Annotated in this window: 182 protein-coding genes, 2 tRNA genes, 3 rRNA genes and 3 pseudogenes (2 of these 190 only partly in view); 101 read left to right on the forward strand and 89 right to left on the reverse strand. The window is 38.4% G+C overall.

What is annotated here, in order from left to right; genetic code table 11:
- The 9 genes and pseudogenes from ACUN24_RS24110 to ACUN24_RS24150 form a co-directional block, all read left to right on the forward strand.
- Window positions 1-765 carry the 3' portion of an ROK family protein gene (locus ACUN24_RS24110; RefSeq protein WP_445564828.1) on the forward strand. 132 nt of this gene lie to the left of the window's left edge, so the window shows 765 of its 897 coding nt (coding positions 133-897); its start codon lies beyond the left edge, outside the window; it ends in the stop codon at window positions 763-765.
- 627 nt (window positions 766-1,392) lie between these two features.
- On the forward strand, window positions 1,393-4,503 hold the full coding sequence (locus ACUN24_RS24115; RefSeq protein WP_445564829.1) for a SusC/RagA family TonB-linked outer membrane protein: 3,111 nt from the start codon (window positions 1,393-1,395) through the stop codon (window positions 4,501-4,503).
- Between the two features lie 11 nt (window positions 4,504-4,514).
- Window positions 4,515-6,155 carry a SusD/RagB family nutrient-binding outer membrane lipoprotein gene (locus ACUN24_RS24120; RefSeq protein WP_445564830.1) on the forward strand — a complete coding sequence of 547 codons (1,641 nt, stop codon included), beginning with the start codon at window positions 4,515-4,517 and terminating at the stop codon, window positions 6,153-6,155.
- 290 nt (window positions 6,156-6,445) lie between these two features.
- Entirely contained in the window at window positions 6,446-6,610 is a 165-nt protein-coding gene (locus ACUN24_RS24125) for a hypothetical protein (RefSeq protein ID WP_445564831.1), read from the forward strand.
- Between the two features lie 139 nt (window positions 6,611-6,749).
- Window positions 6,750-7,409 (forward strand): annotated as a pseudogene (locus tag ACUN24_RS24130) (endo-beta-N-acetylglucosaminidase H); the annotation flags it as partial.
- Between the two features lie 364 nt (window positions 7,410-7,773).
- Window positions 7,774-9,495 carry an HU domain-containing protein gene (locus tag ACUN24_RS24135; protein ID WP_445564832.1) on the forward strand — a complete coding sequence of 574 codons (1,722 nt, stop codon included), beginning with the start codon at window positions 7,774-7,776 and terminating at the stop codon, window positions 9,493-9,495.
- Complete coding sequence (locus ACUN24_RS24140) at window positions 9,495-10,199, forward strand: MotA/TolQ/ExbB proton channel family protein (RefSeq protein WP_445564833.1); 705 nt, start codon at window positions 9,495-9,497, stop codon at window positions 10,197-10,199. Before ACUN24_RS24135 ends, ACUN24_RS24140 begins: the two co-directional genes overlap by 1 nt.
- Complete coding sequence (locus ACUN24_RS24145; RefSeq protein WP_025144642.1) at window positions 10,199-10,600, forward strand: ExbD/TolR family protein; 402 nt, start codon at window positions 10,199-10,201, stop codon at window positions 10,598-10,600. Before ACUN24_RS24140 ends, ACUN24_RS24145 begins: the two co-directional genes overlap by 1 nt.
- Window positions 10,600-11,439, forward strand: coding sequence for an energy transducer TonB (locus ACUN24_RS24150; protein ID WP_445564834.1), 840 nt, complete (start codon window positions 10,600-10,602; stop codon window positions 11,437-11,439). Before ACUN24_RS24145 ends, ACUN24_RS24150 begins: the two co-directional genes overlap by 1 nt.
- Before the next feature lie 234 nt (window positions 11,440-11,673).
- Here ACUN24_RS24150 and ACUN24_RS24155 read toward each other — a convergent pair whose 3' ends face one another.
- Entirely contained in the window at window positions 11,674-14,082 is a 2,409-nt protein-coding gene (locus tag ACUN24_RS24155; RefSeq protein WP_445564835.1) for a T9SS type B sorting domain-containing protein, read from the reverse strand.
- A gap of 284 nt (window positions 14,083-14,366) precedes the next feature.
- Between ACUN24_RS24155 and ACUN24_RS24160 the strand changes: the two genes are divergently transcribed.
- From ACUN24_RS24160 to ACUN24_RS24175, 4 genes are all read left to right on the forward strand, one after another.
- Complete coding sequence (locus ACUN24_RS24160; protein WP_445564836.1) at window positions 14,367-15,656, forward strand: bifunctional folylpolyglutamate synthase/dihydrofolate synthase; 1,290 nt, start codon at window positions 14,367-14,369, stop codon at window positions 15,654-15,656.
- Between the two features lie 67 nt (window positions 15,657-15,723).
- Complete coding sequence (gene pafA, locus ACUN24_RS24165) at window positions 15,724-17,382, forward strand: alkaline phosphatase PafA (protein WP_445564837.1); 1,659 nt, start codon at window positions 15,724-15,726, stop codon at window positions 17,380-17,382.
- 196 nt (window positions 17,383-17,578) lie between these two features.
- A complete protein-coding gene (locus ACUN24_RS24170) occupies window positions 17,579-17,947 on the forward strand; it encodes a VOC family protein (protein ID WP_445564838.1) in 369 nt (122 codons plus the stop codon).
- 130 nt (window positions 17,948-18,077) lie between these two features.
- A complete protein-coding gene (locus tag ACUN24_RS24175) occupies window positions 18,078-21,473 on the forward strand; it encodes a methylmalonyl-CoA mutase family protein (RefSeq protein WP_445564839.1) in 3,396 nt (1,131 codons plus the stop codon).
- 53 nt (window positions 21,474-21,526) lie between these two features.
- Here the strand turns inward: ACUN24_RS24175 and ACUN24_RS24180 are convergent, their stop codons facing one another.
- From ACUN24_RS24180 to ACUN24_RS24205, 6 genes are all read right to left on the reverse strand, one after another.
- Window positions 21,527-22,507 carry an acyl-ACP desaturase gene (locus ACUN24_RS24180; RefSeq protein ID WP_193423578.1) on the reverse strand — a complete coding sequence of 327 codons (981 nt, stop codon included), beginning with the start codon at window positions 22,505-22,507 and terminating at the stop codon, window positions 21,527-21,529.
- 946 nt (window positions 22,508-23,453) lie between these two features.
- Window positions 23,454-23,565: ribosomal RNA gene (gene rrf / locus ACUN24_RS24185) — 5S ribosomal RNA — on the reverse strand.
- Window positions 23,566-23,703: 138 nt separating this feature from the next.
- A 23S ribosomal RNA gene (locus ACUN24_RS24190) occupies window positions 23,704-26,578 on the reverse strand.
- A gap of 432 nt (window positions 26,579-27,010) precedes the next feature.
- Window positions 27,011-27,087, reverse strand: a tRNA-Ala gene (locus ACUN24_RS24195).
- 80 nt (window positions 27,088-27,167) lie between these two features.
- Window positions 27,168-27,245: transfer RNA gene (locus ACUN24_RS24200), tRNA-Ile, on the reverse strand.
- 264 nt (window positions 27,246-27,509) lie between these two features.
- Window positions 27,510-29,031: ribosomal RNA gene (locus ACUN24_RS24205) — 16S ribosomal RNA — on the reverse strand.
- The 16S, 23S and 5S rRNA genes sit together here with 2 tRNA genes alongside, the layout of an rRNA operon.
- Before the next feature lie 1,059 nt (window positions 29,032-30,090).
- Between ACUN24_RS24205 and ACUN24_RS24210 the strand changes: the two genes are divergently transcribed.
- From ACUN24_RS24210 to ACUN24_RS24230, 5 genes are all read left to right on the forward strand, one after another.
- Window positions 30,091-31,038, forward strand: coding sequence for an outer membrane protein assembly factor BamD (locus ACUN24_RS24210; RefSeq protein WP_445564840.1), 948 nt, complete (start codon window positions 30,091-30,093; stop codon window positions 31,036-31,038).
- Between the two features lie 3 nt (window positions 31,039-31,041).
- Entirely contained in the window at window positions 31,042-31,368 is a 327-nt protein-coding gene (locus ACUN24_RS24215) for a DNA-directed RNA polymerase subunit omega (protein ID WP_025145617.1), read from the forward strand.
- Window positions 31,369-31,446: 78 nt separating this feature from the next.
- Window positions 31,447-32,643 carry a bifunctional phosphopantothenoylcysteine decarboxylase/phosphopantothenate--cysteine ligase CoaBC gene (coaBC, locus tag ACUN24_RS24220; protein WP_445564841.1) on the forward strand — a complete coding sequence of 399 codons (1,197 nt, stop codon included), beginning with the start codon at window positions 31,447-31,449 and terminating at the stop codon, window positions 32,641-32,643.
- Window positions 32,640-33,533 (forward strand): type IX secretion system protein PorD, encoded by an 894-nt coding sequence (gene porD / locus ACUN24_RS24225; protein WP_445564842.1) that lies wholly within the window; start codon window positions 32,640-32,642, stop codon window positions 33,531-33,533. The genes coaBC and porD overlap by 4 nt, the downstream gene beginning before the upstream one ends.
- Window positions 33,534-33,977: 444 nt before the next feature.
- Complete coding sequence (locus tag ACUN24_RS24230) at window positions 33,978-34,349, forward strand: BlaI/MecI/CopY family transcriptional regulator (protein ID WP_121281962.1); 372 nt, start codon at window positions 33,978-33,980, stop codon at window positions 34,347-34,349.
- A gap of 2 nt (window positions 34,350-34,351) precedes the next feature.
- Here the strand turns inward: ACUN24_RS24230 and ACUN24_RS24235 are convergent.
- A pseudogene (locus tag ACUN24_RS24235) lies at window positions 34,352-34,438 on the reverse strand (hypothetical protein); the annotation flags it as partial.
- Window positions 34,439-34,444: 6 nt separating this feature from the next.
- Here ACUN24_RS24235 and ACUN24_RS24240 point away from each other — a divergent pair.
- From ACUN24_RS24240 to ACUN24_RS24270, 7 genes are all read left to right on the forward strand, one after another.
- Window positions 34,445-36,607 (forward strand): M56 family metallopeptidase, encoded by a 2,163-nt coding sequence (locus tag ACUN24_RS24240; protein ID WP_445564843.1) that lies wholly within the window; start codon window positions 34,445-34,447, stop codon window positions 36,605-36,607.
- Window positions 36,608-36,706: 99 nt separating this feature from the next.
- Window positions 36,707-38,359 carry a DNA repair protein RecN gene (gene recN / locus ACUN24_RS24245; protein ID WP_445564844.1) on the forward strand — a complete coding sequence of 551 codons (1,653 nt, stop codon included), beginning with the start codon at window positions 36,707-36,709 and terminating at the stop codon, window positions 38,357-38,359.
- A gap of 176 nt (window positions 38,360-38,535) precedes the next feature.
- Window positions 38,536-39,291 (forward strand): energy transducer TonB, encoded by a 756-nt coding sequence (locus ACUN24_RS24250; protein ID WP_445564845.1) that lies wholly within the window; start codon window positions 38,536-38,538, stop codon window positions 39,289-39,291.
- Between the two features lie 185 nt (window positions 39,292-39,476).
- Complete coding sequence (locus tag ACUN24_RS24255; protein WP_445564846.1) at window positions 39,477-40,715, forward strand: carboxypeptidase-like regulatory domain-containing protein; 1,239 nt, start codon at window positions 39,477-39,479, stop codon at window positions 40,713-40,715.
- Window positions 40,716-41,503: 788 nt separating this feature from the next.
- Complete coding sequence (locus ACUN24_RS24260) at window positions 41,504-42,742, forward strand: carboxypeptidase-like regulatory domain-containing protein (RefSeq protein WP_445564847.1); 1,239 nt, start codon at window positions 41,504-41,506, stop codon at window positions 42,740-42,742.
- A 111-nt stretch (window positions 42,743-42,853) separates the two neighbouring features.
- Entirely contained in the window at window positions 42,854-43,921 is a 1,068-nt protein-coding gene (locus ACUN24_RS24265; protein ID WP_445564848.1) for a PA0069 family radical SAM protein, read from the forward strand.
- A 141-nt stretch (window positions 43,922-44,062) separates the two neighbouring features.
- Window positions 44,063-44,935, forward strand: coding sequence for an ATP-grasp domain-containing protein (locus tag ACUN24_RS24270; RefSeq protein WP_445564849.1), 873 nt, complete (start codon window positions 44,063-44,065; stop codon window positions 44,933-44,935).
- A gap of 183 nt (window positions 44,936-45,118) precedes the next feature.
- On the opposite strand, the gene ACUN24_RS24275 is transcribed toward ACUN24_RS24270, so the two are convergent.
- From ACUN24_RS24275 to ACUN24_RS24315, 9 genes are all read right to left on the reverse strand, one after another.
- Window positions 45,119-47,671 carry an ATP-dependent Clp protease ATP-binding subunit gene (locus ACUN24_RS24275; RefSeq protein ID WP_445564850.1) on the reverse strand — a complete coding sequence of 851 codons (2,553 nt, stop codon included), beginning with the start codon at window positions 47,669-47,671 and terminating at the stop codon, window positions 45,119-45,121.
- A 655-nt stretch (window positions 47,672-48,326) separates the two neighbouring features.
- Window positions 48,327-49,187: a PorP/SprF family type IX secretion system membrane protein gene (locus ACUN24_RS24280; protein WP_445564851.1), complete on the reverse strand. Its 861-nt coding sequence runs from the start codon at window positions 49,185-49,187 to the stop codon at window positions 48,327-48,329.
- 13 nt (window positions 49,188-49,200) lie between these two features.
- Window positions 49,201-57,225, reverse strand: a complete 8,025-nt coding sequence (locus ACUN24_RS24285; protein WP_445564852.1) for an MBG domain-containing protein — start codon at window positions 57,223-57,225, stop codon at window positions 49,201-49,203.
- A 106-nt stretch (window positions 57,226-57,331) separates the two neighbouring features.
- A complete protein-coding gene (locus tag ACUN24_RS24290; RefSeq protein ID WP_445564853.1) occupies window positions 57,332-57,952 on the reverse strand; it encodes a phage tail protein in 621 nt (206 codons plus the stop codon).
- Between the two features lie 31 nt (window positions 57,953-57,983).
- Window positions 57,984-58,601, reverse strand: coding sequence for a phage tail protein (locus ACUN24_RS24295; protein WP_445564854.1), 618 nt, complete (start codon window positions 58,599-58,601; stop codon window positions 57,984-57,986).
- A 24-nt stretch (window positions 58,602-58,625) separates the two neighbouring features.
- Window positions 58,626-59,234 (reverse strand): phage tail protein, encoded by a 609-nt coding sequence (locus ACUN24_RS24300; RefSeq protein ID WP_445564855.1) that lies wholly within the window; start codon window positions 59,232-59,234, stop codon window positions 58,626-58,628.
- Window positions 59,235-59,240: 6 nt separating this feature from the next.
- Window positions 59,241-60,179: a formyltransferase family protein gene (locus ACUN24_RS24305; protein WP_445564856.1), complete on the reverse strand. Its 939-nt coding sequence runs from the start codon at window positions 60,177-60,179 to the stop codon at window positions 59,241-59,243.
- A 1-nt stretch (window position 60,180) separates the two neighbouring features.
- The gene (locus tag ACUN24_RS24310; protein ID WP_445564857.1) at window positions 60,181-61,305 is read right to left on the reverse strand and encodes an ABC transporter substrate-binding protein; all 1,125 of its coding nucleotides are present in this window, start codon (window positions 61,303-61,305) and stop codon (window positions 60,181-60,183) included.
- 10 nt (window positions 61,306-61,315) lie between these two features.
- Window positions 61,316-62,032, reverse strand: coding sequence for a Fe2+-dependent dioxygenase (locus tag ACUN24_RS24315; RefSeq protein ID WP_445564858.1), 717 nt, complete (start codon window positions 62,030-62,032; stop codon window positions 61,316-61,318).
- Between the two features lie 200 nt (window positions 62,033-62,232).
- Between ACUN24_RS24315 and ACUN24_RS24320 the strand changes: the two genes are divergently transcribed.
- From ACUN24_RS24320 to ettA, 4 genes are all read left to right on the forward strand, one after another.
- Complete coding sequence (locus tag ACUN24_RS24320; RefSeq protein WP_445564859.1) at window positions 62,233-63,924, forward strand: carbamoyltransferase family protein; 1,692 nt, start codon at window positions 62,233-62,235, stop codon at window positions 63,922-63,924.
- A complete protein-coding gene (locus ACUN24_RS24325; protein WP_445564860.1) occupies window positions 63,921-65,117 on the forward strand; it encodes an aspartyl/asparaginyl beta-hydroxylase domain-containing protein in 1,197 nt (398 codons plus the stop codon). Before ACUN24_RS24320 ends, ACUN24_RS24325 begins: the two co-directional genes overlap by 4 nt.
- Window positions 65,118-65,119: 2 nt before the next feature.
- The gene (locus tag ACUN24_RS24330) at window positions 65,120-65,242 is read left to right on the forward strand and encodes a hypothetical protein (RefSeq protein ID WP_445564861.1); all 123 of its coding nucleotides are present in this window, start codon (window positions 65,120-65,122) and stop codon (window positions 65,240-65,242) included.
- Window positions 65,243-65,898: 656 nt separating this feature from the next.
- The gene (gene ettA, locus ACUN24_RS24335; RefSeq protein ID WP_193424730.1) at window positions 65,899-67,578 is read left to right on the forward strand and encodes an energy-dependent translational throttle protein EttA; all 1,680 of its coding nucleotides are present in this window, start codon (window positions 65,899-65,901) and stop codon (window positions 67,576-67,578) included.
- Window positions 67,579-67,802: 224 nt separating this feature from the next.
- Here ettA and ACUN24_RS24340 read toward each other — a convergent pair whose 3' ends face one another.
- From ACUN24_RS24340 to ACUN24_RS24370, 7 genes are all read right to left on the reverse strand, one after another.
- Window positions 67,803-68,189: a hypothetical protein gene (locus ACUN24_RS24340; protein ID WP_445564862.1), complete on the reverse strand. Its 387-nt coding sequence runs from the start codon at window positions 68,187-68,189 to the stop codon at window positions 67,803-67,805.
- Between the two features lie 18 nt (window positions 68,190-68,207).
- A complete protein-coding gene (locus ACUN24_RS24345; protein ID WP_445564863.1) occupies window positions 68,208-68,555 on the reverse strand; it encodes a hypothetical protein in 348 nt (115 codons plus the stop codon).
- Window positions 68,556-69,165: 610 nt separating this feature from the next.
- Window positions 69,166-69,900 carry a GDSL-type esterase/lipase family protein gene (locus ACUN24_RS24350; RefSeq protein WP_445564864.1) on the reverse strand — a complete coding sequence of 245 codons (735 nt, stop codon included), beginning with the start codon at window positions 69,898-69,900 and terminating at the stop codon, window positions 69,166-69,168.
- Between the two features lie 56 nt (window positions 69,901-69,956).
- Window positions 69,957-72,647 (reverse strand): TonB-dependent receptor, encoded by a 2,691-nt coding sequence (locus tag ACUN24_RS24355; RefSeq protein WP_445564865.1) that lies wholly within the window; start codon window positions 72,645-72,647, stop codon window positions 69,957-69,959.
- Window positions 72,631-72,864, reverse strand: a complete 234-nt coding sequence (locus tag ACUN24_RS24360) for a DUF1456 family protein (protein WP_029274124.1) — start codon at window positions 72,862-72,864, stop codon at window positions 72,631-72,633. The genes ACUN24_RS24355 and ACUN24_RS24360 overlap by 17 nt, the downstream gene beginning before the upstream one ends.
- Before the next feature lie 91 nt (window positions 72,865-72,955).
- A complete protein-coding gene (locus ACUN24_RS24365) occupies window positions 72,956-74,260 on the reverse strand; it encodes a DEAD/DEAH box helicase (protein WP_445564866.1) in 1,305 nt (434 codons plus the stop codon).
- A gap of 50 nt (window positions 74,261-74,310) precedes the next feature.
- The gene (locus ACUN24_RS24370) at window positions 74,311-74,529 is read right to left on the reverse strand and encodes a hypothetical protein (RefSeq protein WP_132402397.1); all 219 of its coding nucleotides are present in this window, start codon (window positions 74,527-74,529) and stop codon (window positions 74,311-74,313) included.
- Between the two features lie 214 nt (window positions 74,530-74,743).
- Here ACUN24_RS24370 and ACUN24_RS24375 point away from each other — a divergent pair, with 214 nt between their 5' ends.
- Together ACUN24_RS24375 and ACUN24_RS24380 are read left to right on the forward strand one after the other, a co-directional pair.
- Window positions 74,744-75,217, forward strand: a complete 474-nt coding sequence (locus tag ACUN24_RS24375) for a ribonuclease H-like YkuK family protein (RefSeq protein ID WP_121283513.1) — start codon at window positions 74,744-74,746, stop codon at window positions 75,215-75,217.
- A gap of 611 nt (window positions 75,218-75,828) precedes the next feature.
- A complete protein-coding gene (locus tag ACUN24_RS24380; protein ID WP_445564867.1) occupies window positions 75,829-76,296 on the forward strand; it encodes an SRPBCC family protein in 468 nt (155 codons plus the stop codon).
- A gap of 10 nt (window positions 76,297-76,306) precedes the next feature.
- Here ACUN24_RS24380 and ACUN24_RS24385 read toward each other — a convergent pair whose 3' ends face one another.
- From ACUN24_RS24385 to ACUN24_RS24405, 5 genes are all read right to left on the reverse strand, one after another.
- Window positions 76,307-76,885 (reverse strand): DUF4468 domain-containing protein, encoded by a 579-nt coding sequence (locus ACUN24_RS24385; RefSeq protein WP_445564868.1) that lies wholly within the window; start codon window positions 76,883-76,885, stop codon window positions 76,307-76,309.
- A gap of 92 nt (window positions 76,886-76,977) precedes the next feature.
- Window positions 76,978-78,015, reverse strand: a complete 1,038-nt coding sequence (locus tag ACUN24_RS24390) for a porin (RefSeq protein ID WP_445564869.1) — start codon at window positions 78,013-78,015, stop codon at window positions 76,978-76,980.
- A 36-nt stretch (window positions 78,016-78,051) separates the two neighbouring features.
- Complete coding sequence (locus tag ACUN24_RS24395; protein WP_132402406.1) at window positions 78,052-79,458, reverse strand: ammonium transporter; 1,407 nt, start codon at window positions 79,456-79,458, stop codon at window positions 78,052-78,054.
- A gap of 347 nt (window positions 79,459-79,805) precedes the next feature.
- The gene (locus ACUN24_RS24400; RefSeq protein WP_445564870.1) at window positions 79,806-80,753 is read right to left on the reverse strand and encodes a TIGR01212 family radical SAM protein; all 948 of its coding nucleotides are present in this window, start codon (window positions 80,751-80,753) and stop codon (window positions 79,806-79,808) included.
- Window positions 80,754-80,866: 113 nt separating this feature from the next.
- Window positions 80,867-81,478: a hypothetical protein gene (locus ACUN24_RS24405; protein WP_445564871.1), complete on the reverse strand. Its 612-nt coding sequence runs from the start codon at window positions 81,476-81,478 to the stop codon at window positions 80,867-80,869.
- Window positions 81,479-81,592: 114 nt separating this feature from the next.
- Here ACUN24_RS24405 and ACUN24_RS24410 point away from each other — a divergent pair, with 114 nt between their 5' ends.
- On the forward strand, window positions 81,593-82,486 hold the full coding sequence (locus ACUN24_RS24410) for an IS982 family transposase (protein ID WP_445561810.1): 894 nt from the start codon (window positions 81,593-81,595) through the stop codon (window positions 82,484-82,486).
- Between the two features lie 22 nt (window positions 82,487-82,508).
- On the opposite strand, the gene ACUN24_RS24415 is transcribed toward ACUN24_RS24410, so the two are convergent.
- From ACUN24_RS24415 to ACUN24_RS24480, 14 genes are all read right to left on the reverse strand, one after another.
- A complete protein-coding gene (locus ACUN24_RS24415) occupies window positions 82,509-83,153 on the reverse strand; it encodes a hypothetical protein (protein ID WP_445564872.1) in 645 nt (214 codons plus the stop codon).
- Window positions 83,116-83,706, reverse strand: coding sequence for a hypothetical protein (locus ACUN24_RS24420; protein WP_445564873.1), 591 nt, complete (start codon window positions 83,704-83,706; stop codon window positions 83,116-83,118). Before ACUN24_RS24420 ends, ACUN24_RS24415 begins: the two co-directional genes overlap by 38 nt.
- 102 nt (window positions 83,707-83,808) lie before the next feature.
- Window positions 83,809-84,243, reverse strand: coding sequence for a hypothetical protein (locus ACUN24_RS24425; RefSeq protein WP_445564874.1), 435 nt, complete (start codon window positions 84,241-84,243; stop codon window positions 83,809-83,811).
- 340 nt (window positions 84,244-84,583) lie between these two features.
- A complete protein-coding gene (locus tag ACUN24_RS24430) occupies window positions 84,584-85,087 on the reverse strand; it encodes a tetratricopeptide repeat protein (RefSeq protein ID WP_445564875.1) in 504 nt (167 codons plus the stop codon).
- Between the two features lie 134 nt (window positions 85,088-85,221).
- Window positions 85,222-86,058, reverse strand: coding sequence for a hypothetical protein (locus tag ACUN24_RS24435; protein ID WP_445564876.1), 837 nt, complete (start codon window positions 86,056-86,058; stop codon window positions 85,222-85,224).
- A 134-nt stretch (window positions 86,059-86,192) separates the two neighbouring features.
- Window positions 86,193-86,816: a hypothetical protein gene (locus ACUN24_RS24440; RefSeq protein WP_445564877.1), complete on the reverse strand. Its 624-nt coding sequence runs from the start codon at window positions 86,814-86,816 to the stop codon at window positions 86,193-86,195.
- 12 nt (window positions 86,817-86,828) lie between these two features.
- Window positions 86,829-88,151, reverse strand: coding sequence for a PAAR-like protein (locus ACUN24_RS24445; RefSeq protein WP_445564878.1), 1,323 nt, complete (start codon window positions 88,149-88,151; stop codon window positions 86,829-86,831).
- Between the two features lie 7 nt (window positions 88,152-88,158).
- A complete protein-coding gene (locus ACUN24_RS24450; RefSeq protein ID WP_445564879.1) occupies window positions 88,159-89,073 on the reverse strand; it encodes a hypothetical protein in 915 nt (304 codons plus the stop codon).
- 6 nt (window positions 89,074-89,079) lie between these two features.
- On the reverse strand, window positions 89,080-90,876 hold the full coding sequence (locus ACUN24_RS24455) for a type VI secretion system Vgr family protein (protein ID WP_445564880.1): 1,797 nt from the start codon (window positions 90,874-90,876) through the stop codon (window positions 89,080-89,082).
- A 21-nt stretch (window positions 90,877-90,897) separates the two neighbouring features.
- Entirely contained in the window at window positions 90,898-91,482 is a 585-nt protein-coding gene (locus ACUN24_RS24460; RefSeq protein ID WP_315421134.1) for a T6SS effector amidase Tae4 family protein, read from the reverse strand.
- A gap of 1 nt (window position 91,483) precedes the next feature.
- Window positions 91,484-92,029 carry a hypothetical protein gene (locus ACUN24_RS24465; RefSeq protein WP_445564881.1) on the reverse strand — a complete coding sequence of 182 codons (546 nt, stop codon included), beginning with the start codon at window positions 92,027-92,029 and terminating at the stop codon, window positions 91,484-91,486.
- Window positions 92,030-92,157: 128 nt separating this feature from the next.
- Window positions 92,158-92,553, reverse strand: coding sequence for a type VI secretion system tube protein TssD (tssD, locus tag ACUN24_RS24470; protein WP_132402436.1), 396 nt, complete (start codon window positions 92,551-92,553; stop codon window positions 92,158-92,160).
- Window positions 92,554-92,749: 196 nt separating this feature from the next.
- Window positions 92,750-93,145: a type VI secretion system tube protein TssD gene (tssD, locus tag ACUN24_RS24475; protein ID WP_445561581.1), complete on the reverse strand. Its 396-nt coding sequence runs from the start codon at window positions 93,143-93,145 to the stop codon at window positions 92,750-92,752.
- 1,615 nt (window positions 93,146-94,760) lie between these two features.
- The gene (locus ACUN24_RS24480) at window positions 94,761-96,203 is read right to left on the reverse strand and encodes an APC family permease (protein ID WP_445564882.1); all 1,443 of its coding nucleotides are present in this window, start codon (window positions 96,201-96,203) and stop codon (window positions 94,761-94,763) included.
- Between the two features lie 391 nt (window positions 96,204-96,594).
- Here ACUN24_RS24480 and ACUN24_RS24485 point away from each other — a divergent pair, with 391 nt between their 5' ends.
- From ACUN24_RS24485 to ACUN24_RS24500, 4 genes are all read left to right on the forward strand, one after another.
- Window positions 96,595-98,841 carry a sodium-translocating pyrophosphatase gene (locus ACUN24_RS24485; protein WP_445564883.1) on the forward strand — a complete coding sequence of 749 codons (2,247 nt, stop codon included), beginning with the start codon at window positions 96,595-96,597 and terminating at the stop codon, window positions 98,839-98,841.
- Between the two features lie 115 nt (window positions 98,842-98,956).
- Entirely contained in the window at window positions 98,957-100,432 is a 1,476-nt protein-coding gene (locus ACUN24_RS24490) for an amino acid permease (RefSeq protein ID WP_445564884.1), read from the forward strand.
- Between the two features lie 63 nt (window positions 100,433-100,495).
- On the forward strand, window positions 100,496-101,863 hold the full coding sequence (locus ACUN24_RS24495) for a porin (RefSeq protein WP_445564885.1): 1,368 nt from the start codon (window positions 100,496-100,498) through the stop codon (window positions 101,861-101,863).
- Between the two features lie 79 nt (window positions 101,864-101,942).
- Window positions 101,943-102,509 carry a MarC family protein gene (locus tag ACUN24_RS24500; protein ID WP_121284556.1) on the forward strand — a complete coding sequence of 189 codons (567 nt, stop codon included), beginning with the start codon at window positions 101,943-101,945 and terminating at the stop codon, window positions 102,507-102,509.
- Window positions 102,510-102,928: 419 nt separating this feature from the next.
- Here the strand turns inward: ACUN24_RS24500 and ACUN24_RS24505 are convergent, their stop codons facing one another.
- The 5 genes from ACUN24_RS24505 to ACUN24_RS24525 form a co-directional block, all read right to left on the reverse strand.
- Window positions 102,929-104,095 carry an RsmB/NOP family class I SAM-dependent RNA methyltransferase gene (locus ACUN24_RS24505; RefSeq protein WP_445564886.1) on the reverse strand — a complete coding sequence of 389 codons (1,167 nt, stop codon included), beginning with the start codon at window positions 104,093-104,095 and terminating at the stop codon, window positions 102,929-102,931.
- A 30-nt stretch (window positions 104,096-104,125) separates the two neighbouring features.
- Window positions 104,126-105,337 carry an ABC transporter substrate-binding protein gene (locus ACUN24_RS24510; RefSeq protein WP_445564887.1) on the reverse strand — a complete coding sequence of 404 codons (1,212 nt, stop codon included), beginning with the start codon at window positions 105,335-105,337 and terminating at the stop codon, window positions 104,126-104,128.
- Window positions 105,338-105,441: 104 nt separating this feature from the next.
- A complete protein-coding gene (guaA, locus tag ACUN24_RS24515; protein ID WP_445564888.1) occupies window positions 105,442-106,971 on the reverse strand; it encodes a glutamine-hydrolyzing GMP synthase in 1,530 nt (509 codons plus the stop codon).
- Window positions 106,972-107,277: 306 nt separating this feature from the next.
- On the reverse strand, window positions 107,278-107,736 hold the full coding sequence (locus tag ACUN24_RS24520; protein ID WP_121283536.1) for a deoxycytidylate deaminase: 459 nt from the start codon (window positions 107,734-107,736) through the stop codon (window positions 107,278-107,280).
- Between the two features lie 63 nt (window positions 107,737-107,799).
- The gene (locus tag ACUN24_RS24525; protein WP_132402457.1) at window positions 107,800-109,236 is read right to left on the reverse strand and encodes an MFS transporter; all 1,437 of its coding nucleotides are present in this window, start codon (window positions 109,234-109,236) and stop codon (window positions 107,800-107,802) included.
- A 143-nt stretch (window positions 109,237-109,379) separates the two neighbouring features.
- Between ACUN24_RS24525 and ACUN24_RS24530 the strand changes: the two genes are divergently transcribed.
- Window positions 109,380-110,006: a LysE family translocator gene (locus ACUN24_RS24530; RefSeq protein ID WP_132402460.1), complete on the forward strand. Its 627-nt coding sequence runs from the start codon at window positions 109,380-109,382 to the stop codon at window positions 110,004-110,006.
- Between the two features lie 532 nt (window positions 110,007-110,538).
- On the opposite strand, the gene ACUN24_RS24535 is transcribed toward ACUN24_RS24530, so the two are convergent.
- The 16 genes from ACUN24_RS24535 to ubiE all read right to left on the reverse strand — a co-directional run bounded on the left by ACUN24_RS24535 (window position 110,539) and on the right by ubiE (window position 128,059).
- A complete protein-coding gene (locus ACUN24_RS24535; protein WP_445565126.1) occupies window positions 110,539-111,822 on the reverse strand; it encodes an IS4 family transposase in 1,284 nt (427 codons plus the stop codon).
- Window positions 111,823-112,041: 219 nt separating this feature from the next.
- Window positions 112,042-113,943 (reverse strand): amidophosphoribosyltransferase, encoded by a 1,902-nt coding sequence (locus ACUN24_RS24540; RefSeq protein ID WP_445564889.1) that lies wholly within the window; start codon window positions 113,941-113,943, stop codon window positions 112,042-112,044.
- A 708-nt stretch (window positions 113,944-114,651) separates the two neighbouring features.
- Window positions 114,652-115,470 carry a glutamate racemase gene (murI, locus tag ACUN24_RS24545; RefSeq protein WP_445564890.1) on the reverse strand — a complete coding sequence of 273 codons (819 nt, stop codon included), beginning with the start codon at window positions 115,468-115,470 and terminating at the stop codon, window positions 114,652-114,654.
- A gap of 345 nt (window positions 115,471-115,815) precedes the next feature.
- Window positions 115,816-116,394, reverse strand: coding sequence for an OmpH family outer membrane protein (locus ACUN24_RS24550; RefSeq protein ID WP_121283541.1), 579 nt, complete (start codon window positions 116,392-116,394; stop codon window positions 115,816-115,818).
- A gap of 63 nt (window positions 116,395-116,457) precedes the next feature.
- A complete protein-coding gene (locus ACUN24_RS24555) occupies window positions 116,458-116,988 on the reverse strand; it encodes an OmpH family outer membrane protein (RefSeq protein WP_121283542.1) in 531 nt (176 codons plus the stop codon).
- A 157-nt stretch (window positions 116,989-117,145) separates the two neighbouring features.
- Window positions 117,146-118,123, reverse strand: a complete 978-nt coding sequence (locus tag ACUN24_RS24560; RefSeq protein ID WP_445564891.1) for a hypothetical protein — start codon at window positions 118,121-118,123, stop codon at window positions 117,146-117,148.
- Window positions 118,124-118,402: 279 nt separating this feature from the next.
- Window positions 118,403-120,946 carry an outer membrane protein assembly factor BamA gene (bamA, locus tag ACUN24_RS24565; protein ID WP_445564892.1) on the reverse strand — a complete coding sequence of 848 codons (2,544 nt, stop codon included), beginning with the start codon at window positions 120,944-120,946 and terminating at the stop codon, window positions 118,403-118,405.
- Window positions 120,947-121,095: 149 nt separating this feature from the next.
- Window positions 121,096-121,836: an isoprenyl transferase gene (locus ACUN24_RS24570; protein ID WP_445564893.1), complete on the reverse strand. Its 741-nt coding sequence runs from the start codon at window positions 121,834-121,836 to the stop codon at window positions 121,096-121,098.
- Window positions 121,837-121,855: 19 nt separating this feature from the next.
- On the reverse strand, window positions 121,856-122,668 hold the full coding sequence (porG, locus tag ACUN24_RS24575) for a type IX secretion system protein PorG (RefSeq protein ID WP_445564894.1): 813 nt from the start codon (window positions 122,666-122,668) through the stop codon (window positions 121,856-121,858).
- 2 nt (window positions 122,669-122,670) lie between these two features.
- Window positions 122,671-123,552 carry an NAD kinase gene (locus ACUN24_RS24580; RefSeq protein ID WP_445564895.1) on the reverse strand — a complete coding sequence of 294 codons (882 nt, stop codon included), beginning with the start codon at window positions 123,550-123,552 and terminating at the stop codon, window positions 122,671-122,673.
- A gap of 9 nt (window positions 123,553-123,561) precedes the next feature.
- Complete coding sequence (locus tag ACUN24_RS24585) at window positions 123,562-124,224, reverse strand: CBS domain-containing protein (RefSeq protein ID WP_193424797.1); 663 nt, start codon at window positions 124,222-124,224, stop codon at window positions 123,562-123,564.
- Window positions 124,225-124,989: an alpha/beta fold hydrolase gene (locus tag ACUN24_RS24590; RefSeq protein WP_445564896.1), complete on the reverse strand. Its 765-nt coding sequence runs from the start codon at window positions 124,987-124,989 to the stop codon at window positions 124,225-124,227. It lies immediately after the preceding gene.
- A 187-nt stretch (window positions 124,990-125,176) separates the two neighbouring features.
- The gene (locus tag ACUN24_RS24595) at window positions 125,177-125,623 is read right to left on the reverse strand and encodes a GatB/YqeY domain-containing protein (protein ID WP_445564897.1); all 447 of its coding nucleotides are present in this window, start codon (window positions 125,621-125,623) and stop codon (window positions 125,177-125,179) included.
- Window positions 125,624-125,685: 62 nt separating this feature from the next.
- Window positions 125,686-126,444: an SDR family oxidoreductase gene (locus tag ACUN24_RS24600; protein ID WP_445564898.1), complete on the reverse strand. Its 759-nt coding sequence runs from the start codon at window positions 126,442-126,444 to the stop codon at window positions 125,686-125,688.
- A gap of 89 nt (window positions 126,445-126,533) precedes the next feature.
- Window positions 126,534-127,331, reverse strand: coding sequence for a type IX secretion/gliding motility protein PorT/SprT (gene porT / locus ACUN24_RS24605; RefSeq protein ID WP_445564899.1), 798 nt, complete (start codon window positions 127,329-127,331; stop codon window positions 126,534-126,536).
- The gene (ubiE, locus tag ACUN24_RS24610; RefSeq protein WP_445564900.1) at window positions 127,328-128,059 is read right to left on the reverse strand and encodes a bifunctional demethylmenaquinone methyltransferase/2-methoxy-6-polyprenyl-1,4-benzoquinol methylase UbiE; all 732 of its coding nucleotides are present in this window, start codon (window positions 128,057-128,059) and stop codon (window positions 127,328-127,330) included. The genes porT and ubiE overlap by 4 nt, the downstream gene beginning before the upstream one ends.
- A gap of 165 nt (window positions 128,060-128,224) precedes the next feature.
- On the opposite strand from ubiE, the gene yihA reads away from it, so the two are divergent.
- The 4 genes from yihA to ACUN24_RS24630 all read left to right on the forward strand — a co-directional run bounded on the left by yihA (window position 128,225) and on the right by ACUN24_RS24630 (window position 134,835).
- Window positions 128,225-128,848 carry a ribosome biogenesis GTP-binding protein YihA/YsxC gene (gene yihA, locus ACUN24_RS24615; RefSeq protein WP_121283552.1) on the forward strand — a complete coding sequence of 208 codons (624 nt, stop codon included), beginning with the start codon at window positions 128,225-128,227 and terminating at the stop codon, window positions 128,846-128,848.
- A gap of 273 nt (window positions 128,849-129,121) precedes the next feature.
- Window positions 129,122-129,979 (forward strand): UbiA-like polyprenyltransferase, encoded by an 858-nt coding sequence (locus tag ACUN24_RS24620; protein ID WP_193424806.1) that lies wholly within the window; start codon window positions 129,122-129,124, stop codon window positions 129,977-129,979.
- 111 nt (window positions 129,980-130,090) lie between these two features.
- The gene (locus ACUN24_RS24625) at window positions 130,091-131,794 is read left to right on the forward strand and encodes a M3 family oligoendopeptidase (protein ID WP_445564901.1); all 1,704 of its coding nucleotides are present in this window, start codon (window positions 130,091-130,093) and stop codon (window positions 131,792-131,794) included.
- Window positions 131,795-132,408: 614 nt separating this feature from the next.
- Window positions 132,409-134,835 carry an outer membrane beta-barrel protein gene (locus ACUN24_RS24630; RefSeq protein WP_445564902.1) on the forward strand — a complete coding sequence of 809 codons (2,427 nt, stop codon included), beginning with the start codon at window positions 132,409-132,411 and terminating at the stop codon, window positions 134,833-134,835.
- A gap of 4 nt (window positions 134,836-134,839) precedes the next feature.
- On the opposite strand, the gene ACUN24_RS24635 is transcribed toward ACUN24_RS24630, so the two are convergent.
- Window positions 134,840-136,057: an MFS transporter gene (locus ACUN24_RS24635; protein ID WP_445564903.1), complete on the reverse strand. Its 1,218-nt coding sequence runs from the start codon at window positions 136,055-136,057 to the stop codon at window positions 134,840-134,842.
- Window positions 136,058-136,349: 292 nt separating this feature from the next.
- On the opposite strand from ACUN24_RS24635, the gene ACUN24_RS24640 reads away from it, so the two are divergent.
- Entirely contained in the window at window positions 136,350-138,299 is a 1,950-nt protein-coding gene (locus tag ACUN24_RS24640; protein ID WP_445564904.1) for an amino acid permease, read from the forward strand.
- A 3-nt stretch (window positions 138,300-138,302) separates the two neighbouring features.
- On the forward strand, window positions 138,303-138,848 hold the full coding sequence (locus tag ACUN24_RS24645; RefSeq protein ID WP_445564905.1) for a transposase: 546 nt from the start codon (window positions 138,303-138,305) through the stop codon (window positions 138,846-138,848).
- A gap of 38 nt (window positions 138,849-138,886) precedes the next feature.
- On the opposite strand, the gene ACUN24_RS24650 is transcribed toward ACUN24_RS24645, so the two are convergent.
- Complete coding sequence (locus tag ACUN24_RS24650; RefSeq protein ID WP_165902738.1) at window positions 138,887-139,039, reverse strand: hypothetical protein; 153 nt, start codon at window positions 139,037-139,039, stop codon at window positions 138,887-138,889.
- 4 nt (window positions 139,040-139,043) lie between these two features.
- Window positions 139,044-141,002, reverse strand: coding sequence for a KUP/HAK/KT family potassium transporter (locus ACUN24_RS24655; protein WP_445564906.1), 1,959 nt, complete (start codon window positions 141,000-141,002; stop codon window positions 139,044-139,046).
- Between the two features lie 179 nt (window positions 141,003-141,181).
- Here ACUN24_RS24655 and ACUN24_RS24660 point away from each other — a divergent pair, with 179 nt between their 5' ends.
- The 13 genes from ACUN24_RS24660 (at window position 141,182) to ACUN24_RS24720 (ending at window position 152,787) form a co-directional block, all read left to right on the forward strand.
- On the forward strand, window positions 141,182-141,712 hold the full coding sequence (locus ACUN24_RS24660; protein WP_132402520.1) for a T9SS type A sorting domain-containing protein: 531 nt from the start codon (window positions 141,182-141,184) through the stop codon (window positions 141,710-141,712).
- A gap of 75 nt (window positions 141,713-141,787) precedes the next feature.
- Window positions 141,788-142,399, forward strand: coding sequence for a fumarylacetoacetate hydrolase family protein (locus tag ACUN24_RS24665; protein WP_445564907.1), 612 nt, complete (start codon window positions 141,788-141,790; stop codon window positions 142,397-142,399).
- 3 nt (window positions 142,400-142,402) lie between these two features.
- On the forward strand, window positions 142,403-144,136 hold the full coding sequence (locus ACUN24_RS24670) for a M23 family metallopeptidase (protein ID WP_445564908.1): 1,734 nt from the start codon (window positions 142,403-142,405) through the stop codon (window positions 144,134-144,136).
- Between the two features lie 204 nt (window positions 144,137-144,340).
- Window positions 144,341-144,805, forward strand: a complete 465-nt coding sequence (gene bcp / locus ACUN24_RS24675) for a thioredoxin-dependent thiol peroxidase (RefSeq protein ID WP_315421369.1) — start codon at window positions 144,341-144,343, stop codon at window positions 144,803-144,805.
- Between the two features lie 57 nt (window positions 144,806-144,862).
- Complete coding sequence (locus tag ACUN24_RS24680) at window positions 144,863-145,708, forward strand: transketolase (RefSeq protein ID WP_445564909.1); 846 nt, start codon at window positions 144,863-144,865, stop codon at window positions 145,706-145,708.
- A gap of 123 nt (window positions 145,709-145,831) precedes the next feature.
- Entirely contained in the window at window positions 145,832-146,788 is a 957-nt protein-coding gene (locus ACUN24_RS24685; RefSeq protein ID WP_029274068.1) for a transketolase family protein, read from the forward strand.
- 81 nt (window positions 146,789-146,869) lie between these two features.
- On the forward strand, window positions 146,870-147,430 hold the full coding sequence (locus ACUN24_RS24690) for an RNA polymerase sigma factor (RefSeq protein ID WP_132402533.1): 561 nt from the start codon (window positions 146,870-146,872) through the stop codon (window positions 147,428-147,430).
- A gap of 33 nt (window positions 147,431-147,463) precedes the next feature.
- Window positions 147,464-148,117: a hypothetical protein gene (locus ACUN24_RS24695; protein WP_445564910.1), complete on the forward strand. Its 654-nt coding sequence runs from the start codon at window positions 147,464-147,466 to the stop codon at window positions 148,115-148,117.
- Between the two features lie 7 nt (window positions 148,118-148,124).
- Window positions 148,125-148,565 (forward strand): hypothetical protein, encoded by a 441-nt coding sequence (locus ACUN24_RS24700; protein ID WP_219075626.1) that lies wholly within the window; start codon window positions 148,125-148,127, stop codon window positions 148,563-148,565.
- A gap of 70 nt (window positions 148,566-148,635) precedes the next feature.
- Entirely contained in the window at window positions 148,636-149,826 is a 1,191-nt protein-coding gene (locus ACUN24_RS24705) for an aspartate aminotransferase family protein (RefSeq protein WP_445564911.1), read from the forward strand.
- A 54-nt stretch (window positions 149,827-149,880) separates the two neighbouring features.
- Window positions 149,881-150,558: a response regulator transcription factor gene (locus ACUN24_RS24710; protein ID WP_315421399.1), complete on the forward strand. Its 678-nt coding sequence runs from the start codon at window positions 149,881-149,883 to the stop codon at window positions 150,556-150,558.
- A 299-nt stretch (window positions 150,559-150,857) separates the two neighbouring features.
- Window positions 150,858-152,168 carry a sensor histidine kinase gene (locus tag ACUN24_RS24715; protein WP_445564912.1) on the forward strand — a complete coding sequence of 437 codons (1,311 nt, stop codon included), beginning with the start codon at window positions 150,858-150,860 and terminating at the stop codon, window positions 152,166-152,168.
- A 145-nt stretch (window positions 152,169-152,313) separates the two neighbouring features.
- A complete protein-coding gene (locus ACUN24_RS24720) occupies window positions 152,314-152,787 on the forward strand; it encodes a hypothetical protein (protein ID WP_445564913.1) in 474 nt (157 codons plus the stop codon).
- A 127-nt stretch (window positions 152,788-152,914) separates the two neighbouring features.
- On the opposite strand, the gene ACUN24_RS24725 is transcribed toward ACUN24_RS24720, so the two are convergent.
- The 3 genes from ACUN24_RS24725 to panB form a co-directional block, all read right to left on the reverse strand.
- Window positions 152,915-153,343, reverse strand: coding sequence for a hypothetical protein (locus ACUN24_RS24725; RefSeq protein WP_445564914.1), 429 nt, complete (start codon window positions 153,341-153,343; stop codon window positions 152,915-152,917).
- Between the two features lie 113 nt (window positions 153,344-153,456).
- Complete coding sequence (locus ACUN24_RS24730) at window positions 153,457-154,143, reverse strand: RluA family pseudouridine synthase (RefSeq protein ID WP_086547465.1); 687 nt, start codon at window positions 154,141-154,143, stop codon at window positions 153,457-153,459.
- Between the two features lie 150 nt (window positions 154,144-154,293).
- Window positions 154,294-155,109 carry a 3-methyl-2-oxobutanoate hydroxymethyltransferase gene (panB, locus tag ACUN24_RS24735; RefSeq protein ID WP_193425949.1) on the reverse strand — a complete coding sequence of 272 codons (816 nt, stop codon included), beginning with the start codon at window positions 155,107-155,109 and terminating at the stop codon, window positions 154,294-154,296.
- A gap of 321 nt (window positions 155,110-155,430) precedes the next feature.
- On the opposite strand from panB, the gene carA reads away from it, so the two are divergent.
- The 5 genes and pseudogenes from carA to ACUN24_RS24760 all read left to right on the forward strand — a co-directional run bounded on the left by carA (window position 155,431) and on the right by ACUN24_RS24760 (window position 160,285).
- The gene (gene carA, locus ACUN24_RS24740) at window positions 155,431-156,543 is read left to right on the forward strand and encodes a glutamine-hydrolyzing carbamoyl-phosphate synthase small subunit (RefSeq protein ID WP_121283573.1); all 1,113 of its coding nucleotides are present in this window, start codon (window positions 155,431-155,433) and stop codon (window positions 156,541-156,543) included.
- Window positions 156,544-156,800: 257 nt separating this feature from the next.
- On the forward strand, window positions 156,801-157,565 hold the full coding sequence (locus tag ACUN24_RS24745; protein WP_121283574.1) for an ABC transporter ATP-binding protein: 765 nt from the start codon (window positions 156,801-156,803) through the stop codon (window positions 157,563-157,565).
- Between the two features lie 180 nt (window positions 157,566-157,745).
- Window positions 157,746-158,822, forward strand: a complete 1,077-nt coding sequence (locus ACUN24_RS24750; RefSeq protein WP_315421415.1) for an ABC transporter permease — start codon at window positions 157,746-157,748, stop codon at window positions 158,820-158,822.
- Between the two features lie 215 nt (window positions 158,823-159,037).
- A pseudogene (locus ACUN24_RS24755) lies at window positions 159,038-159,556 on the forward strand (Fic family protein); the annotation flags it as partial.
- A gap of 45 nt (window positions 159,557-159,601) precedes the next feature.
- On the forward strand, window positions 159,602-160,285 hold the full coding sequence (locus ACUN24_RS24760) for an XAC2610-related protein (RefSeq protein WP_445564915.1): 684 nt from the start codon (window positions 159,602-159,604) through the stop codon (window positions 160,283-160,285).
- Window positions 160,286-160,595: 310 nt separating this feature from the next.
- Here the strand turns inward: ACUN24_RS24760 and ACUN24_RS24765 are convergent, their stop codons facing one another.
- The 4 genes from ACUN24_RS24765 to kbl form a co-directional block, all read right to left on the reverse strand.
- A complete protein-coding gene (locus ACUN24_RS24765; protein ID WP_121283578.1) occupies window positions 160,596-161,171 on the reverse strand; it encodes a TetR/AcrR family transcriptional regulator in 576 nt (191 codons plus the stop codon).
- 1 nt (window position 161,172) lies between these two features.
- The gene (locus ACUN24_RS24770; protein ID WP_445564916.1) at window positions 161,173-161,583 is read right to left on the reverse strand and encodes a hypothetical protein; all 411 of its coding nucleotides are present in this window, start codon (window positions 161,581-161,583) and stop codon (window positions 161,173-161,175) included.
- Complete coding sequence (pheS, locus tag ACUN24_RS24775) at window positions 161,583-162,623, reverse strand: phenylalanine--tRNA ligase subunit alpha (RefSeq protein ID WP_121283580.1); 1,041 nt, start codon at window positions 162,621-162,623, stop codon at window positions 161,583-161,585. The genes ACUN24_RS24770 and pheS overlap by 1 nt, the downstream gene beginning before the upstream one ends.
- Before the next feature lie 147 nt (window positions 162,624-162,770).
- The gene (kbl, locus tag ACUN24_RS24780; protein ID WP_132402572.1) at window positions 162,771-163,958 is read right to left on the reverse strand and encodes a glycine C-acetyltransferase; all 1,188 of its coding nucleotides are present in this window, start codon (window positions 163,956-163,958) and stop codon (window positions 162,771-162,773) included.
- A gap of 616 nt (window positions 163,959-164,574) precedes the next feature.
- On the opposite strand from kbl, the gene ACUN24_RS24785 reads away from it, so the two are divergent.
- The 14 genes from ACUN24_RS24785 to ACUN24_RS24850 all read left to right on the forward strand — a co-directional run bounded on the left by ACUN24_RS24785 (window position 164,575) and on the right by ACUN24_RS24850 (window position 185,318).
- A complete protein-coding gene (locus ACUN24_RS24785; protein WP_445564917.1) occupies window positions 164,575-164,826 on the forward strand; it encodes a hypothetical protein in 252 nt (83 codons plus the stop codon).
- Between the two features lie 172 nt (window positions 164,827-164,998).
- The gene (locus tag ACUN24_RS24790) at window positions 164,999-165,322 is read left to right on the forward strand and encodes a MafI family immunity protein (protein WP_445564918.1); all 324 of its coding nucleotides are present in this window, start codon (window positions 164,999-165,001) and stop codon (window positions 165,320-165,322) included.
- 202 nt (window positions 165,323-165,524) lie between these two features.
- A complete protein-coding gene (locus ACUN24_RS24795; protein ID WP_445564919.1) occupies window positions 165,525-165,884 on the forward strand; it encodes a hypothetical protein in 360 nt (119 codons plus the stop codon).
- Window positions 165,885-166,174: 290 nt separating this feature from the next.
- On the forward strand, window positions 166,175-168,622 hold the full coding sequence (locus tag ACUN24_RS24800) for a DUF5686 and carboxypeptidase regulatory-like domain-containing protein (protein WP_445564920.1): 2,448 nt from the start codon (window positions 166,175-166,177) through the stop codon (window positions 168,620-168,622).
- A 231-nt stretch (window positions 168,623-168,853) separates the two neighbouring features.
- A complete protein-coding gene (gene trhO, locus ACUN24_RS24805) occupies window positions 168,854-169,792 on the forward strand; it encodes an oxygen-dependent tRNA uridine(34) hydroxylase TrhO (protein ID WP_445564921.1) in 939 nt (312 codons plus the stop codon).
- Window positions 169,793-169,949: 157 nt separating this feature from the next.
- Entirely contained in the window at window positions 169,950-170,300 is a 351-nt protein-coding gene (locus tag ACUN24_RS24810) for a four helix bundle protein (protein ID WP_445564922.1), read from the forward strand.
- 234 nt (window positions 170,301-170,534) lie between these two features.
- Window positions 170,535-173,414, forward strand: a complete 2,880-nt coding sequence (locus ACUN24_RS24815; protein WP_445564923.1) for a ligand-binding sensor domain-containing protein — start codon at window positions 170,535-170,537, stop codon at window positions 173,412-173,414.
- Window positions 173,415-173,778: 364 nt separating this feature from the next.
- A complete protein-coding gene (locus ACUN24_RS24820) occupies window positions 173,779-176,790 on the forward strand; it encodes a SusC/RagA family TonB-linked outer membrane protein (protein WP_445564924.1) in 3,012 nt (1,003 codons plus the stop codon).
- Window positions 176,791-176,802: 12 nt separating this feature from the next.
- On the forward strand, window positions 176,803-178,275 hold the full coding sequence (locus ACUN24_RS24825) for a RagB/SusD family nutrient uptake outer membrane protein (RefSeq protein WP_445564925.1): 1,473 nt from the start codon (window positions 176,803-176,805) through the stop codon (window positions 178,273-178,275).
- Window positions 178,276-178,338: 63 nt separating this feature from the next.
- Window positions 178,339-179,712 carry a glucoamylase family protein gene (locus ACUN24_RS24830; RefSeq protein WP_445564926.1) on the forward strand — a complete coding sequence of 458 codons (1,374 nt, stop codon included), beginning with the start codon at window positions 178,339-178,341 and terminating at the stop codon, window positions 179,710-179,712.
- A gap of 58 nt (window positions 179,713-179,770) precedes the next feature.
- Window positions 179,771-180,181 (forward strand): hypothetical protein, encoded by a 411-nt coding sequence (locus ACUN24_RS24835; RefSeq protein WP_445564927.1) that lies wholly within the window; start codon window positions 179,771-179,773, stop codon window positions 180,179-180,181.
- 14 nt (window positions 180,182-180,195) lie between these two features.
- The gene (locus ACUN24_RS24840) at window positions 180,196-181,950 is read left to right on the forward strand and encodes a discoidin domain-containing protein (RefSeq protein ID WP_445564928.1); all 1,755 of its coding nucleotides are present in this window, start codon (window positions 180,196-180,198) and stop codon (window positions 181,948-181,950) included.
- Window positions 181,951-182,173: 223 nt separating this feature from the next.
- Window positions 182,174-184,471: a beta-glucosidase BglX gene (bglX, locus tag ACUN24_RS24845; protein ID WP_445564929.1), complete on the forward strand. Its 2,298-nt coding sequence runs from the start codon at window positions 182,174-182,176 to the stop codon at window positions 184,469-184,471.
- A gap of 67 nt (window positions 184,472-184,538) precedes the next feature.
- Window positions 184,539-185,318: a carboxylesterase family protein gene (locus ACUN24_RS24850; RefSeq protein ID WP_445564930.1), complete on the forward strand. Its 780-nt coding sequence runs from the start codon at window positions 184,539-184,541 to the stop codon at window positions 185,316-185,318.
- 468 nt (window positions 185,319-185,786) lie between these two features.
- Here the strand turns inward: ACUN24_RS24850 and ACUN24_RS24855 are convergent, their stop codons facing one another.
- Together ACUN24_RS24855 and ACUN24_RS24860 are read right to left on the reverse strand one after the other, a co-directional pair.
- Window positions 185,787-186,515 carry a YebC/PmpR family DNA-binding transcriptional regulator gene (locus ACUN24_RS24855; RefSeq protein WP_029274031.1) on the reverse strand — a complete coding sequence of 243 codons (729 nt, stop codon included), beginning with the start codon at window positions 186,513-186,515 and terminating at the stop codon, window positions 185,787-185,789.
- 74 nt (window positions 186,516-186,589) lie between these two features.
- Window positions 186,590-187,534, reverse strand: a complete 945-nt coding sequence (locus tag ACUN24_RS24860) for an NAD-dependent epimerase/dehydratase family protein (RefSeq protein WP_445564931.1) — start codon at window positions 187,532-187,534, stop codon at window positions 186,590-186,592.
- A 259-nt stretch (window positions 187,535-187,793) separates the two neighbouring features.
- Between ACUN24_RS24860 and ACUN24_RS24865 the strand changes: the two genes are divergently transcribed.
- The 20 genes from ACUN24_RS24865 to ACUN24_RS24960 all read left to right on the forward strand — a co-directional run bounded on the left by ACUN24_RS24865 (window position 187,794) and on the right by ACUN24_RS24960 (window position 210,933).
- The gene (locus ACUN24_RS24865) at window positions 187,794-188,354 is read left to right on the forward strand and encodes a sigma-70 family RNA polymerase sigma factor (RefSeq protein ID WP_445564932.1); all 561 of its coding nucleotides are present in this window, start codon (window positions 187,794-187,796) and stop codon (window positions 188,352-188,354) included.
- A 105-nt stretch (window positions 188,355-188,459) separates the two neighbouring features.
- Complete coding sequence (locus tag ACUN24_RS24870) at window positions 188,460-189,482, forward strand: FecR family protein (RefSeq protein WP_445564933.1); 1,023 nt, start codon at window positions 188,460-188,462, stop codon at window positions 189,480-189,482.
- Window positions 189,483-189,676: 194 nt separating this feature from the next.
- A complete protein-coding gene (locus ACUN24_RS24875; protein ID WP_445564934.1) occupies window positions 189,677-192,607 on the forward strand; it encodes a TonB-dependent receptor domain-containing protein in 2,931 nt (976 codons plus the stop codon).
- A gap of 49 nt (window positions 192,608-192,656) precedes the next feature.
- Window positions 192,657-193,562, forward strand: a complete 906-nt coding sequence (locus ACUN24_RS24880) for a sugar phosphate isomerase/epimerase family protein (RefSeq protein ID WP_445564935.1) — start codon at window positions 192,657-192,659, stop codon at window positions 193,560-193,562.
- A 279-nt stretch (window positions 193,563-193,841) separates the two neighbouring features.
- Window positions 193,842-194,426 carry a gluconate 2-dehydrogenase subunit 3 family protein gene (locus ACUN24_RS24885; RefSeq protein WP_132400640.1) on the forward strand — a complete coding sequence of 195 codons (585 nt, stop codon included), beginning with the start codon at window positions 193,842-193,844 and terminating at the stop codon, window positions 194,424-194,426.
- Window positions 194,427-194,451: 25 nt separating this feature from the next.
- On the forward strand, window positions 194,452-196,152 hold the full coding sequence (locus ACUN24_RS24890) for a GMC oxidoreductase (protein ID WP_445564936.1): 1,701 nt from the start codon (window positions 194,452-194,454) through the stop codon (window positions 196,150-196,152).
- Window positions 196,153-196,401: 249 nt separating this feature from the next.
- Window positions 196,402-197,559 carry a Gfo/Idh/MocA family protein gene (locus tag ACUN24_RS24895; RefSeq protein ID WP_445564937.1) on the forward strand — a complete coding sequence of 386 codons (1,158 nt, stop codon included), beginning with the start codon at window positions 196,402-196,404 and terminating at the stop codon, window positions 197,557-197,559.
- 8 nt (window positions 197,560-197,567) lie between these two features.
- Window positions 197,568-198,626: a sugar phosphate isomerase/epimerase family protein gene (locus tag ACUN24_RS24900; RefSeq protein ID WP_445564938.1), complete on the forward strand. Its 1,059-nt coding sequence runs from the start codon at window positions 197,568-197,570 to the stop codon at window positions 198,624-198,626.
- Window positions 198,627-198,716: 90 nt separating this feature from the next.
- Window positions 198,717-199,103 carry a c-type cytochrome gene (locus ACUN24_RS24905; RefSeq protein ID WP_445564939.1) on the forward strand — a complete coding sequence of 129 codons (387 nt, stop codon included), beginning with the start codon at window positions 198,717-198,719 and terminating at the stop codon, window positions 199,101-199,103.
- 32 nt (window positions 199,104-199,135) lie between these two features.
- On the forward strand, window positions 199,136-200,593 hold the full coding sequence (locus tag ACUN24_RS24910) for a Gfo/Idh/MocA family protein (protein ID WP_445564940.1): 1,458 nt from the start codon (window positions 199,136-199,138) through the stop codon (window positions 200,591-200,593).
- A 51-nt stretch (window positions 200,594-200,644) separates the two neighbouring features.
- Entirely contained in the window at window positions 200,645-201,325 is a 681-nt protein-coding gene (locus tag ACUN24_RS24915) for a 3-keto-disaccharide hydrolase (protein WP_167296760.1), read from the forward strand.
- Between the two features lie 254 nt (window positions 201,326-201,579).
- Window positions 201,580-202,797, forward strand: a complete 1,218-nt coding sequence (locus tag ACUN24_RS24920) for a nucleoside permease (protein WP_445564941.1) — start codon at window positions 201,580-201,582, stop codon at window positions 202,795-202,797.
- A gap of 2 nt (window positions 202,798-202,799) precedes the next feature.
- Window positions 202,800-203,690 carry a hydroxypyruvate isomerase family protein gene (locus tag ACUN24_RS24925; RefSeq protein WP_315419374.1) on the forward strand — a complete coding sequence of 297 codons (891 nt, stop codon included), beginning with the start codon at window positions 202,800-202,802 and terminating at the stop codon, window positions 203,688-203,690.
- A 10-nt stretch (window positions 203,691-203,700) separates the two neighbouring features.
- On the forward strand, window positions 203,701-204,573 hold the full coding sequence (locus ACUN24_RS24930) for a sugar phosphate isomerase/epimerase family protein (RefSeq protein ID WP_445564942.1): 873 nt from the start codon (window positions 203,701-203,703) through the stop codon (window positions 204,571-204,573).
- An 11-nt stretch (window positions 204,574-204,584) separates the two neighbouring features.
- Window positions 204,585-205,454 carry a sugar phosphate isomerase/epimerase family protein gene (locus ACUN24_RS24935; RefSeq protein ID WP_445564943.1) on the forward strand — a complete coding sequence of 290 codons (870 nt, stop codon included), beginning with the start codon at window positions 204,585-204,587 and terminating at the stop codon, window positions 205,452-205,454.
- A gap of 759 nt (window positions 205,455-206,213) precedes the next feature.
- Window positions 206,214-207,203 carry an aspartate-semialdehyde dehydrogenase gene (locus ACUN24_RS24940; RefSeq protein WP_445564944.1) on the forward strand — a complete coding sequence of 330 codons (990 nt, stop codon included), beginning with the start codon at window positions 206,214-206,216 and terminating at the stop codon, window positions 207,201-207,203.
- Window positions 207,204-207,262: 59 nt separating this feature from the next.
- A complete protein-coding gene (locus ACUN24_RS24945) occupies window positions 207,263-207,865 on the forward strand; it encodes a CDP-alcohol phosphatidyltransferase family protein (protein WP_445564945.1) in 603 nt (200 codons plus the stop codon).
- Window positions 207,866-208,006: 141 nt separating this feature from the next.
- Complete coding sequence (locus ACUN24_RS24950; protein ID WP_445564946.1) at window positions 208,007-209,131, forward strand: ATP-binding protein; 1,125 nt, start codon at window positions 208,007-208,009, stop codon at window positions 209,129-209,131.
- 19 nt (window positions 209,132-209,150) lie between these two features.
- Window positions 209,151-210,557, forward strand: coding sequence for a D-alanyl-D-alanine carboxypeptidase/D-alanyl-D-alanine endopeptidase (gene dacB, locus ACUN24_RS24955; RefSeq protein WP_445564947.1), 1,407 nt, complete (start codon window positions 209,151-209,153; stop codon window positions 210,555-210,557).
- Between the two features lie 16 nt (window positions 210,558-210,573).
- Window positions 210,574-210,933: a hypothetical protein gene (locus ACUN24_RS24960; protein WP_445564948.1), complete on the forward strand. Its 360-nt coding sequence runs from the start codon at window positions 210,574-210,576 to the stop codon at window positions 210,931-210,933.
- Between the two features lie 55 nt (window positions 210,934-210,988).
- Here ACUN24_RS24960 and ACUN24_RS24965 read toward each other — a convergent pair whose 3' ends face one another.
- From ACUN24_RS24965 to ACUN24_RS24980, 4 genes are all read right to left on the reverse strand, one after another.
- Entirely contained in the window at window positions 210,989-211,771 is a 783-nt protein-coding gene (locus tag ACUN24_RS24965; RefSeq protein WP_445565158.1) for a transposase, read from the reverse strand.
- A complete protein-coding gene (locus ACUN24_RS24970) occupies window positions 211,699-212,079 on the reverse strand; it encodes a hypothetical protein (protein WP_445564949.1) in 381 nt (126 codons plus the stop codon). The genes ACUN24_RS24965 and ACUN24_RS24970 overlap by 73 nt, the downstream gene beginning before the upstream one ends.
- A gap of 534 nt (window positions 212,080-212,613) precedes the next feature.
- Window positions 212,614-213,744 carry a hypothetical protein gene (locus ACUN24_RS24975; RefSeq protein WP_445564950.1) on the reverse strand — a complete coding sequence of 377 codons (1,131 nt, stop codon included), beginning with the start codon at window positions 213,742-213,744 and terminating at the stop codon, window positions 212,614-212,616.
- On the reverse strand, window positions 213,744-214,376 hold the full coding sequence (locus ACUN24_RS24980) for an ABC transporter ATP-binding protein (protein ID WP_445564951.1): 633 nt from the start codon (window positions 214,374-214,376) through the stop codon (window positions 213,744-213,746). Before ACUN24_RS24980 ends, ACUN24_RS24975 begins: the two co-directional genes overlap by 1 nt.
- Window positions 214,377-214,451: 75 nt before the next feature.
- On the opposite strand from ACUN24_RS24980, the gene ACUN24_RS24985 reads away from it, so the two are divergent.
- The 5 genes from ACUN24_RS24985 to ACUN24_RS25005 all read left to right on the forward strand — a co-directional run bounded on the left by ACUN24_RS24985 (window position 214,452) and on the right by ACUN24_RS25005 (window position 219,127).
- A complete protein-coding gene (locus tag ACUN24_RS24985; protein ID WP_445564952.1) occupies window positions 214,452-214,961 on the forward strand; it encodes a GNAT family N-acetyltransferase in 510 nt (169 codons plus the stop codon).
- A gap of 37 nt (window positions 214,962-214,998) precedes the next feature.
- Entirely contained in the window at window positions 214,999-215,883 is an 885-nt protein-coding gene (locus ACUN24_RS24990; RefSeq protein WP_445564953.1) for a DUF2911 domain-containing protein, read from the forward strand.
- A 720-nt stretch (window positions 215,884-216,603) separates the two neighbouring features.
- On the forward strand, window positions 216,604-217,899 hold the full coding sequence (gene eno / locus ACUN24_RS24995) for a phosphopyruvate hydratase (RefSeq protein ID WP_025145766.1): 1,296 nt from the start codon (window positions 216,604-216,606) through the stop codon (window positions 217,897-217,899).
- A gap of 221 nt (window positions 217,900-218,120) precedes the next feature.
- Window positions 218,121-218,420 (forward strand): FtsB family cell division protein, encoded by a 300-nt coding sequence (locus tag ACUN24_RS25000; protein ID WP_029286805.1) that lies wholly within the window; start codon window positions 218,121-218,123, stop codon window positions 218,418-218,420.
- A gap of 92 nt (window positions 218,421-218,512) precedes the next feature.
- Window positions 218,513-219,127 carry a trimeric intracellular cation channel family protein gene (locus tag ACUN24_RS25005; RefSeq protein WP_445564954.1) on the forward strand — a complete coding sequence of 205 codons (615 nt, stop codon included), beginning with the start codon at window positions 218,513-218,515 and terminating at the stop codon, window positions 219,125-219,127.
- 47 nt (window positions 219,128-219,174) lie between these two features.
- Here the strand turns inward: ACUN24_RS25005 and ACUN24_RS25010 are convergent, their stop codons facing one another.
- Window positions 219,175-221,259, reverse strand: a complete 2,085-nt coding sequence (locus tag ACUN24_RS25010; RefSeq protein WP_445564955.1) for a hypothetical protein — start codon at window positions 221,257-221,259, stop codon at window positions 219,175-219,177.
- 205 nt (window positions 221,260-221,464) lie between these two features.
- On the opposite strand from ACUN24_RS25010, the gene ACUN24_RS25015 reads away from it, so the two are divergent.
- Entirely contained in the window at window positions 221,465-222,199 is a 735-nt protein-coding gene (locus ACUN24_RS25015) for a L,D-transpeptidase family protein (protein ID WP_445564956.1), read from the forward strand.
- Window positions 222,200-222,616: 417 nt separating this feature from the next.
- On the opposite strand, the gene fabG is transcribed toward ACUN24_RS25015, so the two are convergent.
- From fabG to ACUN24_RS25055, 8 genes are all read right to left on the reverse strand, one after another.
- Complete coding sequence (gene fabG, locus ACUN24_RS25020; RefSeq protein WP_108198354.1) at window positions 222,617-223,360, reverse strand: 3-oxoacyl-[acyl-carrier-protein] reductase; 744 nt, start codon at window positions 223,358-223,360, stop codon at window positions 222,617-222,619.
- Between the two features lie 50 nt (window positions 223,361-223,410).
- A complete protein-coding gene (locus ACUN24_RS25025; RefSeq protein WP_445564957.1) occupies window positions 223,411-223,710 on the reverse strand; it encodes a GIY-YIG nuclease family protein in 300 nt (99 codons plus the stop codon).
- Window positions 223,711-223,856: 146 nt separating this feature from the next.
- Complete coding sequence (locus ACUN24_RS25030) at window positions 223,857-224,933, reverse strand: agmatine deiminase family protein (protein ID WP_445564958.1); 1,077 nt, start codon at window positions 224,931-224,933, stop codon at window positions 223,857-223,859.
- 144 nt (window positions 224,934-225,077) lie between these two features.
- Window positions 225,078-225,434 (reverse strand): four helix bundle protein, encoded by a 357-nt coding sequence (locus ACUN24_RS25035; RefSeq protein WP_445565159.1) that lies wholly within the window; start codon window positions 225,432-225,434, stop codon window positions 225,078-225,080.
- 191 nt (window positions 225,435-225,625) lie between these two features.
- Window positions 225,626-226,501, reverse strand: coding sequence for a carbon-nitrogen hydrolase (locus tag ACUN24_RS25040; protein WP_445564959.1), 876 nt, complete (start codon window positions 226,499-226,501; stop codon window positions 225,626-225,628).
- Between the two features lie 418 nt (window positions 226,502-226,919).
- Entirely contained in the window at window positions 226,920-228,887 is a 1,968-nt protein-coding gene (locus ACUN24_RS25045) for an SPFH domain-containing protein (protein ID WP_445564960.1), read from the reverse strand.
- A gap of 551 nt (window positions 228,888-229,438) precedes the next feature.
- Window positions 229,439-229,660, reverse strand: coding sequence for a cysteine-rich CWC family protein (locus ACUN24_RS25050; RefSeq protein WP_083505315.1), 222 nt, complete (start codon window positions 229,658-229,660; stop codon window positions 229,439-229,441).
- Between the two features lie 123 nt (window positions 229,661-229,783).
- Window positions 229,784-230,686: the 3' end of a ribonucleoside-diphosphate reductase subunit alpha gene (locus ACUN24_RS25055; protein ID WP_445564961.1), read on the reverse strand. Its footprint extends 1,482 nt past the window's final position; only the last 903 of its 2,385 coding nucleotides appear in the window; the start codon falls outside the window, past its right edge; the stop codon is at window positions 229,784-229,786.

A 230,686-nucleotide genomic window follows, 5' to 3' on the forward strand; every position in this document is an offset into this window, starting at 1 on the left:
ACAAAACAGATTATCCAAACCTGGTGCAGTGTAATTAAAGCAGCTTATAAAAAGGTAGATATCCAAATTGGCTGTTTAGGCATTGCCATGCCGGGGCCTTTCGATTACGATAACGGGATCTCTTATATTGCTGGCAACGATAAATATGCGGCTTTTTATGGCCTGAATGTAAAAGACATGCTGGCCAGCAAACTGGAGATAGACGGTGATCAGATTTTAATGAGCAACGATGCTGCCTGCTTTTTGGCAGGCGAAGTATTTGCAGGTGAAGTCCGTGACTACCAAAACCTGGTTGGCATTACCCTGGGTACCGGACTCGGAAGCGCCGTGTGTAAAGAAGGAAAAATTACCGATGCCAACCTCTGGTGTTCTTCTTTTTTGAATGGTATAGCAGAAGATTACCTCTCTACCCGTTGGTTTTTGAAGCGTTATTATGAACTCACAGATTTAAATATCCTGAATGTTCGCGAACTGACCTTGCTTTATCAGGAGAACCAAACGGTGCGGAAAATATTTACAGAATTTGGCCATAATCTTGGTCTTTTCCTTAAAGATTTCCAACAGGATCATGTAGCAGAGGCAATTGTAATTGGCGGTAACATCGCCAATGCTTCCAACCGGTTTTTACCCAATGTGATTAAATACCTCGAGTCGCAAGGGATCAATACACCTATTCATATATCCAGGCTGAATGAAGATGCAGCATTGGTTGGTGCTGCGGGTTGTTGGGCAGTAGGTGCTGCTAAACTGACCGAAAGAATTTGATTTTGATTACAAATTACACCGCAAACCAGAGCTAATTTATTGTAAAAAATAACCGTATTATTGAGTAATCCCACAGCCGTATTTTGATTGATGATTGGGAAATGGATGTTTCTGAGCTTTTGGCAACTACACTCCCGCTCCATTACAAGTCCTCGCTGCGCTGTGGGCTTTTCATTACATCCGATAGCTATAGGATCGGGTTTATGTACAAAGTTTTGCGCCTTGAAAACAAACCGCTGTTCAATAAACCTGACAGCAGCGAGCATCACGATTCTTCATCGTGATAAAGCGGATGGCAGGACAACAGTACCTATATAGCACTGACATTCATTTCCAAAAAAAACACCTTTATTATGAAGAATATTTTCGATTTAGTTTAAGCGTCTTCAACTACACTAACATGAATTGACTCATGGTACTTTTTATGGTAATCTGTCAATAATATTTGAAATGGAGAAATCTAAAAGATGCAGCAATCACTTCAAGAAAAAATATTTTAAAATATTTCAACTTGCTTGTAGGCAATTTGTGTAAGCAAAATACTCTTATCTATAAAACAGTCCGGACGGAATCCGGAAGGCGGCAAACAATTAACCAAATACTTATTCAAAATTATTCATAATGAATATGAAAAAATCTCTACAGCTCACATGCTTATTGCTTTACGCATCGGCAGGTCTGTATGCAGCTACACCAGCAGATCATTTTAAACGTGCAGTTTCTTATCATTCCGTTTATCAGGATGTAATTAAAGGAACGGTAAAAGATGAAACCGGTAAACCGGTACCCGGCGTTACCATTACCATTAAAGGTGCACAAGGTGGAACACAGACTAATACTTCTGGCCAATATAGCATTGGAGCTAAAACAGGTGATATTTTGGTGTTCTCGTTTATCGGTTACCAGAGCAAAGAAGTAACCGTTGGCACACAAAGCACCCTTGATGTATCGTTAACTCCAGATTCTAAAAACCTTGAAACCGTAGTGGTAACGGCATTGGGGATCAAAAGATCAGAAAAATCTTTAACATATACTACCCAACAGGTATCTGGCGAGGAACTGAATAAAGTGAAAAGCCCCAACCTGGTAAATTCATTAAATGGTAAAGTTGCCGGCATGACGATCAGTCCTAGTTCTTCGGGTGTTGGTGGTTCGGCCAAGGTAATTTTAAGGGGAAGCCGTTCAGTAAGCGGCAATAACCAGCCTTTATATGTAATTGATGGAGTTCCTATCAGCAATAACGGTAATGCCAATGCGCAACAGAACAGTATTTTTGGTGGCGGCCAGGACGGTGGCGATGGGATATCGAATTTAAACCCCGATGATATTGAAAGTTTAACTGTGCTAGAAGGTGCATCTGCCGCAGCACTTTATGGTAGCCAGGCACAGAATGGTGTAATTTTAATTACCACTAAACAAGGTAAAGCAGGTAAAACACAGATTGGTTTTTCGTCGAGTTTAACTTTTGATAAAATAGCTTACAAACCCGAATTTCAAAACAGTTATGGCCCTGCATCTACTACCACCAGAGACAGCTGGGGAGGTCCTATCAGTAACACTACTGATAACCTTGATCAGTTTTTCCAAACTGGAACAAACGCAACCAATTCAATCAATTTTTCTGGCGGATCTGAAATTGCCCAAACTTATTTTTCTTATGCCAATACTTATGCAAGTGGCATACAGGAAGGTAATAAGTTAAACAGGCATAATATTAACCTGCGCGAAACCGCCAAGTTCCTAAACAACAAATTAACGGTTGATGGAAATGTGAATTATATTAACCAACGCATCAACAATAGCCCCTCAATTGGATTGTATAACAACCCTTTGGTTGGTCTTTATCTTTTTCCAAGAGGAGTTGATATCACACCTTATAAAGACAATTATCTGCTTGCAGGCAATGTAGGTACTGCCCGTCAGAACTGGTTAGGTGGCTCCGCAGATATTAACCAGAACCCATGGTTTTTAACCAACCTAAATCCAAACACAGCCATCAGAAACCGCTTTTTATTAAGTGGAAATGTGAAATATGAATTTACACCTTGGCTAAACCTTCAGGTAAGGGGAAATATAGACCGTACTACTGATGATTTCGAAAACAGACGCTATTCTGGTATCAACGGAAACTTTAACTCAAATGGCAAAGGATACTTATCGCAGAATACGCAAACTTTTATCCAAAAATATGCTGATGCGATATTAAATGTAACCGTACCATTAAAAGGATCAGACTTTAAGATCAACGGATTAATTGGTGGTAGCATTAACGATCAGAAAACAACGGGATTATCTTTAGCAGGCGATTTAAGTGCGGTTGATTTATTTACACCGAATAATACCATTGTAGCAAATGCCGGCACTTATACTTCGGATATATTAAATACAACTAAAGCAAATGATGCTTTCCACAGCCAATTACAAGCCATATTTGCAAATGCGAATTTATCATATAAAGATTGGGCGTTCTTAACTTTAACAGGTAGAAACGACTGGTCTTCGAACCTTGCATTTACACCAAATATTTCCTATTTCTATCCATCGGTAGGTTTGTCATTTATTGTATCTCAAATGGCTAAACTGCCAGAGGCTATTACTTATGCCAAAATAAGAGGTACTTACGCCGAAGTGGGTAATACAGTGCCACCTTACTTAACCTTTATCCAAAACACTTTGGGTAATGGTGGTGCACTTAACATTAACACTAACCGGGCATTTGCTGAGTTAAAACCAGAAAGAACAAAATCATTCGAGATTGGAACAGACATGCGTTTTCTGGCCAACCGCTTAAACTTTAGCTTTACCTATTATAAAACAAACACCAAAAACCAATACATTCCGGTTAAACCAGCACCTTCTGGCCTTGTGGCTACAGGCTACCTAAATGCTGGCGATGTTCAAAATCAGGGTATACAGTTTACTTTAGGAGCTGACGTATTAAAAGGCGATGGTCTGAACTGGAATACAGCTATAAACGGATCACTAAACAGAAACAAAATTATTGATTTAGCCACTTCACAGGGTCTAAATTCGATAGATTTAACAGGTGGTGGTAATAATGCATATATCTCGCGTATTGCAGCCGGTGGATCTTATGGCGATATTTATGGCTATACTTTGCAAAGAGATGCTAATGGCCGTATCATATTAAGTGGTGATGGAACAGCTGCAAACCCTTATTTCCCGGTTAAAAGTGGAGATTATAGCCTGATTGCAAATGCAAACCCTAAATTTCAATTGGGTTGGAATAACAGTTTTAACTATAAAGACTTCAGCTTAAGCTTCCTGGTAGATGGTAAGTTTGGCGGTAAGGTACTTTCACTAACCGAAGCATTAATGGATCAGGCCGGTGCCTCAAAAGCATCAGGCGATGCAAGGGCACAAGGTGGTGTTAAAATTGATGGAGTAGATGCCAGCGGTAAAGCAGTTTCGGCTACCATTAATCCACAAAGCTATTATTCTTTCTTAGGTGATAGAAATGGTGTAACCGGCGAATATGTTTATAGTGCTACCGTGGTGCGCCTGCGCGAAGCTTCAATAGGTTACAACTTACCTTTAAAAGGAACATTTAAAAGCATGCGCCTTTCGCTAATTGGTAGAAACTTGTTTTACTTCTATAAAAAAGCACCTTACGATCCAGAGGTAACCATGTCTACCGGTAATGGTTTATCAGGAATTGACGTTTTTAACCAACCAGTTACCAGAAGTTTTGGTTTTAACCTTAATGTTTTATTTTAATCCGAACAAACATGAAATCGATATATCATTTTTCTCAACATAAAATTAAAGGCTTGTCTTTAGTTTTACTTTTAGCCGCTGCAGGTTTAAACCAGGGCTGTAAGAAGAACTTTGAAAGTTTTAACACAAACGATAATTTACCAACTACTGAACAGAGTTTAGCTTTATTGCGGTCAGCTATCGGGCCTATTCAGCAAAATATATTTTCCAACTACCAGATTGCTCAAAATTTAAGTTCTGATGCATTTAGTGGTTACATGATGCCTCCAACACCATTTGGCGGTGGTATCAACAACATGAACTATTCGCTTAATAACGGCTGGAATGAAACCGGTTTTAACGACCAGTATACCAATGTAATGGCACCAATTTCTAAAATTGCCATATCACCTTTAAAAACAACTGCGCCTGAATCGTGGGGTATATCTCTTTTGGTACAGGTAATTGCAATGGACAGGGTAACCGATAAATTTGGTCCGATTCCCTATACGCAAGCAGGTAAATCATTGATTTCCCAACCTTACGATGACCAGAAAACTGTTTATAACGAATTTTTTAAACAGATTGATACAGCAGCAAATAATCTGCAAGCTTTTATCACAGCAAATCCGGGTAAAAAAGCCTATTACGATACCGGCGATCTGGTTTATGGTGGAGATGTTGCAAAATGGCTTAAATTAGCCAATTCATTAAGGTTACGTTTGGCCATGCGCATTGTTAAAGTTGATCCGGCTACAGCAAAGCTGCAGGCAGAAAAAGCAATGGCTGCACCAGGTGGATTGATGACTGTGCCAGGTGATAACGCAGCGGTTGCCCAATCAGGAAACAGAAATAACGACCTTTGGAATGTAACTGTAAATTACGATGGAGATAACGCCATGGGCGCAGCATTACAATCGTACATGGTGGGTTATGCTGATCCCCGCTTATCAATATACTGTACGCCAGCTACCGATCCTCTTTTTGCAGGACAGTATGTAGGAATCAGATCAGGAGCCAATACTTCTTTTAATGGTTTGGGCAAAGCGGGTTACAAAACCTATTCGAGTTTAAATTCTTCTACTCCAGATAACTCAAAAGCACCTATAGGGCAAAAGGCACCGCAAATATTAATGACGGCTGCCGAGGTTTGGTTTTTAAAAGCTGAAGCAGCTTTGCGCGGCTGGACAGGTGCCGGAGATGCACAGACCAATTATGAAACTGGTATCACTACATCAATGCAACAATGGAATGCCAATATTGGCAATTATTTAGCTGATGCAACAAGTAAACCAACTGACTATGTAGATCCGAAAAACCCGGCTAACAATGCGGCTGCAGTAAGTACCATTACTGTTAAATGGGATGGAACTGCATCTAACGAGGTAAAATTAGAACGCATTATTACACAAAAATGGTTGGCTATTTTTCCTGACGGAGCTGAGGCCTGGGCTGATTTCCGCAGAACTGGTTATCCAAAATTGTTTACAGTAGCCAACAATAATAGTGGCGGTACAATCAATACCCAATTACAGATTCGCAGATTGCCATACCCAACAGCAGAATACGGCAATGGAAATAAGGATGAGGTACGTAAAGCAGTAACCTTGCTTGGGGGACCAGACAACGGCGGCACCAGATTATGGTGGGACGTTAACAAAGCAAATTTTTAACACACAAATACCAGGTAGGATGACGAAAGTTATCCTACCTTTTTTATATCAAACCAATTCTAACCAAAATTTTAAAACCTATGAGAAAAATACCCTTTTCGGCGTATTGCTGTAAACTCAATTCCTCTGTTTATGCTTCTAGAGCAAGTTGATCTCTCTGAAAAAGCAAACCCATCCATCCTTCTAATCCTGATTTATAGGATGACCAACAATAAAATATAATATCTCTCTGAATAAAAACCTGTTTGTAGCGATTACAATCAATTTCTAACCAATTTAAAATAAAAATTATGACAACTACCAAATCGTTAACATGCAAAAATGCGGCATTAGCCTTTGCATTTTTTTTAACCGTTTCTATTAGCGGCTGTAAGAAAAAAGACATTACCCAAAATGAAACCTTAACTGGTCCGGCTAAAAAAGATCAACCGCATCTCCATCGGCAATCGGTGTAACTGGTCCAAAAGGTGTATGTTATGTAGAAGTTAACAATGCCGATATCCGAAACGTAGGAAAGTACAAACTTTCTACAGGGCAACAGCTGTTCGACATTGCGATTATTTTTGCTGCCAACATCAATTACAATACTCAACCCAAAAAGCTGAATTGTTCTTCAACACAAATGTTTCCAATGTTTTGAATAATAAAACAACTTACATTAAACCTTTACAAGATAAGGGTATAAAAGTGCTGCTTTCCATTTTGGGTAACCACCAGGGTGCAGGCTTTTGTAATTTCACCTCTCAAGCCTCGGCACAGGCCTTTGCGCAGCAATTGGCAAATGCCGTTAATACTTACGGGCTTGATGGTATTGATTTTGATGATGAATATGCAGAATATGGTAATAACGGTACCAGCCAGCCAAATTCCAGTTCATTTGTATACCTCGTAACAGCCTTGAGATCATTACTGCCGAACAAAATCATTTCATTTTACTTCTATGGCCCGGCAGCATCAAGATTATCATATAACGGTGTTACCGTAGGATCTAAAGTAAACTATAGCTGGAATGCCATCTATGGAAGTTATTCCGTTCCAAATATACCCGGATTGGCCAAAGCAAATCTTGGTCCTGCAGCAATAGATATTCAGGCTACCAGTTCATCTACAGCAGCATCTTTAGCTACCCAAACCGTTAATAATGGTTATGGAATTTACCTTTACTATAATTTACCCAACAGCGATGTGCATACTTATTTATCAAGCATATCAAGCAACTTATATGGAGGCAAAACCACTACATACACACCTTAACATATAAATCATAAAACCTATACTTTAAGAGATATAATTTAACAATCAGTAATCGCCATAAATATAACCTGCAGGACGGCATAAGCTGTCCTACTTTTTTTATATCCATCTTGTTGCATGCCACACCATTCGGTATTATATCGATTTAGCCATTTGCTTACTAGCATACCATTTCTATCTTTGTAACCGTTATCTTTGCACGGATGCAGCTATAAGTTTAAAAAAATGTGATTTTTTCATGATTAAAATAACAAAACTGTACCCGTTTTTGTCCCCTTTTTGGAATAGGATGTTTAATAGCACCCATAGACACTATTTGAAGGTAGAATATAATTTTTAATTTTAAACGCTTAATTTTACCCGAATGGATATCTTATCATACCTTTTAGAACTCTTGCAGCAACGCAAAGAAGTTGGTATTACCGGCTTGGGCACCTTTTATAAAAAGAAATACCCGGGAAGATACGATAAGGAAAAACAAACGTTTTTACCTCCCGGATATACGCTGCAATTTTCTAGCGATTTAATCGAAGAAAAGACGCTGGTAGATTTTATTGTAGCTAAAAGGAATATCTCTAATGAAAGTGCCAACTATTACATCACGCAGTTTGTTGAAGATATAAATCAAAAACTGGAACTTGACCATGAGGTCGAATTAGAAAATACCGGCCGCTTATTTTTTACAGAGCAGGGACTGGATTTCGAACCAATAAAGAACATCAATTACGGTTCTGAATTTTATGGTTTGCCCTCTTTACCAGAAACTGTAACTGAAGATGTAAAATCCGATTCGCCAAAAGAAGAGGAAGAAGTGTACGACGAAATTGCTGAAGCACCAAGTGCACCTTCACCTTTTGAAAATAAATCGTACCAGGCACCGGTAATTGAAAATGTAGAACTTGATGAAGTTAAAGATGACCTTAAAAATACTTTAAAACATTCGGAAGAGGTTGTTGAAGCACCAGAATTTATAAAGGAACAACACGAAGAGCATCCAAACCGTTTTGGCCATACACCAGAATCTGAGGTAGAAAATGTTGCTGCTGAACAACATGTTATTGATACAGAAGAACCTACTGAAACACAAGAAGAAGTAGCAAATACTGTTGAAGAAGTAGCAATACCAGAATCGGTTGTAACACAGCACGAAGAACATCCTAACCGTTTTGGCCATACACCAGAATCGGAGGTAGAAAATATTGCTGCTGAACAAACTGCTACAGAGACACCAGAATCTGAAGATGCACAAGAGGAAGTAAAGGTTATAGAAAATACTTCATTATCTACAGAAGCCAAATCAGCAGAATTACCTGAAACGGTTATCTCAGAAAGCGAACGCCCAGGCCGTTTCTCGCTTAGATCAGAACCGGATGAACCAAAAACATACATCAATTTAGAAGACGAGGCTAAAAACGAAGAACCTGTAATAGAGGCTCCGGCGTTTATAAAAGAGCAACATGCAGAGCATCCAAACCGTTTTGGCCATGACCCAATTGAACATGGAAACGAAGCGCGCCAAGGTATGTCTACCTGGTTGATGATTACAATTGCAGTTCTAGCTTTGGCTGTTATTGCAGCGATAACCTTTTTGGTTAAGCCCGAATTATTTACAGGCAAAACTACTGAAGCGATAAAACCAGCACAAGTAATTGTCGATTCGCCAAAGGTTGTTGTTGATACCTTAAAAGCAAAACAAGATTCAATAGCCAAAACAGATAGCATTTTAAAAGCCAATCAGGTTCAGAAAAAAACCGATACGGTTAAAAAAACAGCATCAAAACCTGTAACCAACCCTACAGTAGAAACACCAAAAGAAAATAAAATTGTACCAAACACTGGTCCTTCTACGTTTTATGTTATTGCAGCATCCTTTCAATCAGAAAAAAAAGCACTTGTATTTATTAAGCAAATGGAAAAAATCGGTTTAAGTGCCGAAATTGCAAAAGTACCTGGTCGCTTAAAAAAAGTAAGCATAGCGAGTTTTACAACTGAAAAAGAAGCTAAAGAACAGAAAGATATTTTACAGAAAAAACTAAAAGGAAAAGGCTATTTCGTACAACAAAAATCTAACAACACACAACCATAATGATAACTTTATTAATTCAGGACACCACACAAGCATTACAAGACACAGCAAATGCGGTTAACCAAGCAGTAACGCAACCACAGCCAGAACTACATTTTATCGATCTGCTTTTTAAAGGCGGTTGGGTAATGATCCCCTTGGCTTTTCTTGCTTTTTTAGCTTTGATTATTTTTGTTGAACGCTATTTAACCATTAAAAAAGCCACTAAAGAAGAATCAAACCTAATGGGCCAGATCAGGTCTTATATCCAATCTGGAAATTTAGAAGGCGCCACGTCGCTTTTAAGGAATAATAACTCCCCCCTTTCGCGTATGTTGCAAAAAGGTTTAAAACGCATTGGCCGCCCGATTAAAGATATTGAAGGTGCAATTGAAAATGTTGGTAAATTAGAGGTTTCTAAATTAGAGAAGAACATTAGCATATTGGGTATAGTTGCAGGTATTGCACCGATGCTTGGTTTCGTAGGTACTATTGTAGGGGTAATTACCATTTTCCACCAGGTATCAATAAAAGGTGCGATTGAGATCGGCACTATTTCTGGCGGTTTATATACCAAAATGATTACCTCAGCAACCGGATTGATTATCGGTATCATCGCCTATGTACTGTATCACATTTTAAATATTATGGTCGAAAAAATCATTCTTAAAATGGAAACAGATGCAATTGATTTTATTGATTTACTAGAAGAACCAGGCAAATAATGAATTTACGCAAAAGAACAAAAGGATCGGTAGAAGTACATACTTCAGCGTTGAACGATATTATGTTCTTCCTGATGCTGTTCTTCTTACTGGCCTCTGCCGTAGTAAATCCTACGGTGGTTAAATTATTGTTGCCACAATCATCAAGCGGGCAGCAATCTACCGCCAAGAAAGCAGTTACCGTTACTATAGACGAAAATTTAAAATATTTCGTTGAAAAAAAACCAGTTAGCATTGAGGAATTAGAGCCTACATTGGCATCATACCAAAAACTGGCACCAGATATGACCATACTTTTATATGTATCACGCAATGTGACTTATCAGGATGGATTTGTGGTAAATGATATTGCCAATAAACTGAAATTAAAACTTGTTGTAGCCGTTGAGCCTAAGAAATAATGAACTACAAAGCACAAAACATACCTAACGAGGAAAATAATTATCCTAAGGCTATTGCCATTGCAAGCGGCATCATGGGCTTTTTATTATTGATCAGTTTTTTTATCGTGATTGGTTCTTTCCAGCCACCAGAAGAAGTGGGTATGGGTGGTATGGTGGTTAATTATGGGACTTCTGCAGAAGGTATGGGCGATGATTATACCAGCATTGAAGAGCCATCGGCTGATCCAAATGCAAACGGTAAACCTCCAGAAAAAGTAACACCAGAAGAAAAAGTTACGCCAACTACCTCTACAGAAAGTAGCGATAAAGAAGTGCAGACACAAAATACTGAAGATGCTATTGCCGTAAATACTAAACCTACAAAACCGACTAAAGCAGCACCAACTCCGGTAACTGAAGACAAGCCGGCCAAACCGGTAATTAACCAAAATGCTCTTTACAAAGGCAAAAAAAATACTGGTCAGGGGCAGGGAGACGGCACCGGAAAAACGCCAGGTAACCAGGGCGATAAAGATGGCGATCCATTAGCTTCTAATTATGGAGAAGGTGGTTCCGGAAATGGCAATGTACAGCTATCATTGGCCAGCAGAAAATTTATCGATATCCCAAGGATACAGGATGACGGGCAAAGTGCAGGAAAAATTGCCGTTCAAATCCGGGTTGATAAAAATGGTAAAGTGGTTCAGGCCCGTGCGGGTGCAAAAGGCACTACCCTATCTGATTTAGCACTCTGGAGAAAATGTGAGCAGGCCGTATTAGGTGCAAGTTTAAATAAACTGGAATCAGCTCCCGATGTACAAACCGGAATTGTGATGTTTAACTTCAAAGTGAAATAATTTTTAAATATTATAAAAAACCAAGGTCTGTGTCTTCACAGACCTTTTTTGTTTAATGCTGTCAAATTATTGTGCTGTCAGATATTAGTATCTGACAGAAGATTTGTTCACAAGTTGGATTGGATTTTTCAACAATTAATTATGTATCTATCATAAACTAATCACAAGCCAGATGGTAACATCTGACTGCACTCCTACTCCATAGTCTGTGGCTCACAGGCCAATAATTTAATATTATCGGATTAGCGTAACCGATCCTTTTTTAATTATTTTCTTATTTTCCTGTGTAGTAAATGATGCGATCCAGAAATAAACCCCAACAGGAAGGGGCTCCCCTTTATAATCACCATTCCATGCATCGTAGAGTTTATTCGAGGAAAATATAAGCACTCCTCTCCTGTCAAAAATCTGCATCTGGTAATTAAAAGCCCTGCTTCCTTCTTTTGCTTTAAAGCTATCGTTTACATTGTCGGCGTTAGGACTAAATGCCGTTGGGAATGAAATATCATTACAAGCTTCTGTTTCTAAGAAAACATTTAGCTCATCTACTATACAGCCACTCAGTTTTAAGATCGAAAAGGTATAATTTCCTTCATATAATCCAGAAAAAATGTAATTACCAGGATAAACGACACCATTATACCTGATGTTATAATCAGCCGAATGGTTACCAATCGAAAACGAGATCTCACCGGTTAAATCACAAACAGGATTTTTTGCATTAATAATAGTATTAGGCTTTGTTAAAGAATAATCTGGAACTTCAACAGTTCTATATGCTGCAGGAGCGCCGCCCGATGCTTTTACTTCAACTGTATAACTACCAGGGCTAAGCATATTGAATACACCGGTATGATTTGAGGTTGAATTATTAAGGGTAAAAGTATAGGTCTCCGGAATTGGCGGACAATCAATCTTGATAAAACCTTTACCCAACACATTACATTCCTGTAAAATTTCAATATTACTGATTACAATTGGGCAAGGTTCATAAATCAGTTCTACATCAAACTCATCAATCAGACATCCCTCTTTAGTCAACACAATGAAGTGATAATTACCTACCTCCAGGTTAGTGAATTTATAATCGTAAGGCAAAATATCATTTTTGAGTTTGATTTTATAATTAGCACTGCCAGTGAAAGAATTAAATTGAATAGTGCCTCTACTGGCACAAGCCGGATTAACCTTGGTAAAAGAAAAGTTTGGTTGCAACAGTTTATAATCTGGTACAACTACAGATGTTTCAAACACATCTTCCTCCGAACTAATTTCTACCGTGTAAGAGCCTGCAGTCAAATTCTTAAATACACCTGTCGAATTGTTAGTCGAATGATTTAATGTATAGGTATAAACTGCGCTGTGTGGTTTTGTTAAAACGCTGATGACGCCCTGATGAAAAACATCACACTGTTGCACCACATCAACCTTTTCAAATTGAATTTTACATTTATCGCGTCCAACAGTAATATCCTGTTCATCAACTTTACAACCATACTTATTTACGATTTCAAAATGATTGGATTTTCCGCTTGATAAATTAGTAATGGTACTATTTAGTGGATATAACTTTCCATCATACCTGATCTGATAGCTACTGTTCTGTTCTGGTGTGCTAAAAGTAATCTCACCCAGAGTTTCACAAAGCTGATTCTTGATGCGCCAATCATAAATAGGTTTTATCAGATTAACCTCTGGAACATCAACAGTTGTGGTATATGAATCAGATGCAGAACTGATTGAAAGTGTATATTGGCCTTTGGATAAGCCAATAAACTTGCCTGTTGAATTGGTCACTCCATTTAAGGTATAGGTAAAATCTTCGAGATGCGGAGCTGTTATTACATCCACATTTGCTGTATTTCCTGCAGCGCAATCTTGATTTATATCTAGCCGATCTAATTCTATTCCAATAATACTCCCATCTTCAACCATACTGGCGGCATCAAGAATATTATAAGGAAGCGTTCCTACCACGCCAACCATTTTTTGGTTTTCCATGTCAAATTCGATAATATTAGTTTGAACACCCACATTTGCCAATCCATAAACCGTATTTTTTCTGACTCCGGTTGAAACACTAACAATACCAAAAAGAGATATACTTGGGGGAAGCGGAATATAAAGGTTACTTTTTCCAGGTTCTTTAATATCAATCTTTACAATCCCTTGGTATGCTGCCATATAAAGATCTTTTTTATAAAAACAGACATCTCCACTTGCAGAGTAATTGAGTGAACCTAAAGCCTCTGATTTCCCTGTATTAATATCTGTGCTGAACAAGTAATTAGAGGTATAATATAACTTATTGTCAGCCCCAAGAGTTAATGAATTTGAAGATGACATATTTGAAGATAGGAGCCTGCAATTTTCTATACTGCTTTCTTTTACCTCTGCAGTGTAAATATCAGAGTTCTTCAACCAAAATAAATTATTCTTATTCATCGCAATTGAAAAATACTGATCACCAGGAGAGCAATCCGCAATTTTGGTAGATTTTATACCGTCCGCTGTAATATCAACTTTATAGAGATAACTTCCATTCGTGAAATTGGCAGGAGAACTGACATAAAAAGTTTGCGCAGCGAGTTTAAAACAACAAGCTAAGAATACAAAAAGGATAAGACTAAATTTATTAATCACTATATGAGACCGTTAAAATAATGGACGAATATATGAGATTATTAATTAAAGTATGCACTATCATTTAGGATAATAAGGACCGACCCACATCATGGCCTATGTCTTCACAGAACACCACCTAGACTTCTGAAGTTAATCCTACATCCATGGTCTGTATCCCTACAGACCTTCAAAATAAATTAAAGACTCCCAAAGTTTTCCAACGCACATTTCTTTAAAACTTCAGAAGAAATCTTCACAATTCATTTCATAATAACGCCAATCCATTATATTTGACGCATATTATGAACTACCAACAAACGCTTGATTTTTTATACAGTAAACTCCCGATGTTTACCCGTGTCGGCGCCTCCGCTTTTAAAAAAGATTTAACCAATACCATTATTCTTTGTGAGGCTTTGGATAATCCGCAGGATAAATTTAAAAGTATCCATGTGGCGGGCACTAACGGTAAAGGATCTACATCGCACATGCTAGCATCAGTATTGCAGGCACAGGGGTATAAAACAGGCCTATACACCTCTCCCCATTTAAAAGATTTCCGCGAGCGCATCCGCATTAACGGAAAGATGATGGGAAAAACCGAAGTTGTATCTTTCGTAAAAAAACAAAAAACACTCATTGAAAAAACTGAGCCTTCTTTTTTCGAGGTAACGGTTGCCATGGCATTCGATTATTTTGCAAAAAATGAGGTAGATATAGCTGTAATCGAAGTGGGTTTGGGCGGAAGATTAGATTCTACCAATATCATTATACCACAAATTTCGGTCATCACCAACATCAGCCTCGATCATATGAATATGCTGGGCAATACCCTGGCAGAAATTGCAGGTGAAAAGGCAGGGATCATTAAAAAGAATATCCCGGTCGTTATTGGCGAAACTCAGGAAGAATCGGGACCGGTTTTCATTAAAAAAGCCAAAGCTGAGAATGCTCCTATTGTTTTCGCTGATCAAGTGTTAACTGCCCAGGATTTTAAAATAAAAAACAGTAAACTTTCCTTATCCGTTTATCAGGATGGTAAAATCGAATACAAAGATCTTCAAAGTGACCTTACCGGTGTTTATCAGCATAAAAACATCCTAACCGTTTTAGAAACACTAGCTGTACTGAATGAGAAAGCCGAAATTAAAACCGATCAGGAAAGTATTTATAAAGGAATAAGCCATGTAAAAAAACAAACCGGTTTGCAAGGCCGTTGGCAAACTTTATCAAAAAATCCCTTAGTTATCTGCGATACCGGCCATAATGAAGCGGGGATTAAGGAGGTAATCAAAAACATTACACAAACTCCATATCAAAACCTGCACATTGTTTTCGGGATGGTAAACGATAAGGATATTTCAAAAGTATTGTCTCTGATGCCAAAAAATGCCATTTATTATTTTTGCAAACCTGATTTAGAACGCGGTTTAGCCTCAAACGCCTTAAAAGAACAGGCGGCAGCATTTAACTTAAAAGGAAACAGTTATACGTCAGTTGCCGAAGCAAAAGCAACTGCCCTTCAGGCAGCCGATGCAAAAGACCTTATTTTTATAGGTGGAAGTACATTTGTAGTGGCCGAAGCGATATAAAATCTTTACATAAACTTCAAATTAGCTTTATCTAAATTGATTACTTTAGCCATTTAACTAAAACACAATGAAGAAAATATCCCGTCTAATTTTTACCATTTCTATTTTTTCGATCTCACTTTCCTCAGCTCAAACTAAAAAACCTGCTACAGTATCTTCAAAAGCATTTCCAGCGGAGGTTGCACGCCCAAAATTGGTGGTTGGCTTAGTGGTCGACCAAATGCGTTGGGATTATTTATACCGCTACTATAACCGCTATAGCAATGGTGGATTTAAAAGATTAATCAATGAGGGTTTTTCTGTGGAAAATACCTTTATTCCCTATACCCCAACTTATACTGCATGTGGCCATACTTGTATTTACACGGGTTCGGTCCCGGCTGTTCATGGTATTATCGGTAACGATTGGTACGATCCTGAAACCAAAAAGAGTGTATATTGTACCGAAGACTCTACAGTATCAACGGTTGGCAGTACACCCTCATCAGAAGGTAATATGTCACCTAAAAACATGCTAACCACAACCATTACCGACGAGTTGAGGTTAGCCACGAACTTTAAAGGCAAAGTAATCGGTATTTCATTAAAGGATAGAGGTTCGATCCTTCCGGCCGGCCACGCGGCAAATGCAGCATATTGGTACCAGGGCAGTACCGGAAACTGGATTACCAGCACCTATTATATGAAAGAAGTGCCCACCTGGATTGCCGATTATAATAAACTGAAACTAGCTAACAAGTTTTATGCAAAAAACTGGGAAACTTTATACCCCATCAATACCTATGTAAACAGTACCAAAGATGAGAATGCTTACGAAGGCAAATCAAGCACATTTCCTCACCAATTAACACAAAACGTTGATAAAAATTTCGATGCCATCAGAAGCACCCCTTATGGCAATACTATTACATTAGATTTGGCCAAATTAGCCATCCTATCAGAAGATTTAGGTCAGGATAATATTACAGATTTCCTGGCGGTAAGCTGCTCATCTACCGATTATATTGGTCATGCCTATGGTCCGAATTCAGTAGAAGCAGAAGATACTTATTTACGTTTAGATAAAGATTTCGAAGAGTTTTTCAATTACCTTGATAAAAAAGTAGGTAAAGGAAATTACACGGTATTTTTAACTGCTGATCATGGTGCAGCGCATGTACCAGGTTTTATGCAGGAAAACAAATTACCTTCGGGCGTAGTGAGTGACCGTGATATCGCAGACAAATTAAATGCTTACTTAAATGATAAATTTAAAGTAAATAATGTTGTTTTAAGATCGATGAACAACCAGATCATTTTCGATCATGATAAAACCGACAAAGGTGATGTGAGTTTCGATGTAATTAAATCAGCATCAGTAGAATTCTTGAAAAGATTAGATGGTTTCCAGAATGCTGTTGATATCGCTAAAATATCACAAAGTACACTTCAGGAAATCCAGAAAAAAATGATTACCAACGGATACAATGCGCGCAGAAGTGGTGATATCTATTATGTTTTACAACCAAACTGGTTTAACGGTAGCAGTACAGGTACAACCCATGGAAACTGGAACCCATACGATTCACACATTCCATTGGTTTTTATGGGCTGGGGAATCAAATCGGGCGCTTCTAATAAAACACATTACATGACCGATATTGCACCAACGCTGGCTGCGCTGCTCCATATTCAGATGCCAAATGGTAATGTTGGAGAACCAATCACAGAGATTACAAACAAATAATTCAAGGAAACTATGCTCATCAGCATAGTTTTTTTTGTTTTTACTGAAATCGTCATCTCGACTGCAACGCAGTGTAACGGAGAGATCTGCCTCGATAGATTTCTCGACTACGTTGCACTCCGCTCGAAAGGACGATGACTTGGAGGAGTTACATAAGCTAGTTTGTGAAAATTTCTATTTTTCCTATCTTAACATCATGTCAACATACACAGCGACCAAACTTACCCCCATGCTCGAATCGCATGATATGCAAGAAACCCTAAAATTCTATACCGAAATTTTAAACTTCACCTGTGCATCAAAATTCGACGACCTGAGTTGGTTAACCCTCCGCAAAGATGAGATAGAAATCATGTTCTGTAGCCCTAACGCGCATCGCAATATTCCTAAATCCATCATGAGTGGTTCACTTTACATTAAAACAAACGAGGTAACAGCACTCTGGGAAAGTTTAAAAGATCATTGCAAAATCTGTTATCCGCTCGAAGATTTTGACTACGGAATGAGGGAGTTTGCCATTTACGACAATAATGGTTATTTACTGCAGTTCGGACAAAATTTGTAACTGAACCAAAAGCCATAACGGTATAGGGTATTCGTGCTTTAAGCTGCTTAATTTAGTACATTTGCATACCAAATATATTTGGAAACAAGGATTGGTTACCAGAGCATACCCATCCTTTAAATCCTATAGTATGCAACAAGTAGAAATCTATAAGCCTAAAAATAAAATCCGTTTTGTAACCGCTGCATCACTTTTCGACGGACACGACGCCACCATCAACATTATGCGCCGTATCCTTCAATCTTCAGGTGCTGAAGTCATCCATCTTGGCCACAACCGGTCGGTTGATGAAGTGGTAAACTGTGCCATTCAGGAAGATGTTCAGGGTATTGCAATGACTTCTTATCAGGGCGGACACATCGAATATTTTAAATACATGCATGATCTCCTGCAAGAAAGAGGTTCGGGTCATATTAAAATATTTGCAGGTGGTGGTGGCGTAATCTTACCTTCAGAAATTGAAGAACTCCAGGCTTACGGAATTTCTAAAATCTACTCTCCGGATGATGGTCGTAAAATGGGGTTGCAGGGCATGATCAATGATATGCTGATCCAAACCGATTTCGTTACCAAAGCCAATATCACTAACGAGCTCGAAACCATTCCGACAAAAGATATCAAAGCCATTGCTGGGGCTATTACGGTTGCAGAAAATGATCCCGAAGGTGCCCAAAAGTTTGTTGATGAATTAAAAAAACTCTCCAAAAATAATACCGCCCCTATTTTAGGGATTACCGGAACTGGCGGTGCCGGAAAATCGTCTTTAGTAGATGAGCTTGTTCGGCGTTTTTTGGTAGAAGTGAAAGATAAAACTTTAGCGATCATATCAGTAGATCCATCAAAAAGAAAAACAGGAGGAGCATTGCTTGGCGACCGTATCCGCATGAACGCGATCAATAATCCACGGGTGTACATGCGCTCTTTAGCTACCCGTCAGGCTAACCTTGCTTTATCTAAAAATGTACAGGAAAGTATCGATATCTGTAAAGCAGCAGGTTATGATTTAATTATTGTAGAAACTTCGGGCATTGGCCAATCGGATACTGAAATCACTGAACATTGCGATGTTTCGCTTTATGTAATGACGCCTGAATTTGGTGCAGCTACTCAGTTGGAGAAAATCGACATGTTGGACTTTGCCGATTTGGTAGCCATCAATAAATTCGATAAAAGAGGAGCATTAGATGCTTTGCGCGATGTGCGTAAACAATACAAACGTAACCATAATATTTTCGATGCCAAAGATGACGAAATTCCTGTTTACGGCACCATGGCATCACAATTTAATGATCCGGGCATGAACAACCTGTTTGTGGCCTTAATGGAACAAATTAAATTAAAAACCGGAACCGATTTTAAGGCCAAAATGGAGTTAACTTCTGATCAATCAGAGAAGATTTATATTATTCCACCCGATCGCATCCGCTACCTGGCAGAAATTGCCGAAGCAAGCCAAACATATAACGAATGGGTAGATAAACAGGCCACCATCGCCCGTAAAATGTACCAATTGAAAGGTGTAATCGATTTGGCTGGTGATATTAATTCCCCTCTCCTAGAGGGGTGTCCGCAGGACGGGGTGTTAAAAAACTTAAATGCGACATATTCTTTCTTTGAAGAGCAATTAGATGGCGAATGCAAACGTTTACTCCGCCAATGGCCAGAAACCAAAAGAGCTTACAGAGAAGAGTTTTTCATTTATAAAGTCCGCGATAAAGAAATTAAACAGCCTTTATTTTATGAATCACTTTCCAAACTGAATATCCCAAAAGTAGCCTTACCAAGGTATGAAGATTGGGGCGATATTTTGAGGTGGCTGTTAACCGAAAACCTTCCGGGCGAATTTCCCTATGCAGCAGGTGTATTTCCTTTAAAAAGAGATGGTGAAGACCCTACCAGGATGTTTGCCGGAGAAGGTGGCCCAGAACGTACCAATAAACGTTTTCACTACGTGTCGTTAGGCCAACCAGCACACCGCTTATCCACCGCTTTTGATTCCGTTACCCTTTATGGCGAAGATCCGCATATCCGCCCCGACATTTATGGAAAAATTGGAAACTCGGGTGTAAGTATTGCCACTCTGGATGATGCCAAAAAATTATACTCCGGTTTTGATCTTTGTGCACCATCTACTTCAGTATCCATGACCATTAACGGTCCGGCACCAATGTTATTGGGCTTTTTCATGAATGCTGCAATTGATCAGCAATGCGAAAAATACATTATTGAAAATGGTTTAACAGAAGAAGTTGAGGCTAAAATCGTTTCCATTTACAAAGCAAAAAATATAGAAAGGCCATCATACAATGGTGTGCTTCCGGAAGGAAACAACGGCTTAGGTTTAATGCTTTTAGGCGTTACGGGCGACCAGGTTTTACCTGGCGATGTTTATGCAAGCATAAGGGCAAAAGCCATCAGTTCAGTTAGAGGAACCGTTCAGGCCGATATTTTAAAAGAAGACCAGGCACAAAATACCTGCATATTTTCTACAGAATTTGCCTTGCGGATGATGGGCGATATCCAGAAATATTTCATTGATGAAAAAGTAAGGAATTTCTATTCCGTATCCATTTCTGGCTATCACATTGCCGAAGCTGGAGCCAACCCCATTTCACAACTGGCCTTTACCCTAAGCAATGGATTTACCTTTGTAGAATATTATTTAAGCAGGGGCATGCATATTGATGACTTTGCACCTAACTTATCTTTCTTCTTCTCCAATGGAATTGATCCTGAATATGCCGTTATCGGTCGCGTAGCCAGAAGAATCTGGGCCAAGGCTATCAAAAATAAATATAAAGGGAACGATCGTTCACAGAAGCTTAAATACCATATTCAAACCTCTGGTCGTTCATTACATGCCCAGGAAATCGATTTTAACGATATCCGAACCACTTTACAGGCACTATACGCCATTTACGATAACTGTAATTCACTTCACACCAATGCCTATGATGAAGCCATTACCACGCCTACCGAAGAATCGGTTAGAAGGGCAATGGCGATCCAACTGATCATTAACAGGGAATTAGGTCTGGCCAAGAATGAAAATCCACTACAAGGTGCTTTCATTATCGAAGAGCTGACTGATCTGGTTGAAGATGCCGTTCTCGCCGAATTTAAACGTATAAACGATCGCGGTGGTGTATTAGGTGCGATGGAAACCATGTATCAACGTGGAAAAATCCAGGAAGAAAGTTTGTATTACGAAACCTTGAAACATACCGGCGAATATCCAATTGTAGGTGTAAATACCTTTTTAAACAAAAATGGCTCGCCTACTATTGTCCCTGGCGAAGTAATCCGTGCTACTGAAGAGGAAAAGCAGTACCAGATTTCGGCATTACAGAAATTTCAGGACCGTAATGCAGACCGTTCAGCAGATTTACTGAAACAATTGCAAAAATCAGCTATTGCAGGCGATAACATCTTCGAACAATTAATGGAAACCTGTAAAATTTGCTCTTTAGGTCAAATTAGCAAAGCCCTTTATGAGGTAGGTGGACAATATAGAAGAAACATGTAATAAAAAAGCCCCCGATGTAAAATCGGGGGCTTTCGTATATCTTCTGTCTGCTATTATCCAGCAATCCAGCTAAATTTATAATCAATGGTTGGTGTTTTCATACGCTCTGCAACACGTAGTAAACGCGAAGGCAAAGCCATAATATAATCACGGGCTTTTTCGCCAGCCTCATTTAGATCCCGCATCCCTTCAATTTTCCAGTCTTCAATCAACTGTTGCATAATTTCAACATAATCAATTGCGGTATAAACGCCTAAACGCTGTGCAGCGTCGGTAAAGTGACCAAAAGTCTGACCGATCTTTAAACCTACCTCACGTAAGAAATGCGCTGGCATTACAATTTTCTGGCGCATCATATCTTCAAAAGCCAACATCGCTTCATTAGGATCAACCTCAAAAATGCGGTTCATGAAATCTTTATAAGCCTTAGCATGTCTCGCCTCATCAGAAGCAATTACACCACACATTCTTGATAATAAAGTATCGCCATCCTTTTTAGCTAGAGAAGCTACCCTTCTGTGCGAAATATTGGTTGCCATCTCCTGAAAAGAAGTATAGATAAAGTTACGGTATGGATCATGACCTGTTCCGATATCGAAACCATCAGCGATAAGATATTGAGTAGAAATTTCCATCTGGCGCATATCTACACGGCCAGACAGATATAAATATTTATTTAACAAATCACCATGACGGTTCTCTTCAGCAGTCCAATGTCTGTTCCATTTCATCCAGCCACCATCTTCTTTCATACTTGGGCCTTGTACCATGGCTAACCACGATTCGTAAGTCGGCAAAGCTTCTTCAGTGATCGTATCGCCGATTAATACGGCTACAAGATCATAAGAAAGATCTTTTGCATTATCCCTTAATATTCTAATATCTTGATAAAATGTTTCGCTAGTAGAATCAGGAAGAAAATCAGACGGTTGCCAGTTAGTATCAATTGGTTTAAGATAGGTATCCATCATCTCCAGCATATACTTTTCTATATGCACCATTACTTCCCTTCTTTTATCTGCAAAAAAACTCATTACTTTTATTTATATATTGTTAACAACAAAGATAACCAAATATTGCGGCAAACCTTATGATATTAACATATTTAGCGCTAAATCAGTTTTAAATGTGATCAAAATCAGTAAGATACTCTTAAATGGTATCCTCTAAAGGTGAGTGATGAATTTAAGATAATCCTTCTTGATTGTTTTTTATTTTTTTTGAGCGCAGTTTCCTGTGCATTTAGGTTGCGTTCGGTCCTGCTGTACGTTTTACCCCGCCAATGAAGAATTGGCTCCGTGCCCACTCCCATCAGGGCTATTTAAGCTGGGACAGAAGATGGAAAACAGGTAAGATGTAAATGGATGATGGAATGGCCTTTGCATAGATCAGCGTGATCTGTGGGAACAACCCTTAATTTTTCTTAACTCCTTAATGGTGAAAAAAGTTTATTAATCTCATTACCATTAAGAAATTAAGGACATTAAGAAAAAGAACCTTTGCCTGATCATTTTTAACGTTTTAATGGAACTGAACAGGTAAGATGTAAAATGGATGATGGAATGACCTCTGCGGAGATCAGCGTGATCTGCGGGAACAAACCCTTAACTTTGCTTAACGCTTTAATGGTGAGAAAATTTTATGGCTTCCTTTACCATTAAGGGATTATGGACATTAAGAAACAGAACCTTTGCCTAATCATTTTTAACGTTTTGCTGGAACTGAACAGGTAAGATGTAAACAGATGATGGAATGGCCTCTGCGGAGATCAGCGTGATCCGAATAAACCCTTAACTTTGCTTAACTCCTTAATGGTCAGAAAATTTTATGCTCCCTTTAACATTAAGGGATTAAGGACATTAAGAAACAGACCTTTGCCTAATCATTTTTAACGCCTTAACAGTTTTAAATAATACACTTCAAAAAGCCCATAAACAAAGAAAACCCTTCAACATTTCTGTTGAAGGGTTTCTTTTTAAGATCTGGCACCGACCTACTCTCCCACGTGTTACCGCAGTACCATCGGCTCTGGTGGGCTTAACTTCTCTGTTCGGAATGGGAAGAGGTGGACACCACCGATATAGGCACCTGAATATTTTTATTTAAGCTTGGAGGGATAGAGGGTTGAAGCATGGAGGGTAAACCTTCCGCCTTTTAACCTTTGGCCTTCCGCCTTAAATGACATATTATTGAAAGAAGTTATTATGAAGAACAAACAACAGTCTGTTTGCTTTGAAAGCTTCGGATGATTAGTACTACTCGACTGTGCTGTCACCAGCTTTACATCTATAGCCTATCAACGTAGTAGTCTGCTACGGTCCTATATGGAATTCTCATCTCGTGGCTAGTTTCGCACTTAGATGCTTTCAGCGCTTATCTATTCCCAGCGTAGCTACTCTGCAATGCCCCTGGCGGAACAACAGATTCACTAGAGGCTAGTCCAACCCGGTCCTCTCGTACTAAGGTCAGCCCCACTCAAAATTCCTACGCCCACAACAGATAGGGACCGAACTGTCTCGCGACGTTCTGAACCCAGCTCGCGTGCCACTTTAATCGGCGAACAGCCGAACCCTTGGGACCTTCTCCAGCCCCAGGATGTGACGAGCCGACATCGAGGTGCCAAACCTCCCCGTCGATATGAGCTCTTGGGGGAGATCAGCCTGTTATCCCCAGCGTACCTTTTATCCTTTGAGCGATGGCCCTTCCATGCAGAACCACCGGATCACTATATCCGTCTTTCGACCCTGATCGACTTGTCTGTCTCACAGTCAAGCAAGCTTATGCTATTGCACTCCGCGTACGGTTACCAAGCGTACTGAGCTTACCTTTGAAAGCCTCCGTTACCTTTTTGGAGGCGACCACCCCAGTCAAACTACCCATCAAACAATGTCTCCCTCATAAAGGGATTAGACACCGAATACAGAAAGGGTGGTATTTCAACGTTGGCTCCACGACGCCTAGCGACGCCGCTTCAAAGCCTCCCACCTATCCTACACATCCTGTATCCAATGTCAATGTTAAATTGTAGTGAAGGTGCATGGGGTCTTTCCGTCCCGTTGCGGGTACCCGGCGTCTTCACCGGGACCACAATTTCACCGAGCTCATGGCTGAGACAGCGCCCAGATCGTTACACCATTCGTGCAGGTCGGAACTTACCCGACAAGGAATTTCGCTACCTTAGGACCGTTATAGTTACGGCCGCCGTTTACTGGGGCTTCGATTCAATGCTTCTCTTACGATGACATCCCCTCTTAACCTTCCAGCACCGGGCAGGTGTCAGGCCTTATACTTCATCTTTCGATTTTGCAAAGCCATGTGTTTTTGTTAAACAGTCGCCTGGGCCTTTTCACTGCGGCTGACATTGCTGCCAGCGCCCCTTCTCCCGAAGTTACAGGGCCATTTTGCCGAGTTCCTTAGCCATGATTCACTCGAGCACCTTAGAATCCTCTTCCCGGATACCTGTGTCGGTTTGCGGTACGGGTTTTTATAACCTGGAGCTTAGCGGTTTTTCTTGGAAGTCTGATTACCTGCGCTATCCAATCAGCCGAAGCCTCTTGGTACTATCGACTTTCAGCAAGACCGGCGGATTTGCCTACCGGTCCTATACCTACAGCCTTTAACGATCTATTCCGTCAGATCGCGGCAGTGTCACTACTCCGTCCCCACATCGCAGTTATAAAAAGTACTGGAATATTAACCAGTTGTCCATCGAATTTCCCCTTCGGGTTCTCCTTAGGTCCCGACTAACCCTGATCCGATTAGCGTTGATCAGGAAACCTTATCCTTTCGGTGGGCGGGTTTCTCGCCCGCCTTATCGTTACTTATGCCTACATTTGCTTTTCTATAAGCTCCAGCACCCATTACCAGGTACCTTCGCTGCCGATAGAATGCTCCCCTACCGATATATTTCAATCCCATAGCTTCGGTGTACAATTTAATGCCCGTTTATTATCCATGCCCGATCGCTCGACTAGTGAGCTGTTACGCACTCTTTAAATGAATGGCTGCTTCCAAGCCAACATCCTAGCTGTCTGTGCAATCGGACCTCGTTAGTTCAACTTAACTGTAACTTGGGGACCTTAGCTGATGGTCTGGGTTCTTTCCCTCTCGGCGCGTGACCTTAGCACCCCGCGCCTCACTGCCGACTATATTATATAGCATTCGGAGTTTGTCTGGATTTGGTAGGATTTGACTCCCCCGCACCCAATCAGTAGCTCTACCTCTATATAACTCAACGTCGACGCTGTTCCTAAAAACATTTCGGGGAGTACGAGCTATTTCCCAGTTTGATTAGCCTTTCACCCCTACCCACAGATCATCCGGAAACTTTTCAACGTTTATCGGTTCGGTCCTCCAGTACGTGTTACCGCACCTTCAACCTGTCCATGGGTAGATCACAAGGTTTCGCGTCTACCTCCTCTGACTATACGCCCTATTCAGACTCGCTTTCGCTTCGGATCCGTGCCTGAAGCACTTAACCTTGCCAGAGAAGAGTAACTCGTAGGCTCATTATGCAAAAGGCACGCCGTCACGCCACCTGGACGCTCCGACCGCTTGTAAGTACACGGTTTCAGGTTCTATTTCACTCCCCTGTTCGGGGTTCTTTTCACCTTTCCCTCACGGTACTGGTTCACTATCGGTCTCTCAGGAGTATTTAGCCTTACCGGATGGTGCCGGCAGATTCCCACAAGGCGTCTCCGACCTCGCGGTACTCAGGATACTGCTAGGCTAGCATTCTATACGTGTACTGGGCTATCACCATGTATCGCCGGGCTTCCCATCCCGTTCCACTTCTGTTTGCTAATGCCATGTTGCAGTCCTACAACCCCCACTTTGCCGTAACAAAGTAGGTTTGGGCTCTTTCCCTTTCGCTCGCCACTACTTAGGAAATCATTGTTATTTTCTCTTCCTCTGCTTACTTAGATGTTTCAGTTCGGCAGGTTTGCTCATTATATGTGACTAGTCTTCAACTAGCCGGGTTGCCCCATTCGGAAATCTTCGGATCAATTCCTATTTGCAAATACCCGAAGCTTATCGCAGCTTATCACGTCCTTCATCGCCTCTGAGAGCCAAGGCATCCCCCGTGTACTCTTTATTACTTTCTTCTACTCATACGCCTTTTGCGCCGTATGGTATGCTTTTTTGCTCTTGTTATGATGTCTCATACCTATCTTCGTATTGCTACTCCGATTGGTGAGCACAAACACAACAGTCGCCTATTGTTGTTTGCTCTTCTTTTTTAACTTCTTCCAATATGTCAAAGAACTTTACTAAGACCAGGTAAAGGGTATAAAGTCACAGGTTTCATTGCCTGCTCCTAAGCCTTTAGCTTCGTCTTGTTAGTAAAAACTGCGGTCTCGAACCGTTTCATATTTCGATATCATTATATCTATATATGTGCCCCGTGGCGTTTCTTCTTTTCTTAACCTTTATGTCAATGTATATTATCTATCCCGATAATAAGGTGTTTTATGTTGTGGTTTGTTTCAGCTATAAGTTTTACCCTATACCTTCTACCTTTTAACCCTCAACCTTAATGGTGGAGAATAACGGAGTCGAACCGTTGACCTCCTGCGTGCAAGGCAGGCGCTCTAGCCAGCTGAGCTAATCCCCCAGAGTATTGGTTTCCAGTTTTCAGTCCTTAGTTTCCAGTATGGTAACTGTTAACTCCAAACCGCCAATTGTAAACTTCAATGGTAGTCCCGTCCAGATTTGAACTGGAGACCCCTACATTATCAGTGTAGTGCTCTAACCAGGCTGAGCTACGGGACTGTTTGGTTAAGGTAGGCTTATTTAGTCGCAGTATATAGTATCTTACCGCTACTGCTTCCCTTTTGGCTTACCCTTCTTGTCTCCGTTAAGCTTACCTTATAGTAGCCCACCGTTTTCTTCTGGGTGTTTCTTTTTTCTCTTGTTTTTTAAAAGTACCCGGTACCTAGTATCAAGACACGCCTTCCAGCTTTAGTCTTTTTCCTTTAACCTTATACCTTATTTAGAAATATCATGTTGCGTGGCGAGTAGGTGAGTCTACTCCAGAAAGGAGGTATTCCAGCCGCACCTTCCGGTACGGCTACCTTGTTACGACTTAGCCCCAGTTATCGGTTTTACCCTAGGACGCTCCTTGCGGTTACATACTTTAGGTACCCCCAACTTCCATGGCTTGACGGGCGGTGTGTACAAGGCCCGGGAACGTATTCACCGCGTCATTGCTGATACGCGATTACTAGCGAATCCAACTTCATGGGGTCGAGTTGCAGACCCCAATCCGAACTGTGAATGGCTTTGTGAGATTCGCACCATATTGCTATGTAGCTGCCCTCTGTACCATCCATTGTAGCACGTGTGTAGCCCCGGACGTAAGGGCCATGATGACTTGACGTCGTCCCCTCCTTCCTCTCTGTTTGCACAGGCAGTCTGTTTAGAGTCCCCACCATAACGTGCTGGCAACTAAACATAGGGGTTGCGCTCGTTGCGGGACTTAACCCAACACCTCACGGCACGAGCTGACGACAGCCATGCAGCACCTAGTTTCGTGTCCTTGCGGACTGGCCTATCTCTAAACCATTCACTAACTTTCAAGCCCGGGTAAGGTTCCTCGCGTATCATCGAATTAAACCACATGCTCCTCCGCTTGTGCGGGCCCCCGTCAATTCCTTTGAGTTTCAATCTTGCGACCGTACTCCCCAGGTGGAACACTTAACGCTTTCGCTTAGCCGCTGACTGTGTATCGCCAACAGCGAGTGTTCATCGTTTAGGGCGTGGACTACCAGGGTATCTAATCCTGTTTGATCCCCACGCTTTCGTGCCTCAGCGTCAATAAGACCATAGTAAGCTGCCTTCGCAATCGGTGTTCTGAGACATATCTATGCATTTCACCGCTACTTGTCTCATTCCGCCTACCTCTAGTCCATTCAAGCCCATCAGTATCAAGGGCACTGCGATAGTTGAGCTACCGTCTTTCACCCCTGACTTAACAGGCCGCCTACGCACCCTTTAAACCCAATAAATCCGGATAACGCTTGGATCCTCCGTATTACCGCGGCTGCTGGCACGGAGTTAGCCGATCCTTATTCTTCCGGTACATTCAGCTCTCTACACGTAAAGAGGTTTATTCCCGGATAAAAGCAGTTTACAACCCATAGGGCAGTCTTCCTGCACGCGGCATGGCTGGTTCAGAGTTGCCTCCATTGACCAATATTCCTTACTGCTGCCTCCCGTAGGAGTCTGGTCCGTGTCTCAGTACCAGTGTGGGGGGCCATCCTCTCAGATCCCCTAGTCATCGTCGCCTTGGTGGGCCGTTACCCCGCCAACTAGCTAATGACACGCATGCCCATCCCAATCCTATAAATATTTGAACATTGGATAATGCTATCCTGTGTTTTTATGCGGTGTTAATCCGGATTTCTCCGGGCTATCCCCCAGATTAAGGTAGGTTGCATACGCGTTACGCACCCGTGCGCCACTTTCAAATCCAGCAAGCTGGATAATCTCGTTCGACTTGCATGTATTAGGCCTGCCGCTAGCGTTCATCCTGAGCCAGGATCAAACTCTCCATTGTAAAATGTGTTGTAAGATGCTGACCAGTTTTAACTATTGTTAAAAATAGTCTTCTTTTTGTTATGTTGTCTGTTAGACACCACCTTTAAAATAAAGCTACGTAATCATGTACTTTGACCAGTACTCCATTACCTCGCTACGCTACATTGACATCTCTTTTAAGAACTTATTGACCTGTAAACCTCACGGCCGGTCATTTATATATCTTCAAACTTCAGCCCGTTCAAGCCTTGTTAGTCTTAAACGTGTTTACGTCTGTTTCAATCTTTTTTTTTCTATCTTCCCGACATCCGCCGTTCCGATTTTTTTACCCTTCCTTTCGGTTGGGAGTGCAAAGGTAAGGAACTTTTCCGGACTTCCAAATAAAATAAATTTTATTTTTCAAGCCTTATTCTTTCCTTCTTTGCTTTTCAATATGCCAGGTTTAACTGGCTTTCCGTTCTTCCGAACCGGGCTGCAAAGGTAGCAATCTTTTTCTCATCTGCAACATTTATTTAAAATAAATCCTGCTCTCCTCATCCCTATGCCGTCTTTTCAGTTTATTAACCTCTTCCTCCGAAGCGGGATGCAAAAGTAGGAAAATTCTGTTCAACGACAAAGGTTTTTTGTGGAATAGCGCAGGTTTTAACGTAAGTTGATGGTTTACAGCAGGAAAAAGTTTTGCATCAGACAAAACTTTTTGGTAAATCGGGTGTTTGCACCTCTTATAAACCTCGCAGGTCTTTAAAACCTGCGAGGTTTGACCTAAAAACTTACGAAGTTCTAGGCACATTGCCATTAGAAACTTCGTAAGTTACTCCCAGCCCCGCCCACCTAAATCCGATTGAAGTGGTAGCTGCCGGCCTCAAGCCGGCACTACAAACGGAAAGCGGGAGCATACTTATATAGTAGCATAACAACTGCTTTACTGAAAAAAAAGAGTGCATACTATATAGTATATAAGCTAACCTTATATATATGTTAAAAATTGTTAACTGTTATATTCTACTGAATTGCTTTGCATAGCTTAGCGGCGAATTGTTTTTATTGATGTTATCGTATTATTAATTATCTTTGCAGAATGTTTAAAGTTAAACACTTAATTATTTTATTATTTATTGCCGCTTTGGGTATTGCGGGTTGTAAAAGTCGTTTCGAGAAATTGAGAGCGAGCAATGACGTTGCAAAAAAATACCAGGAGGCGCTTCGTTTGTATAACAAACGCGATTACAGTAAAGCATTAGTTCTTTTTGAGGATCTTTCTCAAAAATATCGTGGCCGTGCAGAAGCTGAGGATTTGAACTATTATTATGCTTATACATTATATAGATTAAGTGATTACACCACTGCGAGATACCAATTTAAAAGTTTTGCGGATACCTACCCAGCGAGTAAGAATGCGGAAGAAGCGAGATACATGGGTGCTTATTGCTATTATTTAGAATCTCCAAGTTTCTCTTTAGATCAGGAAAATACCTATAAAGCTATTGATGCGCTTCAATTATTTATCAACTTATACCCTACAAGCGATCGTGCTGCAGCTGCAGGCAAATATATTGCCGTACTAAGGGGCAAGTTGGAAGATAAAGCATTTGAAAATGCTAAAATGTATTTAACTACAGGCCCTAGTAATGTAGATAATTACAGAGCGGCTGTTATTGCCTTAAAAAATGCACAAAGAGACTACCCGGATATTAAGTATGCTGAGGAAATGGACTTTTTGATGATTAAAGCGCAATATTTATACGCTAAAAATAGCTATGTCATCCGCCAGGAAGACCGGTATAATGAGGCGCTTGCTTTATATACTGAGTTTACTGAAGACCACCCGGATAGTAAATTTGCAAAGGATGCAAAAGCGCTTAAGGGTGATGTGGAAGCAGGAATTGTGGCTACCAAACAAGAATTGGCCTTATATGCTGCCGATCAGGAAAAATACAAGCAGATGCTGATCAGAACCGGTAAATTGAAAGATACCGTTTCTGCAAAACCAACTAATGCAGATAATACGAATATTAAAAACAAGTAATAGATGAATACTAACAAACCTGCTGTACCAAATACTACAGTAACCAGAAACGTACACGATTTAGATAAAACTACTGATAACTTATACGAATCATTAGTGGTAATTGCTAAAAGAGCAAATCAGATCTCGAACAACGTTAAAGAAGAGTTACACGGTAAATTGGCAGAATTTGCTTCTAGCAACGATAATTTGGAAGAAATTTTCGAAAACCGCGAGCAGATTGAAATCAGCAAGCACTACGAGCGTATGCCGAAGCCTGTTTTGGTTGCTATTGATGAATTTTTGAACGAAAAAATTTATCACAGAAATCCTGCTAAAGAACAAAAGTAACTGGCATAGCGCATAGCGTTTAGGGCAAAGCGTTTAGCACTACGCTCTATGCTCCATGCCTTATGTACTCTGCGCACTATGCTAAAAAATAAAAACATAATCCTTGGCGTTTGCGGTAGCATCGCAGCATATAAGTCGGCATTTTTGGTTCGGCTGCTTGTAAAAGCTGGCGCAAACGTAAAGGTTATTCTTACTCCTGATGGTGCTAATTTCATTACACCACTTACCCTTGCTACGCTTTCTAAAAACCCGGTTTATACGCAATATTTCGAAGAAGAAACAGGCGTATGGAGTAATCATGTTGAGCTTGGCTTATGGGCCGATCTCATTATAATTGCTCCGATAAGTGCTAATACCTTAGCCAAACTAGCAACGGGAATCTGCGATAATTTATTAACAGCTGTTTATCTTTCCGCTAAATGTCCGGTTTATGTAGCCCCGGCTATGGACCTGGATATGTGGAAACACGAAACTACCCAAAATAATATTGAACGTATTATTGGTTTTGGGAATACTGTTATTGCTCCTGCCAATGGCGAATTGGCCAGCGGACTTTGGGGTGAAGGCCGAATGGCTGAACCTGAAGAAATTGTTTCTTTTCTGGATAATGCCATTAAAGAATCTATGCCATTATATGGCAAAAAGGTAATGGTTACCGCCGGTCCTACTTATGAGGCTATAGATCCTGTGCGTTTTATAGGCAACCATTCCTCAGGGAAAATGGGTTTCGCCATTGCTGATGAGTTGGCGAAACTGGGTGCTGAGGTTATCTTAATTGCCGGACCAACCGCACAAAAAGCTGGACAACGTTTAAAAAGAATTGATGTGGTGAGTGCCCGCGAAATGTTCGATGCCTGTACTTCATTTTTCCCTGAAAGCGATATCACGGTAATGTGTGCGGCTGTAGCCGATTATCGTCCCAAGCAGGTTGCCACCCAAAAAATTAAAAAACAGGATAGCGGATTAGTTTTGGAACTGGAAAAAACAACGGACATACTCGCTTCTTTAGGTACGACAAAAAAAGCACACCAGATTTTGGTTGGTTTTGCTTTAGAAACAAATGATGAAGAGAATTATGCAAAAGGCAAACTCGAGAAGAAAAATCTTGACCTGGTTGTTCTAAATTCTTTGAATGATAAGGGCGCAGGTTTTAAATCAGATACCAATAAAATTACTATTTTTAACAAAGCTTTAGAACGGACTGTTTTTGATATGAAATCGAAAAGAGACGTTGCCAAAGATATTTGTACTGCCATTTTAAAAATTGCGAAATGATAAAAAAGATTGTTTGGATATTGGTATTGTTTGGTTTCGGGAAGCTGCAGGCGCAGGAGTTAAACGCGAGGGTAACTTTGCTGGCTCCCCAGGTTTCGAACATTAGCAAACCAACTTTAGATGCTTTGCAAAAAACAATCCGCGATTTTTTAAACAATAACAAATTCAGTAACGAAAGTTACAAACCTCAGGAGCGCATTGACTGTAGTTTTATCATCACGATTAATTCGTGGGATGGCGGCTCTGGCTACACTGCCGAAGCCCAGATTCAAAGCAGTCGCCCGGTTTTTAACAGCTCTTACAATAGCACTTTGTTAAATATGAGTGATAAGAATTTCGATTTTAATTTCAATGATGGCGCTACAATCGACTTCTCTGATCAAAATTACATTTCCAATATCAGTGCCCTCCTCACCTATTATGCTTATACCATTATCGGTATGGATAAAGATAGTTTTAGCAAAATGGGCGGAACTACTTTTTACAAAAAAGCACAGAATATTATTAACCTTGCGCAGGCTTCTGGTAATACCGGCTGGAGAGCAGCAGATGGCTTACGTAACCGATTTTGGTTCAACGAAAATGTTTTAAACCCCATTTTTGCCGAGCTCCGCAATTTCATTTACAGTTATCATTTAAGTGGCCTTGATCAGCTAACCGATAATGATAAAGGTTTAACGCAGATTGTTGCCGCACTACCTGCACTGCAACAAATGGATAAGCAGAAACTGGGCTCTATCTTCCCTAATGTTTATTTTGCCACTAAAGCCGAAGAAGTAACCAATGTACTTTCTAAACTCAATGGACAAGAGCGCATGAAAGCCTATAATATGCTGGCAGAAATTGATCCGGCAAATATTGGTAAGTACGAGGGGCTGAAGAAAAATTAGTTTATTGGTCAATAGTTTGATCGTTCATGGTTGATTGCTTAGGAGCTGATTATTGCCTCGGCTAACCTACTCCGGACTTCCGGCCTCGGCTATTCGATAAAGTAGTTTCTCTATCTGTCTTAATTAATTTTAGAAAAGCAATCTCAGGTTTTCGATTAAAGGTAGCCCTGGCTTTCGTTCATACGCCTGCAGGTCTTAAACACAGGCCGGTATCCACATCAATCAGGTTTAATAACTTCAGTCAGTTTTTCATAGTAGGGGTTTTCCTTTCTAAAGCCTGATTATATACAACATTTTACCCCTACCCAGTATCCTAATATCATAGTTAAGCAATTAACCAGTTTCAATAATTAACCGATAAAATTAAAAACTTGTTAAAATATTTTGATATTACGAATATCTTCGTACATTTGAATACGAAATAATTCGTACAACTTGTAACATATGACTAATCATAACATCAAACCAACAGAAGGTGAAATGGAAATCCTTCAGGTACTTTGGCAAAAGGGGAATGCAACGGTAAGAGAAGTTCATGAGGCATTAAATAAAAAAGACTCCGGGTATACCACAACTTTAAAACTGATGCAGATTTTGCACGAGAAAGGAATGGTCGAAAGGGATACCAATCAAAAAACGCACATCTATAAAGCGCTTGTTAGTCAGGATAAAACTGAAAAACAATTGGTAAACAAAATGATCGATAACGTATTTAACGGATCGGCAGCGAGATTGGTGATGCAGGCTTTGGGTAACCACAGTGCAAGTGCAGAAGAAATTGACGAAATAAAAAAATATTTAGATAGTCTGAAGTAAGGCTATTGTTGAAGGTTGAAAGGTGTAGGGTTTAGATCCCTAATAAACAGTAAAATTTTCGGATTGTCCCCGTATAAAAAATTAAAACCACCGTTATGGAAACTTTATTACAACAGTTTATCAAAGCATTTGGCTGGAGTATTTTAAACTCAGTTTGGCAAAGCGCCATCATTTATGGCATCCTATTTATCGTCATGCTCAGCATTCCGAAGCTGGCAGCAAAACATAAGCACAACCTTGCTTTCGGTGCCATCATTTTAATGTTTGCTGGCTTTGGCTATAACTTCATTCATCAATTAACATTGAATGTCAATACTCAGCCTCCCGCAATTAACGCCCAACAGCTACAGGTTTACCAATATTTCAACAACCTGCCACCAAGTTTTAGCAGCAAGGCCGAGCAATACTTTCCAATTGTAGTTATATTCTATGCTATTGGTATTGTGCTTCAGTTATTTGTTATTATTAAAGGTTATGGTCAGCTTTCAAAATTGAAAAAAGAAAGTTTAAGTGCTATTCCGGACAGTTGGAAAACTATTTTCGAGCAAGTAACTGCCCACCTTAAAATTAACAAAGTTATCCGGTTCCACCTCTCTTCTATCGTTAACGTGCCTTTGGTAATCGGTTATTTAAAACCTGTGGTATTATTTCCACTAGCCCTGGTAAACCAATTAGACAACGATCAGGTAGAAGCGATATTAATCCATGAGTTATCGCATATCAGAAGAAACGATTTCTTATTAAACCTCATTAAAACAGCCATAGAAACATTATTATTCTATAATCCATTTGTATGGATGGCGGGTAGGTTTATACATATTGAGCGTGAGCATGCCTGCGATGATCTGGTATTAAAAATTACCGGAAAACCATTGAATTATGCCCATGCCTTGCTTAAACTCGAATTATTAAAAGATAAAAATAGTCCGGCTTATGCTCTGGCAGCAACAGGCAAGACCCAGAATTTATATCAACGCATAAAAAGAATAACCAACATGAAAACAAATTATTTAAACGCCAAACAGCAAATGGCAGCTTTAACTTTAGGAGTAGCCTGCTTGTTTTCTATTGCCTGGATCAATCCAACGGAAAAGAAAAAAGAAAACAAAAAACAACCTAAACAAGAGATTTTGAGCGTACGGTCTGCTAACGGAACCATAAGCCAACTGATCTGTACCGATACGACCAAAAAACGTAAAATCAAAATTGTTACCATTGATGCAAATGGTAAAAAAACCGAATATAACTCGGTAAAAGAAATGCCCGATAGCTTAAGAAAAGATTTTTACAGCGACGAACTTTTTGGCAGCAATGGAATATACAGGATCAATCTTGATAGTTCATTTAAATTCAGATTAAACGATTCTATTTTACACACAAAATTTTATAAAGAGTATAACTCGCCGGAAGCACAGGCTAAATGGAAAAAATTTGGCGAAGATATGGCCAAACAATATAATTCGCCAGAGGCACAAGCTAAATGGAAAAAATTCGGAGAAAATGTTGCCAAACAATATAACTCACCCGAAGCACAGGCTAAATGGAAAAAATTCGGAGAAGATGTTGCCAAACAATATAACTCACCCGAAGCACAGGCTAAATGGAAAAAATTCGGAGAAGAGATGCAAAAGAAAATGAATTCTCCAGAGACCCAGGCTAAATGGAAAAAAATGAGTGAAGATATGGCTAAAGAATTCGGTTCGCCGGAAGCACAAGCAAAATGGAAAAAAATGGGCGAAGATATGGCTGCAAAAATGAATACCCCGGAGTTCAGGGCACAAATTGATAACATCAGGATAGAGGCTTTAAAATCTGGTGATATGGTGCGTTTATCAGGATTATCGAGATTGCAGGCTGACTCGACATTTAAAGGAAATAGAAACTCACTTAACGGCCAAAATGGTACAGTATTCTTTTACAACGATAACAATAACACTAACAGCAAAGTAAGACAGACTGAAGAATATAAAAAGCTGAAAGAAAAATTCGACAGTGAAGTAAAGGAGCTGAAACAGAAAATGGAGAAAAAAGAAAAAGTTGAAAACGGCAACAAAAGCTCACAGGTAATTCCTTCTGTTATGTTATACAAGAATCAGGATTTTACAGGTGCGGTTAAAGCACTGAACACAATAACTGCTGTATTAACATATAAAAAATCAGATTTTACCAATGCCAATCAATTGGCAATAAAAAGTTATCTTCAGACATCCAACCTAAAAATTGCTGACGATAAGGTAATTAATATTTCTATAAAATAACACCAGATAAACCAAACAGATCATGAACAGCGAAGATTATTCTTCGCTGTTTTTGTTTTGTACGGTGCTGTTGAATAAATTTTAATATTTTTGCTTAGCATGCTACATAAACTTTCTATCCGTAATTACGCATTAATTGATAGTCTTGATATCGAATTCGATAAAGGCTTAAATATCATCACAGGTGAAACCGGTGCTGGTAAATCGATCATACTTGGCGCATTGTCGCTAATTTTGGGTCAGCGGGCAGAAAGCAAATACTTTTTTAATCAGGATAAAAAATGTGTTATTGAAGGTAGTTTTGTATTGGCAGACGAAAACCTAAAAGAACTTTTTGAAGAAAATGACCTTGATTTTTCGAACGAAAGTCTTTTGCGCAGGGAAATATCGATTGATGGTAAAACAAGATCGTTCATTAATGATACGCCTGTTAATTTATCAATCTTAAAACAAATTGGCGAAAAACTGATCGATATCCACTCGCAACATGCCACCCAGGAGATTAATGATTCTGATTTTCAATTATTGATTGTTGATTCGCTGGCCAATCACCAATCACTATTGTTTGATTATCGTAGCGGGTTTAAAAAACTTAGACAGGATACTTCCCTGTTAAAAAAATTAATCGCTGAGGCCGACGAAGCCCGTAATAAACAGGATTATGAACAGTTTTTGTTTAACGAACTCGAACAGGCAAAATTACAGGAAGGCGAACAGGAAGATCTGGAACAAGAACTGGAGCGCTTAACACATGCCGAAACCATTAAACGGGCGTTACTTACCGCTTCTGGATTAATTAACGAAAGCGAACCTTCTGCCCTTCAGATTTTAAAAGAGGCTTCGTTACAGTTACAGGGCATAGAAAAATTCGATCCGGCAATTAATGTATTATACGAACGTTTGCGCTCATCGATCATTGAAATAAAAGACATCGCCGATGAGGTTTCTGCAATAGAAGAAAATACTTTACATAGTGCCGATCGCTTAGAAATTGTAAACCAAAGGTTAGATCTGTTTTATTCACTTCAACAAAAACACAGGTTAGCCAATAATACAGAACTCTTAGCACTTCAAAAACAACTGGAAGAAAACCTGAACAAACTCTTATCTTCTGATGAGCATATTGAAAAACTTCAGAAAGAAATCGACCAACTCAAAAAGGCACTGCACAAACAGGCCGACCAGTTAAGCGCCAACCGTAAAAAAGCCATCAAGGTGGTAGAAGAGCAAACCAGCACCACCTTAAAAAAAGTAGGTATGCTAAATGCCAAATTGGTTCTGGACCAAAAAATCTTATCAGAACTGAATAAAGATGGTTTGGATGAAATCAATCTTCTCTTTACGGCCAATGCAGGTCAGGCCCCTGCGCCGGTAAATAAAGTGGCATCTGGTGGTGAGTTATCCCGATTAATGCTGGCCATAAAAGCTTTATTGGCTAAACATACATCCTTACCAACCATTATTTTTGATGAAATAGATACCGGAATTTCGGGAGAAACTGCTTTAAAAGTTGGAGAAGTAATTTCGGATTTAGGGCACAACATGCAGGTAATTTCGATTACACACCTGCCACAAATTGCAGCCAAAGGAATATCACATTACTTCGTTCATAAAAATGAGGATAAAGGAAAAACCACTACCGGAATCCGCAAGCTTAAACAGGAAGAACGTATTGGTGTTATTGCCGAAATGTTAAGTGGGAAAAACCCAGGGGCATCAGCCATCGAAAATGCGAAAGAATTATTGGCATAATTTACCATGCTATTCCTTGGTCTGTGTCCCGACAGACCGTTTTCATATCAAATCGAAATCTAAAAATTAGTGGTCTGTGAGGACACAGACCACGGCGATAGGGATCGGCCATCCAAAAAAACGGAAGAATTATTAGGTTAATTGTGGAAATACATTCCTTATGGCATCATGTAACCATGAAAAAAACAATTCTACTCATAACTTTAATTTGCTTTTTTTTTAAGGCTAACGCGCAAGATATATCCCCTAAAAAATTCTTTTTGGATACTATTCATGTAAAAGGAAGGATCCTTAACATTGATGGTTCTGTAATTCCAAATCTTTATATTAAAACAACGTCTCAAGATACCATTGTTCAAAACGATGTGATTTATGCAAAAGTGGATAGCTTAGGGTATTTCGCCATTAACGGTATTAAACTTAACGATGTTTTCACAATAAATACTGGGGCTGATGAGTTTAAAATTGTTAACGAAGGGAGTAGATTTATAACCATTACGCTTAATACATTTAAAAATAAAAATGTAGATACAACCAAATTAACAATAACTGCCAAAAGATTAAAAAAGCGTAAAGAAGTTAAATATATTGTAACGGATTACTTAGTCTGTGCCTTTCCAGGCCTTAACAAACCAGCCTCCTACCCGTCCGGAAAAAAAGCTTTTTATGATTTGATTTATAAACATTTGACTTATCCCGATCAAGCAATTAAAAAGAATATAGAGGGTAAGGTAATCGTTAAATTTTCAATCAATAAAGGTGGGAATCTAATCAATCCGAGAATATTAAACGGTATTGGCTATGGCTGTGATGCTGAAGCAATTAGAGTAGTTAGTTTATCTCCAAGATGGTATCCACAAATTGCAAATGGCAAACCTGTTTTATCAGATGGAATTGTAGAAATTCTTTTTAAACTCGAAGATAAGATGTAATTCAACAAAAAGCCTCTTATCGGGGCTATATGCCTGATTCCCTGACCTGTGAGGACGCAGACCACGGCATTAATATATTGATTTGATTCAGTGTCAGATAGTAATATCTGACACCACTAGGAAAGCACCAAAAATTTTACAACATGGCACAAATATAAACTAATAAATTAGTTTATATTTGTGCCATGAAATCCTTATTACTTATATTTCTATTATTTATTGGTAACTTTTGTCTTGCTCAACAAAGTTATACCCTTTCGGGCATTGTTAAAGATAAGCTAGGTGAGGCTTTACCTGGAGCTGGCGTATATTTAAGTGGTTATAAAATTGCTACGGTAACAGATAATAACGGCAAATATACCCTTCCCTTAAAACCAGGAAACTATGATATTTTAGTACAATTAATTGGCTATAAAGCGTTAAATAAAAACGTAGTGATTGCTGATAAAGCTGTAAAACTTGATCTTACCCTCGAAGAAAGTGTAACTCAATTGGCAGAAGTAACCATTAAACCCGATCCGAACAGAGAACATTATATTGGCATGTTTAAGGCCTATTTTATTGGAACCACTCCTAATGCAGAACAATGTAAGCTTATCAATCCTAAAGTACTGATTATAGATTACGATAAAGAGGAACATAAACTAACCGTAAAAACCACCGAATTTCTAATTGTCGAAAACAAGGCGCTTGGATACCGAATTAAATACCTTTTGAATAATTTTGAATACGATAGCAAAACAAGAATCATCTATTATGAAGGTTTTCCGTATTATCAAGACTTAAAAGGATCAGCAAGGCGGAAGAAAATTTGGGATCAAAAACGGATTACTGCATATCTGGGATCGCCGCAGCATTTTTTTAGATCCATTTATCACCATCGTGCCACCGAAGAGGGTTTTATTATTAATAAATTAATTACCCAACCAAATCCTGACAAACCTTCAGATAGTACCATAAATGCGAATATTAAACGTTTAACAAAAGTCCAGGATGGCTTAACACGTACATTAAACTTTACCCCCGGAGATTCATTAAGCTATTGGATAAAAAAGAAAAACCTTGCCAGCGGAATTTCTTTTTTAAGCCGCGCTCCGGTAATACAGGATACACTGGTGCATGTAGAGAATCAAAATATTAAAAGTTTCAATTTTACGGATCAACTTTATGTTCTTTACACAAAAGAAAGAGAAGATCCTACTTATGCCAACCGGATCGGCCTGTCTATTGCCAGACCGTTAGATATGCCCGATTACCAGATTTCGACCATCGCCTTACACGTTGTTCCGGTATATTTTTACGAAAACGGCACTATTTACAACCCACGTTCGATGCTTTATTCAGGTTATTGGGGCTGGGAAAAAATTGCAGATAGTGTACCTATGGATTATTTGCCGCCAGTTAAGGTAGCGGAAAATAAGTAAAAACATCATCAACACAATAAGGGAGATAAAACCAGACTCCATTTTTTTCTTTTTTGAAAAGCAAATACAGTGCTCTTCGGTTTCAGCAGTCCCGCCCTTCGTTGCAAATCCTCGCCCTCATGCTTCGGGCTGCGGGTTTTCCACTGCGGTCGGGTTTAGTTAGCAGGGCTGGTAATCCTATTGAGGGTTTTAGAACTATGCAGCACCTACCACCGTTAAATAAACCTGACAGAGCGGGTAGCCCACAGTGAAGTGCAACGTAACGAGGACTACAAGCGATGGCGGGGCTACTATAGCCATAGAAAACGGAGCTTTCGTTTTCAAATAAAAAACAACTCTTGTTGTAAATCAGTCTTATTAACAAATTATCTTTTTAAAGATCCTTCTCTTCGCTCAGGATGACAGCCCTGATGCTTCGGGCTGTGGGTTTTCCTCTGCGGTCGGGTTTAGCTGGCAAGACCGGTAATCCTATTGAGGGCATGGAACTATGTCGCACCTACCGCTGTTAAATAAACCTGACAGAGCGGGTAGCCCACAGTGAAGTGCAACGTAACGAGGACTACAAGCGATGGCGGGGCTGCTGTAGCCATGGAAAACGGAGCTTTCGTTTTCAAATAAAAAGCAACTTTTGTTATAAATCAGGCCTATATTAACAAATCATCTTCTTAAAGATCCTTCTCTGCGCTCAGGATGACAACACCCATTAACGATCACCATCAAATGTTAAATTTGTTAAAATTCTTTTTCGTTTTTAATAAATATTACGCCTTTTGGTTACATTCGTCTCCATGATTAAAAGCCTTTTAGTAGCCCTTACGCTGATTATATTGGGTACTAATGTCAATGCTCAAAATACTTTCTCAATTAGTGGCCTGGTTAGGGATCAAAAAGATGGATTGCCCGGTGCGAGTATCTATTTAAGTGGGTATAAAATTGCTACAGTTGCTGATAATGATGGAAGATTTAAACTTTCAAACCTAAAGCCGGGCAGTTATGATCTACTTGTTCAACTGGTTGGTTACCTCCCCTATTCTAAAAGTGTAATCATATCGGATAAATCGGTACAGGTAGAACTTGTTTTAAAAGAAAATGTTGCCCAGCTTGATGAAGTGGTGATTAGGGCCGACCCTAACCGCCAGAAATATATTAACCAGTTTAAAGAATTTTTTATCGGCAAAACGCCCAATGCAACTCAATGCAAAATCTTAAATCCGCAGGTTTTAAATGTAGATTATGATGTAACTAAAAGTACCTTAACAGTTTCTACAACCGAATTTTTGGTGGTCGAAAACAAAGCTTTAGGTTACCGACTCAAATACATGCTCGATCATTTTGAATATAATTCCCGAACCCATATTATTTATTATTCTGGTCACCCGTTTTTTGAAGAATTAAAAGCTTCAGCAGCTAAAAAGAAAAAATATATCGCCGCCCGAGAAGTAGCTTATTATGGTTCTTCGCAACATTTTTTTCGTTCGCTTTATGCCAATAAAACAAAGGAAGAAGGTTTTATCATCAATAAAATGATCAAAATCCCTAACCCTAACCGTTATCCACAATACATTATCAATACCAATTTAGAAAAGATTAAGGCCGTACCCGAAAAAACGGGCATCAGACAGAACAAAGGAAAAATAGATACTGCGCTGCTCGCCTTTTGGACCAAGCAACAGGAAATGCCGAAAACTATCGATAAATTTTCGAGAGCAGAGGTACTTACCGATACCTTAGTGCATTATTTTAACCGGAATTTAAAATACTTAAGTTATACTGATGCCTTGCTGATTCAATATACCAAAGAGAAAGAATCGCTGGCTTACTCTAAAACCGGTTTTTGGATTTTCAGACCTTTAGATGTTCCCGAAAATGAAATCTCTGTTGCCAATTTAACTGGTGAGGGTGTCCGCTTTTACGAAAATGGTGGCATTTATGATTCACGATCTTTACTTTTCGAAGGTTATTGGGCTTACGAAAAAGTGGCCGATATGGTACCCATGGATTATGTACCGCTTCCGAGGAAGGAATGATGGAAGATGTGAGATGGAAAATGTAAGATGGATAGGATCTAAAACTAAAATTGTTGAAAAATAACCATTTTTGATCATTAAAATTACTAAAAATATTAGTAATTTTAATCTATGATTAGCGATGAAGAAAAACAGTATTTTAAAGGTCGGGGGGCTCAGGTTAATCCACATAACAAATTTTTAAAGGATGTTTATGTAAAGGAACACGATGAGGGAATAGATGATTGGGAAGAAAGCGACCGCAAAACATCCTTTATTTTCGAGAATTCAAAAACCATCGTAAACAAGGTTGATAGTCCGGATGTGGGCATGGCTTATTCGCTTAATCCTTACCAGGGCTGCGAACATGGCTGTACTTATTGTTATGCCCGCAACTCTCACCAATACTGGGGGTATAGCGCAGGTATTGAGTTTGAACGGAAAATAATTGTAAAAAAAGACGCACCTGAACTGTTTAAAAAGTTTTTAGAGAAAAAAGGTTGGGATGCGACGACCATTTCACTCTCGGGCAATACCGATTGCTATCAACCTGCAGAAAGGAAATTTAAACTCACCCGCCAATTACTCGAAATCGCGCTGGCATACAAGCAGCCCATTGGCATGATTACTAAAAACTCTTTGATCCTCCGCGATCGGGATATTCTGCAGGAAATGGCGAAGCTGAATCTCTGCATGGTTTATGTTTCCATTAATAGTTTAAATGAGGATCTGCGCCAGGTGATGGAACCACGTACCACCACAGCAAAACAACGCTTAAAGGTGGTAGAGGAATTGAGCAAAGCTGGTATTCCTATGGGCGTAATGGTTGCTCCTTTGGTGCCTGGTTTAAGCGATCATGAAATTCCGAAAATTTTAAAAGCGGTGGCTAATGCAGGTGCCATTAAAGCAGGTTATACCGTAGTGCGGTTAAACGGAGCCATAGGACAGATATTTGAAGATTGGCTTAGAAAAAATTTTCCAGATCGTTTTGATAAAGTATGGCACTCGATTCAGAGTTGCCACGATGGTCATGTAAACGACAGCCGTTTTGGCGACCGAATGCGAGGCGATGGCAATATTTCTCAAATGATCAGGGACAATTTCAGGCTACACTGCCGATTAAATGGTTTAAATGTAAAGGATATTATTTTAGACCATACTTTATTCAAAATTCCAAGTAACCAGGTGAGTCTGTTTTAAAATTTGGGGAGAAATCCCTGGCGCTCTGTTGCCGTGGTTTTATCATCACGGCCATTTCAAATTAGTTGGTCGAAATTTGTAATTGGGACGCTTTGAACCTTGGATTTGTATTCCACGTTGATAAAACTTAGTTTTAACGTCATGAACATTGCATTAGTAACCTACCTTGATAAAGGTGCTTATGATAGCGCTACAGTTGAAAGTGAGGATGATAAGCTCTTAAATTTTCTTAAAGAAAAAGGACTGAACATTGAAAAAGTAATCTGGAACGATCGGAATATAAACTGGGAAGATTATTCGCTTGCCATTTTAAAATCACCATGGGATTATTTTGACCTGATTGAAGAATTTTACCATTGGCTTGATCACCTGGAAGCAAAAAAGGTAAAATTGCTTAACCCTGTTGATGTTGTGCGATGGAATGCAAACAAACAGTATCTGCGGGAAATTGAAGCAGCTGGATTAAAAATCACACCTGGTTTCTTCATTCAAAATCAAGAAAGCGTAAATCTTGAACATTTTTTCGAGAAATTCAAAACCGATAAGTTAATTGTAAAACCTTGTGTGAGTGGTGGTGCAAAAAACACATTTAAGGTAACTGCAGATAATGTAAATGAGGTTAATCAAAAATTAAATCAACTTATACAGGCAGAAGATTTTATCGTCCAGCCTTTCCTATCGGAGATTCTGGAAAGCGGTGAATGGTCTTTCATTTTCTTTAATTGCGTGTATAGTCATTCCTTAATCAAGCAGGCTAAACCTGGCGATTTTAGGGTACAACCGGCCCATGGTGGATCTGTGCATCCGCAAAAACCTCGTGCAGAACATATTGCTACTGCAGAACATTACGTAACGTTATTTGCTAAAGATTGCCTGTATGCACGGGTTGATGGCACTTTTGTAAATGGCGAATTTTTACTGATGGAGTTAGAACTGATAGAACCGTTCTTGTTCTTAAATACCGATCCTCAAAATTACGAGCGGTATTATCAGGCATTACGGGAGTTGATGTAATATAAAGATCGTCATTTCGAGCGAAGTGAAACGAAGCCGAGAACCCGAAGGCTTTGCGCAGCAAAATCTATAAATAGATCTCTCCATTTCGCTGTGCTCCAGTCGAGATGACGATCCTTTGCGGCATGTTATCACTAATTATTATAAAAAAGAAACTCCCGGTTTTCACCGGGAGTTTCTTTTTTATTTACTCGAGGAATCTTCTTCCTGTTTCGGCTCTTCTTTTTTCTTTTCGCCTTTTTTGTGATTGATAGAAATCAGTTCGGTAGTTTTATCGTAATCAATTTCTAAAACATCACCTTCGGCCAGTTCGCCTTTAAGGATCTCTTCAGCAATTGGATCTTCTAAATATTTCTGAATCGCTCTTTTTAATGGACGTGCTCCAAAATTACTATCAAAACCTTTATCTGCAATGTATTCTTTAGCGTTATCAGTTAATGCAATTTCATAACCAAGGGTATGAACACGACCGAATAAAGCTTTTAATTCAATATCGATAATTCTGAAGATTTCGTCTTTACCTAAGCTATTGAATACCACTACATCATCAACACGGTTTAAGAACTCAGGGGCAAAAGCACGTTTTAATGCACTTTCAATTACACCACGACTGTGAGAATCTGCCTGGTTTGTTTTCGCTGCTGTAGAGAAACCCACACCTTGACCAAAATCCTTAAGTTGACGGGCACCAATATTAGAAGTCATGATGATGATTGTATTCCTAAAATCAACTTTACGTCCTAAACTATCAGTTAACTGCCCTTCATCTAAAACCTGTAATAAGATATTGAATACATCAGGGTGAGCTTTTTCAATCTCATCCAGTAAGATTACAGCATAAGGCTTTCTTCTTACTTTTTCAGTTAACTGTCCACCTTCTTCATAACCTACATATCCCGGAGGCGCTCCCACTAAACGTGATACTGCAAATTTCTCCATATATTCACTCATGTCGATCTGGATCAGAGAATCATCACTATCGAACATGAAACGGGCCAGTTCTTTTGCCAATTCTGTTTTACCTACGCCTGTCGGGCCTAAGAAAATAAATGAACCAATTGGTTTTTTAGGGTCTTTTAATCCGGCTCTTGTACGTTGGATTGCTTTGGTCAATTTTTTGATTGCATCATCCTGACCAATAATTTTCTCGGCTACTTTATCGTACATGTTCAACAGTTTTACACTGTCTGTTTGTCCAACACGTTGCACCGGAATACCCGTCATCATCGAAACCACTTCGGCTACATTATCTTCTGATACTTCGTAACGTTTAGTTTTGGTTTCTGCTTCCCACTCCGCTTTAGCTTTATCTAATTCTTCAATTAAATTTTTCTCTGTATCGCGCAGTTTTGCAGCTTCTTCATATTTCTGGCTACGTACAACCTTGTTTTTCTCTAATTTGATATCTTCAATTTTAGCTTCGATATCAATAATATTCTGCGGAACGTGGATGTTGGTTAAGTGAACACGCGAACCTGCTTCGTCTAAAGCATCAATCGCTTTATCAGGTAAGAAACGATCAGAAATATAACGCGATGTTAAAGTAACACAAGCTAAAATAGCTTCATCAGTATACGTTACACCGTGGTGTTCTTCATACTTATCTTTAATACGGGTTAAAATCTCTACAGTTTCGTCCGGTGTAGCAGGCTCAACCATTACTTTTTGGAAACGACGGTCTAAAGCACCATCTTTTTCAATGTATTGACGGTATTCATCTAATGTTGTAGCACCAATACATTGGATTTCGCCCCTTGCCAAAGCAGGTTTAAACATATTGGATGCATCTAATGAACCAGATGCACCACCAGCACCAACAATGGTATGGATCTCATCAATGAACAAAATTACATCAGTAGATTTTTCAAGCTCGTTCATCACGGCTTTCATACGTTCTTCAAACTGGCCACGGTATTTTGTACCGGCTACCAATGAGGCAAGATCTAAGGTAACTACACGTTTGCCAAAAAGCACACGTGAAACTTTACGTTGTACAATGCGCAAGGCCAAACCTTCCGCAATTGCTGACTTACCCACACCTGGCTCTCCAATTAAAATTGGATTGTTCTTTTTTCTGCGGGATAAAATCTGCGATACGCGTTCAATTTCTTTCTCGCGGCCTACAATCGGGTCTAAACGACCTTCTTCTGCTGCTTTTGTTAAATCACGACCGAAATTATCCAGAACAGGGGTCTTAGATTTTATATCTGAAACCTTTTTAGGTGTACTAAAGCTTTCCTCTTCGCGATAATCATCATCGCCTCCTGTAGAAGCACTATTTGAGATATCATCTCTGAAACCATTTTTATTCACTTCAACCTCCTGTTTAAAAACATCGTAAGTAACGCCATACTGCAATAAGATTTGTGAGGCGATGTTATCATCATCTCTCAAAACCGATAACAATAAATGTTCGGTGCCAATTAAATCGCTCTTAAATATTTTAGCTTCTAAGTAAGTAATTTTTAAAACTTTTTCTGCCTGTTTTGTTAACGGAATATTGCCTAAGTTTACTGTAACACTCGAAGTACCGCGAACGGCATCTTCAATTGAGCGGCGCAATTTACCTGTATCAACCCCTAACGATCGTAAAATTTTTATAGCCATGCCATCGCCTTCGCGGATGAGGCCCAATAATAAATGCTCGGTTCCGATGTAATCGTGCCCTAAGCGGAGCGCTTCCTCCCTACTAAAAGAGATTACATCTTTAACCTGTGGTGAAAATTTTGCTTCCATAATACCTTTCTTAACAGCTACGTCCCTAAACTATAAAATAACTTTATAAAAACGAACGTACTGTTTTCTTTATTTTATCAACAATTGCGCCATATGGGTGGATAAAGAGGCTTTTGAATGCCCGAGAACCCAAAATTCAATGTAAGATTATTGTTTCGATAAATATTAATTTATTTATATCTATCTACGTAATAAGTGTTCTAAAGGTTTTAAAGGGACATTTGCCAAAAACATCCGGTTACAGATATCTTATTGTCGGTTTATTGTAAGGATTTTTTAGCCATTAAAAACTGACAATTTGTATCTTTTTACTTAGGCAATTTACAAGTTTTGACAGAAAAACAAAAGAACATGACATCATTTAACAATTTTACCAGATAGAAATCAAAAAACTCATCAAACCAGTCTAATAATATATAATAACCTTAATACGAAGTTAACCGTAAATAGGTTGTTTTTGTTTTTAACATAGTAAGTAACTGCCTTGATTAAAATTAAAATGACCACAGTTAAATGCTGCGCCCATTTTAACTTAATGTCACTATTTAATTACCAAATACTGTATACACCAATATAATGGTCAGCATTTTTTGTTTTTAATTAAAATTAAGCAGAAAGTATATCCAATGGTTATCTGTTCAGATATTTATTAAAGCTACCAATTGATACCAAGGTTAATCTCAAAGTTCCCTGCCGTGTAACCGCTTAAATTACCAGTTTGTGTGGTATATGCGGTATTGATCATGTATTTTTTCTTATAATGCAACCCAACACCAAAACTTGCAGCCTTACTGGTATGATACATGGCTGTAAATAACAGCTGTTGATTGGCAACTCCAAGTTGTCCGCCGATATCAACAATATCAGCAATTCCCGTAAATGAACGATAAGCTACTTTAGGTTGAAACAGACTTTCGCCAATATCAATTTTGTACCCTGCTGCTGCATATACAGCAGGGGTATTAATTAGTTTTAAGTTGTCTCTATTGAAATAATTTTTAAGGTTCACCAATGCAAAATCTGCATTAAAGCGCTTTGAAGTTAGTCCAACTCCAAAATCTCCATCGAAATACGTCTTATGGTCGTTATTATAATTGCCAACCTGCGGATCATTTGGATTTCCTATAAGATCTTGCATATCCACCCGCTGATTTGTAAAACCGGCAGACAAACCAAAATGTAATTTTGCAGATTCGTTAAGCGGAAGATGATAGGCATAACTTGCCAGAATTCTCGTTTGCCTTTGTAAACCGGCTTTATCCAGATTCATGTTTAACCCTACCCCTACTCTTTCCCATCCGTAAGTGGCACTCAGGTTTTGTACCATAGGAGCACCGGGAATATTATTCCATTGTGAACGGAAGGTCAGGTCTGCAGTTGCACCTCCTGCCAACCCGGCCATGGCCGGATTAGCAAGATAAGTGTTGTTAAAATATTGGTTTAATAATGGATTAGTCTGAGCTTTTACCTTCGAAACACCGATAAGAGCAGCCAGTATTAATATTGTTGTTTTCATCCTTTTCATTTTCTTAGCGGTTTCTGATAATCGTAATAAATCCCTTTTGAACCAATTTATTTGGGCCATAAGTAATGATGTAATAATAAGTTCCTTCCGCAAGGTCATTTCCTCCGATAGTTCCATTCCAGCTGTTATCATACGATTTTTTACTGTACATTTCCCTGCCGTTGCGATCAAATATCCGAACTTCGTTATTTGGATACATATCAATGTTCTGTACAAGCCAGGTATCATTTATACCATCTCCATTTGGCGTTAAGATATTATTCGCAACCAACTTATAATCCTCGTTTATCTTAATCGTGATCGACGCGGAGCTAACGCAACCGCTCGCATTGGTTACCCGAACCATATACGTTGTAGTTTGTGCCGGACGAACGCTGAGGGATGCGGTATTCTGTCCGCTGATAATGCCGCTTGCTGTAGACCAACTGTAAGCTGTGCCTCCACTGGCAGTTAATACCGTGGTTTCACCCTTACTGATTTCAGTACCTTTATTGCTTACAATACTTACCGATGGAACTGCATTGATTGTTAATGTACCGTTTACATATACAAAACTATAATTGTTTGACACACCACCAGATGGTACCAGTACATAATTGCCTGCTACATTTCTATTGGCAGTAGTAATGACAGTTGGTTTTGTACCCAATGAATTTTCAGTATCACCTGCTTTAAAACCAGTATAAGTTACTCCAAACGTTGGGAAACCGTCTGACTGGCACATTACCGCATTGATTGCCGTAACAGTGAGTACAGATTTAGTAATGGTCAGGTTAGCACCAACATAAGTCAAGGTGTAATTGCTGTTCAAGGCCAGTGTACCTTGATTGATCGCATACGTACCCACATTTTCTCCAGGTGATCTGGTCAGACTTCCGCTGAAAGTATCTGTTCCAACCAGTGCCGGAGCAAAGGTATAAGTCAGTACAGGATCAGCATCGCCATAGGTTTTGCTTTTTGCAGCGGCTGTTACCGTTACTGTTTTTGCGCCGATCGTTAAATCAGCACCAACATAAGTCAAGGTATAGTTACCATTCAGTGCAAGTGTACCCTGGTTGATTGCATACGTGCCCACGTTTTCGCCAGGTAACCTGGTCAGGCTTCCGCTGAAACTGTCACCTGTTACCAGTGAAGGCGCAAAGGTGTAAGTCAATGCCGGATCTGCATCTCCATAGGTTTTGCTTTTCGCAGCTGCTGTTACCCTAACTGTTTTTGCACCGATCGTTAAATCAGCACCAACATAAGTTAAAGTATAGTTACCGTTCAGTGCAAGCGTACCCTGGTTGATCGCATAAACACCCACATTTTCTCCAGGTGATCTGCTTAGACTTCCGCTGAAGCTATCGCCTGTTACCAGTGAAGGCGCAAAGGCATAAGTCAGTGCAGGATCAGCATCACCATAGGTTTTGCTTTTTGCTGCTGCGGTTACCGTAACCGTTTTTGCACCGATCGTTAAATCAGCACCAATGTAAGTTAAGGTATAGTTGCCATTCAATGCCAGTGTTCCCTGGTTGATCGCATACGTACCCACATTTTCTCCAGGTGACCTGCTTAGGCTTCCGCTGAAGCTATCGCCTGTTACCAATGCAGGTGCAGAGGTATAAGTCAGTGCCGGATCAGCGTCACCATAGGTTTTGCTTTTCGCTGCCGCCGTTACCGTTACCGTTTTTGCACCAATTGTTAAATCAGCACCAACATACGTTAAGGTATAGTTACCATTTAGTGCAAGCGTACCCTGATTGATCGCATAAGTACCCACATTTTCTCCAGGTGACCTGCTCAGGCTTCCGCTGAAGCTATCGCCTGTTACCAATGCAGGTGCAGAGGTATAAGTCAGTGCAGGATCTGCATCGCCATAGGTTTTGCTTTTCGCTGCGGCCGTTACCGTTACTGTTTTTGCACCGATCGTTAAATCAGCACCAACATAAGTTAAAGTATAGTTACCGTTCAAGGCTAGTGTACCCTGGTTGATCGCATAAGTACCCACGTTTTCGCCAGGTAATCTGCTCAGGCTTCCGCTGAAGCTATCGCCTGTTACCAGTGAAGGCGCAAAAGTATACGTCAGTGCAGGATCAGCGTCACCATAGGTTTTGCTTTTCGCTGCCGCCGTTACCGTTACCGTTTTCGCACCGATCGTTAAATCAGCACCAATGTAAGTTAAAGTATAATTGCTATTCAAAGCAAGTGTTCCCTGGTTGATCGCATACGTACCCACATTTTCTCCAGGTGACCTGCTCAGGCTTCCGCTGAAGCTATCGCCTGTTACCAATGCAGGTGCAGAGGTATAAGTCAGTGCAGGATCTGCATCGCCATAGGTTTTGCTTTTCGCTGCGGCCGTTACCGTTACTGTTTTTGCACCGATCGTTAAATCAGCACCAACATAAGTTAAAGTATAGTTACCGTTCAAGGCTAGTGTACCCTGGTTGATCGCATAAGTACCCACGTTTTCGCCAGGTAATCTGCTCAGGCTTCCGCTGAAGCTATCGCCTGTTACCAGTGAAGGCGCAAAAGTATACGTCAGTGCAGGATCAGCGTCACCATAGGTTTTGCTTTTCGCTGCCGCCGTTACCGTTACCGTTTTCGCACCGATCGTTAAATCAGCACCAATGTAAGTTAAAGTATAATTGCTATTCAAAGCAAGTGTTCCCTGGTTGATCGCATACGTACCCACATTTTCTCCAGGTGACCTGCTCAGGCTTCCGCTGAAGCTATCGCCTGTTACCAGTGAAGGCGCAGAGGTATAATTCAATGCCGGATCTGCATCGCCATAGGTTTTGTTTTTCGCTGCCGCTGTTACCGTTACCGTTTTTGCACCTATCGTTAAATCTGCACCAACATAAGTTAAAGTATAGTTACCGTTCAAGGCTAGTGTACCCTGGTTGATCGCATAAGTACCCACGTTTTCGCCAGGTAACCTGCTTAGACTTCCGCTGAAGCTATCGCCTGTTACCAGTGAAGGCGCAAAAGTATACGTCAGTGCAGGATCAGCGTCACCATAGGTTTTGCTTTTCGCTGCCGCTGTTACCGTTACCGTTTTCGCACCGATCGTTAAATCAGCACCAATGTAAGTTAAAGTATAATTGCTATTCAAAGCAAGTGTTCCCTGGTTGATCGCATACGTACCCACATTTTCTCCAGGTGACCTGCTCAGGCTTCCGCTGAAGCTATCGCCTGTTACCAGTGAAGGCGCAGAGGTATAATTCAATGCCGGATCTGCATCGCCATAGGTTTTGTTTTTCGCTGCCGCTGTTACCGTTACCGTTTTTGCACCTATCGTTAAATCTGCACCAACATAAGTCAAGATATAGTTGCTGCTCAAAGCCAATGTTCCCTGGTTGATAGCATAAGTACCCACGTTTTCGCCAGGTAACCTGCTTAGACTTCCGCTGAAGCTATCACCTGTTACCAGTGAAGGTGCAGAGGTGTAAGTCAATGCAGGATCAGCATCGCCATAGGTTTTGCTTTTCGCTGCGGCTGTTACCGTAACTGTTTTTGTACCGATCGTTAAATCAGCACTGATGTAGGTTAAAGTATAGTTACCATTTAGTGCAAGTGTACCCTGGTTGATAGCATAAGTACCCACGTTTTCGCCTGGTGATCTGCTCAGGCTTCCGCTGAAGCTATCGCCTGTTACCAATGCAGGGGCAGAGGTATAAGTCAGGGCAGGATCGGCATCGCCATAGGTTTTGCTTTTCGCTGCGGCTGTTACCGTGATCGTTTTTGCACCAATCGTTAAATCAGCACCAACATAAGTTAAGGTATAATTGCTGTTAAGTGCAAGCGTACCCTGGTTGATCGCATAAGTACCCACATTTTCTCCAGGTAACCTGGTCAGGCTTCCGCTGAAGCTATCGCCTGTTACCAGTGAAGGTGCAGAGGTATAAGTCAGTGCAGGATCGGCATCGCCATAGGTTTTGCTTTTCGCTGCTGCGGTTACCGTTACCGTTTTTGCACCGATCGTTAAATCAGCACCAACATAAGTTAAGGTATAATTGCTGTTCAAGGCTAGTGTTCCCTGGTTGATTGCATAAGTACCCACATTTTCGCCTGGTGACCGGGTCAGGCTTCCGCTGAAGCTATCGCCTGTTACCAATGCAGGGGCAGAGGTATAAGTCAGTGCAGGATCGGCATCGCCATAGGTTTTGCTTTTCGCTACGGCTGTTACTGTAACTGTTTTTGCACCGATCGTTAAATCAGCACTGATGTAGGTTAAAGTATAGTTACCATTTAGTGCAAGCGTACCCTGGTTGATCGCATACGTACCCACATTTTCTCCAGGTGACCGGGTCAGGCTTCCGCTGAAGCTATCGCCTGTTACCAATGCAGGGGCAGAAGTATAAGTCAGTGCAGGATCTGCATCGCCATAGGTTTTGCTTTTCGCTGCTGCGGTTACCGTTACCGTTTTTGCACCAATCGTTAAATCAGCACCAACATAAGTTAAGGTATAATTGCTGTTCAAGGCTAGTGTTCCCTGGTTGATTGCATAAGTACCCACATTTTCGCCTGGTGACCGGGTCAGGCTTCCGCTGAAGCTATCACCTGTTACCAGTGAAGGAGCAAAAGTATAAGTCAGTGCAGGATCTGCATCGCCATAGGTTTTGCTTTTCGCTGCGGCCGTTACCGTGATCGTTTTTGCACCGATTGTTAAATCAGCACCAATGTAAGTTAAAGTATAGTTACCATTCAGTGCCAGTGTACCCTGGTTGATCGCATACGTACCCACATTTTCTCCAGGTGACCTGCTTAGACTTCCACTGAAGCTATCGCCTGTTACCAATGCAGGTGCAGAGGTATAAGTCAATGCCGGATCAGCGTCACCATAGGTTTTGCTTTTCGCTGCCGCCGTTACCGTTACCGTTTTCTTGTTTACGGTTAATTCCTGCTGCACATCTGTCGCTGCACTGTGAGTTGCATCTCCTGCCTGACTGGCAGTAATTGTTGATGTACCTGCGGCAATGATGTGAATTTCACCATTCACAATGGTTGCTACATTGGTATTGCTACTGGTATATGTAACCGGAATACCTGAATTATTACTTGTAGCTCCCGGGGCAAAGTCTGCATCACCATAAGTTTTTGTAGGCAATGTATTGAATGTAATGGTTTGGGAAGTGTTTGGAGTTCCATCTACCAGCACACCAGCGGTACTGCCCACATTGTTTAAAGTGGTATTTGCGTCATTACCTGCTACGTCTACGATAGTAGCCCCATTAATATTTAACCCTCCTAAAGCAATACCATCCAAATCTCTATCGGTGCTCGCAACCGTATATCGATATGAAAGTGAAGAGGTACCACTTCCTGAAATATAATTTGCACGTACAGTGCCACCTGTATTTAAAGTCACAGCGATATATGGTATACCACCTGTGACATCAACCGTAACAGCTTCCGAAAAATTAACTGTAAAATCAAGATTTTGAGCAGTAGTGTAAGTACCACTAGCTGGAACAGCTACCGATGAAACGGATGGTGCGATTTTATCAATAGTGTAGGTTTCTCCTACATAGGGTAATGTTGTACCCACACCAGGAGAAATGCCTATTGAATTAGCCAGATTTAAAGTGATCGTTCCGGAGCCTGTGCCTGTGTTCAAAGTAACTGTATAAGTAGTGCCTGAGCCCGAAACGGAAGATACACCCGCACTGGTAATACCAGCCGTGGTTACAGAGAAATTAAAAGTGTTAATGCCAGTTACCGCTTTATCAAAAGTAATGATATAACTTATCAAAGTGGCATTAGTTGGATTTGAAGCCACACGAACAATTGATATTACCGAAACCTGATTAGTTACGGTTAAAGTTTTAGTAGCGGTATTACTATTATTCATTCCATCACTCGCAATAATGGAGATGGTCCTGCTTGCTGTATTAGGTGAACTTGCTGTATTATTGTAAGTAACTGACCTCAAAGCCGATTGCCATTGCGCTAATGTAGCGGTAGCACCAGCCGAAGTTAAAGTTAATGTACCGCTTCCGGCAGTATAGCTACCAATAATATTTCCGTAAATAGCACTACTGGTATTGGTAAACGCTAAAACGTCCTGTGCAGTTTGGAGATTTCCAGAAATAGTTACCGTAGCACTGGCGAGCGTAGTATTATCCGTATCAGAAATCGTTAACCCATTATCTACAACAATTTGTGAACCTAAAAATGAAGTTATTCCTCCTGATGTTGTTAGTACAGGCGCCTGGTTAGCAGCAAATACTGTAAAAGTATTGCTGTTACTTGTTATACTTACATTAGCAGCGGCATCAGTTGCCGTTGCTTCTACGCTATGTGTAGCATAAGTGAGTGCTGACAACTGTACTTTACTCCAGTTACCACTGCCATCAGTTGTAGCAGTACCTATAGATGTGTTATCTACATATACGGTAACGATACTGTTTAGTTCGGCTGTACCTGTATAAGTTGGGGTTGTAGAACTCGTGCTTGATGAATTTGCAGGCGTAACAACAACCGGGGCAGCCGGAGCTTGGCTATCAATGGTAGCATTGGTACCGTCAGCTGTAGTAGTGCTGTTTCCAGCATTATCAGTAGCGGTTACCGCTATGTTCCTATTTGTTATTTGATTGAGACTTCCTGCCGCAATTGTATAAGTTGCCGTCCAGGTGCCACTACTATTGGTGGCAACAACTGCTGTACCTCCACCAAACTCACTGAAGTTAACTATTACTGTAGAAATGACATCCGTATTGTTATCGCCAGCTGCCGTATTGTTCCAGTTGGCGGTTACTACATCGCCTATTTTATATGCGCCGCCAGTACCGCTGGCACCGCTGATACTGATTCTGGCATCAGTAACTGTTGGTGCCTGGTTATCCACGGTAGCATTAGCATCATCGACTGTAGTGGTTGGCCCGACTGAATTTGTTGCCGTTATTGAAATATTTCTGCTTGTGGCATCAATAGTGCCGGCGGTAATCGTAGAAGTTGCTGTCCAGGTTCCGCTATTTTCGCTAGCCGAAACTGCAGCACCGCCACCGAACTGGCTAAAGTCAACTGTTACTGCTGTGATACCCGAATTATTATCGCCGCTGGCTGTATTGTCCCAGGTTGCGGTTACAATATCCCCTATCTTGAATGCACCACCTGTGCCACTTGCGCCGCTAATGCTGATCTTCGCGGCTGTAACCGTAGGTGCTGTCGAGCTGCCCAGGTTAAATTGTGTAATATTGCTTGAACCGAAACCGTCTGCAAAATTTTGTGGCGTATTTGCACTTGAAGATGAAGTCCACCTACTTGAATTAATAATATCTGCGAGCCAATCTGCTTTCGAGCCACTGGTCATACCAGCTAATGGACTATAGCTTACATTAGGATATCTTGCTGCTGTAGATGTCAAGAAACCTATAGAGTTTCCAGCTGGCAAAGTACTCGGCAATTCACTATATATTATATTACCTTTAATCATATAATTACTACCGCTATTACTACCAGGATCTGTAGACCAACCGTTAGAACTATTGGCATTTGCAGAAGAGGTAATATTATTAAAGGCAAAAATAAATGTGGGTGTAGTGGCACTGCCCTGATAGATCAATAACTGGTCGCCAGTATCCTTATTCCAAGGTGCCGAAAACCCACCCGTTCCCCAACCAGTTGCTGTAAGTTCAGTGGTGGGTACAATTGTGCCATCGGGTTTAGACACACTAACTGTCTTAGTTGTAGTGCCGCTCGCATTTATTTTGAATACCATCACAGTGCCGGCTGGAATCAACGCTGATGGAACAAACTTAATAGTTCCATCCAAAGTAGCATTTGAGAAACTGCCTGGCGATCCATTTAACCAACCGCGGTCAGTAATAAAGATTACTTCATTTGCTGGTATGGGAGCCAATGCAACGATTGCAAATTGACGAGTTGGATCCGTAAAGTTAGATGGAGTACTATAGCCATCTGGACCGGCATTCATTCCTATAATGGCCAAATCCCCCGGTGCCAACTGCGCCTTAGCATTAGATAAACCCATCAACAATAATGTCACAATTGCAAATAGAAATGGAACAATGTTGTAAAATTTTCTCATATAACTACTTTTATAAATCTTCAATACTTGTGGTAGAAATAAAAAAGTATAACCGGGATTGAAGTTTACCGGTTATACTGATAAATGATTGTGATAAGTTGATTTTTTAATCTCTTGCAGGAAAAATTCCTTGTATACAAATCACATAATTAAGCGCCATAGAAGGCTGTCTGTTCTCGTGTACGGCAGGCGTAGCCGAGCCACTTGGCGCAATAACCATAGCCGTTAATTGAGGTCCCGTTACACTTTGTATACTAAGTGTACCATTGGCCATGGGTAACGGCTGTATAGGTGCCTGTGGTACACCATACAACATTTCTGATGATCCATTCGGGGCACCTAGAAGATTGCCGACCGGGCCGGGTTGATCATATTCATTAGGTGATACCTTCACAGTTACATTAGCTGTGCCAGCTGCAGGTATATAGCTTAAATTATGGATATGAGCCGCCATTTGCGACAGGTCGATTGTTACTGATTCTGTACCCTCTGATTCACCTATGTTATATGCTGAAAGCCCGGGCCCCTGACCTGCACCTACAATAGTTCTTCCCTGTAAATCAGGTAATTTAAATGTGCTTGTACCATCGCCGCCATAATTAGTACCAATTATTGAATATAATGCGGTATAGGTACGTATTGCTAAAGTTTGCCCGCCACAAATTGACCAGCTCATCGGTGCAAACGTTCCAGCGAACATCCTTACCTCTCCTATAGTTCCTTCCATTGTTGATAAAATTTAGTATGAATCAATTTATTTAGTTTCTCGAAGGGAAAAGTCCTTCTATACAAATGATGTAGTTTACAGCCAGTACCGGTTGTATATTATTGTGTGGCAAGCTACTTCCTGCTATACCGATGGTTACATTGGGTATTGGCGGTGAGAGGTTGCTAACCTGTGCAGCATTACTATTCAGGTCAACAAGATTTGGTGAACTTGCCAGACTAGCATATATATTATCAGTAGTGGATGTATCCTGCCCCAAGTAATTACCTACCGGACTATCCAAACCACCACCTGAAGCAACAGCATTTAATGAAATGTTTACTGATGCGGCGGTGGTACTGAAAGTAGGTGTAATTTGATGGTTATGTATTGGCAACTCCGATGAAGTTAGTGTATGACTTTCCTCTCCGTTTACCTGTCCTAATGGATAAGCGCTTAGGCCAGAACCTTGACCAGCTCCTACCACTATACGACTGGCAATGTTGGGTAAATTGAAAGCATTTACGCCATCGCCGCCATAAATGGTGCCGATTATTGCATATAAAACATAATATTGAGATAAGTCCATTTGTTGCCCTTGGCAAAACTTCCAGTTTATTGGTGCGAAAGTGCCTGCAAATGCACGGATTTCGCCAACTGTTCCTTCCATAATTATTTTATTAAGGTTTAGTGATTAATTTCTTGATGGAAAATATCCTTGTATACAGATAATGTAATTAAGTGCAATGCTTGGCATGATGTTATTATGCCCGGCACTGGCTCCTGCGGGTTGTAATGCAACAGTCGGATTGGGAATGTTAACATTTGTAACCTGTATACAATTATTATCTAAAGCGCTCAAAGTGCCGCCCGTAGCGTAATTGGTAAGCTGGCCGGATCCATCTTTACTGATAAAAGCATTTAGCCCATTATCTTGCGTACCTCCGCCAGGGTTGGCATAGAATGTAGCATTACCGATACCATTACCCGTTCCAGGAGTAACTGTGGCGGTATGCGTATGCGCAGGTATTTGGTTTACAGTAAGTGGTACCGTTTCTACGCCTATTTTTTGCCCTGGTGTATAAACAGACAAATTTGCACCTGCTCCTACACCTACTACTGTTCTGCTGCGTAAATCTGGCAACCCGAAAGTGGAGCGCCCATCACCACCGTACAAAGTACCTACTATGGCAAAAACTGCCTGGTTACTGTTCACGTTTAACAACTGGCCCTGGCAAAACGCCCAGTTTCTAGGTGCAAAATCGCCGGCAAAAATCCGGACTTCAGCAATTGTTCCTTCCATTGTATTTTAATTTAGGTTTATAAATTTCTCTCCTGCTTTTATGCCCATCTGGAAGAGCTTACTTCCTGAAAAATAGCCTTCGCGCATGTGCAAAATATTGATCTTTAAAAAACGATTTTCCCGACATGCTACAATCAATCCATAGAGTGTATCAGCATAAACTATAGTGCCGGGTTCTGGCTTCGCCCCTTCCGGTAACTGAATTTCTGCCGGTGATCCTTCCAGTATGCGCACTTCTGCATTTTTAATCCAGGCTGTGGCACCATCATATTTTGGGTTGGCTGCATTGATCAGACACTCTATTTCATCTGCAGAGTGCTGCTTCCAATTGATCGCAAGCTCCCGATGATCAGGTCTTTTTTCATACCTCGCCATATCTTCAGTATTTTCATTTTTAACAGGCAGATGGCTACTGTTATTCACCAGTATAGGTATTACATCTACAGCCATAAACCCTAAACGCTGGCAAAGCAACCCATAATTTTCACCTTTTATAATGGGTAGTTGATTTGACCACAAAACCGGGCCTGCATCTATATCTGCCGTCATTTGATGTACAGTCAGGCTTGCAAAGCGTTCATTGTTTCTGAGTTGCCAGAATATCGGATCAGCTCCACTATACTTTGGTAATTCACCAAAATGAAAATTGAAATAACCATGATGTACCATCTGAAGCATATCATCAGGAATTACCCAGGGAAAACCAAATACCCAAACCGCATCTACATCTGATGCCGTTAACCACTGTTGCATTTCCTGTTGCCAGGATATTTTATTCAACAGCAATACCTGATCAGTAGACAAACCCATAGCCAGCAGCGGTCCCAGCAATATTTTGCTGCTTCGCTTCAGCATAGCAACACCACCTAAAAGCCCCTGAGCAGCTAATGCCTGGACAGTTGGAAATGCGAGCGAATCTGAATTGCAAATAACCGCTATTTTCATACTATATGCCGAGATAAGGATTCATCCAAAAGGAAGAGGTTTGGCTGTTAATCCGCTGTACATCTTGATGATTAACATTAATCGTCTCCAGTTCACCGATCAACTGCCGGGATATTTCATCTTTGATTCCATTAAAAGTATTTTTGACCAGGTAAACCCTACTCTGCATCGCATTTGAGCGGGGTTCAATTTCAACACATCCCCGTGCCGTTTCAATGGCCGCTTCGGAAATGGCTTTTTGCAAAGATTTTCCGCCTTGGTCTTTAACCGCCTGAGCAATTAGCAGACCCGTTTCAAAACCAAACTGCGTAAAAGGATTTGCCATTACCTCACTGACTTCATCAAGCTGATCCTGTTTTAGTTCGCGGTTTAACGATAATGTAGTATAAACCTCAACTGGCTCAGATGTGGTAAATGGTTCCAGCAGAAACGGCAAACCAAGTAGCGGAGTTGTTTTATGCAAGCCCTGCTCCACATATTGTGTTAAGAAAATTTCAGCTTCTTTTCCGCAAAAAGTAGCCAGAATAAAATCAGGCTTGTAAATGTGTATATGCTCAAATACAGCGGCAATATCGCCGGTTTCTTTGGGGTTTGGTGTCGGTGCAATAGCAAATGGCATAGTTACCCCACCGGCTGCCGATTCCATACCAGCACTTAACATGCTTTGAAATGAATACCCACAGTCGTACAACCCAGATACATACATTCCTTTTTTACCAAAAGTTTGAACTCCCCATTGACCAATAGACCATAACTGCTGCCAGGTATGAATGGAATTCAGGAACATATAATCGTTAAACTTTTCAGGATCTGGCAAATGCTCACCTATGTTATTAATAATGAACGGCCGTTTAATATTTGCTATCTTTTCTGAAAGATCAATACCTACTTTATTGGAAACTATCCCAGTAATTACGTCGGCGTCATCAAAACCAACCAACTTGGTAATCGCAGCCTCAGCCAGTTCACGGGAACCTTGTCCGATAAATTCGGGCACAATTTCTAACTCAACCTCCTGGTTTAAATCCTTAAGTCCATTTTTTAACCCTGTACTAAAGTGCTTAGCCATAGGCAGGATACTTGAATTGGAAAGCAAAACGCCGACTGTTAATTTTTTAGTTGCCATTAAATTCTAATTAATTTGCCCACATTCGCAAAAGATTACTATAGTGTTGCTGTAATACAAGATATTCTTCTTCAACCAGTGCTTTGTTACGGAGATTTTCAGTGACCTGGAAAATTTCAAATAACATTTTTCTGTATACTGTTTCTTTAACCAGTGACTGCACCCAGCTTACCGCAACGTTTCGCTCGCCACGGGTAACTTCCCGTACGCGATGTAACTGGGTGCATGGATAGCAAATGGCGTCTCCCTTATTTAGCTTATATAATATATTACCATTCGCAGTCTGGAGTTCCAGTTCACCCCCATCATATTCTTCAGGATCATTCAGAAAAATGGTTAAGGCGATATCAGTGCGGATCATATTGCCCATAACCGGACTATCCACATGCCAGCCATAGTGCATGCCAGGCTTATAATTACTAATCACAAAGGGATGAATACTGTGTGGTAAGACCGCATTTCTGAATAAGGTATTGCGGTTGAGTGCAGCTAAAATATTTTGTTGAATGGCTGCGTGCTCCTGTGTTTGATGATTAAGCTGCAAGTTGCTTTTTACTTCTTTTGCAGCACTGTATGCCGTTAACCTACCGTCATCAAATGCCCCGGACTTAAGAAGAAAACTGATATCCTTAACTTCTGTTTCGCTAAGTAAATTTTGGATATGCAAATATGTACCATTCAAAATACAATTATCTTTCACATATCCGTTTGGGGATTGAGAGTTCATGAAGAGCGCTTTGGTTAGATTAGTGTAAATCTATTAATAACTTTTTATATCCAATGTCATATCTGTCGAAATAATTTGACATAAGTCAACAACTTTATTGAATAGGTGATCTACTTTAATAGACGCAAATCTCAAAATCATTTCAAAATTCTTTCTATGTTTATGCTCGGATTTCCCACATTTAATAAAAATAAGTATCAATGGACACCTATATTCTGGGAACAGGCTTATCACACGATGGATCAACAGTTTTGTTAAAAAACGGCAAAATTATAGTTGCTATTGAAAAGGAAAGGCTGAGCAGAATCAAGCATGACGGAGGTAATGATTTTGACACCGTACAGTATTGCCTTGATTTTGAAGGAATTAATGCCAGTGATTTAACATTAATTGTGCAAGCCTCAAACTTTGAAAATAATATATCACCAAACCAATATGCCGGACGCCGGTATTTCGATAAGCATATTCAAACCCCTGTGGTCACCCTTTCTCACCATCTGGCACATGCCTGGAGCGCAGTAGGCATGTCTCCGTTCAAAGAATGTAATATAATGGTAGTTGATGGTGCGGGCAGCCCTTACAACCAGTGTTTAGATCTCGAAGGCGCAAAGATTCCACCCTACCTATTTAGTAGTGGAATGTATTGTGAAAAAGACAGCTTTTATTATTTCGACGGAAAAGATTTGACTACGCTGTTTAAAGATTTTTCTGAGGTTAAGTTACATCAGAGCAGGGCTTCATTAAAATTACCAACCAATTATCATTCCATAGGCGGACTTTATCATGCAGCCAGTCATTATTGTTTTGGCAACCTGAATGATGTTGGGAAACTGATGGGCTTGGCGCCCTACGGCATTTTGAATGGGAAACCACCACTATTTAAACTTGAGAATGGGTTAATAGAAGTACTTTATGAAAATGTTGATTTGTATTTCAAAAAGCCTTCATCAGGATATGATGCTTTTAAAAAAGATTTTACCCACTATGCCGACATTGCACGCTGGGTACAGGATGAAACTGAAAAGGCAATCATTTATCTCTTTCAGGAACGATCTAAACTTCGGCCACATGCCAATTTTGCTTATGCCGGCGGAGTGGCCTTAAATGCTGTGGCCAATTATAAATTACGCCTTTCGGGCATTGTAAAAAATCTATACACCCAGCCCGCAGCGGGAGACAACGGACTGGCTATTGGCTGTGCCTATTATGGCTGGCATAAGATCCTGGGCCAGCCGAAAGCAACCATTCCTGATCAAGTTTTTTTCGGACGTGAATACTCTACTGATGACGTGGAACAAGCCATAGTAAATGCCGGAATTAGTGATAATCCAGTATTTTCGATCAAACAAACCCTAGATTTTGTTTCCCTTACAGCTGCCGAACTTGCACGTGGCAAAGTGGTAGGCTGGTTTCAGGGTGGGGCCGAATTCGGTCCCAGAGCATTAGGGCATCGGAGCATATTGGCAGATCCGCGTATTAAGGGTATAAAAAACCACATTAACAGCAAAATAAAATTCAGGGAAGATTTCAGGCCTTTTGCTCCGTCGGTAAGAATTGACGATGTACAAAAATACTTTATCCATGGCTGGGAAAGCCCATACATGATATTGATTGATGAGATAAAACCTGAATGGAAAAATCAGCTTGATGGTATTGTTCATCAAGACGGTACCTGCCGGGTACAAACCGTAACCAGCGCTTTCAATCCTGATTTCTATCAGCTCATTGGTGATTTTGAAGCAAAAACAGGTATCGGCGTTTTATTAAACACATCCCTCAACCGTAAAGGGATGCCCATAGTGGAAACACCTGCCGAAGCTTTATCGCTTTTTTTATCCGGCGCAATAGATGTATTGATATTAAATAATTTCATAATCTGCAAAAAACCATGATTTGCTTCTCTAAATTAAACCTCAACATTGACATTCATTCGCTCCAGCATGAATTGAAAGATCTATTAACCGGCAATACTTGGATGCCGCATTACAATACTGCCGATTATGTAGGTAACTGGCATGTTCTACCTTTGCGTACACCTGGTGGAAACAGCGATAATCCTTTTGCGGATCTTTTTAACCAAAAAAGTTTTGAAAATACAGCGTTATTAAACAAACTACCTGAAACCAGCCGCTTTTTAGAGAAACTTGACTGTGAAAAACTTTCTGTGCGGCTGTTAAATCTTCGCGCAGGATCGGTCATTAAAGCACACAGGGATATTGAACTGGCCTTTGAACATGGAGAAGCACGTTTGCATGTGCCCATATTCACTAACCCAGGTGTTGAGTTTTATGTAGATGAAGAGCGCATTATGATGAACGAAGGCGACTGCTGGTATATTAATGCGAACATAAAACATCGTGTGGCAAATAATGGCAATGCTGACAGGATACACCTGGTTATTGACTGTAAAGTAAACGATTGGCTTACCAAGCTGATTATTTCGGGTATAAAAAAAACAGTTTTTTTAAAAAAAGACCCGGAAACCGCACAGCAAGTAATTGAAAGCCTGAGAATGGCAAACACAATAAATTCAAATCATCTGGCCAATCAAATGGAAAAGGAACTGAACACGAACCAATTGACCGCCAAACTGCTAAATTTTATTTCCGAAATTGGTTTACAATATCAATTGGACCCCATAACTGAAGAAACGTTTTTGCCGGGCCTTAAACTTCGTGGCGGGATATTAATTGTAGATACCGAAAAACTATTGTACCCGGGCGACATTTTACATGAAGCAGGGCACCTGGCATGCATGCCGGCTGAAATACGCATGGATATGAGCGATTCGCTACCAAGCAACGACCTCAACAACGGTGGCGAAATGATGGCTATAGCCTGGTCATATGCTGCAGCTGTGCATTTGGATATTGATCCTCATATCGTATTCCATGATAAAGGATATAAAGGCGGAGGCCAAAGCCTTGTGGATAACTTTACCCAGGGCCATTTTTTCGGCGTTCCTTTATTGCAATGGAACGGAATGACCTATCCTTCAGGTCAGGAAGGTAGTTTGTCTTTCCCGCAAATGATGAACTGGACATGTAAGCAAAATATGTATATCAACCATACAGCAAAGGAATAAAGATGACATCAGATTTTACTTTACCACAATCAACAGCAATCAGCACTTCGGGCCTGATGCACCTGAAGCGTTTTTGGGGCAAGGTGATACTTAGAAGAGTCAACCAGTTTGATGATGAACTGTAAAAAAAAGAATGGCAACTGGATAAAACCTTATTGAGTGTATTGGGGCTTGGCCTTGAACAAACGCTTGCTTATTTTTTTTCAGTCTGCTCCTTCATTTGAGGCTCCGTTATTTTAATCTTTATATCTAGTTTTTAGCATGCCAATTTTAGTTTAAAATGATCATAAACATATTGGTTAGCATTTCCAAAAGAAAAACAAATAAGCTTTTAAACAAAAAAATATAAGAATATAATCTTTTAAAATTTTGATTTATCTCTCTATACTCCTAAGCGCTTTAAAAGCTTTTTTTCCATAATGTTTTTCTGGTTTTTAATCTGCCGGATGACCTGCATAGCGACATCCAGCGGCGATATCAGAAAATAAAAAGACTGCGAGAAGGAAGTTATATAAAAGACCGAGAGGCTTTTTTTGATTCTGAGATTTAGATTCTGCTCTTCACTTAGATATTATTAAACAAAAAGTAATCCATCCATCATCAAATTTATGATATACTTTACAAACCATTTTGTAATGGGCTTGTTGTTTCTATCTTTGTACCCGGTCTTGGCATTGCCACATTCGGGACTTGGGGCGAATTTTAAAAAGCAGATGTTTAGTAGAAAAATTCGCCGTTTCGAAACAAATTGCCTTTAAACATTCTAACATAAGAAACTAACATGTCTGACGAGAAAATAATCTTTTCAATGGCAGGAGTAAATAAAATTTACCCTCCACAAAAACAGGTTTTAAAAAATATTTACCTTTCTTTCTTTTACGGAGCCAAAATCGGGGTTATCGGTTTAAATGGTTCTGGTAAGTCATCTCTTTTAAAAATCATTGCTGGTTTAGATAAATCTTACCAGGGCGAAGTCGTTTTCTCTCCTGGTTATTCGGTGGGTTATTTAGCGCAGGAGCCGATCTTAGACCCGGAAAAAACCGTTCGCGAGGTAGTTGAAGAAGGCGTTGCCGAAGTTACTGCCATTTTAAAAGAATACGAAGAAGTGAATGAGGCCTTTGGTTTGGAAGAAAACTATTCTGATCCAGACAAAATGGATAAGTTAATGGCCAGACAGGGTGAACTTCAGGATAAAATCGATTCTTTAGGTGCCTGGGAAATTGATTCGAAATTAGAAAGGGCCATGGACGCCTTACGTTGTCCTGATCCGGATACTAAAATCGGAGTATTATCAGGTGGTGAGCGCCGCCGGGTGGCCATGTGCCGTTTATTGCTTCAACATCCTGACGTATTATTATTGGATGAGCCTACCAACCACTTGGATGCCGAAAGTATCGATTGGTTAGAACAATTCTTACAAAATTACGAAGGAACCGTTATTGCAGTTACTCACGATAGGTATTTCTTAGATAACGTTGCCGGATGGATTTTAGAGTTAGACCGTGGCGAAGGGATTCCTTGGAAAGGGAATTACAGTAGCTGGTTAGATCAGAAAGCAAAACGCTTATCGCAGGAAGAGAAAACAGAAAGCAAACGCCAGAAAACATTAGAGCGTGAGTTAGAATGGGTACGTATGGCACCAAAAGCGCGTCATGCAAAATCTAAAGCGCGTTTAGCCAACTACGATAAATTAGCTTCAGAAGATGGCAGAGAAAGAGAAGATAAATTGGAACTTTTCATTCCTGCTGGGCCTCGTTTGGGTAATGTGGTAATTGAAGCAACAAACGTTACCAAAGCTTATGGCGACAAAGTATTGTTCGATAATTTAAACTTCTCTCTTCCTCCTGCAGGTATTGTAGGTATTATTGGCCCCAATGGTGCAGGTAAAACCACTTTATTCCGTTTAATTACCGGACAGGAAGAAGCAGATGCTGGTACTTTCCGCGTAGGCGAAACCGTTGAACTGGGTTATGTAGATCAGATGCATAATGATTTAGATGCCGATAAAACGGTATATGAAAACATTACCGATGGATTAGACAATATACAATTGGGTACTAAAGCCGTTAACGGACGTGCTTATGTTTCAAAGTTCAACTTTAATGGTGGCGATCAACAGAAAAAAGTTGGCATTCTATCGGGTGGTGAGCGTAACCGTGTACACCTGGCCATTACCTTAAAAAAAGGGGCCAATGTATTGCTACTGGATGAGCCAACCAACGATATCGACGTAAATACCTTACGTGCATTGGAAGAAGCTTTAGAAAACTTTGGCGGTTGTGCTGTGGTAATCAGTCACGACAGGTGGTTCCTGGATAGGATCTGTACACACATCCTTGCTTTCGAGGGCAACTCTGAAGTTTATTTCTTCGAAGGTAACTACTCAGATTATGAAGAAAACCGCAAGAAACGCTTGGGTGATGTTACCCCAAAACGCATCAGATATAAAAAATTAGATTAATAAAAAGTCCTGATAAAAATCGGGGCTTTTTTGTTTGAGATGATTGCGTTAATAAAAAATTATTAATTTTCTTTGACTGGAAATATTCTTAGAAATTGAAAATAAATTAGCATAGATATAATATAAGATATAACTTAATCGCATCTAAAGTTTCAATTATTTAAATGTGTTACTGTTCTCAAAGAAGTCAAGTTTTAAAAACTTGACTTCTTTTATGCATACCATTATATAGTTGGCTGAAAAGGATTTGGCCTTTGGTTTTCTTTTGCTTTGCGTTTTCCCCTGAAAAAGAAATACAGGTTGATAAATAGCATAATGCCCAGATAAATGGCAAAACCACCTATTTTAGAACTTAGCGCTTCAACTAAACTGCGGTAATCATTTGCACTGATGGTAATCTTCATAATCAACAATGCAAAACCAACATTGAGCAGGTAAAAGCCTGTTTCGAAAAGTTTGTTCGTTGCGTTGGCAATCTCTTCCCTTCCCTTAAAAATATCAAGCATATATATTTTACTGTTTTTGAACAGCGTTTTTGAAACATAAAATGTCAAAAAAAGTGCAATTGGTAAATAAACTGCATAGCCGATTAAAATTTTTGTCGTTTCCATAATGAAAAGTTTAAGTTGTTATTTTATTAATTTATGAATGGTTTTGGTAAGCAAATAAATATTTAAATAATGAAGGATCGATAGGATGCAAACAATAGTCGCCACTTTTACCGCCATCACTTCTACAAGCTGCTGCGATGAAAGAATCGTTTCCCACCCTACCAATGTCATGGCGCAATAGCCAATATTGACCAGGTAATAAGAGACCAACAGTGACTTATTAATTTGTTGACAAAGATCCAGGTGATCGGGAATGAGTTCGGCTACGAAGATATTCCCATTGCGGTAACATACCTTCCCTACCACTACGATGATGAATACGATAACCGTTATAAAGATGGCATATCCGAGTATATTGTAGTCCATAACCAACAATTTAAATTATTTAACTTTCAGTAAAAATTGAAAATACAAATTAAAAAAATAAGCCTGTTTTAAGGCATTGTGTAAATCTTTTTATCTCATTTCCCCTTTCACGATGTAAAAGTAAATTAAATTTATTAAACTTTCAAATATTACTGAAAATTAATTAAAAACAAAATCACATGTCATTACGAAGGCAATGAAGGATTTTATTAGTTTCCGATTTATTAAAGATTCTTCACTGCGTTCAGAATGACAGCAAAGGAAAGGCAGTTTTAATTTCTGCAGTTGCTCCATCAAGCTATCGTCGTTTCGAGCGGACATTAGGAGCTATCGAGTGCAACGAAGTCGAGAACCACGGCGTGATCAGCGAAGCTAAATCTATTGAAGTAAATCTCTCCGTTTCGCTGCGCTTCAGTCGAGCAACTTACCCCAGTATTTGAAAGCCTTCAAATACTATAAAAGAACTTTTCACTATTGATTTCAACTTTACCAAAAGATTTTTCACTGCGTTCAGAATGACATAAACAAGAAAGTTGGTTCAGTTTTAAGGTAGTCAGGCTTCTACAAAACGCTAACCAATAAACTAATGACTCATGAACCAATGAACTTTCTAGTGCCAGTTTTTCAAAGCCTTCTTGATCGCCACATCCGTTACCCCTTCCATTATTTTATAACCGGCAAGGTTAGGGTGAACCCCATCAACCGTTAGTTCGGCACGCTGTCCTTTTCTTTCATCTACCAAAGGCGTCCAATAATCCAATATGGTATAATTTCTTTCTTTGGCATAAGCTTCAATTTTTTCGTTTAAATCAACAATGATATCAGCTGCCTTAATCTGCTTATTCCATGGATATTCATAAACAGGCAAATATTTGCAAAGTATTACCTTAATATGGTGTAACCTTGCCAGTTCTGCCATCGATTTAATATTATCTATAATCTTATCTATTGTCACATGGCCTGTATTGCCTGCAATGTCATTACTACCTGCCAAAATAATCACTGCTTTTGGCTTAAGGTTAATCACATCCTGCCGAAAACGGATCAGCAGTTGCGGTGAAATCTGCCCACTTATTCCCCTATCCACATAAGTATTCCGGCTAAAATATTCAGGATCTTTCTGTTTCCAGAATTCGAAAATAGAACTTCCTAAAAAAACAACCCTTTTTTCTTTTCTGTTTGGTGGTGGTAAAAGCTTATTTTCTTTCTGATACTTCGTTAACGCGGCCCAATCGTCGGCAAAATTTTCTTTTTTGGGTTTATTGTTTAACGAATCTACTTTCTGATCCTGCGCGAATAAAGCATGGCTAGAAATCAGTAAAATAAAAAACAGGATTTTATTCATAAGGTAAATTGCAAAATATAACGAAACACTAAACTAAATAATCTGGGTTTAACTATTTATTCTTCAGTATTAATGTTACTGTTCAATCTGCCTCTTTTACCCCCAAACTGGCTGAGGTTATAACTTAATGTTGCCTGTATAAAACGGCTGATAAACCTTGTTCTGTTCTCAGAAATAGAATTGTTGGTAATGCTTGTGCTGAATAGTGCACCCTGATTAAACAAATCGTTCGCCTGGACAGCGAAAAGTAAATTATTACCTTTCAGGAAAGAAGTATTCAATCCCATATTTACCAATAAAGGGTTTCCGGCATATAAACTATATCCAAAATTTAAGCTTTTAGAAGCCGATGCGTTTACCCTGAAGCGTTTACCGGGAATCCAGCTTGCACTTCCACTCAAGGCCACAACCTGCACATTTTTGATATTCTGGTTCATTACCGAATAGGTATTGGAACTGAAGCTATAAGATGCACTGGTATTGAAAGCATATTTTTCCTGGTTGAGGCTAAATTTAAAACCATTAGAAACATTGATTCCACTACTGCGGTTAAGTACATTATCGGTGTAAAAAACATTGTGGCTGTAGGCAATATTTCCGTTTATGGATAGGGAAAGTTTATTCTCCAGCACCCTTTTGTTTATGGAGTAATTAGTGCCGATATTATAAATGCCGTTCACATTCTCATAAGTGGTTTGCTGTTTCAAACTGTTTAGCGTATCCCGAAGAAAAACAGTATTGCTCACCACACTATTAATAGCAAAGCTACCTGATAAACCTGCCATAATGCTCAAGCCCGATTTAAGCCCAAATTTATTATAGCTAAAATCAGCCGTATGACTCGATGTTGCTTTAAGATCTGGGTTACCGATAATCAGGTTCTGCACATCATTATTATTCCTTATAGGTTGCAGTTTGTTAAAATCGGGTGAAGTGGTATAGCCATTGTAACCAAAACTCAGGTTTCCGTTATCTTTAACCTGATAGCTTAAATTTGCCGAAGGAGAAAAATTTAACTGGTAGTTTTTAAGCTCCTGCCCTGTATTTTGGTACTTTCCAATGATGATACTCGGCGAAAAATTTAGCCCAAAATTATAGCTGATCCGGTTGCTGTTGGTATTATAACCGACGCTGATGTTCTGGTTAATGAAATTGGATACGTAATCCTGTCCCAAGGAATCGACCACAAATCGATTTCCTAAAGGATTGGTCACCGTAGTAGTTTGCAGATTGCGGCTTCTGCTTACTGAAAAGCGGTAGGAAAAGTTGATAAAACTATATCCACTAGTATCATTTGCCCTTTTTAAGGAGTTTGAAAACTGGATATTTCCGCCGAAGTTCGAATTTGCAGTATTGTTATCCACCAAACGGTTCAATAATGAATCTTTAACCAGTACATTGGTAGTTTCGTTGTAATAACGGATGATATCGTTAATGGTACTGTTGCTATTTCCGGCACTGCTGCCAAAATTGAAACCCATAGAAAGCGAACGCTTGTTACTAGCCAAACGCCGCGACCAGTTTATGCTTCCGTTAAGATCTGGATTGCTATTGCGGGAACCTGAATTGGAAATAAGGTCCTGCTTGATATAGCCTGTTTTATTAGAGGTAGAAAAAGCATCGTTCCTGGTATCGGCCAAAGAGCCAGCCAGGGAAGCATTGAAATAATTCTTTTTTGTAGCTCCGTTTAATCCCAGGTTAATGTTATTGGTCAGCGATTTGGAATTATTAGCACTTTCCCTTAAGTCGTTGATGGTTCCCTGCGGATTAAATGTCTCAAGGTAATTACTCTGAATAGATTTACTGGTTCCGTTACTGAAATCATAACTGCCATTAACACTAAATTCTTTCGATATTTTATCTCTGATATTACCTTTTAAGGCTCCATTATTCAATTTAGCAAACTCATTATTGGTAATGCCGTAGCGACCGCCAAAACCAATCTGTTTTGTTTTTTTCCAGATACTGCCGTTGGTTCCGAGGTTATGCGCATTATTGGTGGCAGAATTCACACTTATTCCCCCAAAAACGCCCTTATCCATACCAGGCTTGGTAACCAGGTTCAGCATTTTTTGAGGAGTACCGGTTTTAATCCCGGTAAAATTCGCTTCATCACCATAATCATCAATCACCTGTAGCTTGGCAATGATATCTGCCGGTAACTGCCTGATGTAATCTTCTACATTGCTGGTAAAAAAATCTTCGCCGTTAACCCGCAGCTTGGTCATTTTTTTTCCCATTGCCGTAACAGCGCCTTTATCATCAACCTCAATGCCCTGTAACTGCTTTAAAAGATCTTCAACCTTGTCGTTTTCCCTAATGGTATAGGCTCCTGCATTGTATTCTATGGTATCTTTTTTAATTTTGATAGGGTCTACTTTTACTTTAACCTCTATATCATCAAGGCGAATGCTTTCTGTTTTGAGCACAATCGGATCCAGATCGGAACTTTTTTTGGAAGATTCGATTTCGTAGAGCGATGCGTAAGGTTTGTAGCCCAATGCAGTAATGGAAAGATAGAATTTATTTCGGGTTACTTTTGTAAATACAAAGTTTCCCTTCGCATTAGAATTTGAGCGGAGGGTATCTTCATCAGTAATCAATCGGATATTTACGCCTTCGATGGGCTTCTTTAGAGAATCGATTACATTACCACTTATTTTAAACTGAGACTGAGAGAGAGCGTTAAAGGAAAATGTGATCAGTATAAAAAATAATAAAAAGCATAAATTATTGCTTTTTCTCATCCCTCGGACCTCTTTTATAAATTACAAGACCATTTAAAAAATTGCGCAGAATCTGATCGCCGCAAGGTTTAAAATTCTCGTGATCTTCGTTTCTGAAAATATCACCCAGCTCTGCCTTTGTCACTTTAAAACCCACCAAATCGCAGATGGTAATAATATCTTCTGTTTTAAGTGATAAGGCTACTCTAAGTTTTTTTAATATATCGTTATTGCTCATTGCTAATTTGTAAGGATTATAATGTTTTAATGTTGCAAAATGCTTATTTTTTTTGATTAGCTATCCAGACTTCCGACTGCGGGCTTATCTGCTAACTTGCTATCTCTAATTTAAGTTTCTTTCCTTTAATTTTTTCGCCGTTTAGTTTTTTTAACAATTGGGTTATTTTACTTCGTTTTACAGCTACATAACTGGTTGTATCTTTAACTTCTATCAGTCCTAAATCGTCTTTTACCAGATCTCCTTTTTGTAAAAACAGGCCCACAATGTCAATTTTATTAATTTTATCTTTCTTACCATGAGCCAGGTATAACGTTACCCAATCACTCTCTTGTGGTAAAACATACCGGTCTTCCAAAACTTCCTCCTCAATATCATCCGGCAGGTATTTGTAGTTTTCTTCGCTGGTTAAAATGGCGTAGGCTGTTCCTTTTGCATGCATGCGCGCCGTGCGACCATTGCGGTGAATATAGGCATCTTCGGTATATGGCAATTGATAGTGTACAATATGTTCCACTTCCGGGATATCGAGGCCACGTGCTGCCAGATCTGTTGTGATTAAAATCCGATGGCTACCATTTCTAAATTTAAGCAATGCCTTTTCGCGATCAAATTGCTCCATTCCGCCATGAAAAACATCGTGTCCTAAACCATTTTCGAATAGTAAATCACTTATCCGATCTACCGTTTCCCTGTGGTTACAGAATACTAATGTATTTTTACTGCCTATTTTACTCAGTAATCTGAATAGATAATCTAACTTATCAGCTGCAGGTACTGTTATTTTTTTGAGTTCTAGATCTGGTTTTGCTTCTATATTTTTTGAATAGTCAACTTCAACAGGTGTATTTAACTTTACAAAAGCCGGAATTTCTTCCATTTTGGTGGCAGAGGTAAGTATACGCTGTTTTAAAGAAAGCAGCGATCCAATGATATAAGACATATCATTTTCAAAGCCAAACTCCAGTGCTTTATCAAATTCATCTAAAACTAAGGTTTCTACAAAAGATTCGTCAAAGTTCTGATGCTCTAAATGGTAAGCGATCCTGCCAGGTGTTCCGATCAGGACAGCTGGTGGGTGTGCGAGGTTGTTTTTTTCGATCCTTACCGCATGACCTCCGTAACAGCAGTTTACCTTAAACGAAGTGCCCATTTGTTTAAAAACCTGCTCAATTTGAAGTGCAAGTTCTCTTGAAGGGACCAGAACCAAAGCCTGTACGCCTTTAACTCCCGTTTTTAAATTGGAAAGCAAGGGCAATAAAAAGGCCAACGTTTTCCCTGAACCCGTTGGCGCTATTAATATTACATCTTTACCGGTCTTAGCTGCTTTTACAGAAGACTCCTGCATCTCATTAAGTGCAGAAATGTTTAATTTTTTTAAGGCATTTTCCATCATTCCGCCATAAAGGTAATCATTTCTCTTCAGGGCGAAAACGGTAGCCTTAGTTAGGATTTTAAAAATCTGCTCCGCAGCTTCCGAAGGGTAGAAAAGTTGAGTCTTTTATCAAGCAACATTAACATGCTGCCGCGTTTAGACATTGAAGATAATACCTTTTCATTAACGGCATCAACCGAAGATAAGATTTTGTCTGCCAGTTCATCTACAAATTTATTCGCTCTGCTATTTTGTAATAACTGGAGCTCTTGAATTAATTCTGCTCTCATAATTAAGAATTTTAAATGATTGTATAAATATTAACGGACCGAATAATAATTTGTTTCAACAAATTAGAAGTTCATGCAAAAAATTATGACTAACTTGTTGATAACTAACTTTTTGTTAGCAAATAAACAACCTTGGCTTAACACATATTTAATTTTTAGCGCTTATTTTTATAAAAACCTGATTACCATTCGTTAACCTCAAAAAATACAATGTATGACGTGGAAAAAATTTAGTGGTGAAATTATTCAATCTTCAATCCTCGAAGAAGTAGAAAATGCGATTATCAGAGAAAGTGAAAATGGCTTTAAACTTAAAGTTTGCATCGGTACCGATTCGCAGGTAAAAGGTGCAGTAACTGATTTCGCAACTGTGATTGTGCTCTTAAGAGAACATCATGGCGGTTTTATGTACATCCATCAGGAAAAGAGTACGCAGCAGGTAAGCATCAAAGAAAGAATGTTAATGGAAGTACAGAAATCTATCGAAACCGCTTATTCCATTTGCGATTTACTTGACATTTATGATGTGGCTTTAGAAGTACATGCAGATATCAATACCAGTCCGTTATTTAAATCCAACAAGGCGCTAAATGATGCCATGGGTTATATTTTAAGCATGGGTTTTATTTTTAAGGCTAAACCGGAAGCATTTGCAAGTTCTACATGCGCAGATAAAATGGTGCATTAGGACGGAAGATATAGTTAGTCAGGAAGTCCGTGGTCGGAGGTCAGAAGCCTAGTGTCACCATTTCAAATAATCGGGAATAAGCTTTAGATTAGCTTCGTTGAGCACTATGTTATTTCCGTCCGCAACTACCCTTTGACACGTTTTTATTAGAATTATTTAAGGCGTTATGCTGGCTTGCTCTGAAAAAGAATAGGCTTCTCCGAAGCACGTCCGTCAATCCCAAGAGCCAGGGAAATCAAAAAACAGGTGCACAACAGAACAATTAGCTCTACCAAACCTCAAACGCAGTGGTTTTGTGTTTCAAAGTTTGCAAAAACTTTCAGGTAGCACAACAAACACAAAACAAAGTGCCGCTGTTTTTTGATGTGTATTGGGATTGTGCAAAAGGCTCCTTGCCTGGATTGACGAAGCATTTTTGCATACTTTTGATGCCTCAAAAGTTTGATGCCGTGCGGCACAGAGCACTAAAAATAATTTCAGTTTTGTGTCCACAAAGTAGGCATTCGCGGAATGACGAATCTATAATTCCTAGCGCTGCGCTTTATCTGTATAAACTATGCGGTTAAACCCAACAAAACCGCATCTTTGTTGTTGTAATTTAAAACAAATACTTGAAAACATATAGATTAGAATTTACGCAGAAACTTCCAATAGATTTAGCTACTGCATGGGACTTTTTCTCTTCGCCCTTAAACCTGGCAGAGATTACCCCAAAAGACATGACTTTTGATGTTACCTCGCCAAATATGGCCAACACTAAAATGTATCCGGGTTTAATTATCACCTACAAAGTTTCTCCTTTATTTGGTATTAAATTGAGCTGGGTCACCGAAATTACACATGTAAAGGATAAAGAATATTTTATAGACGAACAGCGTTTCGGCCCATTTGCTTTCTGGCACCATCAACACCATTTCGAAAAAATAGACGGAGGAGTTTTAATGCACGATACTTTGCACTATAGCATAGGCTGGGGGCCGATTGGAAGCATCGCAAATGCGGTAATCGTGAATAATAAAATCAACGGGATTTTTAAGTTCCGTTATCAGAAAGTTGAAGAACTTTTCGGTAAGTTTTAACCTAAAGCTTTTACCATTTTTTGGCAGAAATAGTTTCAGTTTTCTCCTTGGCTTTCTCTACCTTACTGGTTGCTAAATACTTTTTAAAATCATCGCCAAACTTTTCTATTTTGTTATAGGCGCTATTTAAAATATCTTTCCATGCACCAGCACTAAGTTTACCTGGTGTACGCTCTAAAGGCACACCAATTTTTGTAGTGGGCACAAAATTTCCGTAACGATCGCGCTGGTATGGGATGTACAGTAAATCAGTTAACCAAAACCTGTATTTGCCATTACGTACCTCAAAAACAAAATTATAACTCACTTCTCCGCTTGGGTGGCCGGCCACTAAAATGGTCTTGTCAATTACCATAGTTCCTTTGGCCAAAATAGAAGTATCGGTAGTGCTTTCTGCATTCATCGATTTTTTATAGGCCACATTAACAAAAGATTTAGCCCTTTGCAACAATGTATCTTTACTCAACGATTGAGAATCTACCACTTTATAGTAAATAAATTTACCGTTATCATCTTTAGAAAACTGTTTTTGCTGTGCAGAAAGATCAATCGAAAAAGCGACTAAAAAAATCAGGATAATGTATTTCATCAGAATGGATTAATGTACGAACTGAATATTAAAGGTACTAAAAAGCCGTTCCGATTGTATACCGGAACGGCTTAATATTAAAATTTTATTCCTTAAAAAGCGTAAACTGCTGCTAAAGAGAACTGACCTGCATTTGGAGCTAAAGCACCACTCTTGTTAAAGAAAGGCTTATCGCTATTGTGATCTAACCTTACCTCAGGGATAAAAGTTAAACCACCTGATTTAACATTGGCGGTAAGCGTTAACCCTGTAGTAGAAGTAGCAGCAGTAGTACCGAAAGCCTTAGCTTTATAATACTCTCCTCTTAAACCTATTGTAACAGCATCAGCTACTGCATATTGAGGATATAACGCAGCACCCGCATAACTTCCCTGTACCGAACTATCTTTAATATCATAATTAGCTGCATTTAAACCCAATTTAAATTTCTCTGTAATTTGATATGAAGTAGTTAAATCCACAATAGTTCCGTATCCACCAAATCCAGCACCCGATAAGGCGTTGATATAAGCGGTCCAGCCTTCAACCGGAGCAATCATTAACTGCCCACCAATAGCCGAAACACCTCTCGAAGCAGAATAAACATTCCAATCGTTAAATAAACCAGCCATTAAACTTACTTTATCACTGAATTTATAAGTGGCTTTAATACCCGCATTCTGGAATGGACCATTTGTAAATAAGTACGAAGTAGAGTAGTTGAAGTTACCAACCGGAGAAATTACTTCATAACCTATAAATGTACCCATATAACCTGCTGTCATCGAAAATTTATCGGTAAAATCGTAGTTAACATATAAGTTTTGAATATGAAAAGACGAAGCAGATGGTACATCATTAACTGCAGCATCTGGTATAGATTGGCCTTGCCCGCGAGGACCAAAAGACAACTCTCCTACAAATGAGGCCTTTCCTGTTTTTTTCTTCAAAGCAATATCGATCATTCCTAAAGAAACCGAGTTATGATCAGTAGCAAACGATGTTATAATATTATTACCCTGTTTAGCAAAGTCATATTTAAAATACGTATCTACCGATCCTGAAATTTCAAGTGGTGATGTTGTGGTCTCTTGAGCCAGGGCACACGTAGTGCTGGCCATTGCAAAAATAGCGGTTAAAAGTTTCTTCATGTTTGAGCTTGATTTGAGTTTAGATATATAAAATCCTTAAGAAATTGGTTCTGTTAATGGACTGTTTTTTTCGATATAGATCGCTCTCTCCTCTACCAGTAAAGTACCTTGAGAGTATTTCTCATCATGTTGAGAAGCATCAAGACCTAGTTCTTCTTCTTCTTCAGAAACCCTGATTGGATTGATCAGATTTACCAGTTTGAAAATTACAAATGATACAACAAAACTGAATATGATTACAATCACCGCACCTTTTAATTGTGTGATAAAGAAAGTCGGGTTGCCATAAAATAAGCCATCAGCACCCGCAGCATTTACCGTTTTTGTAGCAAAAACACCCGTTAACAACATCCCAACGATACCACCTACACCGTGGCAAGGAAAAACATCCAATGTATCATCTAAACTGGTTTTTTGTTTCCATGAAACCACAAGATTGGAGATTACTGCGGCAATAGCACCAATAAATATACTTGATGAAATGCTTACAAAACCTGCACCTGGTGTAATGGCTACTAAACCAACTACTGCACCGATACAAAAACCCAATACTGAAGGTTTTTTACCTCTTGCTACATCGAAGAACATCCACGATAACCCAGCAGCACCAGCAGCGGTATTTGTAGTTAAAAATGCAGAAACAGCTAAACTACCTGCGCTTAATGCAGAACCGGCGTTAAAACCAAACCAACCGAACCATAATAAACCCGTACCAATTAATACATAAGGGATATTAGCTGGCGGAACTTCTTTATGCTCTAAGTGAGATTTTCTACGTTTTAAAACCAATGCACCAGCTAAAGCGGCCATACCTGCAGAAATGTGCACTACAGTACCACCAGCAAAATCAAGCACGCCCATTTTAAACAAGAAACCTTGTGGATGCCATGTCCAGTGTGCTAACGGTGAGTAAACAAATATGGCGAATAAAACAATAAACAAAATATAAGAAGTAAAACGGATACGCTCAGCAACGGCCCCAACTACCAAACCTGGTGTAATGATGGCAAACATTAATTGAAACACAGCAAACAAAGAAAGCGGAATAGTTAAGTCTGCTCCTCCCTGAAGATGTGGTGCTCCTGAATTTACACCTTTAAAGAATAGGAATGTGGAAGGGTTTCCAATAAAACCGCCAATGGTATCACCAAAAGCCAAGCTAAAACCTACAACTGTCCATAAAACCGTGATTACTCCTGCCGCTACCACACTTTTAATCATGGTAGACAATACATTTTTACGATGAACCATTCCACCATAAAAGAATGCAAGGCCTGGAGTCATTAAAAACACTAGTGCAGCTGCGATTAATATAAATGCAATGTCTGGTCCACTATACTTACCTTCATCAAAATTAGGAAGAAGCGGAATAAATAGAGCGAAAATTGCGACAATCATCAATATCGCAAAAGGCGCGAACTGTTTAAAGGAGAATTTACCCATAGTTTTTTAGCTTAATTTGTTTGAAACGTTTAAATAATTTAAATATGCTTGATTTATTTTTATAAAAATACAACATATTGCATTTTTTACACCATTTAATCTAAATATTTTAATAAAAACGATTAATTTTTGCAAAACAAACCAAAAACAAACCATAAAAATAAAAATAACAAAAAATACAGGTTATTTTAATACAAGTTTTTGATAAAAACAAAATCACATATTAACTACTATTTACACTATTTTAGCTAAAATTTTAAAAAACAGATCAAAAAAATTGATAAAAAACACAAAAACCCATGAATTTTCATGGGTTTTTAAAAAAAATAACAGGATATTTTAAATTTCTAAGAAAAATAGGCAGACCCCTGCACAACTCCTCTTTTTTCAATTTCTTTATCCATATAGGTCTGAATTGCCGATTTATTAAGCCCCCAGTTAGGCGCAATCAACAAATCCCAATCTGAAATACCAAAAAGCCGCTGAATCACAATATCCGGACGTAATAAAGGAATTAACTCACAAAGTAAATCGGTATATTCTTCAATCGAAAACAATTTAAAAGGCTCTTTTTTATATTTAGCGCCCATTATCGAGCCTTCTACCACATGGAGGTGGTGAAATTTAACAAACTTGATTTGCGGGAAACGGTTAATTTCGTGGATATAACCATGCATCTGCTCTCTGGTTTCCCAGGGGAAGCCAAAAATGGTATGCACACAGAGATCGAGTTTACTATCTTTTAAAAGCTCTACTGCAGCAACAAATTCACCATGACTGCAACCTCTGTTGATCTGATTGAGGGTTTCATCATAAATGGATTCCATCCCCATCTCTAAATCTACATCAAAACGATCGGTATAACTTTCCAGTAGCGCAACCTTTTCGGCATCAATACAATCCGGGCGTGTACCCACAGCAAAACCAACAATATCTTCTGTATTGATAGACAATGCTTCGTCGTACATCATTTTTAAATAATGCACTGGCGCATAAGTATTCGTATTGGGTTGAAAGTACACAATATACTTATCAGCTTTATAAGATGTTTTCGCCCTCAACATGCCCTCTTCGAGCTGATCTTTAATATTTGGATTTTTACGCGATGGTTCGGGTGTAAAAGAATCTACATTACAATACGTACATCCACCAAAACCTTTGCTCCCATCCCGGTTTGGACAGGTAAATCCACCATCTACAATTACTTTAAATACACGTTGTCCCTTATACTTTTCGCGCAAATGCGTGCCGTAATTTTTATATCCCTTTATACCTGAATCTACGAGTGTTCCCATTTGCTGCAAAAATACGGTTTTTGTTTGAGAGGTAAGATGAGATTTGAGATATTAGACATGAGATGTGAGATTCGGCAAACATTTAGCGGTAGCGGAGACTGGCTGATAAAGGTCTATTTTTTTTCAAAGCGCTTTTTAAACTCATCTTTTGGCATGATATAGGTTAAATACGTTAAAACATTGTGTTTATACTGTGAGTTATTTGGCTCCAAGGTTTCATATCCATTAACAGAACCTTCACTCTCAGATGTAATTCGAATCGGCTCATTGACCCCTTTAAAATTAAAAACAGGTATTGGCTTTTCTTTTGTACCATATGATGGATTATTCAGGTCATCCTTATTTACCCATGCATTTATCTGAGTTCCGTACATAACAGATGCTAATGGAAAATATAACTGATCATTAACATCATAAACACTTACTATAAAATACTTTTTAAGAAGGGAATCCCTAAATCTAACAGAAATAATATTACCACTTACACCTTTAAAACCAATAGCGCTAGCTCCTTGTCGATAGTGATCAAATCCTACATAATCTTTTGACAGATAATATGGATCGTCTTTAGGTATTGATAATTTGACTGTAGCTATTGCATCAAAAAAATTCTTATAATACTTTTCCCCATCATTTTTACGTACAGTGATTTTATTGTACAGAAATACAAATAAGGGGAACAATACGAACACCCCAATAACCCAGCCTATAAATTGCTTGTTCATGAAATAAATTAACAACCTGAGTTCGATTAATAATTTTGAGAAAAAAATAGTCAATCAAAGTAATTATGCTTATATTTAAGTGCCTGACATTCAAATATTTAAACATAAAAACAGATGATTGACTACTCTAAAATTAGTGATATTTTTTGTCTTGTAGATGAGTTCTGCAAAGATTTTGATAAAACCACCAGTCCTTTTCTTTTGGGCAAGCCTTCCAAGCGTCCTGCATCCATGTCTAAAAGTGAAGTAATCTCTATCTGCCTGCTCTTCCATCTAAGCGGCTTCAGGTGCTTCAAACACTTCTATTTGTTCTATCTCCAAAAGCATATGCAAAGTGAATTCCCCAATACCGTGTCCTATAACCGCTTTGTTGAACTCAGCCAAAGCGTGCTCATGCCAATGACGATCTTCCTTAAAACCTGCTGTTTAGGTCGCTGTACGGGTATTTCATTTGTGGATTCCACTCCCATTCGGGTCTGCAACAATAAGCGTATAAAAAGGAACAAGGTATTTAAGGGGATAGCGGAGGTAGGGAAATCTACAATGGGCTGGTTCTATGGGTTTAAACTGCATATCGTGATCAATGACAAGGGCGAGATATTAAATTTTGCCATCACACAGGCCAATGTGGATGATAGGGAACCACTGAAGAACGAAAGCTTTTTAAAAGCTGTATTCGGAAAGCTTTTCGCCGACAAAGGATATATCTCCGAACAGTTGGTCAAAATACTGTTCGTCAGTGATATACATCTGGTTACCAGTATCAGAAACAATATGAAAAATAGCCTGATGACCATGAACGATAAGATTATGCTCCGTAAAAGGTCAGTGATAGAAACCGTTAATGATGAGCTTAAAAACATATGCCAGATAGAACATTCAAGACATAGGTCATTCACTAACTTTATCTCAAATATAATCGCAGGGCTAATTGCCTACTCATTCTTCCCCAAAAAGCCTGCTATTAATTATCAAACCAAACAATCTTCACAAATTTTCGCATTCTGATTAATCGAACTCAGGTTAACAACTATTTACCACCTTCAAAGCGCTGTTTGAATTCTTCTTTTGGCATGATATAGGTTAAATACGTTAAAACATTGTGTTTATACTGTGAGTCATTTGGCTCCAAGGTTTCATATCCATTAACAGAACCTTCACTCTCAGATGTAATTCGAATCGGCTCATTAACCCCTCTAAAATTAAAAACAGGAATTGGTTTTGCTTTTGTACCATATAATGTATTATTGAGATCATCCTGGTTGAGGTATGCAAAAAGTTTCTTTTTTCTTAAATTTGTTCTCATGTTAGCGTATTTTTGATAATCGACATCTAACAAGTAAATAATAAAGAATTTTTTAAAGCCGACATCATAAAAAGTAACGGTCTGTATATCTCCCATTAAGCCTTTGAAACCAATGGGACTTGCTCCTTTTCTATAACTATCATAATTAGCTTCTACATTAGGCAAATTATCATTCTCATTACTTGGTACACTAAGAATAAATGGTTTAATCTTTGAAAAATAATCATTAAAATACTTTTTCCCATCATTTTTACGCACCGTGATTTTATTGTACAGCAATAAAAATAAGGGGAACAATACAAATACACCGACGATCCACCCTAAAGCTTGCTTACTCATTTGCTTTTTCAAACCGCTTTTTAAACTCATCTTTTGGCATAATGTAGGTTAAGTACTGTTCAACATTATATTTAAATTGATTTTCAGTAATATCAACATTCCATCCATCTTCTGAACCCCGATTTCTACTTATCGAATCTGGTAGATCTTCAACTACCCTGAAAATCGGAATTGGATTGGCCTTTGTTCCATATTTTAAATTTTTTAAATCATCTTTATTAATAGAAATAATTATTTTTTTGTTATGCAATACAGTGGTAAACTTAGACGCTTCAAAGTCAGGATAATTAAAGAACATAATCTGGCAATGCTTATTCAGTATACTATCAAAAAAAGATATTTTATATATACTACCCGCAGGACTTGTTAACGAAGCGGAATATTGAGAATATGACAATTTTAGATCCTTATATTTAGGGAAACTGGTACTAATAGGCACAAATCCCTCCAAATATTCATCAATATATTCTTTTGCCTCATTCGCTTTGGATTTGAACAAAATGTTAACGCCATAAATTATTAAAGGGAATATAACTAATACTCCTACAGCCCAGCCAATTGCTTGTAATATTTGCTTATTCATTATTTAGGAATTATTGCAATTATACTTATGTTATTACTATCATTTGCATTTTCATCCATAAGTGCTTGATTTTTAGCCAACTCACAACTATCAAAGCCTCTATCAATGAGATAATTTGCTATGGCTCCATCTACTCCCTTTCCTAAACATTTTTTCGAAATCTGCTTTGCTTTTCACATAGGAGAGATAGTTCCTAGCATTATAGCTGGCTGTATAATCTTTAAATTCTCCCTCTGTTTTATAATTAGGATTGCCAATGTCACTAACCAAACTATAAAAGCTATTCATTTTATCTGGAACTTCATAATATAAAATAGGTATTGGTTTCTTCTTAGTACCGTATGTGAAGTCAGAAAGTTCATTTTTATTCACCATTGCTATTATACTAGCCCCACTTTGATCAATATCTCCTGTAAAAATATTATACATCTGACTATTCTTAGAATTAATAGAAAAGAAATAATAGATACAAAAATATTTTTTAACTATATCGCTATAAAATATTATTTCATACTTATCAATATGCAGTGTTATCATTTGTCGACAAATCAAATTTACCCTTTACCTCAAAACAACTATTTGTATCAGTGAAATTTTTCAATGTCAAATGTAAAGTGTCACAATTATTCAAATATTTTTTTTTTACATAAGGCTTGCCATTATTCACTCGTGTGTCTGGATTATCTATAAAATTAACAATCCACCTCCCTAAATATTTCCCAAAAAACAAGCCTAATCCCAATATACCAAATACTATACTTTAAGACATTCTTCATAGAAATTTTAGCAATATGCAAGATGAGATATTAGATGTGAGATTGCGCATACATTTAGTGGCTATTGACGAATAGGACTGTAAATTTAAAGTTGACTAAACTTATCTTATTTTAGATAGATATGTGTTTGCATCGTTATTTCCGAGCTGTTTTGCCTTTTGCAAATGTATTATTGCATTTTTGGTATCTTTCTGCATATAATAAACCATGCCGAGATTATATTCTACTCCCGAATAATATCCTACTAATTCATTTTCACCATTTTCTACCGCTAAAGCTTGTAGCAGATGATATTGCGCTGACTTTAAATCATTAAGGTGCAATTTACATTCCCCCAATAAAGCATGTGCTACTGGAAAACCATTGTTTATTGATTCCTCAAAATATTTACTGGCTTCAGTATATTTTTTTTGATCATAATACTCAAGCCCCTTATCAAACTGTTCTATTCCTTTACCTGATTTCAATTTTTGATTTATCGCCGTTATATTTGTTTCATCATTAGAATTGAATAAAATCTTATAGCCAACAAATAGCATGAATGCTGTAAACAAGACACCAAATATGATCAGCTTATTACCTCTCAAAGGTTGTTTTTTTTCCATAGCGGTTAATAAAGTATTGTTGTGCAAGCATACTTACACATAAAATCATTGAAACGATTTTCACCTGTTTAATGTAAAATTAAAATTGCCAAAACATTTTATGTTATAACTAATTTTAAGTCAGTTTATATTAGTCACAGTACCCTAGAAATAATAATATGATCAATTGTTTCGTCTTCACCGTTAAGTGTTTCAATTTTAATTGTTTCTGCCTTATGTATGTAGTTACTAGCATCTAAAAAGTAACTACTGTTACAATTGATGAAAAAGGAATTAATTTCTAATTCAGGATTCGAAGCTTTTTGTTTTCCGATTATATTTTCGAAATCATCTTGAACTAATTCAGTGCTGAGATTAATCATTTCATCTTTTAAGTCAAAATATACTTTTACTGGAATCTCAAGATCTGGAAGAACAGAGGATGTCACTTCATGTGCCTCGAGCAATGCATCATTTTCTAAAAATTGATTTTGTATTTTGGGAAATAGTGTTTTGAAGAAAAGTGATTTTTTTATTCTCTCCTCGTAGTTTGATTCTTCCCCAAATTCGATATCGCCCCTTATTCTCATTTCGTCTATTTCTTGTTGACCAGAAAGTTTTATAAGCTTATCTCGCAATACGATCCACTTTTGTTTCAACTCTTCTAAGTTTTCAATAGAGCTAATATTCCCTTCAGTATTCAATTTTAACATCAAATGGTTTGTGATATTTTGATATTCGGTTAAAAAAGGCTTGATGTTATAACTTATTTCATCGTTTATTTCTTCAGGTAATGAAATCGCAGTTATTTTAAAATCAATAAAAGATCCACCTAAGGAATTTATTCCAACGAGTTTTATATCAAAATCTAAGTCAACAGTATAATCTTTTAAGCAATCATCATTTATAAGGTCTATTATTTTGAAACTATGAAAGGCATGATAAGTATAAACTTTTCCCGAAATATTATAAGTGTATGAATTAGCCAACATTTCTAATGATTTTTTTTCAATATTTTAAAGCTTGTTATAATTGTCATAATTTCAACAGTTTGGACTTCTTAAAACAATATAAAGAGATCTTTTTCTTCATTTATGTTGATCTAACCAAAAATTAAGGTTTTGATTTATTTCCAGCTGTCTGAATTATCTTCTGCTCGCTGTGTCCAATATTTGAAACCTGTTTTTACATATAAACAAATTATAATATAAATAAATAGAGGTACTATCAGCCAAAAATAGGTATTATAAGCCAATCCTCTAACCGAAGAACCTACAGACAATATCTTTTTGTTATTTATAGTAAGGCCATAAATTTTAACGGTACTGGCTTCTTCTGGCCACATAATTCGTTGTGGGCCAATTGGAGAATAGATAGTGGGTATGTTTAAGATATTCAAATCTGTTTTCCTTATTTTAAATTCGGCTGAATCTCCAGCTTTAAAATCACTTTCGTCAAACTGCCAGTTTTCGAAAATACTTGCGTCCTCCAAAAAAAATATCCTTTTATAATTCTTAAGCTGGATATAATAAAACGTGCTACGGCCGCTATATTTACCTACGCCACCACCTTTACTTCCAACTTTAACGTCCACAATTTGTCCTTTTATAAAGTTGTTATCAAGGTCACTTTTGATTGAATAAAAGGAACTAAAAAAAATTATAAAAATAATACCCAATACCAAACCCGATTGGATATATGTTCTGGCGTAAGATACTGGAAAGAATATAGAAAATATTTTATCTTTCATTAGAATTGTAAATTATTTTGAAACCGCAACAGCATTTAAGCCCAGCTTTTTAATTACTTCATTTTGCCATTGTTCGGCATTATTATCTATAGCCTTATTGGCTTTGCTGGTAAAAACGTTATTTGCAACACCAATGGCAACACCAACAGCCCAACTTTTGAAGAAACCTTGAGCTGCTTTCCACCTCAATTGATTCCTGATATTATTTCTTGCAGCTCTATCATTCATCACATCATTTCTAGCCTGATTAGCTGCACTCTGTTTGGCTTGTGCAATCGCCTGTTCTCTTTTAATTGCAGCGTCTTGTCTAGCTTGTGCCCTTCTCATCGCTGCATCACGTCGGGCAGATTTTACTGCTTGGCTTCTCGCTTGCTTATCTGCCGCTCTTCCAGATTCTCCTTCCATTTTTGCCATCCGCTTATAAAGATCACGATAGTTTTGCCTTGCTATGCGCTCATCAGCATTAATCTGGGCACCTTGCCTTTGCATCTCTTGGGTATAGGCTCTGTTGCCTTCTTGCTGCCCAGTAGTAGTACTATGCGCCTGGTTTGCGGCAGCATCTGCGTTAGCGGTTTGTTGTTGAGACGTGCTAGAATTAATATTCCTAAAATTGTCGTAATCATCTGCATTTCTGGAAACGTATTCTCCATTTTGGTTTTTAACAGGATATGGTGTACCATCGCCAAAATAACCTACTTGCTCTTTAATTGTTGCTGGGATATCAGACTCAGTTTTAGGATCTCCAGTAATCAATCTTGATAGGGGCTGAGTTACTGCCTTGTCAGTTGCTAAGTTTAACAAATAATTAGCAGCTGTATAACCAATTGCTATTTTAGGCTTATAAATTTTAAAAATCTGAACAGCACCTTTTCCTCCAATATAAATTAGAGCTGCTTCTAAAAGTGTCGTAGCAAAATTAACACCAGCTCTCAAACTCGCAACAAGTGGACTAAATGTTGGCGTTATCACACCGCCGATAGGACATTCTATAAAAGATTTATCTGTTAATGCATTTTTTCCTTGTACAAATACTTTAGGATGAAAGTTTTTCCATTTTTGGGTATATGTAGCTATAAAACAAATACCCAAACCAATAATCAAACCGATTAAAAACGCTGCAACAAAACTTAATGCTGCAATAAAAACAGCAGCAAGTACAGCAATTAATATGGCATATTTACAGCTAAATGGTGTAAAACGGTCATCAATATTTGCCATTTTGTAACCTTTATTGCTTACACTCCTGTCCTTAAACACAGTTGTAATCATTCCTGGTAAAACGCCATTGGTACAACTTGCGTATGTCTTAGTATTGATATAATATTCTTTCGCCATGCTATATTTAATTAATTGCTTTTATGGTGCATGTATGATTTACTTCGAGATCATGGTTTACTTTTTCGAGCAAATTGTATTTGGCCTCACTAATCATATAGTTTTGACCATTTATTTTATATACTGCTTCGTAGTCATAAATGTAAACTTGGATTTCCTGCTCTGCAAATGGAAAATTATGAAGCAGTTTATTCATTTGTTTCTTATTCAAACGAGCCTTGTCAGCATTTCTGGAAATAAGAAAATCTATGTATTCGTTATCATCTATATTAGTCTGCCAACTAGTATTTTGAATTAACGGTATCTTTATTTTTTCTGTACTTTCAGTCATCAATAAGTTAGAGGGTTGCTCCATTCTGATCAGTGCATCTTCTTGACTTTTAGTTTTATTCTTCGTATTTTGAAAAAAGAAAGTTGAAAAAACAGGGTCTTGATTTAGCACATCTTCTATCGGAAAACTTGAACTATGCTCATGATCGCCATCTGCTAAAAATTTATTTCTGTAAGCTTCTTCAATTGGCCAATCTTCTGGGTTCTCATACAAATTTTCTTTTAGGATGTTCCATTTCGTTTGGAGTTCTTCTTTATTAAGCACTTTTATGATTTGCCCCTCACCGTTTACTAATAGACTCAAATGATCCTTAATACTTGCAAGTTTTTCTAATACAATTATATTTTCACCCAGGTACTCCATCCCTTTATACATTTCTTTTTCTTTCAACGTCCAGTCGAAAACATATCCTTCTTCAGTCTTATCCACAACTAATACTTCAAAAACGAAAGTATTTACACACCTATTCATGTGCATTTCATTTATTTTGAAATGATTATATGTTTCAGCCCTGTAACGATAGATTTTTTGATTGTCAACTTGGAAATCAATCCCTGGTACTTCTTCTTGAGAAACTAGCCACTTAAACATATTTTTTTAATTTATTTTAACTTCACCACCCTCACTAATTACTGCACCGCCACCACCATTTGTATCTATTTTAGTCTTCCCCGTAACACTAACTGTATCAGCCTCAATTCTCACTGTTGTTGTTTCAGATAATGTACCAATATTCACCGCTGTGCCTGGCAATTCACATGCATTGGCATTAATCTCATCTTTACCCTGAATATTAATCACCTTGCCAATAATATCAATAGTCCCATTACTATTCAGCGTAATGCTACTTCCATCCTTGCCGCCTGTACTTAATGTTATTTTGTTGTCAGCCTGCTCAGTAATAAATCCTGGACCATTTTCAATCCTCACGAAATTTTTCTTGTTAGTTCCTAGCTCAAGATGATGTCCCAAATCATCAAAGGTAAGTGCGCTTCCCTTTCTTGAAGTCATGCCTTTAATGTTGCTATTCTTGAATCCACTGCTATCGCCACTTTTGCCATGGTATACGCTGCCCATTACTACAGGCCTGGCCACGTTGCCCTCTTCAAAAGCAACCACCACCTGATCGCCCTTTTCAGGGATGACATGGAAACCCCTGTTTTTCCCTGTATCGCCACTTCCGGCGTTGGGGCTAACAACCCTTAACCACTCGGTCGCATCGTTGGTTTGGCATTCCCATTTAAACTTTACTTTAATTCTACCTTGCCCTTGTGGGTCGTCGTTATCCAGCACATCGGCCAATTGCATATCCGGATTTGGTTTTTCGTAGTTCCTTACCATCAAACGCTCGGTTGTAGCCACTACACCTTCAAAGGTATTGTGGTATTTGCCGGTTCCATCTATATCATGTTTGATTTTGGTGATCAGGAATTTACCCAGACTTTCTGTAGAGAAGCTAAGTTCTTTACGCAGGCTCATCATAATTTCGGCAAGGGTACCAATACCAAGTTCGGCATTGTCACCACTGGCATTAACTTTAAGCAATTCGCTGATGTGGGCCTTTTCTTCGTTTTCTACATGGCTTTTAATGTCGCTACTATTGTCAACCCTGATTAATGAAGGCTGGTTAAAGGTTTTGCTGTACATCGAATTGGAGGCGTTAATGGCATGCGCCAAATCTGGATTTCCGTCTGCTTTCCCTGTACTCTCGCTCTGCAGCATTTCATCCTGCTTAGGGTTATAAGCAAAACGTTTATATTTTATCGGCGAAACTTCCATGGCGTATTGCAAGTTTTGCACATCGCGGCCATAAAATAAGGCCACTTCTTTTTGCTCATCGGGTTTACCAAAGTTGAGTTGTTTACCATCGTAAAAAAACCATTCGTGGTACTCGCCAGATAAACGGTTGAGAAAATCGAAATCGCTTTCGCGGTACTGGATCAGATAATCGATGGGCGATTTTCTTGAGGCATTGGCTACTATAGTCAGGTCATTTGCCGGGGTATCTTTGGTAGCCAGTTTTACTATGGTATCTAAATCTTTATCCAAATAGGATCCTAAATCGGGCCCACGGTCTATCAATACAGTTGGACTATAGCCACTTACAATTAAAACACCGTGATAGCCGTGGCTTTGTGCCAATTCAACCCGGGTAACCAGGCCGGCAAAGTGCTGCATTTTTTCCGGCGTGTAACCAAAAGAAGCGGTTAAGGTTTTACCTACAAAATCTCGACTGTCGTCTAAACTGACCAATCCGGGTGCACCCATTTGATCGTGATTAAACCGCAGCTCGAAATAATGGTGATCATTAAAAGCTTGCTGTAGGGAAAAGGAGGCAAAATGAAGAATGGCTTTGTCTTCTATATTGATTTCGGAGATTAATTTATTTTCCATAGTAGTTATTTTAATATTGCATTAACATTCCCAAAGGTATATTTCTGAGGTCCGGGGGTCCAGAAAATAATCCTGATACAAACATTTATAACCATCCCATAAGGTAAAGTGGCCTGTTGCATCACTAAATTTGGTTTTAAAACATATAATGCCGGTTTTGTTGCTAATCTTATCTGTAAAATCGCGTATCTCTGACTGCGCAAAAAATTTGCCTGATTTTAAAATAAGTGAGTGGTTACTTTTATTGTATTTATGGTTCAGATAATCGAAAAATTCGGACACACGGAAGCAATAGCGTTTTTGATCGGCGCCTGCAATAGTTTCGAATTTCTTGGTAAACGCATACCGTTTAGGAATTGCATGTACCTTTACTTTTTCCTGGGCCTGAAATGCTTGTTTTGTGGTATATTTCCAGCTTGGGGTATTTAGGGTAAAAATATTATTATCAACACCCAAATAATTAAATGCCCTGCTCATTCTAACCACACAGGTATTGGTAATGTAGGCTGCATTAACAGCACCACCAATAGTTGCTTTAACCAGGTCGCTACTTGTTGTAGGGTAATTGGTTCTTAAATCGTTAAAAGCTGGCAAAGAAAGTGGCATATTATTTTCTGGTCAAAAGTGAATCAAGGTATTTGTTGCCAATGAATGATGCATTTTCCAATGCGTAGAGAAACACATCTTTATCTCCTGATGAAACAGGTGATTTAGATTTGTCAAGAAAAACTATCAAGGTATCGTTTGGGTGTTTAACGTATTTCATATCGTTCATGGCCATATATTTTAGGCTATCTCCGGCTTTTAGCCTGCCTTTAAAAGATTTCAATATTTTAGCGCTAAAAATCTTTTCCGAATTGTAAACAGAATCGACGGTGGTTACATTTACCAAAACGATGTGCAAGGCTTGCTGTTTAAGATTCTGTATTAATGATTTTGGTGGATCCTGATATTTTTCTTCTGCCAACGGCAGATTTTTATCTACTATTGACGATGAATCTTTAGTAGCAACGGTAGATGAAAGATTTTTGCTTTTATTTTGCTTACATGCCGCAAAAGCAATACATAAAAATGTTAATAGTATGATGCAGGCATATTTTCTGCTATATGCCGATTCAACTTTACCTGTTCCAGAAATAAGTCTGTTTTGCATGAAGAGGTTATTTAAAAATTTCTAATGGTTAAGAAGGTGTTTTGGTTTTATTTCCCTTCTTCTTGTGAGCGTAGTATAAAATCAGGCTGGGCATTAGCTTGTTAGCTATTGCCCAACCTATACAAATACTATGCCTTTGGCCAGTCGTTTTCGTGTTCTGCATTGCCCAGTTTTAGTTTACGGGCAGATACTACGAAGCTTAAAGTCATCGGGGTATTATCGTTTACCGCAATACCTTCGTTATACTGGATGATGTAACCATCTTCGAAAGAAAGTTCTTTCATTTTTGAATCTTCTTCGCCTTTTTTGAAGACCAATGTTCCGGAAAGCGGCTTGTACTGGTTGTTAACCATTGATTCAATTACTGAAGTATCTTCAGTTGATTCGATTTCGATGTGGATGGTACCACCATAAACACCTGACGATGGACGGCCTTTTGCGTCAACATCTCTATTTAATGAAAAGTTGCACTGTAGTACATCAAATTCTTTTGATCCTAAGTTTAAACGGGTTTTGAATGCCATTGTAGTAAAGTTTTAATGTTTTTAAATGAATGAATTGCGGTTGGCGGTTAGCGTGGAGCGAAGAGCATGGTGCCTAGTGTTAGGCGTTTTAAACCTTACACCTTCAGCCTTTCTACCCTCAACTTAACTAAGCATGGGGCTTGGCGTGTGGCGTTTTAAACCTTACACCTTCAGCCTTTCTACCCTCAACCTTTCTCTAGGCTTTTGGCCAATCGTTAACATGCTCGGCGCTTCCTAATTTAAGCTTGCGGGCAGAAATCTGGAACTTAAGCGTCATCGCGTGATCGCCAACAATGTTTATTCCTTCGGAATATTTAACAATGTAACCGTCTTCGAAATTAACTTCTTTCATTTTGGCATCTTCCTCTGTTTTCTTGATCAGAAGGGTTCCTGTAATAGGTTTGTACTGGTTGTTTACCATCGCCTCGATTATTGAGGTGTCTTCGGTTGATTCGATCTCAATGTCGATGGTACCGCCGTAAACTCCGGAAGAAGGCCTTCCTTTAGCATCTACATCACGGTTTAACGCATAGGCACAGTGAAGCACATCGTACTCCTTGCCCGAAAAGTTTAATCTAGCTTTGAAAGCCATAAGTTTAAAATTTAAAGGTTAAAAATTTGGTTAAGGTTGCTGCAGCTACCGCTTTTTCTAAACCAAATATCAGGCCAACAAATACACTATACCGTTGATTAACAACTATTAAATCTTAAGTAAAAGCAAGAAAATTGCACAAAAATCAGCTCAAAACCATGCTAGAACTAATATTTTAGGTTTTTAATGTATGTGGAAAAAATTATCTGTAATGAAGTTACAGACATACAATTAGGTAAGAAATAAGTATAAAAATATATACAAAATTTAGTCGCCAAGTGCTAACTAAACCCCATAGCCGCGAACGCGCTTTGATTTTTTCTAAGCGTTTGAAAATTTAGTTTATTCATCTTTTTTGAAAAGCAAAGCCTGTGGCTCTTTTTTGTGTCAGTCCCGCCACATGCTCATACGCCTGCAGGCCTTGGGCGCATGGCCGGTATCCGCTATGTCGGGTTTAGAAATTGAGTTTAATGCAAAGATTTAAGTTAGCTAAACCCGGTAGCAGCGAACACGAAGCCGTTTTTTTCTATCGGGTGAGTAAAGCGTATAACGGGACTTTCGGAACCGATTGAAACAGAACCCTGATTTTCAAAATGTAAAAATGAGATTTGAAGAGGTTGATATGGGATTTAAGATTTAAAAGCCCGCTGACAACCAACATTCTTTAATGTAAAGAGGCTGTATCATAAATTTTTATTCAATCGAATTGTCACGTTGAGCTCAGCCTTTACTGAGTTTGACGAAGTATCGAAACGCCTTGTAAGACATTTAAAACAGGTCCTTCAACAAGCTAACATTGACAGCCTCCAATAGAATGGTCGTCATTCCCGCGCAGGCCTTTCGTGTGGACACATCTTTTGGTTTGGGTTTCTATACGTTTTGCTAGCTTGCTTTAATAAATTTACAGGTTTTACCGAAGAACGCCGTCAATCCCAAGGGCCAGGAGAATCAAAAAAACAGTTGTAGGAAAGAACTAATTGTACTGCCAAACCTAAACGCAGTGGTTTTGTGTTCGTAAACATTAATTTAAAGTTTAAAGAAATATTGAACACAAAACGAAGTGCCGCTGTTTTTTTGATGTGTGTAGGACTGTGCAAAAGGCCCATTGCTGGATTGACAAAGCGCTTTGGGTACTTTGGCGCTCCAAAGTACCATGCCCCCGCGGCATAGAGCGGAAAAGACAATGGTTATGTATTAACTTGAGTTCGATTAATAATGTGGCTTTTAGAGCTATTCTTTAGGTATTTGGTACTAGTGTCGTCACCCTGATCTCGATAGCTATCGGATCCATTTCAGGGTCTTAATAGCAGGAAAGATGCTGAAATAAATTCAGCATGACGACCGACTTAATGAATGTGTACTAAAAAACAAAGATGGAATTAACAAAGATGTGTCCACACGATAGGCGCAGGCGGGAATCTTAAAGCCTATTGCATTACGATTATTCATAAGTTTCCCTTGTTTCAAAGGCATTCATGAGCACTTCGTGGTTCCCAATCAAGTTGGGAATGACGATTCCACGCAATATATTAATTCATTAAATCCACTGTCATTCATATTGATTTTTATACCATAAATTATCCCTCAGGATGACAATTCTATATTGATGAGACAACTAAACCTCTTGCTCTTTTTTATTGATCAAAAAGTAAACAGGCACACCCAGCAAAACAATTATTAGCCCCGGCCAGGTATATTGCTGTTTATAAATTAAAAGCAAAATGCAAAATGCTGCCCCGATCAATAAATAAATAATTGGCGTAACCGGATATAACCAGGTTTTGTAAGGTCTTTCTAAACCAGGTTGTTTTATTCTTAGATAAATCACACCAAAAACAGTAATCATATAAAAGAGCACAATAACAAAGGAGATCATATCTAAAAGATTACCATATTGCCCACTCAAACATAAGGCAGATGCCCAAATGCCCTGCATCCAAAGTGATCTTTCAGGAACGCCATTTTTATTGTTTTTAAGCGCTGCTTTAAAAAACATTCCGTCTTTAGCCATGGTTTGAAACACCCTTGCCCCTGCCAATACAATTCCATTAACACAACCAAAAGTAGAAATCATTACCAGCAATGCAATGATGATTGTGCCAGCCCCACTACCAAAAATTTGCTCTGAGGCTGCAACAGCAACCCGATCATTTAAGGCAAAAGCAATACTATCCCGGTTTAAGGTATTGAGATAGATAAAATTCACCAATAAATAAAGGATCATTACCGCTGAGGTACCCAAAACCATAGAACGCACTACATTCCTTTTAGGGTTTTCGATTTCTCCTGAAACAAAAGTTACGTTTTCCCAGGCAACGCTCGAAAATACAGAGCCTACCATTGCAGCTGCAATCCCTCCCATTATGGTCATTCCGGAGATAGATTCCCATCCCGATTTCAGGAAATTGCCGCTCGGGTCTGCTTTAAGATTATTGAAAGCATCCCAGCCAAAGCTCATGTTTCCTGTCCAGAAACTGTTTTTCACCAAAAGAAAGCCCAAAATAATCAAGCCAATTAGCGCGACAATTTTAGAACCTGTAAAAATATTCTGCAAAATTTTGCCTCCCTCAACACCTTTCGTATTGATATACGTTAAAAGCAAAATTACTCCGATAGCCAAAATCTGGATCCAGGTAATTTTATAACCTCCGCTTTGAAAAATTGGAGCAGCATCATTTAGTGCAGGGATTAGATAGGCTGTAAATTTACCAAAAGCAACAGCAACAGCTGCTATAGTTCCGGTTTGAATTACAGTAAACAAGCCCCAGCCATAAAGAAATCCCATCATTTTACCAAAAATCTCTTTCAGATAGGTGTATTGCCCACCTGCCTTTGGAAACATGGAAGAAAGTTCTCCATAAGAAATTGCGGCTGCAACTGTCATTACGCCCGTGGTTATCCACACTACAATTAACCAATAACCAGAACCTAAATTCCTCATGATATCGGCACTCACAATAAAGATACCGCTTCCGATCATTGAGCCCATTACCAACATTGTGGCATCAAAAAGGCTTAATTTTCTTTTAGAAGGCTCACCTTCTTTTTCAATTTTCATTTTTTAGTCTGGTTTAGTTTGTCGCTAATTTATTTAAAAAAAAAGAAATTGTAGGATATTATTTTATGATGACAAAATTTTATTCGCAGGTGCTGTAAAATTTTAACCACAAAAATATTTTGTTATCTTGCTAGAGTGTTGCTAGCGAAGAGTTTGGAGCAGAGCGCTTAGCGCGAGGCATTTGGCGACTAGCGTCGATTAACCGATTAGGCAGTTTGGAGTTTAGCGTTGGGCGTTTGGAGACAATTAACGGATTTAAACAATTAACCAGTTAAGCCAATTACAAAATGACCAAGTATCAATAACAATCAGCAATGACCATTGAACTAATGACTAATGAACCATTGAACTAAATAAACAACTAACCAAATATAAAAACCAATTATTAACTATGGACTTTTTACAAAACAATTTAATTTACTGTATCCCGGCGCTGGGCCTTGTTGGGATTATAGTTATGATGATTAAAAGCGCCTGGGTAAACAAGCAGGATGCAGGTGATGAAAACATGCAGGAACTTGCGGGCTACATAGCTGATGGTGCTATGGCTTTTTTAAAAGCTGAATGGAGGGTATTGAGTATTTTCGCTGTTTTTACAGCTGCACTCCTAGCCTACTCAGGAACAATTACTGAAATAAATGGCATTCCGATGCATTCGAGCTGGATTATCTCCATTTCTTTCATTATTGGAGCAGTATTTTCTGCAACTGCAGGTTATATCGGCATGAAATCGGCCACTAAAGCCAATGTACGAACCACTCAGGCCGCCAGAACGAGTTTAAAACAAGCCTTAAAAGTTTCTTTTACCGGAGGTACGGTAATGGGTTTGGGTGTTGCCGGACTAGCGGTTTTAGGTTTAGGTGGCTTGTTTATTATATTTTTAAAGCACTTCAACGTTGTTTCGGTTAACAGCACTGAAATGAAAACTGCAATAGAAGTTTTAACCGGGTTCTCTTTGGGTGCCGAATCTATTGCCTTATTTGCCCGTGTTGGCGGTGGTATCTATACCAAAGCCGCTGATGTTGGTGCAGATTTGGTGGGAAAAGTTGAGGCAGGTATTCCTGAAGATGATGTGCGCAATCCTGCTACTATTGCCGATAATGTGGGCGATAACGTGGGTGATGTTGCCGGTATGGGCGCCGATTTATTCGGCTCTTACGTAGCCACTATTCTGGCTACGATGGTTTTAGGGCAGGAGATTGATGTAAAAGATAATTTTGGAGGAATGTCTCCTATCCTTCTACCCATGGTAATCTGTGGAATGGGCATTATATTTTCAATCATCGGAACCTGGTTTGTCACCATTAAAGATGACAAATCAAATGTTCAAAATGCGTTGAACCTGGGTAACTGGTCTTCAATTGTGATTACAGCTGTAGCTTCATTCTTTATTGTGAAATGGATGCTGCCTGAAACGCTTAAACTTCGTGGATATGAATTCTCGAGCATCAATGTATTTTATGCCATTATGGTAGGTTTGGTAGTGGGTACGATTATGAGTATCGTAACCGAATATTTCACCGCAATGGGCAAAGGACCTGTAAATTCCATTATTCAACAATCTTCAACCGGGCATGCCACTAATATTATTGCAGGTTTAGCTGTTGGAATGAAATCTACCGTAATCCCTATCCTGGTATTGGCAGGTGGAATTATGGCTTCTTACCACTTTGCAGGTTTATACGGTGTTGCTATTGCCGCAGCCGGAATGATGGCAACCACAGCCATGCAGTTGGCGATAGATGCTTTCGGACCAATTGCGGATAATGCCGGTGGCATTGCCGAAATGAGCCAGTTACCTCCGCAAGTTCGCGAACGTACCGATAATTTAGACGCTGTGGGTAACACCACCGCCGCAACAGGTAAAGGTTTTGCTATTGCATCAGCCGCTTTAACCTCTCTGGCTTTATTTGCTGCCTTTGTTGGTATTGCAGGCATTACCGCGATAGACATTTACAAAGCACCTGTTCTGGCGGGTTTATTTGTTGGCGGAATGATCCCTTTTATTTTCTCGGCTTTATGTATTCAGGCGGTTGGTAAAGCCGCGATGGATATGGTGCAGGAAGTGCGTCGCCAGTTTAGGGAAATCCCAGGTATAATGGAATACAAAGCTAAACCTGAATACGAAAAGTGTGTGGCCATTTCTACCAAAGCCTCTATCCGTGAAATGATGATGCCTGGCGCTATTGCTTTAATAACCCCTGTAATTGTGGGCTTTACCTTTGGACCAGAAGTTTTAGGCGGTTTATTGGCCGGTGTTACGGTAACTGGTGTATTAATGGGAATTTTCCAGAGCAATGCAGGTGGTGCGTGGGATAATGCTAAAAAATCTTTCGAACAGGGTGTAATGATTAATGGTGAAATGCACTATAAAAAATCAGAACCACATAAAGCTTCTGTAACCGGAGATACTGTTGGTGATCCATTTAAAGATACTTCGGGTCCATCGATGAATATTTTGATCAAATTAATGTCTATCGTTTCACTAGTTATTGCTCCTTACATCGCAGTTAAGGCAATTGCAGGCGAACACCATACAGAAGTTCGTAAAGAAATCAGAATTGAGCAAAAAACCGATGGTTTGGGCAACATAAAAACCGACACTTTAATCAATACAACCGATACTTTAGCGCATTAGTTGTAAAAACCTGGATAGAAAAAGTATAAAAGGGATTTTTAACTTAAATCCCTTTTACATTTTCGTAATTTTTATTTAGGTTTGGAGCTGAAATAATCTAAACAAAAACTAAAATATGGGTTTATTTACTAAGAAGCCAATGCATTTGCTGCTAGAAGAAGCAGGAGATTCAGCCAAAGGCTTAAAGCGTACACTTAGCGCCGGTGCATTAGTGGCACTAGGTGTGGGCGCAATTATTGGTGCTGGTCTATTTGTTAGAACAGCAGCTGCTGCCGCACAAAACGCCGGACCATCTGTTACCATCGGCTTTATTATTGCTGCAATAGGTTGTGCATTAGCCGGTTTATGCTACGCAGAATTATCATCATCTATTCCCATTTCAGGTAGTGCTTACACTTACACTTACGCCACCATGGGCGAGCTTATGGCCTGGGTAATTGGCTGGGATTTGGTATTGGAATATGCCGTTGGAGCTGCAACAGTAGGTATTGCCTGGAGCGAATACCTAAATAAACTACTGGTTGAAGTATTGCATACTTCGCCCATACCGTATGAGTGGTGCCACTCGCCTTTCCAATCGCACCCTGATGGAACCGTAAATGGTATAATCAATCTTCCTGCATTATTTATTGTAGCCTTATTGAGTTTACTTTTAATTAAAGGAACTTCAGAATCTGCTTTTGTAAACGGAATAATCGTAATCACAAAAGTAGGGATCGTAATCCTGATCATTATATTGGGTTGGGGCTTTATACACGAAGCCAACCACCATCCGTATATCCCTAAAGCGACTACTTATGTAGATCATGCAGGTATCAGCCATAGTTTTGGTGGTTTCTGGGGCGTTATTGGTGCAGCAGGAACCGTGTTTTTCGCATTTATCGGTTTTGATGCCGTGAGTACCGCAGCTCAGGAGACTAAAAACCCTAAAACCGCAATGCCAATCGGTATCTTAGGTTCATTAGCAGTATGTACTGTTTTATACATCTTATTTGCACACGTTTTAACAGGTATCGCTCCGGTTGAGTTCTTCAGAACTAAAGGTGGTGAGGCATCAGTTGTGGCTGCAATCAGTGAATATATGACAGGCTATAGCTGGTTAGCCAAATTGGTTACTGTGGCTATTCTAGCAGGTTTCTCTTCTGTAATACTGGTAATGTTATTAGGCCAGAGTCGTGTATTTTATTCAATGAGTAAAGATGGTTTATTGCCAAAAATGTTCAGCGAATTACACCCAAAATTCAAAACACCTTACAAAGCCAACTTAGTAATTTTAGTAATTGTAGGTCTATTTGCAGCATTCATTCCTGGTGATGTGGTAGGAGATATGACCAGTATCGGTACTTTATTTGCCTTTATGTTGGTTTGTATAGCGGTAATTATCTTAAGAAAAACTGATCCTGATCTTCCACGTCAGTTCAGAACACCTTGGGTACCATTAATTCCAATTTTGGGTGTGGTTGCCTGTGGCTTAATGATTCTTGGTTTAGGCTGGACAAACTGGTTAAGGTTATTTGGCTGGTTAGCTTTAGGCTTTATCATTTACTTTGGATACAGTAAAAAGAATTCAAATTTGAAAGACGCTAAATAAGCTATATTTCTCAAAAAAATTAAAGCCCCGATTTAAAGTCGGGGCTTTTTTTATGTTAAATAATTGTTAATAAAACTACCTTTGCAGAAAATTGATAAGATGTACCGCAATTCTGCTAAAATTAAGAGCGTTTATTTCTCTTTAACTGTTGTTTTACTATCCATATCCACATTAGGCTATGCACAAAGAACAATTAACGATGTAATGGATTCTACAACGGTAAACCATTTGCTTATTATTTCAAAGAAATATGGTTCATTGTCTTTTAGTGGATATTTACAGCCACAATTTCAGGTAGCGCAATCAAATGGAACACAGGCAGAATACCAGGGAGGAAATTTTGGCGAATTTACCAATAACCGCTTTAGATTGAGGAGAGGTCGCTTAAGGGCCGATTACATGATGCTTACAGAAGATGGGAGTCCTTCTACCTATTTTGTACTCCAGTTTGACGGCACGGAACAGGGCGTGGCCATCCGCGATTTCTGGGGACGTTATTACGAAAATAAATGGAAGATATTGGCAGTAACACTTGGCCTTTCGGGTCGTCCGTTTGGGAACGAACTACAGTTGTCTTCTTCTGTCAGGGAAGCACCAGAGCGTGGACGGATGTCGCAGATTTTAATGAAAACAGAACGCGATCTGGGGGTTACTTTTACCCTAAACCCACGTTGGAAAGATGCGACACTTAAAAACTTTGTATTCGATTTCGGCATATACAATGGACAGGGTTTGGCCGGGGCCGGAGAATTTGATAACAGCAAAGATTTTATCTTCCGGTTAAGCCATAAAACGTACGCATTTAATAAATTTACTATCGCTGGCGGTATTAGCACGCTACAAGGCGGTTTAAACCATCGTTTGCCTGTTAGCTATAAAATGGAAAGGAGTAGTGATCAATGGCAAATGGTTAAGGATTCATCCGCTTCAACAATTAATAAGGTAGCGCCAAGGAGATATTATGGTGCCGATATTCAGCTGGCTACAAAAACCAAAAGCTGGAAATCAGAATTAAGGGCCGAAGTGGTATCAGGACTACAAACAGGCACTTCAACAACCTCAACCACACCAGGCTCCTATCCTGTTGATAGCAAATCAGTAGCCTTACCTTATTATACCAGAACTTTTAATGGTGCTTATCTTACTTTTGTACAAACATTGAATAGTACCGATAACCAGCTTATTTTAAAGTATGATTGGTACGATCCGAATACAAAGGTGAAAGGACTTGACATTTCAAGCGATAGAGGACTCTCTGCTGCAGACGTTCGCTTTGATACTTTTGGTTTTGGCTTTTTACATCACTTTAATCCACACTTTAAGGCGGTAATTTATTACGATATTATTAAAAATGAATCGACGCAGATTAAAGATTATATGGCTGACAGGAAGGACAATGTGCTCACTTTAAGAACACAGTTCTATTTCTAATAAATAATCACACAATTGAGGAATTGATACAAATTCCGCTACCTTTGCTTAAAATTGTCCAGCTATGAAATTCGATTTTATGACGTTCAACTTAAGCCAGATCCTATCCACAACGATGGTGCTCTTTGCCATTATCGATATTTTAGGGGCCATTCCGGTTGTAATCGAATTACGCAGAAAAGCAGGTCATATCGAATCGGAAAAAGCATCGCTGGTAGCAGCAGGTTTAATGATCATTTTTTTATTTGTTGGCGAATCTTTATTAAAGGTAATCGGATTAGATGTAGAATCTTTCGCTATTGCAGGCTCATTCGTAATCTTTTTTATCGCCATGGAGATGGTATTGGGATTAACCATCTTTAAAGAAGAAGCACCCGAAACGGTATCTATCGTTCCATTGGCTTTTCCTTTAATTGCCGGAGCCGGAACAATGACTACCTTACTCTCGCTAAAAACAGAATACCATACTCAGAATATACTGGTGGGCATTATACTCAACATGTTGTTTGTTTATTTCGTGTTGAAGAACACCAACAGGCTGGAAAAACTTTTCGGAAAATCAGGCTTAAATATCCTACGCAAAGCGTTTGGGGTAATTTTATTGGCTATAGCGATTAAGTTGTTCAGAAATAATACAGGGCTTTAGGGGGATGGAAGAGGTGAGACGGAAAATGGACGATGTAGCTTCGTTTTTTACATTACACGCCAGGTCGTCATTGCGAGGCACGAAGCAATCTTAATGTGATCGCTACTTGTTATAGTTGTATTGAAGATCACTCTATTAAATGACAATCCTTCAATCAACCTGTAACAATAATTCCGTATTTTCATCTAAATATTAAAGCTTACATCATGAACAGCTTTGAAGAATATACCTTAATTATTGGAGCCATCGCCGTTTTGGTAGAGGCAGTGAAATACGTCAAAAGGAATTTCAGATCCTGGTTTGAACATACGTAGCGTTTTTTGTAAAACTTCCGTTCTTAAAGTGGGCGTCATGCTGAACTTGTTTCAGCATCTATACCCTAAGACCCTGAAATAAATTCAGGGTGACGAAGCGAGTGATTAATCTTGGCGCTTAATTAACCTTGCCACAAACATCGTATCCGCATTATTTTCATAACCTTTTATCAGTTCCATCTTTTCCAATTCTAATGGAAGTGTATCCAGCATATGCTGCACAACAGCTTCATTCTCTTGCGCAAAAGCAGAACAGGTAATGTAAATTAAAGGTTTACCTGGTTTTAAATATTTTACCACATTCTGTACAATACCCTTTTGGATGGTCGCAAACTGATTGATTTTACGTTCTTCGAAAAAAGTAAGCATTTCTGGTGTTCTTCCCCAGGTTCCTGAACCTGTACAAGGTGCGTCTAAAATAATTCCATCAAACTGATAATGGTGTAAAACCTGATCGTTGTTCTGCAAAAGATCCAGTTCTTTTTTATGGTATTTTTTAATGCCCGCTAAACGGAAACGTTCATCCAGGTTTAATAATACACTTTCGCGCAAATCAGAAACCAAAAGCTCGATCACTGGCTCAAAACTATGCAACAGCAGGGTTTTGCCACCTGATGCGGCACAGCAATCCCACCATTTATCCCATTTATTAGGCTTAAAATATAAACCAGTATGTTGTGAGGATAAATCCTGAACCTGATAACTTCCCTCATTTAAAATGCTTTCAAGCTTGGTTCCATTGGGTAAAGCCAGGGCGGTATCAGTCATAGCTTTAACCACAATTTTTTCACCTTCCAATTTAGAGCTAATTGCCGCAGCATCTTCAGCTTTCACCCGGATAAACAGATCGGGCTGTTTAAAGAACGAGGTAAAAAATGCTTCTTTATCAATGTCGCCAGAAAGTGCTGTATGGAAAGGATAAACGTCTTCTGAATTAAAATCGGGGTATTTAACTTTAATTAGCACTAATTTTTCCTCAAGAGGCAAAGTGATATTTCCCTTTAAATCCAGTAGATTCTTCTCCACCAGCAAGCTTAAAGTATCGTGACAAAGAAAATCTGCAATACTCAAACGGACTTCATGATGAAGTGTTGGTAAAGCTTTTCCTAATCTGAAAAAGCTATAGATATGACGGGTAGCCCACCTCCTGTCTGACGAGCCCATTTGCTTATGCTGTTTAAAATAAGCGGGCAGAAAGCGATGTAAAGGCAAACTTCCATCATAACTATTTAAAATCTGTTCAAAGGCTCTTAACTGATGATCTGCTCTCATGCAATAATTAAAATGGAAGAAAATGATAGATTACTCAACTGGGCTTAAAGCAAAGTTTTTAAACTTCAACAGCATTAAACTGGTGTTAATATAGCCTAATTTTTCGTCATGGATAAATGAAAAATTATTATGCAGCCCTCTGTACCTATCCTTTACAATATAATCCCTATAATCCTCGCCGTAAGTTACCAGTAGTTTACCAAAATAATAGCCAACATCGAATCCTTTAAAAGCATATTCTCCAGGCTCAAAACCATATTTATAGCGGTATTTTTTGATAAAAGTGACCACTGCACTACTTTTATAGTCTATTTTATAAGATGAACTGATGATGGTATTCAGATCTTGCAGTTTATCGGTAGGGTAATTCTGTTTAACCCAGTTTGGGTGCCCAAAAAGCGAGATGTTATATCCACCTGCCGGAAGATGTTTTAATTTATACAGTTTTTCGATAGTAGGGAGCACAAAAGCACGGTCGGAAGAAGTAAGCACTACGGCATATTGTTTGCCTTTGATCATCTTTGTTTCAAAGGTATAGACCGAAGCATACTCCTGAACAATAAATTTGGTATTGGTTTGAAGATAGTTCCTTATTGGTGCAGCAAATTGCTCGTCTTCCGTTTTTTTAGGATTAATCAATACCACTATTGTATTAGCGGGATTGTAATTTTTAGCCAGATAGGTTGCGATCTTTTTACCATGCAAGCCAATATTATTTACAACCGACACCAGGTTTGGATTGTTAAATTCAGTAGGCTCGGAGGCGGCCAATGGAGATACAATGATTGCATTATTTTCCTTGGCATAATTGGAGATAAACTTTAATCCCTCAGGAAAAACCGGGCCAATGATTAAATTGCTTTGTTTAAAACGCTCATTTCTGTACAAGAGCGATATACGTGCATTGTCATCCTCTGTATCGAAAACATTTAGTTTAAAATTTAAACCCAGGGCCGCGGCAGAATCCAACCCCAGTTTAAAACCCTGATAAAAATCGATAGGCATCGCGTATTTCTCGATATCGGCTTTTGTGGCTGTTTTTAATTTCAGCTCGTTCAATTTAAATGGAACAAGCAGGGAAACACTTGCCTGCGAAAACTTTTTGACAGGCTTTTTATCTGCAGGTTTCTCTTTTTCATCCGGTTTACTCTTTTCGGGCTTGGGTGTCCTGATTTTAGGCGAACAAGCACCCAAAACTATCGTAAACAAAACCAGCAATCCATAAACCTTCTTGAAATTCATACCTATCATTTTTAACAAAATATGCTAGCAAAGTTTATTCCACCTTGCTAGCATCACATTTATTTTATGCAGTTTGGACTCCAAACTGAAAGCTCACAACTGAATTATTCCCACTCGATTGTTGCAGGTGGTTTAGAGCTGATATCATATACCACTCTATTGATCCCTTTAACTTTATTGATAATTTCGTTAGAAATTTTGGCCAGTACCGGGTAAGGTAAATGGCACCAATCTGCGGTCATACCATCCAATGATTCTACCGCTCTCAATGCAATTACATTTTCGTAGGTACGTTCATCGCCCATCACCCCTACCGATCTTACAGGTAAAAAGATCGCTCCGGCCTGCCATACCTGATCATATAAACCTGCTTCTTTTAAATTGTCGATATAAATTTTATCAGCATCTTGCAAAATGGCTACTTTTTCAGGAGTAACCTCGCCAATAATGCGGATACCTAATCCTGGTCCTGGAAACGGGTGACGACCTAAAATAAACGATTCTAAGCCTAAAGCAGTACCTACTCTTCTCACTTCATCCTTAAATAAAGTTTTAAGGGGCTCAACTACTTTTAATTTCATAAAATCCGGCAAACCGCCTACATTGTGGTGCGATTTAATGGTTGCCGATGGACCTTTAACCGAAACTGACTCAATAATGTCCGGGTAAATTGTGCCTTGCGCCAACCACTTCACATCCTGAATCAGGTGAGATTCTTCATCGAAAACTTCGATAAACACACGACCAATAATTTTACGTTTTGTTTCCGGATCTTCTACTCCAGCCAACTGCCCCAGGAACTTATCCTTTGCATCAACCCCTTTAATGTTAAGTCCGAAATCTTTATACTGCTCTAAAACACTTTCATATTCGTTTTTACGCAATAACCCATTATCAACAAATATACAGTGTAGGTTTGTACCAATGGCTTTATGTAAAAGTACTGCAGCAACACTGCTATCAACACCACCCGATAGAGCCAAAACAACTTTATCGTTACCTACAGTAGCTTTAATATCGGCAATTGTGGTTTCAACAAAAGCAGCAGAAGTCCAGTCCTGGCTACATCCGCAAATATCAACCAGGAAGTTTTCTAAAAGGATTTTCCCATCAATACTATGGGTTACCTCAGGGTGAAACTGGATGGCATAAGTATCAGAATCTTTAATATGATACGCCGCTACTTTTACACTGTCTGTACTGGCAATCAGTTCAAAGTTTTCAGGAATATCGGTAATGGTATCGCCATGGCTCATCCAAACTTGCGAATCGATGTTGATGCCTTTGAATAGTTTATTCTCCTGGTTTACAAAATTCAGGTTAGCACGGCCATACTCGCGTGTTGAAGATGGCTGAACTGCACCGCCAGAATGTTGGGCAATATATTGTGCACCATAACAAACCGCCAGTAAAGGAAATTTTAAATGATATTTTGATAAATCAATTTGAGGTGCATCTTCCTGGCGAACAGAGTATGGGCTACCCGAAAAGATAACACCTTTTACGTCCTCGGTAATCTCAGGAAGATTGTTGTATGGATATATTTCACAGTAAATATTTAGTTCGCGAACCCTACGAGCGATGAGTTGTGTAAATTGCGAACCAAAATCGACGATAATGATTTTTTCTTGCATCCGCAAAGGTACCAATTAGATATGAGATTTGAGAGGGGAGATTTGAGATTTTTAGTAGTGTGCGGAGAGTTTTAAGCAGAGGGCATGGAGTGAGTGCTTAGCGCATAGCTTTTGATTAACCATAAAGTAATCCGAACTCGGCAGTCCTGAGTCTAAAGTCAAAACTATAAAACTTATCTGCGCATTTACAAATTAGCGTACCTCGCTCTTATACTTACGAAGTTGTGCCTCACACTACCTCCTTTAAACTTCGTAAGGTACTGCGCAATTCACAAATGAACCAATGACAAATGAACCAGTGAACCTCTACGATTCGATCAAAATTACCTCAACTCCAAACTTCCTTAAAAAATCTACACCTTCATCGCTAGGCAAACCTTTGTAAGCTGCATAGGATTTCGAATAATACACCAGTTTAATTCCTGATGATAAAATTAGCCTGGCGCAGGCAATACAGGGCGATAAAGTAGTGTATAAAGTACAACCTTCTATTTTCGATCCATTTTTTGAGGCATAAAGTATCGCATTTTCTTCTGCATGCAGGGCTAAAGAGCAGCTCCCTTTACTATCGCGTGCGCAACCATGCTCTGGCCATTCCTCGTCGCAATTGTGTGTACCGGCTGGTGGCCCATTATAGCCAATAGAAATAATGCGGGTATCTTTTGTTAACACTGCACCAACATGCGCACGTACACAATGCGAACGGGCTGCCAAATCGGTGGCAAGGTTCATAAATATAGAATCGAAACTTGGTTTATCTGCCATATAGAAATCAAAAAAGCCACAAAGAAATAAATCTCTGTGGCTGTAAAATTACTTTATTAAAAATTAATGTCCGCCAGAAATTTTCTGGTCGAAGTTAATCCCTTGTGATCTTAATATTGATGCCACTTTCCAGGCATAAAATGCCAGGTAAGCAAAACAGATGATCCCTACGATGTAACTGTGTTGAATACCTGTAAACTCTGATACTGCACCCTGTGCCCAGCTAATAATACCACCACCCATAATCATCATAATCAGGAAGCTACTTCCCTGACTGGTGTGTTTACCTAAACCGCTTACAGCTAAAGTAAAAATACATGGCCATAAAGTGCTACAGAATAAACCTACACTGGTAATGGCATAAACACTTACCATTCCTTTGGTAAACATTCCGATTAACAACGCAGTAATACCTATTGCCGAAAAGATGAGTAACATACGTGCCGGATTACCCTTACTTGCCATATCTGCAGCAATTAATACTAAGATGATTAAGCCATATATATAAAACGGAGCCAGGTCATGTTTCGCAATAGCATTTACGGCTAAAAAGATACCAAACGCCAAATAAGGCGCAATAAATCTTAGCACTTTTTGTGTGCTCACGTTATCTGTAAAAGCCTCAACAGCACCTGTCCAACGTCCAATCATCATACTTGCCCAATATAATGAGATATAAGGGGCAATATCTTTAATGGCAAAACCAAGATCTTTTTCCATGTAAGCAGGCAAATTACTTGCGGTTGATACCTCAACACCTACATAAACAAATATGGCAATCATACCCAAAACCAATTGTGGATATTGCAAAGCTGATCCCTTAATCGATTTAGTATCATCTGCTGACGCTTCAACCAAAGCAGGTCTATCAGGCAACGATGACATTTTTAAGAAAATTGCCACTGCAATAAAAGCTACTCCCAATATTAAATAAGGAATTTTAACACTTTCTACACTGATGTTCGTATTTGCATTTGCAGCAGAACCAAAAATGGCGAAACTTACAATCAGTGGCCCAATGGTTGTACCAAAGTTATTAATACCACCGGCAAGTGTTAAGCGTTGTGAGCCTGTTTTAATTGGCCCTAATGCAATAGCTAATGGATTTGCAACAGTTTGCTGTAAGGAGAAACCTAATGCGACAATAAATAAACCAGAAAGCATTAAAGGAAATGAATGCAGGTTTGCTGCAGGATAAAATAATAAGGTTCCAAGTGCAGAAATAACCAAACCTAGTGCCAGCGAATTTTTGTAGCCCAATTTGTTTACTATATCTTGCCCCATGATAACAGAAATACCATTATATATTAAGGCGCCCACGGTATAGGCAATGTAAAATGCCAATGAAACCAATTGGCTTTCGGCCTGAGATAAATCAAAAGCCTTTTTAAATACGGGTATGAGAATGTCATTACTGGCGGCAACAAAGCCCCAAAAGAAGAATACAGTGACCAGTGGGATAAATTGCGCCCACTTGGTTTGTGTTTGTTCTGAATTCATATTATAAATCTAGTTTTAATGGGGCTAAACATAAATAAAAAAAACTAATAACCAGTATTTTTTATGCAACCTATGCAACAAAAATAAATGTTAAATGTTTAGGTATAAAGTTGCATATTCGCATATTCTAAACAACACAATGCATGTTTGAAGCCATATTACTAGGTATAGGAGCAGGGATTATTTCGTCGTTTTTAACAGGGCCGGTTTTTTTTGCAATGATTAAGACCAGCATAGAAAGGGGCTTCAAAGCTGGTTTCTCTTTAGCCGTTGGTGTAATTATTAGCGATGTGGTCTTAATCGGCCTGGTTCTTTTTGGTAGCCAGTTTGTAGATTATAAAGCCGAATTTGACAAATACGTTGGCAGTATCGGGGGTATATTTTTACTTGCAGTTGGTATTTATTACCTGGTTTCTAAGATCACCGTAAATTACGATAGCACCACACTACAAAAAGTGAGTAAAAGGGGTTATGTGCTCAAAGGTTTTTTAATGTGCATCCTCACGCCTTCCACCCTCATGTTCTGGATTATTGTGAGTGGTATTATTTCAGTTAAGCTCAACAACATGCTTAACGAAAAACTAGTCTGCTTTTTTATTGCCATGGCCACACAACTCGGTATTGATGGCGCAAAGAGTTTCTATTCCAGTAAACTCCGTTATAAAATTAAAGAAGACGCATTAAAAAAATTAAATAAAATTGCAGGCGTGGTCATTATCTTCTTTGCCTTCTGGTTAATTATTAAAACTTATCTGAAGTTTTACGCATAATATATTGTATTCCCAGCTTAGATGTCTTAGGTGGTCAGATATTTTTAGAAAAGCAGGTGCAGTACAATTATTATTGTTAGTCCTGCCAATGCTGCAAGTCCTCAGCAAATGAAGGATTTGCCTCCGGGCTTTCCGCTAATGTCAGGTTTAGGGAGGGAAATGCAGTGGTAAAAATCTAAATAGTCGCGAAGTATCGTCATGGTTCGTGTCCTCACCAACCACTAAAAGCATCAACCTTCAACTCTAACATCAGCGATTGTGTCTTATGGTTAAAAGTTTTGAAAAGCAGTTGTATTGCTACTATTAAGCGTCAGTCCTGCCAATGCTGCAAGTCCTCAGCAAATGAAGGATTTGCTTCCGGGCTTTCCGCTAATGTCAGGTTTATGTGGGAAATGCATGGTATTAATAGAAATGAGAACCTTCTTTGTGCCTCCGTGCCTTAGTGGTAAAACCTAAAAGTATTATTACTTTGTAATCATGCTATTCTCTCTCCCGCCGTGGTTCGTGTCCTCACCAATGCTATTAACTTAAGCTATTTATATGTTTGGTGAGCTCTGTTTTTCCTCTTTTTAAATGTTACCCTAATAAAGCTTCTGTCTGGTTTTATGGGTATTTTAGAAGATGCTATTAGTTTAATAAGAGATTGAATGATATGCTCTGGGTTTAGCGTATTTAGTATTTGGATAATTACTTTTCTAACAAACCTGAAAGCATTTTGCCAATTGTATTTATATTTTAGTTTTCTTTTTTTGTTCTTGTCGATCTCCTGCTGTGCCTGGATGCCTAATAAAGCTACCAGATTCATCATAAATATATGTGCTTCAAACTCCTGGAATATTCCATCAGGTTTTCGACAACCAAACTGCTCTAGTTTCATCTTTGGTTTTAGTTTTTTAAAGCCTTCTTCTACAGGCCATCTTAGGCCATAAAGCACTTTCATATTCTCTGTGCAGATATCATTCATATCAAATAAGGAAGAAACAAGTATTTCTATCTCTCCAGTTTTCAATTGGATTTTTGTAACCCTAACAACGATTTTTTCAGTATTTAACCCATGTTTTAAACAGGATTTTCTTTCATTTGGGCTTGGATCCCACTCTGTTATAAAATCGTTTTCAGTCTGTTGGGTTATCCGTTTTGCAAAACAGGACTGAGCGGTGCTTATGCGAATGCAGAAATTCTGTTTTACTGCGTAAAGGCTTTTGCAGATATGAAAATATCCAAACCCCCGGTCTAAAATAACTATGGATTTACGGCCTGGGAGTTCTTCAATGCATGCATCAAAAAGTGTTTTTTCTGTTTTCTCCATCTTTGATATCCTTTTAGAAAGAATTGCCCCACTAAAAACATCATAAAACATAAAAATCTGTGCTAAACAACTTTTTACACTACCACCTTTTTCTGAATAGATTCCAAAAAAGTCTTTTATCTGCCTGGAAGGTGGTAACCCAACAGTAGAGCCATCACCGGCAATCAATTGATATCCCCTCCAAAGTTGTGAAGGGTTCTGTTTGTGGTAATCTGCCAGTATTTTGTTCAGATCCTTAAAAAAGGAGATGGATATTTTATATCGAGCCTTAGAAAAAGCTGCACCTGTTACCGCTTTTGAGGATAAACTAGGCAAAATTGTAGAAAGATTATACTCTACAGATTCTTTAAAAAGATTTAATACGATAGATACAACAACAGGGAAGCTTAAACTCCGCTTACGGGTAAAAAAGATTGGTTCTTTAAGGTATTGGGAAAAACTGTTTTTATCCTGAATGAAATCAAATGTTTTTTTTAGGAGCCACTTTATGTTGCTCCAATTTTTGATTCGAAGAAATTATACTCATTTACTTTACTTGTTTAATAGTTAAATATCAACATAATAATTTGATTTTCAAATATTTAAAACACTAAGTTAATAACATTGGTGTCCTCACGAACCGCTAAAATCATCAACTTCTCATCAGCAATAAAAATGAGCGCAAAAAAATAGCCCATATTACTATGAGCTATTTGTTATTCTTGTCCCTTTTAAGAGATTTAGAGGCTAATATGCCCTTTGATTATTTCCTTCTTTCCAGTTCACAAAAGCTTTATTAACCACTTTGTTGCCACCTGGTGTAGGATAATTTCCGGAGAAATACCAATCACCTTTGTTTTTCGGACAAGCCTCATGTAGGTTCTCTAAACTTTGGTAAATGACTTCAACCTCAGCAACAGTACCTTTTGGGGTAATAATCTGTGCAATTTTAGCTGAAATTTCTTCAGGAGTAAAGGGTTTATAAATTTCCTTAACGTGGTTTACAATTTCCTCCTTAGGTAAAAGTAACGAAGCTTTACATTTGGTGTAAACATCTTCGATCACCTGCCACATCCCACGCTCGGTAAGCAACTGGATTGCTGCATCAAAAGCCACAAACTGCCCCATTCTGCTCATATCGATACCATAACAATCAGGGTAACGGATCTGAGGTGCAGAAGAAACAATAATGATTTTTTTAGGGTGTAAACGGTCCACAATTTTAATGATACTCTGCTTTAAGGTAGTACCACGAACGATCGAGTCATCAAGTGCAACTAAAGTATCCTGGTGGTTATTGATAATACCATAAGTAGTATCATAAACGTGTGCCACCATTTCACTCCGGTCTGCGTCTTGGGTAATGAAAGTTCTCAGTTTAACATCCTTAACGGCCAGCTTTTCTACACGTGGTGCTAAAGATAACAGGTCTTCAAGCTGCTGATCTGTAAGTGTTTCTTTTTTATGTAACAGGATATCTTTCTGGTGCCTGCGTACATATTGCTGAACACCATCAACCATTCCGAAAAACGCCACTTCTGCCGTATTTGGAATAAATGAGAATACTGTATTTTTTAAATCGTAATTAACAGCCTGAAGGATTTTATCGCTTAATAAACGACCTAACTGTTTACGCTCACGATAAATTTCAACATCACTTCCTTTTGAGAAATAGATGCGCTCGAACGAGCAGGATAACCTTTCAGTAGGCTCACGGAATTGCTCCATGCTTACCTCACCGTTTTTCTTAATGATTAAAGCATGACCCGGATCGATCTCTTTAACATCTTTAAACTGGATATTGAATGCGGTTTGTAAAGCTGGTCTTTCCGAAGCCGCTACCACAATCTCATCGTCATAATAATAATATGCCGGACGGATACCTGCCGGATCGCGCATAATGAAAGAATCGCCATTACCCACCATACCACAGATCGAATAACCTCCATCCCATGTTTTGGCCGAGCGGCGAAGAATATTCGCGATATCTAAATTATCAGATATTTTGTGTGTAATTGCAACGTTATCATGCCCTTCTTTTTTGTAATGATCGAAAAGCTCCTGGTTTTCATCATCTAAAAAGTGACCGATTTTTTCCAATACCGTAACGGTATCTGCTTTTTCTTTTGGATGCTGACCTAACTCGTACAATTGCTCCAATAACTCATCAACATTCGTCATGTTAAAGTTACCTGCAATTACCAGGTTACGTGTCATCCAGTTGTTTTGCCTTAAAAAAGGGTGGCAATTTTCGATGCTGTTTTTACCATGCGTACCATAACGCAAATGGCCCATTAACACCTCGCCGATAAAGCTTACGTTGTTTTTGAGCCATTCTGTATCCTGCATTAATTCAGGGGTGTTTTCCTGGATATCGACAAATTTGTTCTGTACATATTCGAAGATATCTGCTACCGCATTAGATGCCATGCTCCGGTATCGGCTAATGTACCTACTGCCCGGTTTCATATCCAGCTTAATGGTGGCAATACCTGCGCCATCCTGGCCCCGGTTATGCTGTTTCTCCATTAAAAGGTATAATTTGTTAAGGCCGTAAAGTGCTGTACCGTACTTTTGCTGGTAGTAAGAAAGTGGTTTTAACAGGCGAATAAAAGCGATTCCGCATTCGTGTTTTATCTGATCACTCATTGTGTGGGTTTGAAGCCGCAAAGTTATCCTTTTAAACCATTACAACCTAAACAAAAATGTTTTCTTTTGTCACAACGGGGTTAATTTGGAATCATACAACTTAACGTTATTTAGCAGTATTAAAATAATTTAAAACGATAAGTTATTAAAAGGGTTAAAATTAAGTAATGGAGAAAAAGATGCAGTTGTTGCCTTTTTAGAAGCATTATCTTCGCCTACAGTGCTGACCAGGATAGCGCGATTGCCACTGTAATTAGCTTGGAGTATTGGGTTTGGAGTTTGGAGCAATTACGGACAAGATGTCCAGCACAAAAAATTGTTTACCCTTTCTTTACCTGTTGTTTACCCTTCCTGTACACCAAGTTAACCCCAGGTTAACCCTTTGGTTACCTATTCTTTACCTTTTGGTTACCTAAAAGGTAAAGCCAGGGCCTGCTTTAGGTCTTTATTTGGTAAGCCAGAGCCGATGCTGCCCGCCGGCTGGTACCTGGAGGAAGTGTAAAAAATCGTTTTAAATGCATTCAAACCTGCTTTAAAAGGGTCATAGGGCTGCCAAAGAATATCCTCAATCCGATAAAATTTCTCTTAGTGAACAGTATTAACCAGACTGTTGCAATTTAGTAATTTACATTTGACAGTTAACCTATTTTAGCTGGCGGTGGCCTGTCAACCATTCAACAATCTGGCAAATTCAACAATCCATATCCATCACATCTTATTTGATTTCAGCGCTTCTCCAAAAAAAACAGAGGCATGTTCATCAAAAGCTGCAGGATCACCGCTGGTATAAAAATGTCTTTCGCCCTGTTTAGCTAATTTTTCTTCGATCTCAGGATGTCGCTTTAAATAACCAGCTAAACTGCTGGCTACAATCTCGCCTTGCGTTAAAACGCTTATATGATTTGGAAATACTTTCTTCAGTTTAGGCATTAATAAAGGATAGTGCGTACAAGCCAATAACACACAATCAATATCTGCAGATTGGCTCAATAACTGATCACAATATTCATTGATAAAAAAATCTGCTCCCGGCTCCAGGTGTTCGTTGTTTTCGATCAGTGGAACCCACATTGGACAGCTTTGCTGGTAAACCTTAATCTCAGGAAAAAATTTATTGATCTCCAAAAGATAAGATTGAGAATTAACCGTTCCCCTGGTTCCCATTACCCCAACTTGTTTCGTGATGGTATATCCATCAATAACCTCTGCCGTAGGCCTGATTACGCCCAATACCCTTCTATCGGGATACTTAGCAGGAAGATCTATCTGCTGGATTGTCCTGAGCGCTTTTGCCGAAGCCGTATTACAGGCCAGGATCACCAAATGGCATCCTTTAGCAAAAAGCCATTCTACGCATTCTAAAGTATATTTATAAATGGTCTCGAAAGAATGATCGCCATAAGGCGAACGTGCATTATCGCCTAAATAGATGTAATTATAATCGGGCAATTTATCTGCAATAGAACGAAAAACCGTTAAGCCACCATAACCTGAATCAAAAATACCTATTGGAGATGTACGCTGCATTGTGGTGGAAATTGGAATGTTAGAAAGTTGTAAAGTTAGTTGAAAATTGGAATGTTAGTGTTAGTTTGAATGTTGAAATATTTAAAACTCTTGGATAAAAACTTCCAATAAGAAAGTTGTTATTTCGAGCGGAGTGCAACATAGTCGAGACCCGAAGGCTCTGCCAAGCAAATCTTGCCAGATAGATCTCTCCATTCAGCATTGCTCCAGTCAAGATGACGACAATCTAGATAAATCGGTGATTGGAAATCCTAAAAACAAAAAAGCGGAACTAAGTTAAACTTAATTCCGCCATATATCTTGAACTGGTAAGGAGACTCTCGACTCCGAACTCATGACTCAGGACTATTTTTTAGGTGCCGCTGGTTTTGCTGCAGTTGCAGTGATTCCTAATTTAGTTTTTACTGAAGCAGTAATATCATCACCACCTTCCCAGAAAACTAAATTGTTACCACCTTGTCCGTTTGCGATATCGAAAACGTAAGCTAAACCTTTTTCTTTAGCTACAGCAGAAATTGCAGTTGCAACTTTAGCCTGGATAGGTTGAAATAATTCACCTTGTTTAGTACCTATATCCTGTGAAGCTTTAGTACGCGCATCAGTAATGCGTTTTTCTAAATCCTGTAATTCCTGACCTGCAGCTTGTAATTCTTTACCTACTGATTCTTTGTTAGCTTCACTTAAAGTTTTTTGTTTAGCTTCTGCAGCAGACATTTTGCTTTGATATTCTTTGATCATTGCATCGATATCGGCTTGCTTTTGTTTACCTAAGGTTTCTAAAGTAGTTTGAGCTGCTTTAGCTTCAGGTAAATTTGCAAAAACCTCCTCTGAATTAATGTGACCCAATTTTTGTTGTGCACTTGCCATATTCGCTGTAAACAATAACCCTGCTGCTACAAAGAATACGTTAATTAACTTTCTCATCGTTTTATTTTACTTTTTTATTTTTTTCTAATTGTTTTCCTTCAAAAATCAGGGGCGAATATACTAATTATTTACAGTCCCTGGTTTATAACCTAATTTTACAATTACGTCATTACTAACATCGTAACTGCTACTTGCATAAATCATCATTGTTGCTTCACTGCTCTTGTCGAAAATGAAGTCTAAATATTTTGATTTTGCAATCTGTTTAATAGCCTCGGCTACTTTATCCTGAATAGGCTTAATTAATTTTACCCTGCTTTGAAAAAGATCCCCGTCTGGCCCAAACTTAGAACGTTGAAATTCTTTAGCCTGTTTTTCTTTTTCTATGATTTCGTTTTCACGTCGTTTGCGCATATCATCAGTTAACAAAACCTGATCTGCCTGATAAGCCTTGTACATCCTGTCAATTTCAGAAAAATTCTGATCAACCTGTTGTTGCCATTGTTTAGATGCTACATCTAACTGACTGAGTGCCGATTTATATTCTGGTAAATGTTTCAAAATATACTCCGTGTCTACATAAGCAAACTTCTGTGCAAAAGCACCAAAAGAAGTGCAAAGCAGGAATGCGATAAAAAGATACTTCTTCATTTGTGTGTGTGTTAATGATATAATAATAACCTAAGCTTTCTTTAAACTCCTCTTTTAATATTTTATTGTCCTAAATTTAATTTTCACAAAGATACTATCAAATAGCAAAAGCCCAAGTAAACTTGGGCTTTTAACTTTTTTTAACAAAAAATAACTGTTAATTTATAACTATCGTGTGCACAAAAGACTGAGTAGGGTCATTGTAGCCTACTTTATAATTCCAATTAATAGTTAAATCTTGTTGATGCTCTAAATTAAAAGCAATATAAAAATTTGTATCAGTTGCTGGTCCAGAAGGAGCTCCTCCATTGGTTATACCATCAATTCTACCCCATGCCAATTGAGAGTCTCTCCACTCTTTGCCTCCAAATGCGCCTCCTTTTCTAAACACTTGTCCTCTCATTATTACATTATAAGATGTATTTACAAAATTAACCTGACCTGTTATTTCACAATGCGCCCTTTCTGGTCTTCCTGTAGACTCAAACTCTTGGGAACGATGATACCTAATTCCCTGAAATGCGCCACTAACATATGTTATTTCACCAGAGGTAGTTACTTCTCCATCAGAATTAATAACAGATAACTTCTCGCCCGACTTAGCATTTACAGAACTTCGGCCTCCTAAATTAGCTTTAACTGGAATTTCAATCATTTTGTAATTTGCACTAACATCATGTGATTTAACTCTTTCATTATTTTCAAAATAATTAGCATTTTTTAATATATCCTTATACAAATTAAAATCCTCATTATTAATTAAATATTCGTTATTACCATTCAAAAGAAAAATTTTACCTCCTATGATTAAGGATGCATCACTATTCAATAATCGTGCAAATACAGGATCTGCGACATAGACTTTTGGTTGTTTACCTTGTACGGTGTCTAATGCTAAACTTTTGATACCATAGTGGCCGATTATTTCTTCTACCTCTTTTAGAGGTAATTTGTGAAATTTGGAAATCGTTTGATCAAATTCCTGTTGATTTTTAAAATTCAACATTCCATTTTTCACCAAGACAGCTTCATTTTCATTCACAGAAGCTTCACCTGCATTCTTTTTACATGAATTTAATGTCAATAAAGAAAAGCTTGCTAACAGGAAGGTCAGCGCTACGTTTTTTGTTTTCATAGATTTTATATACATGGAACAAACATAGACATGTAATTTTAAATATACAACTAAAAAAATAGTAATAATATAAATAACACCTTAATCAACTGTAATACAGTGACTATAAAATATACTTTATATGATGTTAAATTTTACAAAAACAATCTGTACCAAAGTTATGCACCAGATTAAAATACTTTGTCTAAAAATAAATCTATAGAAATGGATAGCAGATATTAAAAAATTGGGGCAAAAAAAAAGGTGCTCCAAAGAACACCTTTTTTAAGTTATTTTTTTTTAAAATCCACCTAATTGTTGTGCGATACTAAAAGTAAAGTTTTGCTTACCGCCATCTGCTATTCCAGGGATCCTATCAAATGCGTGTCCGTAATCAATACCTAATAAACCAAATATAGGTAAGAAGATACGTGCACCTACACCAACTGATCTTCTCACATTAAAAGGATTAAAATCACCAAATCTATTCCAGGTGTTACCGGCCTCTGCAAAGGCTAAAACAAAGGCTGTAGCTTGCTGACTTGCTATAACCGGATAGCGCGCCTCTAGTACATATTTCGTATAAATAGGGCTACCAGACTGCTGAGCAATTCTTGGATCAGAACCATTTGGAATAACGGTGTTGTTTGCATAACCACGCATCGCGATTAGTTCAGATCCTTGTAAGAAATCGAATCCCTGCATACCATCACCACCCAATTTGAAACGCTCAAATGCGGATTGACCTACTGCCTGGCTATATTGCCCTAAGAAACCAAATTGTGCCTGTGCCTTAACTACTAAGTTACCTGCAACACGTTGGTACCATTGCGAATCGAATTTCCATTTATGGTATTCGGTAAAACGGTATTTTTCTTTATCAGATGCCGTTGCATAATTCACTTTGTTGAATAATGAATATGGTGGCGTTGCCTGAACAGTAAAACGGATAAATGATCCCGATTTAGGGAAGATTGGCGAATCTCTTGAATCGCGGCTAATTTCTTGTGATAAACTTAAGTTATATGATGTACCATTTTTAAATAAATATCCTTCATAGTTATTTAAAATGTACTGTTGCATGCTAATTGAATGGGATAACTGAAAATAGTTATCTGGCCAGTTTAATCTTCTACCTAAACTAACGGTTACCCCATTTAAACGGATTTTTTGAAATAGCGGGTCGCTGCTGCTGATACCGTTAGATTGTAATGAGGTAAATGCACTCACTCCAAAGCTTACCGGTTTCTCACCACCAAACCAAGGTTGTGAGAATGAGAAGCTATATGATTGGTAATATTTACCGTTGGTTTGACCACGTAAGCTTAATTTCTGCCCGTCACCTTTTGGCAATGGCTTATATGCTTTTAAATTAAATAAGTTACGTAACGAAAAGTTATTGAAAGTTAAACCTAATGTACCAATGACACGGCCACCACCAAAACCACCTGAAAGTTCGATTTGATCTGAAGGTTTCTCTTCTACTGCATATTCGATATCTACAGTACCATCTGCCGGGTTAGGGCGAGGTGTAGGTACCGTTTTCGACTCGTCGAAGTTACCTAATTGCCCAATTTCGCGAATGGTACGGATTAAATCACTTTTGTTAAATTTCTGTCCTGGTTTGGTACGGATCTCACGTAAAACAACCTTATCATTTGTAATGGTATTACCTTTTATAGTAATGCGGTTGTTGGTATATTGCGGTCCTTCGTACATGCGTAATTCCACATCAACAGTATCGCCATAAATTTTGGTCTGTACCGGATCGATATTAAAAGTTAAATATCCATTATCGGTATACATGCTGTTAATGTCGCCACCGTTTTCGCCACCACCATTTAATTTTTTATTTAATTTTTCTTCGCTAAAAACATCACCTTTTTCAATAGTTAATACTTTTTTCAAAATACTATCCGGATAAATGGCATTACCTGCCCAGGTTATATTCCCGAAATAATACTTTTTACCTTCGTAAAGGTCCATTCTAATATTAACTTTTTTCTGATTATACTGGTAAATGGTATCTTTTAATAATTCCGCATCACGATAACCTTTTTCGTGCATTTTAGCAATCATTTTAACCTTATTCTCTTCGTATTTTTCTTTTGCGAATTTTCCGGAACCCCAAAAACGCCACCACGCAAACTGTTTAGGGTTTTTAAGGTATTTTCTCAGTTTTGCTGATTTGAAATCTTTATTTCCCGTAAAATCGATATGCTGAACTTTAACACGGTGACCTTTATCAATATATGCTTCTAATACCACACTATTTTCTGCATTCGGATCTTTACGCGTTTTGTAATCGATTTTGGTAAAGAAAAAGCCTTTATCCAATAAGTATTTCTTAACAATGGCCGATGTGGTATTATATAAGTTATCGTTTACGATTTTACCCGTCTTATCATTTAACTTTTCCTGAATGGCCGTTTTTTCAGATTTACGGATACCTTTTAAATCGATAGAACTTAAACGCGGACGTTCCACTACTTCAATTTCAAAATAAACAGAATCCTGAACAAATTTTTCGATGTTAAGTTTAACATCATCAAACAATCCCTGTGCCCACAACGTTTTAATTGCATCAGAAGTTGCTTCCCCAGGAAGAACGATTTTATCGCCTTTAGTTAATTTAGATAAGGTGATTAATACTTCTTTATCTAAATATTGGGTTCCGGTTACCGTTGTACCTCCAATAATATATTCTTTTGGACTAAAATAATCGAGATCTAAGCCACCGACCTTTAAAGAAGGGGTTACCGGAGCCTGACCTTGTGGACGTACTTGAGCGAAGGCCGGAGCGGCTAAAACTAGTAGGATTAAAACTTGAAATATTCTTTTCATTAAAATTATTTGTTCAGTAATGACCAAAAGGTAACGCTATTTTATAAAGCAAAATTACTTTATGTTGTTCCCTTATTATGGTTTCATTTATCGTATAAAAGTGGTGCTAAGTTAGCTTAAACGCTTGTTAAAAAGTGTTAAAAGAAAAATTAGTTTAATTGCTCGCTAATTTTACCAAAACGACGTTCGCGTTTTTGATAGTCTACAATGGCCTCGAAAAGATCTTCACTTCTGAAATCCGGCCATAAAACATCAGTAAAATAAAACTCGGTATAAGCCATTTGCCAAAGCAGATAATTGCTGATACGGTGTTCGCCACTGGTCCTGATCATGAGTTCAGGATCGGGCATATTTACAGTAGTTAGTTTCGATGAAAACAGGTCTTCATTAATATCATCCAAAGAAATGGTATTGTCTTTTACCGCTGAAGCAATTTTTTTGGTGGCCTCTAAAATCTCCCATTTCGCGCTATAACTTAATGCCAGTGTTAAAGTGCATTTTTTGTTATGGGCTGTTTTTTCCATGGCTTCATTTAAATCATTAATACACTCTTGAGGTAAAGATTCAATATTGCCAATGGCATTCAGCTTAATATTTTTTTTATTAAGTGTTTCGGTTTCGTTGTTGATGGTAGAAATCAGAATCTGCATCAAAGCATCTACCTCTTCTTTGGGCCTGTTCCAGTTTTCAGTAGAAAAAGCATATAAAGTAAGGTATTCAATACCTATGTCTACACAGCCTTCTACAATGTCTTTTACAGAAAGCACACCTTGTTCATGTCCGAAAACCCGCACTTTGCCCTGGCCTTTTGCCCATCTTCCATTACCATCCATGATTACGGCAATGTGCTTTGGCAGGCGGCTATAGTCTATTTGTTCTTTAAATCCCATTAATTATGTCAAAATCAGCTTAAAAGGAATAGCATTTTGAGGATACAAAGGTAAAAGATATGCCAACACTAACAAATAGATAAGTGTCCCTTTTTCGAAAATCGCCTCTTTGTGTTCCCGGCTGTCCAATTTTATAGCGTGAAGGATCGGATAAATTAACCTGATTTTGGCCATTTCCAACAATCACTTGGTTAACCGGATAACGGCCACTTACATCATCAATATAATCAGTAGCAGGTGTTCTATAGCCCAGTTCGGTAAAAATGCTCCAGGTATCTTTGTAATTATACCTTAAGCCCAGGCCATAAGGAATGGTTAAAACGGCATTTTTATATCCATTTTCCTGTCCTTCGGTGGCCAGACGATCTAACCGGTAACGCTCGCCATTTACTTTTACCGTTGGTTTAAATACTAGTAACCCCACCCCCGTAAACAGGTATGGCGTAAATTGACGCGTTCCGCCACCAAGGTTAAAATTAAAAAAATTAAAATCTACCAGTCCGCTAAATTCGTTCAGTGATGTTTTAAAACGCAGGTTTCTTTCTCTGAACTGCTCATTGCCGGAATAGTAATCATCAGCTTTTACCTGCCCGTAAGTATAATTTAAACGGACACCCAGGTATTGGTTAAAGTTGCGCTTCACATAAAGTCCGCCAGACAGACCACTGAGATATAAAGGATTATTCTGATTAAGATCGCCCATATAACCGGCACCACCAGCCATTACACCAAGTTCCCAGGAAGGTTCACCGATCACTGCACGCTGTGCCTGGACAAGCTGCCCGCTCAAGATGAAAAAGAAAATAATTAATAGCTGTTTGCCTGGCGCCATACTTAGTAGTTACGGGTATCAATTCCCCATAATAATTTATTCCTTAACGTCTTCAAGTAGGTTTCATTATTAAGGCGGATAAGATTTATGCAAAAATCTGCCTTTTTTATGCTAATTTTTACTGAACGCTCTACGGTAACGGTTCGGCTATCGCACGAAACCAAAAATTTTGATTCCCTCGCTTCAACCTCAAAAGAGAGTTTATTATCATCTGGCACAACCACAGGCCTTACATTTAAGTTATGCGGTGCAATGGGTGTAATTACAAAATTTTCAGAATCCGGATAAATGATTGGTCCACCGCAGCTTAAAGAGTATGCTGTAGAGCCGGTTGGGGTAGCTATAATTAGTCCGTCAGCCCAATAAGAGTTGATAAACTCGTTGTTCATTGAAGCGTGGATAATCATCATAGCCGAATTATCGCGACGGTGAATCGTAATATCGTTTAACGCAAAGTTTTCTTCACCAAATAAACGATTATCGGATTCTAATGTTAAAAGTGACCTGGAATCTAAGGTATATTCTTTATTGATCAGGGCATTAAGTGCTGATCCAATTTCGTTTTTATTAATACTGGCCAAAAAACCCAGGCGGCCAAAGTTGATCCCGATTACGGGTATGCCCGAATTGCGGATCAAAGATAAGGTATCGAGTAAAGTACCATCTCCACCTAAGCTTAACAATACATCAGCATGGTCTTTGAGTTCGGCATGGTTATGAAAAATGATTGTATTTGAAGGCAGTTTTATTTTACCATGAAGGGATGTTTTAAATTTAGAATATAAAACAGGCTGAATACCGTGTTCGGCTAAATGATTAAAAACCTCTTGTACATAGGGCAAAACCGTATCATTAAAATCTCTGCCGTAAATTGCAATCCTCATAAAGTAGGTTTATACATTTAAATAGTTCATGAAAGAATCGTAACGCTCCTGCGATCCATCATCAATCTGGGTATTATTGTACACCTCTTTAACCAGATAATCATATCTTTCGAAAGAGGCTACCAATGAAGTGATTTCTGTTTTATTTACTTTGAGCGTTACTTCCAGACGTGTGGAATCTTCGAAAGAATTTACATAAGAAGAGAGTACCTGTGCATTATCGGCTTCAACAATCTGCGCAATATGAGCCAGAGAATTATCACGGTTACTAATCTCCAAAACAATAATTCCGCCAGGTTCATTTACTGCATACTGTTCGGCAACAGCATTTACCATATTACTGATAGGAATTAAACCAGCATAATTTTTCTGTTGATCCAGAACCGGAATAACGGTTAATTTTAACTGGCTAAATAACCTGATTACATCATAGGTATGCGCGTTATTCAACACAAAAACATTAAGCGTGTTTACAGCGCTATCGCTTAAAAGTGTATCATGATTATCAATATTTAATAAATCATCTTCAGAAACCAAACCCAATAAAGTTACCTCGTTAACAACCGGCAAATGCTTCAGTTTAAAATCGTTCATGCGATCTAAAGCTTTCTGCACCGTATCATCGGTTCTTAGTGATGGAATTGAATCTGATATGATTTCTGCTGCAAACATTTATTTCAACAATATTCTATCTAAAAATTTTTCTAAGTAAGCGTTAAATATCTGTGGGTGTTCCATCATAGGCGCATGCCCACATTTCTCAACCCAGTTTAATTCTGAGTTAGGCAATAATTGGTGGAATTCTTCTGCCACTTCTGGCGGAGTAACCTTATCGTTTTTGCCCCATATTAAGGAAACCGGTATGGTAATCTTCGAAAGGTCTTTAGACATATTGTGGCGTATTGCCGATTTTGCCATGGTTAAAATACGAATAACCCTTGATCTATCGTTAACCGTTTTAAAAACATCATCTACCAGTTCTTTAGTTGCCGTTGCCGGATCGTAAAAAGTAAATTCTACCTTTTCCTTAATATAATCGTAGCTCTCTCTACGTGGGAAAGACCCCCCAAAAGCATTTTCGTATAAACCAGAACTACCTGTAAGTACCAGCGCTTTAACAAATTCCTGATGAGCAACCGTAAATACCAGACCAACATGGCCACCAAGCGAATTACCAACAAGCACTACCTGGTTTAAATTTTTATATTTAAAAAAACGATGAAGATATCTCGACAATGCTTTTACGCCCAATGTTAAAATAGGGAGATCGTAAATTGGTAAAATTGGAATAATTACACGATAGCGATCTTTAAACTGTTCGATAACCAGTTCCCAATTGCTTAGTTCACCCATCAGGCCGTGTAGCAATACCAGTGTCTCGCCTGTTCCAGCTTCAATGTATTTAAATCCGTCTTCTTCTATTATCGGGTAAGTCATATCTATTTTAGATGGTATTGTGCTACTAAGTTAGTAGAGTAAAATTAAATTTATGCATTTATATGCCATTTTTCTGAAATAAAACCTAAAACGGTATAAAAACCTATTTATAAGTATCAAGAAGCAAGTAAACAGTATCAAGATACATATATTATTATCAGCTTTAGTCTTTCTGCTTTAAGCTCTACTAAGCTAGTTTTTCTTTAACAATCTCCGCAATTAATTTACCGTCAGCTTTACCTGCAAGTTCCTTATTTGCCATGCCCATTACCTTCCCCATATCCTTAACCGATGTAGCACCAGATTGTTTGATTACTGCTTCGATAATTACAGCAACCTCAGCCCTATCTAGTTGTTTTGGCAAAAATTGGTTAATCACCTCAATTTCTTCTTCTTCTACCTGATACAAATCTTCACGATTTTGTTGCTTATAAATATCAGCAGATTCACGGCGTTGTTTAATCAGTTTCTGAAGAATTTTTAGTTCGGTTTCTTCCGTAATTTCTTCTGAAGATCCTTTCTCTGTTTTAGCCAAAAGTAAGGCTGCTTTTATTGCTCTTAAACCTCTTAACTGTGCATTGTTTTTAGCCAACATGGCTTTTTTTATTTCCTGATCTATTGTAGTTGATATCATTTCTTTTAATTGTTTAATTGCAGGATTGCTAAATTGTTAACTGCAAATTGCCAACTGAAAACTTATACTCTATTTATAATTGTTGCGGTAGCCTGTGCGGTTGGCATAATCAGCATATCGTTAATGTTAACATGTTTTGGCCGGCTCACAACATACCAAATGGCATCGGCAATATCGCCGGCAATTAGCGGCTCCAGGTTTTCGTAAACCTTTTTCGCCCGGTCTTCATCACCTTTAAAACGTACCACCGAAAATTCTGTTTCTACCATGCCTGGATTAATTTCGGTAACCTTAATGCCATGGGGCAATAAATCGATGCGCATGCCTTTACTCAAAGCATCTACAGCATGTTTACTTGCACAATATACGTTTCCATTTGGATAAACTTCTTTCCCGGCAATAGAACCGATATTAATAATATGACCCGATTGATTTGGGATCATCCAGTTGGAAACAATTTTGGTTACATAAAGCAAGCCTTTTACATTGGTATCAATCATGGTGTCCCAATCATTGGTATCACCTTTATCAATGGGGTCCAAACCCTGACTTAAACCCGCATTGTTGATCAAAACATCAACCTTTTTCCATTCTGCCGGCAAAACTTCTAAAGCAGTGGTAAGACTTTCTTTATCGCGAACATCTGCCAAAACCTGTTTAATCGTAATGGCATATTTGTCTTCTAAATGGTGTGCAATTTTAGCCAGGCGATCTTCTCTGCGGGCCAATAATACCAGGTTATAACCTTGTTGAGCGAATATATGTGCACAAGCTTCGCCAATACCAGAAGTTGCACCTGTAATTAATGCGATTTTAGACATTTTTATGAATTTTAAGTCTGGGTAATCTTTTAAGATAACGTTCTTGATTTACCTGTACCAGCAAAGGTAAGTTTTTTTGGATTGCAGGGCTATTGAAAAATCAAACTGAATGTTAATTGACGTAATTTCAACTTATCTATCGGGTTAGCATAAACAGTATTGTCGTGCTGAAGCAAATCATTGGCCGAATACGACAGTTTTATTTCGGGCGACATTTTAAAATACTCGAAATAAATATCGAAACCAATACCTGTTTCGTATGACAGGTAATTTCTATTATTTTTTAAAAACTTATTTACGGCCGTTTCGCCTTCATCGAAGGTTTTCTTTTTCGAAGCTATATCTATAGAATATTTAGCACCACCTAACCAATATACCCTAAAATTGTTCAGCCGGTTCGATTTTACCTTTATACCTAATGGAAATTCGAACATCGTAGCCTGAACTTTTCTGTCTACCACCGTTTGGAAGTTTTTTGTTTGTCCGTTACCCAGATTAATCGGTGCCATTGGCTCATACTCGTAAGTGACTACCCTATCACTAAAAATTAGCGAGGGTGTTGCCCTGATATCAAAGTTATCAGAGATCATTCTATTCATTACAAAACCCAATCCAAAACCTTGAGATGGTGAACTAGAAATAGCATTTAATGTTGAGGTAGCCGGAATGCCTGAATTGGGATCGTAAGATGGATCGAGAGAATTTGGCACCTCATAAAAAGGCGACCGCCAATTTGGCTTCTTAAGGATTTTGTATTCGGCCGAGATGTACTGAAAATTAAAACCAAAACTCCAATCTTCATCATCTATTCCGCCACCCCAGTTTTGAGCAAAGGTGGTTGTAGAAATAATAAAAAATGAAAGAATGAGGCTTAATTTTCTGATCATTTGGTCCCTACATATATCGAACTTATTCCAAACGTTAAAATTCTTTGTTTGGTACTTTTAAACCCGACTTTTTCCATCAGGCTGGTAAAGTCTTCACCGTCTGGAAAAGCAGCTACCGATTCTGGCAAATAAGTGTAGGCCCTATGGTCTTTAGAAAAGAGTTTTCCAAAGAACGGTGTTACCTGTTTAAAATAAAAACTATACAATTGTTTTACCGGGAAAACCTTTGGTTTCGAAAATTCCAGTATCACCATTTTTCCATTGGGTTTTAACACCCTGTACATATCAGTTAATCCTTTTTCGAGATTTTCGAAATTACGCACGCCATAAGCGCAGGTGATGGCATCAAAAGTGTCGTTTTCGAAATGCAGGCCTTCAGAATCGCCTACCTGAACGGTAAAAACTTCATTTAAGCTGCGCTCGTTAATTTTCTTCTTTGCTACTTCTAACATTCCTTCAGAAATATCAACACCAATAACCTTTTCGGGATGCAGCTTTTTAATGGCTTCAAAAGCAAAATCGCCGGTTCCTGTAGCTACATCAAGTAAAGTTCTCGGATGGATGGAAACCAGTTCTTTAATGGCTTTTTTACGCCATAATACATCAATCCCTAAAGAAAGAAAATGGTTTAAAAAATCGTAAGTGCCCGAAATGTTGTTAAACATGGTTGCAACCTGCTCTTTTTTAGTTGCATCTTCTACTTGGTATGGAGTGATATTCTGATTCATGATATGGGGCAAAGATAGAGAAAAGTCGGGAGTCTTTAGTCCGGAGTCCGAAGTCTTTGGTGCAAAGTATTCAGTGTAATGTCAAAAATCATGTTTAAAAAATTATCGATTTGTACTTCGGACTTCCGACTTCGGACTTCGGACTCAAAACCCTACCTTTGCACCATGATTATCAAAACGGCAACATTTGTTTGCAGCAACACCCAGATCTCGGCATTACCGGTACCAACTATGCCCGAATATGCATTTATTGGTCGCTCTAACGTGGGTAAATCTTCATTAATCAATATGCTGGTTAATCAGCATGGATTAGCTAAAACCTCTCAACGTCCTGGAAAAACACAGTTGATTAACCACTTTTTAATTAACGAGGCCTGGTACATTGTCGATTTACCGGGTTATGGTTATGCCAAGGTTTCTAAAACCAGCAGAGAGAAATGGGAAAAGTTTATCCGCGCCTATATCACCAAAAGAGAGAGTTTACAATGTGTTTTTGTACTGATAGACAGCCGTTTAGAACCTCAGGGAATCGATATAGAATTTTGCTATTGGTTAGGTGAAAAACAGATCCCGTTTTCGCTAATTTTTACCAAAGCTGACAAACAAGGGATGACCACCACACAGAAAAATGTAGCTGCCTTTAAGAAAAAATTAGGCGAATTTTTCGAAGAGATTCCGGCCACCTTTATCAGTTCTGCCGAAAAAGGAACCGGAAAAGATGAAGTTTTAAATTTCATTTATGAGGTGAATAAAGATTTTGTTGTACCAACAGATTATAAAAAGTTTTAATTGGTTCATTAGTCATTAGTTCATTGGTCAATGGTTTGATAGTTCATAGCCGATAGCCTAAGTTTAATGGCCAATAGCATGTTTCCAGATTGAATTAACGAATGATTTTTTAAACCATCTAAGCTATGAACAATTAACCCTTTAAATAATTAACAATAAATAGTTTACAATTGGCAATTTGCAGTTAACAATTTAACAATCCTGCAATAAAACAATTAACCAATAAAATCTGTGTAATCATCCCCTACGGGAAATTAATCAGTTCTTAAAAAAATGAAAAAATACTTTTCACTCGTATTATTCGCCCACTCCGTTTTTGCGCTTCCATTTGCCATGATTGGTTTCTTTCTGGGCGTAACCACAACAGAAAATCCATTTTCATGGTATAAACTCATTTTAGTTTTGCTCTGTATGGTATTTGCCAGAAACTCGGCCATGGCTTTTAACCGTTATCTCGACAGAAATATTGATGCAAAGAACCCGCGTACTAAAATGCGCGATATTCCAGCAGGTAAAGTTTCAGCAAATGAAGCATTGATTTTCGTTATCGCCAATTGTTTACTTTTTGCCATTACCACTTACTTTATTAACCCGCTTTGTTTCTATTTGTCGCCAGTGGCTTTGTTCGTGGTTTTGTTTTATAGCTACACCAAACGTTTCACTGCGCTTTGCCATTTGGTATTGGGCTTAGGCCTGGCGCTTGCCCCTATTGGTGCTTACATTGCCGTTACCGGACATTTTGCCCTGGTACCTGTACTTTATTCCTTAACGGTGTTATTCTGGGTAAGTGGATTTGATATTATATATGCATTACAGGACGAAGAATTTGATCGCGAAGAAAAATTACATTCCATCCCATCGGCACTTGGCATTAAAAATGCTCTGAATGTTTCGGTGCTTTTGCATATACTCTCTGCCACCTGTGTTATTTTGCCTGTATTTTTTACCGCTTTTAGCTGGGTTTATTATGTAGGTATTGTGTTTTTCTGCTCGATGCTGATTTATCAGCACTTACTTGTAAAACCAAATGATATCAGTAAAGTAAACAGGGCATTTCAAACCTTAAATGGTTATGCATCGGTGGTATTTGCGATATGCTTTTTAATAGATGCGTATTTGAGACATAAATAAATGAGTGAATGATTGAATTTTGGATGAGAGAATATAACATTGCGACGTAAACCATTCACTCATTCAATCATTCAATCATTCAATCATTCTCTAATTCAATAATTAACTATTATGATAACTAAGAAAATTAGAACATATATCCCACAGGAACTAAACATTACCTGGGAAAATCTGGAACCACTTTTTACTGAACTGCAAAACCGTGAAATAAACAGCGCTGCTGAATTAGAACAATGGTTAAAAGACCGTTCTGAACTTGAAGCTGCCCTGGAAGAAGACTTTGCCTGGAGATATATCAGAATGAGCTGCGATACCGCAAATGAAGAACTGGTTAAAAACTTTCAATATTTTGCGACCGAAATAGAGCCAAAAATTTCTCCGTTAGCCAACGAACTGAACAAAAAATTTGTCGAAAGCCCATTTATGGATGATTTGGACAAAGAAAAATATTTCGTGTACAGTCGCGCCATTAAAAAAGCCCTTGAACTTTATCGCGACGAAAACATTGAACTCTTCACTGAACTTCAGGTAAAACAGCAGAAATACCAGAGCACTACAGGCGCCATGAGTGTTGAGCTTAACGGGCAGGAATATACCCTGGAGCAAGCCTCCATCTTTATTAAAGATTTGAACCGCGAAGTACGCGAAAATGCCTGGAAAACGATCCAACAACGCCGTTTGGTTGATAAAGATGATTTAAACATTTTATTTGATGAGCTAATCAGGCTGCGCAATCAGGTAGCTTTAAATGCCGGCTTTGAAAACTATCGCGATTATATGTTCCAGGCTTTAGGCCGTTTTGATTATACCCCGCAAGACTGTTACGATTTTGCAAACGCAATTGAAAAGGAAATTGTTCCGATTTTAAAAGAACAGGCTGAAAAACGCCGTGAGGCTTTAGGTTTAGAAATATTAAAACCCTGGGACCTTGAAGTGAGCATCAGTGGCAAACCAGCGTTGAAACCTTTTAACAACGGCGGAGAACTGATTGATAAAAGCATTGCCTGTTTTAATGCGATTGATGAAAAATTAGGTTCAAAATTGGCAACCATGAAGGCGAATAACCTTTTCGATGTGGAGAGCAGAAAGGGTAAAGCGCCGGGCGGTTACAATTATCCATTAGCGGAAACCGGGGCACCTTTTATCTTCATGAATTCGGCAAATTCGCTGCGCGATTTAACTACAATGGTCCACGAAGGAGGGCATGCGATCCATACCTTTTTAACGGCAAATTTGGAGTTAAACGACTTTAAACATTGCCCATCTGAGGTGGCTGAACTGGCATCGATGAGTATGGAATTAATCTCAATGGATAATTGGGATGTTTATTTCGACAACGAAGAAGACCTAAACCGTGCTAAAAAAGAACAGTTGGCTGATGTTTTGAAAACTCTTCCCTGGGTTGCGGTAATTGATCAGTTTCAACATTGGATTTACACCAACCCGAACCATACCGCGGCTGACCGCGAAGAAACCTTTAAACAGATTTTTAACCGTTTTGGCGCAGGCTTTGCCGATTGGACAGATTTAGAACAGCAGTTTGGAAATGGCTGGCAAAAACAACTGCATTTATTCGAAGTTCCATTTTATTATATTGAATATGCAATTGCCCAGTTAGGTGCCATTGCTGTTTGGAAAAACTATAAAGAAAATCCGGAAAAAGCTTTAGAACAATATTTGGCTGCACTTGCTTTGGGTTACACCAAACCAATAAACGAGATCTATGAAACCGCGGGAATCAAATTCGATTTCAGCGAAGAGTATGTAAAAGAACTGGCAAGTTTTGTGAAAACAGAACTGGAGAAACTGGGATAAGGCAGAAGGTTTTTGAGGTAGAAGGCTTTTCCTCTCAATAGGAATATAATAAGGGTCGTGGCATTTTGCCACGACTTTTTTGTTTTTATAACCACAGATAAAAATGATGAACACAGATTAATATTGGTTCTGGTCTTAGCGTCTACTCCCTGGTCTTAGCGTCTCGCTAAGACTTAAGTTCAATTCTTTTATTATGGGGCATCAATTGGCCTTGGCATCTCGCTAAACTTTTTTTTGCCACGGAAACACTAAGGGCACGGAAACTAAGCAAGAATACAGAACTTCAGCGTACTAAAATGTTTTTTGGTAATCAAAATCTCTTATCAAGGAGCATGGATGTTGTAAAAGACGCTTCGACTACACTCAGCGTGACAAACCTTATCTGGTCTTAGCGTCTCGCTAAGACTTAAGTTTAATTCTGTCAAATGGCATTAACATCTTGCTAAGCGTTTTTTACCACGGAGACACAGAAGGCACGGAAATTAAGTATGTAAAAAAATGTTAATTGGGTTAAACATTGTTAAAATCTACCAATTAATGCAACTAATGATCTAGTTTCGTTTAATTCCTAATCAGATAAAAGGAAAAACTAATCATCAGATCCCTAGCTAATAATGAAACCATTCGCTCCATTCTTTATGATACTTACTTTATTTTGTGTCAATCTACTTTATGCCCAAACCGTAAAAACCCATATTACTGGAATGGTTACCTCTAAAAACAACACAAAAATTTTGGCTACGCTCACATTTAAAAGTGCAACAGACTCTTCCTTTATCAAAACCGTGACAACTAACGAACAAGGAAATTTTACATTGGATAATTTCCCGTCGGGTAAGTGTACAATAGAAGTTAAATCACTTGGTTATAAAACCCTTTTAGAAACATTAGAGCTAAAACCAAACAAAACCGATATCAATTTAAGTTTTACGTTACAACCGGATATAAATGAACTGGAAAGTGTTGTTATTGCTGGCCGCAAGCCTTTAATAGAACGCCATAACGATAAAACGGTGATGAACGTAGAGAACAGTATAGTTTCGACCGGAAATACTGCCCTCGAAGTGCTTGCTAAAATGCCTGGTGTAACGGTTAATCAGGATGGGATAATCAGTATCAGAGGTAGATCTGGCGTCAATGTGCTTATTGATGGAAAATCGATCTATTTATCTGCCGAACAGTTGGCTACCAGGTTAAGATCGTTAAATAGTAACGAAATAAAAACGATCGAACTGATTACCAGTCCTTCTTCTAAATACGATGCTGAAGGAAACGCAGGGCTACTCAATATTCGGTTAAAAAAGAACGCCAGTTACGGTACCAATGGAAATCTTGACTTAGGTTTCGGATATGGTAAGAATCCAAAAAGCGATGCCGGGATATCCATTAACCACCGAAACAAAAACTTTAATGTTTTTGGCAACTACGCCAATAACAACAATAAAGCCACCGAAAACCTGGACATTTCGAGGGTAGTAAATGGCAGCGATCAAAATACTTATTTCCATCAATCGAATACACAAACCAGAACCACACATAACAACAATTACAAAGCCGGGATTGATTATTTCATCAACGATAAAAACACTTTAGGTTTCCTCACTACAGGTTATTTTAACAATGGTCACGATGTATCTAATGGCGTTACCGCTATTGGGCAAAGTTTTACAAAGGTTGATTCCTCTATTGTTGCCGATAATCCCGCAAAGAATAAATACCGCAATCAGGCTTACAACCTTAATTACAAAAGTGTGATGGATACGTTAGGTCAGGAATTTTCTATCGATTTAGATTATGCCAAATACCATAGTGAGGAAAATACCATTTATCAAAATTCCTTTTTCGACCAAAGTGCTTCGATGTATAAATCACCTGCTATCTTTCGAAATGCTACCCCATCTTTTATTAAAATCAAGGCTGCAAAAATTGACTATGTACTTCCAATCAGCACGAAAACTAAATTAGATGTCGGCTTAAAAAGCAGCTGGGTCAGTACAGATAATGATTTTCAATTCGAAAACCTGATTGGAACAGATTGGAAGAATGATGCAGGCAGAAGTAACCGCTTTATTTACGACGAAAACATCAATGCCGCTTATGCAACCCTAAAGCATGAATTTAAATCGACCAGTGTTGAAATTGGTTTACGAACGGAGCAAACCAACTCTAAAGGCAATTCTATTAACGACAATAAGATTGTAAAACGCAGTTATTTTGATTTTTTTCCAAGTTTTAACATCAACCAAAGCCTAAATGCTAATCATGAAATCGGGTTTTCATACAGTAGAAGGATAGATCGGCCTGATTATAAATCACTTAACCCTTTTGTTTATTTTGTTGATTTATATACTTTCAGTCAGGGAAATCCCTTTCTTAACCCGCAGTACACCAATGCTTTTCAAATGGCGTATAATTATAAAAAAACATTAAATATTTCATTGGGGTACAGCATCACCAACAACTTAATTATTGACGTTTTGCTACCAGAAAACGAGAAGAAAACATTGTATCAAACCGTGCAAAACCTCGATAAACAATATGCCTACGATTTAACAATCGGCTATCCTACAACCATTACCAAATTCTGGAGTATGGACAATACACTTACCAGCACCTATAACCAGATCAAAACCGCAAATTTAGGTAACAGTGTTTATGATCGGAAAAAAGTGAATTTTATGATCAATAGCAGTCACACTTTTACCGTAAGCCCGTCAACATCAGCAGAACTTTCAGGAGAATATGCCTCGTCGCAGATTTATGGCACTTATGCCATCAAGCCCTATTATGGAGTGGATTTCGGAATCAAAAAATCATTCCTTGATAAAAAACTCAACGTTAAACTTGCGGCCAATGATGTTTTCGATACCAGAAAAGCAAGAATCAGCAGTGCACTTTCGGGTTTAGATTATAACCTCACGCAAAAACAAGAAAGCAGGGTTTACAGAATTAGTTTAAATTACATTTTTGGTAGCAGCAGTATTAAAGGTACCCGAGAGCGAAAAACCAGCGTAACTGATGAGCAAGGCCGGATCAAATAATAAATTACACTTCATCTTTTTTTCGAATCCTTAGAATAATAAACATCACTAAAACCGATATTAGGATCATGATCAGATAACTATAGCTTAGGTTACGTTCATCTTTGGCAGGAATCAGGTTTACGATACCATAACTCAAAAAAGAAACAATCACATAGGTAATCCCTCCTGTTAAGCCGCCTGCAATGCCTGCATTTTTTGGGAATTTGCTCAGACAGAAAGTAAAGTAATTATTAAAGGTAAAGCCTGCTCCTACATGGATTAAAAAGGCAAAGAAAATTAACGACCAGATGTTAGAAACAAAATTTAAGCTTATAATCATCATAATTACAAAAGCTACCTGAAACAGCGAGTTGATCATTAATCTTTTAAAGAAGGGCCTGTTGATGGTAGCCTTGCCAATAAAGCCTCCAACCATCCATGCAAAACCTAAAAACAATGAGCTGTAACCTGCAATAACCGGCGAGAAATTAAAGTGGTGCTCAATAATAAATGGACCGGTCATATTGTAAACCATCACCATACAATAGGCTAAACCCAACATTACAATACCCAATGTAAAACTCGTTGTTTTAATCATTTCGATATAAATGCCGGTGATTTTTTTCAGTTGAAAAGCGGTAAAATGCTTTAGTGTTTCGCCGCTGAACAACAACTCCAGAACCGCAAAAACAAGTGCAAAACCTGCCAAGAAATAGAAATTAGATTCCCAGCCAAATGCTGTTTGCAAATAACCACCAATAAAAGGTGCTACAATTGGTCCGGTAGACCAGATGATGGAAAACAGACTGAGGTAGTGTTTTAACTGATCGCCCTCGAAGAGATCGACAAAATATGCCCTTTTGGCCACCACAATTGCGCCAACAGTAAGTCCATGGATAACGCGCATTACATAAATGAGATAAATATTATGGGTTGTGGCAATAACAATACTTGCCGCTGCAAAAATCAATAACGCATACAGGCAGATCTTATACCTGCCAAAGCTATCGAGCACGCTCCCGATAAAAAGTTGTGAAACACCATAGCTAATTAAAAAGATACTTAATGTAAGTTGAACCTGAACACTGCTTACCTGCATTTCTCCGGCCATTGTTGGTAAAGAGGGGATATAAATATCGGTAGCAAAACCTGACAATGGAATTAAGGCAAAGGCCAGTAAAGTAGCTAAACCCTGGTGACGTTCTTTAATGTATTTTATTTGTGCTGTATTTGAATTCATATTGATACTATAATCGTATATAAATATTCCAATCAAACATCTATTTACGCGTTCTTAGCTATCTGATTGATTATTGACTGCAAAAATAAGACTTTCACCCGCCCTAAAATTATGCAAATCAAACAAAGGATTATTCATGGCAAATAATTACAAATTTTTACTTTAATCTAATAAATACCATTCTTTTCGGCTGCATTTTGCTTCTCAAAGCGAAGTGTATTGAAAATTATATCCTGCTTTAAACGTTTTTAACCAAACTTTTTATAAGTTTGAAGAAACAATCAAACAAAAGATGTTCGAAAAGCTATTCAGAAAGAAATCTATTTCCAAGATATTAAAAGATGCGGCAAACGGCTATGGCGATCACGAAAATACATTACATAAAACACTCGGTGTACGCGATTTAACAGCTTTTGGAATTGCAGCGATTATTGGAGCAGGAATTTTTAGTACGATTGGCAAAGCAAGTGCAGACGGCGGGCCGGCAGTAATTTTTTTATTTATTTTTACAGCGGTAGCCTGTAGTTTTGCAGCCTTTGCTTATGCAGAGTTTGCTTCAATGGTACCTGTTTCTGGCAGTGCCTACACCTATTCTTATGTTGCCTTCGGAGAATTGGTGGCCTGGATTATCGGATGGTCGCTCATTATGGAATATTCCATTGGCAATATTACAGTGGCGATATCCTGGTCTGATTACTTTACCGGACTACTATCAACGATCAAAATACCTCCCCTCGGCATAGATGGCATCCATGTACCCGATTGGATGACAATGGACTATTTAAGCGCTTATAACGGACATCAACATGCTGAAGCTCTATTGGCCGCTGGCAAAAACCTGGCAGATTTAGATCCGGCTACAGCTTTAGCGAATAATGCATGGCTCACCGCTCCAAAAATAGGTAGTTTTCACATCGTTGCAGATATCCCTGCCTTAGGCATCATCATTTTAATTACCTGGTTAATTTATCGTGGCATGAAAGAGAGTCGCAATGCCAGCAATGCCATGGTTGTGGTTAAGCTTGCGGTAATTCTTTTGGTATTGGCGGTTGGTATATTTTATGTAGATACAAAAAACTGGGATCCATTTGCGCCTAATGGAGTTGCAGGAGTTCTAAAGGGCGTTTCGGCAGTGTTTTTTGCCTATATCGGTTTCGATGCCATTTCTACAACTGCCGAAGAATGTAAAAACCCACAACGCGATTTACCCCGTGGAATGATGTGGGCCATTATTATCTGTACCATCCTTTATGTGGCTATTGCATTGGTTTTAACCGGCATTGTTAAATCAGACACTTTAGCTGTTGGCGATCCCTTAGCATTTGTTTTTGATCAGATTAACTTAAAATTAATGAGCGGTATTATTGCCGTAAGTGCGGTATTTGCCATGGCAAGTGTACTTTTGGTTTTTCAGATGGGTCAACCACGGATCTGGATGAGCATGAGCAGAGACGGGTTATTGCCAAAATCTTTTTCTAAAATTCACCCGAAATACAAAACACCTTCATTTGCAACTATTGTAGTAGGTTTTGTAGTCGCTGTACCATCATTGTTTATGAACCTGACCATTGTTACCGATCTTTGTTCTATCGGAACACTTTTCGCTTTCGTATTGGTTTGTGCAGGGGTTTTAGTATTACAGAACAGACCCGATGTTCAGCGTGGAAAATTCAAGATACCTTATGTAAACAGTAAATTTATTATTCCAATCGCCTTAATTGCGACGATTATTTTTGCCTTCACACAATATGGAAAAGAGACAAAAGCTTTCTTTTTCAATTCGCCTAAAACCATCCAAACCGTAACTTTTGTTACTTCGCTAAGTGGTGATGAACTAAAAATTGTTAAAGAGGAAATTGTTAAAAATGCTGCGCCACAAATTTTATTGACAGAAAAAGTAGATGCAGAATCTTATTTGAGTGCGTTACCTGCTGATCGTTACGAGCAGTTTATTGCAGCCTCAAAAATACCTGTAGAGAAAAAATACGAAAGTGGCTGGGGTTTATTTAAGCACAAAATCCCAATGTGGATTTTCTTGATTATTTGTGTGGTCATCACCTACTATTGCATTACCAAAAACCTATCATTAATTCCTGTTTTGGGATTGATTAGTTGCTTATATATGATGTGCGAACTTGGAATTTCAAACTGGATCGGTTTCGGCATCTGGCTGGTAGTTGGGCTTGTGGTTTATTTTGCCTATGGTTACAGACATAGTAAACTGGCAAATCTGGAGGTTTAGTAAATGAAATACAATCCTTTAATACATCATCGAAGATCGATCAGGTTAAAGGGTTACGACTATTCAAAAGCAGGGGCCTATTTCATCACGATCTGCTGTGAAGATAGAATCCATAGATTTGGAAAAGTTTCAGGTGATGAAATGATCTTAAATCAGTCTGGAACTATCGCTTATAACGAATGGATTAATTTAGCAGATAGATTTCCGAATTTTGAACTTGATGTTTTTCAGATCATGCCGAATCACATGCATGGCATAATCATTTTATCTGATGTCGGGGCGACCCTTGCGGTCGCACAAGAAGACGATAAAATAAAAAGGGCGACCGCAAGGGTCGCCCCGACAATTGCTGAAATCGTCGGAGCTTACAAATCGATTGTTTCAAATGCATGCCTGCAGTTGTTCAAGTCACACAATAAAACAATGGGAAAGCTCTGGCAGCGTAATTATTACGAACACATCATTCGCGATGAAAGAGCATATCAGAACATTTCAAATTACATCATTAATAATCCTCGCAATTGGAACGAGGATAAATTCCATTTATAAAGAAAAATCCCCTTTCTTGAGTAGAAAGAGGATTGTATTTATTTTTTCTTGATAAATGCCATTGCGGTAATCATCACGAGTCCTAATCCAGATGCAATCATGTAGTTATTTGCATGATCAAGATGGTATATTTTGGCTGCAGGACCTGCTATAAATAGCACGGTACCTAAAATTAAAATTGCAGTTCTCATTGAATTAAACCGGGAGTCTGTGTAATTCAATATCATCTGGCGTAACGAAAATCAAAGGTACTTTCTCTACATCAACATAACTGCTATCCAAGCCAAAACTTCGCTCCTCAGACAAACTCAGTTTTTTAAGGATAAAATAGTAATCCATAATCTGTCTCTCGTAGAAACTTAACTTGGTAAACTTAGATAAATGTTTTTCTAAAAGTACAAACCTGAAATCGCCAGCAATTTTATGCTTGTTTAATGAGGTGTACTGGCTGGTAATATCGATCTCTCCATTTTTCACTAATTCTTCAACTACCTTACGGTAAAGTAAATTTACACGTTGCTCAATCCTGAATCCTAACCTGAAGTCGATCCTGATTAACTTGCCCGGAATCAGGAATTCAACTTTATAATCTAAAGTATATGGCTCATCCATTACATCAACGTGTACCAGCCAATATACGTCAGCGCGTTTTGGTTCTTTTTGAATAATGGAATAGATAATCTTGGATTCGATCTCCGTTTTAAAGTTGGCACTGGTTAAATAAACCAGCTGGGAAGAGTATTTCGGAACCGATTCATCGCTGCTCAGTTCAGTTAAAATCTCATAATAATCCTCAATTTCTACATATTTAACAAATCGGTTTTTGATTTTCCGGGCTACAAACCAACTCCACATCACCGTAAATAAGAAAGAACCGATTAATACGGTTACCCAACCGCCATGTAAGAATTTAGTTAAATTACTGATCAAAAATGTACCCTCAATAATGACATAGGTAAAAAAGAATAACGCGATCAGATACCGTGGAAAACGTCTGCTTCTTAAATAAAAACTCACCAGGATGGTGGTCATTAACATGGCTATGGTTATAGATAAACCATAGGCTGCGTCCATTCTCTCTGCTTTCCGAAACAAGAATACAATACCACAGCAACCAATCCATAACATCCAGTTAATGGAAGGAACATATAACTGGCCTTTAGAAACTGATGGATAGACTATTTTAATTTTTGGCCAAAGGTTTAAGCGTACTGCCTCAGCAATTAAAGTAAACGAGCCACTAATTAAAGCCTGACTGGCAATTACCGCCGCCATAGTAGCGAGTATAACCATTGGAATTTGAAACTGATCTGGAACGATCTGGAAAAATGGGTTCATTTTAGCTCCCGGCACATAACTGCCACTGTTCTGCAAAATCCAGACACCCTGCCCCAAATAGTTTAGAATAAGTGTCAGTTTTACAAAGATCCAACTGATTCTAATGTTATTTCTACCACAGTGACCTAAGTCAGAATATAAAGCCTCTGCCCCGGTTGTACATAAAAACACACCGCCCAGAATTAAAAATGCCAGTTTGTTGGTCACCAATAAATGAATGGCATGGTAAGGATTAAATGCTTTAAGGATGCTTAAATCTTTAATAATAAAAGACACGCCCAAAACACCTAGTACAGCAAACCAAACAAACATTACCGGACCAAATAGCTTGCCTACCATATTGGTACCGAACTGCTGGATAATAAATAAGATGGTTAAAATGGTGATTACAATTGGAATAACTGGTACATCAAATTTACTGGTAAGCCCTTCAATAGCCGATGTTACCGTAATACTAGGTGTGATAATGCCGTCTGCAAGTAGTGCACAACCACCTACAACGGCTGGTACCACCAGCCACTTAGCCTTTTTGCGCACCAGGGAGAATAAAGAGAAAATACCACCTTCACCTTTATTATCGGCCCTAAGGGTAATAATAACATACTTAATGGTGGTTTGTAAGGTTAATGTCCAGATGATACAAGATAAAACGCCTAAAACGTTTGTTGGATTGATATCTTGCTTTCCCCCTAAAATGGTTGTGAAAATTGCATTTAAGGTATATAGTGGAGATGTACCAATGTCACCGAACACAATTCCTAAACTAATTAGAACACCGCCGGCGGTTAACGCGTTGACATTTTTATGATTTGACACTTCGTTGATATTTTAGTGCGGCAAAAGTAAACTAACTATAACAATTTAACAACCAAATTATTGTGTATTTTCAACACTATGAAAATTAAATTTTATTGTTAAATTGTGTTAAATTATGGGTTTTAAACAAAATGTTTAATTTCTTTGTTTTAAATTAATACATTTGCTATACCAATTTGATGAAACTCTACACTAGGATAACGTTACTCACAAAACTCGCCTGCACATTGTGCATTGTTTTGTTATGCAGCTTAAATTCCTGGTCACAACAGAGTGATAGCATTCACATCAGCTTAAAAAACAGAACAAAAAAAATAAGCCGAATTCCTGAAATCAAAGCCAATATTACACCTTACAAACCGTTTTACATGACAGTTGGTGGTTCCGGGATGTTCAATACTTCTTCTACAGTTCCTAAAAATACAACAGTTGTAGCAAAAGATAAATTGTTAAGTATTTTAAAAATATATCCTAACCCGGTAGAAGATCAGTTAAATATTATTTTATCTATTGGAAAAGATGGCACCCAAACAACGATCAAAATTATCGATTTATTGGGAAATGAAGTAGCAACACTTTTGAACGAACGTTTAAATGCCGGCGAGCATAATAAAAATTTTGTCGTTCCTAACAGAATTAACCCAGGCATCTATTTTTTAAGGGTTATTGCAGGCTCAGAAAGCCAGGTAAAACGGATCTCAGTTTTATAACACCATTTTCTTTTCTATTTTTGATTGATGCGGAATTAATTCCCGTCTATTTTATCATATTTCATATTCTTAAGAATGAAGATCATCGCCATTGGCCGAAATTATGCCGAACACGCAAAAGAGCTGAACAATCCAGTTCCAACCACACCAGTAATTTTCCTTAAACCTGATACAGCTGTTTTAAAAGATAATAAACCTTTTTACCTGCCCGATTTTTCTGATGATATTCATTACGAACTTGAAGTAGTATTAAAAATCTGCAAGGAAGGAAAACATATTGCCGAAAAGTTTGCAACTAATTATTATGATGAAATTGGATTAGGAATCGATTTTACTGCACGAGATATCCAGAGCAAACATAAAGAAAAGGGATTACCCTGGGAGTTGGCCAAAGCTTTTGATCACTCTGCACCGATCAGTATTTTTCAGCCTAAAAGTGATTATGAAGACCTTTACAATTTAAATTTTGAGTTAAAGATAAATGGCGAAAGCCGCCAAGTTGGCCATACTAAAGATTTGTTATTCTCGTTCGAGAAGATAATCAGCTTTGTTTCTCAATATATTACTTTAAAAAAGGGAGATTTAATTTTTACCGGCACACCTCAGGGCGTTGGAAAAATCAATAAAGGCGATAAACTGGAAGCCTGGTTAGAAGGAAAACAACTTTTAAATTTTGATGTAAAGTAACGAATGATTAAAAACCCGATCCAAAATAAGTTTAAATTTTCCATTTCAATTTGCCTTTTATTTGCTTCAACTTTTGTTCAGGCACAACAGATTTATAGTACGAATAAATACCCGATTACAGATTTCAGGCAACCTTTAGATATTATCCCTCCTGCCCTGGCAGGTTCATTCGGCGAAATCAGAGGCAATCACTTTCATTCTGGAATCGATTTCAGAACCAATCAGCGCGAAGGTTATCCTGTTTATGCAGTAGCTGATGGTTATATTTCGAGGTTAAGGGTTCAAAACAGTGGTTTCGGACAGGCCTTGTACATTAATCACCCTAATGGGTTTACTACTGTTTACGGTCACTTACAACGTTTCGCTCCAAAAATTGCCACGATTGTTAAAAATCTTGAATATGAAAAAAAATCGTTTGAGATTGATGAATTTCCAGATGCCACATTAATCCCGGTACATAAAGGCGAAATTATTGCCTGGTCTGGTAACCGTGGCAGTTCAGGCGGGCCTCATTTGCATTTCGAAATCAGAGATACTAAAACTGAAGAAACCATAAATCCGCAATTTTTCGGGATCATCATTCCGGATAATATTCCGCCTGTTATACATGGATTATATGTATACCGTTTAAATGGCAAAACTTTTAACGAAAATACACCAAAACAGGCCATTGGCATTAGCGGAGCAAATGGTAGTTATAAAACCGCTGCCCCCATCAGTTTAACCGGAGAGGTTGGTTTCGGTATCGTAGTAACCGATCGGCATAATGGTTTATCGGGCACCAATGGTGTATATTCTATTCAGCTCGAAGTAGATGGCAAGAAAGTATATACTTCTGCACTTGAACGTTTTGCTTTCGAAGATAGTAAAGCAATTAATTCGCATATCGATTACCCTACCTACCTGAATACCAAAAGAAGTATCCAGAAAAGTTTTGTTGAGCCTGGCAACCCTTTAAAAATTTATAGCGGTTTAATCAATAATGGCAGAATTAATTTTAATGATGGCGCTACGCATCAGCTTCGCTACATCATCACCGATTCGAAAGGAAATTCATCTGTTTTGCCTTTCACGGTAAATGCGGGCTCAGCACCTATCGCAACACCAGTTATCCCCCATGGAATAATTTATCCATATAATAAGGTGAATGAATTTAATACCGAAGATATTAAGGTAGTTTTCCCGCAAGGGACATTGTACAGCGATTTAAATTTCACTTATAAAAAACTGCCTAAACCAACTGGAAATGCCTGGTCAGCTGTGCATCAGATCCACAATAGGTATACCCCATTGCATATTGGTTTCAATATTTCGATTAAGGCTGATAATCTTCCTGAGAACTTAAAAAACAAAGCTTTGATTGTAAACTCAAATGGCTCATCGCAAGGCGGATTTTTCGAAAATGGTTATGTTAAGGCTACACCAAAAAACTTTGGCAGCTTTTATATTGCAATCGATACCATTGCGCCTAGGATAATACCGGTAAATGTCTCGGAAGGAAAAAATATGGCCGGTTTATCTAAAATATTTTTTAAGATCAGCGATGATCTATCGGGGATAAAAAGTTTTAATGGCTATATAGATGGTAAGTGGGCTTTGATGGAATTCGATACCAAAACGGCTACGCTATGGCTCAGTTTCGACGAAAGAACAGCTTCGGGAAAACATACACTTGAACTGGTTGTTGTAGATATGAAAGAGAATACCCGAAAATACACGGTAACATTTATCAGATAGGCTAAGATATATTGGATTTCTTGACCATACGATATCAACTTTTCACAAATTAAACCAACAAATGTCATCTTTTAACATATATCCAACAGTATAACAGCATAAACTGTTTAAATTGCAAGCATGATTTAAACATATTATCATTCAAAATTCAATCGTTTAATTATACTCCATCATTAAAGCATTTAAATTCAATCATTATTAAATATGGCAGAGTTAAAAGAAGGTGATCAGGCACCGGCAATTACATCAAAAGATCAAAATGGAACAGAAGTTTCGCTAAGCGATTATAAAGGCAAAACAGTTGTACTTTATTTTTACCCAAAAGATGATACTCCTGGTTGTACCGCCGAAGCTTGCGATTTCAGAGATAACTACCAGGGTTTACAGGCCAAAGGCATTGTAGTTTTAGGCGTTAGCGTCGACGATGAAAAATCGCACCAAAAATTTGTAACCAAACACAATTTACCATTTACCCTACTGGCCGATACCGATCAGAAAATTGTAAATGACTACGGAGTTTGGGCAGAAAAAAACATGTATGGCAAAAAATACATGGGCACGGTCCGCACCACTTTCATTATAGATGGCGATGGAAAAATTAGCCATATCATCAAAAAAGTTGACACAAAAAACTCAACACAACAAGTACTCAATTTAATCAATAACTAATTATGATATAGCGGTTAAAATATTAACTTTGCTATGTAACAACAACCTCTTATTTTAATGAAACATACAATTAAAGAGCTAGAAGATATTGCCTCTCAAATCAGAAGAGATATCGTAAGAATGGTTCATGGATGTCAATCTGGCCACCCAGGTGCCTCGCTTGGATGCGCTGATTTTTTTACCGCTTTATATTTTGAAGTGTTGAACCACAAGACAGACTTCACGATGGAAGGCGCAGGCGAAGATTTATTCTTCCTTTCGAATGGACATATTTCTCCGGTTTGGTACAGTACATTGGCTCATGCTGGTTATTTCGATAAAAGCGAACTGGCAACTTTCCGTAAACTGAACTCCAGATTACAAGGTCACCCAACTACCCACGAGCATTTACCAGGTATCCGTATTGCTTCAGGCTCATTAGGCCAGGGCTTATCAGTTGCCATTGGTGCAGCGTTGGCTAAAAAATTAAACGGTGATAAATCTCACGTTTTTGCCTTATTGGGTGATGGAGAATTACAGGAAGGACAAAACTGGGAAGCAGCAATGTTCGCCCCTTTCAATAAAGTTGACCATTTAATTGCATCAGTTGATTATAACGGACAGCAGATTGATGGCCCTACGAGTAAAGTTCTTGCTTTAGATGATTTACAAGCTAAATTCGAAGCTTTCGGATGGCATGTAATCAATACTGACGGTAATGATATGCAAGCTATAGTTGAAGGTTTACATTATGCTAAAACCTTAACAGGAAAAGGTAAACCAATCATGAATTTAATGAGCACACAGATGGGTGCCGGTGTAGATTATATGGTGGGTTCACACAAATGGCATGGTACTGCTCCAAATGATGAGCAATTAGCAACTGCATTAGCGCAATTACCAGAAACTTTAGGGGATTACTAAATTAGATTGGAGATGTGAGATATGAGATGTGAGTCTCATGTCTAATGTCTAAAATCTCATATCTAAAAAACAATGAAAACCTGCGAAGCAAGCTTGAACGCAGCTAATTAAAAATATAAAAACGTGAAAAAATATACATATACAGAAAAAAAAGATACACGTTCGGGTTTTGGAGCTGGCTTACATGAAGCTGGAAAGAAAAACGAAAATGTGGTTGCCTTATGTGCCGATTTAGTTGGATCGCTTAAAATGGATGCTTTTATTAAAGATTTTCCGGAGCGTTTTACACAGGTTGGTATTGCAGAAGCAAATATGATCGGTATTGCCGCAGGTATGACAATTGGCGGTAAAATTCCCTTTACAGGTACTTTTGCCAATTTCTCTACAGGTCGTGTTTACGATCAGATCCGCCAATCAGTAGCTTATTCTAATAAAAACGTTAAAATCTGTGCATCTCACGCAGGTTTAACCTTAGGCGAAGATGGTGCAACCCACCAAATTTTAGAAGATATAGGCTTAATGAAAATGTTGCCGGGAATGGTTGTAATCAATCCTTGCGATTACAATCAGACTAAAGCAGCAACTATGGCCATTGCAGAATACGAAGGTCCTGTTTATTTACGTTTTGGCCGTCCGGTAATCCCAGTATTTACAGATCCAGATCAAAAATTTGAGATCGGTAAAGCATGGATGGTTAATGAAGGAACAGATGTTACTATTATTGCTACAGGCCATATGGTTTGGAAAGCGATTGAAGCTGGTGAGAAATTAGCCGAATTGGGCATAGATGCCGAAATTATTAACATCCATACCATTAAACCTTTGGATGATGAGGCCATCTTAAAGTCAGTTAAAAAAACCGGATGCGTGGTTACCTGCGAAGAGCACAATAAATTTGGTGGCCTGGGCGAAAGCGTAGCACGTTTGTTAACTACTGAATTACCAACTCCACAAGAGTTTGTAGCCACTAACGATACTTTTGGCGAAAGCGGAACACCAGATCAATTAATGTCTAAATACGGCTTAGATGCCGTAAACATTGTTGAAGCGGTTCAAAAAGTAATTGGCAGAAAAAAATAGATTTGAGACATTAGATATGAGGTTTGAATTATGTCTCAAACCTCATATCTCAATTCTTACATCTCAAATCTATACAATAGAATGAAACAAGTTGAAGATTCAGAAATTCTTGCCATGTTTGCTGTCGAGCATACGCGTAATGAAGCCTTTAACCTGTTACTAAAAAAATACCAGCAAAAAATATACTGGCACATCCGCAGGCTGGTTTTAAACCATGATGACTGCGATGACCTCTTGCAGGAAGTATTTGTTAAAGTTTGGAAAAATCTCGATAAATTTAGAAGCGATTCTCAGCTCTATACGTGGATTTACCGTATTGCCACCAACGAATCGATTACCTTCTTAAATAAACAAAAGCAGCGTAATAATACACCTTTGGATGAGGTTTCATCCGAACTTGCCGATAATCTGGTGGCATCATCATATTTTAACGGCGATAAGCTTGAGCTCAAATTGCAAAAAGCAATTCTCACCTTACCTGAGAAACAACGCATTATCTTTAATATGAAATATTTTGATGATATGAAATATGAAGAGATTTCGGAGGTACTGGGAACCTCGGTAGGTGCGCTAAAAGCATCATTTCACATTGCTGCAAAAAAAATTGAAGCTTTTATTACAAATGATGAAGTAGACTATTAAACCTTTTCACTTTAATTGTATCATATATCTGTGATGAACGAAAATATAGAAAATAACGATTGGATGAACGAGGCTCCTGCACTTGCGGCTATGGGGAAACGTAATCCTTTCTCCGTTCCCGATGTATATTTCGAAAATAGTGATGAGGCCATTTTTTCTGCTGTTTTCTTAGATGGATTACAACAGAAAACCAGTAAAAATAATTTTGAAGTTCCGCCTCATTATTTTGAAAACTTAACGGAACAAATACAAACCCGAATTGCCCTGTCTGAAATGCCTAAGGCAGAAAATACCTTTACAGTTCCCAAAAATTATTTCGATACGCTACAAAGTAGAATTACCGATAGGATTGCAGCATCGGAACCTAAAAAGGAAGCTAAAGTTATTCCTTTGTGGAGAAGAAACATCGTTAAATATGCAAGTGCGGCCTGTTTCTTATTAATGGCCTCGTTTAGCATTTATTTTTACCAGAACAGCACCAATACCGTTCAGCAAGTACAATCTGCCGAAACAGTAAATGAACAAATGTTATACGACATTGACGAAAGCACGATCATAGATCATTTAGAAACACAAAACGCTAACTCATCTAATATAAAAACTACTTCTGCGTCAGATACAGAAATGGAAAACTACATCCTGAGTAACTTCTCATCAAGTGATTTATCTCAGGAGCTAAATAATTAATACAGAAATGAAGAATTTACTTTTTGTTGCTTTGATATTTTTATTTCCATCTTCCTTACTTGCACAAAGGTTAAGGGGAGAAGAAATAGAATCACTTAAAATAGCTTTTTTCACTCAAAAACTGGATCTATCTCCGGAAGAGGCTAAGATTTTCTGGCCAATTTATAATAGTATGCAGGCAGAACAAAATGCCCTGCGCAAAGAACGCATGCAAAAAATGATCTCTTTCAGAAAAGTGGATGAAATTGATAATTTAACCGATGCACAGGTACAGGGCTTAATTACCAGCGAATTTGATTTTAAACAAAGAGATCTTAATCTCGATAAAAAATATTACAACAAACTTAAATCGGTATTGCCAATAAAAATTGTTGGGAAGTTTTACCGGGCTCAAGAAGGTTTTAAACGCGAGTTACTCAACCGATTTAAAGGCGGCCAAAAGCAATAAAGAAAAAGACTTACAACAATGTAGGTCTTTTTTGTTTTAAAGCACTCTTTCATTTCCGTACTTTTGTGCTATGCTTACCCAACGTCAGTTGTTTTTACAACACAATGCACAAACCTCTCCAGAGCCACTTATGCTCGAATTTGTAAGGGCAAAAGGAATCTACATTTACGATGCGCAGAACAAAAAACACATCGATCTTATTGCCGGTATCGGTGTTAGTAATGTTGGTCATTGCCATCCTGCGGTAGTGAAGGCCATTCAGGATCAGGCAGAAACCTATATGCACCTCATGGTTTATGGCGAATATGTACAAACTCCCCAGGTAAATTTTGCCAAAGCACTTGCCGAAATTTTACCCGAAAGCCTAAGCTGCACCTACTTTTTAAACTCTGGAACCGAGGCTGTTGAAGGTGCAATGAAACTGGCTAAACGTTATACTGGCCGAAAAGGATTTATTGCCTGCAAAAATGCTTATCATGGCAGTACGCAGGGTGCAGAAAGTTTAATGGAAAGTGATTTTTATTCTTCTGGCTACGGCCCTTTCTTGCCACATGTAAGTTTTATTGAGCATAACAACCTTGCTGACCTCGAAAAAATTACTACAGAAATTGCTGCTGTTTTTATTGAACCTATACAAGGCGAAGCCGGAATAAGGGTTGCTGATTTAAAGTATATGCAGGCTTTACGGGCTAAATGCACAGCAACAGGCACATTATTAATTTTCGATGAAATACAATCAGGTTTTGGCCGCAGCGGTAAGATGTTCGCCTTTCAACATTATAATGTGGTGCCAGATGTGCTATTGTTGGCGAAGGGAATTGGAGGCGGAATGCCAATCGGCGCCTTTATCAGTTCATTAGCGATTATGTCGGTATTATCACATACACCAATCTTGGGTCACATGACTACCTTTGGAGGTCATCCGGTTTGCTGCGCTGCCGGGTTGGCTACTTTACGCACCTTGGCTGATGGTCATATCGTTGATGAAGTTGAAGAAAAAGGTGAGTTGTTTAAACAGCTTTTAAAACATCCTGCCATTAAAGAAATCAGGGGCAAAGGTTTAATGCTTGCGGTTGAGTTTGAGAATTTCGAGATCAATAAAAAAATCATCGATGCCTGTATTTTAGATGGCGTATTGTCAGACTGGTTTTTACATTGCAGCAATTCTATGCGGATTGCCCCTCCACTAATTATTACTCAAGAAGAAATTAAAGAAGCTTGCAAGACCATCTTAAAAAATATTAACTTAGTTGCAGGGTAAAAGCATAGGGCATAATAAAATGCTGAAAAATAAAACTACTAACTGTTAGCTGAAATGAATGTATTAATCGTTGAAGATGAAAAAAGCCTGGCGCTTGAAATGGATGAATTCTTAAGTAAAGAGGGATTTATTGTAGAGCATGCCTGGAAAAAATCTTCCGCTGAAGAAAAGATATTTGTAAATAATTACGATTTTATTTTATTAGACCTGGGCTTACCAGATGGTGATGGTTTTGAAATTTTAAAACAGTTAAAAGCCATGAAAGATCGCGATGACGCTGTAATTATCTTAACCGCCCGTAGTGCTGTTGATGACCGTATTAAAGGCCTTGATGAGGGCGCAGATGATTATTTGCCAAAGCCATTTTCACTAAACGAACTCTTAGCTCGAATGCACGCTATTACGCGTAGAAAACATAAATTAGAGAAAAACGAGGTAAACGTTCACAATTTCATGCTCAATATCCAGAATAGAACTGTCTCTTTTGGTGATGAAAGATTAAACCTGACCAAAAAGGAGTTCGAGATATTTAACTATCTGGTGTTGAACAAAAACCGCGTGGTATCGAGAATGAGTTTAACTGAACATGTTTGGGGTGATATTTTAGAAGTCAATTCTGATTCAAACTTTGTTGATGTTCATGTTAAAAACTTGCGAAAAAAACTTGCGGGGATTAGTCCGATAGATTGGTTTGAAACGGTAAGAAGCATAGGTTATAGGATTAATTGCTAGGAGTCGGGAAGTCAGGAGTCAGAAGTCCGAAGATTAAGAGGTTGATAGTTCATAGTTTAATAGTTTATAGACTATAGCCAAACTGCTAGTCATAGTTGATTGATAATAGCTTCAATAATTATAATTTATAAACGCTATGCTATTTAACTATGAACCATCAACCATAAAACCATGAACCATAAGGTAAGTTAGGTTTGAACCTTTGGTGGTTAGCCCTTAGCGTCAATTAACCAATTTAAACAATTAACCCATCGATAAATAAACCCTTGTCCATCTTACATAAAACATCATCCATCTAAATGAAGTTACAGGTTAAGTTTTCTTTATATAATGCGGTAACCAAAATTGCCATCATCCTGGTATTAGGTGCTATCATTTTATTCTCATTAGACAGACTTGCCTACAACCAGCTCGATAACCGTTTAATCAAAAAGAAGAACAAAATCATCAAAAATTTAAATGATAATGAGATCGACAGCCTTTTAAATAAAGAACAATCATTTACCGACTATAATATTTTAAAGGAAGAATTTATTGTATTAACGGATATACCCGACAATCAAAAAGATTCTACTGCAAAGGTATTTACCGAAAAAAGAGAGATAGAGGGCGACATTGAAGTATACCGCATTTTAAACTATAAATTCTCTTACCATACAAACTGGTACAACCTTGAGATTGGGGAAACAATGACAGCACTTCAATCTATTAAAAATTCGATCCGTTTTTACATGCTGATTGTACTGGTTGCCGCATTGTTAATTACCCTCGTGGCCGACTTTACCTTCTCTAACTTTCTGCTCAAACCATTTTACCGCATTATTGATAAAAAAATCAACCTGGTTGATGATCCTACGCATTATAATTACCAGAATATACCTACCAGTACCAGTGATTTTAAAATCCTCGATAATAGCATAAACTCTTTAATGCGTAAAATAAACACACTTTTCGCTTTAGAAAAGCAGTTTATCGCCAATGTTTCGCATGAACTGCTTACTCCTATTTCTATTTTAAGTACGCGGTTTGAGAATATGCTCAATACACCAGGTATTCCTATTGAACACGAAAATAAGCTATATGCATCATTAAAAACCTTGAACCGCTTAAAGGTAATTATCAATAGTTTATTACTCATTTCGAAAGTTGAAAACAACCAGTACCTAAAAACAGAAGAAATTAGCCTCAAACAGGAAATCGATGATATATATGAAGACCTGGAAGATCGGATAGCTGATAAAAACATCAGTTATAGTGTCAATCTTTCAAAAGACTTTCATTTTACAGGAAACAAAGCGCTGATACATACCCTGTTAATTAACATCATCAATAACGCAATTAAATATAATGTTGATAGCGGAGCTATTACCATAAACGATAAAACGGAAAATGAACAATATATTCTCACCATCAGCGATACCGGATCAGGGATGAGCCCAGCCCTGGTAGAAAATGCTTTCGATCGTTTTAAAAGAGGAAATAGCGAAGAAAATGGCTTTGGTTTGGGGCTGGCCATTGTGCAAAGTATCGCCAGATTCCATAAAATAGATGTCGATATCAAATCTGAAGAACATAAAGGAACGAATATTTCCTTATCTTTTTCAAAATGATACGCTGCAGATAATGTTATCACCCTTTTGTAAATACACGCTTATAATCAAACTGGTAAGGATATGAAAGACGGGAAGGATGATATTTTTGGCAAGGCCTTTGCTTACTAATAAAATCAATCCGATAAGCAAAAAACATATCTTAATGAAAAACATCATCCCAATACTTGGAGCCGCAACTTTATTCATGGCATCTTGCCAGGGCGGAACAGCAAAGAAAACACAAGCCAAAATAGATTCTACTATAGTAACCAATGCAGCGGCAACAACCGATTCTACTCAATGTTATCAGTACATTAAAAACCGTGATACCGCTACCCTAACACTGAAGACAATTGACAATAAGTTAACAGGCACTTTGGGCTATAATTTATACGAAAAAGATAAAAATGCAGGCACTATAGCCGGGGTTGTTAAAGGCGATACTATAATTGCAAACTATACTTTTCAGTCTGAAGGCAAAACATCAATCAGGGAAGTGGCTTTTTTGAAAAAGGGCGATCAGCTAGCAGAGGGATTTGGCGACGTACAGGAAGTAAAAGGGGAAACCAAGTTCAAAAACCTAAGCAAACTAAAGTTTGATGGATCGATGACTTTTGACAAAATTGATTGTAAATAATAATACGTCGTCATCTCAATCCATAAATCGTCATTTCGACCGCAGTAGAGAAATCTTTCACATAGTTTAAAGATTTCTCCATTTCGCTGCGCTTCAGTCGAAATGACGACCTTTCTTAGCTTTTATTCTATTTGCTCACAGCATCCTTGGCTGCAGCGCTCCACTCTTCGGTTAATTTAAGCACATAATCAGAATATTTTTGAATTTCATCAGGTTTTAACTTGGCGGCCCATCCCGTTGCCTTATTTGCCCATGCAGTATATTTATCGCCTATGGCTTTAATTTCTGCAGCATTTTTACTTTTCACAGCTGCAACATATTCGTCTTTAAGTTTAGAATATTCAGCAAGCCCTTTGTTTACCTCTTCACTTGAGAAAGTTGGAACATCGGTTTTAACAATTTCAGTTGTTTTAGTAGTCACTTTCGTTACGGTGTCTCCATTAGCAGAAATTTCGCTGGAGTCTTTGGTCGTTTCCGTTTTTTTGGTACTATCGCAAGAAACTAGTGTAGAAGCCAACAGGCCTATAGAGGCGATAGATAAGATGGTGTTTTTCATGATTAATTTGGGTTTTATGCTTAACAGACTAATATGATGCCAAATCATAAAAAATCCGGTCAAATATTTAAATATTGTGACCGGATATCTTAATTATACTAAATATTGTTATGCTATAAGTCTTCGAAGCGTTCCCAAAAACCATCAACAGGCAGCTTTGCAAATATGTTTACAGGTTCTTTTTTTACCGGGTGTATAAACTGTAAGCGACGGGCATGCAGGCAAATACTTCCTTTTCTGCTTCCCCGAGGATAACCATATTTATTATCGCCCATTATCGGACAGCCCATTGAGGATAACTGGACCCTGATCTGGTGTGAGCGGCCTGTTAAAGGATCAACTTCCAGCAGGTAATAATCGCCTACCTTGGCTTTAACTTTATAAGAAAGCTCGGCCCGCTGACTGCCGGTAACTTCTGTATTATAATAAGAAACCACATTTTTTTGTGGGTTTTTAACCAGCCAATGCACCAAAGTAGCCGACTCTTTTTCTGGCTTGTTCTTCACCACTGCCCAATAGGTTTTCTTTACTTCTCTATTTTTAAAAACGGCATTCATCCGCTCCAAAGCCTTACTCGTTTTGGCAAATAAGATTACGCCACTCACCGGCCGATCTAAACGGTGTACCACCCCTAAAAAAGCACCATTAGGCTTATTGTACTTTTTAGCGATATACTTTTTTACCTGCTCATCCAAAGGCTCATCGCCGGTTTCATCAACCTGTACAATATCACCTGCCCTTTTATTAATAGCGATTAAATGATTATCTTCAAAAAGGATGTCGTTATCGGTAATTGGCATCGGTTAGTTTATTGGTTCATTCGTTATTAGTTCATTTGACAAAGCAAATCGTCTATTGCGAATTCTATTGGTTAATCTGTTAGTTGTTTAAAGCTGGATAGTTTATCTGTGTTTGAAAAAACTCCAAACTCAAAACGCCTAGCTCCAAACTTAGTATTGTTCTTTCTCGTTAGGGAAATCGTTTCCTTTCACATCACGGATATAAGATTGCGCCGCACCTAAAATTTCATCGTACAGGTTGATGTACTGGCGTAAAAAGCGTGGTTTAAATCCTTTGGTTAAACCAATCATATCATTTACTACCAAAACCTGTCCATCACAGTTTGGTCCGGCACCAATGCCGATAGTTGGAATATGCAGACTCTCTGTAACTTCTTTGCCTAGGGCAGCAGGAATTTTCTCCAATACAACTGCAAAACAACCAGCAGCCTGTAAGGCCAAAATATCTGTTTTTAACTTATTTGCTTCTTCCTCTTCTTTTGCACGAACGGTATAGGTTCCAAATTTATAAATTGATTGCGGTGTTAACCCCAGGTGCCCCATTACAGGAATTCCTGCTGTAATGATGCGTTGAACAGATTCAATAATTTCTTCACCGCCCTCTAATTTAACACCGTGGGCTCCTGATTCTTTCATAATCCTTATCGCTGAGTTCAAAGCTTCCTTCGAGTTTCCCTGATAGGAGCCGAAAGGTAAATCAACTACCACAAAAGCACGTTTAACGGCCCTGATTACAGATGCAGCATGATAAATCATCTGATCCAGGGTTATAGGCAAAGTTGTTTCATGACCAGCCATTACATTCGAAGCAGAATCGCCAACCAATAAAACGTCTAAACCTGCATCATCCAGGATGGTCGCCATCGAATAGTCGTAGGCTGTTAACATCGATATTTTTTCACCACGTTGTTTCATTTCCTGTAAAATGTGCGTAGTGATGCGTTTGATTTCTTTATGTACCGACATGGGATTTGTTTTGTGTTGCCAAAAGTATTGTTTTTTCTTTAATTAAGCTGAAAGACTAAAGGTAAAAGACCAAAGCTATCTAAGGCAAAAATCATTTTTCATTTAAATCATGCTTCACCGCTTTCTGCTTTAGTCTTTCTGCTTTCGGCTTAAACCATATTTCACTTTTCTCTTTACATTTCCGATCTTAAACCCTATCTTTGTACCCCGAAATGGAAGGGATATATTCATCTTTTTTTGCACCGTGCAAATACGGCTTTAATGCCGAAAGCCATTCTTTTTTCAACTCTTTTTTAAATCAAAATCCATATTGTAATCACCATGACTAACTACACCAAGTTACCTGCGATTTTATTACTGGCCGATGGCACAGTTTTTTACGGCAAAGCGGCCGGAAAAATTGGGACTACTACTGGCGAAATTTGTTTTAATACCGGGATGACAGGTTACCAGGAAATTTTCACAGATCCAAGTTATTTTGGACAGATAATGGTTACCACCAATGCACATATTGGTAATTATGGTATCCATAAAGATGAGATCGAATCGGGTTCGATCAAAATTGCTGGTTTAGTCTGTAAAAATTACAATATTGTTTATAGCCGTAAAGAAGCAACAGAATCGATCCAGGATTATTTCCAAAATGATAATTTAGTTGCCATTTCTGATATCGATACTCGTGCATTGGTTCGTCACATTAGAGATAAAGGCGCAATGAACGCCATTATTTCTTCTGAAATCACTGATTTAGAAGAATTAAAGCAAAAGCTGGCTGAAGTACCATCAATGGAAGGTTTAGAGCTTTCTTCTAAAGTAAGTACGAGCGAACCATATTTTTATGGTAACCCTGAAGCGAGCTTAAAAGTGGCTGCCCTTGATTTAGGTATCAAGAAAAACATTTTGCGCAGCTTTGAAAACCGCGATATCTACGTTCAGGTTTTTCCGGCCAAAACTACTTTTGCCGAAATGGAAAAATTTGGCCCAGATGGCTACTTTATTTCAAACGGCCCTGGCGATCCATCGGTAATGCCTTACGCTGTAGAAACCATCAAAGATATATTAGCAGAAGATAAACCTTTGTTCGGTATCTGCTTAGGTCACCAGTTATTAGCCGAAGCTAACGGTATCGGTACCATGAAAATGTTTAATGGTCACCGTGGATTAAACCACCCTGTTAAAAACATTATCAAAAACCACTGCGAAGTTACTTCGCAGAACCATGGATTTGGCGTAATTCCAGATGAGGTTAGAAACTCTGATAAAGTAGAAATTACACACGTTAACCTGAATGATAAATCAATCGAAGGAATCCGTGTAAAAGGTAAAAAAGCTTTCTCGGTTCAATATCACCCGGAATCTTCTCCAGGCCCACATGATTCACGCTACTTATTCGATGATTTCGTTGAAGTAATGAAAGGCGAGCTGGTTTGGTAAGGTTAAGGCAGAAGGTTGGAAGGCGGAAGGCTGGAAGGCTGAAGGTTTAAGGTAAAAGACTAAAGCATAAAGACCGAAGCTTAAAGGCCAAAATACAATAATAAGATCTGCGGATTTGCGGCAAAAATAAAGCTGCCGATCCGCAGATTTCTTTTATAACCTATTTTCGCCTGCTTAAAACATCATTTTACCGACATTTTCCGTTAACTGTATTAAAATTCATTTCCTATTCATTTAAAGCTGCTTACATTCGCAACATGGAAACAAAAAAAGCCATTATCAGTGTTAAAGACCTGGTAAAAAAATACGATGATTTCGTGGCCGTTCAAGGGCTTAGTTTTGAGGTGTATGAGCATGAGATTTTCGGTCTGCTGGGTCCTAATGGCGCCGGAAAAACCACTACCCTCGAAATTATCGAAACATTGAGAGCTAAAACATCAGGTGAAATTATTGTTGATGGTTTTTCTGTTGATAAACAGCCGCAGGATATTAAACAGATTATTGGTGTACAATTACAGGCAGCTGGTTATTATCCGAATCTAAACCTGATCGAACTGATTGAACTTTTTGCCGGGTTATATGGCGCAAACATTAAACCTATGGAAATGCTGGAGAAAGTGAATCTTCAGGATAAGGCTAAAGCCAAATACAAAGCACTTTCAGGCGGACAAAAGCAGCGTTTCTCTATAGCCACAACACTCATCAATCAACCAAAAATTATTTTTTTAGATGAGCCTACAACAGGACTGGATCCACAGGCGCGCAGGAATCTTTGGGATCTGATTAAAGAAATCCGCGATGCGGGAACAACCGTGGTTATCACCACACACTATATGGACGAGGCTGAACAGCTTTGCGATCGCGTTGCTTTTGTAGAACGCGGACAAATTATCGCTCTAGATACGCCTGATAATTTAATAGACCAATTAGTAAATAGCGGTTTTGAACGTAAAAAAGAGGTTAAAAAGGCCAATCTGGAAGATGTTTTCATCAACCTTACCGGGCAAGAGTGGCGTGAATAGTTTAAATTTCAAGATCTTTTGAAAAGCAAGTGCAGTATTCTAATCAATGTTACTCCCGCTTTTCGTTGCAATCTTTTTGCAAATATTCATCAAGTAGTTAACAGATACTCGGCAAAAAGGATTTACACTTCAATCGGGTTTAAAAACATAAAACAGTGCAACTATTAATCAAAATAGTAAATGAAAAAATATAACAACCTTACAGCAACCCTGGCCCTTGCCAAAGCGAGTTTCCGGTCGATTATGCGGAGTCCATCGGCAGTGGTATTTACCCTTGCTTTTCCTTTGATATTTATCCTTGTCTTCGGATTTTTAGGCGGCGGTGGAACCCGTATCGATGTTGGGGTAACACCAGGCTCTGATATAAATAACCCGGTAATGGGTATGCTGGAAAAAACAGGAATGATCCGTTTGGTAAAAGATAAATCAAAAGCCGAATTTGATAAATTACTTGAAAAGGGTAATGTTGATGCGATGATTGATGTGCACAGAAAAGTAAATTCTGCCGCCTATTCGGTTAATGTGGTTTACACCTCTGCATCAAGAGATAAAGGTGGGATTTTAAAATCGGTTTTAAACAATATTTTTTACGATAAAACCTTAAAGCCAACTGTGGCTGAAATAAAAGAAAGCACGATTACTGGCCGTGAGTATAAAACCATTGATTTTATTCTTCCAGGCCAGTTGGGCTTTTCGCTATTAAGCACAGGCGTTTTCGGAACAGCATTCGTTTTTTTAAGTCTGCGCCAAACCCTGGTAATCAAGCGTTTTTTCGCAACCCCGGTAAGGCGTTCGAGCATTGTCATTGGCGAAGGAATTGCCCGTATTGGATTTGCCTTAATTGGTGCATTATTTATCATTTTAATTGGCCATTTCTTCTTTGGCTTTACCCTGGTACATGGCGCACTCACGGTCGTCAACATGCTTATACTGGCCACAATGGGTATAATCGTATTTATGGGCTTTGGCTTTATTATTTCGGGTATTGCCAAAAGCGAAAGTATGGTACCTCCAATATCAAATATTATTACCCTCCCACAGTTTTTACTATCGGGAACATTCTTTTCTATCGAGGCTTTTCCAAGTTGGTTACAGCCGATTAGCCGGGCTTTGCCACTTACCTATTTAAACGACGCTATGCGTAAAGTAGCTTTTGAAGGCTTAGGCCTATGGGATGTAAAATTCCAGATTATGATCTTATTGCTTTGGGGTATTGGCATTTATGCAGTAGCGGTAAAAGTATTTAAGTGGGAATAAGCATCTTAAAACATTTTAAAATGATAACGTAACGTTATCATTTTTTTTTGAATAATTACTTATATACCTTAGTCAATAAAAACTACACCTTAAGAAGCATCGATATCCTTGCATGGCTTGGTATTGCGAAGTATTGAAGATGATTATGCTGGCCGTTTAAGAAATGGCGGAGTACGTATTGTAGGCGCAAACTTTACACCACCCAATGCAAAAAAGTTTCTGATTTATTAGATCAACTGATCAAGTTTATTAACGATAATCCACTGGGTTTAAATGATATTGTATTGTCTACTATTTTCCACCATAAACTGGTTTGGATTCATCCTTTTTTTGATGGGAATGGGCGTACCGTAAGGCTTGCAATGAATTTACTACTTATGCGAAATGGCTTCCCTCCTGCTATCATCCTCAAAAATGACAGAAAGAAATACTACGAAGCACTTAATCAAGCTAACAAGGGCAATTATCATAAACTTTATTTATTGATGTTGCAGGCCTTAGAGCGCTCGTTAAATATCTACATAAATGCATTGCCTGGAAACAATTATGGGGATTATGAACCTATATCACATATCGTTTCAGAACCAGATGTTCCTTATGGCCAGGAGTATGTGAGCCTATTGGCAAGGCAAGGCAAAATAGATGCCTATAAAGAAGGCAGAGATTGGCTTACCACAAAACTGCTGTACAAAGTTATATCAAAACACGCAAGAGAAAACGTTAACCTTTTTTAACTTTTCGGTGAATGATATTGCTGTAATTTTACAGAAAAATTTTTAATGAAAAGTTTGATCATCTTTTGCAGTATTTTACTGATTGCCAATACTTCGAAAGCACAGTTTAAATTCCTGGCAAATAACAGTTCTGACCAATACAAGGCTAAAATTTTCGTTGATAAATGTGAAGGGAATGCTTGCAGCGGAAAAGCCACTATAATTGTTTATGATAAGGTTACAGACCGTGAAATAGATACTTTTCATTCAGATGGTCTGGAGTTTGGTTTAACCGAAACACAGAATGCTAAACTCGGGTGGCTGGAACTTGGCAAATATCAAACCCCTTTAATTTTTGGCGATTTTAATTTTGACGGCCTTGAAGATCTTGCGATCAGAAATGGTAATAAAGGTGCTTATTCGAGTCCATCTTATGATGTTTATTTGGCGGCAGCAGAAAACAAATTCCTACCAAACAGTGAACTCACTAAACTGGCAAGTGAAAATTTAGGGATGTTTGATGTAGATAAAAAAACAAAGCAAATTGCTATTCATCAAAAAGATGGTTGTTGTTTTGATAAAACCATCAACTACAAATTTGACGCTAAAAACATACCATACGAAGACTCATCAGTAATTGAAGATTCGAGCATTGCTGATATTGTTACCGTGATTACTCAGAAAATTGTTGACGGAAAAATAAAAAGAACCGTGCAAAAATTTAAGATGAAAGATTATTATAATCAATAAGTCGAATTTTAAACCACAGATGCACACAGATAAACACAGATTTCTAGGTGTCGTTTCCCTGAATTAATTTCAGTGTCTATTGTAGAAAAAAATGAGGTTGTATTATAAGTTTATTTCTCATCGAATCGTAGCGTTGAGCCTTTTTCTAGTGGTGCCGTTCTCACTACGACACACCAATAAGTTTATTGTTTAGGGTCTTAGCGGGATGCTAAGACCAGATTGCGAACCACGGAGTGTTCAGCGAAGCTAAATCTGCTTAGATAGATCTCTCCATTTCGCTGCGCTTCAGTCGAGATGACGACTTTTCAATTTAAAGTGCTGCTTTTACCAAAAACGGCAATATTTCTTTCTGGAAACTTACAAAGTTTTTACGCACATCTGAATCGCTAACTGAAGTAAATGCAAATGAAAACACGATACTTTTACTGGCTTTTAACAGAAATGCCAGACCTTCTCTTCTTGCCGGATTATTCTTAAAGTTATCCAGTTGCAGATAAGCGGCTAACAATAAGGCTTCAAGCTGATCTGATAAATGTTTTAAAAACTCCTGCGAGTTTGCATTTTCACGAACAAAATCCCAGCCGATAAACTCATTACACGCAGTAAATGATAAGCGACTTGTTTTCATCACCAGTGCTTTTAAGTGCTCTTCTTCTGAAGCGTAACTTAATTTATTGTGCAATATTTCGTACAGGTTCTGATCGAGGTAATCCATCAGAATACTATCTAAAACCTGCTCTTTGCTCTCAAAATATTTGTAAATAGTTGCTTTGGCAATACGTGCTTTTTTTGCAATTTCATTTACACTGGTTTTATGGTAACCATATTTCCTAAATAGTTCTTTGGCAGCCTTCTTAACTGTTTCTTTTATTTTTTCAGCTTCCATTTTAATTGCTTACGTGTAATAATGTGTTGCCTTGCAAAGAAATATTATAGGCTTTTAAACTTTTTTCGGCGGGTGCTTTTTGTGGACTTCCATCAAGCAGTGAAAATTTAGCTCCAGAACAAGGGTCGGTTGCTGTTACACCACTATCATCAGGCGCTACCTTGCAGATCTTCTCCGGGTTTACGGTACTGCAACGATCGAAGGCTACATATCCTCCAAGTGGTGTTTTTACGATCAGTAATCCCCCTACTCCGTTGTTTGAAACTACCAGGACATTATTTATTGCTTTTAAGCTAAACTCAGTTATCGTTACATTATAATTTACAGGCACATCAGGAATGTAACCTTCATCTTTACCGCAACCTGTAGCCATTAGCAGTACAAATAATATACTGTACAGATATTTCATCATTAAATTAAAGCCGATTTAAATTGCTTTAAGAAACGTGCATCGTTCTCAGAGAATAAGCGCAAATCTTTAATTACATATTTCAGATTGGCAATACGTTCTATTCCCATTCCGAATGCAAAGCCACTGTATTTTTTTGAATCAATTCCACAGTTTTCCAAAACATTTGGATCTACCATACCACAGCCCAAAATTTCTACCCAACCACTGTATTTACAAAACTGGCAGCCAGCACCTTTACAAATGGTACAAGAAATATCCATTTCTGCAGACGGTTCGGTAAAAGGGAAATATGACGGACGGAAACGTACTTTGGTACCTTCTCCATATAATTCCTGAACAAAATAAAACAAAGTCTGTTTTAAATCGGCAAATGAAACATTTTCATCAACATACAAACCTTCCACCTGATGAAAAAAACAGTGTGCACGGGCAGAAATGGCTTCGTTACGGTAAACACGGCCTGGCATAATTGCCCTGAATGGTGGCTGGCCTTGCTCCATCATGCGTACCTGTACCGAAGATGTATGCGTACGTAAAGCAATATCGCCTTTCTCTCCGCCTTTTTTGATAAAGAAAGTATCCTGCATATCTCTGGCAGGATGCTCTTCAGGGAAGTTTAGTGCCGAGAAATTGTGCCAGTCATCTTCAATTTCAGGACCCTCTGCTACCGTAAAACCAAGTTTGGCAAAAATCTCTACAATTTCTCTCCGTACCAAGGCTAAAGGATGGCGTGAACCAATCTCGAAACCTTCACCAGGCAGAGTTAAATCCAATTGTGAATTTTCACTTTTAGTATCAGTGCTTTCGGTTGATTCTTTTAAAGTTTGATATTTTGATTCTGCAAGTTGTTTAAATTCGTTTAAAACCTTGCCCAACGATCTTTTTTCTTCAACAGAAACAGATTTGAATTCGTCGAAAATCTCTTTAATGATACCTTTGCTTCCTAAATATTTAATACGGAATTGCTCTAACTCGTCTGCTTTTTCAGTTACGAAAGCATTAATTTTATCGGTATATTGTGTTATTTTGTCCTGTAACATGGCTTCAAATATACAGCAAATTATCTAATAATTTTAAGCTAAGCGGGTTCAAATAATCTGTTTACAATATCCTTATAAAAGAAAATGAACCCATAAACTACAAAAGCCACTTAAAGCGGCTTTTGCAGTTATAGTTGATCTATAAGTTTAAATCACACCTAATTCTTTACCCACTTTGGTAAACGCTGCGATTGCTTTATCCAAATGATGTTGCTCATGTCCGGCTGATAACTGTACACGGATCCTTGCTTTACCCTGAGGTACCACAGGGTAAAAGAAACCAATTACATAAATTCCTTCTTCTAGCATTTTAGCAGCAAATTGCTGCGCAATTTTAGCATCGTATAACATTACCGGAACAATAGGATGGAAACCTGGTTTAATATCAAAACCGGCTTCGGTCATTTTCTCACGGAAATATTGAGTATTGCTTTCTAATTTATCTCTTAATGAGGTCGTTTCGCTCAACATATCCAATACTGCAATTGATGCCCCTGCAATAGCCGGAGCAAGCGTATTAGAAAATAAGTAAGGACGTGAGCGCTGACGTAACATGTCGATAATTTCTTTCTTGCCAGAAGTAAAACCGCCTGATGCACCACCTAAAGCTTTACCTAAAGTACCGGTAATAATATCAATACGGTCCATTACATCAAAATGCTCGTGTGTTCCACGACCGTTTTTACCAATAAAACCCGTACAGTGTGATTCATCAATCATGATCAATGCCTCATATTTATCAGCTAAATCTGCAATTTTATCCAAGGGAGCAACAGATCCATCCATAGAGAAAGCCCCATCGGTAACAATAATCCTGTGTCTGCAATCTTTGGCAGCGATTAATTGTTTTTCCAAATCTTCCATATCGGCATTTTTATAACGGAAACGTTGTGCTTTACACAAACGCACCCCATCAATAATGGATGCATGGTTTAACTCATCAGAAATAATAGCATCTTCGGCATTAAACAATGGTTCAAAAACTCCACCATTTGCATCAAATGCAGCAGCATATAAAATGGTATCTTCAGTACCTAAAAATTTGGAAATTTTAGCTTCCAGCGCTTTATGCACATCTTGCGTTCCACAGATAAAACGCACTGAAGACATTCCATAACCATGATCGTCGATTGCTTTTTTAGCTGCTTCTATCACTTTTGGATGAGAAGAAAGGCCTAAATAATTATTTGCACAAAAGTTAACCACTTCAGCACCACCGCTTACTTTTATGTCGGCACCTTGAGGTGTAATAATTATACGTTCGCGTTTAAATAATCCAGCGTTTTCGATTTCTTCAAGTTCTTTTTGCAGAACAGGTTGTAATGTTTTATACATGGCCTTTTGATATGGTTGTTTTGACGTCAAAGTTATAAAAAAAAGTCTTTCCTAACCTGGGAAGGCAATTTTTACTCCTTATTTTGCTTACAAATGTTTGATTGATCAAGTAATTTTGATTGCTTATGTGATATTATTTTTAAAAACCAGCTATCCAGATTATTTTTTCGATCTTAACAAACTTTAACATGCAACAGCATTAGCTATCTAGGGGTGTTGTTGATGGCGCTGCTGGAGAATATGCGGCCTATAAGTTAGAAGCTCTAGCTAATACATATTATTTAAATAAAGCGCTTGCGCGCCAGGACGGAATTTGATGCTGTTGGCGCTTTTAAAAATGCAATTTCGCCATTTAAAAACGGAGAAATGACAAATGCAGGACGTGCCGTAACTAAGCATCCGGAATATTTTGGTTTTAAATAACTAAAGAACTAAGGCAAGTTTACAGACTACCGGAACAATTAAGCAATTTAGCATCACCAGCCATTAAAGATATTTTGCGATATGGAACTAGAACAACTGGAGCGGGCGGTTGATATCCAAATGGAGAAAGCAGCTAGTTGGGGAATAGATGGAACTTTCATAGGATTTAGAGGAACAAAATAGATAAAAACAAATGAAAAATATTAGAATAGAAGAAATAGGTGATATAAATTTTGATTACCCATATTTAGAAGTTTTTTTCAAAGACAATAAAAATCCTTTTTTGGAGATAGGAATTTCAGAAGAAAGGCAATTGTTATTCAAGCTTTATTCTTCAAAGGTAGATGTTTCCTTAAGTTTTGAAGATTTAGAATATATAATTAATACGGCCAAAGATTTTTTACCGCAAGCATTAGAAAATGAAGATGATTTTTTGAATTTTTAAAATTAGTATATAAAAAATATTCACTTAGAGAATAATATTAATATGGCGTTAAGAAGAAGAGTGAAATATATAAAACTAACTCCATAGAACACCGTATTAGTTATTTTGGATAGATTTGTATGAAGGTGAGATAGGAAAACTTTTCTTTTGAAACCTTGAATTCTGGTAAATTATGAAAAAATTAATACAGGTTTTATTAAATTTAATTGACTTTGCAAGAATTTTCGGATTAAATGAGGATGATTTGAAAAATGCAAAAGATTATTTGAGATATCAGGAGTTTGGATTGTGTTTTGACACGATAATAACACAGATGTATGAATACGATATAGAAATAGAAAATGACTTTTATACTTTAATCTCTAAAATTGGAGACAAGATGAAATTAGAAAATGAAAATTATTCTTTTATGAAAGAGTTAATAGTAAATAAAAGCATTCTAACTCAAGCCGAACAAGAACAATTGGCAAAGATTATTTCAGGGCTTAATAACTAATAATAAAATCAAAATCTAGAAGAATAAAATGTTAAATCTTATTTGTAGATAATGTAGTTGCTTCAAAATAAAAATATTCTTCCTAAAAACGAAAATTCATTTTTTTTCGATCTTAACAAACTTTAACATAGAACTATGTGCAGAAAGAATATACTTTTAACATTTCAAGATGGCCGTGGTGGCAAAAATTGAACAACTCAAGATGGAATTTAACGAATTATACTGGCATGACTCAGTAATAAAAAGAGTTGAAGTAGATAGGTCCAACCCTGGTATACACGATACCATTGTTTTTGAGATAGATTGGTACGACATTGGGATGGGAAAACTTTATTTCGAAAACGTTTACTGGATCCGTTTGGATATGAATTTTGGGATTGTGGCTGATGAATGCATAGATGATGCTTTTAAAGCTTCAGATGATGATGTTGACCTTGCTAGATTTAACAGAAAATGGAATGGACTAATTAATGAAAATTTGGCTTGTTACGTAATTAAAACAGCCTCCACCGGGAGTGAATTTAAAATCATTGCAGGCCATTTTAGAGTTGATAAAATTTAGACACTCCAGAATCGATTTAGAATCCCCCCAAATGAAACCCACAAAATTATGCTAAAGTAAGCTAACCAAGAGCCATCGGCAATGATTATTTCAAAACTTTTTGTATAACAATAAAATCAATTGGAGGCACAGAATCATATATTTGATTTTCGATGATGTAATTACCTTAAAATAAAAATATTCTTCCTAAAAGCGAAAATTCATTTTTTTTCGATCTTAACAAACTTTAACATACACCTGTGTGTATAGTCTTAAAGTTATTCGATATTTATAGCTTACTAATCTAACGTATGATAAGAATTTGCGCGCTCCTGTTTTTTTGCGGCCTCACCAATTTTGTATTTGCACAACATTTTACAGTTACCGGCATTATTAAAGATACGAACGGACAACCTGTTCCATTTGCATCGGTTTATTTAAAAAGCACTACTTCTGGAACCTCTGCAAATATTGACGGAAAATATTCGATTAAGCTGAAAAACGGTGAGCATACCTTAAGTTTTAGAGCTGTAGGTTACAAACAGCAAGAGCATATTGTAAATGCATCGGCAGATCTTGTGCTTAATGTAGCACTAACGGCAGAAAGTTATACTTTGGAAAATGTTAACATCAGGGCCAATGCCGAAGATCCTGCTTATGCCATTATCCGTAAGGCTATTAAAGAGCGAAAAGTACATTTAAATGAAGTGAAAACATTTAGTTGTGATGTTTACATTAAAGGAGTGCAAAGGTTAAAGGGTGCACCGAAAAAATTCTTCGGACAGGATATACAGAAAATTTTAGAATTGGATACCAACCGGAAAGGTATTATATACCTGTCAGAATCGCAGAGTAAGTTTAATTTCAGACGGCCAAATGATGTGCATGAAGAAATGATCTCCTCAAAAGTTGCGGGTAGGAACAACTCATTCAGTTTTAACAAGGCATCGGATCTGATCATCAATTTTTACGATAACTACCTGCTCGAAAACAAATTAAGTTCAAGAGGATATATTTCACCAATTGCAGACAATGCGCTCTTCTATTATAAATATAAATTACTGGGCGAAAGCAAGGAAAACGGAGAAATCATCCATAAAATAGAAGTGATTCCCCGCCGTGAAAACGATCCTGTTTTTAGGGGGATTATCTATATTATTGACGATAGCTGGAGAATTTACAACACAGATGTATACCTGACCAAAAACGCAGGGATCAATTTTATCGATACACTGAACATCAGCCAGCAGTTTACCAAGGTTAACGAGGTTTACATGCCTACTGCTATTAATTTTCAATTTGCAGGTAATGTGCTGGGATTTAAAATAGCTGGTTATTATGTGGGGATTTATAGCAATTATAACCTAGACCCTAAATTCCCAAAAAACTTTTTCAGTGGAGAAATCTTAAAAGTTACCGAAATGGTGAACAAAAAAGATTCCGTTTACTGGAAAAATAACAGGCCTATCCCTTTAACGGAAGATGAAAAAATCAATTATGTAAAAAAAGACAGTATTGCAAAACTAAAAGAATCAAAAAAATATCTTGATTCTCTCGAAAGAGAGAATAATAAATTTGGTATTGGTAAGCTTTTGCTCAGGGGGGTAAGTATTAATGATCGGTATGACAAGGAATATTGGCAATTCGACCCGGTATTAAAAGCCATATTCTACAATACTGTAGAAGGATTTGCCATAAAATATGGTGTGACCTACAGAAAGGATTTTGAGAATAGAAGATCTTATTCTATCCGACCTGAATTGCGGTATGGTTTTGCCAACCAGAAACTTACCGGAAGTTTAACAGGAAGTTATTACTACAATCCACTCAAGAGAGCAAGTGTAGGTGCATCTTTCGGAAACGGTATCTTTGATTTGAATAATTTAGGCTCAATGACACAGCTGGGTAACACGATCAATTCGTTATTTTATGAGAAAAACTTCGCCAAGTTTTACGAAAAAAGTTTTATCAATATCAATACCACCCGCGAACTGGCCTCTGGCCTGCAGGGAAGTGTGGCTGTAGATTACAACCGGAATAAAAGCCTCACCAATAACTCAACCTTTAAATTTATAGATGCTAAAGACCGGGAATTTACTTCAAACAACCCTTTCAACCCGACCGAAGACACACCGCTTTTCCCAACCTATAATTCTTTTAGCGCAACGGCAAGTTTAACCTATACTTTCGGACAGAAATACATTACCCGTCCCGATGGTAAGTTTTACACGGAATCAAAATTCCCTAAAATTACGGTATTATATAAAAAAGGATTTAATGGCGTATTGAACAGCGATGTTGATTACGATTTCGTGAAGCTTGAGGTTTCTCAGGACAGGATCGGATTCGGATTATGGGGTTACACTTCATTTTTGGCTGGTGTAGGCAAGTTCCTAAACAACAAAAACATGTATTATCCTGATTTTAAACATTTCGCAGGTAACATCTCCACCATCTTCCCTCCCAATTTAAGGAAATTTCAATATTTGGATTTTTATCAGTTCAGCACTAACCAGCAATATTTTGAAGCCCATTTAGAACATAATTTTGCGGGTTTCTTTATGAATAAAATTCCATTGTTGCGTAAAGCAAAGCTTGAAGAATTTATCGGTGGAGGTTATTTATCTTCTCCAGAAAAAAGGAATTACAAAGAATTTTACTTCGGTATTCAACGTCTGGTATTGCGGGCAAGTTACGGCTTTGCTTACGATGGCGCAACCAAGTTAACGCAAGGTTTCAGGATATCTTATGGCTTCTGATAAGGCTTAAGGTGTAGGGTATAAGGCGTAATAATTAAATAATTTAACCACAGATAAAAAGGATGCACACAGATATAAAAATTCGTGTTTATCTGTGCGCATCTGTGCTTAAAAAACCTATATTCTGAAAACAGGAGTTAAAAACCTTCCAACTTAAGCCTTCTACCTTCCACCTTTTTTTATTATCTTTGCGCCGCTTTAAACGCCGTTTGCAACGGTATCAACAGCGTTATGAAAAAATATCAGACACTACTTTACTATTGCTATAGTTACATAGCAGAGGCAGAACAATTTGCTGCCGATCATCTTAAATTCTGTAAATCGTTAGATTTAGTCGGGCGTATTATTGTTGCCGACGAAGGTTTAAACGGTACCGTTTCTGGTACTGCTGAAGCCTGTAAAGCCTATATGGAAGCTATACATGCTGATGAAAGATTTGCCAAAACTGAATTTAAAATAGATGATGTTGAAGAACCTTCGTTTCTGAAAATGCACTGCCGTTATAAATCAGAAATTGTTCATTCTGGTTTAAGAGATACTTCGATTATTGATCCGAACAAACAAACGGGTAAACATTTAGAGCCGGTAGATTTCATGAAAATGAAAGATGATGAGGATGTAATTATCCTTGATGTGCGTTCTAATTATGAGCATAACCTTGGTAAGTTTAAGAATGCATTAACGTTGGATATTGAGAATTTCCGCGATTTCCCTGAGCAGATTAACCAGCTTGCCCAATATAAAGACAAAAAAATATTAACCTATTGTACCGGAGGTATTAAATGTGAAAAAGCATCTGCCCTATTATTGCACCATGGTTTTAACGATGTATATCAGTTGCATGGTGGCATTATTAAGTACGGGAAAGAAGCTGGTGGTAAAGACTTTGAAGGCAAATGTTATGTTTTCGATAACCGCATTGCTGTTGACGTAAACGAGGTGAACCCTAGCATTGTTTCGGTTTGTTATAACTGTGGCAAAACTACACCAAAAATGATCAACTGTGCCAATCCAGAATGTAACGAGCACATTACCCAATGCGATGATTGCGGTAACGAACTTCAGGGCTGCTGCTCAACAGCATGCACTACGAACCCGCGTAAACGCCCTTACGATGGTACAGGTTATTATGTGAAGGTTCCGCAGCCGGTAGCGGTGAAAATCGGTTAATGGTTCATAGTTTTATGGTTGATAGCCTATAGCCATATTTACTATTGGTTCATGGCCCGTGGTTTGTAGCCAAGAGTAATTAAACTTAGCTAAAATTCAAATAATTATAAGCCATAATATTGAGGGAGATGATTATATTTATTTCAAATTCAATGTTATGGCTTTCAAATTTGAACAACTAAAAGTTTGGCAAATCTCATTAAATCTCAGTAACGAAATAGACATTATTGCTAAAAACTTCCCACGGATAGAGCTATTCAGTCTCTCCAATCAAATTAAAAAAGCAGCAGATTCAGTAAACCTTAATATTGCTGAGGGCTGCATGGGCCAGTCAAAAGCTGAGTTCAGAAGATTTCTAAACTATTCTGTCCGATCTGGATTAGAGGTAGTGAGTTGTCTTTTTATGGCTTCATCAAGAAATTATATCACGGAATCTGAATTTAAAAGGTTATACATGGAATACGAGCAGCTTTGTAAAATGATTTCAAAGTTGAAGACTTCACTTTAAGAAAGGTAATTTATTTTTGGCAATGGTCCATGGTTGATGGTCAGATAGCCGTATTTTTATAAATTCCGCTTACACAAAGCATTTGTCACTAAGTCAAGACGACATGCCTAAGCAATTTGGCTATCAACCATGAACTAAAAAACCATCACGCCCAGGCAATCATTTAACTCTATCCTATATTAAACAATTTTTCACTTACTTTGTGTAATAATGGCTTTATCGAGTAACCATTTTATGCTAAACTATTTCCGTTTTTTATTACTGCTTTCCTGTTTTACTATAAGCGCCTATGCATCAGAAATTAAAAGCATTGGTGTACCCTATATCGAAAATTATCCTAAAGCTGTTTATTCATCAGGAAACCAGAACTGGAGTATAGCAAAAGATAAAAATGGAGTGATGTACTTCGGCAATGCAGAAGGATTGTTAACTTTCGATGGCCGTTACTGGCAGAAATACCAGTTGCCAAACCGGCAGATTGTAAGAGCAGTAGCAACAGATAACAAAGGAAGAATTTATACAGGCAGTTTTGGTGAATTTGGTTTCTGGGCGATTAAAAACAATAAATTAAGCTACAACTCGCTCATCAATTTATTGCCAAAAGGCATTAAAATAAATGACGAGGTATGGAAAATTTATGTTGACCAGGACCGGGTTATCTTTCAGTCTTTCTCCAAAATCTTTATTTATAAAAACAATAAAATCGAAGTGGTAAAATCGCCATCTTCTTTTTTGTTTTTACATAAAGTACGTAATAAGTATCTTATTGAAGTGCTTGAAAAAGGCTTATTCGAACTGGTTGGCAATAAATTGATCCACATTCCGAATAGTGAAAAGCTGGGTAAAGAAGGTATCCTGTCCATCCTTCCCTATAAAACCGATGGTCTTATTATTGGCACCAGTAAAAACGGTTTGTTTACTTACGACGGGAAGGATTTTGCGCCCTTAAACACTTCAGCCAATAGCTATTTAAAAACCTATCAGCTTAATAACGGGGTAAGTTTACTCGGCAAATATTTCGCTTATGGCACCATCCTCAATGGGTTGATTATTATAGATGAAAATGGAAGGCTTGTTCAGCGCATTAACAAATCGAGCGGTTTACAGAACAACACGGTTTTAAGTTTATACGCTGATAATGAACAAAACCTCTGGACCGGGCTTGACAATGGAATCGACAGGATAGAACTCAACTCTCCCCTATACTTCTATTTTGATAAAACCGGCCAGTTTGGAACCGTATACTCCAGTATTATTTTTAACAGTAAAATTTACCTTGGCACCAATCAGGGTTTATTTTATAGTGAGTGGTCGCCTGATAATCTCCTGCCCTTTAATTTTAGGTTGATCCCGAATTCGCAAGGACAAGTCTGGGAACTGACCATTATTGATAATGAACTGATCTGTGGCCACAATAGCGGTACATTCAAAGTAAATGGCGATCAAATTAACTGGTTATCCTGGTCTGCCGGCGGATGGACAATCAAAAAGCTAAACTCCAATCCAAATTACCTAGTTCAAGGCACCTATACCGGACTTTCGCTTTTTACAGAATCTCCGGGTTCGGGATTAAAGTTTGTAACAAAGATTGCTGGATTTGATGCGCCATCGAGGTATGTAGAACAAGATAATAAAGGTGATATATGGGTAGCACATGCCTATAAGGGTTTATACAAATTGAGTTTAAGCCAAAATTACAGCAACGTAACCAGCGTTAAATATTTCGACGAAAAGAATGGTTTGCCGGGTAATTATAACATCAATATTTTTAATTTAGAGAATAAGATCGTTTTCTCTTCTGATGCAGGTTTTTATACTTATGATGAATTAAGTGATAAATTCACCAAGTACATTGCATTGAATAAAGAGCTGGGGTCATTTCAATCATCCAATAAAATTATCAATGCTGGCGGCAAAAAATATTGGTTTATCAACCATGGTAAAACGGCTTTGGTTAATTTTAGTGAGCCAGGCAAGGTAGAAATCGATTCGAACCAGTTCAGCATTTTAGATGGCCGAATGGTACAATATTATGAAAACATCAGCCGCATCAGCAGTTCTATTTACCTGATTAGCGTAGATGATGGTTTTGTGATTTATAACCCAACTGCGCAACTCAACCAACAGAAACAAAAACTTCCTGCCGTTCTGATCAGGCGGGTAGAAGATATTACAGATAAATTTTCGCTCATTAGCGAGGCTGGGAACAGTGAGGAAGCAACTGAGATGCAGAACAGCCGTAACAATATCCGTATTTCTTACGCACTGCCCTATTACCGACAGGCTAAGGTTAAATACCAGATTTATCTTGAAGGTTACTCCCGTACCTGGTCTGACTGGAATTACGCCACCCAGAAAGATTTCACCAATTTAAGTGCTGGAAACTATGTATTTAAGGTTAGGGCAAAGATAGATGACAATACGGTGAGTGAAGAAACCGTTTATAAGTTTACCATTTTGCGCCCATGGTACCTGAATAACTGGGCCATACTGCTTTATGCCATCCTTTTTGTGATCGTATTGATTATGGGGAAGAAAATTTATGAAAGGAAGCTGCAAAGGGATAGTCAGAAAATAAGCGAGCGCTTGCAGGCCGAACAGGAAGAAATATTAAGACAGGAAGCAGAAACCAATGAGAAACAGATCATCAAACTTCAAACAGAGAAACTTCAGGCCGAACTGGCTTCAAAAAACAGGGAGCTGGCCAATTCTGCCATGACATTAGTCTATAAAAATGAGTTGCTCCAAAAATTAAGCGACGAGATCACTAAGTTAAAGGATGAAAATGGCAAGAAACTTTCTGACGATCAAACCCGAAAAATTCAAAAAGTAATCAATGATGGCATGAACGACGAGCGCGATTGGCATTTATTCGAAAATAGCTTTAACGAGGCGCATGAAAGTTTCTTCAAGAAATTAAAAGCACAGCATCCCGACCTTGTTCCGAATGATTTAAAGCTATGCGCTTACCTTAGGATGAACATGAGTAGCAAAGAAATGTCGTCGTTATTGAACATCAGTTTACGTGGGGTAGAAATCCGCAGGTACCGCCTCCGTAAAAAGCTCGAAGTACCTCATGATAAAAACTTAACCGAGTTCCTGATGGAACTTTAATATGACATCAAGAAACAGATTTTAAAAATCAAAAATATTCAATAACTATCCTTGGGAACGTTTGCATAAATAATGGTTTTGAATCTTTTCCCCTTATATCATTAAATAACCACTACATCATTACCTCTCATACTCAATTTTTAAACCCCACAAAACACTTAGTGTTAATTGTACACTTGTGTGTATGTTAATATTATGTTAAAATCCAAAAAAATGCATTTTTAGCCTAAAATCGCATTTGGTTTAATGAATTGAGATACCCCACAAAGCTGTATGATGTATTAATGTAGAGGTAAAAACACTTGCACATCAGCAAAAACAACCTCACATTTAACTAACAATTAAACTAAATTTATAATAAAGCATGAAAAGAATCTTTACAAGACTTTCTGTTCTCGCTGCATTTTGTTTGCTAACAATTAACGTAGCATTTGCGCAAAACATTACCATAAAAGGTAAGGTAATTGATGGGGGTGATAAAACACCTTTACCTGGCGTAACTATATTAGTTAAGGGCACACAAACCGGCACTCAAACAGATGCGAACGGCGGCTACTCCCTTAGTGCGCCGGCCAACGCCACATTAGTATTTAATTTTGTAGGTTATACAGCACTTGAGCAGGCTGTAAACAATCAAACTACTATTAATGTATCATTAGCTTCATCAACACAACAATTAGAGCAGGTTGTAGTTGTAGGTTATGGTACGCAAAGAAAAATTGATGTTACAGGTTCTGTAGCAACAGTAAAAGGAGAAGATATCTCAAAACAGGCATCTGTTAATCCTGTAGGGGCACTGCAAGGTAAAGTTGCGGGTGTTTCAATTACCAATGTAGGTACACCTGGTGCTTCACCACAAATTACAATCAGAGGAACAGGGACTATTTATGGCAAAACACAGGCACTTTACGTAGTTGATGGAGTTTGGTATGATGATATAAACTTCTTAAATCCAGCAGATATTGCCAGTATTAACATTTTAAAAGATGCATCTTCACAATCTATTTATGGTATTCGTGGCGCAAATGGCGTTGTTTTAGTAACAACCATTAGAGGAAAAAAAGGAAATCCGATAATTAATTATAATGGTTCAGTAGGGTTTCAAAAGGTAACCAATGCTGTAAAAATGACAAATGCTTCTGAGTACGCAACTGCAGTTAATGAAGCTTATGCCATTCAGGGTGCAGCACCCTTATTTGCCAATACCAATCTGGGAGAAGGAACTGATTGGTACGACGTTATTTTAAGAGACGCATTGGTAACCAACCACCAAATTTCTTTGAGCGGAGGATCTGAAAAATCGACTTACAATTTGTCTCTCGGATACTTAGATCAAGATGGTATTGTTAAAAAGAATAATTATAAAAGATATACTGCGAGGTTATCAAACGATTATCAAATCTTCGAACCGCTAAAAATTGGTTATAACGTTACCGCAACCTCAAGTAAATCGAATGATGCACCTACCTCTATTTTTAGAGCGTTATATGCAGCTTCACCAGTAGTGCCAGTATTTAATGCAGATGGCAGCTATGGTGATCCAAATGCTTTTAATTTAGGAAATGGAAGTAATTTAAACCCTCAGGCTACATTAGACTTTTATAATCAGATCACTAACAAATATAAAGTAACAGGTAATATTTATGCAGAATTAAAATTCCTTAAAAACTTTACCTTCAAAACCAGTTTTGGCGGAGATTTCGCACAAGAAGAAGTGAGGGGATATGTGCCGGTTTACAAAGCAAGTAATTCTCAACAGAATACAAATAGTAAACTGGATATCGACAGAATTGAAAATAGAAACTGGATTATTGAGAACACGTTAACTTTCGATAAAAAATGGCAAGATCATAGCTTAACAATTCTTGCCGGTCAAACCGCACAAAGCAGAAAGCAATATACCATTAATGCCGATGCCCAAAATGTACCATACAATTCGGAAAGTGATTTGTATTTAGCTCTTGGTGATGCAGCAAGTAGAAATATTGTTGATTTGGGTGAACTGAATACTTTTGCCTCATATTTTGCAAGAGTAAATTACTCATATAAAAACAAATACCTGTTAAATGCCTCAATCAGAAGAGACGGTGCATCTCAGTTCTATGGTATTGATGGCCCATGGGGTAATTTTCCCTCTATCGGGGCTGGTTGGGTAATCAGTAACGAAGAATTTATGAAAGATCAAAAAATCTTCAGCAATTTAAAATTGAGAGGAAGCTGGGGTAAAGTTGGAAATGCCGGAGTACCATTTAACCCGAGTGTTTTAACTATCGATCAATCTGCAGAATTAATCGCATTCTTTAATCACATACCTAATACTGGAGCCAGTATCACGAGTATTGTACCTCCGGCGATATTTTGGGAAAGAAGTGCTGGAACAGATTTAGGTTTGGAAATGGGCTTCCTTGATAATAGATTAAGTATTGAAGCTGATTATTATAACAGAAAAACTGAGCAAGCAATTTTCGACATTGGAGTATTTCGCAGCTTAGGTACAAAAAACAGTTCAATTATTGCCAACCAGGCCGATATTAAAAATAGCGGTTTTGAATTTATGGCTACCTGGGCAGATAAAACAGCCTCTAATTTCTCTTATTCAATTAGTGGAAATTTGGGTATAAACAACAATAAAGTAATGAATGTAAGCACTGGAGATATTCCAATTTACAAAGGTGGTGCTGGTATTACAAGTGGTTACATATCTACCAGAACAGTTAATAACAGACCAATTGGAGAGTTTTTTGGATATCGCGTAGAGGGCGTTTTCCAAACCCAGGCAGAAGCTAGTGCTTATACAGGAAATAGCTTTCAGCCAGGAGACTTTAAATATGCAGATATTGATGGAAACGGAACAATTGATGAAAGAGACCGTGTTGTTCTTGGAAATCCTAATCCAAAATTCAACTATGGTTTAAACACTAATTTTGCATATAAAAATTTCGATTTAACAGTAGATATTCAAGGTGTGGCAGGCGTTGATGTTTTTAATGCCAACCTAAGTAACCGCTTTGGAAATGAAAACTATACAAAAGATTACTTCGACAATCGCTGGACGGGAGCTGGAACATCCAATACCTATGCTTCATCAAACCTTTCAGCAGATTTAAACAAGGCACCTAACTCATTTTTTGTTGAAGATGGTTCTTATATCCGTTTAAGGAACATCCAGCTTGGATATTCACTTCCACAAGCGATTATTTCAAAATGGAAAATGCAGAAACTTAGAGTATTCGTAAATGCTCAAAATGCGGTAAATCTTTTTGGATACTCTGGCTTTAGTCCTGAAGTAGGTGGTACACCAACAAATGCTGGTATCGACACAAATGTTTATCCATTATATGCTACCTATAATTTTGGTGTTAATCTTACATTTTAAAAGACATTAAACATGAAAAAATATATAAATATACAGTCTTGCTTTTTGGCTGCCATTGCAAGTATTGTGCTCATTACTTCATCCTGTAAAAAAGAGTTCCTAAATGTTCCGCCTCAGGCTCAACAACCTGCAGCTGCTTTTTGGAAAACGCCTCTGGATGCTCAAAAGGGTGTTAATGCCATGTATGCTAATTTACGCAGTTGGAATAATGTTGGGTTTAATGCAATTGCCATCGAAAGTACCGGTTCTGACGAAGCGGATAAAGGTAGTACACCTGTGGATGCAACCTTTTTTAATCTATATGACAATTTTACGGTTACGGCCACCCACGGAACATTACTTGATTTTTGGGCCGGTCAGTACCAAAATATAAACTTATGTAATCAGGTTATAGACAGTATTCCACAGATTACAATGGACCAAAGTTTAAAGGCCCGTTACATTGGAGAAGCAAAATTTGTTAGGGCATATTCTTTTTTCAGATTGGTAAGAGCTTATGGTAATGTACCATTAAGACTGCACCTGCCAAACAATGGTTCAGAATATAATATTCCTCAATCTGATAAAGCTACAGTTTATGCTCAGATAGAAAAAGATTTAACCGAAGCAGCTGCTGTTCTACCTGCCTCTTATCCAAGTACCGACCTCGGTCGTGCTACAAAAGGAGCCGCACTTGGCATGCATGCAAAGGTGGCTATGTATCAGAAAAAATGGGCGGATGTATTATCCTATACTAATCTGGTAATGGGTATGGGATATGATTTATTTCCTGATTTCGAAAAAGGATTTAGAGAAGCGAACGAGAACAATATTGAATCATTATTTGAAGTACAGGCAGAATTACTTTTAGGAAATGCCGCAGCTTCAAATTCTCAATACAGCCAAGTTCAGGGTGTTGCTGGAGAAATGGGCTGGGGTTTCAATACACCATCTGAGGCTTTAGCCAATGCATTTGAACCAGGAGATCCACGTAGAGATGCAACTATTATTTTCAGAGGAGAAACTACTCCACAGGGAGATGTTATCCCAAATACGGTAGTTAATGAAAGATATAATCAAAAATCATATGTTCCGTTTTCAACACGTGTATCTGGATTTAACGAAGGAGCACAACAAAATTTCAGGGTACTAAGATTTGCTGATGTTCTTTTGATGAATGCTGAAGCAGCGAATGAACTGGGAAATCCAACTCAGGCACTTACTTCTCTGAATAGAGTACGTAAACGCGCCAGAGGTACAAGTACAACTATTTTATCTGATGTTACTACTACAGACCAAACTGCTTTAAGAAATGCAATCTGGAAAGAAAGGCAAGTAGAATTAGCGATGGAGAATGATCGTTATTTCGATGTGATCCGTCAAGGCAGAGGCGCTGCAGTTTTTGGCGTTAAAGGTTGGAAAGCCAACAAAAATGAAGTTTGGCCTATTCCATTTACCGAAATCGATTTAAGTGCAGGATTGCTTAAACAAAACCCTGGTTACTAATACATCTTTTGACAAAGGTTGTCAGCTCATACTGGCAACCTTTTCTTTCTTGACCGTAATACTATGCTAAACATTGTCCCAAGCAAAATTACTTACCTACTGGTAACAACCTTGTGTCCTTTTTTGCTCTTTGCAGCTTGTAATAAAAGCAAAAACACAACTGATGTTCCTGATTTAACGATCAAAAAAAACCTTTCCGACGTCGAATTATTGGATCTCGTTCAAAAACAAACCTTCCAATATTTTTGGGATGGTGCCGAACCAATCTCAGGTGCCGGCAGAGAGCGTTTCCATGTAGATAACATTTATCCGGAAAATGATAAAAACACAGTAGCTACAGGTGCAACAGGTTTTGGTTTAATGGCCATTTTAAGTGGGATTGACAGGAATTATGTAACCAAAAAAGAAGGATTAGAGCGTTTAAATAAAATATTGGATTTTCTATCCAAAGCCGACCGCTTCCATGGCGCATGGCCACATTGGATAAACGGTGAAACAGGCAAAGTACGTCCATTCGGACAAAAAGACAATGGAGGTGATTTAGTGGAGACCTCTTTCGTTGCGCAGGCTTTAATCTGTATCAACGAATATTATAAAAATGGTTCTGAACCCGAAAAAGCATTGGCAAAAAAAGCCGATGACCTTTGGAAGGGTATTGATTTTAATTGGTTCCGCAACGGACAAAACGTATTGTACTGGCATTGGTCGCCGGAGTACAGCTGGGAAATGAACTTCCCGGTAAAAGGCTATAACGAATGTTTAATCATGTACGTAATGGCAGCTTCCTCCCCTACTCATACCGTACCCGCCGAAGTTTATCACCAAGGCTGGGCAAGAGGAGGAGCAATTAAAGCAGATTTCGATCTTTATGGACATCATATTCCATTAGATTATCAAGGTGCAAAAAATTCCGTGGGCCCTTTATTTTGGGCGCATTATTCATATTTAGGTTTAAATCCTAAGGGATTGAAAGACCGCTATGCCGATTATTGGCAGAACAACGTAAACCAAACACTGGCCATACACGATTACTGCGTAGCCAACCCTAAGAAGTTTAAAGGTTATGGCGAAAATAGCTGGGGTTTAACAGCAAGTTACTCGGTTAAAGGTTATGCCGCCCACAGCTTACAGGAAGATTACGGTGTAATTTCTCCAACAGCAGCCATATCATCTATTCCCTACACGCCAAAAGAATCGATGAAGGTAATCAGACACCTTTACGAGGATTTGGGCGATAAGGTTTGGGGCAAATACGGTTTTTATGATGCCTTTTCAGAAACAGATAACTGGTATCCTAAAAGATATCTGGGCATTGATCAGGGTCCAATGGTCGTGATGATCGAAAACTATAGATCAGGACTGCTTTGGAAGCTATTTATGGGAAATAAAGATGTTCAAAATGGTTTAAAGAAATTGGATTTCCAGTTTCAGCCATAATATTGAATTGTATATAAATGTTTAGCCACTATATATTTTAAATTAAATCTACAGAACCATGAAAAGAGTAATTTTAATACTAATAGCAATGATTGGGATCACGTTTGTGCATTCAAGTTTCACAACACTCCCAAAGTACAAAGCGGCAACAACAAAAAACAATAAGAAAATAAAATTTAATACTGTAAACGTAACGGCTACAAATTCGACCAGCGATGGCGTACATGTAACACTTCAAAACACGACAAGTGGTGGTGCCTATTATTTTTTCATCCCACCAAATACACCAAACGGAGTTATTTTAGGACAAATCCCTGAGGGTTCTGACATTTATACTGTTGGCTTAACCTCAACAGGCGGCGCTCACAACATGTGGATTTACTGGGAACACAAATCTAATGTTACGGGATTGAGTGCAAGCGGAATGGCACTTGGCTGCCAAAGCTGTGCCCAGATTAAAATCTTTTAACTCCCCTTTACCTGATGGCTAAACATTTATTCAAAATATTTTTAATAATACTCCTGCTCTGCGGTAAGTTTACAGCTTCTGCACAGCAAAAAACCTATTGCAATCCCATCAACGTAGATTATGGTTATACGCCTTTCGAATCTTTTACCCAATGGGGCAAGCACCGTGCCACTGCCGATCCGGTAATCGTAAATTATAAAGGCGATTTTTACCTGTTCAGTACGAACCAATGGGGTTACTGGCACAGCGCCGATATGCTGAACTGGAAATTCCACGAACGAAAATTTCTTCGCCCATGGAATAAAACCAAAGACGAACTTTGTGCACCAGGTGTAGGCATTGTAGGTGATACGATGGTGGTTTTCGGCAGTACTTACACTAAAAACTTCACCTTATGGGGCAGTACTGACCCCAAAGGAAATAAATGGTTTCCATTGGTTGATTCTTTAGAAATTGGTGGTTGGGATCCATCATTCTTTACCGATGATGATGGCAAATTTTACATGTACAATGGAAGCAGCAATAACTACCCCATGTACGGTGTAGAATTAGATCGTAAAACTTTTAAACCAAAAGGCACCCGCACACCAATGTACCTGCTTGAAAGCTGGCGATATGGATGGCAACGTTTTGGCGAATATATGGACAATACATTTCTTGATCCTTTTGCCGAAGGTGCCTGGATGACGAAACACAACGGCAAATATTATTTTCAATACGGAGCGCCCGGAACAGAGTTTAGTGGTTATTCTGATGGTGTGGTAGTGGGCACCAAACCTCTTTTCTATGATACGCCTACAACTCCACAATCTGATCCTTTGAGTTATAAAGGCGGAGGATTTTCTCGCGGTGCTGGTCATGGCGCAACCTTTCAGGACAATAGCAAAAATTACTGGCATATTTCTACCAGTATCATCTGTGTAAAAAATACCTGGGAACGCAGAATGGGGATTTGGCCTACCGGTTTTGATCAAGACGATGTAATGTGGACCAATACTGCCTTCGGGGATTACCCACTTTATTTACCGGCTGAAAGAAAAGAAGGTGAACCTGCAGGGCCAGGCTGGATGCTGATCAACTATAAAAAACCGGTAACCGTTTCTTCTACCCTGGGAAGCTTTAATGCCAATAATGCGGTTGACGAAAACATTAAAACCTACTGGAGTGCCAAAACAGCCAATAATGGTGAATGGATCAAGACTGATTTGGGAAGCCTTGCTACCGTTAATGCCATCCAGATTAACTATGCTGATCAGGATGCAGAATTTTTAGGAAAACAGACCGGAATTTATCATCAATATAAAATCCTCTCCTCAACAGATGGAAAAAAGTGGAACACCCTGGTTGATAAAAGCCAGAATAAAACAGACGTTCCGCATGATTACATTGAACTCCGGCAACCAGTAAAAACCAGGTTCATCAAAATGGTAAACATCCACATGCCCACCGGAAAATTCGCCATTAGTGGTTTACGTGTTTTTGGAAATGGAAACGGTGAGAAACCAACAAAAGTGAAAAATCTGATCGTTTTAAGAACAGAAAAAGACAAACGTAGTGCATACATTAAATGGGAGCCTGTTGATAATGCCTTTGCTTATAACCTTTATTACGGTACTGCACCTGATAAACTATACAACTGCATTATGATCCACGATTTTAACGAATACTGGTTTAAAGCAATGGACAGCCAGAAAGCTTATTATTTTTCTATCGAAGCGATAAACGAGAATGGCGTATCGGTAAAAACTGATATAAAGAAAGTTGATTAAAATAAATGCACAAGCTCGTTTATAAAGAGTATGGAAATATAGAATCGCTTTAAGCGATGAATGTTTAAATACGATAAAATCCTAAGCTATTTAGGCGCTCGTTAGAAACGAGTGCCAGCAACGAATAAAAACAGTTCACGCTCGTTTATAACGAGCGTGGAAATTGCTAATCGTTTTTTAACGATTACCAAAATTGATTAATAAAGAATAAAACACATATATAATGAAGAGAGCGAATATCCTGGTTGTTTTTTTAACCTTGTTTGTACTGAACGGATCGGCACAGACCAAAAAACCTGTTTCGGCAGAAGAGGCAAAGATGAACACCTTCATCAGCAACCTGATGGCAAAAATGACTGTTGATGAAAAAATTGGCCAGCTGAATTTGCCAAGTTCTGGCGATATTACCACGGGACAGGCCAACAGCAGCGACATTTCTAAAAAAATTAAAGCCGGACAAGTTGGTGGTTTATTCAACATCAAAGGGGTAGATAAGATCAAAGCGGTCCAAAAAATAGCGGTGGAAAACAGTCGTATGAAAATTCCATTGCTTTTCGGAATGGATGTGATCCATGGATACAATACCGTTTTCCCAATCCCTTTAGGCGTTAGCTGTATCTGGGATATGGCAACCGTGCAAAAATCGGCCCGTATAGCTGCGATTGAAGCGAGTGCAAGTGGCATTAACTGGACTTTCTCTCCAATGGTCGACATTTCGAGAGATCCACGCTGGGGCCGTATTTCTGAAGGCAGCGGAGAAGATGCTTATTTAGGCTCACAAATTGCCGCAGCAATGGTAAGAGGCTATCAGGGGAAACTCCAGGCCAATAACGAAATTTTAGCCTGTGTAAAACATTATGCACTGTATGGTGCCGCTGAAGCTGGTAGAGACTATAATACTACAGATATGAGCAAAGTACGCATGTACAACGAATATTTTCCGCCATACAAAGCTGCTGTTGATGCAGGAGCAGCCAGCATTATGGCTTCTTTTAACGAAGTTGATGGCATTCCAGCTACAGGAAGCAAATGGTTGATGACCGATGTTTTGCGTAACCAATGGGGTTTTAAAGGCTTTGTGGTAACCGATTATACCGGTATTCCTGAAATGATTGCGCATGGCATGGGCGATTTACAAACTGTTTCTGCCCTGGCTTTAAATGCAGGAGTTGATATGGATATGGTGGGCGAAGGCTTTTTAGGTACTTTAAAAAAATCGTTGGCAGAGAAAAAAGTTGCTATCGCACAGATAGACAGGGCTTGCCGATTAGTACTTCAGGCAAAATACAAATTGGGTTTATTTACCGATCCTTATAAATTTTGTAATGCGGAAAGAGCAGAAAAAGAGGTTTTTAGTCCGGCTAACCGCCAGGTGGCACGCGAAGTTGCAACAGAAAGTTTTGTGCTATTGAAAAATAACAACAACCTGCTTCCACTAAAAAAATCAGGCACCATTGGTCTAATCGGCCCGTTGGCAGACAATACAGCCAATATGTACGGTACCTGGAGTGTTGCTGCCCTTTTTGACAAGTCGGTAACAGTACTTCAAGGTTTAAAAAATGCCTTGGGTAATGATGCCAAAATATTAACCGCTCGTGGTGCCAATTTTCTGGCAGATTCTGCTATGGAGCAGCGTTATGTAAACATCCACAACCCAACATACAAACGTGATCCACGTACCGAAGCCGAAATGATTAAAGAAGCTTTAGAAGTAGCGAAAAAATCAGATGTTATTGTAGCTACTATTGGCGAAGGTTCTGAATTTACAGGCGAAAGTAGTAGTGTAACCGATATCCAGATTCCTGAAACACAGAAAAACCTTTTAAAAGCTCTGGCTAAAACAGGTAAGCCAGTAGTATTGGTGCTGTTTACAGGCCGTCCATTGGCATTGAATTGGGAACAGCAAAATATCCCGGCAATTTTAAATGTATGGTTCCCTGGCAGTGAAGCTGGAAATGCAATTGCTGATGTACTTTTCGGCGATGTTAATCCATCGGGTAAACTGAGTGCAACTTTTCCTCAGAATGTGGGTCAGGTACCTTTGTATTATGCACACAAAAATACCGGCCGCCCATTGGCTGAAGGTAAATGGTTCGAAAAATTCCGTTCCAACTATTTAGACGTAAGCAATGATCCATTATATCCGTTCGGTTTTGGTTTAAGTTATACATCATTTAATTATAGTGATGTTAAACTGAGTGGCAATACCTTGAGCAAAGGAAAATCGATCACCGCATCGGTTACTTTAAGCAATACAGGCAAATATGACGGCAAAGAAGTTGTTCAATTGTACATTCAGGATCTTGTTGGAAGTATTACCCGCCCCGTTAAAGAGCTAAAAGGTTTCCAAAAAATTAATTTAAAAGCCGGAGAAAGTAAAACCGTTACTTTTAATATTTCTGAGAACGACCTTAAATTTTACAATTCTGCGCTAAAATTCGTGGCAGAACCTGGAGATTTCAAGGTATTTATTGGTACAAATTCACGCGATGTAAAAGAAGCATCTTTTACGTTGAAATAAAGACAATTAGATTTGGTTATAAACCCTGAGCTATTGTAAAGTAGCCAGGGTTTTCTATTTTTGTTGAATGAAAAAGATTATTCTAACCATTTGCATTCTTTTTTCTGTACTCTTTTTAAACGCTCAAGACTTGAAAAAATATGACAGGGGAAGCTTTATTAAGGGAAAGGATTCTATATACTACAGGATTTTATTTCCAGAGAACTTTAATCCCGACCAAAAATATCCTATCGTTTTCATTTTGCATGGAAGTGGAGAAAGGGGCAACGATAACGCCAGTCAACTGGTTCATGGCGGAAAACTGTTTCTAAAAAGTGATGTTCGCAAAAATTTCCCTGCCATTGTAGTTTTCCCGCAATGTCCACAGAATGATTTTTGGGCCAACGCAAATTTTGGTCAGGATGCCAAAGGGAAAAGAAAAATCAGTTTTGTTGATGGCGGTAAACCCACCAAAGTAATGCATGCACTGCAGGGAATGGTTAAAGATTTTCTAAAAAAACCTTTTGTAGATAAAAACCAGGTTTATGTTGGTGGCTTATCAATGGGTGCAATGGGTACGTACGAGCTGTTAAGAAGAGAACGCCGTAAATTTGCCGCAGCTATTGCTATTTGTGGTGGCGATAATACCAATAACATTAAAAAATACCAGACAACACCATTGTGGATCTTTCACGGTGCAAAAGATGACATTGTTGATCCGGCATTCTCAATTGCCATTGCTGAACGTTTAAAAACGGTTGGCGACGAGGTGAAATTTACGCTTTACCCTAACGCAAACCACAACAGTTGGGACAGTGCCTTTGCTGAACCGGAATTATTGCCTTGGTTGTTTTCGCATAAGAAATGATAGGATTAAACCTAAGCACCACAACCTCTGTTAAATAAACCTGATAAAGCGTAAAGCCCACAGCGCAGCGAGGACTTGAAGCGATAGCAGGACTGCTGTAACCGAAAAGCGGCATACTATCGTTTTCCAAAATAACACTTACCACCTAAGTCACCTGAGCGCCTTAAACGAACAACAGTAATTCAGATGATGATCTCGCTAAGACCTTAGTCTTTTTACCATAGAAACTAAAAAACGAAATTAATTGAGAAGTCTTAGCAAGACGCTAAGACCAGACAATAGGTTGTTTCCGCATAAAAGAAAGTAGATTACTTTAAGATTAAGAGGCTGTCTCATAAATTGCGATCACTTGCCCTTCGACAAGCTCAGGATGACAATTCTATATTTATGAGATAGCCTCCTAAACACCACAAAACCAAAAAGGTCCCGATTTTACATCAGAACCTTTTTAAAAATATTTAATCAATATTATTCCGCCATATTGTGGTAAACCGCCTGCACATCATCATCTTCCTCCAACTTATCGATCAATTTCAAAACATCAGCTGCCTGCTCTTCTGTTACCTCATGGTGAGATAAAGCAATGCGCTCTAATTTTGAACTTTTTAACTCGATGCCTTTCTCTTCTAAAGCTTTTTGTAAAGAACCAAAGTTTTCGAATGCACCCTGTGCTACTGCAATATCATTCCCTTCTTCATCGGCCTCAACATAAAGTTCTTCTAAACCAGCATCAATTAATTCAAACTCTAATTCTTCCAGATCTAAACCTTCAGCAGGAACAAAACGGAAAACCGATTTACGGTTAAAAACGAAATCTAACGATCCGGTTTTACCCAAAGAACCATCAGTTTTGTTAAAATAACTACGAACGTTTGCTACCGTACGGTTGGTATTATCAGTAGCTGTTTCAATTAAGACGGCAACACCATGTGGCGCATAACCTTCGTACACAATTTCCTCGTAATTGGCCATCGATTTATCGGAAGCACGTTTAATTGCTGCCTCTACCCTATCTTTTGGCATGTTTACCGCTTTTGCATTTTGCATAGCTGTACGTAAACGCGAATTGGTTTCCGGATGAGGCCCGGATTCCTTAACCGCCATTACGATATCTTTACCAATACGCGTAAACTGAACCGCCATTTTGGCCCAACGCTTAAATTTTCTCTCTTTTCTAAATTCGAATGCTCTTCCCATTATTTTAGTATTGAGATATGAGATATGAGATGTAAGACCTTAAGCCCTCAACCTTCAAACCCTCTACCTTTATATTATTTTTTTAAATTATTTAACATGTCTGTTGTCAGTTTCGATAAATCGAACTCTGGTTTCCAGCCCCAGTCTTTTGCTGCATAGTGATCATCAATAGAACGTGGCCAGCTGTTTGCAATTTGCTGACGGGGATCATTAGCGCTGTAAGTTAGCGTAAAATCCGGAATATGTTTTCTGATTTCGGCGGCTAAAACTTCAGGTGTAAAACTTACCCCACCAAAATTATAGCTACTCCGCACTGAAATCTGATCTGCAGGTGCATCCATCAGTTCAATTGTTCCGCGGATAGCATCATCCATATACATCATCGGTAATTCTGTTTCCGCATTTAAGAAACTCTGGTAACTTCCCTTTTTCAACGCATCGTGGAAAATGTGGATCGCATAATCTGTTGTACCACCTCCAGGAGCAGCTTTCCAGCTGATTAATCCCGGATAACGGATACTACGCACATCCAAACCATATTTTTGATTGTAATATTCGCACCAGCGCTCACCTGCTAACTTGCTGATTCCATACACGGTGTTTGGATCCATTACACAATATTGAGCGGTATTATCTTTTGGCGAATTTGGTCCAAATACGGCGATAGAACTCGGCCAGTACACTTTTGCAGTTTTATATTCTAAAGCTAAATCTAAAACATTCAATAAGCCGTTCATATTTAAATCCCAGGCCAGCTTTGGATTTTGCTCACCCGTAGCTGATAATAACGCAGCTAAGAGGTAAACCTGTGTTGGTCTGTATTTATGGAAAATGCCATTGATCATTTCCTTATCAAGCACATTCACAAATTCAAACGGTGCAGAGTTTTTGATATCATAATCCGGTCTGCGTATATCGCACGCAACAACATGATCATCACCATATATTTTACGTAACATGGTTACCAACTCGGTACCAATTTGCCCGTTAGAGCCTAAAACAACAATTTTTTCGTGCATATTTTTTTTGAGATTGAGCAAAGGTAAAAAAATGAGATAAAAGGCAATAAAATATTTATAGATAAGAAAGGGTTAATCGGTTAATTGTATAAACTGGTTAATTGCAGACCAGATTGTTAACTGTTGGATTGCTAAATTGTTAACTGCAAATTGCCAACTGAAAGCTGTTAACTACTAACTGAAACCTGTTACTGCTAACTGAAACTTTCAACATTATTTTATACATTTACTACACGCTTATCGAATAACCAAATAATAAATGACTCACCCAGAGCCTGAAAAATCTGAAGATTTACTGAATCGTCTAAAGCTTGGCGACAAGCAGGCTTACGAAAAAATATATTTCACCTATAGTAACGAGCTATTATTGGCTGCCTACAAAAAAACAGGCGATAAAATAATTGCGGAAGAACTGGTACAGAATATCTTCATCTCTCTTTGGGAAAAACGGCAAGAAGCACAGATCAATAATCTCCAGGCCTATTTGTTTGGTGCATTGAAGTTAAGTGTAATCAACCACATCAGGAGCCTGGTGATGCAGAATAAATACATGGAGTACCAAACCTTAACCTATTCAGAAAACCATCAGGATACTGCTAACCTTGTCGATCTTCATGATCTCTCTTCTATTATCGAAAAAGGCATTAATTCGCTACCCGAAAAAACACAGGAGATCTTCAGAATGAGCCGTTATCAACACCGATCTACCAAAGATATTTCTACTGGTTTAAACATCTCCGAAAAGACCGTAGAATACCATATTACCCAATCTATTAAGAGGATAAAAGAATACATTAAAAATTTTTACATCTTTTTATAACTGATTATCAGTGCTTTAAAACTTATTTCCATTTTTACCACGCACAGCTTTAGGGTTTCGCTCCGGTTGTGTTACTTGTATAGTATAAGGCCAAATATTCTTTTTATGAACCAGAAATCATTTTACGATTTACTAAGCCGTTACGAAAACGGAAATTGTACTGAAGCTGAAAAGCTTTGGGTAGATAAATGGTATCATAACTTAAATAACCAGAATTTTAAAGATTTATCATCAACTGCGCTCGAAGAAATGCAGGTGAATACCTGGCTTAACATTAATAATATTGAAAGCAAACCTACACAAGTGCTTAAGGTTAAAAGGCTTTGGCCAAAATTCGCTGTTGCAGCATCTATTATCATTGCATTTTTTATTGCCGGATTATATTTAAAGAGCTATAATCATGCCGAGCAATCTTTTATTGATGAAAATGAAGGCTTAAACTTAATCAGCAAAACTAATGAGAGCGATAGCAGCCTGGTGATATCACTTAGTGATGAAAGTACGGTAACACTTAAACCACAGGCGAACATTATTTACCCAAAGGTTTTTGCGGCTAACAAAAGAACGGTTTATTTAAAAGGAAGTGCGTTTTTTTCGGTAAGTAAAAATCCTAAGCGCCCGTTTTATGTTTACAATCAAAAATTGGTTGTTCGTGTTTTGGGTACCAGTTTCTGGGTAAAATCATCAACAGATAAACTTCCGGCTCAGGTTGCGGTAAGAACAGGAAAAGTTCAGGTAGCCGAAAACCAGAAAAGTTCACTCTTCACTTTCGATCAAGAAAAACTGGCTAAACCAATTCTGCTGACACCAAACCAAAAGGGCATTTTTGCCGACCACAAATTAAATAAAACATTGGTAAGCAAGCCTATTCCATTGGCAGAAGCCTATAATATACCCACAAGTTTAAGCTACAATTTTAAAGAAGAAAGCATTAAAGAAATTTTTAAAACCTTATCTGAAGCTTACGGGATAGAGATAAAATCGGATAATGAGCAGATTTCGACCTATACTTTTACTGGAGATTTAAGCAAAAAAGGGCTGTATGAACAGCTCGACCTAATCTGCGGAACCATTTCAAGCAAATATTACATCCAGGGAACCAGCATTGTAGTTTCCAATAAAAACTAACCAAATATATAAACATGATGAAGAAAAACCACAACACCAACAGCCCATAGCCGTGGCTCCATTTTCCATAATATTTTTCTAAAAAACAAAGCCGACAATGTGGGGCATTGCCGGCGAGTTAAATACATTAGAATGTATTCATGGTATTTCTATGTCCAATAAATCCAATCATTTAATGAACAATAACCAAATTTATGAAAAAAAATCAACTTATTTCGCTGGCGATATATGCAATGAGAGTTTCGATTTACCAAATACTTGCAATAATAATTTTTACTTGTGGTGCTTTTGCCAAAAATGTCGACGCCCAAGATTTTCTGAATAAATCAATTTCGATCAAAGCCGATCAAACAGATATTAAAACCATTATTGAAAAAACAGAACACTTAGCCAATGTTAAATTTGTTTACAGTCCGCAATTAATAAACTCTAACCGCAAAGTTTCTATTAATGTGGTGAATCAAAAGCTTAAATACTTTCTTGAGAATTCGCTAAAACGTTATGACGTGGGATATAGGATAGTTAAAGATCAGATTCTGCTCTATTCTATTCCCGCCAATAACAACCTCGAACTTTTAAAAGCTTTCGAAGGCATTGTAACCGGAAAAGTAACCGATAGCAAAGGTAATCCTATTCCAGGCGTTTCGGTTACCGTAAAGGGAAAATCAATCGGTACCACGACCGACGAAAATGGTGCTTTTGCTTTAAAAGGCCTAACTGTTGATAGCCGCGTACTCGTGGTGAGATATGTAGGTTTCATATCTAAAGAAGTCAACCTATCACCAGGCAATGCCGACGAAAACCTGAGCATCAGCCTATCAGAAGATAACCTACAATTGGAAAGTGTGATGGTAACCGGTGGTAATCCAAAGAAAAAATTAGAAAGTAGTGTGGCGCTAACTTCCGTAAGCAATAAAGATATCACCAACAGGGCGCCATTAAACAGCACCGATTTATTAAAAGCTATACCAGGCTTAACCGTAGAAAGTACAGGTGGCGATGGCCCGGGCAACGTTTGGGTAAGGGGCTTTCCACAACAGGGAGGTTATATTTTCTTAGGCATACAAGAAGATGGTTTACCGCTTTTACCTACAGGTTTCAATACCAACCCATCTATAGATCAGTATTATAAAACAGATTTAACCATTCAGAACATCGAAGCAATTAGAGGTGGAAATGCCTCAATTATTCAGGCCAATACACCAGGTGCCGTAGTAAACAACATCAGTTACGCGGGCGCCGATAAACAGTATGGCCAGTTTAAGTTTACAACAGGTTTTTCACAAGGTTTGTACCGTTTTGATGGCAACACCGGAGGTAAAATAAACAACCAGATCAAATATAACATTGGTGGTTTTTATCGTACTGATAACGGAGTGGTAGATCAGGGCTTTAATCCGGCCAACCAGGGTGGACAGATTAAAGGCAACATGACGTTTAATTTCAAAAACAATAAAGGCTTTTTCAGGGTGTATGGTAAATACCTGAATGATAAAGTGCAGTTCTTATTAACTAGTTATTACCCTTACGATGGTACCGGGAAGCCAACTACTTACCGCGATTATAATCTGGCTTCACAATCAATTGTTCCCGTTCAAACAGATTGGAGCTACAATGATCCTACAACAGGCCTGCATAATTTTACTCTAACAGACGGTATCCATACCAAATTGGGTTCAGCTGGTTTCCAGTTCAACTACCTAACTGATAGCGGCTGGCAGATTGTGAACAATTTCCGTTATCAAAATACGCATACAAACTCAACATATACCGTTCCAGCAGGGATTACAGCGAGAACAGCGGCCACACCTTACTATTATCCGGGAGGCGCAGTTGCACCGTTTGTTACCGGAGATTATGCAATTACCTCAACAGCACAGGGGCAAATTAACAGCGATGTTCAAATTATTGAATACCTGGATCTGAAAAAGACCTTTAAAAATCATAGTTTAAATATCGGCGCAGGTATTCATCAATACAATCGAGACGATTTACGCTATGCATTTAGATCTTTTACAGAATTTAAGGAGCACCCGAGTATTATCTTGCAGTCGCCAACAGCAGCAGAAAGAACAATTCAAACCAAAAACACCTTTATTGGCGATACCAGAACATTATCAGCTTATGCTGGCGATGAGATTAAAATATCCGAAAAATGGCGTTTAGATATTGGAGCCAGAATTGATAACCAGAATGTTAAGGGAGATAGGCCTTATTATGCGCTTAATGCAAATGGCACGGTAAATATTACAGCGCCAGCAACTCCAACTATATTGGGTTATACCAGCTATGATGAAACACTAACCAATTGGGCAGCATCAATAGGCGCAAATTATAAAATAAGTACTACTGCAAGTATGTTTGCGAGGGCTACAAAAGCTTATAACGCACCAAATATAGGCGATTACAATGCTTCAGGATATAATGGCGCAAATATTAAAAAACGCCCGGTGTATTTAGGTGAAATAGGTTTTAAATATGCTAAAAACAACCTGGCAATTTTTGCATCAGGAAGTTATTCTGCAATTAAAAACACATCGTTAACCATTAATGTGCCTACTACAGCAGCTGGAACACAAGCATTGGTAGCCTTTGGCTCTACACGCACCTGGAGTGCCGAGTATGAAGTTTCTTACAAAATATTCAACCCACTAAGCTTGCGCTTAACCGGAACACTGCAAGATTCTAAATACACAGATTACGAAGCAAATACAAGCGGAAATGCCGCAGTAGCAGCCGAATTCGGTGACCGTGTATATAGTTTTACTGGCAAAAGAACCGAAAGGGTACCTGTATTGAATACGGAGCTAGGAGCCAACTACGATTACAAAAACTTTAACCTGTATATAGCAGCCAATTATGTTGGCAGTCGCTTTACCTCACCTAGCGACAGTTATGAACTTCCATCTTATGTGGTAATGAAAGCCGGGGCAGGTTATAATTTTACTAAAAAGATTTCAATAAGATTCTGGGCAGACAACCTGTTAAATGCAAAAGTGCTGACAGAGGGCGATGTTCGTGGAGATCAGTTCAGAGATTTCTCAACCGTAACCCCTGGTCAATTAATGATTGGCAGAACTTTACTTCAACGTACCTTCTGGGGATCATTAGCTTATTCATTCTAACAAATAAAACCGGAGTTCACGCTCCGGTTTTTTTTATTCTAAAAACATCATGACAACAAGAAGATCATTTTTACAAAAAGTAAGCTTTGCTGGGGCAGCAGCTTTTTTAAGTCCATCCATTATTACAACAGCTTTAGCACAATCAGCGAAGGTTTCAAAAATCGGAATTGGTCTTTTCACCCTACGTGAACAATTAACGGCAGATGTAAAGGCCACTATTGAACAAGTAGCTAAAATCGGCTATAAGCAAGTTGAAACCTATTACGGCTATCCGGGTAAATATGAAGTAAAAGGATTCTGGGGACTGGAAGCCAAAGATTTCAATGCATTATTAAAAGCCAACGGTCTCTCGTCTCCCAGCGGACATTACAACGTAACGGAGTTTTTATCATCAGGCGACGATAAAGTGTTAAAATCGCACATCGAAACCGCAGCTACTGTTAACCAGAAATATTTTGTTATCCCTGCTTTGCCAACCGATATCAGAACCAATGGAACATTGGATGATTATAAACGCATGGCTGCAAAATTTAACCAGGCAGCCGAACTTTGCCAAAAATCAGGCTTAAAATTGGCTTACCACAACCATAACTTCGAATTTAAAGATCAAGGTAATGGGGTTACAGGTTACGAAACCTTGCTTACAGAAACCGATTCCAATATGGTAGGTTTTGAACTTGATATCTTTTGGGCGGTAAATGCAGGTTTAAACCCGGTTGATATGTTCAAGAAAAATCCGGGCCGTTATAAAATGTTTCATGTTAAGGATATGGACAAAGCAGATAAAGCCGTTTTCGTAGAAGTGGGGGCTGGCAGGATCGATTTCAAAAGCATTTTCGCCGCATCAAAGTTAGCTGGTGTAGATTATATTTTTACTGAACAGGACATCATTAAAAAAGAACCTTACGAGAGTATTAAAGAAAGTTATAATTACATTAAAAACAATCTGCTTTAGTCCGATTTTATCCTTAAAAAATCTGTGTTTTTGGATATATTAGTAAATAATATACTCGCCTATACTAAATGTATTTTTTACACCAAGTAAATTTGAGATAAAAACATGGTTTAATCGGCAATTAAGCCACAAAAAGGTTATTACTTAGAATAATTCTACACAGTAACAATCATATTGCAATCTGATAATTTAACTTAAAAAATTTATTGTTTACGTTATATTTTTTCTAATATTACTAATTCAACACATAAGTAACCAAAATATAAAATCATAAAGACGATGCACAGAAGAGAAGCACTCAAAAACGTTGCATTTTTGCTGGGAGGAGCAATCTCGGCAAGTACAATGGGCGTGTTATTTGAAAGTTTTACGCTCCCCGAAAATGAAAAAAACTTCGTAAGCTATTCGCTTGAAGACGAAAAGATCTTTGCAGAATTTGCAGATGTTATTGTTCCGACGACCAAATCCTCTGCAGGTGCCAAAGCCGCAGGTTTAGGTAAGTTTATTCCAATGATGATGAAAGATTGTTACCCTGCCACCATGCAAACCTCCTTTGCACAAGGCTTTAAAGATCTTCAAGCAAAATCAATGAAAGATTTCGGAAAAAGCTATGTCACTTTAACACCAGCCGACCGCAAAAAGTTAATGATCGATTTGAGAGCAATCGCACTTGCTCAAAAAGATGGCCAATCAGAGGAGAACAAAGATTTAGCTTACTTTTTTATCACTGCAAGAGATTTGACCTTACTCGGTTACTATTCTTCAGAAATTGGTTGTACCAAAGCAAGGGAATATGTCCTTATTCCGGGCCGATATGACGGCAATGCGCCTTTAAAACCTGGCCAAAGATCCTGGGCAACCTAATTTCTAACAACAACTACAAAACATCATGAATTTAAATACTAATTTAAAAGCAGAAAATACTTACGATGCTATTGTGATAGGATCGGGGATTAGTGGCGGCTGGGCTGCAAAAGAACTTACTGAGAAGGGATTACGCGTATTGATGCTCGAAAGGGGAATGAACATCGAGCACATCACCGGTTACGAAACGGCAATGAAAAATCCATGGGATTTTAAACATGCCGGTAAACTTACCGAAGAGCAAAAACGTACCCACCCGGTACAAAAAAGAGATTATCCTTACCAGGAAGCAAACGAAAAATGGTGGGTAAACGATTTAGAATGTCCTTATACCGAAGATAAACGTTTCGATTGGTACCGCGGTTTCCACGTTGGTGGAAAATCGTTAATGTGGGGTCGCCAGAGTTACCGTTTTAGCGATCATAACTTTGAGGATAACAAAAAGGATGGTCACGGAAATGACTGGCCTATCCGGTACGCCGAACTTTCTCCCTGGTACGATTATGCAGAACGATTTGCTGGCATCAGTGGCTCTAAAGAAAACTGGCCTACCTGCCCGGATGGCGAGTTCCTACCTCCAATGGATTTAAACATTGTCGAAAAATCGGTAAAGGCCCGCGTTGAAGAACATTATAAAAAAGAACGTATCATCATGATTGGCCGGGTTGCCAATCTTACTGTTCCGCACAAAGGCCGTGGCAATTGCCAGTATAGAAATTTATGTAGCCGTGGTCGTCCCTTTGGCGCATACTTCAGTACGCAGTCTTCTACCCTACCTGCGGCAATGGCAACAAAAAGATTAACCGTTAGACCATACTCGATCGTAAATCATATCATTTACGATAAAGATACCAAAAAGGCAAAAGGTGTAATGGTAATCGATGCGGAGACTAACAAAACAATGGAATTTTATGCAAAAATCGTTTTTGTTAACGGTTCTACATTAGGTTCTACATTCGTGCTGTTAAACTCAACATCCGAAGCCCATCCAAATGGATTAGGTAATGGAAGTGGTCAGTTAGGTCATAACCTAATGGATCATCATTTCCGTTGTGGAGCCAATGGAGAAGCTGAAGGTTTTGATGACAAATACACTTATGGTCGCCGTGCAAACGGAATTTACGTACCAAGGTATCAAAACATTGGTAACGATAAACGTGATTATTTACGCGGTTTCGGTTATCAGGGCGGAGCAAGCAGAAGCAACTGGCAAAGCGATGTGGCGGAGTTATCATTTGGTGCAGATCTGAAACAAAAAATGACCACTCCGGGAAAATGGAACATGGGATTAGGCGGTTTCGGAGAGATGTTGCCTTATTACGAAAACAAGGTATATATCGACAAAACCAAAAAAGATAAATGGGGTCAGCCCGTATTGGCAATTGATTGCGAATACAAAGAAAACGAGAAAAAAATGCGTGTGGATATGATGAATGATGCTGCTGAAATGTTAGAAAAAGCTGGCTTAAAAAACATCAAAACATTTGATAATGGCTGTTATCCAGGCATGGCCATCCATGAGCAAGGAACAGCAAGAATGGGTAACGATCCAAAAACTTCTGTATTGAACAAATGGAACCAGATGCACGAAGTAAATAACGTTTTCGTAACTGACGGATCTTGTATGCCATCAATTGCGTGCCAAAATCCTTCATTAACATTTATGGCTTTAACTGCCCGTGCTTGCGATTATGCTGTAAAAGAATTAAAGAAAAAGAATATCTAGAAAGGTTTAAGGCCGCGAAGTATGAGGTTTAAGGTAAAAGGCGTAAGGTAGAAGGTTTAATTGCCCAAAAACCCTACACCTTTTATCCTGAACCTTTTTAAGGTAGAATGCGGAAGGTTTAATTACCTCAAACCCTACACCTTAAACCCCAACCAAAAACCTAATTAAAAAACAGAGCAAGAGGCGCAAGATTTAAGGCATAGGAAAATCACCCTAAACCTTTCACCTTACACCTCACACCTTTATAAAATGAAAAGAAAATTAAGAATGGGCATGATAGGCGGCGGAAAAGACGCCTTTATCGGCGCCGTACACCGTTTAGCTGCCAATATGGACGGCCTGATCGAATTATCTGCCGGAGCTTTAAGTGTAAATCCTGAAATTGGATACGAATCTGGAAAAATACTTTTTCTTCCCGATAACAGGATCTACACTAATTACGAAGAAATGCTGACCAAAGAAAGTGAATTGCCAGCAGACGAAAGAATTGATTTTGTAACCATTGTTACTCCAAACTTTGCCCACTTTGCTCCTGCAATGATGGCCTTGGATAAAGGTTTCAACGTTGTGATTGAAAAACCGATGACTTTGACTTTAGAAGAAGCTAAACAGCTGCAGGCTAAAGTAGAAGAAACCGGACTAACCCTTTGTTTAACACACACTTATTCGGGCTACCCGATGGTTAAGCAGGCCAAACAAATGGTAAACGAAGGCGAATTGGGTGCTATCCGTAAAATTGTGGTAGAATATCCTCAAGGCTGGTTAAGCACACTTTCTGAGCGCGAAGGCAATGCCCAAGCAGCCTGGCGTACCGACCCATCTAAAACCGGAAAAAGCGGTTGCATGGGCGATATTGGTACACATGCAGCACACCTTGCCGAATACATTTCGGGATTAAAAATCACTAAAATTTGTGCTGATTTAAACATTGTAGTGCCTGGAAGAGCCATTGATGATGACGGTAACGTATTGTTGAAGTTCGATAATGGAGCTAACGGCGTATTGGTGGCCTCACAAATTGCTGCCGGCGAAGAAAATGCACTAAAAATCAGGGTTTATGGCGAAAAAGGTGGTTTAGAATGGCACCAGATGGAACCAAATACACTAATTGTAAGGTGGTTAAATGCGCCTGCCCAGATCTACAGAACAGGTAACGGCTATATGGGTAGTTTTGCAAAACACAATACCCGTACTCCTGGCGGTCATCCAGAAGGTTATTTAGAGGCATTTGCCAACATTTATAAAAACTTTGCACTTACGGTAAATGCAAAATTAAATAATGAGCAACCTACAGCAGAAATGCTGGATTTCCCCGGCACTTCAGATGGAGTCAGAGGAATGGCATTTATCGAAAATGTGGTGGCTTCAGGCCAATCAGATCAAAAATGGTTCGACTATAAAATATAATACCCGGTATGACAACGATAAAAGGACCAGCAGTATTTTTAGCACAATTTATAAGTGACGAAGCTCCATTTAATTCACTTGATAGCATTTGCAAATGGGCTGCAGATTTAGGATTCAAAGGTATCCAGATGCCAACACTTGATGCCCGCTTTATTGATCTTAAACAAGCCGCAGAAAGCAAAACCTATGCTGATGAATTAAAAGGCAAAATTGCGACTTATGGTTTAGAAATTACTGAACTTTCTACTCACTTACAAGGACAGTTGGTTGCAGTTCACCCTGCTTATGATGACTTGTTTGATGCCTTTGCACCAAAAGAAGTACACAAAAATCCAAAAGCCAGGACAGAATGGGCAGTACAGCAGATGAAATATGCTGCCAAAGCATCGCAAAACCTGGGTTTAAATGCGCATGCTACTTTTAGCGGTTCATTATTGTGGCAGTATTTCCACCCTTGGCCACAACGCCCGGCTGGATTGGTTGAAGAAGGTTTTGCTGAATTGGCAAAACGCTGGACACCGATCTTAAACGAATTTGACCAATGTGGGGTTGATGTTTGCTACGAAATACACCCTGGAGAAGATTTATTTGATGGCGAAACTTATGAAATGTTCCTCACTGCGGTAAATAATCACCCTCGGGCATGCTTATTGTATGATCCATCTCACTTTGTGTTGCAACAATTGGATTACATTCAGTACATCGATTTTTACCACGAACGCATCAAAGCCTTCCATGTAAAAGATGCAGAATTTAATCCTACGGGCAAACAAGGCACTTTTGGTGGATACCAGAGTTGGGCAAACCGCGCCGGACGTTACCGCTCACCTGGTGATGGACAAGTTGATTTTAAAACCATTTTTAGTAAATTAGCCCAATATGATTTTAAAGGTTGGGCCGTTATGGAATGGGAATGCTGTATCAAAAACCAGCAAGATGGTGCCCGCGAAGGTGCAGAATTTATCAAAAAGAATATCATTAACGTAACTGATAAAGCATTTGATGATTTTGCAGCATCAGGTAGTGACAGCGCTTTCAATAAAAGAATATTAGGATTACAAGAATAACAATACACACAACATGAAACCTGCATAAGCAACAACGAATAAAATATTAACGCTTATGCAAGTTTGAATGCAATTAAAAACACACACAACATGAAAAAAACATTTTTAATTTTAGGCGCTGTAGTCATTTTTATGGCGTCGTTTTCAAAAGCCGATTTAGCGAAAGAGAAAACCGTGGTTGCAACGGCAACAATAACTAACCATGTTAGTTTTCAATCAAATCCAGGTGAAAAACTGATCAATAAATCAGATTGTTTAGGTTGCCACAACAAAACCAACAAAATTATTGGCCCTGCTTACGTAGAGATCGCAAAAAAATATCCGGCTACAGACAAAAACATCAATATGTTAGCGGATAAAATTATTAAAGGTGGAACCGGGGTTTGGGGAAATATGCCAATGACCGCTCATGCTACTCTTAAAAAAGATGACGCAAAATTAATGGTAAAGTATATTTTATCTTTAAAGAAAAAATAGTCGAATTCCGTTAGCAAATCGATTTACTAAATATGAAAACAGAGCAAGAAAATAAAAACACGAGTAACCGTCGTGATTTTATTAAAACTTCAGCAATCGCTGCAGCAGCCTTTATGATTGTTCCGCGCCATGTTTTGGGCGGAACAGGTTATTTAGCACCGAGCGATCGCTTATTGGTTGCCGGCATTGGTGTTGGCGGAAAAGGTCAAAGCGATTTAGATATGTTTTACAAAAGCGGAAAAGCAGATATCGCTTTTCTTTGTGATGTAGACGATCGCCGTGCAGCCAATAGTGTAAAAGCTTTCCCTAAAGCAAAATACTATAAAGATTGGCGTGAAATGCTGGATAAAGAACATAAAAACTTCGACGCTGTCTCTGTTTCTACTCCAGACCATAACCATGCCATCCAGGCTTTAGCAGCCATGCAGTTGGGCAAACATGTTTATGTTCAAAAACCTTTAACACACGATATTTATGAAGCGCGTATTCTAACCGCAGCTGCAAAAAAATATAAAGTGGTTACCCAAATGGGTAATCAAGGTGCATCTAATGATGGTCCACGCCAGATGAAAGAATGGTACGAAGCTGGTTTAATCGGCGACGTACATACGGTTTATGCCTGGACTAACCGCCCGGTTTGGCCTCAAGGTATTCCCTGGCCAAGCAAAAAAGCAGAAATTCCTAAAGAATTAGACTGGAATTTATGGTTGGGAACGGCTCCTGAAAAGGATTTTGTTGATAAATTGGTTCCGTTTAACTGGCGTGGCTGGTGGGATTACGGAACCGGTGCTTTGGGCGATATGGGTTGCCACTTAATTGAAGCTCCTTTTAGTGTATTAAATTTAAAATATGCTAAAGAAGTTGAGGCGAGTGTAGGTTCTGTTTATGTTGATGAATTTAAGCGTGGTTATTTCCCAGAAAGCTGCCCTCCATCAAGTCATGTTACCTTAAAATTTCCTAAAACCAATAAAACCAAAGGTGATGTTACTTTACACTGGATGGATGGTGGTATCCAGCCAGAACGCCCGGAAGAATTAGAAGCAAACGAAACTTTTGGTGATGGCGGTAACGGTACACTGTTTATTGGCACAAAAGGCAAAATGATGTCGGAAACGTATAGTGCGAATCCAAAATTATTGCCTTTAAGTAAAAACAAAGACATTAAAGTTGCACCAAAATATGCCCGCGTACCAGATGGTGCAAACGGGCACTACAAACAATGGGTTGAAGCAGCAATTGCCGGTTATGGCAAACAGGAAGTGAGCTCGCCTTTTGAAATTGCAGGTCCGTTAACAGAAGCTTTATTGATGGCCAATCTGGCAATCAGAAGTTTTGATATCCAAAAAACGGTAAACGATAAGATTACTTACCCAGGCAGGTACACTAAAATGTTATGGGATAATGATAACATGAAAGTGACCAATTTTGATGAAGCCAACCAGTTTGTAAAACGCGAATACCGTAAAGGCTGGAACAATTTAACTCTTTAATTATCACAAACCTCGCAGTTTTTTTAACCTGCGAGGTTTTATTCAAAAAAAATGAAAAAAATCTTTCTTTCTGCTTTTATCATATTAGCAGTTACGCAAATATCAAAAGCACAAAAAGGCTTTAAACCACTGTTCGATGGTAAAACTACAACAGGTTGGCATACCTACAACAAAACTACTGTTGGTAGTGGCTGGCAAGTTCAGGATGGAGCATTGCACTTAGATTTAGCTAAAAAAGGCACTGATGGCGGTGGCGATTTAGTTACAGACAAAGAATATGGCGACTTCCATTTAAAATATGAATGGAAAGTGGCTCCAAAAGCAAATAGCGGTCTGATTTTTTATGTTCATGAAGAACCTAAATACCATGCTACCTATTCTACAGGTTTAGAAATGCAGGTTATTGATAACGATGGCCACCCGGATGGAAAAATTACTAAACACCGTGCTGGTGATTTGTACGACCTGGTAAAAAGTTCATCAGAACCGGTTAAAGCGGTTGGCGAATGGAACAAAGCAGAGATCATTAGCAAAAAGGGTAAATTAACTTTAATTTTAAATGGTGTTGAAGTAGTAAAAACAACTCTTTGGGATGATAACTGGAAAAAAATTGTTGCAGGCAGTAAATTTGCAACATGGGAAAACTGGGGAACCTTTAAAACCGGTAAAATTGCCCTGCAAGATCACGGAGACGAAGTTTGGTACAAAAACATCTCTATAAAAGAATTATAAAATGGAAAATGTAAGAGGGAAAATGTATAATGTGAATGACAAAATCTCTCTTACAAATTCAGATGATGTTTGGTATAAAACATCTCTATAAAAGAACTATAAAATAGAAAATGTAAGAGGGAAAATGTATAATGTGAATTACAAAATCCCTCTTACTAAATCCAGTTAAAATATTATAAAATTGTAAGATGAGTTACGGGGATACGTTTCCATCATCCCTCTTACCTTAACCATTTTACATAATTACTAGCCAAATGAATAGCACTACTCGCTTTAAACTTTCTGCCATGATGTTCCTTGAATTTTTTATCTGGGGCGCATGGTTTGTTACCATGGGAACTTACCTTGGTAAAAATCTATTAGCAAACGATGTACAAATTGGCTCAGCTTATAGTACACAATCATTAGGTGCCATTATTGCACCATTTATCATTGGATTAATCGCAGATAAATTTTTCTCTGCACAAAAAGTATTAGGTGTATTGCATTTAGTTGGAGGTACACTTTTATGGGTTGCAGGAACGTCTTTAAATTTTGATGGTTTTTTCCCATTCATTTTAGGATATATGATTGCTTATATGCCAACTCTGGCATTAGTAAACTCAATCTCGTTCAAACAAATGAAAGATCCAGGAAAAGAATTTCCTTCAATCAGAGTATTCGGAACAATTGGATGGATTATTGCCGGGTTGGTAATTGGATGGTTAAACTGGGAACAGAGTGGCAATTTGATATTTACATTCAAAATGGCATCAGTTGCCTCAGTCATTCTTGGATTGTTAAGTTTCTTCTTACCGGATACTCCCCCAGTTAAAAAAGGTGAAAAAACAACTTTTGGCGAGATTATTGGCTTAGATGCAATTGGCTTGTTAAAAAACAAATCATATCTTTTATTCTTCTTAGCATCTGTTGCTATCTGTATTCCGCTGGCATTCTATTACAATTTCACCAATCCATTTCTTAATGAAGTTGGGATGAAAGGTGCAGCAGGAGTTCAGTCTCTAGGACAAGTCTCTGAAACCCTATTTATGTTATTAATGCCATTATTCTTTGCTCGTCTTGGAGTAAAAAAAATGCTAGCAATTGGTATGATTGCTTGGGTTATACGTTACCTTTTCTTTGCATTTGGAAATGCAGACACGAACTATTGGATGTTGATCGGTGGAATTGTGCTTCATGGCATTTGCTACGACTTTTTCTTTGTTACCGGACAAATTTATACTGACAGATTAGCCGGAGAAAAATTCAAAAGTGCTGCTCAAGGTTTTATTACCTTGGCAACCTACGGTGTTGGGATGTTAATTGGTTCGATCATATCAGGTATGGTAGTTAATAAATATGTTGTAGAAGGTGGCCACATTTGGCAAAGCATATGGATTATCCCAGCGGGTATAGCAGGATTAGTTGCGCTACTATTCTTAGTATTCTTCCGCGATAAAAATAAACCAGTTACAGAAGCTAACGCTATATAGCCATGACCCCGAACGTAAATAGAAGAAATGCTTTAAAGAACATCATCGCGGGAACTGCTGCAATTGGTGTTTCTTCAGGATTTTCAGCATTAGCAATGGATAAACCAGAATCAGATCAGCCGCTAAGGCTAAAAGGAAATATCAACCATGCCGTATGTCGCTGGTGTTTTAGTAGTTTTGATGTAGAAACACTTTGCATTGAAGCAAAAAAAATAGGTATTAAGGGCATTGATCTGGTGGGTCCGCAAGATTGGCCTACCTTAAAAAAACATGGTTTAGAATCAACCATGTGCAATGGTGCAGAAATTAATCTGGTGGATGGTTTTAACGACGAAAAATTCCATGAAAAGTTAATTCAGAATTATACCGCAATGATTCCGCTTGTTGCCGAAGCAGGATATAAATACCTCATCTGTTTTAGCGGAAACCGCCGTGGCAAAGATGATGAAACCGGTTGGAACAATTGTGTTAAAGGCCTGAAACAACTGATGCCATTGGCAGAAAAGCACAACGTGGTATTGGTAATGGAGTTGCTAAACAGCAAAGTTAACCATAAAGATTACCAATGCGACAGAACATCATGGGGAGCTGAACTTTGCAAACGACTAGGATCTGAAAACTTCAAGCTGTTATATGATATTTACCATATGCAGATTGATGAAGGTGATGTGATCAGGAACATCAGAGATTACCATCAGTATATTGCCCATTACCACACTGCTGGCGTTCCGGGAAGAAACGAAATTGATGATACGCAGGAACTGTATTACCCTGCCATTATGAAAGCCATTGCCGAAACCGGCTTTAAAGGTTTCGTTGCACAAGAATTTATACCCAAAAATGCTGATAAAATAGCCTCCTTAAAAAAGGCAATCTCAATTTGCGACATTTAAAAATATACCTATGATATCAAGAAGAAGTTTTATACTCAATAGTAGTATGGCTGCAGCGGCAGCACTTTTGGCTCCATCGTTCGCTTTTGCTGCCGATAAAAAAGCAGTAGGCTTACAATTATATTCTTTAAGGGACGAACTTCCTAAAGATGTAAAGGGAACCATTGCCAAGGTGGCAAAAGCTGGCTTCAAAGAAGTTGAAACCTATGGTTTTTCTATAAAAGATCAATTTTGGGGATTAACGCCTAAAGAATTTAAAGCGTTGTTAGATGCTAATGGTTTAAAAGCACCAAGCGGCCATTATGGTTTGGGCACGTATCTGTCTGATGGAAATACTACAGAACTTAAAGCCGCAATTGCAGCAGCAAAAGTACTTAAGAGCGAATATGTAACCATTCCATGGTTAGACGAAAGCATCAGAAAAAATGCTGATGACTATAAGAAAATTGCAGCCAGAATAAACGAAGCAGGTAAAATGTGTAAAGCAGCTGGTATCCGTTTGGCCTATCACAATCATAATTTTGAATTCGAAAAACAAGGTGATACTACTGGTTACGAAATCCTGTTAAAAGGAACAGATAAAAAATTGGTTGATTTCGAACTTGATTTATACTGGGTAGTACGCTCTGGTAACGATCCGATTAAATTATTTAGAGAAAATCCAGGACGCTTTACCATGTGGCATGTTAAAGATATGGATAAAGCCAATCCGGCATTAAATGCTGAAGTAGGAACGGGTTCTATCAACTTCAAACCTATTTTTGCTCAAGCTAAACTTTCGGGCATGAAACATTTCTTTGTAGAGCACGAAACCAATTACAAGCCAAATCCAATGGCATCTGTTGCAGCAAGCTGCGCATTCATTAAAAAAGAAATTATTTAATCTATTAGGCAATGAATTCAAGAAGGACATTCTTAAAACAAGCAGGATTAGCTGCCGGAGCGGCATTGCTAATTCCATCATTTGCTTTTGATAAAGCAAGTAAAAATGTTGGCCTGCAATTGTACACCCTACGCGATGAGTTGCCAAAAGATGTAAAAGGCGTTATCGAAAAAGTAGCAAAGGCCGGATACAAAGAAGTTGAAACCTATGGTTTTGCCAATGGAAAATTTTGGGACTTAACGCCTAAAGAATTTAAAGCCTTACTTGATGCTAACGGTTTAAAAGCTCCAAGTGGTCACTACCACATGGATGATTTTGTAAAAACAGGAAATACCGATAGACTAAAAGCAGATATCGAATCATCAGCTGCAATTGGTGGTAAATATTTCACCATTGCCGGCGCACATGTTGATATGAGTAAAGGTGCTGATGGTTTCAAAAAAACCGCCAGCGATTTTAACAAAGTGGCTGAAATTGCTAAAGCTTCGGGATTAAAATTTGCCTACCACAATCACGATTTTGAGTTTAAAAATTTGGGCGATACCACCGGTTATGATATTTACTTAACTGAAACAGATAAAAATCTGGTTAATTTTGAAATGGATTTATACTGGGTAGTACGCTCAGGTAATGATCCGTTAGCATTATTTAAAAAATACCCTGGCCGTTTCCCAATGTGGCACGTGAAGGATATGGATAAGGCCAAACCTGAATTAAACACCGAAGTGGGTAAAGGATCAATTGATTTTAAAACCATTTTTGCCCAGGCAAAACTTTCAGGTATGCAACATTTCTTTGTTGAGCACGAAACCAATTATCAGCCAGATCCAATTGGCTCGATCAAAACAAGCTGCGATTATATCAAAGCTAATTTGATTTAAACTTATCCAAACCCCGCAGTTTTTTTGAAACCTGCGGGGTTTATAAAAAACGATTCTAACTGTAAACTGCAAACTTATTTGGGCGTTACCCAAGCTACGCAAGGGTCGGGCTTTTCAGGGCTCCGCTTTGCTCCGGTACCAATAAAAATTGGTACTGAACCCTTACAATCCCTAACGCGGAACTACCTCACCAATGATTTCTTCATATTATAACGGCTGACTTAAGTTAATTAAACCTGATAGAACAGCAATACTTTTTAATTGCAGTGCCTATAAATTTTGCTATCTGCAACCGATAAAACAGATGCTTCGTGCCTCAGCATGACAGTTGTTGTTTAAAAAGATTATAGTGATAGCAGGACTGTCACAACCGATATGCACTAAAACCTGCTTTCCAAAATAAAAAACATCTATTGGCTTCCGAAGTTGCCCACTACCCCCATGTCATTAAGTTAAGGTTTTTAACCACAGATTTGCACAGATAAACACGGATTTTATATCTGTGCGTATCCTTTTTATCTGTAGTTAAATTATGTCCACCTAAGCCCGGGGCTTAACTTAATGACATGACTCCCTGCCCAACCCCGACAAAACTTCGGAAGTCTGTGCTCATACTTCATTCTTTAACCATATTTTCTATCGAAAACCAAAAATTTCAAACATTAAAAGCAAATTTAATTGGCAACAATAGGGATATCAGCTTAATTTTTAGCATATTTGAATTCATATCAAATAATTAATAATATAAAAAAAATTAAAATGAAAGTAGCAGTAGTAGGTGCAACCGGATTGGTTGGCACTGTCATGTTAAAAGTATTGGAGGAAAGAAATTTCCCTTTAACAGAGTTGATTCCCGTAGCATCAGAAAAGAGCGTTGGTAAGGAAATTACTTTTAAGGGTAAGAAGTTCCCAATTGTTAGCATGGATACTGCAATCAGCATGAAACCAGATATCGCGCTATTCTCTGCCGGTGGAAATACTTCATTAGAGCATGCACCTCGTTTTAAAGAAGCCGGGACAACCGTTATCGACAACTCTTCTGCCTGGAGAATGGATCCTGCAATTAAATTAATTGTACCGGAAGTTAATGCACACGAACTTTCTATCGATAACAAAATTATCGCTAACCCAAACTGTTCTACCATCCAAATGGTGGTGGTTTTAAAACCTTTGCACGATAAATACAAAATTAAACGTGTGGTGGTTTCTACCTATCAATCGGTTACCGGTACAGGTGTTAAAGCGGTTGAACAATTAATGAATGAGCGTAAAGGCATTGATGGCCCTAAAGCTTACCCATACGAAATTGATTTGAACGTTCTTCCCCATATTGATGTTTTCCTGGAAAACGGATATACCAAAGAAGAAATGAAAATGGTTAAGGAAACGAATAAAATCATGAGCGATGATAACATTAAAGTTACCGCTACAACTGTTCGTATCCCGGTAATGGGCGGTCACTCAGAGTCGGTAAATATCGAGTTTGAAAATGATTTCGATTTAGCCGAAGTTCGCAATATTTTAGAAAAAGCACCAGGTATAATCGTTGTTGATGATGTAGCCAACTTAAAATACCCAATGCCGAAAGATGCACACGAAAAAGATGAGGTTTTTGTAGGCCGTATCCGTAGAGATGAATCAGCTCCTAAAGCCTTAAACCTTTGGATTGTTGCCGATAACTTACGCAAAGGCGCGGCAACCAATGCTGTTCAGATTGCTGAATACCTGATTCAGAAAGAATTGGTTTAATCAATAAATAACTTAAGAAAAGCCTCGATTTATTCGGGGCTTTTTTATGCGCTCTAACAATGAAACATATCCCTATAACTTTAATTTATTCCAGACTGCTTATCGGTTTTGGAATCATTTTATTAAGTGTTTTACACGTTAGCTATTATTCCTTTTTAGCCATCACCTTATTATCCGTTGGTTTGCTAACCGATGTTTTTGATGGAATTATTGCCCGTAAGCTCAATATCTCTTCCGAAAGGTTAAGGCGGCTGGACTCTGGCATTGATCAGGTATTTTTTATTTCAGTAGCAGTTGCCACTTATATCCAATGTCCTGATTTCTTTAAAAACAACCTGGTCAAATTAATTATCCTTGGTGCTTTTGAAGCTTCAACTTATGCTTTAAGCTATATCAAATTCAAAAAAGAAATTGCCACCCATTCTATCGGCGCTAAAATCTGGACGCTAACCATATTCGCCACCTTGGTCGAAATTATGGTGCATTGCGAATCGGTAGTGCTCTTTGAAATTTGTTTTTGGCTCGGCCTGGCCACACGCTTAGAAATACTCGCCATTGTTTTTACCCTCAAAAAATGGACAAACGATGTACCCACCATTTATCATGCGGTGAGATTGAGGCAAGGAAAGGAAATTAAGCGCAATAAATTATTCAACGGATAGGGCTAAAAATTTAAAATATATAATTTAGCGATCGTAATCACTAAATTATATGTAAAAAAGAGATCGTAATCACTAAATTATATATAATTTAGTGATTAGACTTAAGATTTTGCTATATTTGAGAGAAGCAAAATTTGTAAGATGATTATCAGAAATCTGCAAAACCATATAGAATCGAAGTTTTTTAAACAAAAAGCCATTATTGTTACTGGTGCAAGGCAAGTGGGTAAAACCACTATGTTAAAGCAACTCGTAAAAAAAACAGAATTGTCCTTTGTTTTCCTAAACTGTGATGAAGCTAATGTACGCACCACATTAACCGACATCAGTATTGAGCGGTTAAAATCAATCATCGGTACTAACAAAATCATTTTTATCGACGAGGCACAACGAGTTACCAATATTGGCTTAACCTTAAAACTGATCGTTGATAATTTTACTGATGTTCAGTTATTGGTTACCGGTTCTTCATCATTAGATCTGGCTGTTGGCATCAAAGAATCGTTAACAGGCAGAAAATTCGAATATCAGCTCTTCCCTTTTTCAGTTGCAGAACTTGTTGAAGACACTAATGTGCTTATCGAAGAACAGGCTTTAGAAAAAAGATTAATTTATGGTACTTACCCCGATGCGATCAATTATCCGGGGGAAGAAAAAGAGCTGTTATTAAATTTGGCAAACAGTTATCTTTTTAAAGATATTTTATCCCTTACGGGCATCCGAAAACCTTTACAGCTCGAAAAACTGGTACAGGCATTGGCCTTACAGATCGGGAATGAGGTTTCTTATACTGAACTTGGACAAATGATTGAGGCCGATAAACTCACTGTTGAGCGTTACATCGATCTACTAGAACAATGTTTCGTGGTATTTAGGTTAGGTGCTTACAGCAGTAACCTGCGGAATGAGATTAAAAAGAGCAAAAAAATATACTTTTATGATACAGGGATCCGAAATGCTGTTATCGAAAATTTTGGCATGCTCGGCTTACGACAGGATGCGGGTCAATTGTTCGAAAATTATATTGTATCCGAATACATAAAGGCCAGTAATAATAAAAGAAAACATGCCAAATATTATTTTTGGCGCAGTTTTCAGCAACAAGAAATTGATTTAATAGAAGAGGTTGATGGAAAAATAAATGCCATAGAGATTAAATGGAATGCGAATAAAAAAGTAAAGTTTCCTTCAACTTTTTTAGATGCATACCCCACCAATGAAACATACGTTATAAATAAAGCTAACTACACCAGTTTCCTGGTATAAAATAATTGCCTGCAAAAAAATGAAATTTTTCAAAATATTGTCCCTATCGCTTTGTTTAACAATCGCAGCAAACGCTCAAAACAGGATCCAAAACATAGAAAAAGCCTTTAATAACTTAGTAAATGACGAACAGGCAAAACATGCTCTTGTCTCTCTTTGTGTTTTGGATGCAAATACCGGTAAAACGCTTTATGCTAAAAATGAGCAGATTGGTTTGGCTACCGCTTCAACACTAAAAACCATTACTGCTGCTACTGCTTTCAGCATTTTAGGAAAAGATTTTCAGTTTCAGACTACCTTGGCCTATACCGGAACCATTACTACAGACGGAATTTTAAAAGGAAACCTCATCATTATCGGTAGTGGCGACCCTACTTTGGGCTCGTGGCGTTATCAAAATAAAGAAAATGCTGTTTTAACACAATGGGTGGCGGCTATAAAAGCCACAGGCATAAAAAAAATTGAAGGTTCGGTAATTGGTGATGACCGTATTTTTGGTACACAAACCACACCTGAAGGTTGGGTCTGGCAGGATATCGGGAATTATTATGGCGCTGGCACTTCGGGTTTAGCTTGGCGTGAAAATCAGTTCGATATCCATTTAAAACCAGGGAGCAGCACAGCGGATGAAGTGAAAATTGTAAAAACTGTTCCTGCTACACCCTATGTGCAGTTGGTAAATGAACTCAAAACCGGTGCATCTGGTACGGGCGATAGAAGTTATGCTTTTCTTCCACCTTATAGTAACGTTGCCTACCTCCGTGGAAGTTGGGGAATCGGTATTACCAAAACAGGCATTTCTGTTGCCCTCCCCGACCCTGCTTTTGACTGCGCCTACCGTTTACAGGACACTTTGAAGAGATTGGGGATTTCGACCGGTCAGCAAGCCACAACGGCAAGGTTAATGACCTTGAACGATCAGGTCATTCCTTCGGTTACACAGAAAATAAACACCATCAGCTCACCGAATTTAAGCGAGATCACCTATTGGTTTCTAAAGAAAAGCATTAATTTATATGGCGAATCACTTTTAAAAACCATTGCAATAAAATCAGGCAAAGCAGGTACAACAAGTAAAGGCGTTGAAACTGAAGTCAACTTTTGGGCTGATAAAGGTATTGATAGAACAGCATTGAATATTATTGACGGCAGCGGACTCTCACCAGGCGACCGAATTACAACTTCGGCAATGGCGAGTGTGCTTTTTCAGATCCAGAAAGAAAACTGGTTCCCTGATTATTATAAAGCACTGCCAGAATACAATGGCATGAAAATTAAAAGCGGAACCATAAACGATGTTTCGGCATTTGCAGGTTATCATACGGATGCTGCTGGTAACAAATATGTGGTGGTGATCAATATTAATAATTATAGCGGAAACAGTATCAACAAAAAGTTGTTTAAGGTATTAGATGAATTAAAATAAACCTTATTTAAATACTATGACGCTTTTTGTAAAAAACCTTCAAACTGTTGATGGACTGATATCTAACCTATACAAGGATGTTTCAGTAGAAGAAATGACTAAAAAAGTTACCGAACTGATGGAACATCAGGGATATCAGGTGACTAACGATCAATTTGGCAATTTAATTTTAGAGAAAGGAAGCCGAATCAAAAGGCTTTTACTAGGTGCATTTGCTACCTATTTTAAATTTAGTGTAACCATGTCACAAAGTACTGAAAATGAACTTACGGTAAATATTTTTCAGCAGTCGAGTGGCATGTCGGGTGGTTTAATCGGTATGAACCAGATCAAAACAGAGCTTGCCAGGTTAAACTTTTTGTTTTCGAATATTTAAAGAAAGATTTTGACTATTCCGTGGTCTGTGTCCTCACCAATGCTATTAACTTAAGCTATTTATATGTTTGGTGAGCTCTGTTTTTCCTCTTTTTAAATGTTACCCTAATAAAGCTTCTGTCTGGTTTTATGGGTATTTTAGAAGATGCTATTAGTTTAATAAGAGATTGAATGATATGCTCTGGGTTTAGCGTATTTAGTATTTGGATAATTACTTTTCTAACAAACCTGAAAGCATTTTGCCAATTGTATTTATATTTTAGTTTTCTTTTTTTGTTCTTGTCGATCTCCTGCTGTGCCTGGATGCCTAATAAAGCTACCAGATTCATCATAAATATATGTGCTTCAAACTCCTGGAATATTCCATCAGGTTTTCGACAACCAAACTGCTCTAGTTTCATCTTTGGTTTTAGTTTTTTAAAGCCTTCTTCTACAGGCCATCTTAGGCCATAAAGCACTTTCATATTCTCTGTGCAGATATCATTCATATCAAATAAGGAAGAAACAAGTATTTCTATCTCTCCAGTTTTCAATTGGATTTTTGTAACCCTAACAACGATTTTTTCAGTATTTAACCCATGTTTTAAACAGGATTTTCTTTCATTTGGGCTTGGATCCCACTCTGTTATAAAATCGTTTTCAGTCTGTTGGGTTATCCGTTTTGCAAAACAGGACTGAGCGGTGCTTATGCGAATGCAGAAATTCTGTTTTACTGCGTAAAGGCTTTTGCAGATATGAAAATATCCAAACCCCCGGTCTAAAATAACTATGGATTTACGGCCTGGGAGTTCTTCAATGCATGCATCAAAAAGTGTTTTTCTGTTTTCTCCATCTTTGATATCCTTTTAGAAAGAATTGCCCCACTAAAAACATCATAAAACATAAAAATCTGTGCTAAACAACTTTTTACACTACCACCTTTTTCTGAATAGATTCCAAAAAAGTCTTTTATCTGCCTGGAAGGTGGTAACCCAACAGTAGAGCCATCACCGGCAATCAATTGATATCCCCTCCAAAGTTGTGAAGGGTTCTGTTTGTGGTAATCTGCCAGTATTTTGTTCAGATCCTTAAAAAAGGAGATGGATATTTTATATCGAGCCTTAGAAAAAGCTGCACCTGTTACCGCTTTTGAGGATAAACTAGGCAAAATTGTAGAAAGATTATACTCTACAGATTCTTTAAAAAGATTTAATACGATAGATACAACAACAGGGAAGCTTAAACTCCGCTTACGGGTAAAAAAGATTGGTTCTTTAAGGTATTGGGAAAAACTGTTTTTATCCTGAATGAAATCAAATGTTTTTTTTAGGAGCCACTTTATGTTGCTCCAATTTTTGATTCGAAGAAATTATACTCATTTACTTTACTTGTTTAATAGTTAAATATCAACATAATAATTTGATTTTCAAATATTTAAAACACTAAGTTAATAACATTGGTGTCCTCACAGACCACTCGTAAAACTAATTATTTACTTCCTATAATATAGCATTCATAGATAGTATACGAGGACACAGACAACGGATAAAATTAATATACTTCTTAAATAAATGGATTAATAATATCACATTAACCAATACTTCCAATCATATCGTCACCCTGAATTTATTTCAGTGTCTATCTAGCAGAAAAGATGCTGAAATAAATTCAGCATGACGATCGAGATAGATAAACTATTACTTCAAATACCTAAGCTATTATCATTCAAATAGTTCTGCCTAAATACCATCCAGGCTGTAATCATATTTGCCGGAATTAGCATTAATCCTAAGCCAAACATAATACATACATAAAAAAGGAAAAACAGGCAAAAAACGCCCATTAAAAATCCTTTAACCTGAACCCCATTCAGCAGAAGCAAACTTCTAAATAAAAGGATGGCGGAAAAAGCAAATGCAGCTAATTCGAGTGAAGTTATCAGGCCAAAACGGGTAGTCATCCAACATATTTCAGGCAATAATAAAATAAGATAATTTAGGCAGAAGCTGAAAAATACCTTGACCTTACTGAAAGGGAAGTTGGGCAAAAAAGACAAATATCGGTCATTAAAAATTCTTTCCTGATAGATTAGTACAACATGTGCCACAACAATACAGGAAGTAATGAGCATTAATAACCTCGAATTATCTTTAATATCAGAGAAAAGCATAAAAACGCTAGAAATTAACACCCATGAAAGCAGTTTGGTTAATAAATAAGCCAGTTTAGACCGGTTAAAAACCTGAAAAGTGTACAATAAAAAAACAGGTTTATTCCATTTCCTACTTATCCGTATTAACCAATTGGGTTTACTGGCTTCAATTAAACGATTACTTTCTTTTAGAACCATAAGAGCAACAGCGATAATCAACAGCAGCTGAAAGAGCAGAATTCCGATAGAAATTAAGTAATAACCAAATACGATCCCGATTATAATGGCATACAAAGTATAACACCAAACAGGAATAAATATAGAAGCCAACACCATACACCAGTAAAGAAACTGTTGTTTTTTTGAAGATGAAGTAAAACTATAATACAAAAATTCCTGTTGAGGCAAAACAAGTTGGTTTAGTACATATTTTAAGCTTTTATAAGCATATAATGCACTTGCAACAAAATAAAAAGCCATAATCAACGGATTGCTCACCAAATTAATGGTAAAGAAAAACTGCCAAAAGTCGATCTGATCAGGCATTACCGTACCCAAAGTATTGATGAACAAACAATAACTGACCAACATGACGAAAACAAATACCAACATTCCCGCATGAGTCCGGTAAAATCCATCAACAAATATTTTTCTTAAAGCAATGTTTGAAAGTGGAAGCATTAAAAGTTCAGGGTTAATTTTTTATCCACGATATTAATCTGTTTAAGTCCGGGTAATTTTAACTCATCTAAAGGTTGATGAGATGATAAGAGAAAACTGATCTTGTCTTTCTCATGTTTTTCGTTGATCCAACGGTATAATATTTCAAGAGATTCGGCATCGATCGTATTTAAAGGTTCATCCAACAAAATCAATTTTGGTTTCCCCAGGAAAGCCAATACCAGCGAAAGTTTTTTGAGCATCCCACTGGAATAGGAACCTAAAGGGTTGTTGATATAGCCCTGCATTCCCATTTCGGCAACCAGTATTTCCGCCTGACCAGCTCCAGCACCCTTCGCTTTTGCAAAAAGAGTAATCATCTCCGTTCCGCTTAAAAATTCTGGAAATAATGGCTCGGCAGCAGCAAAATTCACCAGTTTTCTGTAGGAAACACCATGATTTTTTAAATAAACAGTGCCTATTGCAATGTCGCCTTTAAAAGATAATATCCCTGCAATTGCTTTCAAAAAAGTACTTTTTCCAGTACCGTTGCTTCCTTTTATCCAGAAAATGCCCTCAGGAAGTTTAATATTATCTATCTTTAAAACAAGATGATCGAAATAGGATTTTTCAAATTGACTGAAGTGTAACATAAAAACATTTCATTTATGACTTCATGTTTATTAAAAAGTTACAGCCTTATCTCATCCCGACAAAATTTTAAACTAATGCAATTAATTTTACGCCCTTACCAACCAAGTGATATCGAAAACCTGGTTAAACACGCCAATAATTTCAACATTTCTAAATACCTGACTAATAAATTCCCTTTCCCATATGAGAAAAAAGATGGAGAGGCTTTTATCCAGCTGGCTTTAAGTCACGATCCCTTACAGATCAAAGCCATTGTGTTGAACGGCGAAGTAATTGGATCTATCGGCGTGCACCAACTCGCAGACATTTACAGCAAAAGTGCAGAAATGGGTTATTGGATTGGTGAGGAACATTGGGGCAAAGGCATTGTTGCGCTTGCGATAAAAGAAATGCTTAAATATGGATTCGGCACCTTTGATATCGAAAGGATTTTTGCAAGGACTACACATACCAACCTGGCTTCGCAGCAGGTTTTAAAGAAATCGGGCTTTATTTTCGAGGCAGAATTAAAAGGTACCATTTTTAAAAACGGAGAATATTTTGATGAGCTGATTTTTGGATTTAGAAAAAACCAACTCAGCTAACTACAGCATTAAAATTTTTGTTAAACCCGGGAGCTTAATGCATAAATTCGCACAAACCAAAAACAACAAAGCAATGAAATTATCAATCAAATCAATCGTGCTGTTTGTAGCACTTTTGGGTGCAGCAGATTTTGCAAATGCCCAGGAAGTCAAATTTCCACAAGCCAGTAGTGGCCAAACCATCATCCAGGATTTTGGATTAGGCAAAATAACTTTAAGTTACTCTCGCCCCAATGTAAAGGGCCGCAAAATTTTTGGCGGAATGGAACCCATGGGCACAGTTTGGCGCAACGGTGCAAATGCAGCAACACGCATTAAATTTACTGATGCCGTTAAAATTGAAGGTAAAGATTTACCGGCTGGTGAATATGGCCTGTTCAGTATTCCGGGTAAAAACGAGTGGACCATTATTTTCAGCAAAATTGCCGATCAATGGGGTGCGTATGAATATAAGGAAAGCGATGATGTGCTTCGTGTAAAAGTAAAAACTATAACTTTAAAGGATAAAGTGGAAACTTTAACCATGCAATTCTCTGCTGTTAGCGAAACTTCGACAACGCTAAACATGACGTGGGAGAACAGTGCATATGGCGTTAATATCACAACTTCTATTGATGAAAAAGTAATGGCCAATATTGCTGAAGCGATGAAAGGTGAAAAGAAACCATATTTTGCGGCTGCACAATATTATTTTCAACATGGAAAAGATTTAAAACAAGCTTTAGAATGGATGACGGAAGCAGAAAAATCAGATCCAAAAGCGCCCTGGTTTAAATTATGGAAAGGCCGTATCCAATTGAAAATGGGTGATAAAACCGGCGCAGCAACTACTGCACAACAAGGGATCGACGTTGCAACAGCTCAAAAGGTTGATGAATATGTACGCCTCAATTCTGAACTTTTGGCTGAAGCTAAAAAATAAATAGATTCTATATCGGTCGGTGAGACACCGACCGATAGATACAATCGATATGAGTGACGTATTCGATTAATCATTTTTTTGCCTATCAGCACGGTCTTGCCTCGGCTCGCCGCCGCCGATGGGCTCCTTCTTTTTGGCGTCAAAAAGAACCAAAAAACGCCGGCTTAAAATTTTTCTTTGGAAGCGAGTGGGCTGGCTAGGTCGGTGTTACCCGAAAAATTTGTTAGGCCGGATCTAAGCAGAACGGAGATATGGTACTTTGGCCTAGTTGGGCGAAAACCCGAACGACAGATAAAACACTTAAAATCAGAACACTACTAGCAAAAAAAACTAATAGCAACACTGTGTAACCAGACATTAATTAAGTATGGTTTTTCCTATAAATTACCGAACCTAAGTAATTTAAACCCGATTGAAATGGAAAGCCCACAGCGAAGCGAGGACTTGTAATGGAAGCGGGACCAACCCCAACCGAAGTACTGCTGCAACTGCTTTTCAAATTAATATCAATATTCTTATCCTTAATGAGCTGTCAACTTAAACATAAGTTTCAACCAATATTAACTTAAAATTAACCATCGGTTAACTCAAACAACTATCGTAACATTAAGCCTCAAAACGCTTTATTTATTTAAAAATTATACTAACTTTGATGTTGCGCTTAGTAATTGTACTTTATACACTAAGCAGGTTAAAAAATCAATAAAAAATCAAATAAAAATGAGCATAATCGTTAATGTCCATGCCAGACAGATTCTCGATTCGAGAGGCAATCCAACAGTAGAAGTAGAAGTAGTAACAGAGGCCGGCGCTTTTGGCCGTGCAGCTGTACCAAGCGGTGCATCTACTGGACAATATGAGGCTGTTGAATTACGTGATGGTGATAAATCTACATATTTAGGTAAAGGTGTTTTAAAAGCTGTAGAAAATGTAAATACTAAAATTGCTGATGCATTAAGAGGTATTGATGTTTTTGAGCAAAATACAATAGACAAAATTATGTTAGACCTAGATGGTACCGAAAACAAAGGTAACTTAGGTGCTAATGCTATTTTAGGTGTTTCTTTGGCTGCTGCTAAAGCTGCTGCTGATGAAATCGGTCAACCATTATACCGTTACATTGGTGGTGTTAACGCAAACACTTTACCAATTCCGATGATGAACATTATTAACGGAGGTTCTCACTCTGATGCGCCTATCGCTTTCCAGGAATTTATGATTATGCCGGTTGGCGCTCCTTCTTTCTCTGAGGCTTTACGTTGGGGAACTGAAGTTTTCCATAGCTTGAAAAAAATTCTTCATGATAGAGGTTTATCTACTGCGGTAGGTGATGAAGGTGGTTTTGCACCAACTTTTGATGGTACTGAAGATGCAATTGAAACGGTATTAAAAGCAATTGAAACTGCTGGTTACAAACCAGGTTCTCAAATCTGTTTAGCTTTAGATTGTGCTTCATCTGAGTTCTACAAAGATGGTAAATATGACTATACTAAATTTGAAGGTGCTACTGGTGTAATTCGTTCAAGCGAAGAGCAGGCTCAATATTTAGCTGACCTTTCTGCAAAATATCCGATTATCTCTATTGAAGATGGTATGGACGAAAATGACTGGACTGGCTGGAAAAGCTTAACCGATAAAATCGGCGACCATGTTCAATTGGTAGGTGATGATTTATTTGTAACCAACGTTACGCGTTTACAACGTGGTATCGACGAGGCTACTGCTAACTCAATCCTGGTAAAAGTAAACCAGATCGGTTCTTTAACTGAAACCATCAATGCCGTAACTTTAGCGCAAAACAGTGGCTATACTTCGGTAATGAGTCACCGTTCTGGCGAAACTGAAGATGTTACCATTGCTGATTTAGCTGTTGCATTAAACTGCGGACAGATTAAAACCGGTTCTGCATCACGTTCAGACAGGATTGCAAAATACAATCAATTATTACGTATCGAAGAAGAATTAGGTGAAAACGCACGTTTCATCGGTTCGAAATTCAAATATGCTAAGAAATAATTTCACTCTATATTTGTCATTCTGAGCTTGTCGAAGAACTTTTTGATAGGTGTTTCGACAGGCTCAACATGACAATTCTATTATTGTTAACAAGTTGAAAAACTTATTTGTAAAACATCCGGAGATTTTAAATTTTCGGATGTTTTTATTTTAATACTATATTTGTTCTGAGTTATGTGCATTATCTCAAATCACATATCTCAATACTCATATCTCAAACTATGAAACGTTTAATAGATCTTTTCCGCAATAAATATTTCCTTGCTACTGTCGCTTTTGCGATGTGGATGCTATTTTTCGATAAAAACGATATGATGTCGCAGTACGAATACCGTAGTCAGGCCAATAAACTGCAGGAAGAAAAAGAATATTTTGAGAAAGAAACCGCCCAGGTTAAAAAAGATTTAAACGAACTGAATACCAACCTGAATACAGCTGAAAAATTTGCTCGCGAAAAATACTTCATGAAAAAAGATAATGAAGATGTTTTCGTAATTATCCGGGAAGAGAAAAAGGACTAGTTTTCAGTTGGCAATTTGCAGTTAACAATTTAGCCAATCACAATTGAACAATCCGGTTTACGGTTAACCAGTTTTAACAATTAACCCATCTAATGCTCCACATTCTTTACATTATCGCTATAACAGCTGAAGCAATGACTGCAGCACTTTCTGCCGGCAGACGTGACATGGACTGGGTTGGTGTCTGCATTATTGCCTGGGTTACGGCATTAGGTGGTGGAACGGTTAGAAATGTATTATTTGGCCATTACCCAATGAGCTGGGTAGAACATCCGGAATATTTAGTGATTACGGCGGTAGCGGCTTTATTGGCGGCATTTATCGCCTCTATTATGACTAAACTCAAAAAGCTTTTTCTTTACCTTGATGCTTTGGGTTTAGTAGTTTTTACCATTATTGGCTGTCAGGTCGCACAGGAAATTCACTTACCTTATTTAATTGTACTTTTTAGCGGAATGATTACCGGTTGTGCCGGTGGGGTACTTCGTGATGTACTTTGTAACGAAGTTCCATTTCTCTTTAGAAAAGAGATTTATGCCAGTGCAGCGATAGTTACCGGCGCCATTTATATCGGCATAGAACATTTTCATGGAAGTGAGATGTTGGCGACCATTTCGGCTGCTGTTGTTGGATTAGCATTACGCTTACTTTCCATCCGCTTCGAATGGCACATGCCCAAATTTGTTTACAGGGATGAATGGCACTAGGTTAGTTTTTCCGTGGTGTCAGATGGTAACATCTGACTGCACATCAACTAAAGCTCTCCATTTCTTTTCCTTAAAAACCACTCTGTACTCAATAAGATCAGCACTAAGCCAAATAACCATTTCATACTAATTAGTTCATCGTACTTGCGATCTTCGTAACTGATGGTTTTAATGTTCTCGTTTTTAGCAATCTCGTCAGCTATTTCAAGCAGGTTTTCGGGCATAAACAACTTGCCATTGCTTTGTTTAGACATCGTATTTAAAAGCTGGTGATTGGCAGTTGTCTGTTGGTATTCTGCAATCAGTGCATTTACATAGAAACTGCCCGAAGCGGTGAATTTCTTTCCTCCCAATTCCACATTAGCCAGGTAAGAATAATTACCGGCGGACATAGTCCCGGCATCTAACTGATAGCCATTTTCTGTTTTAGAGAAGATATAGTTAAATACTTTTCCAGCTTCATTTTTTACCAGAAGTTTAACTTCCGGCTCATTTACAGGCTGGTAGCTATCGTTATAAAGCGTGCCGTTAAACTGGATGGTTTCATTTTCATCGTACGCAGACTTTGAGGTAAACACCTTAAACCTTCGCTTATCATCCTTAACCGATAGGTATTGAACCGTTTTTGAAATCAGATCATTTAAAACCGATTGATTACTTTCATTTTCAGCCTCTGAAAGTTTCCAGCGCCATAGCCCCTCTCCCATTAAATAACCAGCCTTTAAGCCATTTTCATTTGAAAAGAACAATAATGGTTGCTGGGTACTCACTTTACCAATACGCTGATTGAAAACGGGTGTTGCCCCTGCGTTTACGGTCAACCTTCCAAATGGACCAAGCAAAGGATCGAAAGCCGAAAACTGTTTTTTATCTTCTTCCGTGAGATTAAAACTGGTAAAACCATTGGCAAAATCAGCATATACCTCCTGAACAGAGCCATTGGCTGAACTCAGATTCACCTGATTCTGGATCTGGTTGAAGGCATTGATATTGCTCTGAGCGCCCAAAATGTACCAGACAGGCTTCTTCAAACCGGCCAACTTCTTTAAAAATACTGATGAAATATTTTGAACATCGGGCAGCTGATACAAAACAATTAAATCGAATTTGGATGGATCTGTTGCATTTAAATCATCGGCCAGTGCAAGTTTAGCTTCGTAATGTTTATTGAGTGAAATAGCTTCTTTTAACACGCCCAAATCGGGATGTGGTGCAACCGCTGCAAGCAATACTTTCTGTCTGCCGTCAATCACCTCCACATAAAAAGTCTGAACGTTATTTCGTGTAGTGATTTCATTTTTTAAAGCACCCAATTGAACAGTATATTTCTGAACGCCGATTTTACCTGCATGGATTTTAACAGGAACCGTTTTAACAAAAGAATTGCCACTGATCAATATGTTTTGCTCTTCAATCTTTGCTCCATTCTGACTAACAGTTAAAGGCGTATTTTCGCCATCGCTTTGAAAAGACTGAACCTGAACTTCGATCGTGAAATCATCATCCAGGTATACAATGTTATTGTAATTCACATTCGAAATCAGCACATCCCGCTTCGGGATACTATCTCCCAGGGCAATGGTATAAACCGGCGCATTGATCTGATTGATGCTGTAAAGCGGATTTCCACCATGGTTAAAAATACCATCAGTGGCTAAAATTATCGCACCAACATTTCTGTTGGTATATTCATCCCTGACTTTCTGAAAAAAAGCAGAGGCATCAGTTAATTTACCCTGATTTTTAAAATCGAAACCATCGGCTACCTGATCACCAAAGTGAAGCGTTTTCACCTCATATTTGTCTGATAATTTATCCTGTAAAGCTTTAAGATGCTGTTCATATAATTTCTGGTCGAAACCCACTGCCTTAACCTGACCAACAGAAAGAGAATTATCCTGTCCGATAATGATTACAGGCTTATCTAAAGTATAATTTAAGGTTTTAATAAGTGGAGCAAATATTAACCACGCAATGGTGGTTACTGCGATAATCCGCAATGCTGTTAAACCATACTGAAGCTTTTTATCCAGATTTTTGTTGCTGCGATACAACAACCAGGTATACAATACGCCCAGCGCCAGGCAACCGAGAAAAAACAAAATAGAAGCACCTGAAAAAAAACTGTTCATAATTCATAAAGATGGTAATTTTGAGGAAATTTTCAAGGCTATTAACCGCAAAGTGCGCAAAGAATTTACGCAAAGTATCGCAAAGAGAAGGTGCATCCTTCAATTTTCAAGCTTAGCGACCTTTGCGCCATCGTAATAAGGAAATCTCAGCGGCCTTTGCGGTTAAAAAAGATAAATTCGTTAGTTTTAACCCAAATCAATACTTATGAAAATAATCTGTCTAACATTTCTGCTATCTCTAAGCCTTATGGTGAATGCCCAAAATAATTTTAAAGCCACTCAAATTAAATTTGAAAGAGTAGAAAAAGCGTATAGCGAAAAATGGGAAACATTGAGAAAATTTGTCCAGGCTGGTGGTTATGGAGATAAATTCACGATGGTGATCAATGCCTATAAAACGGATGGCAAACTTGAAGTGTGGTTAAAAAATAATTCAGCAAAAACCTATTCTTTATTCAGGACTTACGATTTCTGTGCACATTCTGGCACCATTGGTCCAAAGGTAATTGAAGGCGATGGTCAAACGCCAGAAGGTTTTTATTACATTAATGTTTTTAATCCGATGAGTAATTTCCACCTATCACTGGGTGTAAACTATCCAAATACAGTTGATTATGCAAGAACCGGAAAGGATAGAAAACCTGGAAGTGATATTTACATCCACGGCAATTGTGTAACCGTAGGCTGTATTCCTTTAACAGACGAAAAAATTAAAGAAGTATATGTTTTGGGCGTTGAAGCCAGAAATGCTGGTCAGGAAAGGATTCCTGTTAACCTCTATCCTTTCAAAATGACGGACGGAAATATGAAAAAATACGTTGCTCAATTTCCAGCGCAGGCAAATTTCTGGAAATCATTACAAGCAGGATATTCAGCTTTTGAAAAGAATAGAACCCAACCAAAAGTTAGTGAGGTAAAAGGGAAATATGTTGTAAAATAGTTGAAAAGTTAAAAGGTGCAATGTTCTGCTCGCAAAACCTTGCAACCTTCCAATAATCGCTATTTCTTTTTAGCAGTCTGTTTTCTTTGATAAAAAAGCAAACCGGTAAAAGGAACCCCAAAAAGAAGTATGACATCAATAGCACAAGCAAAGAAATTGAACCAATGGCGTGTAGTAGGTTCAGGAAACCGCTTTCCGCCTAAATATTCATAAAAAACAAAAGGGAAACAATCACATTATTACCATCGGCTGCGCTATTGAATGCGGCGGTAATACCGAGTATTACAATCAAAGTACAGGCACTAATCAGAATTATTTTACTTAGGGTCATGGTTATCTTAAATAAAAAAATCTGCCAGAAAACTCATTTACTGGCAGATTTTACTTTTATCTTTGGTCTTTAAGCTTTCTGCCTAATTACAGCATCCCACCGCAAACAGATAAAGTTTGGCCAGTTACATAAGCACTCATATCTGAGGCGAGGAACACGCAAACATTGGCAATATCTTCAGTCTCACCAGCACGTTTTAACGGAATATCTTTTTCCCAGCCTTCAACAACTTTCGGATCAAGAATATCTGTCATTTCCGTACGGATGAAACCAGGTGCAACTACGTTGGCACGGATATTTCTCGAACCTAATTCTTTTGCGATTGATTTGGTAAAACCGATGATTCCAGCTTTAGAAGCAGCATAATTAGCTTGTCCGGCATTACCTGTAGTACCCACAATGGAACCCATATTGATAAAAACACCTTTACGGGCTTTCATCATTATTTTAGAAGCTGCCTTGGTTACGTTGAAGATTGATTTTAAGTTGATATTAATCACATCATCCCAGTTTTCTTCGCTCATCCGCATCAATAAACCATCCTTAGTAATGCCCGCATTATTCACTACGATATCAATAGTACCAAATTCGGCTACGATATCATTGATCAATTGTTCAGCTTCAGCAAATTTAGAAGCATCAGAACGGTAACCTTTAACTTTTGTTCCGAAGCTTTGTAATTCCTGCTCTAAAGCCTCACCTTTTTCTACTGATGATAAATATGTAAAAGCTACATTAGCGCCCTGTTCGGCAAATTTCTCCGCTATTTTCCGGCCGATTCCTTTAGATGCGCCTGTAATTAATGCTGTTTTTCCTTCTAATAATTTCATTTGTTATTTTTTATTGTTTGTCAGTCTGAGCCTGTCGAAGACCGCACATATTATTTATTTTTATAGTTTGATAATTTTACAATTTCATTCCAATCTTCTTTAAATAAAGCTTCTTTTTTCTTTCTACTCCAACCTTTAACCTGTTTTTCGAAATTTATAGCATCTTCTATTTCATCAAATCTTTGATAGTACTTCAAAGTGACAGGCCTTCTTGAAAAAGTATAAGCAAAAGCATTTTCACCATTATTATGCTGAGAAAGTCTAGCCTCTAAATCATTTGTTACCCCAACATAATAACTTTTGTCGGAGCACTCCAAGATATAGACAAAATAGTTATGTACCCTTGCCATAAAAGATCTTTAGACAAATAAAGTTACTAAAAATATTTCTTGCTAAAACTGTCATGTTGAGCTTGTCGAAACACCACATAAAAGTCCTTCGACAGGCTCAGGATGACAGCCAATTGAAATGAAAACTCCAAACTGCCAACTGAAAACTAAACCGCCGGTTCCTGCTGACTCAAACAGTGAAAACTTCCCAACCCCCAAATAATATCGACTGAGTTGATTCCAATCACTTTGCGATCAGGGAAACACCCCTGGATAATATCTAAAGCTTTTTGGTCATTTACATCATCAAAAATTGGTACAATTACCGCAGCATTGGCAATGTAAAAATTTGCGTAAGATGCAGGCAAACGGGTATCTTCATGAATTACCGGTGATGGCATAGGCAATTCAACAATGTTCAATGGTCTGCCATCTTTCAGCTTCATCGCTTTTAAGGTCTCCAGATTCTCTTGTAACAAGATATAATTTTCATCAAGCGGATTGCTTTCTACAACCGTTAAAACTGTATCCTTGTTCACAAAACGTGTAATATCATCAATATGACCATCGGTATCATCACCTACAATTCCATCGCCTAACCATAAAACCTGGTCCTGGCCGTAATATTCGAGCAAATACTTTTCGATCTGCTCTTTGGTTAAATGCGGATTGCGGTTTTCATTCAACAAACAAGCTGTGGTGGTTAAAACCGTACCTGTGCCGTTAAACTCTACCGAACCACCTTCCATTACAATATCTGGCGTAAATAAAGGGAGATTGAAATGTTTGGCAATCTTTGTAGGAATTACATCATCCAGGTCAAATGGAGGATATTTTCCACCCCAGGCATTGTAACCCCAATCTACAACAGCCTTTTCATTTCCTTTTAGCAAAAATGCAGGACCGTGATCGCGGCACCAGGCATCATTGGTTTCATTGAAATAAAATTCAACCTGACTTAAATCTGCATCTACTTTTGTTAATTCAGAAACAGCAAAAGCTTTCATTTCTTCATCCTTAACATTAATACGCACTTTTTCGCCTTCGGCAACAGCTTTGATAAATTGGCAATATGGTTCGTAAATAGTCGCGATTTTATCTGGCCAAGAGGCTTCTTTATGTGGCCAGCTTAACCAGGTTGCCTCATGTTTAGCCCATTCGGCAGGGAAAGCATAACCTTGCTTCTTTGGAGAATAATCGAACTGATTAATATTTAAATCTTTTTTAGGAGGAAAGTTTGACATAGTTTTTAAAGTCCGAAAGTCGGGTGTCCGAAGTCGGATGATTTAGTGTGTTAATAAAGTCCGAAGTCGGATGTCCGAGGTCGGATGATTTAGTGTGTTAATAAATTGCCAGTATCGCCGGACTTCTGTCTTCTGCCCCCCGACTCAATTCAGCGATTTGATTAAAGCAGAAATCATGATCAAAATTTCTTCGCAGGATTGATAATGTTTCTGAAATATTTCCTCTGTAATGTAGCCTCTTCTTATTGCCAAGTGTAAACAGTTCACAACTTCTATATCAGAACGTAAAGAATATCTTAAAAATCTACAAAATTCAGGGTTACTTTGACCTGTACTTCCTTCGGCAATATTCATTGAAATCGAATCGGCAGCACGCTTAACCTGTGATGTTAAAACATAAATCTCTTCCTTTGGAAAAGTTTTTGTCATTTTATCAATCTCATCAGCTAAGTCTAAAGCCTTTTGCCAGACCTTGAGTTTTTCAAATTTGAATGCGATAATTAAGTCCGAAAGTCGGAGGTCCGAAGTCTGAAGTTATAATTTATTAGAAATATACTAACAAATTACAATTTCTTACAATGCAATCCAAACTTATAATCTACGTTTCCAGACTTGTTTATGGATTTCAAACTAACCATCTTGGCATGTATACTCTTTGGCTTCCGTCTTCGGTCTCCCGACCTCCGACTTTTTTAATCCCCATCAATATATCTTTTTGTAATCGGTTGATAAGAATCAATTCTTCTATCTCTTAAAAAAGGCCAGTGTTTACGGAAGAAATCAGATTCTGATAGATCCAGTTCAACTACTTCAGTTTCCTCTAAATCGTGCGATCCTAAGTAAAGCAATTTGCCCTGTGCGTTCGTAGCAAAACTTCCGCCCCAGAATTTCATGGCGCCATCCTGCTCAAAACCAACACGGTTTACACTTACCACCGGTACACCGTTCGCCACTGCATGTGAGCGTTGAATGGTTTGCCACGCATTGTATTGATCTTGATTGGTTTCTTCATCCTGATCAGTAGCCCAGCCAATTGCAGTTGGATAGAACATGATATCAGCACCCATTAAGGCTGTAATACGCGAAGCTTCAGGATACCATTGATCCCAACAGATCAGGATACCGATTTTAGCAAATTTGGTTTCGAAAACCTTATAGCCTAAATCGCCTGGGGTAAAATAAAATTTTTCGTAGAAAGCTGGATCATCAGGAATATGCATTTTGCGATATTTACCTAGATATGAACCATCAGCATCTAAAACAGCGGTAGTATTGTGATACAAACCTTCGGCACGTTTCTCAAACAATGAAGCGATAATTACCACACCCAATTCTTTAGCTATCACCTGCAATGCATCCGTAGAAGGACCAGGAATAGCTTCTGCCAGGTCAAAATTGTCATAATCTTCAACATCGCAGAAATATAAAGAAGTAAAAAGCTCCTGCAAGCACACAATCTGCGCACCTTTTGCAGCCGCTTCCCTTACTTTCGCAATCGCTTTATCTAAATTTTCTTGCTTATCTTTAGTACAACTCATTTGCACTAAGCCAACTTTTACTTTCTTCATTTCTTAAAATTATTGGATGAGAGAATGGTAGAATGAGTGAATTTCACATCATTCAATCATTAAAATTCAGTCATTCTAAATTAGGTTGCAAAGTTACTATTTTGTTTAAAAGTAGAACGGCATAATTATGTAATTGTTTTTCTATTTCCAGGAAAAGCAAATGCAGCATTTCAAACGTTTGTCAGTCGGGCTATCCATTATAGCTCCGATGAAACCTGTGAAACAAGCAAGCACGCCATAAAACAACAAAGATAAGTGCTTAAATCGGAGGCTGCCATTTCTATCCCGTTTAGATAGCATGGTTATTGCAACTATTAACGATAACCCACCAACCGACAAAGCACCAACCAGGATCATTAACTAATAAAAAGAAAAAGCCCCGATTTCCATCGAGGCTTTCCAATCTGATTAAACTAAATTATGGATTAATATTATCCTTTTTAGGTTTTGGTTTTGTTTCTACAATTTCTGCAACCGCTACCACTTCTTTACGTGCCTGAGGATCCATTAATTCCATCAGTTTCAAGCCTAATAAGCCATCCATCGCTGATCCTCCATGATTACCACCATTACCACCAATCAGTACATCAGGGATCAGTTTCACATTACCTTTCGATAACTCTTCGGTAATTTTATAACGGGTAAAGTTTTCGCCACCCAAAGCTTTCACCGCAAGTTCGTAAGCTTCGGCAGTTGATTTACCTACAGCCAGAATTTTACCTGCTTCTGCACTACCGGTTAACGAAATCTGTTCGGCCTCTGCCGATGCCCTTAACTTAATCGCTTCAGAATCAGCTTGTGCTCTTGCTTTGGTGGCTTCAGCTTCGGCATGCGCCCTCATTTTAGTGGCCTCTGCCTCTGCTCCTACTGCAAGTTTTACACCAGCCGCATCACCTTCTGATTTTTTTACCGTTGCACTTGCGGTACGTTCGGCAATTTCTACACTTTGTTGTGCTTTCACAATATCTTTCTGCATATCTGCGATGGCAGTTTCTTTCTCCATCCCCTGACGCGTTTCCTGTGCCTGTTTTTGGGTTTCGTAAGTCACCTTTTGCTCTTCCGCAATTTTACGGTCGGTTAAGGTTTTCATTAACGATTCTGGCGGAACAATGTCACCGATTAGTGTATCAACCGCATTTACATTATACTCATCAAGCACTTTACGGATATGTTCCTTTGCCGATTCCTGGCGCTCTTTACGTGTACTCAGGAAAGCAATCACATCACTGCCCTGTGCCGAGTTACGGAAATAGTTACCAATTGTAGGCTCTAAAACCTGCGAAACCAGGTTCACCATATTACCAAAACGGGCAATTACTTTAGGGGCTTCTGTAGTTGGTACGTGGATAATCTGCGCAACATCTAAATTAAAGGGGAAACCATCTTTAGAACGTACGGTAATAGTTGAGAGATTTTTGTCCAGGTTGTGCGCCTCACTACGTGCCGATGCCCAGTTTAATACCAAATTGGTTGTGGGTACCAGCTCTACCTTCATAATGTATTTGTTAATCGGATATTTACCCGGACCAAGCGGCTCCAGCCAAACACCTTTTGAGCCTTTGCCAACAATGTTACCATGTTTAAAGTCTGCACCGGTTAAGTCGTTACCATCTGTACCAATAAAGGAGATCACAACGCCAACATAACCGATTGCAATTTCGGTCATCGGGATTTCCTCCAACTGGATTGCCCATGGATTAAGGTTGTAAGATCCTGCCAGGATTACCTGAGGCTGCAACCCACGGTTACCGCCTTGTTTTATAAAGGCATCAAAATCCTGAAAATTGTTGTGGCCATCAACAAGCTTGCCCGCAATCTGATTGGCCTCAATCGGTAAACCGTCCAGAGTGGTTACAATGCCCACCATGCTTTCCTGAATGCGGATCATTTCGGTAACCGAAACCTGGAACAACATCGTATTGATACGATAGGAACCTGAGGTAATATAAGAGGTTTGCCGGCCTCGCTGACCACCATTATCAAGAAATTTCACGGCATCCTGAAAATTATCAGATTCTACCCGCTGCCCGAGGATATTTCCAGTCGGGATTTCCGAACCATCTTTGGCCATAATCAGTCCGATTTTTCCTTCAGGAATGATGGTAAACTGTTCCATGGTTACGCTGTACTGCCAGAACCACATTCCGAAATACAATCCTGGCGCAAGTGTTTTTCCCTGGAAACCAGCTTCTCCTTTAACCGCGATGATGCGGCCATCGGGCAGCTCCCGGTCGGAACCGAAGAGCACGAATTTTTTGGTAATCAAGCCGATCCTGTCTTCAGGTACGATGACCATCCCGAATAGGAAACGTAAAATATATTTGTATAAAACGATGCACAACAGTGCCACTAAAACCCACCAGTAATTAGAAATGAGCGCTTCCATAATGTTTTGTATTTTTCTATTTTTTTAACCTGATAAACCATTTATCAAGCACGATATAGATATCAAACGGCGTGCTTTGTTACCATTTTTAACACTTATTTTTAAACTATTTTTTATTGGCTTTAAGGCTTCAAAGATGACTCAGGATCGATTTTCGCAAGAGTACCATCTGCAGATGACATTTCCAGGAATACCCTGTCTCAACTCTTATAAACCATAAAAACTAACGTTTTAGGTTTTATTGAATACTTGGGGGAATTTTAAATGTATAATTAACAATTACTATAGAAAAGCTGTCCTTTTTTAGACCTATACAATTGACCGAATTGGGATACACCAATGAATCAGTTTTAGTGATTTATTTAAATACAAGTGACCTGAGATAATGTGTTCCCAAAAAAGAGCAGAACCCAGGTTAACTAAACCCGATTGCAAGAATGCCCACGATTTTTCATCGGGGCAGAAGAAAAAGCGGGACCGGAACCAACCTAAAAATACAGGAACCTGCTTTTCAAATGATTTTAACGAAAAAGATACGAAAATCACAATTTTTACACGCCAATCTCTTCTCTATACTCCTGTTGTAATTCGAATAAACATTTGGCACACAGACAGCCATCATACAGTTCGGAGATATACTGTACTTCGTTAATACTAAGCTGCACCACACTACACTGGCACTTGGTATATGAATTTGCCTTGCACTCAATAGCACTGTTACATCGCTCGCAAGGAATGATTTCGTGTTTGCTATGTTTCAAGGTTGAAGGCATAAGGGGTAAGGTTTAACCTATTATGATACAAAAGTAAGGACAAAAAATAAGGTTTTGAGCGTTTGCCCAAAACCTTACGATATTATTAGATTCTTAAAAGCCCACTTTAGGGGATTTAGGGGTTTATCCAGAGCAGCTGATACAGCCTTCTTCCATTGAACAAACTGGTCCGTCAACGATTTCTTCAGCCACCTGATCTTGTGTCATTTCAGCAGGAATAACTGCTTCAATTGCTTTACCACCTTGGTTTTCTACTGTAAATTTAACCGCTTGCGAAGCTGCTTGTGTACGTAGGTAATACATACCAGTTTTTAAACCTTTCTCCCATGCGTAAAAGTGCATTGAAGTTAATTTTGATGTATTTGGTGCATTTACGAACAAGTTTAACGATTGCGATTGACAGATATAAGCACCGCGGTCGGCAGCCATATCGATGATGTTACGCATCTTGATTTCCCAAACGGTTTTGTACAATTCTTTAATATAATCAGGAATCGTATCAATAGCCTGGATTGAACCGTTAGCCAATATGATCTGATTTTTCATATCGTTATTCCACAAACCTAACGCTACTAAATCTTTCAATAAGTGTTTGTTTACCACTACGAACTCTCCACTTAATACACGACGGGTGTAAATATTTGAAGTATATGGCTCGAAACATTCGTTGTTACCCAAAATCTGTGAAGTAGAAGCAGTCGGCATTGGTGCAACCAATAATGAGTTGTACACACCATCTTTAACTACTTTTTTGCGTAATGCATCCCAATCCCAACGACCGCTATCTGGTGTTACATTCCATAAATCGAACTGGAATTTACCTTTCGATAACGGAGAACCTTTAAAAGTTTGGTAAGGACCATTTTTCACAGCTAAATCGTGTGAAGCCGTCATTGAAGCGAAATAAATCGTTTCGAAAATGTCTTTGTTTAACCGTTTAGCCTCATCACTTTCGAAAGGTAAACGCATTAAGATAAAGGCATCAGCCAAACCTTGTACACCTAAACCAACCGGACGGTGACGCAT

The sequence above is a fragment of the Pedobacter sp. WC2501 genome (genome assembly GCF_052682415.1).

Coding starts and splice junctions, on each gene's coding strand:
- ACUN24_RS24115 (WP_445564829.1), top strand. CDS start 1,393: ATGAAAAAATCTCTACAGCTCACATGCTTATTGCTTTACGCATCGGCA.
- ACUN24_RS24120 (WP_445564830.1), top strand. CDS start 4,515: ATGAAATCGATATATCATTTTTCTCAACATAAAATTAAAGGCTTGTCT.
- ACUN24_RS24125 (WP_445564831.1), top strand. CDS start 6,446: ATGACAACTACCAAATCGTTAACATGCAAAAATGCGGCATTAGCCTTT.
- ACUN24_RS24135 (WP_445564832.1), top strand. CDS start 7,774: ATGGATATCTTATCATACCTTTTAGAACTCTTGCAGCAACGCAAAGAA.
- ACUN24_RS24140 (WP_445564833.1), top strand. CDS start 9,495: ATGATAACTTTATTAATTCAGGACACCACACAAGCATTACAAGACACA.
- ACUN24_RS24145 (WP_025144642.1), top strand. CDS start 10,199: ATGAATTTACGCAAAAGAACAAAAGGATCGGTAGAAGTACATACTTCA.
- ACUN24_RS24150 (WP_445564834.1), top strand. CDS start 10,600: ATGAACTACAAAGCACAAAACATACCTAACGAGGAAAATAATTATCCT.
- ACUN24_RS24160 (WP_445564836.1), top strand. CDS start 14,367: ATGAACTACCAACAAACGCTTGATTTTTTATACAGTAAACTCCCGATG.
- pafA (WP_445564837.1), top strand. CDS start 15,724: ATGAAGAAAATATCCCGTCTAATTTTTACCATTTCTATTTTTTCGATC.
- ACUN24_RS24170 (WP_445564838.1), top strand. CDS start 17,579: ATGTCAACATACACAGCGACCAAACTTACCCCCATGCTCGAATCGCAT.
- ACUN24_RS24175 (WP_445564839.1), top strand. CDS start 18,078: ATGCAACAAGTAGAAATCTATAAGCCTAAAAATAAAATCCGTTTTGTA.
- ACUN24_RS24180 (WP_193423578.1), bottom strand. CDS start 22,507: ATGAGTTTTTTTGCAGATAAAAGAAGGGAAGTAATGGTGCATATAGAA.
- ACUN24_RS24210 (WP_445564840.1), top strand. CDS start 30,091: ATGTTTAAAGTTAAACACTTAATTATTTTATTATTTATTGCCGCTTTG.
- ACUN24_RS24215 (WP_025145617.1), top strand. CDS start 31,042: ATGAATACTAACAAACCTGCTGTACCAAATACTACAGTAACCAGAAAC.
- coaBC (WP_445564841.1), top strand. CDS start 31,447: ATGCTAAAAAATAAAAACATAATCCTTGGCGTTTGCGGTAGCATCGCA.
- porD (WP_445564842.1), top strand. CDS start 32,640: ATGATAAAAAAGATTGTTTGGATATTGGTATTGTTTGGTTTCGGGAAG.
- ACUN24_RS24230 (WP_121281962.1), top strand. CDS start 33,978: ATGACTAATCATAACATCAAACCAACAGAAGGTGAAATGGAAATCCTT.
- ACUN24_RS24240 (WP_445564843.1), top strand. CDS start 34,445: ATGGAAACTTTATTACAACAGTTTATCAAAGCATTTGGCTGGAGTATT.
- recN (WP_445564844.1), top strand. CDS start 36,707: ATGCTACATAAACTTTCTATCCGTAATTACGCATTAATTGATAGTCTT.
- ACUN24_RS24250 (WP_445564845.1), top strand. CDS start 38,536: ATGAAAAAAACAATTCTACTCATAACTTTAATTTGCTTTTTTTTTAAG.
- ACUN24_RS24255 (WP_445564846.1), top strand. CDS start 39,477: ATGAAATCCTTATTACTTATATTTCTATTATTTATTGGTAACTTTTGT.
- ACUN24_RS24260 (WP_445564847.1), top strand. CDS start 41,504: ATGATTAAAAGCCTTTTAGTAGCCCTTACGCTGATTATATTGGGTACT.
- ACUN24_RS24265 (WP_445564848.1), top strand. CDS start 42,854: ATGATTAGCGATGAAGAAAAACAGTATTTTAAAGGTCGGGGGGCTCAG.
- ACUN24_RS24270 (WP_445564849.1), top strand. CDS start 44,063: ATGAACATTGCATTAGTAACCTACCTTGATAAAGGTGCTTATGATAGC.
- ACUN24_RS24275 (WP_445564850.1), bottom strand. CDS start 47,671: ATGGAAGCAAAATTTTCACCACAGGTTAAAGATGTAATCTCTTTTAGT.
- ACUN24_RS24280 (WP_445564851.1), bottom strand. CDS start 49,187: ATGAAAACAACAATATTAATACTGGCTGCTCTTATCGGTGTTTCGAAG.
- ACUN24_RS24285 (WP_445564852.1), bottom strand. CDS start 57,225: ATGAGAAAATTTTACAACATTGTTCCATTTCTATTTGCAATTGTGACA.
- ACUN24_RS24290 (WP_445564853.1), bottom strand. CDS start 57,952: ATGGAAGGAACTATAGGAGAGGTAAGGATGTTCGCTGGAACGTTTGCA.
- ACUN24_RS24295 (WP_445564854.1), bottom strand. CDS start 58,601: ATGGAAGGAACAGTTGGCGAAATCCGTGCATTTGCAGGCACTTTCGCA.
- ACUN24_RS24300 (WP_445564855.1), bottom strand. CDS start 59,234: ATGGAAGGAACAATTGCTGAAGTCCGGATTTTTGCCGGCGATTTTGCA.
- ACUN24_RS24305 (WP_445564856.1), bottom strand. CDS start 60,179: ATGAAAATAGCGGTTATTTGCAATTCAGATTCGCTCGCATTTCCAACT.
- ACUN24_RS24310 (WP_445564857.1), bottom strand. CDS start 61,305: ATGGCAACTAAAAAATTAACAGTCGGCGTTTTGCTTTCCAATTCAAGT.
- ACUN24_RS24315 (WP_445564858.1), bottom strand. CDS start 62,032: ATGAACTCTCAATCCCCAAACGGATATGTGAAAGATAATTGTATTTTG.
- ACUN24_RS24320 (WP_445564859.1), top strand. CDS start 62,233: ATGGACACCTATATTCTGGGAACAGGCTTATCACACGATGGATCAACA.
- ACUN24_RS24325 (WP_445564860.1), top strand. CDS start 63,921: ATGATTTGCTTCTCTAAATTAAACCTCAACATTGACATTCATTCGCTC.
- ACUN24_RS24330 (WP_445564861.1), top strand. CDS start 65,120: ATGACATCAGATTTTACTTTACCACAATCAACAGCAATCAGCACTTCG.
- ettA (WP_193424730.1), top strand. CDS start 65,899: ATGTCTGACGAGAAAATAATCTTTTCAATGGCAGGAGTAAATAAAATT.
- ACUN24_RS24340 (WP_445564862.1), bottom strand. CDS start 68,189: ATGGAAACGACAAAAATTTTAATCGGCTATGCAGTTTATTTACCAATT.
- ACUN24_RS24345 (WP_445564863.1), bottom strand. CDS start 68,555: ATGGACTACAATATACTCGGATATGCCATCTTTATAACGGTTATCGTA.
- ACUN24_RS24350 (WP_445564864.1), bottom strand. CDS start 69,900: ATGAATAAAATCCTGTTTTTTATTTTACTGATTTCTAGCCATGCTTTA.
- ACUN24_RS24355 (WP_445564865.1), bottom strand. CDS start 72,647: ATGAGAAAAAGCAATAATTTATGCTTTTTATTATTTTTTATACTGATC.
- ACUN24_RS24360 (WP_029274124.1), bottom strand. CDS start 72,864: ATGAGCAATAACGATATATTAAAAAAACTTAGAGTAGCCTTATCACTT.
- ACUN24_RS24365 (WP_445564866.1), bottom strand. CDS start 74,260: ATGATGGAAAATGCCTTAAAAAAATTAAACATTTCTGCACTTAATGAG.
- ACUN24_RS24370 (WP_132402397.1), bottom strand. CDS start 74,529: ATGAGAGCAGAATTAATTCAAGAGCTCCAGTTATTACAAAATAGCAGA.
- ACUN24_RS24375 (WP_121283513.1), top strand. CDS start 74,744: ATGACGTGGAAAAAATTTAGTGGTGAAATTATTCAATCTTCAATCCTC.
- ACUN24_RS24385 (WP_445564868.1), bottom strand. CDS start 76,885: ATGAAATACATTATCCTGATTTTTTTAGTCGCTTTTTCGATTGATCTT.
- ACUN24_RS24390 (WP_445564869.1), bottom strand. CDS start 78,015: ATGAAGAAACTTTTAACCGCTATTTTTGCAATGGCCAGCACTACGTGT.
- ACUN24_RS24395 (WP_132402406.1), bottom strand. CDS start 79,458: ATGGGTAAATTCTCCTTTAAACAGTTCGCGCCTTTTGCGATATTGATG.
- ACUN24_RS24400 (WP_445564870.1), bottom strand. CDS start 80,753: ATGGGAACACTCGTAGATTCAGGTATAAAGGGATATAAAAATTACGGC.
- ACUN24_RS24405 (WP_445564871.1), bottom strand. CDS start 81,478: ATGAACAAGCAATTTATAGGCTGGGTTATTGGGGTGTTCGTATTGTTC.
- ACUN24_RS24410 (WP_445561810.1), top strand. CDS start 81,593: ATGATTGACTACTCTAAAATTAGTGATATTTTTTGTCTTGTAGATGAG.
- ACUN24_RS24415 (WP_445564872.1), bottom strand. CDS start 83,153: ATGAGTTTAAAAAGCGGTTTGAAAAAGCAAATGAGTAAGCAAGCTTTA.
- ACUN24_RS24420 (WP_445564873.1), bottom strand. CDS start 83,706: ATGAATAAGCAAATATTACAAGCAATTGGCTGGGCTGTAGGAGTATTA.
- ACUN24_RS24425 (WP_445564874.1), bottom strand. CDS start 84,243: ATGATAACACTGCATATTGATAAGTATGAAATAATATTTTATAGCGAT.
- ACUN24_RS24430 (WP_445564875.1), bottom strand. CDS start 85,087: ATGGAAAAAAAACAACCTTTGAGAGGTAATAAGCTGATCATATTTGGT.
- ACUN24_RS24435 (WP_445564876.1), bottom strand. CDS start 86,058: ATGTTGGCTAATTCATACACTTATAATATTTCGGGAAAAGTTTATACT.
- ACUN24_RS24440 (WP_445564877.1), bottom strand. CDS start 86,816: ATGAAAGATAAAATATTTTCTATATTCTTTCCAGTATCTTACGCCAGA.
- ACUN24_RS24445 (WP_445564878.1), bottom strand. CDS start 88,151: ATGGCGAAAGAATATTATATCAATACTAAGACATACGCAAGTTGTACC.
- ACUN24_RS24450 (WP_445564879.1), bottom strand. CDS start 89,073: ATGTTTAAGTGGCTAGTTTCTCAAGAAGAAGTACCAGGGATTGATTTC.
- ACUN24_RS24455 (WP_445564880.1), bottom strand. CDS start 90,876: ATGGAAAATAAATTAATCTCCGAAATCAATATAGAAGACAAAGCCATT.
- ACUN24_RS24460 (WP_315421134.1), bottom strand. CDS start 91,482: ATGCCACTTTCTTTGCCAGCTTTTAACGATTTAAGAACCAATTACCCT.
- ACUN24_RS24465 (WP_445564881.1), bottom strand. CDS start 92,029: ATGCAAAACAGACTTATTTCTGGAACAGGTAAAGTTGAATCGGCATAT.
- tssD (WP_132402436.1), bottom strand. CDS start 92,553: ATGGCATTCAAAACCCGTTTAAACTTAGGATCAAAAGAATTTGATGTA.
- tssD (WP_445561581.1), bottom strand. CDS start 93,145: ATGGCTTTCAAAGCTAGATTAAACTTTTCGGGCAAGGAGTACGATGTG.
- ACUN24_RS24480 (WP_445564882.1), bottom strand. CDS start 96,203: ATGAAAATTGAAAAAGAAGGTGAGCCTTCTAAAAGAAAATTAAGCCTT.
- ACUN24_RS24485 (WP_445564883.1), top strand. CDS start 96,595: ATGGACTTTTTACAAAACAATTTAATTTACTGTATCCCGGCGCTGGGC.
- ACUN24_RS24490 (WP_445564884.1), top strand. CDS start 98,957: ATGGGTTTATTTACTAAGAAGCCAATGCATTTGCTGCTAGAAGAAGCA.
- ACUN24_RS24500 (WP_121284556.1), top strand. CDS start 101,943: ATGACGTTCAACTTAAGCCAGATCCTATCCACAACGATGGTGCTCTTT.
- ACUN24_RS24505 (WP_445564886.1), bottom strand. CDS start 104,095: ATGAGAGCAGATCATCAGTTAAGAGCCTTTGAACAGATTTTAAATAGT.
- ACUN24_RS24510 (WP_445564887.1), bottom strand. CDS start 105,337: ATGAATTTCAAGAAGGTTTATGGATTGCTGGTTTTGTTTACGATAGTT.
- guaA (WP_445564888.1), bottom strand. CDS start 106,971: ATGCAAGAAAAAATCATTATCGTCGATTTTGGTTCGCAATTTACACAA.
- ACUN24_RS24520 (WP_121283536.1), bottom strand. CDS start 107,736: ATGGCAGATAAACCAAGTTTCGATTCTATATTTATGAACCTTGCCACC.
- ACUN24_RS24525 (WP_132402457.1), bottom strand. CDS start 109,236: ATGAATTCAGAACAAACACAAACCAAGTGGGCGCAATTTATCCCACTG.
- ACUN24_RS24530 (WP_132402460.1), top strand. CDS start 109,380: ATGTTTGAAGCCATATTACTAGGTATAGGAGCAGGGATTATTTCGTCG.
- ACUN24_RS24540 (WP_445564889.1), bottom strand. CDS start 113,943: ATGAGTGATCAGATAAAACACGAATGCGGAATCGCTTTTATTCGCCTG.
- murI (WP_445564890.1), bottom strand. CDS start 115,470: ATGCAGCGTACATCTCCAATAGGTATTTTTGATTCAGGTTATGGTGGC.
- ACUN24_RS24550 (WP_121283541.1), bottom strand. CDS start 116,394: ATGAGAAAGTTAATTAACGTATTCTTTGTAGCAGCAGGGTTATTGTTT.
- ACUN24_RS24555 (WP_121283542.1), bottom strand. CDS start 116,988: ATGAAGAAGTATCTTTTTATCGCATTCCTGCTTTGCACTTCTTTTGGT.
- ACUN24_RS24560 (WP_445564891.1), bottom strand. CDS start 118,123: ATGAAAACAAAAAACGTAGCGCTGACCTTCCTGTTAGCAAGCTTTTCT.
- bamA (WP_445564892.1), bottom strand. CDS start 120,946: ATGAAAAGAATATTTCAAGTTTTAATCCTACTAGTTTTAGCCGCTCCG.
- ACUN24_RS24570 (WP_445564893.1), bottom strand. CDS start 121,836: ATGGGATTTAAAGAACAAATAGACTATAGCCGCCTGCCAAAGCACATT.
- porG (WP_445564894.1), bottom strand. CDS start 122,668: ATGGCGCCAGGCAAACAGCTATTAATTATTTTCTTTTTCATCTTGAGC.
- ACUN24_RS24580 (WP_445564895.1), bottom strand. CDS start 123,552: ATGAGGATTGCAATTTACGGCAGAGATTTTAATGATACGGTTTTGCCC.
- ACUN24_RS24585 (WP_193424797.1), bottom strand. CDS start 124,224: ATGTTTGCAGCAGAAATCATATCAGATTCAATTCCATCACTAAGAACC.
- ACUN24_RS24590 (WP_445564896.1), bottom strand. CDS start 124,989: ATGACTTACCCGATAATAGAAGAAGACGGATTTAAATACATTGAAGCT.
- ACUN24_RS24595 (WP_445564897.1), bottom strand. CDS start 125,623: ATGATATCAACTACAATAGATCAGGAAATAAAAAAAGCCATGTTGGCT.
- ACUN24_RS24600 (WP_445564898.1), bottom strand. CDS start 126,444: ATGTCTAAAATCGCATTAATTACAGGTGCAACTTCTGGTATTGGCGAA.
- porT (WP_445564899.1), bottom strand. CDS start 127,331: ATGATCAGAAAATTAAGCCTCATTCTTTCATTTTTTATTATTTCTACA.
- ubiE (WP_445564900.1), bottom strand. CDS start 128,059: ATGAATCAGAATATCACTCCATACCAAGTAGAAGATGCAACTAAAAAA.
- yihA (WP_121283552.1), top strand. CDS start 128,225: ATGATTATCAAAACGGCAACATTTGTTTGCAGCAACACCCAGATCTCG.
- ACUN24_RS24620 (WP_193424806.1), top strand. CDS start 129,122: ATGAAAAAATACTTTTCACTCGTATTATTCGCCCACTCCGTTTTTGCG.
- ACUN24_RS24625 (WP_445564901.1), top strand. CDS start 130,091: ATGATAACTAAGAAAATTAGAACATATATCCCACAGGAACTAAACATT.
- ACUN24_RS24630 (WP_445564902.1), top strand. CDS start 132,409: ATGAAACCATTCGCTCCATTCTTTATGATACTTACTTTATTTTGTGTC.
- ACUN24_RS24635 (WP_445564903.1), bottom strand. CDS start 136,057: ATGAATTCAAATACAGCACAAATAAAATACATTAAAGAACGTCACCAG.
- ACUN24_RS24640 (WP_445564904.1), top strand. CDS start 136,350: ATGTTCGAAAAGCTATTCAGAAAGAAATCTATTTCCAAGATATTAAAA.
- ACUN24_RS24645 (WP_445564905.1), top strand. CDS start 138,303: ATGAAATACAATCCTTTAATACATCATCGAAGATCGATCAGGTTAAAG.
- ACUN24_RS24650 (WP_165902738.1), bottom strand. CDS start 139,039: ATGAGAACTGCAATTTTAATTTTAGGTACCGTGCTATTTATAGCAGGT.
- ACUN24_RS24660 (WP_132402520.1), top strand. CDS start 141,182: ATGAAACTCTACACTAGGATAACGTTACTCACAAAACTCGCCTGCACA.
- ACUN24_RS24665 (WP_445564907.1), top strand. CDS start 141,788: ATGAAGATCATCGCCATTGGCCGAAATTATGCCGAACACGCAAAAGAG.
- ACUN24_RS24670 (WP_445564908.1), top strand. CDS start 142,403: ATGATTAAAAACCCGATCCAAAATAAGTTTAAATTTTCCATTTCAATT.
- bcp (WP_315421369.1), top strand. CDS start 144,341: ATGGCAGAGTTAAAAGAAGGTGATCAGGCACCGGCAATTACATCAAAA.
- ACUN24_RS24680 (WP_445564909.1), top strand. CDS start 144,863: ATGAAACATACAATTAAAGAGCTAGAAGATATTGCCTCTCAAATCAGA.
- ACUN24_RS24690 (WP_132402533.1), top strand. CDS start 146,870: ATGAAACAAGTTGAAGATTCAGAAATTCTTGCCATGTTTGCTGTCGAG.
- ACUN24_RS24695 (WP_445564910.1), top strand. CDS start 147,464: ATGAACGAAAATATAGAAAATAACGATTGGATGAACGAGGCTCCTGCA.
- ACUN24_RS24700 (WP_219075626.1), top strand. CDS start 148,125: ATGAAGAATTTACTTTTTGTTGCTTTGATATTTTTATTTCCATCTTCC.
- ACUN24_RS24705 (WP_445564911.1), top strand. CDS start 148,636: ATGCTTACCCAACGTCAGTTGTTTTTACAACACAATGCACAAACCTCT.
- ACUN24_RS24710 (WP_315421399.1), top strand. CDS start 149,881: ATGAATGTATTAATCGTTGAAGATGAAAAAAGCCTGGCGCTTGAAATG.
- ACUN24_RS24715 (WP_445564912.1), top strand. CDS start 150,858: ATGAAGTTACAGGTTAAGTTTTCTTTATATAATGCGGTAACCAAAATT.
- ACUN24_RS24720 (WP_445564913.1), top strand. CDS start 152,314: ATGAAAAACATCATCCCAATACTTGGAGCCGCAACTTTATTCATGGCA.
- ACUN24_RS24725 (WP_445564914.1), bottom strand. CDS start 153,343: ATGAAAAACACCATCTTATCTATCGCCTCTATAGGCCTGTTGGCTTCT.
- ACUN24_RS24730 (WP_086547465.1), bottom strand. CDS start 154,143: ATGCCAATTACCGATAACGACATCCTTTTTGAAGATAATCATTTAATC.
- panB (WP_193425949.1), bottom strand. CDS start 155,109: ATGTCGGTACATAAAGAAATCAAACGCATCACTACGCACATTTTACAG.
- carA (WP_121283573.1), top strand. CDS start 155,431: ATGACTAACTACACCAAGTTACCTGCGATTTTATTACTGGCCGATGGC.
- ACUN24_RS24745 (WP_121283574.1), top strand. CDS start 156,801: ATGGAAACAAAAAAAGCCATTATCAGTGTTAAAGACCTGGTAAAAAAA.
- ACUN24_RS24750 (WP_315421415.1), top strand. CDS start 157,746: ATGAAAAAATATAACAACCTTACAGCAACCCTGGCCCTTGCCAAAGCG.
- ACUN24_RS24760 (WP_445564915.1), top strand. CDS start 159,602: ATGAAAAGTTTGATCATCTTTTGCAGTATTTTACTGATTGCCAATACT.
- ACUN24_RS24765 (WP_121283578.1), bottom strand. CDS start 161,171: ATGGAAGCTGAAAAAATAAAAGAAACAGTTAAGAAGGCTGCCAAAGAA.
- ACUN24_RS24770 (WP_445564916.1), bottom strand. CDS start 161,583: ATGATGAAATATCTGTACAGTATATTATTTGTACTGCTAATGGCTACA.
- pheS (WP_121283580.1), bottom strand. CDS start 162,623: ATGTTACAGGACAAAATAACACAATATACCGATAAAATTAATGCTTTC.
- kbl (WP_132402572.1), bottom strand. CDS start 163,958: ATGTATAAAACATTACAACCTGTTCTGCAAAAAGAACTTGAAGAAATC.
- ACUN24_RS24785 (WP_445564917.1), top strand. CDS start 164,575: ATGAAAAATATTAGAATAGAAGAAATAGGTGATATAAATTTTGATTAC.
- ACUN24_RS24790 (WP_445564918.1), top strand. CDS start 164,999: ATGAAAAAATTAATACAGGTTTTATTAAATTTAATTGACTTTGCAAGA.
- ACUN24_RS24795 (WP_445564919.1), top strand. CDS start 165,525: ATGGAATTTAACGAATTATACTGGCATGACTCAGTAATAAAAAGAGTT.
- ACUN24_RS24800 (WP_445564920.1), top strand. CDS start 166,175: ATGATAAGAATTTGCGCGCTCCTGTTTTTTTGCGGCCTCACCAATTTT.
- trhO (WP_445564921.1), top strand. CDS start 168,854: ATGAAAAAATATCAGACACTACTTTACTATTGCTATAGTTACATAGCA.
- ACUN24_RS24810 (WP_445564922.1), top strand. CDS start 169,950: ATGGCTTTCAAATTTGAACAACTAAAAGTTTGGCAAATCTCATTAAAT.
- ACUN24_RS24815 (WP_445564923.1), top strand. CDS start 170,535: ATGCTAAACTATTTCCGTTTTTTATTACTGCTTTCCTGTTTTACTATA.
- ACUN24_RS24820 (WP_445564924.1), top strand. CDS start 173,779: ATGAAAAGAATCTTTACAAGACTTTCTGTTCTCGCTGCATTTTGTTTG.
- ACUN24_RS24825 (WP_445564925.1), top strand. CDS start 176,803: ATGAAAAAATATATAAATATACAGTCTTGCTTTTTGGCTGCCATTGCA.
- ACUN24_RS24830 (WP_445564926.1), top strand. CDS start 178,339: ATGCTAAACATTGTCCCAAGCAAAATTACTTACCTACTGGTAACAACC.
- ACUN24_RS24835 (WP_445564927.1), top strand. CDS start 179,771: ATGAAAAGAGTAATTTTAATACTAATAGCAATGATTGGGATCACGTTT.
- ACUN24_RS24840 (WP_445564928.1), top strand. CDS start 180,196: ATGGCTAAACATTTATTCAAAATATTTTTAATAATACTCCTGCTCTGC.
- bglX (WP_445564929.1), top strand. CDS start 182,174: ATGAAGAGAGCGAATATCCTGGTTGTTTTTTTAACCTTGTTTGTACTG.
- ACUN24_RS24850 (WP_445564930.1), top strand. CDS start 184,539: ATGAAAAAGATTATTCTAACCATTTGCATTCTTTTTTCTGTACTCTTT.
- ACUN24_RS24855 (WP_029274031.1), bottom strand. CDS start 186,515: ATGGGAAGAGCATTCGAATTTAGAAAAGAGAGAAAATTTAAGCGTTGG.
- ACUN24_RS24860 (WP_445564931.1), bottom strand. CDS start 187,534: ATGCACGAAAAAATTGTTGTTTTAGGCTCTAACGGGCAAATTGGTACC.
- ACUN24_RS24865 (WP_445564932.1), top strand. CDS start 187,794: ATGACTCACCCAGAGCCTGAAAAATCTGAAGATTTACTGAATCGTCTA.
- ACUN24_RS24870 (WP_445564933.1), top strand. CDS start 188,460: ATGAACCAGAAATCATTTTACGATTTACTAAGCCGTTACGAAAACGGA.
- ACUN24_RS24875 (WP_445564934.1), top strand. CDS start 189,677: ATGAAAAAAAATCAACTTATTTCGCTGGCGATATATGCAATGAGAGTT.
- ACUN24_RS24880 (WP_445564935.1), top strand. CDS start 192,657: ATGACAACAAGAAGATCATTTTTACAAAAAGTAAGCTTTGCTGGGGCA.
- ACUN24_RS24885 (WP_132400640.1), top strand. CDS start 193,842: ATGCACAGAAGAGAAGCACTCAAAAACGTTGCATTTTTGCTGGGAGGA.
- ACUN24_RS24890 (WP_445564936.1), top strand. CDS start 194,452: ATGAATTTAAATACTAATTTAAAAGCAGAAAATACTTACGATGCTATT.
- ACUN24_RS24895 (WP_445564937.1), top strand. CDS start 196,402: ATGAAAAGAAAATTAAGAATGGGCATGATAGGCGGCGGAAAAGACGCC.
- ACUN24_RS24900 (WP_445564938.1), top strand. CDS start 197,568: ATGACAACGATAAAAGGACCAGCAGTATTTTTAGCACAATTTATAAGT.
- ACUN24_RS24905 (WP_445564939.1), top strand. CDS start 198,717: ATGAAAAAAACATTTTTAATTTTAGGCGCTGTAGTCATTTTTATGGCG.
- ACUN24_RS24910 (WP_445564940.1), top strand. CDS start 199,136: ATGAAAACAGAGCAAGAAAATAAAAACACGAGTAACCGTCGTGATTTT.
- ACUN24_RS24915 (WP_167296760.1), top strand. CDS start 200,645: ATGAAAAAAATCTTTCTTTCTGCTTTTATCATATTAGCAGTTACGCAA.
- ACUN24_RS24920 (WP_445564941.1), top strand. CDS start 201,580: ATGAATAGCACTACTCGCTTTAAACTTTCTGCCATGATGTTCCTTGAA.
- ACUN24_RS24925 (WP_315419374.1), top strand. CDS start 202,800: ATGACCCCGAACGTAAATAGAAGAAATGCTTTAAAGAACATCATCGCG.
- ACUN24_RS24930 (WP_445564942.1), top strand. CDS start 203,701: ATGATATCAAGAAGAAGTTTTATACTCAATAGTAGTATGGCTGCAGCG.
- ACUN24_RS24935 (WP_445564943.1), top strand. CDS start 204,585: ATGAATTCAAGAAGGACATTCTTAAAACAAGCAGGATTAGCTGCCGGA.
- ACUN24_RS24940 (WP_445564944.1), top strand. CDS start 206,214: ATGAAAGTAGCAGTAGTAGGTGCAACCGGATTGGTTGGCACTGTCATG.
- ACUN24_RS24945 (WP_445564945.1), top strand. CDS start 207,263: ATGAAACATATCCCTATAACTTTAATTTATTCCAGACTGCTTATCGGT.
- ACUN24_RS24950 (WP_445564946.1), top strand. CDS start 208,007: ATGATTATCAGAAATCTGCAAAACCATATAGAATCGAAGTTTTTTAAA.
- dacB (WP_445564947.1), top strand. CDS start 209,151: ATGAAATTTTTCAAAATATTGTCCCTATCGCTTTGTTTAACAATCGCA.
- ACUN24_RS24960 (WP_445564948.1), top strand. CDS start 210,574: ATGACGCTTTTTGTAAAAAACCTTCAAACTGTTGATGGACTGATATCT.
- ACUN24_RS24975 (WP_445564950.1), bottom strand. CDS start 213,744: ATGCTTCCACTTTCAAACATTGCTTTAAGAAAAATATTTGTTGATGGA.
- ACUN24_RS24980 (WP_445564951.1), bottom strand. CDS start 214,376: ATGTTACACTTCAGTCAATTTGAAAAATCCTATTTCGATCATCTTGTT.
- ACUN24_RS24985 (WP_445564952.1), top strand. CDS start 214,452: ATGCAATTAATTTTACGCCCTTACCAACCAAGTGATATCGAAAACCTG.
- ACUN24_RS24990 (WP_445564953.1), top strand. CDS start 214,999: ATGCATAAATTCGCACAAACCAAAAACAACAAAGCAATGAAATTATCA.
- eno (WP_025145766.1), top strand. CDS start 216,604: ATGAGCATAATCGTTAATGTCCATGCCAGACAGATTCTCGATTCGAGA.
- ACUN24_RS25000 (WP_029286805.1), top strand. CDS start 218,121: ATGAAACGTTTAATAGATCTTTTCCGCAATAAATATTTCCTTGCTACT.
- ACUN24_RS25005 (WP_445564954.1), top strand. CDS start 218,513: ATGCTCCACATTCTTTACATTATCGCTATAACAGCTGAAGCAATGACT.
- ACUN24_RS25010 (WP_445564955.1), bottom strand. CDS start 221,259: ATGAACAGTTTTTTTTCAGGTGCTTCTATTTTGTTTTTTCTCGGTTGC.
- ACUN24_RS25015 (WP_445564956.1), top strand. CDS start 221,465: ATGAAAATAATCTGTCTAACATTTCTGCTATCTCTAAGCCTTATGGTG.
- fabG (WP_108198354.1), bottom strand. CDS start 223,360: ATGAAATTATTAGAAGGAAAAACAGCATTAATTACAGGCGCATCTAAA.
- ACUN24_RS25025 (WP_445564957.1), bottom strand. CDS start 223,710: ATGGCAAGGGTACATAACTATTTTGTCTATATCTTGGAGTGCTCCGAC.
- ACUN24_RS25030 (WP_445564958.1), bottom strand. CDS start 224,933: ATGTCAAACTTTCCTCCTAAAAAAGATTTAAATATTAATCAGTTCGAT.
- ACUN24_RS25040 (WP_445564959.1), bottom strand. CDS start 226,501: ATGAAGAAAGTAAAAGTTGGCTTAGTGCAAATGAGTTGTACTAAAGAT.
- ACUN24_RS25045 (WP_445564960.1), bottom strand. CDS start 228,887: ATGGAAGCGCTCATTTCTAATTACTGGTGGGTTTTAGTGGCACTGTTG.
- ACUN24_RS25050 (WP_083505315.1), bottom strand. CDS start 229,660: ATGCCTTCAACCTTGAAACATAGCAAACACGAAATCATTCCTTGCGAG.